Source organism: Streptomyces sp. NBC_01116, from assembly GCF_041435495.1.
Classification (GTDB): domain Bacteria; phylum Actinomycetota; class Actinomycetes; order Streptomycetales; family Streptomycetaceae; genus Streptomyces.
This window is the reverse complement of sequence record NZ_CP108644.1, coordinates 6,002,021-6,232,706: the sequence shown is the minus strand read 5'-3', so window position 1 is coordinate 6,232,706 and position 230,686 is coordinate 6,002,021. Positions and strand designations below refer to the sequence as shown.

Sequence of the window (230,686 nt, the reverse complement as noted above, 5' to 3'; positions counted from 1 at the left end):
GTCGGCACCGGCATCAAGCAGATCGCCGCGGAGTCGCAGGCCACGCTGGGATCGATCTACCACTTCTTCCCGGGCGGCAAGGAAGCCGTCGCGGTCGCCGCGATCCGGTACAGCGCACTGGAGTTCGCCGCCCTGCTGGAGGAGGCCCTGAGCAGCGAGTCCGACCCGGCGGAGGCGATGGTCTCCTGCACCCGCCAGCTGGCCGCCGGGCTCAAGGAATCGGGCTGGGTCGACGGCTGCCCGGTGACGGCGGCGGCCCTGGAGACGCTCGGGACCGACTCGGAGCTCCAGCAGGTCTGCGCCGAAGCGCTGAACAGCTGGGAGCGCCTCGTCCGCGACAAGTTGCTGGGCTGCGGATTCCCGGCGGAGGCCGCCCGCGAGCTGGCCACCACCGCCATCAGCGCCATGGAGGGCGCCGAGGTCACCGCCCAGGTCAACCGGAGCGAGGAGCCCCTCCTGGCGGCGGGGCGGCAGTTGGCCCGCCTCGTGAGGTCGTACGGGATCGATACGCCGGATACGTCGGGCACCTGAGGTACGTCCAGTACGTCGGGGGCGCACCACCGCCCGGCGGGGTGCCGGGATCGGGCGATTTCCTCGAAGTTGCCAGGTCCGCGACCGACCGGCGAAGGTGGCCGGGTGACCTTGCTACTGACGCGTTCCCGCATCACCGAACTGCTCGACCCCGACACCGTGATGACCGGACTGCGCGCGGGCTTCCTCGCGGCCGGTCCGGACGTTCGGCCGTTGCGGGTGCGGACGGATCTTCCCGGTCCGGGCACGGCGACAGCGCTGCTGCCCGGAGTGATCGAAGGGATTCCGGCCTACACGGTGAAGGTCAACGCGAAGTTCCCCGACGCGGCGCCCGCTCTGCGCGGGCTCGTCTGCCTGCACGACCTGGCGGACGGAGAGCTGCTGGCGGTGCTCGACTCGGCGACGGTCACGGCCTGGCGCACCGGGCTGGCCGCGGCTCTGGCGACGCACGCACTCGCCGCCGACCACGCGGGATCGGTGAGCGTCGTCGGTGCGGGCGCCCAGGCCCGGATGGTGCTGCGGGGACTCGCCCGGTTGCGTGAACTGACCGGGCTGACCGTGTGCGACACCGATCCCGCACGGGCGGCCGCGTTCGCCGCGGAACACGAACGCCTTCTGGGCATCCCGGTCGAGACGGTCACCGAACCTCGGCGCGCCGCTGCACGTGGGGACATCGTCGTCCTGGCGACCTGGTCACGCAGCCCGCTGCTCGACGCCTCCGATCTGCGACCCGGCATGCACGTCACCACGCTCGGCGCCGATGAACCCGGCAAGGTCGAACTCGCCGCCGACGCGCTGCGACGCGCCCTCACCGTGGTCGACGACCTCGAACTCGCGGTCGCCATGGGGGCCCTCGGCAACAGCGGGCTGGACGCGGACGCCGCGCACGCCTCCTTCGGGCAGGTGCTCCACGGTGAGCGGCCCGGTCGCGAGAGCGGCGACCAGATCACCGTCTACGCCCCCGTGGGACTGCCCTGGCAGGACCTCGCCCTGGCCTGGCCCGTCCACCGGGCCGCCGCCGGAGCGGGCTCCTGCCCACAGGTCGACTTTCTGGCCTGACCGGGGCCGCACGGGCGGCCGGGCCCGTCGGCGGAATGCCGGGAACGGGAACGGGGGCGGGGGCGCCCCTTCGGCCGCCCCCGCCCCCGTTCCCAGCCGGTTCAGCTGAGCTGGGCGCCTTCCACGGTGCTGGTGACCGTGCCGGCGGTGGAGGTGGTGGCCCCCGCCGCGCCGTCGACCAGCGTGCCGAGCTCGCCGACGTTGTCCAGCGCGCCCAGGCTGATGGGCGGCTCGGCGGCGTGTGCGGTGTCCCCGCCTCCCGGGTGCGGGCTGATCGCGGCGATGACCGCTCCGGTGGCGAGGGTGACGGCGGCGAGTACGCTTCGCTTCTTCATGCCGGGTTCAACGGCTCGGACCCCGCAAAGGGCACGCCCCGATCGAGGATCACCGTCACGGTTCACCGTCAACGAGCGGCGGAGGCGGCGTCAGCGCGGCGCAACTCGCCGGGCGCCAGGCCGCCCAGGCCGCCGTGCGGCTTGAAGCTCCGTCTCATGGGCCGGAGCCTGGCACAGCGTCCGGCCACCGGTCGCACCGGCCCCTCCGGCCCCGCCCCCCACCTCGCCGTCAACGGCTCCCGGAGCGCTGCATAGTCTGTGCGCATGGTGGTCTACGCCCCGGCGGCGCTCCTCTTCCTCGTCTTCTGTGTGAGCGTGCTGCGCGAGCGCCGCAAGTTCAGTAACGCCGTCGTCCTGGGGCTCGCCGCGCTCTGTGCGCTGGCGGGTCTGCTGTACCGGCTGGTCGACTCCGGCTCCGCCTCCGCGGCGGTCGTGGTGTGGTCGCTGCTGGGCCTGGGGGCGGTGGCGGTGCTCGTACTGACGTGCTTCCTGTTCCTCAACGGCGTACGCATGCTGCGCAAGGAGGGCAGGAGCCCGACGAATCTGCTCTCCCTGCTGGCGGCCCTGGCCATCCTCGCCGTGGTCGCCCTGCTCGCCACCGCCGCCGCGCTGCGGACACCGGTGCTGATCGGCGCGGCGACGGCGGCCGGCGGGCTGGCGCTCTACTTCTCGTTCCTGTTCCTGTGCTTCGTCTGTTACGCGTTCCTCTACGGGCGGCTGCGGGTGCGCCGCAGGGCCGACTTCGTGGTGGTGCTGGGCTCGGGGCTCGTCGGCGGCTCCACCGTGCCGCCGCTGCTCGCGAGCCGGCTGAAGCGCGGGCGGGAGGTGCACGCATGGCTCTCCCGGCGCGGCGGGTCCCCCGTGCTCATCACCTCGGGCGGACAGGGGCCCGACGAGGACCTTCCGGAGTCCCACGCCATGGCCGACCTCCTGGTGGCCGAGGGCTTTCCGGCGCATCTCGTCGAGCGGGAGGACCGGTCGACGAACACCGAGGAGAACCTGCGGTTCAGCAAGGCGATCATGGAGGAGGCCAAGCCCGACTACCGGTGCGTCGTCGTCACGAACAACTACCACGCCTTCCGCGCCGCCCTCACCGCCCGGCGGGTCCGGATCCGGGGGCAGGTGGTGGGCTCGCCCACGGCCGCGTACTTCTGGCCCAACGCGACGCTCCGCGAGTTCACCGCGATCCTCGTGGACTACCGGCGCAGCAATGCGGCGATGTGCGTGATCATCATCCTCGGCGGGGTGGCCGCCTGGTACGCGGCCTAGGGCCTTTCGTTTGGATCATGTCGGGCTCGCGGTGTGTCTGTGGGTGACCGTGGATGCCGTCCCGGCTTCCTCCTCCGGAGACGCCGGCTCCGCCGGGTCGTGGGCCGTCCTGGCCACCGCACCGACCTCGGTGTTCCTCGCCGCCGGTCCCGTGGGGCTGACAGGCGTTCCCCGCGGTGCCATCGTCCAGGCCGCCGCGCTCGGTGCCCTGTACCGCCGCATCACGCAACAGTGGGCCCACGCCACCGCGGGCGGTGTGAGCAACGCCTGACCTCTCGTCGGCCATCGGCATTGTCAGAGCCTCCTGGCACCATGATCGGCGTGACTGAGACAACTGGGCCTGAAGAGAATGAAGTTGCCGGCGCCCCGACCACGCCGGAGGAATGGCGTGTCTTTCTGGAGCGGTACGGCGAGCTGTACGTGAAGGTCCGTGCCGACGAGCAGGAGTTGGTCGACCTGCTGGACGAGGATCAGCTGGAGGCTCTGGACCAGGACGAGCGGGTTGAGCCGTGGCTGGGCGAAGCCCCTGCCCGGGAGGAAGCTCTGGCGGCGTCCGAGGAGCGGATCGGAGTGCGGTTCCCGCCCGGCCTGCGGGGATTTTTCCTGGCGAGCGACGGGTGGAAGTGCCTCGACGGCTGGGTGGACAGCGTCCATCCGTGCGACCGCGTCGTGTGGATGCGGGACAGCGAGGCCGGCGGACGCGTGACCGAGATCTACGCCTCGATACCCGGCAACGAGGGAGTCGTGGAGTTGTTCCGCCGGTCCATCGAGATCGCCCGGGGAGAGGACTTCTGGCTGCTCGATCCGACCGACGTCGGGCCGGACGGCGAGTGGGCCGCCTACGAGTTCACACCGAAGTACGGCGACACCACGGAGTACCCCAGCTTCTCAGCGCTGTTCCACTCCGGGTACGCGAGCATGGAGGAGGACGAGGAGGACGACAACTGAGTCGGCCCGTCGGCCCCATCGGGAATCGGGTGCGAAATGCCCTGCTGGCGGCGCCGGGAGAGGATCGACTCCGAGCTTCGGCCCTTGCACGTCGGCCCGCCCCGGGGCCGTCCGCGGACCGGGATCGCCTCAGCCGGAACCCGGGGCCCGGCTGAGGGGATCCGCCGGAACCCGGGGCGCTGGAGGACGGCGGCGGGACTCAGAACCCGCCGCCGTCGAAGCCGCCGCCCCCGAAGCCTCCGCCGTCGCCGAAGCCGCCCCCGCCGAAGCCCGAGGCGTCGAAGTCGGAGCCGGAGAAGTCGCCGCCGCCCCAGTCGCCGCCCTCACCGCCGCCGAAGTCACCGCCGCCGTACTCGGAGGCGTACGCCGGGGTCGCGAGCATCGAGCCGAGCATGGTGCCGACCAGGAGGCCGGGGAGCAGGCCGCCGCCGAAGTAGCCGCCGGCCCACGGGCCGTACGCCGGGCCCGCTTCCCAGTACGGGCGGCGGTTGCCGTCGCCGACGTCGACCGTGCGGCTCATGGGGTCCTCGCCCCGGGTGAGCCGCGCCTCGTCCGCGCCGCAGACCGGGACCTCGCGGGCCGCGCCGCCGGGCGGGGTCCAGAGCACGTCGGCGACCGAGGGGCCGTGGCGCGGGTCGAAGAAGCACGGCGGGCGGCGGGCCGGGATCTGCGCGCCGGTGCGGCGGGCCTCCAGGACCGCGAGGGAGTAGCGGCCGTCCTCCAGGGACTGGGTGACTCCGCGGACGTCCGAGGGGTGTCCGGCCCGGTCCATCTTCGACTTGGCGTTCTCGTAGGAGTCCAGGGCCCGTTCGTAGTCGGCGCGCATGGTGTCGTCCGCGCCCGGTTCGGCGGGGTGGAAGTCCAGGCGTTCCAGGGTCTCGCCGTACGCGGTGATGTCCTCGTCGACGACGACCCGGAGCTTGTCGAGCGCGGCGCGCTCCTCTTCCTCCTTGCGGCGCTTGTTGCGGCGGGAGACCGCGTACGCGCCCGCGCCGCCCGCCGCGACCAGCGCGCCGAGCGTGATCAGGCCGCCGACCGGCGCTCCGGTCCCGTCCGCGGCGCCCCCTCCATCGGACCAGGAGGCGGGGGCGGAGCCCCGGGCCTGTTCGACGGCGCGGTCGACGAAGGCGTTGAGCTGGGTGTCCGTGTTTCCGGCGGTGGTGGGGTTCTCGACGGAGGCGGTGAGGTTCTCGACCGCTCGGGTGGGCATGACCTGCGGGTCCGCGCCCGCGTCGAAGCCGTCGCCGAGGCGTATCGCGTAGACGCCGGTGATGCCGGTGTCGCTGCGCAGGGTCTGGAGGAGGTCTTCCTCGGGAAAGGCCGGGGTATCGGGGAGGACGGCCACGAACACCGGTTTGCCGGCGTCCGTGATCTTGTTCTCCAGTGCCTTCTCGTCAGCGACGGAGAGCTGGTCGCGGGCGCCCGGGTCGACGTAGACCGGATCGTCGCGCAGGGCCTGGGCGGCGTCCTGGATGGTCGCGGCGGGCGCGGCCGACGCGGGGGAGGTCAGGGCGAGAGCCGCCGCTGCGAAGATGAGCAGCAGGCCCGCCAGCAGCGCGGGAAAGAGCCTTTTCCTCATACTTAACGCTACTCCAGACGGGCGGCGAACGCCGTCGCCCGCCCGGAGCACCGCGCTCCTACGCTGCTCGGTACGCCGTGCGCAGTTCGGCCACCGCTCCGGTCAGGTCACCGGTGAGCAGCAGGTGGTCCGCCTCCGCGAACGGCTTCGAGACCTCCTGGGTGAGCGTCCCGTCGATCTTCCGCTGGACCATCAGCCGGGCCCGTTCCACGATCGCCCTGCCCTCCGGGGCCCTCCCCAGCTGGGCCTTCTCGGCGGCGCGGGCGGCGGTGGCGAGGGCCGCGAGGGCCTGCTCGCCGCCGGCCGGGGGCTCCTTCAGGGTGGTCAGGCCCCAGCCGTAGGGGAACTGCGGGTCGTAGGCCGCGTCCCCGACGTTGATCGGAAGCTGGGCCTGCGACTTCGGCCAGGTCACCGGGAGCTGTCCGGTGAAGGCCCGCCTGCCGTAGAGGACGTCCGCGACGCCGTCGCCCTCGGAGCCCGGCAGCCAGGAGGCCACCAGGGCGTCGATCTTCCCGAGCCGGTCGCCGATGAGCTGGGGGCGGCCGGAGACGATGAGGACGGCGCACTCCATGGCGGCGCAGACCGTGTCGACCGCTGCCCGGTCGGCGGCCGTCAGCTCCAGGTCGTGGCCGTTGCCGACGTCGCCGACGCCTTCGGTGTACGGGGTCTCGCCGACGACGACCACCCCGACGTCGTGGCCGTCCGTGGCGGCGGAGGCGTCCTGGGAGTACGTCACGGACGCGGGGGTCCGCGCCGCCTTTCGCATGCCCTCCAGGATCGTCGTGCCGGTGGTGGTCCTCCCGGACGCCCCCTGCCAGCTGATGGTCCAGCCACCGGCCTGGTTGCCGAGGTCGTCGGCGTTGGATCCGGCGACGTACACCTTCCGGTCCGGCCCGATCGGGAGGACCGCGCCCTCGTTCTTCAGCAGGACCTGGGATTTCGCCGCCGCCTCACGGGCCACGGCCCGGTGCCCGGCCGAGCCGACCTTCTCCAGGTGGGCGGTGTCCGCGTACGGCTTCTCGAAGAGGCCGAGGCGGAACTTCTGGGTGAGGACGCGGGCGACGGCGTCGTCGATCCGGGCCTCGGGGACGCGGCCCGCCGCGACCTGGTCCTTCAGCGTCCGGGTGAAGTCCTGGTATGCGGTGGGGACCATGATCATGTCGAGTCCGGCGTTGACCGACGTGGCGACGTCGTCGGCGTAGTCGCCGGGAAGCTGGTCGATGGCCTGCCAGTCGCTGATGACGAAGCCCTCGAAGCCCATCCGGCCCTTGAGGACGCCGTTGATCATCTCGGCGTCGGCGTGCGCCTTCACCGGGCCCCGGCCGTCGCCCAGGACGTCCAGCGAGGAGTACGAGGGCATGACCGTGCCGACGCCCCGCTTCACCGACTCCTCGAACGGGGAGAGGTGCACGGCCTCCAGCTCCTGCCGGGTGACCTCGGTGACGCCCTGGTCGACCGTGTACGAGCCGGTGGTGGAGGAGCCGTACGCGGTGCCGCCGTCGCCGACGAAGTGCTTGGCGCTGCCGAGCACCTTGTCGTTGCGGTGCAGGTCCTTCCCGGACGGGCTGCCCTGCATGCCCTGGATGACCGTCTCCATGGCCTCGACTAGGGCCGGGTCCTCGCCGAACGCCTCGTAGGAGCGGCCCCAGCGCTCGTCGCGGGTGACGCAGACGCAGGGGGCGAAGCTCCACGGGACGCCGGTGGCGCGGACTTCCTTCGCGGTGATCGCGCCGGTCCGTTCCGCGCTCCCGGGGTCGCGGCCCGCGCCGATGCCGATGTTGTGCGGCATGATCGTCGCGCCGACCACGTTGTTGTGCCCGTGCACCGCGTCCACGCCGTAGAGCAGCGGGATCTGGAAGCGGGTGGCCCGGGTGCGCAGCTGGTAGGCGTCGGTCATCCTCGCCCAGGCGGCGGCCGTGTTGGGCGTGGGGACCGAGCCGCCGCCGGAGAGCAGGGAGCCGAGGTGGTAGGCGGCGATGTCGCCGGGGGCGCGGAGCGCGCTGCGCTCGGCCTGGGTCATCTGGCCGGCCTTCTCGGCGGGCGACATGCGCGCCAGCAGATCCGCCACCCGCTGCTCCACGGGCAGCTTCGCGTTCTGGTACGGGAGTCCGTGCGCGTCGATGACGACCTGCGGGTTCTCCTCGGGGGCCTCGGCCCCGGTGACGGTCAGCTCCAGGGGGATCGTCCTCGCCTCGGCGGGCTTCGACGCCTTCGCCGTGCGGACGGTGATCCGGTGGGTGGTGCCGGCGGCGGTGCCCGGGGGGAAGGTGCGGCTGCCGGTGACCGGGGTGTAGTCCTTCCCGGCCTCGGCGGTGCCGCCCTTCGTGGCGTACGTGACGGTGACGGGCTCCTTCGTGGGCGCGGAGCCGGGGGTGGCGAGGGAGAGCTCGATCCGGGCGTCGGCGCCGTTCTCCACCGGCCGGACCGCGGTGTCGGTGCGGAGGCTCGCGGTGTGCGCCGGGTCCGCCGTGCCCGACAGCTGGACGTCGTTCGTCGGACGCGTACCGGGCAGGGTGCTCGCGTTGGGCCCGAGGGCCCGGTCGGTGCCGTGGCCGTCCGCGGCGCCGCCCAGGGCCGGCAGGGTGGCCAGCACGGCCGCGGTGGCGAGGGCGGCCGTCGCGGTTCTGCTCCGGCGCTTCCGGGGGCGGGAAGGGAGGTGCGGTGTGCTGGGCATCTGGGAGCGCTCTCCTCTCGGGACGGTCGTCCGAACGGCGAGCAGCCCCCGTACAGGATCGCGATCCGGTCCGGGAATTCGATCAGGAGGGAGAGGTCGTGGGTGATGAACACGGCCGAGAAGTCCTGCCGTTCCCCCGACCGGACGATGCGGCGCAGGCGGCGGGGCAGCCGGCCCGGATGCCGGAGCGGGCCGAGCAATTCCTCTGCCTTTGAGGCGCGTTGGCGCTTCCTCTGCCCCTGACGCGCGTCGGTGCTCCCTCGGCTCGGGCCGGGCGGGCGGGGACGTCGGTGGACGCGCGGGAGCCGCCGCCCGGTGACGGGCGGCGGCTCCCGCGCGGTGCGGTCCCGGGCGGGCCGTCCGGCGGCTACTCCGTGGGCTCGACGCCCGCGCGCAGCAGTCCGTAGGTGTACGCGTCCTCCAGCGCCTGCCAGGAGGCGGCGATGACGTTCTCGGCGACCCCCACGGTCGCCCAGTCGCCGGTGCCGTCGCCCGTGGTGATGAGCACGCGGGTGGTGGACTCGGTGCCCGTGCGGCCCTCCAGGATGCGGACCTTGTAGTCGACCAGCTCCAGCTTGGCGAGCTGGGGGTAGATCCGCTCCAGGGCGACGCGCAGCGCCCGGTCCAGCGCGTTGACCGGGCCGTTGCCCTCGGCGGTGGCGACGATCCGCTCGCCCTTGGCCCAGAGCTTCACGGTGGCCTCGTTGGCGTGGGTGCCGTCGGGGCGGTCCTCGACGATCGCCCGCCAGGACTCCGTACGGAAGTAGCGCCGGGCCCGGCCCTCGACCTCGCCGCGCAGCAGCAGTTCGAAGGAGGCGTCGGCGGCCTCGTAGGTGTAGCCACGGAGTTCGCGCTCCTTGACCCGCTCCACGACCCGGCCGACCAAGGCGCGGTCGTCGCCGAGGTCGATGCCGAGCTCCTTGCCCTTCAGCTCGATGGAGGCGCGGCCCGCCATGTCGGAGACGAGCATCCGCATGGTGTTGCCGACCAGCTCGGGGTCGATGTGCTGGTAGAGGTCGGGGTCGACCTTGATCGCGGAGGCGTGCAGCCCGGCCTTGTGGGCGAAGGCCGAGACGCCGACGTACGGCTGGTGGGTGGAGGGGGTGAGGTTGACGACCTCGGCGATGGCGTGCGAGATGCGGGTCATCTCGGCGAGCGCGCCCTCGGGCAGGACCTTCATGCCGTACTTGAGTTCCAGGGCGGCGACGACGGGGAAGAGGTTGGCGTTGCCGACCCGCTCGCCGTAGCCGTTGGCCGTGCACTGGACGTGGGTGGCGCCGGCGTCGACGGCGGCCAGCGTGTTGGCGACGGCGCAGCCGGTGTCGTCCTGGGCGTGGATGCCGAGCCGGGCCCCGGTGTCGGCGGCGACCGTGGAGACGACGGCCTGGACCTGCGCGGGGAGCATGCCGCCGTTGGTGTCGCAGAGGACGACGACCTCGGCGCCCGCCTCGTACGCGGTGCGGACCACGGACTTCGCGTACTCGGCGTTGGCGCGGTAGCCGTCGAAGAAGTGCTCGCAGTCCACGAAGACCCGGCGGCCCTGCTCGCGGAGGTGGGAGACGGTGTCGCGGACCATCTCCAGGTTCTCCTCCAGGGTGGTGCGCAGGGCCAGCTCCACGTGGCGGTCGTGCGCCTTGGCCACCAGCGTGATCACCGGGGCGCCGGAGTTCAGGAGGGCCTGCACCTGGGGGTCCTCGGCCGCGCTGCCGCCGGCCCTGCGGGTCGCGCCGAACGCCACGAGCTGGGCGTTCTCGAACGTGATCTCCTGCTGGGCGCGGGCGAAGAACTCCGTGTCGCGCGGGTTGGCCCCCGGCCAGCCGCCCTCGATGTACCCCACACCGAAGGTGTCCAGATGACGGGCGATGGTCAGCTTGTCGGCGACCGTCAGGTTGATGCCCTCACGCTGAGCACCGTCGCGCAGTGTGGTGTCGAAGACATGGAAACTGTCGTCGGTGGCGTTGGCCTTGGTGGTCATGCTGATCTGACTCCTGTCGGATGAGTGGATCCGGACGGTCTGGGCCTGCTCGGGGAACCCGGAACAGGCCCCAGCTCCACTTGCCCCCATCATCTCGCGCGCCTCGCTCCGGCCCGGGTGCGGGCCGGAAAACGAAAAAACCCCTCGCGGGTGCGAGAGGTCTGCGCGCGGGTCTGGGGCACGATGGCCGCGCCGTACGGGGTGGTACGGGACGGTCACTGCGGACCGGCGCGCCTGCTGCCAATAATCATGACGAACGAGGACACGGAAGCAGTCTCGCACAGCGACGGCCCCGTGACTGCGGTGTCTCAGGATGCGGTCGTGACACCCGTTGCCTCCCTCAATGAGCGCCCCGTGTCAGCGTCTCGTCCAGGAACTCCGCCGCCTGCGCCAGCACCTGTTCGCGCCCCGTCCCCGGGATGCCGACCGTCACGTGGACGCTGAACCCGTCGAGCATCGCCCGCAGCCGGGCGGCGAACCGGTCGGCGTCCACGGGCCGGAACTCGCCGCGCGAGACCCCCTCGGCGAGCAGTGCCACCAGGTCACGGTGCCAGACCCCTTCGATGGCGGCCTGGCGGGCGCGGGCGTCGTCGTCGGCGTTCTGGGAGCGGCCCCAGACCTCCAGCCAGAGCGTCCAGTGGGGGTCCCGGTGCCCGGCGGGCAGGTAGAGGCCGATGTACGCGTCCAGCCGCGCGCGGGCGGTTCCCGGCCGGGCGAGCAGGGCGCCGCGCTCGGCCCCGAGGCGCCGCTCGCTCCACTCCAGGGTCTGGAGGAGCAGTTCGTCCTTGGTGCGGAAGTAGTAGAGGAGGTGCCCGCTGCTCATCCCCACCTCCCGCCCCAGTCCGGCCATGGTCAGCCCGTCGAGCCCGCGCTCGGCGACGGCGGCCATGGCGGCGGCGAGGACGTCCTCGCGGGGCGGGGCGGCGTGGTGGGTGCGACGGGGGGCGCGGGTCATGGGTTCGCTCGGACCTTCGGCTGCTGCTGGGTGATGCAGTGGATGCCTCCACCGCCGGCGAAGATCGTACGGGCGTCGACGAGGGTGACCGTACGGTCCGGGAAGAGACCGCGGAAGATCGCGGCGGCCTCCTCGTCGCGCGGGTCGTCGAAGGCGCAGAGGATCACGGCGTCGTTGCAGAGGTAGTGGTTGATGTAGGAGTAGTCGACCCATTCCCCGTCCTCGTCGCACAGGACGGTGGGCGCGGGCACCTCGACGACCTCCAGGGCGCGGCCCCGGGCGTCGGTGGCGGCCCGCAGGATCGCCAGGGTCTCCCGGGTGACCTCGTGGTCGGGGTGGGCGGGGTCCGGCTGGACGTGGACGACGACCGCGCCCGGGCGGGCGAAGGCGGCGACGATGTCGACATGGCCGAGCGTGCCGTACGTCCCGTAGTCGCCGGTCAGCCCCCGGGGCAGCCAGATGGCCTTCTCGGTGCCGAGGCGTGCGTGGACCTCCGCCTCGACCTGCTCCCTGCTCCAGCCGGGGTTGCGCTCCTCGCCGAGCTGGACGGTCTCGGTGAGCAGGACGGTGCCTTCGCCGTCGACGTGGATCGCGCCGCCCTCGTTGACGAGCGGGGAGCTGTGGGCGGGCACCCCGGCCAGCTCGGCGACGCCCCGGGCGATGTGCTGGTCGTGCCCCCAGCGGGCCCAGCCCTGCGCGCCCCAGCCGTTGAACGTCCAGTCGACGGCGGCGAGCGTCCGGCCGTCGGTGACGAAGGTGGGGCCGATGTCCCGCATCCAGGCGTCGTCGAGCGGCCGCACGACCAGCTCCACGTCCGGCCCGAGCAGCGTCGCCGCACCCTCCTCCTGGCCGGGCCCGACGACCATGGTCACCGGCTCGAAGCGCCGCACGGCACGGGCGACACCGGCCCAGGCGCGGCGGGCCCCGTCCAGCTCGTCGTCGGAGGCGAAGGTGGGGTTGGGCCCGGGCCAGGCCATCCAGGTGCGCTCGTGGGGGGCCCACTCGGGGGGCATGCGGAAGGGGGCGGGGGTGAGGGGCATGGTGGCTCCTGGTCGAGATGCTTAGAGTGCCACTCTAACTTCAGGCCAAGCCCGCACGGAAGCTTGGCCCGTGGGGTTTGAGCGGCGCTCTATCCTTCGGCACGGAAGAACCCGTACCGGCCCTGCGCCCTGGGCGGGCCGGCGATGGACGGCCCGACCGCCGCCCCGGCACTACCAGATGCCGTCGACGACCTCTTCGAAGGCGAGGTGCCACGGTGAGTCCTCGCCGGCGAACGGGAGCGGGTCGAACGAGGAGATGTCGGCGCGCAGGGCGTCCACGCGCTCCTCGATCGCTCCGTCGTCGTTCCTCGGTCGCCGGCAGAGCGCCTCGAACCTGGTCAGCGCGTACACAAGGGATTCCACGTCGCGGTGGATCGGGTGGTGGACCAGTCCGTCCACGCCGTCGCCGAGGGCGTGAACGGTCCCCCGGTCCGGGTCGAGCGCGAGCGTGGTGTCGGCGAGGAGCCCGAGCACGAGCCAGTGCCGACAGGAGTCGGGGACGGGGCCTCGGCCGCCGTACCAGCCGGCGAGGTCGATGAAGTCGTCCGCGCGCAGGCTCGCCCTCGACATGAACCATGGGGTGTCGGGGAGGCCGATGGCGCTCAGGACGAAAGCGGTGCGGTCGTCGAGCCGGTGGTGCGGTGCGTCGTAGCGGGGGAAGTGGACTACGCCCGTCAGGCCGAACACGGAGCGCACGTCGTCGGCGGTGAGGGCGGACTTCATGCCGGGCCCTTCGCCTTCCGTGAGGGCGGCCGGGGACAGAGGCCGCGACCGGAGAGAGCGGCGCAAGTCGATCCACCGCGATCGGGGACCGCTGCCGGTCAGGGCCCGCATGCCGGAGCACGCGGGCCCTGACCGGTCCGGGGAGCAGGTGTCCCTAGCCGAGCGGGTGCATCCAGCCGTGGGTGTCCTCGACGACACCGCGCTGGATGTCGAGAAGACGCTCCCGGAGCTTCATGGTGACCTCGCCGGGCTCGCCGGCGCTCTGGGTCCACTCGCCGCCCTCGGACTTCACCAGGCCGACGGGGGTGATGACGGCGGCCGTGCCGCAGGCGAAGACCTCGACGAGGGTGCCCTTCGCGGTGTCGTCGCGCCACTGGCCGATGGAGATCCGGCCCTCCTCGGAGCCGTAACCGAGGTCGCGGGCGACCTTGAGGAGGGAGTCGCGGGTGACGCCGGCGAGCAGCGAACCCGTGAGGGACGGCGTGATGATCTTCTTCGAGCCGTCCTCCTGGGCGTACACGAAGTAGAGGTTCATGCCGCCGAGCTCCTCGACCCACTTGTGCTCGACCGCGTCGAGGTAGGCGACCTGGGCGCAGCCGTGTGCGGCGGCCTCGGCCTGGGCGAGGAGGGAGGCGGCGTAGTTGCCGCCGGTCTTGGCGTCGCCCACGCCGCCGGGGACGGCGCGGACGCGGTTCTCCGAGAGCCAGATGGAGACCGGCTTCACTCCGCCGGGGAAGTAGGCGCCGGCGGGCGAGGCGATGACCAGGAAGAGGTACTCGTTGGCCGGCTTCACGCCGAGGCCGACCTCGGTGGCGATCATGAAGGGGCGCAGGTAGAGGGACTCCTCGCCGCCGTGGGCCGGGACCCACGCCTTGTCCTGCCGCACCAGCGCGTCGCACGCCTCGATGAACGTCTCGACGGGCAGCTCGGGCATGGCCAGGCGCGCGGCCGAGCGCTGGAAGCGGCGGGCGTTGGCGTCGGGGCGGAAGGTGGCGACCGTGCCGTCGGGCCGGCGGTAGGCCTTGAGGCCCTCGAAGATCTCCTGCGCGTAGTGCAGGGTCATGTTGGCCGGGTCCAGGGACAGCGGGCCGTAGGGGACCAGCTGGGCGTCGTGCCAGCCCCGGCCCTCGGTCCAGCGGATGGTCACCATGTGGTCGGTGAAGTGCCGGCCGAATCCGGGGTTGGCCAGGATCGCCTCGCGCTCCGCGTCGGACAGCGGGTTCGAGGAGGGCTTGAGCTCGATCGTGGGCGTCGTCATGAGTGCGTGTCCTTCACCGGTCTTGTGTGTGATGGACCGCGCTCACGCCCGTCTCTGCCCGACGTTTTCCGGTCAGGTCCTAGGACGTCCGAGCTTTACCGCGAGCAACGGCCCCGCGTTCGATTATCACGTGCGGGGGGCCGTGCACGAAACGGTGTGCGTGCGGTCCAGGGGTTGATGGTGGCACCCGGAGGCCGCACAGGTGAAGCCGCCGGGTGCTTTCGCTGACCCGGCGGCTTCGGATGGAGTCGTCGGATCAGCCCGCTACGCGTACCGCGAGGGCGTCGCCGATCTCGTCGGTCGTACGCGTGGCGGCACCTCCCCCAGAGCCTGAAGGGCCTGGGAGGTGCCCCCCTCGCTCCGCGAGGTCGGCGGAGACGGCGTCCTCGATGCGCGCGGCCTCGGCCTCGTAGCCGAGGTGGCGCAGCAGGAGGGCGACGGAGAGAACCGTGGCGGTCGGGTCGGCCTTGCCCTGCCCCGCGATGTCGGGGGCCGAGCCGTGGACCGGCTCGAACATCGACGGGAACGCGCCCGTCGGGTTGATGTTGCCGGAGGCGGCCAGGCCGATGCCGCCGGAGACGGCCGCGGCGAGGTCGGTGAGGATGTCGCCGAAGAGGTTGTCGGTGACGATGACGTCGAAGCGCTCCGGCTGGGTGACGAAGAAGATCGTCGCGGCGTCGACGTGCAGATAGTCGGTGCTGACCTGCGGATACTCGGCGGCGACCCGGTCGAAGGTGTTCTTCCACAGGTGGCCGGCGTAGACGAGGACGTTGTTCTTGTGGACCAGCGTCAGCTTCTTGCGCGGGCGGGCCGCCGCGCGCTCGAAGGCGTCGCGGACCACGCGCTCGACGCCGTACGCCGTGTTGAGGCTGACCTCGGTGGCGACCTCGGCGGGGGTGCCGGTGCGCAGCGAGCCGCCGTTGCCGGTGTACGGGCCCTCGGTGCCCTCGCGCACGACGACGAAGTCGATGTCGGGGCGGCCGGCGAGCGGGGTCGCGGTGTTGGGGAAGAGCTTGGAGGGCCGCAGGTTGATGAAGTGGTCGAACGCGAAACGCAGCTTCAGCAGCAGCCCCCGCTCCAGGACGCCGGACGGCACGGACGGGTCGCCGATCGCGCCGAGGAGGATGGCGTCGTGTTTCTTGAGGGCTTCCAGCTCCGCGTCCGGGAGGGTGTCGCCGGTGCGGTGCCAGCGCTGGGCGCCGAGGTCGTACTCCTTGGTCTCCAGCTTCACATCCTGCGGGAGGACGGCGTTGAGGACCTTGAGACCCTGGGCCACGACTTCCTGGCCAATTCCATCACCGGGGATCACTGCGAGATCGATGCTGCGAGACATGCCGGAAGCCTAACGGTGCGTCCCACCCCATGACATCCGGTGTCCACCATTCGGACAGGACGCAGGGGTGTCCGGGGCGTTCCGGGGTGTTCCGGGTGGGGGCGGGTGGTGTGCGGGCGGCTCAGTGGCCGGTCGAGCCGCCGTTGTCCCGGCGGTCCAGGGCGCGCTGGAGAGCGGCGGCGGCGTTCTTGCGGTCCGACTCGGACGGACGGGCGGCGTGACGGACGCGACGTGCGGTGGTGGTGGCCATGAGGATCGACTCCTTGAGATCGCATGGATGCCGGGGGCGGGCCGCACACCGTGGTGCGGCGCCGAGGCCGGGCCGGGATCGGATTTCGAGGTGCCGGAAGGGGCGGGGAGCGTACGCCGCAGGGGTTGCCTGCTTCGGGGCGTGCGCCCGCATCCGCCGGTCGCTCGATCGAGCGATTCGTTCGGCTCCTACCAAGTTAGGACAGCGGAGCCGTCCTGTCTCCACAGTTACTCGGACTTCCTACTATCTGAGACGGTCACCTTCGCGCGCTCCGCCCGCAGCTCCCGGATCAACGCCTGGTCCGCGAGCGATCGCGCCTGCTCAGAGGTGGTGACACAGGGTTCTCAGGATGCCGCAGGGCGAGAACACCGGCCGGATTGCCATCCGGATCGCCCACTGAGACCCGCCCCCGTCCGTCACAGCAGGTCGCCGTCCCGCCAGTCGAACTGGAGCGTCTCGCCGGGCGCGGGCAGGGGGCGTCCGGCCGCGGGGCGGACATAGGTGGTGCCCTCCTCCTCGGGCAGCGGGACGGGGCCGGCCGGGCCGAGGGCGGCGAGGCGGCCCGGCCACACCTGCCAGCCGCGCGCCGCGTAGAGCGCCGCGCCGGCGTCGGAGGCGGACAGGGCCCCGAAGTCGTGGGCCGTGTCGACGACGTGTTCCAGCGCGGCCATCACCCGGTGGCCGTGGCCCTGGCGGCGGTGGCCGGCGTGGACGGCGACGGCCTCGACGTATCCGGCGCGGTAGGAGCGGTCCGCGTGCAGGACCCGGCGCTGGACGACGCTGCCGTGGGCGATCAGGAGGCCGCCGGCGTCGTGCACCAGGGCGTGGACGCCGCCGAGGGAGTGCTCCCAGTCCTCGTCGGCGAAGTCGCCGTCGAAGGCGGTGTCGAGCAGTTCGCGGATCCGGCCCCGTTCGGAGGCGGTGAGCTCGGACGTGTGGGCGACGCGCACTGCGGGAGACCGGTCCATGGCCTCAAGCCTGCCAGCAGCCCCGGCCCGCACGACAGCGAATATCGCCGCCGCGCGCGGGCCCGCCCGGACCGGGGTGCGCGGGGTCCGGGCGGGCGGGGTCGAGCGGTGCCGGTGCGGTGACACCGGCGGTGGCGGCTCAGTACACGGTCACGCCGTACGCGGAGAGCGCCTCGGTGACCGGCTGGTGGATGGCCGAGCCCGCGGTGCCCGAGCAGCCGGAGCTGCCGGAGTGGATGCCGAGGGCGACGGATCCGGCGAAGTGCGCGCCGCCGCTGTCGCCGCCCGCCGAGCAGGCGGTGGTGCGGACCATGTTGTAGACGGGCCCGTCGCCGTAGTTGACGGTGACGTTGACGGCGGTGACCGTGCCGGAGGTCACCTTCGTGGTGGATCCGCTCTTCTTGATCGCCTGGCCGACGACGGCGTTGGCGGCCGAGGAGACGTCCTGGGTGGAACCGTTGTAGAGGTCGACGGTCCCGGCGGGCGAGGAGCCGTCCGTGTAGCGGACGATGCCGTAGTCGTTGGTCGGGAAGCTGGTGCCCTCCCGGACGCCGACGACCGGACCGCCCGAGGCGGCCGACCAGTTGGCGGAGATGTTGGTGCAGTGTCCGGCGGTCACGAAGTAGCGGGCCCCGCCCTTGGTGACGTTGAAGGCCGCCGAACAGCGGCTGCCGCCGCCGTAGATCGCGCCGCCGCCCAGCACCTCGCGGTGGAAGACGCCCGGGACGCGCTTGATGTCGACGGCGCCGTCGAGCCGTTCGGCGACGGCTTCGAGGCGGGCCAGGTCCCGTGCGGAGACCGAGGAGTCGGCCTCGACGGCGACCCGGTTGGTGCGCGGGTCGACGCCCCAGGAGGTGCCGGTGATCTTGGCCTCGGCCTCCAGGGTCTCCATCGCGGCGTCGAGCTGGGCGGCGCCGCGGGCCACCCGGCGGACGGTGGCCCCGGCCGCGCGGGCCTGGTCCTCGGCCCGGTCGGTGGTGACGGTGACGACCAGCTTCCCGGTCTTCGCGTCGAGGTAGGTTCCGGCGGTGGCGGCGCCGAGCTGCCGTCCGACGGCGGCGTCGAGCGCGTACGCGGACGGTGCGGGGATCGCCGAGGGCGCGGGCGCCGGGGCGTCGGCGGCGGTGGAGGGCGCGGCTCCGAGGCCGAGGGCGCCGGCGACGAGCAGCAGGGAAACGCCCAGGCGCGCACGGGAGTTGCGTCTCATGGGGGAGCTCCTTCCGGGGTGACGTGTGGGGACGTACCGAGAAGGAATTTGACATGCTCATTACCCAACCCACAAGACCGCGTGCCCGGGGGCGCCGGAGGGCGGACAGCCGGTCCCGGTCAGCGGACACTGACCGGGACCGGTCCCGCGCCTGTCCGAAGCACCGCTTCCCCCGGGCCTCCCCCACCGCGCACACTGCGGCCATGTCCGACACGACGCCCACGCACCGGCAGTGGTCGCCCACCCATGGCGACCCGTACCGTCCCGCGCCCTACCGCCCCGAGCGGATCGCCCCCGAGGAGTCCCTCGCCCGCGCCGCCCGGCTGCGGGAGCGCATGGACGAGCGCAGGACCGTCCGCGCCTTCTCCCCCGACCCGGTCCCCGAGCAGGTGCTCCGCGACGCCGTCGGGTGCGCGGCCACCGCGCCCTCCGGCGCCCATCAGCAGCCGTGGACCTTCGTGCTGGTCAAGGATCCCGGGGTACGCCGGCGGATCCGGGAGGCCGCCGAGCACGAGGAGAAGGTCAGCTACGACGGGCGGCTCGGCGAGGAGTGGCTCGCCGCGCTGCGCCCGCTGGGCACCGACGCGGTCAAGGCCCACATGACGGACGCGCCCGCCCTGATCGTGGTGTTCCAGCAGCGCTACTGGCTGGGCGAGGACGGCACGAAGCGCAAGCACTACTACGTGGACGAGTCGGTCGGGATCGCGGTGGGCATGCTCCTCACCGCCCTGCACCTGTCCGGTCTCGCCGCGCTGATCCACACGCCGAGCCCGATGCGCTTCCTCGGCGAGGTCCTGGAGCGGCCCGAGAACGAGAAGGCCTTCGCCGTGATCCCCGTCGGCTATCCCGCCGATGACTGCGAGGTCCCCGACCTGGTGCGCAAGTCGCTGGACCAGGTGTTCGTGGAGGTCTGAGCCGCCGGCCCGGCCAGGGCCCCGCCTCATGGAAACCGCCCCCCGGCCGGCAGGGGGGCCGGTCGGGGGGCGGTGCTCTGGGAGGTCTTACGTCACCGGGAGACCTCGGGTCCGGGGCGCCGTGCTGCGGCGCCCCGGGAGGGCGTCAGCCCTGGTGGGGGTAGGTGTAGTCGGTCGGCGGGACCAGCGTCTCCTTGATGGCCCGGGTCAGGGTCCAGCGCTGGAGGTTCTGCGGGGCGCCCGCCTTGTCGCAGGTGCCGGAGGCACGGCCGCCGCCGAAGGGCTGCTGGCCGACGACGGCGCCGGTCGACTTGTCGTTGATGTAGAAGTTGCCCGCGGCGTAGCGGAGCTTGTCCATCGTGTACGCGGCGGCCGCGCGGTCGCCCGAGATGACCGAGCCGGTCAGCGCGTAGTCCGAGACCGACTCCATCTGCTCCAGCATGGCGTCGTACTTCTCGTCCTCGTAGACGTGGACCGCGAGGATCGGGCCGAAGTACTCGGTCGTGAAGACCTCGCTCTCGGCGTCCGAGCACTCGATGACGGTCGGGCGGACGAAGTAGCCCACCGAGTCGTCGTAGGTGCCGCCCGCGACGACGGTGCACGCCGGGTCGGACTTGGCGCGGTCGATCGCGGCCTTGTTCTTGGCGAACGAGCGCTCGTCGATGACGGCTCCGATGAAGTTCGTCAGGTCGGTGACGTCACCCATCGTGATCGCGTCGACCTCGGCCGCGAACTCCTCCTTGAAACCGGAGTTCCAGATGGAGGCCGGGACGTACGCCCGGGAGGACGCCGAGCACTTCTGGCCCTGGAACTCGAAGGAGCCGCGGGTCAGCGCGGTCTTCAGGACGGCGCGGTCGGCGCTGGGGTGCGCGACGACGAAGTCCTTGCCGCCGGTCTCGCCGACGAGCCGCGGGTAGGTGCGGTAGTTGGCGATGTTGTTGCCGACCGTCTTCCAGAGGTGCTGGAAGGTGGGGGTCGAGCCGGTGAAGTGGATGCCGGCCAGGTCGCGGTGGTTCAGCGCCACCTCGGAGACGGCGATGCCGTCGCCGGTGACCAGGTTGATGACGCCCTTGGGCAGCCCGGCCTCCTCCAGGAGCTGCATCAGCAGCACGGCGGCGTGGGTCTGCGTCGGGGACGGCTTCCACACCACGACGTTGCCCATGAGGGCGGGGGCGGTGGGGAGGTTGCCCGCGATGGCCGTGAAGTTGAACGGCGTGATCGCGTAGACGAAGCCCTCCAGCGGGCGGTGGTCCATGCGGTTCCACACGCCCGGGGAGTTCGCCGGGGGCTGCTCGGCGAGGATCTGGCGCGCGTAGTGCACGTTGAAGCGCCAGAAGTCGATGAGCTCGCAGGGGGTGTCGATCTCGGCCTGCTGGGCGGTCTTGGACTGGCCGAGCATGGTGGAGGCGGCCAGCGTCTCGCGCCAGGGGCCCGCCAGCAGCTCGGCGGCGCGCAGGATGATCGCCGCGCGGTCGTCGAAGGCCATCGCGCGCCAGGCCGGAGCGGCGGCGAGGGCCGCGTCGACGGCGTCCTGGGCGTCCTGCTCGGTGGCGCCGGCGAAGGTGCCGATGACGGCCTGGTGGTTGTGCGGCTGTACGACGTTCACACGCTCACCGCCGCCCATCCGCTTCTCGCCGCCGATGGTCATCGGCAGGTCGATCGGGTTCTCGGCGAGCTCCTTGAGCTTCAGCTCCAGGCGGGCGCGCTCCGGGGAGCCCGGGGCGTAGGAGTGAACCGGCTCGTTGACCGGCGCGGGGACCTGGGTGACGGCGTCCATGGTTGCCTTGTCTCCTTGGTGTCGGCGGGGATGGGTGTGTCGGCCGTGGCCGGTTCAGCCCCGGGTCGGGGCCGGGCGCTCAGCCCTTGGTGAGGATCGAGCGGCCGAAGAACAGCAGGTTGGCCGGCTTCTCCGCGAGGCGGCGCATGAAGTATCCGTACCAGTCGGTGCCGTACGCCGTGTAGACGCGCATCCGGTGGCCCTCGGCCGCGAGTCGGACGTGCTCGTCGCTGCGGATGCCGTACAGCATCTGGAACTCGTACTCGTCCAGTTTGCGCCCTGCCTGGCGGCCCAGCTCCTGGGCGATGGCGATGAGACGGGGATCGTGGGACCCGATCATCGGGTAGCCCTCGCCCTCCATCAGGATCCGGATGATGCGGACGTACGCCTTGTCGATCTCGGCCTTGTCCTGGTACGCGACGGAGGCGGGCTCCTTGTAGGCGCCCTTCACGATGCGCACGCGGCTGCCCGCGGCGGAGAGCCTGCGGGCGTCGTCCTCCGTGCGGAACAGGTAGGACTGGATGACGCAGCCGGTCTCCGGGTAGTCCTTCCGCAGTTCCTCGTGGATGGCGAACATCGAGTCGAGGGTGGTGTGGTCCTCGGCGTCCAGGGTGACCGTGGTGCCGATGGCGGCCGCCGCCTCGACGACCGGGCGCACGTTGGCGAGGGCCAGCTCGTGGCCGTTCTCCAGCGCCTGGCCGAACATGGACAGCTTGACGGACATCTCGGCGCGGGTGCCCAGGCCGAGGTCCTTCAGACGCTCGACGAGCTCCAGGTACGCGTCGCGGGCGGCCTCGGCCTGCGCGGGGGTGGTGATGTCCTCGCCGACGACGTCGAGCGTGACCTCCAGCCCCTTGTCCGCGGCGTCCTCCACGATCGGGACGACCTGGTCGACGGTCTCCCCGGCGATGAAGCGGTCGACGACCTGCTTGGTGCCGGGCGCGGCCGAGACGAACCGGCGCATCTTGTCGCTGCGCGATGCGGCGAGAATCACGGGACCCAGCACGGGGCACCTCCACGAATGTACGGACGAGGGGCCGTAACGGCACGAACGTGAACGGACCGGTACGGCACGGATAACCACCGTGAAATCTAGGGACCGCTCCGATCCTGTGCCATCGACACCTGTCACGCATCCGTGGCCGCCATCTCAGACATCTGTCTGAAGAAGAGCGGGAAGGGGTGCAGAATGGCGGAGTGACAGGCGACTACCAGGAACTGGTCGACGAGATCTCGGCCCTCCTCGACGCCCCGGCGACCCTGGAGAACCGGGATTTCGGCCTGGTCGCCTTCGGAGCCCACGACAGCGACGACGATTCCGCCATGGACCCGGTCCGCACCCGCTCGATCCTGACCCGGCGCTCCACACCCGCCGTGCGCGCCTGGTTCGAGGGGTTCGGCATCACCCGGGCGACCGGTCCCGTCCGGATCCCCGCCGCCCCCGAGGCCGGGGTGTTCCGGGACCGCATCTGCCTTCCCGTACGCCATCGGGGTGTCGTCCTCGGTTACGTCTGGCTCCTCGACGCCGATCCCGGCCCGACCGACGAGCAGCTGACCGCCGCGATGGAGGTCGCCGCCCGGATCGGGGCGCTGCTCTCCGACGAGGCGCGGGCGGGCGCCGACCTGTCGCGGGAGTTCGGAGCGGTGCTCACGGCGGGCCCCGGCGGGCAGCGCGACACCGCCGTCGCCGCGCTGGGCGAGGCCCTGGGGCCGGACGCGGAGGGGCTGCACACGGTGGTGTGCGTGACCCCGTGGGCGGATGACACCCCCTCCGTACGCGGGGTGGCGTCGGCGGCCGCCCTGGCGACGGTCGCCGGGCCGGGGGCCGCCGGGGCCCTGGCGCTGGCCGCGCTCGTCCGGCTGCGTGCGCCGGACCGCCTCGACCCGGCCCTGAGCGCCGCGGACCGGCTGCGCGCCGGCGCGGGCCCCGCCGCCACCGGGGGGATCGCCACGCCGCGCCGGGGTCTGGACGAGCTGACGGTCTCCTGGCGCGAGGCCACGGCGGCGGCCCGCGCGGCACGGGCCGAGACCCGCCTCGGCCCGGTCGCCCGGTGGTCGGCGATCGGCCCGTACCGCCTGCTGACCGCCCTCCCGGGCACCGGCGGCGCCCCCGGGGACCCGGCGGTCGCCTCCCTCCTGACCCCGCTGCACCGGGAGCTGGCACACACCGCGGAGGTGTTCCTGGACTGCGCGGGCCAGGCGGGCCGGACGGCCGCCGCGCTGGGCATCCACCGCCAGACGCTGTACTACCGGCTCTCCCGGATCCAGCAGATCACCGGCCTCGACCTGAACGACGGCGAGGACCGGCTGCTGCTGCACATGGCGGTGAAGCGGGCCCGGCTGTAAGGGCGTCCACCACCCGTAGGGCCCCGGCGCCGCGACGACTCACGCCGCTTCCGCCCGCCGGGCCTCCCGGGTCTGCCGCCTCAGCTCCACCCGGGCCGCGGGCGTCCAGCCGTCCGGGGTGGACCAGAACGGATGCCAGTGGATGCGGACGGACAGGTGGAGCAGGCGGCGGCGCAGCTCGGTGGTGTGGCGCGGGCGGGGCGCGGCGAGCGCGCGACGGACGTCGTGCCACTCCCGTTGTGCGCGGATCAGATCGTCGGGGAAAGGGAAGCGCTCCATCCCTCAATTAGATCGCATGTTCGAACAACTGCGCCAGTCGGTCGGATCGCCGCACGTCGGCCGACCACGGTGGTCGAGGTCGACGGGCCCCGACATCGCCGGGGCCCGCGGCGATGGCCGGGGCGTCCGTGACGGTCAGCGACACCCGCTCGGCGGTCTGCGACGCGGTGGTGTCGAGGAACGGGCCTCCGGTTGGATACGGCCACAGTGGTGCGGATAATCGACCTGGTCTTCGTACGCGCAAAAGGTGTAGACCGGTGAAGGAGTGGACGGCATGGGCGGTGGAGTGGACTTCGTCGGCGGGCTGCGTGACGACGGCCTGCCGGCAGCCTTGTCGGATCCCGAGCGGCTTGCCGCGGTCGCCGCGACGGAACTGCTGGACACCGGCCCGGAAGAGGCTTTCGAGGACCTCGCGACCCTGGCGGCGAGGGTGACCGGCGCGGGGAGGGCGTTCGTGACCCTGGTCGATGAGGAGCGCTCGTTCTGGAAGTCGTGCGTCGGGGTGCGGGCGACGGATATCGCGCAACGGCAGAACCCGGTCCGGGAGAGCTTCTGCTACTTCCTGGTGGGACTGGCAGGCGACCCCTTCATCGTGGACGACGCCGCCGCCGACCCGCGCACGCGCGAGCATCCCTCGGTCGGGCCGATGAACATCGGAGCGTGGGCGGGATATCCGCTCATGAGCCCGGACGGGCAGGTGCTGGGGAGCTTCTGCGTCATCGACGACGCCCCGCGTACCTGGTCGCGGGGCGATCTGAGCACGCTGGCCACGCTCGCCCGGTCGGTCTCCGCGGAGATCCATCTGCGCCAGAGCCTGGCGGCCGCGCGGAAAGCCCAACAGGTCTCCTCCGACCTGGCCCGCTCCCTCCAGCAGGGGCTGCTGCCCCCGGCGCTGGCGCCGGTGCCCGGCCTGGACGCCGCCGCCTCCTATCTGCCCGCCTCGGCCAGTGGTTACAGCGGCGTCGAGGTGGGCGGGGACTTCTACGACCTGTTCCACACCACCGGCGACACCTACGGCGCGGTCCTGGGTGACGTCTGCGGCAAGGGTGTGGAGGCGGCGAAGGTCACCTCGATGGCCCGCTACACCGTGCGCGCCGACGCCGGGCAGAGCCTCACCCCCGCCCTCCTGCTCGACCGGCTGAACAGGGCGATGCTCGCCCAGCGGTCCCCCCGCTTCCTCACGGCCGCCTACACCACCTTCCACACCACTCCCACCGGCCTGTCCGGGCGGATCGCCCTGGCAGGGCATCCGCCGGCTCTCCTCCGCCGGGCGAACGGCGAGGTCCACCAGCTCGGACGAGCCGGAACGCTCCTGGGCGTGCTGGAGCAGGTCCACCTCACCGATGTCGACTACCAGCTGTTTCCCGGGGACCTTCTGCTGCTCTACAGCGACGGGGCGTGCGAGGCGCGGCCCCGTCCCGGAAACACCGGCCAGGAAGCTCACGGCGTGTTCGGCGAGGACGAGCTCGTCGGCGCACTGGCCGCCACCCATGAGCTGGACGCCACGGCCACGGTCAGACATCTCACCGAGGTCCTGGCCGCACATCACGGTGGCTGGGCCAGCGACGACACCGCCCTGCTCGCCCTGCGCGTCCCCCCGGACGCCTGACGGGCCGGCCGCCCGGAAGACCGCGCGGGTGTCCGCGTCGTCGTGCCGGCCCGATGGACGCCCGACCGGCGGACCCGTCACTTGCCGAAGCGGCGTTCCCGGTTCGCGTACGAGCGCAGCGCGCGCAGGAAGTCCACGTGCCGGAAGGCCGGCCAGTAGCAGTCCACCCAGTGCATCTCGGCGTAGGCGGACTGCCAGAGGAGGAAGCCGGACAGCCGCTGCTCGCCGGAGGTGCGGATGATGAAGTCGGTGTGGTCGGCGACGGGCGAGTACAGGTGCCGCGAGATGTCGTCGATCCCGAACCGGGCGACCAGCTCGGCCGGGTCGCCGCCGGCCGCGATGTGCTCCTCGAAGGCGCTCTTCACCGCGTCGACGATCTCCCGCCGGCCGCCGTAGCCGACCGCCACGTCCACCTTGAGGCCGCCGCGCCCGGTCGTGGCGGCGGTGGCCTCCTTGAACACCCGGGCACTGGCGCCGGGCAGCATGTCGAGCGAGCCGATCGCCCGGACCTCCCAGTCGCGGCCCTCGGCGGTGATGTCCCGGACGGTCTCCTCGATGACCTCGATCAGCGGGCCGAGCTCCTCGGCGGGGCGGCCCAGGTTGTCGTCGGAGAGCATGAAGAGGGTCACGTGCTCGATCCCGGCGGCCGTGCACCAGCCCAGGAACGTGGTCACCTTGGCGCCGCCCGCCCGGTAGCCCTCCCGGACGTCCGTGTGCCCGGCCTTCCGGGCCCAGCGGCGGTTGCCGTCGACCATGATCCCGACGTGCTGGGGGCGCGGCAGGCCCACCAGGGTGGCGGCGAGCCGACGCTCGTACACCGCTTCGATCGGTCGTCGGAGGAACAGGGGAAGCAGCTTCATGGCCCCACTCCATCACAGGACCACCGGTGCCGGAGGACCCCGCCGGCGGTCCCGGACGCCTCCGGCGTCTTCCGGCCGGTCCTCACAACGGGCCGTCCCCGTCGTCCGGTTCGGTGATCGGACGGTCGCTGACCAGGGCGGCAAGCACCAGCGGCGCGTCGCCGTCGCTGTGCCCCACGGTCAGGGCGACCCACCGGCCGCCGGGGGCGACCGGCCCCCAGACCGTCAGGTCCCCGTACAGATCCTCGGCGAACAGCGCCTCGAACAAGGGCTCCACCGGCGCCCCGGCCTCCCGCCGCGACAGCGCCACGTGCAGCCGCACCGGCCGGTGCGGGCCCCAGCGGTCGTCCAACGCCCGCGCCAGCGCGGCCAGATGGCCCTCGGCGGCCTCCTCGGCGTCGTTCCACTCGGGGGCGTACACGCCGGTGAGGGGGTCCCCCTCCCAGAGCGGCACGATCCGGAAGCCCGCCCCGACGGTGACCGTCCATTCACCGGTGGCCGGGTCGCCCTCGGCGGCGGTGGGGCCGGTCGCCGGTACGGAGGCGGTGAGGAGCCCGGCCACCTCGGCCGTCGCGCGCTCCGCGTCGAAGTCCTCGCCCGCCCGGCAGGTCACAGGACCGCCCGGTCCATCGGGCGGGGCAGCGGAGCCAACGCCCCCGCCTCACGCAGCCGCTGGTACACCCGCACCACGCCCGCGCTGTCGCCCGGGGCCGCGATGCTCAGCAACTCCCCGCCGCCGGGCAGGGGTTCGCGGACCACCTCCAGGCCGTCGGGGACGAGGGCGGCGCGGGCCGGGGAGAGGTAGCCTGTCCGGCCGACGACGGGGTCGCCGACGGAGTACCCGGCGTCGTCCTCCAGCGCGTCCAGCACGTCGTCGTCGCTCACGTCGCCGAAGTCCGGTTCCCACACCCGGGCGACGAGCGACAGGAGCGCCTCCTCGGGGACCACGGCCCCGTCCGGGGCGTGCAGGATGATCGCGAGCGACTGGAGCAGGAACTCCGGCGCCCCTCCGGCCAGTCCGCTGACCTCGGCCTCCCAGCCGGGCGCCCCGGTGCCGACGAGCCGCAGCCCGGTGCCGGTGAGGTCCGACCAGTCGGCCGCGCTCTGGGCGGTGCGGAGCGCGCCGAGCAGGGCGTCCCCCTCGGCGGTGAAGGCGGTGGCGGGACCGTTCCCGTGGACCTGACTCCAGGAGTCGGCCGTCTGCGGGACCAGCTCGGCGAACCCGTCGAGGGTCCGCCGCCACCGGTCGGCCAGCGCCTCGGCCGGCTCCGGCCGGGGACCCCAGAAGCCCCGCACTACACGTCGCATGCTCGTCTCTCCTCCGTCGGCCGGCCCGCTGCACGCGGTCCCCCGGCCGGACGGCGGCCGGGATCACCACGCGTGCAGGCTACAAGGCGCCCCGGGACGACAGGGGGCTTGCGTCCCGGCGCGGCCTACTCGTCGAACGCCCCCGGCTTCCGGGTGCTGTCGTTGGGCTTCGTCGGGCTGTGGACCACCTTGACCGGCAGCCCTTCGTCCCGGAAGGCCCTGCGGGCCGCCTTGGCCACCTCCGGGTCGGAGAAGTGCCACTCCACGCTCCGGCCGCCGGACGCCTCCACCTGGGCGCGGGCCTCGGTGACGAACTTGTCCTTGCCCGACGGGGTGAGCGTTCCGCTGTCGGACTTGGACAGATAGCTGCCGTAACCGTTCTTGGCCTCCAGGAACGTCTGCCGGGAGGAGTCCCAGCCGTCGTACTCCACCGCCGGCTTGCCCTCGCGGGGGTGCGGCACGACGTACTCCTGGCCCCGGTTGGTACCGGTCACCTGCTCCTGGTAGCGCAGCCAGGACTCGTTCTTCCAGTTGGGTGCGGGGTTGCGGTCCCGGCTCGCCCAGTAGCCGTCGCCCGCGTCGGCGTCCCCGAGCGTACGGTCCGTGAGGTCGTCGGCCCAGGACGGCGGGTTGTAGTTGCGCGGGTCGGAGGTGTCGTTGCGCTGCGCCTCCGGGTACTTCTTCTTGTCCACCTCGGCCTTGCGCGCCCGCTCGGGCTCCTCCAGCCTCTTCTGCTCCAGGTGGGCGGCCCGTTCGGCGGCCCGCGCCTCGGCGGCGGCCGCCTTGGCCGCCTCGTCGCACCCGCCGTCCCCGAGGACGATCCGGCCCGGGGAGCCGCCCGCCAGCACTCCGGTGCCCGGGCCCGGGACACCGGTGGCCCCGCCCCCGCCCCCGCCGTACCGCACGCCCGGCGGGCCCGAGGCGATGGCGCAGCCGGTCCTGCGCGCCGCGTCCTCGGCGGTGTCCGCCGCGTCGTCGGCCTCCTTCGCCGCCTTCCGCACGCCGTCGAGGTCACCGGCCTCGGCCGCCTTGCGGGCGCGGCGGGCGGCGGCCCCGGCGTCGTCGGCGGCGCGGCCCACGGCTCCGGCGGCCTTGCCGAGCACACCGAGCTTGCCGACCTTGCCGACGACCTTCCCGACGTTGTAGCCGGGGATGAAGATCGAGCCGACGTTCCAGATCACATCGGTGACGGCCCGGGTCTTCTCGCCGTTGTTCCAGCGCTCGCGGACCTCGTCCCCGACGAACACGTCGTCCCCGACCGTGACCACCGTGCCGACGGACGCCTTGCCCCAGTCCCAGATCGCGCCCAGGTAGTCGCCGTCCGCCCACTTGTCGCCCGCGCCCGAGGAGTCCTGCGTCCACTGGTCGCCGAGCTGCTTGCCGTAGTCGGCGAGGCCCGACCAGGTCTCCGGCTTGAACAGGTCGATGATGCCGGTGATGTCGCCCCAGAGTCCGTCGACCACGAGGCCCTTGACGACCTGCGTCGTACGGTCCCAGGCACAGCCGAAGAAGCCCCAGCCCCCGCAGTCCTCCTGCTCCTCGGCCTGCTCGCCGCCGCCCTCGCCCTCCCCGTCGTCGGACGCCTGTACGTCGTGGGCGGCCTCGGGCTCCTCGTTGTCGTCGGGGAAGGTGTCCTCGCCGGTGCCGGGGCGGCCGGTGTCGTCGGGACCTCCCGTGCCGCCGCCGGCCGCGGTGGACCCGGAGCTGTCGCCGCCGCCGGTCCCGCCCGTGCCGCCGGGGCCCTCGGTGCCGCCTGAGCCTCCCGTACCGCCGGTCGCGTCGCCGCCCGCGGAGCCGCCGGTGGCCCCGTCCGCGGACCCTCCGGTGACACCGCCCGTGGTCGTCGAGCCGCCGTCGGCTCCCCCGTTCGCGCCGCCGTCCGCGCCGCCGTCCGCGCTCCCCGACGTACCGCCGTCGGCTCCGCCGTCCGTGCCACCGTCGGCTCCCGCGTCCGTGCCCCCGTCCGGGCGTTCGCCCGCCTCGACGGAGCCGCTGCCCGGGGAGACCGGGCAGGAGCTGCCGGTCAGCGAGCAGATCGCGGACTGGAGGCCCTCGGTGATCCGGCCGCCGAGGCCGCCCACGGTCATGGCCGCGATCAACGCGACGACGATCAGGACCAGGCCCAGGTACTCCAGCGCGGTCTGTCCCCGGTCCCGCTTCCAGGTGATCATGTGCGGGAGCGAGAACTTCGGCGGCCGCCCCCGTTCACCGGGCGGCAGCCGGAACCACGCCCGGCTCCCCGCGCGGCTGATCAGGACGATGATCAGGATCGGCAGGACCAGCTGGGTCAGCCCGTCCGGCGACCCGTCCCCGAGGTTGGCGAGGCCGCCGAGGATCAGCCAGACCTGGACGGCGACGATGCCCCACCGCACCCGCGCGCCGCCGGTCCTCACGTGCCGGGCCAGCAGCGCCGCGAGCACCCCGGGCGCGGAGGCGTACAGCAGGATGCCGAGCACCTCGGCGCCCATGGCGTCCGCGGCGAGGGCCGAGCCGGACAGGCCGACCGCCCCCAGCACCGTCGCCCCGAACAGCACGAGGAGAGCCACGCGCACCAGGACGAGCGGGCGCGGGAGTTCACGCCGCGGGGCGACGGCCGGAGCCGGGCCTCCCGCTACGGGTATGCCACCGACAGCAGACATACGTGATCCGACCCCCGGCACCCATGAGTGACATGACAACCGGTCACCCTAGGGGCGGGGGCCGCTCGCGTCGTGGGCCCCAGGACCCAACCCCGGGCCCACCCGGCGGGGTTGACCGGGACGCGGAACGCAACGTACCCGGCAGCGGGGCCGCTCGTACGGAACGAGCGGGCCTGCTACCGGGTACGGAGCGGGGTCGTGCGGCGGTGCCCCCCGCGTCAGTCGGTGAGGTTCACCGAGCGGGCCGAGGACGCGCCGATCTCCTCGGAGATCTCGGTCAGCACCGGCTGCGGGACGGTCTCGTCGACGGTCAGGACGACCAGCGCCTCGCCGCCCTCTGCGGCCCGCGAGACCTGCATGCCCGCGATGTTCAGCCCGGCCTCGCCGAGGATCTTGCCGACCGCGCCGACCACACCGGGGCGGTCCTGGTAGCGCAGGACGACCATGTGGTCGGCGAGCGCCAGATCGACGTCGTGCTCACCGATGGCGACGATCTTCTGGAGGTTCTTCGGGCCGGCCAGCGTGCCGGAGACCGCGACCTCCTGGCCGTCGGAGAGCGTGCCGCGCACGGTGACCACGTTGCGGTGGTCGGGCGACTCGGAGCTGGTGGTGAGGCGGACCTCGACCCCGCGCTCCTGTGCGAACAGCGGGGCGTTGACGTAGGAGACGGTCTCGTCGACGACGTCCTCGAAGACGCCCTTGAGGGCGGAGAGCTCCAGCACCTTGACGTCGTGCTGGGTGATCTCGCCGTACACCTCGACGTCGAGCCGGGCCGCGACCTCGCCCGCGAGGGCGGTGAAGATCCGGCCGAGCTTCTCGGCGAGCGGCAGGCCGGGGCGCACGTCCTCGGCGATGACGCCGCCCTGGACGTTGACCGCGTCCGGGACCAGCTCGCCGGCCAGCGCGAGGCGGACGGACTTGGCGACCGCGATGCCCGCCTTCTCCTGCGCCTCGTCGGTGGAGGCGCCGAGGTGCGGGGTGCAGACGACCTGGTCGAACTGGAACAGCGGGGAGTCCGTGCAGGGCTCCTTCGCGTACACGTCGAGGCCGGCGCCGGCGACGCGGCCCTCCTTGAGCGCGGAGGCCAGGGCCTCCTCGTCGACGATCCCGCCGCGCGCGGCGTTGACGATGCGCACCGAGGGCTTCACCTTGTGCAGCGCCTCGTCACCGATGAGACCGAGGGTCTCGGGGGTCTTGGGCAGGTGCACCGTGATGAAGTCGGCGACCTCCAGCAGCTCGTCCAGGCTGAGGAGCTTGACGCCCATCTGCGCGGCGCGGGCCGGCTGGACGTAGGGGTCGTAGGCGACGATCTTCATGCCGAAGGCCGACATGCGCTGGGCCACCAGGACGCCGATACGGCCGAGGCCGACGACGCCGAGGACCTTCTCGCTGAGCTCGACGCCGGTGTACTTGGAGCGCTTCCACTCACCGTTCTTGAGCGCGGTGTTGGCCTGCGGGATGTTCCGCGCGGTGGCGACGAGCAGACCGCAGGCCAGCTCGGCGGCGGTGACGATGTTGGAGGTCGGGGCGTTGACGACCATCACGCCGGCCTTGGTGGCCGAGGAGACGTCGACGTTGTCCAGACCGACGCCGGCGCGGGCCACGACCCGGAGCTTCTTGGCGGCGGCGATGGCCTCGGCGTCGACCTTGGTGGCGGAGCGCACCAGGATGGCGTCGACGTCGACGATCGCGGGGAGAAGCTCGGCGCGGTCGGCGCCGTTGCAGTGCCGGATCTCGAAATCCGGACCCAGGGCGTCGACCGTTGCGGGCGACAGCTCTTCAGCGATGAGTACGACAGGTTTCGAGCTCACGTGAGTCCTCACAAGTCCAGTGCGGACGGCCGTCCCGACGGCCGCAGGCGGTGGAGGGGCTAGCCGCGTGGAAGACGCACGACACTGTGGGCCCTGACGCGTGTATCTGTTGAGAAGTGTAGTCATGCGACGCGCCTCGTACTGCGCCCCGGTGAAAGGATCACCCGCACGAGGGTGGACGTGGTGTACCCCCGTACGGAACTGCCCCTCCGGTACCCCCGTACGGAGCGGCTTCTCCGGTCATCGCGGAGCGGGGCGGGTCCGTGAAGGACCCGCCCCGCTCCCCCGAGGCCTAGGCCTCTTCGTCGTTCACCCAGCTCATCAGCTTGCGCAGCTCACGGCCGGTGGTCTCCAGCAGGTGGTCGCTGTCGGCCTTCTTGTACTCGTTGTACTTGGGCAGACCGTTGTGGTACTCCGCCATCCAGGCCTTGGCGAAGGTGCCGTCCTGGATCTCGGTGAGGACCTTCTTCATCTCGGCCTTGGTGTCGGCCGTGATGATGCGCGGGCCGGTGACGTAGTCGCCCCACTCGGCGGTCTCCGAGATGGACCAGCGCATCTTCTCCAGGCCGCCCTCGTACATGAGGTCGACGATGAGCTTCAGCTCGTGCAGGCACTCGAAGTACGCGATCTCGGGCTGGTAGCCGGCCTCGGTCAGCGTCTCGAAACCGGCCTTCACCAGGGCGGCGGTGCCACCGCAGAGGACGGCCTGCTCACCGAACAGGTCGGTCTCGGTCTCCTCGGTGAAGGTCGTCTTGATGACGCCGGCGCGGGTGCCGCCGATGCCCTTGGCGTACGAGAGGGCGAGCTCCAGGCCCTTGCCCGAGGCGTCCTGCTCGACGGCCACGATGCAGGGAACGCCGCGGCCCTCCTCGTACTGGCGGCGGACCAGGTGGCCGGGGCCCTTGGGGGCGACCATGCAGACGTCGACGCCGGCCGGCGGCTTGATGAAGCCGAAGCGGATGTTCAGGCCGTGGCCGAAGAACAGCGCGTCGCCGTCCTTGAGGTTGTCCTTGACGGACTCCTCGTAGACCTGGGCCTGGATCGGGTCCGGGACGAGGATCATGATGACGTCGGCCTCGGCGGCGGCCTCGGCCGGGGTCACCACGCGCAGGCCCTGCTCCTCGGCCTTGGCCTTGGACTTCGAGCCCTCGTGCAGACCGACGCGGACGTCGACGCCGGAGTCACGGAGCGACAGCGCGTGGGCGTGGCCCTGGCTGCCGTAACCGAGAACCGCGACCTTGCGGCCCTGGATGATGGACAGGTCGGCATCGTCGTCGTAGAACAGCTCGGCCACTGGGTCTTCTCCTTGGTGTGCAGGTGTTGCGTCCCACCGTACGGCGGGGTGCGTCGTATGCGTTGTCGGGTCTCGCCATGCGAGCGGCGCGGAGGCCGCCCGCCGTTCCGCCTAGGCGGAACGGTCGAGGGCGCGCAGGGACCGGTCGGTGATCGAGCGCGCGCCGCGCCCTATGGCGATGGTGCCGGACTGGACGAGCTCCTTGATGCCGTACTGCTCCAGCATCTTGAGCATCGCGTCCAGTTTGTCGGCTCCTCCGGTCGCCTCGATCGTGACGGCCTCGGGGGAGACGTCGACGGTCTTGGCGCGGAACAGCTGGACGATCTCGACGATCTGGGAGCGGGTCTCGCTGTCGGCGCGGACCTTCACCAGGACGAGCTCCCGCTGGATCGCAGCGGCGGGCTCGAGTTCGACGATCTTCAGGACGTTGACCAGCTTGTTGAGCTGCTTGGTGACCTGCTCCAGGGGCAGGCCCTCGACATTCACGACGATGGTGATGCGGGAGATGTCGGGGTGTTCGGTGGTACCGACCGCGAGCGAGTCGATGTTGAAGCCGCGTCGGGAGAACAGGGCGGTGATCCGGGCGAGGACACCTGGCTTGTTCTCGACCAGGACGGAGAGCGTGTGCTTTTCGGACATGGAGTCGGTCTCTCTCTGTCTCTCAGTCGTCTTCGTTGTCGCCGAAGTCGGGGCGGACGCCGCGGGCGGCCTGGACCTCGTCGTTGGAGGTGCCGGCCGCGACCATCGGCCAGACCATGGCGTCCTCGTGGACGATGAAGTCGATCACGACGGGGCGGTCGTTGATGGAGTTGGCCTCTTCGATGACCTTGTCCAGGTCGGCCGGGTCCTCGCAGCGGATGGCGTAGCAGCCCATGGCCTCGGACAGCTTGACGAAGTCCGGGACGCGGGTGCCCTTGGCGGCGTTGCCGTCCGCGTCCGGGCCCGAGTGCAGCACGGTGTTGGAGTAGCGCTGGTTGTAGAAGAGGGTCTGCCACTGGCGGACCATCCCGAGCGCGCCGTTGTTGATGACGGCGACCTTGATCGGGATGTTGTTGAGCGCGCAGGTGGTCAGTTCCTGATTGGTCATCTGGAAGCAGCCGTCGCCGTCGATCGCCCAGACCGTGCGGTCGGGCATGCCGGTCTTCGCGCCCATCGCGGCCGGGACCGCGTAGCCCATCGTTCCGGCGCCGCCGCTGTTGAGCCAGGTGGCGGGCTGCTCGTAGTCGACGAAGTGGGCGGCCCACATCTGGTGCTGGCCGACGCCCGCCGCGAAGATCGTGCCCTCGGGGGCGAGCTTGCCGATGCGCTGGATGACCTGCTGCGGGGAGAGGCTGCCGTCCTCGGGCAGGTCGTAGCCGAGCGGGTAGGTCTCGCGCCAGCGGTTGAGGTCCTTCCACCAGGCGGTGTAGTCGCCGGTGTGGCCCTCGGTGTGCTCGGCCTGGACGGCCTGGACCAGGTCGGCCAGGACCTCGCGGGCGTCGCCCACGATGGGCACGTCGGCGGTGCGGTTCTTGCCGATCTCGGCCGGGTCGATGTCGGCGTGGACGATCTTGGCGTACGGCGCGAAGCTGTCCAGCTTGCCGGTGACGCGGTCGTCGAAGCGGGCTCCGAGGGCGACGATCAGGTCGGCCTTCTGGAGCGCGGTGACGGCGGTGACCGCACCGTGCATGCCCGGCATTCCCACGTGCAGCGGGTGGCTGTCGGGGAAGGCGCCGAGCGCCATCAGGGTGGTGGTGACGGGCGCTCCGGTCAGCTCGGCGAGGACCTTCAGCTCGGCGGTGGCCCCGGCCTTCAGGACGCCGCCGCCGACGTACAGCACGGGGCGCTTGGCCTGGGTGATCAGCTTGGCGGCCTCGCGGATCTGCTTGGCGTGCGGCTTGGTCACCGGGCGGTAGCCGGGCAGGTCCTGGGTGGGCGGCCAGCTGAAGGTGGTCCGCGCCTGGAGGGCGTCCTTGGCGATGTCGACGAGGACCGGGCCGGGGCGGCCGGTGGAGGCGATGTGGAAGGCCTCGGCGATGGTGTGCGCGATGTCCTCGGCCTTGGTGACCAGGAAGTTGTGCTTCGTGATCGGCATCGTGATGCCGCAGATGTCGGCTTCCTGGAAGGCGTCGGTGCCGATGGCCTTGGAGGCGACCTGGCCGGTGATCGCGACGAGGGGCACGGAGTCCATGTGCGCGTCGGCGATCGGGGTGACCAGGTTGGTGGCGCCGGGTCCCGAGGTGACCATGCAGACACCGACCTTGCCCGTGGCCTGCGCGTACCCGGTGGCGGCGTGACCGGCGCCCTGCTCGTGGCGGACCAGGATGTGGCGGACCCGGGTGGAGTCCATCAGCGGGTCGTAGGCGGGGAGGATGCAGCCTCCGGGGAGGCCGAATACCGTGTCGGCGCCGACTTCCTCGAGAGAGCGGATGAGGGACTGCGCGCCCGTGACGTGCTCAACGGTGGCGGACGGCTGTCCGCTGTTACGGGCGCGCGGCTGCGGGTGGTGGGCCCCGGTGGCCTGCTCGGTCATCGGCATTCTCTTCTCGAAGCTGAGGGTTTTCGCGGGTGTTTTGCAGCGGTTTGAGCTGTGTCAGTGCAACAAAAAACCCCTCGTGCCGTGAGGCAAGCGAGGGGAGCGCGCCGGGTGCGGTCGCAGAGTTTCATGGAGTGACTCTGCTTCAGCCGACGCGCTTTCCAAGTACGAGAATTCGGGTGCGCATGGCATTGACCCTCTCTCCGGCACGCATGAAGTGTCAAGTGGGTGGGACGGGCGTCTCAGCATGTGATCCAGTGAGCAGGGGGACGGAGCCGCCCGCCAGCACCGGCCGGGGGCTCGGGATGCCCGGTACGGGGAACTCCCCGCGGACCAGGGCCCGTCGCAGCCGGTACTCGTCGAGCGGGCCGGAGAAGGCCATCCCCTGGCCGTGGGTGCACCCCATGGAGCGCAGGGCGAGGACCTGCTCGGGGACGTCGACCCCGTCGGCGACGGACTGGAGGCCGAGGTCGCAGGCGATCCGCAGGAGACCACTGGTGATCTTGTGCAGCCTGGCCGATTCGACCACGCCCTCCACCAGGTTCCGGTCGAGCTTCAGGACGTCGATGGGGAGCCGGCGCAGCGCGTTGATCGCCGCGAAACCGCTGCCGAAGCCGTCGAGCGCGATCCGTACGCCGAGGCGGCGCAGGGCCACGAGGCGCTGCTCCAGGGCGTCGAAGGAGACGCGCGGGTCGCTGTCGGCGACCTCGATCATCAGGGCCCCCGAGGGCAGGCCGTGGCGGGTCAGCAGCGCTTCGACGGAGTCGGAGGGCGAGGCCGCGTCGAGCAGCCGGGCGGCGGAGAGCCGGACGGAGACGGCGACGGGGTGCCCGGCCCTGGCCCGGTCGGCGGCCTGGGCCACCGCCTCCTCCAGGAGCCAGCGGCCGAGCTCGGCGGTGCGCTCGTCGTCGCCGGAGACCCGGAGGAACTCGGCGGGCGTGAACAGGATGCCCTGGGCGGAACGCCAGCGGGCCTGGGCGGCGACGGCGGCGACGGAACCGCTGGCGAGGTGGACGACGGGCTGGTGGAGCAGGGCGAACTCGCCCTCGCGCAGGGCGGTGCGCAGCCGGGTGGCCAGCTCGGAGCGGCGTACGACGTCGGCCTGCATCTGGGGGGCGTACAGCTCGACCCGGTCCTTGCCGCCGGCCTTGGCGCGGTACATCGCGAGGTCCGCGTTGCGCATGAGGTCGGTGGGGCTGATGGCGGGCTCGGCGAAGGCGACGCCGATGGAGGCGGCCACGCGGACCTCGCTGGGGCCGATCCGGTAGGGCTGGGAGAGGGTGAGGCGCAGCCGGTCGGCGATCTCGTGGACCTGGTACTCCCGGGCGCCCTGGTCGCGGGTGCCGTCGCCCAGGATGAGCGCGGCGAACTCGTCGCCGCCGAGCCGGGCCGCGGTGTCGCCGGCCCGGACGGAGTCCTGGAGGCGGCGGCCGGCCTGGACGAGCAGTTCGTCGCCCGCCTGGTGGCCGATGGTGTCGTTGACCGCCTTGAAGCCGTCGAGGTCGATGAAGAGGACGGCGGTGCCGGGGTCGCCCGAGCGGCGGCCGCCGAGCGCCTGGCGGACCCGGGCGGTGAACAGGGCCCGGTTGGGCAGGTCGGTGAGCGGGTCGTGCTCGGCGTTGTGCTGCAACTGGGCCTGGAGCCTGACCCGTTCGGTGACGTCCCGGCTGTTGAGGAGGAGGCCGCCCTGGTGGCGGTTGACGGTGGACTCGACGTTGAGCCAGTCGCCCGCGCCCGAGCGGAAGCGGCATTCGATGCGGGTGGTGGGCTCCTCGTGCGGCGGTGCGGCCAGGAAGCGCCGCACCTCGTGGACGAACCGGCCGAGATCGTCGGGGTGGATGATCGAGGACAGCTCGGAGCCGACGAGGCCCTCCGCCTCGCGCCCGTAGACCCCGGCGGCGGCGGGGCTGACGTAGCGCAGGGTGCCGTTGGGCGCGGCGATCATGATGACGTCGCTGGAGCCCTGCACGAGGGAGCGGAAGTGGCTCTCCTTCTGGGCCAGTTCCTGGGTGAGGGAGATGTTGTCGAGGAGCATGATGCCCTGCCGGACGACCAGTGCCAGGACGACGGTGCAGCCGGTGAAGATGACGACCCGGTCCACCCGGCGGCCGTCGACCACGTTGTACAGGATGCCCAGGGTGCAGACGGCGGCGGCGAGATACGGGGTCAGGGCGGCCAGCGAGCCGGCGATCGGGCGGCTGGCGATCGCGCGCGGGGGGCCGGGCCGGCCGGCCGGCCCGGCCCCGCTCCGCGCTCCCCAGGGCGCGTAGGCGAGGAGCAGCGACCCGGCGAACCAGCCGGCGTCCAGGAGCTGGCCCGAGTTGTAGGTGGAGCGCAGCAGCGGCGAGGTGAAGACCGCGTCGCTGAGCACGGTGAGCGCGAGGGCGGCGATGGCGGTGTTCACCGCGGAGCGGTTCACCCCGGCCCGGCGGAAGTGCAGGGCGAGCACCATCGAGACGAGCACGATGTCGAGCAGCGGATAGGCCAGCGAGAGGGCCGCGGGCGCGACGCTGGCGTCCTGGAAGCCCGCCAGGTGCGTGGTGTGCGCGAGGGCGAGGCTCCAGGCGAGCGTCAGCAGGGAGCCGCCGATCAGCCAGGCGTCCAGGGCCAGGCACACCCAGCCGGCCCGGGTGACGGGCCGTTTGGCGAGCACGAGCAGTCCGACGATGGCGGGCGGCGCGAAGCAGAGGAAGAAGAGGTCGGCGAGGGAGGGCGTGGGCACGGGGACGCCGAGGACCACCTCGTACCAGCCCCAGACGGCGTTTCCGCAGGCCGCCATGGCGGAGGAGAGCGAGAACAGCAGCCAGGCGGGCCGGAGCCGGATCGCGACCGTCCGTGCGTAGAGGAAGCAGGAGACCGCGGCGATCAGGGCTGCCGCGGCGAGGCCGAAGTCCCCCATGACGAGCGCGACCTGCGGCGACCCCCAGCCGACGGCGGCGCCCACCGAATATCCCGCGCAGACGACGCCGAGCAGGATCCGTGACCGCAGCCCCGTGGAGCCGGCGGCGGACCGCGGGGCGAGCAGGGCACCCAGCGCGCTCACCGGAGGGCTCCCCGCCCCGGGCCCGCCGGGAACGTGCTCACCGGCTCCTGGTTCCTCGCGGGGCCTCTCCGGCACCGCTCGCTCCGGCCCGGCCCCGGCCGCTTCGGTGAGGCAGGTCCGGGGCAGGGATCCGGCCATCGGCGGGCGCTGTGCTCCGTCGGCGCGGGCGGCCGCAGCCGTCCGCTCGTCAGCGTCGGATCGTCTCTCCATGGCCAGCACATCGCCCGTCGCCCCCTCGCGTTCCGATGCTCCCCCCGCGCCGTCCCTTCCACGGCGCAGCCCCCCGGGTCGGACGATACACCAGATCCGTCACTCAGGGCCATAGTTCCTCTACGCTCCGTGACGAAAGGCGAGGTGAGCGGCACTGCGTGCATCCGGACCGCCCCGTAGCGTGGCTGCTTCGGCGGGCTCAGCCGGTGGTGGTCACGACGTTGCGCACCGGCTCTCCGGCGGCGAACCGGGTGAGCTGTGCGGCCAGCAGCCGCTTGGCGCGCGGTTCGAACGCCGAGGTGCTGCCGCCCACATGGGGCGTGATCAAGACATTCGGAGCATGCCAGAGAGGGTGGCCCGCGGGCAGGGGTTCCGGGTCGGTGACATCGAGTGCGGCGCGCAGTCGTCCGGATTCGAGTTCGGACAACAGGGCCTTGGTGTCGACGACTCCACCGCGGGCGACGTTGACGAGGAGGGCTCCGTCGGGCATCGCGGCGAGGAAGTCGGTGCCCACCAGCCCCTGCGTGGACGGGTTCAGCGGAGTGGAGAGGATCACGACGTCGGCCTCGGGCAGCAGAGCGGGCAGATCGTCGAGCGTGTGTACGGGGCCGCGTGCGGTGGTCCGCGCGGAGCGCGCGACGCGCGCCACCCGCGCGCACTCGAAGGGGGCGAGCCGGTCCTCGATGGCCGAGCCGATGGATCCGTAGCCCACGATGAGGACGGACTTGTCGGCGAGCGACGGGTAGAAGCCGGAGCGCCACTCCTCCTTGTCCTGCCCGTGGACGAATCCGGGGAGCCCGCGCAGGGAGGCGAGGATCAGGGCGAGCGTCAGCTCGGCGGTGGACGTCTCGTGCACCCCCTTGGCGTTGCAGAGGCGTACGCCGGCGTGGAGCAGGCCGAGGCCCGGCTCCACGTGGTCGATGCCCGCCGAGAGCGTCTGCACCACCTGGACGGCGCTCATCGAGCCGAGCGGGCGCATCGCGACCTCGGGGCCCTTCATGTAGGGCACGACGTAGTAGGCGCAGTCGGCCGGGTCCCCCGGGTAGTCCGGTTCGCCGTCCCAGAAGAGGTAGTCGAGGCCCTCGGGCAGCCCCTCGATCTCCTCGGCGGGGAAGGGCAGCCACACATCAGCAGTCGTCGCAGTCATGGTCAGGAGGCTATGCGACAGATGTGCGAGCGCTCCAGGGCCGCCCGGCCCTCGCGCGAGCGGCGGTCAGCGGGGGCGCAGTTCGAGGGCCCGCACCCCGGCGTACAGGGCGGCGACGTCCGCCGGCCGGAGCAGGGAACGTCCGGTGAGGCGGGAGACCCGGTCGAGGCGGTTGCGGACGGTGTTGCGGTGGCAGTAGAGGATCTCGGCGATCTCGGTGGTGGATCCGGTGTCCGAGTCCAGCCAGGCGGTGAGCGTCTCCATCAGGTCCTTGCGGTCCGGTGCGGCCAGCACCGGGTACGTCGTGGACCGGGTCGAGGACCTGATCATCCGCGGCGGCTTCAACGTCTACCCGCGCGAGATCGAGGAGGTCCTCATCACGCATCCGGCCGTGAGCATGGCCGCGGTGGTGGGCGTGCCCCACGCCACGCACGGGGAGGACGTCAAGGCGTTCGTCATCCCCGTGCCCGGCACGGACCTGCGCGAGGACGAGCTGATCGCCTGGTGCCGCGAACGCGTGGCCGCCTACAAGTACCCGCGCAGCGTGGAGTTCCGCGACAGCCTGCCGCTGACGTCCACCGGCAAGATCCTCAAGCGCGAACTCGCCGCGGAGGCCGGCGGGCTCCGGTGAGCCGCCCTGGCAGGTTGCACAAACTCCGCCGTCGGTGATTGCCGCGACTGCGCAGAGACGACCGGCCGCCGCTCCCCCAGGATGTGCCGTCGGACACCGATGTGATCCGGCCGCGTCATCCGGTTCACCCTGACGTCAGGAGTCGCCGTGTTGTGGAGAAGGAATCTGCTCGCCCCGCTGGCCGCACTCGCCCTGGTCCTGACCGCGTCGGCGGGCGCGGGCACCGCCGCGGCCGCCACGGACACGACCGTGGCCGCCGCGCCCGTCAGGACGCCCACCGCCTCTGCCGCCGGTGACTTCGGGGCTCCCGGCCCGTACGCCACGGCGGTGGAGGTCGGGGCGGTCACCACGCTGTACTACCCGCGCGACATCGCCGACAGCGACCGCCGCCACCCGGTGATCGTGTGGGGCAACGGCACCGGCGGCGTCCCCCTCGTCTACCGGGACCTGATGCTCCACTGGGCCAGTCAGGGCTTCGTCGTCGCCGCCGCCAACACCCCCATGTCCAACCTCGGGATCTCGATGCGGGCGAGCATCGCCATGCTCACCGGCAGGAACGCCGACCGGGGCAGCGTCTTCTTCGACCGTGTCGACCTGGAGCACATCGGCGCGTCGGGTCACTCCCAGGGCGGCGCGGCCGCCATCGTCGTCGGCTCGGACCCCCGCATCGACGCCGTCCTGCCGATCCAGCCCGGCCCGCTGGCGAACATCAACGCGGTGCGCGTACCGGCGTTGCTGCTGGCCGGTCAGAATGACAGCATCGTCTTCCCCGCCCTGGTCAAGGCCTTCTACAACGCCGCCGACCACATTCCGGCCCTCTACGGCGAGGTGCGCGGGGCGGACCACTTCACGGTCGTCGGCGATCCCGGCCCGTTCGCGGCACCGACCACCGCGTGGTTCCGGGCCCACCTCATGGGCGACCGGGCGGCCCGTGCCCAGTTCTTCGGCCCCGGCTGCGGCATCTGCACCGACTCCGCCACCTGGTCCGACGTCCGCCGGAACGGCCGGGCCCTGAGCGTCCCGGCCGCCACTCCGTAACCCGCCCCGATCCCCTCTCCGCCGCTTCCCCGGGCGCCCCCCGGCCGGGGAAGCGGCACTTCTCGTGAAAGGACCGATATGGACATCATCGCGACGACTCTCCAGGGAAAGGTGCGGGGCCGCGCCGACGGGGGAATCGCCACCTACCTGGGGATCCCCTACGCCGCCGCGCCCTTCGGGGTCCATCGGTTCCGCGCCCCGGCGCCCGTCGAGCCCTGGGAGGGGATACGCGACGCGCTGGAGTTCGGGCCGACCGCTCCGCAACGCCCCTACCGGCCGCCCCTGGACCAGCTGATTCCCGATGTGGACATCCCCGGGGAGGAGTGCCTCAACCTGAACGTCTGGGCTCCCCGGGACGGCGACGGACCGCTGCCAGTGCTGGTGTGGATCCACGGAGGTTCCCTGCGCAACGGCTCCGCCGCCATGCCCCTGTACGACGGCCGGGCCTTCGCCCGCGACGGTGTGGTCCTGGTCTCGGTCAACTACCGGCTCGGCGTGGAGGGGTTCGGCGTCTTCCCCGACGCACCCGACAACCGGGGTCTGCTGGACCAGATCGCCGCGCTGACCTGGGTGCGGGACAACATCGCGGGATTCGGCGGAGACCCCGGGTGCGTCACGGTCTGCGGTGAGTCCGCCGGAGCCATCAGCATCGCCGCGCTGCTGACCAGCCCGCGCGCGGCCGGTCTGTTCCACCGGGCGGTCCTGCAGAGCGGCCCGCCGCACACCGTGACGCGCGGCGAGGGCGCCAGGACCGTGCGGGCGATGGCGAAGGCGCTGCGGGTGCCCGCCACCGCCGAGGAGTTCGCCGGGGTGGACCGCGAGCGGCTGCTGGACGTCCAGGACGAGCTGGTCGGCAGGGCCGACCCGGTCGGCGGCGGACCGGGCTTCCACATCGTGGTCGACGACGACGTGGTGCCGGCCGATCCTCCGCCGCCCTCGGTCGACCTGCTGCTGGGCTGCAACCGGGAGGAGTACCGGTTGTGGTTCGTGCCGGGCGGAGCGGTGGACCGCGTCAACGGGCTCACGCTGCGGCTGGCCCTGTGGAAGTTCAGGATTCCCGGTCGGGTGGCACGGCTGTACCGGGCGGGCCGGCCGGACGCGAAGCCGGGGGTGATCCTCGGCGAGATGGCCACCGACCTGCTGCTGCGGGGGCCGCTCAACCGGCTCGCCGACTCCCGGCTCGCCGATTCCCGGGTTGCGGACTCCCCGGCTGCGGACCCCCGGGCCGCCGGCTCCCGGATCACGGCCTCCCGGTCCGGCGGCTCCCGGCCCGCCCGGACGTATTTCTACGAGTTCGCCTGGCGCTCGCCGGTTCTGGGGCTGGGCGCCTGCCACGCGCTGGAGATCGGATTCGTCTTCGACAACCTCCGTCACGGTGAGGCGCTCTCCGGTCCCGACGCCCCTCAGCCCCTGGCCGACGCCATGCACCGCGCCTGGGTCGACTTCGCCGCCTCGGGCGACCCCGGATGGACCGCCTGGGACGCCCGCCGCCCGGTCAGGGTCTTCGACCATCCCGGCACGTCCACGGTCCTCGCCCCGCGGCAGGAGGAGCTGCGGGCCTGGCTGTAGTGCCGTGCCCGGCCGCCGCGAGGGCCGCGGCCGGGTCCGCCGTCCGGCCCCGCGGTCGGGGCGCCCCTCAGGCGAGGTCCCTGGGCCCCGCGGTCGGGGCGCCCCTCAGGCGAGGTCCCTGGCGACGAGCGCCGCCTGCAACAGCCGCGCCTCGGCGGGGACGGCCGGGTCCAGCCCGGTCAGCGTGGTCACCCGGTGCAGCCTGTAGTCCAGCGTGTTGCGGTGGACGCACAGCTCCGCGGCGCTCCGGCTGCGGTTGTGCCCGTGGTCGACGAACACCCTCAAGGTGTCCAGCAGGTACGGGTGCTCGTCCAGCGGGTCGAGCTTGGCCGCCAGCCGCAGCAGTGCGTCACCCGGGCGTGCGAGCTGGTACTCCAGGAGCACGTCGTCGAGTCGGTACAGCCCGGGCCTGCGGCCCAGCCGCCGGACGAGTTCGAGCACCCGCCCCGCCTCTTGGGCCGCCGCGGGAACGGCGGCCGGGGCGGCGGCCGGGGCCGCGGCGGCGAACACCCGGTGCCCGGTGTCCTTCCCGAGCGCGTCCCGCAGGCCGGACAGGTCGTAACCGCCCGGCAGCAGGGCGATCCCGGCGACGTGGTCCATCAGCACCGGGACGCCCGCGTGGGCCTCCAGCGACGACTGCACCAGCCGGGGCGGCGGATTCGGCTCGAAGGACAGGGCGACCACCTCGTGCCCGCCGGCCACCGATACCCCTGCCGCCTCCGCCAGTTCCTCGTACGGCCGGCCGGCGAGCAACGCGGTCAGCAGCGCCCGCCGTACCCGCTTGTCCTCGCTGCGGATGTCCTCCTGGGCGTTGCGGTGGGCGAGCACGACGGCGGGCATCGCCGCGTGCAGGCAGGCCAGCAGCTTGGCTCCGGCGCCGGTCAGCTCCTCGGGTTCCGCCGTCTCGGACAGCACCTGCCACCACACTTCGGCGCCGACGAGATAGGCGGCGATCACCGCCTCCAGGGGCACGCGCTCCTCGGCCCGGCGCCCCGACCACTCGATCAGCCGGGTCAGGTCGCCCGGGCCCATCACGCCGTCCTGGCGCAGGGCCCGCAGCAGCAGATCGTGCACAGCGGTGATGGAGCGCGTCACCTCGCCGTCCAGCGTCCTGCGCGGCAGCTCCCCGTAGAACGGGACCTCCGCCGCGCAGCGAGCGACCACGGCAGCGGTGAAGTCACCACCCCGGGCAGCCATCCGTGCGTGTAGGCCGGGCATCGGCGTATCGTCACATCGCCCAAACGCTTCCGTCAATCACTCATCGAACTCCCCCGACGGGGACCTGCGTCGTGGATCGGACGGGCGTGGCCGTCCGGGTCCGGGACCGCGCTCCCGCGCCGTCTCCGGAAGAGCCGCCGGCGGACCGCGGCGGAGGGGAAGGCGCAACGGCTCGTCCAGGAAAGGGTTCGGGGAGTTGGAGAGCAGGACTATCGGGGCGGCGGGGCTTGCCGTGGGTGCGGTCGGTCTCGGCTGTATGCCGATGAGCTGGGGTTACAGCGCGTCGCAGCAGCTCGGCGACCGTTCGGTGCGGACGGTGCACGCGGCGCTGGACGCGGGCGTCCGGCTGCTCGACACCGCGGACATGTACGGCCCGTTCACCAACGAGCTGCTGGTGGGACGGGCGCTGAAGGGCCGCCGCCGGGAGGCGTTCGTCTCGACCAAGTGCGGGCTGCTGGTGGGCGATCAGCACATCGTCGCCAACGGCCGTCCCGGGTACGTGCGGCGGGCCTGCGACGCCTCGCTGCGGCGGCTCCAGACCGATGTGATCGACCTGTACCAACTGCACCGGGCCGACCCGGAGGTGCCGGTGGAGGAGACCTGGGGTGCGATGGCGGAGCTGGTCACCGCGGGCAAGGTGCGCTCGCTCGGGCTGTGCGCGGTGGGCGCGCGGGCCCCGCGCAGGTCGGGCGAGGGCCCGCACGAGGGAACGATCCGGCAGTTGGAGCGGATCCAGCAGGTCTTCCCGGTGAGCGCCGTCGAGGCGGAGCTGTCGGTGTGGTCGCGCGAGGCGCTGGCGGAGCTGCTGCCGTGGTGCGTGGCGCGCGGGGTCGGGCTGCTGGCCGCGATGCCGCTGGGCAGCGGCTATCTGACCGGGACGCTGAAGCCGGGCCAGGGTTTCGAGCCGGAGGATCTGCGGGCCAGGCATCCGCGGTTCACGGCGGAGGTGATGGCGGCGAACCAGCCGGTGGTGGCCGGTCTGCGGCGGATCGCGGAGCGGCGCGGGGCGACCGTGGCCCAGGTGGCGCTGGCGTGGGTGCTGCGCCAGGGCCCGCATGTGGTGCCGGTGCCGGGGGCGAAGCGGGAGCGGTGGGCGGTGGAGAACGCGGGGGCGGCGCGGGTGGTCCTGGACGACCGGGACCTGGCGGAGATCGACGGTCTGCCCGCCGCCCGCGAGTCCTGGGACTGAGCGCCGCGGTGCGGAAGCGGAAGCGGGAGCAGGAGCAGGCGCGGAAGCGCGCGCCGGTGCGGAAGCGATCGTCGTACGGCTGGGCGCGGCCGGTCGTGCGGCGGGAGAATGGGCGCATCGGGAACTCCTGGGCCGGTCGCGGTGTAGGAACAGGTAGTCAGGCAACCGTCGAAAGGATCGGTTCCGTGCGAGGTGCTCTGTTCGGACCTGTGCAGCCCCCGGCGATGCGCAGGGGGGCGGTGGCCGTGCTGGCGTCGGCCGCCCTGCTGCTGACCGCCGCGTGTTCCGGCGACGGGGACGGAGGTTCGTCCGGGCGGCCCGCCGGTTCCCCGAGCGCCTCGGGGGACTCCGCTGCCCCGGCCTCCCCGAGCCGGTCGGCCGATCCGCCGCCCGCGAAGGGCTCGGCGAAGGTCGTCTCGACGCTGACCGAGGACCTGAAGTCGCCCTGGGGCCTGGCCGCGCTGCCGGGCGGCGACCTGCTGGTGTCCTCGCGCGACGAGGGAACGGTCCACCGGATCGACGGCGAGAGCGGGAAGCAGACGCTGCTGGGCTCGGTGCCCGGGGTGTCCCCGTCCGGCGAGGGCGGGCTGCTCGGGCTCGCCGTGTCCGCCACGTTCGGCGCGGACCAGTTGGTGTACGCCTACTTCACCACCACGTCCGACAACCGGATCGTCCGCATGAGTTACGACGAGAAGCGCCCGGCGGGGCAGCAGCTGGGGGCGCCGGACACCATCCTGCGCGGCATCCCCAAGGGCAGCATCCACAACGGCGGCCGGATCGCCTTCGGCCCGGACAGGATGCTGTACGCGGGCACCGGCGAGACCGGGGACACCGGGCTGGCCCAGGACAAGGAGTCGCTGGCGGGCAAGATCCTGCGGATGACCCCCGACGGCGAGCCGGTGCACGGCAATCCGGAGGCGGACTCGGTGGTGTATTCGTACGGGCACCGCAATGTGCAGGGGCTCGCCTGGGACGAGGAGAAGCGGCTGTGGGCCGCCGAGTTCGGCCAGAACACCTGGGACGAGCTGAATCTGATCGAGCCCGGCGGGAACTACGGCTGGCCCGAGGTGGAGGGCAAGGAGGGCGAGGACGGGTTCATCGACCCGGTCGCGCAGTGGAAGACCTCGGAGGCCTCCCCCAGCGGGATCGCGTACGCGGAGGGCTCGATCTGGATGGCCGGGCTGCGCGGCGAGCGGCTCTGGCGCATTCCCCTGTCCGGCGGGAAGGCGCAGGAACCTTCTGCGGACCCGCAGTCGTTCCTGGACGAGAAGCACGGCCGCCTGCGTACGGTGGTGAGTGCGGGGAGCGACCGCCTGTGGCTGGTCACCAGCAACACGGACGGACGGGGCACGCGGAAGCCCGGGGACGACAGGGTCCTCCAGGTGGAGGTGGAGTAGCCGACCGCCCGTGCGGCATGTCGGAGGGAGCACGGCCCGTGTTCAATTTCTTCGAGGAGCTGTTCGCCCCGGGGCGCAAGCACACCTCGGACGAGCAGAAGCGGCTGGAGCTGAGCCGGGTGGATCTCGGCATCGGCGATCCGAACCGGGGGCCGATAGACCTGACCTCCGGGAAGGTGACCGTCCGTGTCCCGGCCGCGCCCGAGCGGGACGCCGTCCTGGACAGGCCGGGACCCGGGAAGCCGGTGAGCGGGCCCGAGGGGCGCGCGGACAGGAAACGCGGGTCGTAGCCGCGCGTGGGGCGTGTTTCGAAAGTCCCGCCTGCTCGGCGGCGTCTGGCACGCCCTACGCGGCCGGGTAGAGCCGGAGGCGGTGGGCGAGGGCGGCCGCCTCGCCGCGGCTGGAGACACCGAGCTTGGCCAGGATGTTGGAGACGTGCACGCTCGCGGTCTTCGGCGAGATGAACAGCTCCTCGGCGATCCTGCGGTTGGTGTGCCCGGCCGCGACCAGCCGGTGCACGTCCTGCTCGCGCGGGGTCAGCCCGAAGGACGCCACGGCGGCGATGGCGGGGTCCTGTTCGTCGGCCGCCGGCCGGTCAAGGCTCCCCTGGGCGGGTACGGCGGCCAGGACGGCCGGGTGGATCCCGGCGTCGGGGCCGGGTGCCGCGCCGGAGCCGTCCAGGGTGATCCGGGCCCGGGCCGCCAGCTGTTCGACGGCCTCGGCGAGCGGGCGCGCGCCGAGGCGGTTCGCGACCTCCCGGGCGCGGTGCAGCAGGGCCGTGGCGGTGGACCGGTCGCCGGGGGCGATGAGCAGGGACTCCGCCCAGCGGCGGTGGATCTGGGCCAGTTCGTACGGGCGGTCCAGCGGGCCGAAGGCCTCGGCGGCGCGCGCCCAGTGGCCGGGGGTGTCCGTGCCCTCCGCGCGGGCCAGCTCCGCGTCGATGAGGACGCCGTGGGCCGCCCATACGGGGACGAGCGTCGGGAGTCTCTTCGCACACCGGCGGATCAGGGCGAGCAGCTCCGGGCGGCCCGGTTCGGCGGCGGGCAGCCCGCGGGCGTCCGCCTCGATCATGGCGGCGGTCTGGAGCAGCGGCAGGGCGTAGCGCTGGGTGCCGGGCGGGAAGCCGGGGCGGGCCAGTTCCTCGAACGCGGCGCGGGCCTCGGCGAGCCGGCCCTGCGCTGCGGCCAGCAGCATGGTGTGCCGGACCGGGGCGATCAGGTGCTGGGGCTGCGGATCGCGCTGGCCGAAGTGGGTCCGGGCCAGGGCGAGCAGCTCCTCGCCCTCGGCCAGGTCCCCGCGCGCGACGGCCAGTTCGGTGCGGCGGAGGGCGGCGAGCCCCTTCGCCTTCGGGGCCAGCGCCAGGCGGGCGGCGGACGCTGCGGCGGCCTCGCTCTGGCCCCAGTGCCCGAGGGAGAACAGGGACTGCGCCTGGTTGGCGTACACCCAGGCCCCGGAGTCGGCGAGGCCGTGGCTGTGGCAGATCTCGATGCCGTGGTCGGCGGCGGCGACGGCCTCCAGCGACCGGCCCATCGCTTCGAGCGAGGAGGGCAGGTTGACGCTGACCCGGCCCAGCAGGTTCATCAGGTGCAGCTTCTCGGCACGGTCCCGGACCGCGTACATCTCGGCGAGGCCGTCCTCGACGCCGCCCGCGTCCGCGGTGAGCCAGCCCCGGGTGAGGCGGGCGTGCAGCTCGATGTACTCGTCGCCGACGAGCCGGGCGTACTCCACCGCGCGGTCGCTGTCGGCGAGCGCCTGCGGACCCGGCTGGTGGAGCGCCCGCCAACTGGCCACGTTGGTCAGGACGTCGGCCAGCACGGGGGACGGCGGCAGTCCGCGCACCAGCTCCTGCGCGGTGGCCAGCTCCTCCCAGCCGTCCCCCTTGTCGAGCCCTTGCACCAGGCGGGCGCGCTGCACCCAGAACCAGGCCTCGCGCAGCGGGTCGGCCTCGGACGCCAGGACCCGCATCGCCTTCTTGGAGATGGCCAGGGCGCGCTTGCGGTCGCCGCCGAAGTGGGCGGCGACGGTGGCCTCGGCCATCACGTCCAGGTAGCGCAGCGGGGTGTTCTCCGGGTCGCAGCCGGAGGCCGGGTAGACCTCCGCGTAGTCGAACGGGCGCAGCGTGGCGAGCACCGCGTCGGGGACGTCGTCCCAGAGCTCCATCGCCCGTTCCAGCAGCCTCAGCTGCTCGGAGTAGGCGTAGCGGCGGCGGGCCTCGACGGCGGCCCGGAGCACGGCGGGCAGGGCCTTGGCCGCGTCGTGGGCGGCGTACCAGTAGCTGGCGAGGCGGGTGGCCCGTTCGTCGTCCCGGACGAGGGAGGGGTCGGCCTCCAGCGCTTCGGCGTACCGGCGGTTCACGCGGGTGCGCTCTCCGGGGAGCAGGTCGTCGCTGACGGCCTCGCGGACCAGGGAGTGCCGGAAGCGGTAGCCGTCGTTGTCGGCCGCGGGTTGCAGCAGGTTGGCGCCGACGGCCGCGCGCAGGGCCTCGTCGAGGTCGACCTCGCCCAGTCCGGCGACGGTGGCCAGCAGTTCGTGTTCGACGAAGGAGCCGCCTTCGGCGACCAGTCTGGCGATCCGCTGGGCGTGCTCGGGGAGCGCCTCCACGCGGACGAGCAGGAGGTCGCGGAGCGACTCGGTCAGGCCGGAGCTGTCGCCGCAGCACTCCAGCGAGCGGGCCAGCTCCTCGACGAAGAAGGCGTTGCCGTCGGAGCGGTCGAAGATCTCGTCGACGAGCGCGGCGTCGGGGGTCTCGGCGAGGATGCCGGCGAGCTGGCGGCCGACCTCGTCGTGGCTGAACCGGGCCAGTTCGACGCGGGTGACGGTGCGCAGCCGGTCCAGCTCGGCGAGGAGGGGGCGCAGGGGGTGACGGCGGTGGATGTCGTCGGCGCGGTAGGTGCCGACGACCATGAGGCGGCCGCTGCCCAGGGTGCGGAAGAGATAGGCGAGCAGGTGCCGGGTGGAGGCGTCCGCCCAGTGCAGGTCCTCCAGGACGAGGACGACCACGCGGTCGGCGGAGATCCGCTCCAGCAGTCGTACGGTGAGTTCGAAGAGGCGGGCGATGCTGTGCTCGTCGGTCGCGTCCCGGTGGACCTCGCCCAGTTCGGGCAGGAGCCGGGCCAGCTCGCCCTCCTGGCCGGCGCAGGCGGCGGCCATCTCCTCGGGCAGGGACCGGCGCAGGGCGCGCAGAGCGGTGGGGAAGGGGGCGAACGGCAGCCCGTCGGCCCCGATCTCGACGCAGGACCCGACGGCGACGACGGCGTCGCGCCGTTCGGCCGCCATGACGAACTGCTCGACCAGACGGGTCTTGCCGACGCCGGCCTCGCCGCCGATCAGGAGCGCCTGCGGTTCGCCGGCCGCGGCCCGCGCGAGCGCCTCGGCGAGCGCGGCGAACTCCTCGGCGCGTCCGACGAACACGGGGCTGACTGACCTGGTCTCCACGTCGCCGAGCATCGCATACGCGGACGAGTCGGCGGGACCCGTTTCGCGGACGGTGATCATGCTCCCGGCGCGGTCCGCTCCCGCCGCGCCCGGTCCGGAGGGGGCGTCGGCGGGACCGGTGACCGGTGCGGCGGTGCTCCCGGTCCCGGGCACCGTCAGGCGGCCGGGGCGAAGCGGGTGCGGTCGCCCTCCACCACCTTCCCTCCGGGATCACCGCGGCCGGAGCGGCGGGCGGCCCGGCGGACAAGGCGGGCCCGGCCGATCTCGCGCTCGGCGTCGGCCCGGCGGATCAGCTCGGCGGAGGTGGAGCGGTAGAGCTCGTAGTCGTACATGGTGTGCCCCTGGTTCCTGGTCGTGGCAGCGGACCGGAGGGGTGCCCGGCCGGTCGGCCGGGGCCCTGTGTCCGCTGTGTGTCCACTGTCGTCGGCCAGGAGGGGGCGCCGCATCGGGCGAGTTCCGCATGTTCGGGGCGGTGGGGGCCTTAGGGCCGGACCCCGGGTGCCCGAGGGGTGGGCGGGGGCCTTAGGGAGGGTCCGGCGGATCGCGGCCGGGCCGCCGGACACACCCCTGCCCCGCGCCGTACGAGGCGTCGGGCCGGGGTCAGCCGCCGGCCGGGGCGCCCGCGGTGGGCAGGGCCATGAAGAGGTCGAAGTACATGCCCGCGGAGATCAGCACGCCGATGGCGCCGAGGGCGACCCCGGCCAGGGCGACCGCGCGGACCCAGGTGGGCCGCGGACGCTCGGAGGGGGTGCCGAAGGCGGGGCGGACCAGGACGAAGACGCCGACGAGCAGGGCCAGGACGGCGAAGACGCCGTTGACCAGGGCGGTGGTGTGCCAGGCGTCCCCGTAGATCTCGGAGATCTGCTGGGCCGGGCTGCCGCCGCCGGAGGTCTGGATCTGGCCGATGAGCGTCTCGCGTTCGGCGGCGACCCGGCCGGTCCACGCGCCGGTCAGGGCGACGATGCCGAGGGCGGCGGAGACGACGGCCGCCGCACCCGCGCCGACGCCGTGGCGGGCCTCTTCGAAGGGGTCGGGCTCCAGGACGTCGTCATCGTCCTCGGCCTGGCCGGCGAGGTCGCCGGGGGCCGTTCCGGAGTCCGCCGCGTGGGAGGACGTGCCGGTGGTGTCCCTGGCCGCGGGGTCCTTCGCCGGGTCCTTCACCAGGGAGTCCTTCGCGGTCGCCTCCTCCGTGACCGCGTCGGCGGTGCCCGCGGCGGGGTCGGTCGTCCCGGCGGGCGGGGTGGTCGTGGTCGGGCTCGTCGGCTTGGAGGGGGTGGTGTTCATGCGCCGCACGCTAGGGGGCCCGGATGAGAGCCCCCTTAACGCCGCGGGCCGCGCGGGGCCCGGGCCGGGGCTCAGCGCCCGGTACGGGCCCGCCATTCCGGGGCGAGGACCGACCAGACCTCGGAGTCGTGGCGTACGCCCCGGTGGAGGTAGTTCTGCCGCATCACCCCGTCCCGGGTCATGCCGAGCCGCCTCGCGACCGCGATCGACCGGGTGTTCCCGGCGGAGGCGATCCACTCCACCCGGTGCATGCCGCGCTCGCGCACCGCCCAGTCGATCAGGCGCTCCGCGGCGCGGGTGATCAGCCCGCGGCCCTGGGCGGCGGGCTCCAGCCACACGCCGATCTCGCAGGTGCCGGACTCCGTGTCGAAGATCCGGAAGAGGACGCCGCCGACGAGGACGCCGTCCAGCCGGATGCCGTACAGCCGCCCGGTGTCCGCCGCCTGCTTCTCCGCGTACCGCCGCAGCAGGGCGCGCGCCGAGTCCGGGTCGGTGACGAACGAGGCGAGCGGGATCCAGGAGTCGACCAGCTCCCGGGCCCGGTCCATGTGGGTGAGGAACTCCTCCGCCTGCCAGACCTCCAGCGGGCACAGCTCCGCCCGGTCGTCACCCAGGGATGCGGCGAACATCGCGCTCCTTCCCGGCCGGCCGGTCCGTCACCGGTCCGGCGCCCTCCGCGGCACCCGTACCGCGTGCCTCCGGGATCCGGGAACCGAGCGGCACGCAGTCGGGCGGCTCGATGCTGATCCGGGGCAGCCGTTTCTCCAGCCAGCCCGGCAGCCACCAGTTCGCCCCGCCGAGCATGTGCATCAGGGCGGGCACCAGCAGGGTGCGCAGGACGAAGGCGTCCAGGGCGACGGCGGTGGCCAGCGCGATGCCGAACATCGCGATGACGCGGTCGCCGCTGAGCACGAAGGCGAGGAAGACGGAGATCATGATCACGGCGGCGGAGTTGATGACCCGGCCGGTCTCGGCGAGGCCGACCCGTACGGCCCGCCGGTTGTCGCCGGTCTCCAGCCACTCCTCGTACATCCGGCCGACCAGGAAGACCTGGTAGTCCATGGAGAGGCCGAAGAGGACCGAGACCATGATCACGGGCAGGAAGGGTTCGATGGGCCCGGCGCTGCCGAGGCCGAGCAGCTCGCTCCCCCAGCCCCACTGGAAGACGGCCACGACGACGCCGAAGGAGGAGGCGACGGCGGCCACGTTCATCACGGCGGCCTTGAGCGGGATGCCGATGGAGCGGAAGGCCAGGAGGAGGAGCAGGCAGCCGAGGGAGATGACGACCCCGACGAAGAGCGGCAGCTTCCCGACGATGATCTCGGCGAAGTCGTCGTAGCTCGCCGTCACCCCGCCGACGTGGGCCTCCAGCGAGGTGTCGTCCCGCACCGGCGGCAGCACGTCGTCCCGGATCCGGTCGACCAGCTCGCTGGTCTCCTGCGACTGGGGGGACGAGTCGGGGACGACGGTGAGGAAGGCGGTGTCGCCGGAGCTGTTGTACGTGACCGGGCCGACGGACGCGACGCCCTCGGTGGTGCGCAGCTCCTCGGGCAGGGAGTCCAGCGCGAGCCGGTCGTCCGCGCCGTCGAGCTGGGCGGCGATGGTGAGCGGGCCGTTGACGCCGGGCCCGAAGCCGTCGGCGATCAGGTCGTACGCCTGCCGGGTGGTGGCGGTGGCCGGGTTGTTGCCCTGGTCGGAGGTGCCCAGGTGGAGGCCGAGGGCGGGCAGCGCGAGCACCAGCATGACGACGGCCGCGATGCCCCCGAGCAGCTTGGGGTGCCGCTCCACGAACGCGGACCAGCGGGCGGCGAAGCCGGTGGGCAGTTCGGGCCGCGGCCCGTGCTCGGCGAGCTGCCGCCTCTCGCGGCGGCTGAGCGCCCGCATCCCGATGAGGGAGAGCAGGGCGGGCAGCAGGGTGACCGAGGCCAGCACGGTGAGGACGACGGTGAGCGAGGCGGCGATGGCGACGCCGTTGAGGAAGCCGAGCCGCAGGATCAGCATGCCGAGCAGGGCGATGCAGACGGTGGCCCCGGCGAAGACGACGGCGCGGCCGGTGGTCGTGACGGCGTTCTGCGCGGCTTCGTCGACGGACATGCCGCGCCGGAGCCCTCTGCGGTGCCGGGTGACGATGAACAGGGCGTAGTCGATGCCCACCCCGAGCCCGATGAGCATGCCGAGCATCGGGGCGAAGTCCGCCACGGTCATCACATGGCCGAGGAGCACGATGCCCGCGTAGGCGGTGCCCACGGAGACCAGGGCGGTGGCGATGGGCAGCAGGCTGGCGGCGAGCGAGCCGAAGGCGAGGAAGAGCACGACGGCCGCGACGACGACGCCGACGCCCTCGGCGAGGTGGACGGAGGGCGCTTCGGTGAGGGCGACGGCGGTGCCGCCCAGTTCGACCCGGAGCCCGTCGGCCTCGGCCCCCTTCGCGGTGTCGACGAGGGCCTGGGCCTGGGAGGCGGGGATCTCGTCGGCGGGGTGGTCGAAGGTGACCGTGGCGTACGCCGTGTGGCCGTCCTCGCTGATCTGGCCGGGGCCGGTGCCTCCGTAGGGGCCGGTGACCGCGCCGACTCCCGGCAGCTCCTCGATCGCGTGGAGCGTCCGGGTCATGGTCTGTTCGACGTCGGCGGCCCGGACCGTGGAGCCGGTGGTGTGCCAGACGACGGTGTCGGTGTCACCGCCGAGGTCGGTGAAGCCGCGGGAGAGGAGTTCGGTGGCCCGGCCGGATTCGGTGCCGGGGACCTCGTAGTCGTTGGAGTACGCGGAACCCGCGAAGCCCGCCGCGGCGGCGGTCCCGCCGAGGGCGGCGAGCCAGAGGAGAACGGCGACGAGACGGTGCCTGATGCACCAGCGGGCGATGGCAGCCAACGGATGAGCTCCCTGCGGGTTCGTGAACATTTACCCACAGATGGCGTGATCTGCCCGTAAACGTCTCATGACCTGAGACCGTCACTCTGTCAGCAGAACGTGATCCTTTGTCCGTTTCGTGGCCATGGTCACAGGGCTTGATCTGTTCCCTACACGGAACGGATCAAGCCCTGCGGCCCTCGGGCCGGGTCAGCCGGAGACGCTGGCACGGCCGTTCTCGATGTGCCCCATGAGCCGCCGCCGGAAGCCGTCCTCCCCGTCGACGGTGACGGCGAGGTCGTACCAGCCGTGGGCGTCGGCCGCCGAGTGCACGAGCGTCCGGCTGCGGCCCGGCTTGACCGTGACGCGGCGGGTCCAGTCCCGTACGTCGTCCTCGTCGACGTAGCCGAGCGGCCGCACCAGGAAGGTCAGGGTCCGGCGGCCGGTGTTGCGCAGGGTGAGGTGCAGGTCGCGGTCGCGGTGGTCGATGCGGGAGGCGACCTCCGCTCCCCCGTCGGCCGGTCCGGCGAACTCGCGCCGGAAGCCGTTCGGCCCGGTGACGGTGAAGCGGTACGCCTCCCCGGTCAGCGGGACGGTCCAGTGCGCGGTGTCGGGGACGTCCTTGTGCTGCGGCGCCGGGAACTCACCGGCGTACGGGTACAGCGTGAAGTGCGCCGAGGACCGGCCGGTGTTGGCGAGCTCCACGCGCAGGGTGTCGCCCGACCGCCTCGCCCGGGCGTCCGGCCGGTACGGCAGCGGGCGCGCCGGGCGTGCGCCGGGCTCCTGGGCCGGGAGGTGCTGGACGGCGGGCGGCTTCGGCTGCCAGCGCCCGCCGATCGGCGGTATCGCACCGGGCCGTTCGACGGCGGGCTGCCGCCGGGCCCGGGTGAAGTCGAAGGCGGAGGTCAGATCGCCGGTGACGCGCCGCCGCCAGTCGCCGATGTTGGGTTCCTTCACGCCGGTCCAGCGCTCCAGGAAGCGGATGACGGAGGTGTGGTCGAAGACCTCGGAGCAGACGTACCCGCCGACGGTCCACGGCGAGACGACCAGCAGCGGCACCCGGATACCGAGGCCGGTGGGCCGGCCCTCCCAATGCTCCTCGGTCACCTCGGGGGGCGCGACGGGCGGCGGGACGTGGTCGAAGAAGCCGTCGTTCTCGTCGTAGTTGATCAGCACGGCGGTGTGCCGCCACACGTCGGGGTGCTTGCCGAGCGCGTCGAGGATCTTGTAGACGATGGTGGCGCTGTGCACCGGCGACGAGGTGCTCGGGTGCTCGGAGTCGATCGCCGAGGGGACCAGGTAGGAGACCGCCGGGAGCGTCCCGGCCGCCACGTCCTTGGCGAACTCGTCCGCCAGTGTGCCGGTCTCCACCCGGCGCAGCCCCCGCTCGAACAGGCTGCGCTCGCGCCGGTCGAGGGTGGCGACGCCCTCCTCCAGCAGCCCGAGGAGCCGGGTGCGCTCGGTCTCGGACGCGCCCCGGACCTTCGCGTAGAAGGCTTCCATGTAGGTGTGGCCGCCGGTCCTGGCGAGCGCCTTGCGGGCGATCGCCTTGAAGGTGGCGTAGAACTCGATCTGGTTGTCGGTGAAGTTCTCCCACTCGGTGTACGTCCGCCAGCTGCGCCCGGCCTTCTCCAGCCGCTCGGCGTAGGTGGACCAGTCGTAGCCGGGGTGGGTGCCCTCGTTGTACGCGTCGTTGCCGACGGCCCGCTTCCCGTTCGCCTCGAAGCCGGTCTTCCCGCTCCACAGGTGGTTGCGGTTGGGGCTGGTGGAGGTGTGGATCGAGGAGTGGTAGGCGTCGCAGACGGTGAAGGTGTCGGCCAGCTCGTAGTGGAGCGGGATGTCGCGGCGGTCGTAGTACGCCATCGTCGCCGCGGTCTTGGCGCTGATCCAGCCGTTCATCCAGCCGCCGCCCCAGGCCTTCGCGCCGCCGCTCCAGGAGTGGTCGAGGGCGCCGATGTACTGGAGGTCCTTCTTCTGTTCCTCGGCCGCTCCGCGCACCGGGAAGGGCAGCACGGTGGAGCCGGCCGCGGCGGGCTGCTCGAACACCGTTCCGCCGGTGGGCAGTTCGATGGCGTTGCGGTCACCGAAGCCGCGTACGCCGCGCAGGGTGCCGAAGTAGTGGTCGAAGGAGCGGTTCTCCTGCATCAGGATCACCACATGCCTGATCGAGCCGAGGCCTCCCCCGCCGGACCCCGCGTGGGCGGGCTGCGCGGCGATGGCGGCCTGGAGCGACGGCGGCAGGAACGATCCGGCCGCAGCGGCGCCGAGTGCGCCGCCGCCCAGCGCGAAGAGCCGTCGCCGTGACATGTCCGTGGTCAAAAGAGCCTCCCGGTTCCGGTGGTTACAGCCGGGAAGCTAGTCAGCGCAGGTGGCGTCGGGAAGGACTGCGTACGGACCGGTGGTGAACGTCCAAGAGGTCGGACCGGAAGTCCAACCGGCTCTCACACGCCGATGAGGTGCAGCGATGCCCAGAGCGCGAGCGTGGAGGCCAGGATCGTCGCGGGTACGGTCGCGAGTCCCAGCCGGGTGAAGTGGCCCAGCTCCGGAGCGTCCCCGTGGGCGAGCAGGATGCGCCGCCACAGAAGCGTGGCCAGCGACCCGACGTACGTGAGGTTCGGCCCGAGGTTCACCCCGATCAGGGCGGCGAGCAGCGGTCCGGGACCGGCCGCCGCGACGATCGGCAGCAGGGCGAGGATCGCGGGCAGGTTGTTGATCAGATTGGCGAGCAGCGCCGCGACCACGGCGACGCCGAGCAGCGCGGGCAGGGTCTCGCCGTCGGGCAGCAGGGCGGCTGTCCCGTCGCCGAGGCCGTTGTCGACGACGGCCTTGACGACGACCCCGAGGGCGAGGACGAAGAGGCAGAACAGCGGGTTGGCCGAGCGGACGACCGCGAGGGGGGTGGTCTCCCGCTTGGCGAGGGCGCGGACGCCGAGCACCAGGGCCCCGGCCACCGCGGCCCACAGCGGCTCGGCCCCCGCGAACGAGGTGACGACGAAGCCGGCCAGCGTCAGCGCCAGCACGACGAGCGTGAAGACGGGGACGGGCGTGCGCCCGGCGTCGGGATCCGGCGCGTGCGCCCCGGCGGCCAGGTCGGCCCGGAAGGCGCGGCGGAACACGGCGTACTCGACGGCGATGGCGGCGAGCCACGGCAGCGCCATCAGTGCGGCGAACCGGGTGAAGGAGAGGCCGCTCGCGGTGAACGCCAGCAGGTTGGTGAGGTTGGAGACGGGGAGCAGGAGGGACGCGGAGTTGGCCAGGTGCGCGCAGGCGTAGACGTACGGGCGCGGCCGGGCTCCGACCCGGGCGGCGGTGGCGAGGACGACCGGGGTGAGCAGGACGACGGTGGCGTCCAGGCTCAGGACGGCGGTGACGAGGGAGGCGATGACGAAGACGCCGCCGAGCAGGGGCCGGGTCTGCCCCCGGCAGGCACGCGCCACCACGTCCCCGGCGGCCCGGAACAGCCCCTCGTCGGCGCAGAGCCGGGCCAGCACCAGGATCGCGGCGAGGAACCCCACGACCGGCAGCAGCTCCCCGACCTGCTCGCGGGCCTCGGGCCAGGACACCGCTCCGAGGGCCACCACGAGGACGGCGGCGGGCACGGCGACGGTCGCCTCCGGCAGGCCGCGGGGGCGCACGACGGCGAAGGCGAGGACGCCCACGAGGAGGGCGGGGGAGACGGTCTCGGCGAGGACGGTGTTCAGGGCGGACTCACAGAGCGGGAGGGGTCACGGAGAGTGGGAGAGGTTCCCGGGGCACGGGAAGCGTTCACGGGGCACGGGAGCGGTTCACGGGGGAAGGGGCGGTGCGCCCGCGTTGTGCGGGTGCACCGCCCCTTCCGGGTGATGACGGGGGGGGCTCAGCCCTCGACGCCGAGCTTCTCCAGGATCAGCTCGCGCACCCGGGCCGCGTCCGCCTGGCCGCGGGTGGCCTTCATGACCGCGCCGACGAGCGCGCCCGCCGCCGCGACCTTGCCGCCGCGGATCTTGTCCGCGATGGCCGCGTTGCCCGCGATGGCCTCGTCCACGGCCGTGGACAGCGCGCCCTCGTCGGAGACGACCTTCAGGCCGCGCTTCTCGACGACGGTGTCCGGGTCGCCCTCGCCCGCGAGGACGCCCTCGATGACCTGCCGGGCCAGCTTGTCGTTGAGGTCGCCCGCGGCGACGAGCGCGGCCACCCGGGCGACCTGCGCCGGGGTGATCGGCAGCTCGTCGAGACCGCGGCCGGTCTCGTTGGCGTTGCGGGCCAGCTCGCCCATCCACCACTTGCGGGCCTGGTCCGAGGGTGCGCCCTCCTCGGTCGTCGCGACGATCAGGTCGACCGCGCCCGCGTTGAGGATGGACTGCATGTCGTGCTCGTTGACGCCCCACTCCTCCTTGAGCCGCGCCCGGCGGAGCCGGGGAAGCTCGGGGAGGCCCTGGCGGAGCTCCTCGACCCGGTCGCGCGCGGGCGCGACGGGGACCAGGTCCGGCTCGGGGAAGTAGCGGTAGTCCTCGGCGTTGTCCTTGATGCGGCCGGCCGTGGTGGAGCCGTCCTCCTCGTGGAAGTGCCGGGTCTCCTGCACGATGGTGCCGCCCGAGGACAGCACGGCGGCGTGCCGCTGGATCTCGAAGCGCGCGGCCCGCTCGACGGAACGCAGCGAGTTCACGTTCTTCGTCTCGGAGCGGGTGCCGAACGCCTCACGGCCGTGCGGGCGCAGCGACAGGTTGACGTCGCAGCGCATCTGGCCCATCTCCATGCGGGCGTCGGAGACCCCGAGGGCCTTGATCAGCTCGCGGAGCTCGGCGACGTACGCCTTGGCGACCTCGGGGGCGCGGGCGCCGGCTCCCTCGATCGGCTTGGTGACGATCTCGATGAGCGGGATGCCGGCCCGGTTGTAGTCGAGCAGGGAGTGGGACGCGCCGTGGATACGGCCGGTGGCGCCGCCGACGTGCGTCGACTTGCCGGTGTCCTCCTCCATGTGGGCGCGCTCGATCTGCACCCGGAAGATCTCGCCGTCCTCCAGCTGGACGTCCAGATAGCCGTCGAAGGCGATCGGCTCGTCGTACTGCGAGGTCTGGAAGTTCTTCGGCATGTCCGGATAGAAGTAGTTTTTCCGGGCGAAGCGGCACCACTCGGCGATCTCGCAGTTGAGCGCGAGACCGATCTTGATGGCCGACTCCACGCCGATCTCGTTGACGACCGGCAGCGCGCCGGGCAGTCCGAGGCAGACCGGGCAGGTCTGGGAGTTGGCGTCCTGCTTCAGCTCCGTGGAGCAGCCGCAGAACATCTTCGTCTTGGTGCCGAGCTCGACATGGACTTCGAGGCCCATGACGGGGTCGTAGGACGCGAGCGCGTCCTCGTACGACACCAGGTCAGTGACAGTCACGGTGAAACTTATCCCTCTCAGCCCAGCAGAACGTCGTCGTCGCCGAGACGCTTCAGTTCGCGATAGAGGATCGCGAGTCCGGTGACGATGGCAGCCGCGGAGACGGCCGCGTCGACGAGACGCAGCACGTCGTTGTCGTTGCGGGCGAGCTTCGCCTGCTTGGCGACGCTGATCGCGCCGAACGCGGTACTGCCGAGCGCGACGTACAGCCCGGTCTTGGACTTCTTGAAGTTACTGGCCTTCTTTGCCATGGCACTCACAGCGACGGAGCCTCCTCAAGCAGCGGGTGCCCCCACCTTTCCACGAAGGCGGCCTCGACGGCAGCTCCGACCTTGTAGAGCCGGTCGTCCTTCATGGCGGGGGCGATGATCTGCAGTCCGACCGGCAGACCGTCCTCCGGGGCCAGGCCGCAGGGCAGCGACATGGCGGAGTTGCCGGCCAGGTTGGTGGGGATGGTGCACAGGTCCGCGAGGTACATCGCCATCGGGTCGTCGGCGCGCTCGCCGATCGGGAAGGCGGTGGTCGGGGTCGTCGGGGAGACGATCACGTCGACCCGCTCGAAGGCCTTCTCGAAGTCCTGGGTGATGAGGGTGCGGACCTTCTGGGCCGAGCCGTAGTACGCGTCGTAGTAGCCGGAGCTGAGCGCGTACGTCCCCAGGATGATGCGGCGCTTGACCTCGTCGCCGAAGCCCGCCTCACGGGTGAGCGCGGTGACCTCCTCGGCCGACTTCGTGCCGTCGTCGCCGACCCGCAGGCCGTAGCGCATGGCGTCGAAGCGGGCCAGGTTGGAGGAGCACTCGGACGGCGCGATCAGGTAGTACGCGGAGAGCGCCAGGTCGAAGGACGGGCAGTCCAGCTCGACGACGTCCGCGCCCAGCGACTTCAGCAGCTCGACCGACTCGTCGAACCGCTGGAGGACACCGGCCTGGTAGCCCTCGCCGCGGAACTGCTTGACGACGCCGACGCGCATGCCCTGGACGGAGCCGTTGCGGGCGGCCTCGACGACCGGCGGGACCGGCGCGTCGATGGACGTCGAGTCCAGCGGGTCGTGCCCGGCGATGGCCTCGTGGAGCAGCGCCGCGTCCAGGACCGTACGGGCGCAGGGCCCGCCCTGGTCGAGGGAGGACGAGAAGGCGACCATGCCGTAGCGGGAGACGCCGCCGTAGGTGGGCTTGACGCCGACCGTGCCGGTGACGGCGGCGGGCTGGCGGATCGAGCCGCCGGTGTCCGTGCCGATGGCGAGCGGGGCCTCGTAGGAGGCGAGGGCGGCGGAGGAGCCGCCGCCGGAGCCGCCGGGGATGCGGGTGAGGTCCCAGGGGTTGCCGGTGGGGCCGTAGGCGCTGTTCTCGGTGGAGGACCCCATGGCGAACTCGTCCATGTTGGTCTTGCCGAGGATGACGACGTCGGCGGCGCGCAGCTTCTGCGTGAGCGTCGCGTCGTACGGCGGGACCCAGCCCTCAAGGATCTTGGAACCGACGGTGGTCGGCATGTCCTTGGTGGTGAAGATGTCCTTCAGCGCGAGCGGGACGCCGGCCAGCGGGCCGAGCTTCTCGCCCGCCTCCCGCTTCGCGTCCACGGCACGGGCCTGGGCGAGGGCGCCCTCGCGGTCGATGTGCAGGAAGGCGTGGACCTTCTCGTCGACCGCGTCGATCCGGGCCAGGTGGGCCTCGGTGACCTCGACGGCGGTCAGCTCGCCGGAGGCGATCTTCCCGGCGATCTCGGCCGCGGTGAGCTTGATGATGGTGCTGATGTCCGTCATGGCGGTTAGTCCTCCCCCAGGATCTGCGGCACCTTGAAACGCTGCTGCTCCTGGGCCGGGGCGCCGGAGAGCGCCTGCGCGGGGGTGAGCGACGGACGGACCTCGTCCGCGCGCATGACGTTGGTCAGCGGCAGCGGGTGGGAGGTCGGCGGTACGTCTTGGTCGGCGACCTCGGAGACGCGGGCGACCGCGCCGATGATGTCGTCGAGCTGACCGGCGAAGTGATCGAGCTCTTCGCCCTTCAGCTCCAGACGCGCCAGCCGGGCGAGGTGGGCGACCTCCTCGCGCGTGATGCCAGGCATGCAGCGATCCTCAGGGGTTGGTGTGTGGTTTTGTGACCCAATCCTATGGGGTCCCCCGATGCCGGGTTCCCCACCCCGATCGGGGCATGCCCTTCCGGGCGGCGGGAGCCGCCGGGCCGGGCCTTTCCGGGCGGCGGGGGGCCGGAAAGGGCCGAGCCCCGGGCGGGGGCCCGGGGCTCGGTGGAGGGTGTCGGAAGGGGCGGCTCTCAGGAGCTCTCGGTCTCCGCCGTCCCGTTCACCGCGCCGTTCACCGCGCCGTTCAGCGACGCGTTCATCGAGCCGGTGGCCGATCCGGTGGCGGCGGCCGCCGCCTGGGCCTTCAGCTCGGCGGGCCTGCGCCAGCCGTGCTCGCCGCGCGCCCGCAGCCAGGCCGTCGTCTCCTGCGGCGGCATCGCGGCCGCCACCAGCCAGCCCTGCACCGCGTCGCACCTGAGGTCCCGCAACCGCTCCCACGTCTCGTCGTCCTCGACGCCCTCGGCGACGACGACCAGGCCGAGCGAGTGGGCCAGGTCGATCGTGCAGCGGACGATCTCCGCGTCCTCGTGGTCGACCGCCAGCCGGGCCACGAAGGACCGGTCGATCTTCAGCTCGCTGACCGGCAGTCTGCGCAGGTGGACCAGGGAGGAGTAGCCGGTGCCGAAGTCGTCGAGGGACATCTTCACGCCGTGCGCGGTGAGCCCGGCCAGGGTGTCGGCGGCGCGCTGCGGGTCCTCCAGCAGCACATGCTCGGTGATCTCCAGTTGGAGCGCTCCCGCGGGCACACCGTGACGGGCCAGCCGGGCCGCCACGCCCCCCGCGAAGCCGGGGGTGTGGACGTCGCGCGGGGAGACGTTGACCGCGACGGGCACGAAGAGGCCCTGCGCCCGCCAGCGGGCGACCTGGGCGAGCGCCGTCTCCAGGACGTACTCCGTGAGGTGCGGCATCAGTCCGGAGGACTCGGCGATCGCGATGAACTCGTCCGGGGGGACCCGCCCGCGCTCCGGGTGCACCCAGCGCACCAGCGCCTCCAGTCCTGCGACCTGCCCGTCGAAGCGGACCTTGGGCTGGTAGTGCAGTTCGACCTCGCTCGCGTCGAGCGCCCGGCGCAGGTCGCCGAGGAGCCCGAGCCGGTCGGGGGTGTTGCTGTCCCGCTTGGACTCGTAGACCTCCACGCCCGTGCGGTCCCGCTTGGCCTGGTACATCGCGACGTCCGCCCGCCGCAGCAGGCCTTCGGCGTCCAGGGCGTGGTCGGGGTAGACGGCGACCCCGGCGCTGGCCTCCAGGACGAGGGTCAGTCCGTCGAGGTCGAGCGGGGAGGACAGCTCGGCGACCAGGTGGCGGGCGACCTGCTGGGCGCTGGTGGTCGAGTCGGTGTGCGGCAGCAGGACGGCGAACTCGTCGCCGCCGAGCCGGGCGGCCTCCGCACCGCGCGGCAGGGCGAGCCGCAGGCGCTCCGCTATCTGCAGCAGGAGCCGGTCGCCGGCCAGGTGGCCCAGGGTGTCGTTGACCGCGCGGAAGCGGTCCAGGTCGATGAGGACGAGGGCGGAACGGGTGCCGATGGACTCCGCGTCCTCCAGCGCCGACCAGGTCCGCTCCAGCAGCCACTGACGGTTGGGCAGCCCGGTCAGCGGGTCGCGCAGCTGCTCCTCGGCGCGGGCGCGGGCGATCCAGAGCGTGGAGTCGAGGGCGATCAGCGGCACCGCGAAGAGCGGCAGCAGGACGGGCATGGACATCGCGACGGCGCAGATCAGCGGGGCGAGACCGAGGAGCGCGACGGCGACGAGTCCCTGCCGCAGCATCGCGGTGCGGGCGATGGTGGGCAGCCCGCCGTTGTGCGGGGCCTGGGCGTACCACAGCAGGACCCGGGTGACGAGCAGATACGTCGATGCCGTCAGGAGCAGTTCCGGGACGGCCGCGATGCCCCAGTCGAGTGGCTGCCAGGGCTTCTCGACGGTGGGGACCTCGCCGAAGGCGGCCAGCACGAGGGCCGCGGCGCCGATGCCCAGCATGTCCACCCCGCCGTGCAGGAGCCCCTGCCACCAGCGGTGCCGGCGGGCGGTGCCGACGAGCACCACGACGGCGAGGCTGACCAGCACGGCCGGGAGCCAGCCGAACAGCAGCAGCACGGCGAGGGTGAGGGCGGCCCCGGAGCCGGTGCCGCCCCACCACCGGTCTCGGCCGAGCGCCACCAGATGGCCGACGATGATCCCGGTGAGCACGGCGAGGGACCAGCCCACCGCGCCGTCCGGGAAGAGCGCGTGCCCCTGCTGGACGGTCCGGTAGGACCCGACCGCCAGCAGCACCGCGGCGATCCCCACGACGGCGGCGCCCACGGGGGGCGTGAGGCCGACGAAACCTTGCAGCCGCGACACCGGGGCGGCGCTCTCGGTCGGTTTCATTCCGTCCCTCTCACAGCCGGCGGTGCCGATGTCCCTCGGTGGCGCCCGCTCCCGTGGCACCACGGCCCGTCGAGCAGCCGTGCACGGCGGGCGCACCTCTCAACAGTAGGCCGCGAAAGGCTTCCAGGGGCAGCGCTCTACAGCTCTTGCCCGAATGCGAACCGACCACCCGTCACCATCTGCTATTGACCCGAACGGGTGGCGCGGCAGGGCCATTCGGGGAACGGCGGCCCCTTCTTCACCCCTCTGCCCCGATTCCTTCCCCGTACGGGCCGCGCCACGCCGGGGGCAGCGTCTCGAAGGCGTCTCGATCCGGCGAACGGTGGGCGAACCCGGGTCCGGCGGGCGGTTACTCCCCGCTGTCGTCCGGGCCGGTGCCGGGCGCGGCCTCCGGGGCGGGCAGGGCCGCCTCCTTCGCACGTTCGGGTCCCTGTTCGAGCAGGATCGCGAATCCGTCCTCGTCCAGCACGGGGACCTTCAGCTGCATCGCTTTGTCGTACTTGGAGCCGGGGTTGTCGCCGACGACCACGAAAGCGGTCTTCTTCGACACCGATCCGGTGACCTTCGCGCCCAGCGCCTGGAGCGCCTCCTTGGCGCCGTCGCGGGTGTGGCCGGCGAGCGTGCCGGTGACGACGACGGTGAGCCCTTCGAGGGGGCGGGGGCCCTCGTCCTCGTCGGAGCCCTCGTCCGCCATGCGCACCCCGGCCTCGCGCCACTTGCGCACGATCTCGCGGTGCCAGTCCTCGGCGAACCACTGCTTGACCGAGGCGGCGATGGTCGGCCCGACGCCGTCGGCGGCGGCCAGCTCCTCCTCGCTCGCCTCGTCGATCCGGTCGATGGAGCGGAACTGACGGGCCAGCTCCTGGGCGGCGACCGGACCGACGTGCCGGATGGAGAGCCCGGTGAGGATCCGGGCGAGCGGGGCCTCCTTGGCGGCGGCGATGCCTTCCAGCATGGCCACCGCGTTCTTCTTCGGCTCGCCCTGCTGGTTGGCGAAGACCGTCGCGATCTTCTCCTCACCGGTCTTCGGGTCGCGCTTGGGCAGCCCGCTGTCCTGGTCCAGGACGTACGCCCGGATCGGCAGCAACTGCTCGATGGTGAGGGAGAACAGATCGCTCTCGTCCTTGAGGACGGGCTCGGCGGGCTCCAGCGGGCGGGTCAGGGCGGCGGCGGCCACATAGCCGAAGTGGTCGATGTCGAGGCTCTTGCGTCCGGCGAGGTAGAAGACGCGCTCGCGCAACTGGGCGGGGCAGGTGCGGGCGTTGGGGCAGCGGAGGTCGATGTCGGCCTCCTTCATCGGGCGCAGTTCCGTGCCGCACTCGGGGCAGTGGGTCGGCATCTCGAAGGGCTTCTCGGTGCCGTCGCGCTTGTCGACGACGGGTCCGAGGATCTCCGGGATGACGTCGCCCGCCTTGCGCAGGACCACGGTGTCCCCGATGAGGACACCCTTGGCCTTGACCACGTTCTGGTTGTGGAGGGTGGCGAACTCGACCTCGGAACCGGCCACTTCGACCGGATCGACCTGGGCGTACGGGGTGACGCGGCCGGTGCGGCCGACGCCGACGCGGATGTTGACCAGCTTGGTGTTGACCTCTTCGGGGGCGTACTTCCAGGCGATGGCCCAGCGCGGGGCGCGCGAGGTGGAACCCAGGCGGCCCTGGAGCGGGATCTCGTCGAGCTTGACGACGACGCCGTCGATCTCGTGCTCCACGGAGTGCCGGTGCTCGCCGAAGTACGCGATGAACTCCCGTACGCCGGCGAGGGAGTCGACGACCTTGTTGTGCTGGGCGGTGGGCAGACCCCAGGCGTGGAGCAGCTCGTAGGCCGCGGAGAGGCGGTCGATGCTCAGGCCCTCGTGGGCGCCGATGCCGTGCACCACCATGTGCAGCGGGCGGGTGGCGGTGACCTTGGGGTCCTTCTGGCGCAGCGATCCGGCGGCCGCGTTGCGCGGGTTGGCGAAGGGCTTGTCGTCGGCGGCGACCAGCCGGGCGTTCAGCTCCTCGAAGCCTTCCATGGGGAAGAAGACCTCGCCGCGGATCTCGACGAGCGCGGGGATGTTCTCGCCCTTCAGGCGGTGCGGGATCTCGGCGATCGTCCGGACGTTGGGGGTGATGTCCTCGCCGGTGCGGCCGTCGCCGCGGGTGGCCGCCCGGGTCAGGCGGCCGTGCTCGTAGGTGAGGTTGACGGCGAGGCCGTCGATCTTGAGCTCGCACAGGAAGTGGTGGTCGGGGGTGCCGACGTCCTTGGCGACCCGGTCGGCCCAGGCGGCCAGCTCCTCGTCGTCGAAGGCGTTGTCGAGGGAGAGCATGCGTTCGCGGTGGACCACGGAGGTGAACTCCGTGCGGTAGGGCCCGGCGACCTTCTGGGTCGGGGAGTCCGGGGTGCGCAGCGACGGGTGCTCCTCCTCCAGTGCCTCCAGGGCGCGCAGCTGCCGGTCGAACTCGCCGTCGCTGACGACCGGCTGGTCCTTCACGTAGTAGCGGAAGCGGTGCTCCTCGATCTGCTCGGCCAGCAGCGCGTGCTTCTCCCGCACGTCCGCCGGAACCGAGCTCTCCTGCTCCACCCGCTCTTCGCCCGCCATCGTCCCGTCCTCCTGTGTACCCGTCGTCCCCGTCACTCAGGGTTGTCCGCGAGCGACCTCGCCGCCCGGGCGCTGTGGGCGAGCGCGGTGCGGGCGTGAGCGGGCGACGCGCCCGCGAGACCGCACGACGGGGTGATCGCGACGGACTCGGCGAGAGTCCCCGGATTCAGCCCCAGCCTGCTCCACAGCGTCCTGACTCCCATGACGCTACCGCCCGGGTCCGACAATCCCTCCGAAGCCGCGTCCGTGGAGGGCACCACGCCGAGGAAGAGGTGGGTGCCGCCCTCGACGGCTTCCCCGATCGCCTCCTCCTCACGCTCGGTGAGCAGCGAGAAGTCGAACGAGATCCCGTCGGCCCCGGCCCGGCGCAGCAGCGCGAACGGCACCTCGGGGGCGCAGGAGTGGACGAGCGTCGTGCCGTCCTCGCCCGCCGCGGCGAGGACGTCGCGCAGGGTCGCCTCGACGATCTGGCGGTCGACGGCGCGGTAGGTGCGGTAGCCGCTGGCGGAGCGGACCCGGCCCAGCAGGACGGCGGTCAGGGAGGGTTCGTCCAGTTGCAGGACGACCTCGGCCCCGGGCATCCGGCGGCGGACCTCCGCGAGGTGGGCGCGGAGCCCTTCGGCCAGGGATCCGGCCAGGTCGCGGCAGGCGCCGGGGTCGGCCAGCATGGCCTCGCCGCCGCGCAGTTCCAGTGCCGCGGCCAGCGTCCAGGGGCCCACGGCCTGGACCTTGAGCAGGCCCTCGTACCCCTGGGTGAACTCCTCCAGTGCGTCCAGGTCCTCGCCCAGCCAGGAGCGGGCGCGGCGGGTGTCACGGCCGGGCCGGTCGCCGATCCGCCAGCCGCTCGGCTCGACGTGCCCGTACATCTCGACGAGCATGCCGATCGTCCGGCCGATCATGTCGGCGCCCGGCCCGCGCGCGGGCAGTTCCGCCAGGTACGGCATGCCCTGGCCGTCGGCGAAGGAGCCGGTGACGGTCTTCGCCGCCTCCCTCGCGTCTCCCCCGGGCATCGACCCGATGCCGGTCGCCGGACACCCGCTGAACTTGCTCTTCTCGCTCACGCGGGAAGCCTACGGTCCGGTGCGGGGGCCCTGCTCCCCGGGACCGTCAGCGGCCGGGGCGGACGGTGAGGTCGTTGACCTCGGCGTCGCGCGGCAGGTCGATCGCCATCAGGATCGTGGTGGCCACCGACTCGGGGTCGATCCAGCGGGACGCGTCGTACTCCTTGCCCTCCTGCTGGTGCACCTTGGCCTGCATGGGGCTGGCGGTGCGGCCCGGGTAGACGGTGGTGACGCGCACCCCGTTGCCGTGCTCCTCGTGGCGCAGCGAGTCGGCGAGCGCCTTGAGGCCGTGCTTGCTCGCGGCGTACGCGCTCCAGCCGGCGTGGGCGGCGAGCCCTGCCCCGGAGTTCACGAACAGGACCTGTCCCTGGGAGACGCGGAGCTGCGGGAGCAGGAGGCGGGTGATCTCGGCAGGCGCGATCAGGTTGGCGTTGAGCTGGAAGTGCCAGGCCTTGGGAGTGAGCTCGCCGACTTCGCCGAGCTCGACGACGCCCGCGATGTGCAGCAGGGTGTCGATCCGCTCGGGCATGGACTGCTGGCCGAACGCCCAGGACAGCCGGTCGGGGTTGCCGAGGTCGCCGACGAGCGTGCGCGCGCCCGGGTAGCGGTCGGCGAACTCCTTGGCGCGGCCGGCGTCGCGGGCGAGCAGGACGACGTCGTCGCCGCGCTCCTGGAGACGGCGGGCGACAGCGGCCCCGATGCCGGAACCGGCGCCGGTGATGAGGTGGGTAGACATGGGGCGATCCTAGGACCGCCCCTCCCCGCCGGTGACCGGCGGACTCGTCACGGGTGCTCTGACCGGCGCTCCTGACCGGTGCTCCTCACTGGTGGCCGGCGGACTCCTCCAGGTAGGCGAGCGCGCCGACGCCGTCCTTGGCGAAGAAGACCAGGTCGGTCAGGGGGAGGGGCAGGAAGCCCTCGTCCTCCATGCGCTGGAACTGCTGGCGCAGCCCGTCGTAGAAGCCCGCCGTGTTCAGCAGGACGACCGGCTTGGTGTGCTTGCCGTGCTTCTTCAGCTCCAGGATCTCGGTGGCCTCGTCGAGCGTCCCGGTCCCGCCGACCATGATCACGACGGCGTCGGCCTTCTCCAGGAGGAGCGCCTTGCGCTCCGCGAGGTCGCGGGCGATCACCATCTCGTCGGCGTTCGTGCGGGCCTTCGCGGCGAGGAAGTCGACCGAGACGCCCACGAGCCGCCCGCCCGCCGCCTGCACGCCGTCCGCGACGACCTTCATCAGCCCGCTCTCCGATCCGCCCCAGACGAGGGTGTGCCCGCCTCTGCCGAGCAGCTCGGCGAACTCCCGGGCGGGCACGGTGTAGCGGTCGTCGAGGTCGGCGGCGGAGAGGAAGACGCAGATGTTCATGCGCCAACCGTACGACCCGCCTCGGACACCTCCTCGGACACCTCGGACACCCGTTGTGGGGAAGGTTGGGCGTACGGGGAAGAACACGGCCCCGTACACCGCTGAAACAGGCATGACTGCCACCCGAGGACATCGCATCACCGTCGAGCAGGGCACCGAGCACGTCCGGGCGGTACACGACGGACAGGTGCTGGCCGAGAGCCGCCGCCCGCTCGTGCTCCGCGAGACCGGCTGTCCGGTCCGCTACTACCTGCCGCCCGAGGACGTCCGCACCGACCTGCTCGCCCCGTCGGACACCTCCACCCACTGCCCGTTCAAGGGGGACGCCTCCTACTGGTCCCGCCCCGGGGCCGCCGATCTCGTCTGGGCCTACCCGGACCCGAAGCCCGAAGTCGCCGCGATCAAGGACCACTTCTGCTTCTACGCGGCGGAAACCGTGGCCGACTGACCCGCGCCACGGGCTCCGGAAAGTTTTCTCCGCCGGAACGATGAGTTTTCCTGACCGCCCCGGTCTGCACTCCCATGGACAGGATTCTCTCCGCCGACGGCACGCCGATCGCCTACCGACGCCAGGGCGACGGCCCGCCGCTGGTGCTGGTCGGCGGGGCACTGAGCGCCTCGGCCGCCGACGCGCCGCTGGCCGCCCTGCTCGCGCCGCGCTTCACGGTGCTCACCTACGACCGCCGGGGCCGGGGCGCCAGCGGTGACGCCGGGCCCTGGTCCGTGGCGCGGGAGGCCGAGGACCTGGCCGCCGTCGTCGGGGCCGCCGGGGCGGGCGCGTCGGTCTTCGGGATGTCGTCGGGCGGGGCGCTGGCCCTGGAGGCGGTCGCCGCCGGGCTGCCGGTGGAGCTGCTCGCCGTGTACGAGCCGCCCTACACGCCCGGCGCGTCGGGTCTGCTGTTCAAGGCCCGCTGCACGGCCCGGCTGCACCGGCTGCTGGCGGCCGGGGACCGGGGCGGCGCGGTGGAGCTGTTCCTGTCCATGACGGGCGTCGCGGAGGAGACGGCCGCCCGGATGCGGCGCACCACGCTGTGGGCGGAGCTGGAGGCGATGGCGCACACCCTGGCGTACGACGACGCCCTGCTGGGCGACGGGGCGGTCCCGGTCGAGCGGTTCGCGGCCGTCGCCGCCCGGACGCTGGTGATCTGCGGCGGCTTCAGCAGCGCCCCGGCGCGCGCGGCGACCCGGACGCTGGCCGACGCCCTGCCGCGCGGCCGGCACCGCACGCTCACGGGCCAGATGCGTGAGGTGGCGCCCCAGGTGATCGCCCCGGTGCTGGCGGACTTCTTCGCCAGGGACGTGTACGCGTACCGGCAGGCGTCGTAGACCCTCCCCCGCGCCGGCCTGCCGCCGCGGGGCTGCCCTCCGCCCGGTCCGGTCGGAGGGCCCCCGGCTCAGCCGCCCGTCGCCACCCGCTCGCGGCGGGACGTCGTGGCGATGGTGGCCGAGCCGACCACGCGCGTGCCGTCGTACAGGACGACCGCCTGGCCGGGGGCCACGCCCCGGACCGGCTCGGTGAAGGTGACGTTCAGCTCGGAGCCGTCGACCAGCTCGGCCGTGACCTCGGTCTCGCCGCCGTGGGCGCGGAGCTGGGCGGTGTACGTTCCCGGGCCGGAGGGCGGCGTTCCGCACCAGCGGGGCTTGATCGCGGTCAGCGAGGTCACGTCGAGGGCCTCGACGGGGCCGACGGTGACGGTGTTGTTCACCGGGGAGATGTCGAGCACGTAGCGCGGCTTGCCGTCGGGGGCCGGGTGGCCGATCTTCAGGCCCTTGCGCTGGCCGATGGTGAAGCCGAACGCGCCCTCGTGGGTGCCCAGCTTCGTGCCGGACTCGTCGAGGATGTCGCCCTCGGCCGGGCCGCCGAGGCGGTCCGCCAGGAAGCCCTGGGTGTCGCCGTCGGCGATGAAGCAGATGTCGTGGCTGTCGGGCTTCTTGGCGACGGCCAGGCCCCGGCGCTCGGCCTCGGCGCGGATCTCGTCCTTGGTGGTGAGGGTGTCGCCGAGCGGGAACATGGCGTGGGCGAGCTGCTTCTCGTCCAGGACGCCGAGCACATAGCTCTGGTCCTTGGCCATGTCGGAGGCGCGGTGCAGCTCGCGGCTGCCGTCCTCGGTGAGCACGACGGTGGCGTAGTGGCCGGTGCACACGGCGTCGAAGCCGAGGGCGAGGGCCTTGTCGAGCAGCGCGGCGAACTTGATCTTCTCGTTGCAGCGCAGGCAGGGGTTGGGCGTGCGCCCGGCCTCGTACTCCGCGACGAAGTCCTCGACGACGTCCTCGCGGAAGCGCTCCGCCAGGTCCCAGACGTAGAACGGGATACCGATGACGTCGGCCGCGCGGCGGGCGTCCCGGGAGTCCTCGATGGTGCAACAGCCGCGCGCCCCGGTCCGGAAGGACTGGGGATTCGCGGACAGGGCGAGGTGGACACCGGTCACGTCGTGGCCCGCCTCGGCGGCACGGGCCGCGGCGACGGCGGAGTCCACGCCGCCCGACATCGCGGCGAGGACACGCAGGGGGCGCTGGGAAGTCTGAGTCATAGCTCCTCCAGGGTACGGGTCGCCGGGAACCGAACGCTCGCGGATATGCGTTGACGCTCACATGGGGAACAACGGGAGCACCCGGGGTGCGCGAAAGCCTTCGGGAAAGTCTTCGGGCTCGTCTTCGCGGAGGAAGCCCGCGAATGCGCGGAAGAAGTCCGCGGACGGCGTCAGCCGGCGCGCTCTGCTGATCGGCGGCGGGGCGGTGGCGGCCGCCGGCACCGCCGCCGTGCTCGCGCGCGACAAGGTCAAGCGCCTGTGGTGGCAGGTGCCCGGGGTCGAGAAGCCCCGGAAGCCGGGCGAGCTGGACTACGCGGGCGCGACCTGGGTGGCCGCGTCGGAGGCGAACTGGCGGCGCGCGGACCGGCCGGACGACTTCACCGTCGACCGGGTGATCATCCATGTCACGCAGGGCAGTTTCGCCAGCGCGGTGAAGGTGTTCCAGGACCCCGCCCACCAGGCCGCGACGCACTACATCGTGGGTCAGGACGGGCGGGTGGTGCAGATGATCCGCGAGCTGGACGTGGCGTACCAGGCGGGCAACCGCGCGTACAACGAACGCGGCGTCGGCATCGAGCACGAGGGGTTCGTGGACCGGCCGAAGGACCTTACGAAGGCGATGTACGAGTCCTCGGCGCGGCTCACGGCGTCGATCTGCGCGCGGCACGGCATACCCGTCGACCGGGAGCACGTCATCGGGCACGTGGAGGTGCCGGGCACCGACCACACGGACCCGGGCCCGCACTGGGACTGGGACCGCTACATGGAGCTGGTACGCCGGGCCGCGACGGCGCCCCCCGGCCCCTCCCCCACGCCGTCGGCGAAGGCGTGACGGCCCCTCCCTCCTCCCCGGCCGGGCTCAGCTGAGCCCGGCGGTCCTCGCGCGCTCCACCGCCGGGCCGATCGCCTCGGCCAGCGCCTTCACGTCGTCCTCGGTCGAGGTGTGGCCGAGCGAGAAGCGCAGGGTGCCCCGGGCCAGGTCCGGATCGGTGCCGGTGGCGAGCAGGACGTGGCTGGGCTGGGCGATCCCGGCGGTGCAGGCGGAGCCGGTGGAGCACTCGATGCCCTGGGCGTCCAGCAGCAGCAGGAGGGAGTCGCCCTCGCAGCCCGGGAAGCTGAAGTGGGCGTTGGCCGGGAGGCGTCCGGCCGGATCCGGGTCGCCGCCGAGCACGGCGTCCGGCACGGCCCGGCGCACGGCGGCCACGAGGTCGTCGCGCAGGGAGCCCACGCGCCGGGCGAACTGCTCGCGCCGCTCGGCCGCCAGCCGTCCGGCGACCGCGAAGGAGGCGACGGCGGGCACGTCCAGGGTGCCGGAGCGCACGTGCCGCTCCTGGCCGCCGCCGTGCAGGACGGGTACGGGGGTGTGGTCGCGGCCCAGCAGCAGCGCGCCGATGCCGAAGGGGCCGCCGATCTTGTGCCCGCTGACCGTCATCGCGGCCAGTCCGGAGCGGGCGAAGTCGACCTCCAGCTGACCGAAGGCCTGGACCGCGTCGGCGTGCATGGGGATGGAGAACTCCGCCGCCACCGCGGCCAGTTCGCGGACCGGCATGATGGTGCCGATCTCGTTGTTGGCCCACATCACGGTGATCATCGCGACGTCGTCGGGGTCGCGGAGGATCGCCTCGCGCAGGTCCTCGGGGTGGACCCGGCCGTGGCGGTCCACCGGGAGGTAGTCGACGGTCGCGCCCTCGTGCTCCGCGAGCCAGTCGACGGCGTCCAGGACCGCGTGGTGCTCCACGGGACCGGCGAGGACCCGGGTGCGGCGGGGGTCGGCGTCGCGTCGGGACCAGTAGAGGCCCTTCACGGCGAGGTTGTCGGCCTCCGTGCCACCGGAGGTGAGGACCACCTCGCTGGGGCGTGCGCCGAGGGCGTCGGCGAGGGCTTCTCTGGACTCCTCGACGGTACGGCGGGCCCGGCGTCCGGCGGCGTGCAGTGAGGACGCGTTGCCGGTGGCGGAGAGCTGGGCGGTCATCGCCCCGATCGCTTCGGGAAGCATCGGGGTGGTCGCGGCGTGGTCGAGGTAAGCCATGGTGGGGCCGATTCTACGAGCCCGGCGCGGGACGCATGCCGGGCGCGTCACGGCCCGGCCCCCGCGCCCACCCCCGCACACCCCCGCACCCGTCCCCGCACACCTCCGCGCGAACGGCTCATGAGGCCGGGTGGCGGCTGCGCGGCGGCCCCGTCAGCCGCCGAAGTTCCAGGCGATCGTGCCGTTGCCGGTGACGAGGACGGCGAGCACGACGAGGTCGGCGACGCCCAGGGCGAGGCCGAGCAGGGCGCGTCCCCGGCGGCGGGTGCGGCGGGCCAGGGCCAGCAGGGCCATCACGATCGCGGTGGGCCCGAGCAGGAGGTTGAAGACCAGCAGCCCGACGAGGCCGAGGACGAACGAGGCGACGGCCGGCCCGTCCGCCTCCCGGCCCGTGGACCGGGAGGCCGCCGCGTCCGTACCCGCGACGGGGACGGGGTCGAGGTCCCGTGCGGTGCCTGCGGAACCCGATGCGGCGTCGGCACCGGCGCCGGAATCGGAAGCGGTCGCGCGGCGGGCGAGGTCGGTGAGGGTCATGGTGCGAGCTCCTTCGGATCGGTCCGGGAAACGGCGGCTCGGCGGGTGCGGGTGCGGTCGCGGCGGCGGGCGGTCAGTGGTCGCGGCGCGACGCGCGCTCGCGTACGGCGAAGATCAGCAGCCAGCAGCCGATCACGGTCGCGGCGGCCAGGGTCAGCGGCAGCGGGATGTGGGCGACCGTCCCGAGGACGATGCCCAGCAGAAGCAGCGCGACGACGAGGACGAGCACGGCGGAACCTCTCTGTGCGACGGCGCACACCGTCCGGCGGCCGTGGGGAAGCCCTTCGGGAGCCGCCGGGCGGCCACGGGGAAACCGTTGGGAGTACGAGTGTTCACTGACTTGGAAGTCTAAACCCCGGACCCCTTCCCCGACTCGGAGAACGGTTGTTTACTGAATGGCATGAGTCACACCCCCGCCGGAGTCCGCCAGACCCAGAAGCTGAGGACGCGCCAGGCCCTCCTGGACGCGGCGCTCGCGCTGCTGGAGCACCAGAGCCTGAGCAGCCTGGGCCTGCGGGAGGTGACCCGGGCCGCCGGAGTCACCCCGACGGCCTTCTACCGGCACTTCGAGGACACCGCCGCGCTCGGCGTCGCCCTGGTCGAGGAGACCCTGGGCAGCCTGCACGGGCTGATCGGCGCGGTGCTCGCGGAGACGGGCGACAGCGAGGAACGGCTGGACCGCAGCGTGGAGGTGATAGCGCGTCATGTCGGCGCGCAGCCCGCCCACTTCCGGTTCATCGCCCGTGAGCAGCACGGCGGTGTGGGACCGGTGCGCGTGGCCATCGCCGCCCAACTGCGGAGATTCGCGCAGGAGGTGGCGCTCGCGCTGCGCGAGGAGCCGGGGTCCTCCGGGTGGAGCACGGAGGACCTGCTGATGCTGGGCGGCCTCTATGTGGACCACATGGTGATCACCGCCTCGGCCCTGCTGGAGGCGGGTCCGGCGGGTGAGCGGGAGGTCGTGCGGGTGGCCCGGCGCCGGCTGCGGCTGGTCTCGATCGGCCGCGAGCACTGGCTGGACGAGGGGTGACCGCACCCTTTCCCGACCGCCCGGGACCGCCGCCGGCCGCCCCCGACCGCCCTTGCCGGCCCTTGACCCTCCCGTAACAGGAGGCTCTACGGTCCCCGGGTATGAAGATCGTCGTCCATGACACCGCCGCCGCCCACCTCGACCTCCTGCGCCGCCCCGTGGCCCGGCGACCCGACGCCCTGCGCGAGATGCTCGCCCCGTTGCAGGAGGTGATGTCCCGGGTGGGGGTCGGCGACCTGGTCGAGACGCACCGCGCGGGCAGCGGGTTCCCGCTCGACCGGGACGACCCGCGCCTGCCGGAGGCCCTGGAGCGGATGCGGGAGGCCCGGGTGTGGGAGCGGATCGAGGGCTCCCTCGCCGCCGCGCGGGAACGGCTGGGCGCGGCCGCGCCCGGCGCCCGGACCGCCGGCACCGTGCACGTGGTCCTGGTGCTCGGCGACCCGGACGACCCGATGATGCGCCTCAACCAGGGCTACTTCGGCCTCGGCGGCATCCCGGGCGCGATCCTGCTGATGATGTGGCCCACCGCGACCAGCCTCGCCAAGATCGGGCACGCCGCCGCCCACGAGCTGCACCACAACGTCCGCTACGCCAACGTGGACTGGGACCCGATGGCGGTCACGGTCGGCGAGCAGGTCGTGGCCGAAGGGCTGGCAGAGGCCTTCGTGCGGGAGCTGGCGGGCGAGGACGCCATGGGCCCCTGGGCGACCTCGCTGTCCGGCGCGGAGCTGGACGACGCGTGCGCGAAGGTGGCGGCCGGGATCGACGTGGCGGGCATGCGGAACCTGTCCCCGTACGTGTTCGGCGACCGCACCGCCCTCCGGCTGGGGCAGGAGCCGGTCGGACTGCCGGACTTCGCCGGATACGCGGCCGGGCTGCGCTTCGCCGACGCCCACCTCGCGGCCTCCGGGCTGACCGCCGCGGCGAGCGTCGCGCTGCCCGCGCGCGAGGTCCTCGGGAACGCGGGCGTGCCGACCCGCGCATGACCCGGCCCGGGGGCCCGCGTCACCGGTTCCGGGAGACTGGTCCGATGAGGAGCGAGGACCGACACCCCGGGGAACCGCCCGCCGACGGCCTGACCGTGGGGCGGACGGCCGGGCTCGTCGGGGTCAGCGTGAAGACGCTGCACCACTGGGACACCATCGGCCTGGTGCGGCCGGGCGGGCGCACGAGGGCCGGATACCGGGTGTACGGGGACGACGACGTCGCCCGGCTGCACCGGGTCCTCGTCTACCGGGAGATCGGCATCCCGCTCGCCGCGATCGGGCGGCTCCTGGACGACCCGGAGGTCGACGCGCGCGAGCATCTGCACCGGCAGCGGGGGCAGCTCGCGGAGCGGATCTCCCGGCTGGAGCGGATGGTGGGCGCGGTGGACCGCATGCTGCTGGAGTCGAAGCCGGGCATCCGGCTGACGCCCGAGGAGCAGGTGGAGATCTTCGGGGCCGACTGGGAGCCCGCCCGCACCGAGGAGGCCGAGGAGCGCTGGGGCGACACCGCCCAGTGGGCGCAGTACGCGGAGCGGGCGGCGCGCATGAGCCGCGAGGACTGGAAGGACGTGGCGGCGGTCGCCGAGGCCCTGTCGGCCGACCTCGCCACCGCCTACCGCACGGGCGTCGCTCCCGGGTCGGGGGTCGCGGACGCCCTCGCGGAGCGGCACCGCGCGCAGATCTCGACGTACTTCGACTGCACCTACGCCATGCAGGTCTGCATCGGCCGGACGTATGTCACCGACCCCGGCTACGTCGCGCACTACGACGCGATCGCGCCGGGACTCGGCGGCTGGCTGTGCGAGGTGATCGCCGCGAACGCCGCGGCCCACGGCGTCGATCCGGAGTCCGCGGTCTGGGAGTGACGGGGCCTCAGGCGGTGCGCGGGGCCTTGGCCAGCTGGCGGGACTGGGCGACGAGGCGGTCGGCGCTGTCCCAGACCTCCGCGTCCTCCTCCAGGAAGCCGCCCGCGAGGTTGCGGGTGGTGATGGAGACGCGCAGCGGGCCCGGCGCGGGGCGGCAGCGGATGTGGGTGGTCAGCTCGACGGTGGGGGTCCAGCCGGCCAGGCCCAGCTCGAACGAGGTCGGCGGCAGGGCGTCCACGGTGAGCAGCAGCGACAGCGGGTCGGGGTCGCGGCCGTCGGCCAGGCCGAACCAGCCGCGCATCTCGCCCTTGCCGGACGGGGCTCCGACGGCCCAGCCGACGGTGGCCGGGTCGAGCTTGATGTCCAGGCGGTCGGTGATGGCGGAGCTGCCGGGAATTCTGGGCGCACCGTCGCTCGGGCCCAGGCAGTGGTCCCGGTCCGGCATGGCGGGCGGCAGGGCCGTCGTGCGGACGTCGTCGGGGAGCGTGTCCAGGTCGCCGTAGGTGGCCAGGACCCGGATGCGCTCGATCTCGCTGCCGTCCTCGGCGTACTGGAAGAGCGAGGCCTGGCCCGTGGAGAGGGTGCGGCCGGTGCGGACGATCTGGGTGCGCACGACGGCGGGTCCGGGCACGGAGGCGGTGAGGTAGTGCGCCGAGACCGAGAACGGGTCGGGGTGCGGCAGGGCGTCGCCCAGCGCCCGGCCGAGCAGTGCCAGCAGATAGCCGCCGTTGACGGCTTGGATGATGGTCCAGCCCGCGGAGAGTTCGGCGTCGTAGACGCCTTCCTCGCGCAGGGTGACCGCGGTGTCCCGGTCGAACTCGCTGTCGCCGATGGTTGCCCGTGCGGTCTGCGCCGCCTCAGTCGCTGCCTGTGCCATGGCATGCACGGTACATGGGTCCCGCTACTGAGCGGTAGCTTTTTTGAGAGCCGCACGCTACGTGGCCGCCGAACCCTCCTCGGCGCGTGCGGAGGAGCGGTTGTACGCGCGGGGCGCGCGCCAGTGGAAGCGCAGCGCCAGCAGCCGCAGCGCGAACGCGGCGATCACCGCCAGCCCGCTGGTCAGGGCGTTGAGGGTGTCGAAGCGGATGCAGAGGACGACCATGGTCGCGCCGACGATCGCGGGCACCGCGTACAGGTCGCGGTCCCAGCGCAGCAGGGAGGGCACCTCGTTGGCCAGCACGTCGCGCAGCACACCGCCGCCGACCGCGGTGGCCAGGCCCAGCGCCGCCGAAGCGGTGAGCCCGAGGCCGTACTCGTACGCCTTGACCGTGCCGGTCACACAGAACAGGCCGAGCCCCGCCGCGTCGAAGACGTTGACGCCGACCTGGATGCGCTCCACGTGCGGGTGGAGGAAGAAGACCAGGACGGCGGCGACCAGCGGGGTGGTGAAGTAGCCGAGGTCGGTGAAGGCGGCGGGCGGGATCGCGCCGATCATCACATCACGGAACAGCCCTCCGCCCAGCGCTGTCACCTCCGCGAGAACCGCGATGCCGAAGACATCGAAGTTCTTGCGGACGGCGAGCAGGGCGCCCGAGATCGCGAAGACGAAGATCCCGACGAGATCGAGCGCGTGCTGGACGGAGGGCGTGAACAGTTCGGTGAGCACCGGGCAATTGTGCCGGTGTCGGACGCTCCCTCAAGCCTTCGGGCTGTCCTCCGTCTGTTGCGTGGCGTCCGCCGCCTTCTCCGTGGCGTCCGCCGCCTTCCCCGCGTCGGCCTGGGCCGGTACGGTCGCGGGCTCCTTCGCGGGAGCCTCGGTGGCGGTCCCGCTCTCCGCGGTCTCCACCGCTTCGGCCGCCACCGTCTCCGTGGCGGTGACCGCCTCGATGCCCGTGGCCAGGGTCTGCTTCACCGTCCCGGCCTCGATCTGGGCCGTGAAGTGGCAGGCCACCTTGTGCCCGTCGCCGGTGTCCAGCAGCGGCGGGCGTTCCGTGGCGCACTTGGTCTCCTGCACCCACGGGCAGCGGGTGTGGAACCGGCAGCCGGTCGGCGGGTTCGCCGGCGAGGGCAGGTCGCCGTGGAGCAGGATCCGCTCGCGGCGGTCCTCGACCTCGGGGTCGGGCACCGGGACCGCCGACATCAGCGCCTTGGTGTACGGGTGCCGGGGCCCCGCGTACAGCGCGTCGCTCGGGGCCTCCTCGACGAGCCCGCCGAGGTACATCACCCCGATGACGTCCGAGATGTGCCGGACCACGGCGAGGTCGTGCGCGATGACCAGGTAGGTCAGGCCGAGGGACTCCTGGAGCTCCTCCAGCAGGTTGATCACCTGCGCCTGGACCGAGACGTCCAGCGCGGACACCGGCTCGTCGCAGATGATCACGTCCGGCTCCAGCACCAGCGCGCGGGCGATGCCGATGCGCTGGCGCTGGCCGCCGGAGAACTCGTGCGGGTAGCGGGACATCGCGTTGGACGGCAGGCCGACCTTGGCGAGGATGTCCTCGATCTTCTTCCGGCGCTCCGCCGCGTTCTTCCCGATGCCGTGGGCGGCCATGCCCTCGGCGAGGATGGACTCGATGTTCTGCCGGGGGTTGAGGCTGCCCAGCGGGTCCTGGAAGACCATCTGGAGGCGGCGGCGGAAGGCCCGCATCTCCTCGGAGGGCAGCTTCGCCAGGTCGGTGCCGTCGAAGACGACCCCGCCCTCGGTGATGTCGTTCAGCCGCAGGACCGCGCGGCCGAGCGTCGTCTTGCCGCAGCCCGACTCACCGACGAGCCCGTACGTCTGGCCGGCCTCGACGCTCAGCGAGACGCCGTCGACCGCGTAGACGTGGCCCACCGTACGGTCGAAGAAGAGGCCCTTCTTGACCGGGAAGTGGACTTTGACGCCGTCCAGTTCGAGAAGGCTCATGCCGGGACCTCCGCCTTGGGCAGGACCGGGTTGACGCAGCGCACCTGGTGTCCGGCCGTGCGTGGTTCGGTCAGTTCGGGAGTACCGGTGAGGCACTCCATCGTGTAGTGGTCGCACCGCGGTGCGAACGCGCAGCCGTCGGCCCAGGCGATCTTGTCGTTGATGGACCCGCGGATCGGGTGCAACGGCTCGCCGCGCGGCGCGTCCAGCCGCGGGATGGAGCCGAGCAGCCCGTGCGCGTACGGGTGGGTGGGGTGGGCGAACAGCTCGCGGCGGCCCGCCGATTCCACCGCCCGTCCCGCGTACAGGACGTTGACCTCGTCGCAGAGGCCGGCGACGACACCGAGGTCGTGCGTGATCATCAGCAGGGCGGTGCCCTCCTGGTCGACCAGTTCCTTCAGGAGTTCCAGGATCTGCGCCTGGATGGTCACGTCCAGGGCGGTCGTCGGCTCGTCGGCGATCAGGAGCCGGGGGGCGCAGGCGACCGCCATGGCGATCAGCGCCCGCTGGCGCATACCGCCGGAGAGCTGGTGCGGATACTCCTTGAGCCGCCGGTCCGGGTCGGGGATGCCGACCCGGTCGAGCAGGGAAGCGGCTTCCTTGCGGGCCTTCTCGCCCTTCAGCCCGCGGTGGCGCTGGAGGATCTCGGTGACCTGGATCCCGATGGGGACGACCGGGTTCAGCGAGGAGAGCGGGTCCTGGAAGATCATCGCGAGCTGGCTGCCGCGCAGGTCGCGCAGCGTGCGCTCGTTCATGGTCAGCAGGTTCCGACCGTCGAACTCGGCACGGCCGCCGACGCGCACGCCCTTGCGGGGCAGCAGGCCCATCAGGGCGAGCGAGGTGACGGACTTGCCGCAGCCCGACTCGCCGACCAGGCCCACGACCTGGCCCTGGTCGACCTCGAAGGAGACACCGTCCACGGCCGTGGCGTCCTTGCGGCCGCGGGCGGTGAAGGTGACGCTGAGTTCCTCAACGGAGAGCAGTGACATGGGACTTCAGCCTCGCAACTTCGGGTCGAGGGCTTCGCGCATGGCCTCGCCGAGCAGGGTGAAGCCGAGGGCGGTGATGATGATCCCGATGGCCGGGTAGGCGGCCATCATCGGCTCGTTGTCGAAGAAGCGCTGCGCCTGGGAGAGCATCACGCCCCATTCGGGCACGGCCGGGTCGGGGTTGCCGAGGCCCAGGTAGGACAGGGCCGCGGCCTCGATGATCGCGGTGGCCAGGCTCAGCGTGGCCTGGACGATCACCGGGCTCAGCGAGTTCGGCAGGATCTGCGTGAGCACGATCCGCTTGCGCCGGATGCCGACCGCCTTCGCGGCGAGCACGTAGTCCGCGCCGCCCTGGACCAGCATCGAACCGCGCAGCAGGCGGGCGAAGATGGGGATCTGGACGACACCCACGGCGATCATCACGGTGGTCAGCGACTGGCCGAGGACCGCGGCGATGGAGACCGCGAGCAGCAGCGAGGGAAGCGACAGCATGATGTCGGTGAAGCGCATGATCACGGTGTCGACGCGCCGGCCGACCTTGCCGCCGAGGGTCGCGGCGGCTCCGGAGAGCACACCGACCAGCGCGCCGACGATCAGCCCGATGAGCATGGAGACGACACCGACGAGCAGCGTCTGCCGGGCGCCGACGAGCCAGCGGGAGAACATGTCGCGGCCCAGGTGGTCCAGGCCGAACCAGTTCTCGCCGCGCATGCCGACGAACTTGCCCTGGTTGGGGAAGACCTCACTGCGCCAGTTCTGCGCGGTGGCGCCGTGCGGGGCCACCATCGGTCCGACGATGGCGACGATGACGAACGCGCCGATGATGACCGCGCCGATGATCGCCATCTTGCTGGAGCGCATCCGGCGGAACGCCTCGCGCCACAGACTGGTTCCGGTGACCGTCTCCGAGCTCTGGGTCAGCTCGGCGAGGCGGTCGACCTTGTCCGCTTTGTTGGTCAGGATCGTCACGTCAGTGCACCCGCACTCTCGGGTCGATGATGCTGTACGCGAGGTCGACCAGCAGGTTGATCAGCACGTACACCATCGCGATGAAGAGAATGAACCCGACGAGGACCGGATAGTCGCGGCCGTCGATCGCCGTACGGATGAAGGAGCCCAGCCCGCCGAAGTCGAAGACGGACTCGGTGAGCACCGCACCGGAGAGCAGGCTGCCGGTCAGCAGGCCGACCGCGGTGATCACGGGCAGCAGGGCGTTGCGCAGGACATGGCGCCCGCGCACGGTCCTCTTGTCGAGGCCCTTGGACTCGGCGGTGCGGATGTAGTCCTCGCCGAGCACTTCCAGCACGCTGGCGCGGGTCATCCGGACGATGACGGCGAGCGGGATCGAGGCGAGCGCGACGGCGGGCAGGATCAAGTGCATGATCGCGTTCCAGCTCGCGTCGAACTCACCGGTCAACAGGCCGTCCAGGACGGCGAATCCGGTGACGTCGGTGGCGTTGAGGCCGGAGTCGAGGCGGCCCTGGCTCGGGAACCACTGGAGCTGTACGGAGAAGATCCCGCGCAGCAGCACGGCCAGGAAGAAGACCGGGATGCAGATGCCGAGCAGCGATCCGGAGACGGAGGCGACGTCCAGCCAGCCACCGCGGTGCTTGGCCGCGAGGTAGCCCATCGGGATGCCGACGACGACGGCGATCAGGATCGCCGCGAGGCTCAGCTCCACCGTGGCGGGGAAGGCGCGGGTGAATTCGTCCCACACCGGCTGGCCGGTCTGGGTGGAGGTTCCGAGGTCGAGCTCGAAGATGCGCTTGAGGAAGCGCCAGTACTGGACGTGGACCGGCTCGTCGAGCCCGAGTGCCCGGTTGATTCTCGCTACTTCGGCTTCGGTGGCCCGCTCGCCCAGGATCGCTGTGGCGGGTCCGCCGGGCAGTCGGTTCAGCCAGAGGAACAGCAGGACCGACAGGCCGAGCAGGGTGGGAATGAGCTGGAGAAGTCTTCTTACGACGAGTCGCAGCACCCCGCATGCCCCTTTCTCACGTGCGTCGATGCGGGTCCGCCCGGCCACCTGGTTGCTGTGGCCGGGCGGACCCGCTGGTGTGCGATTACTTGAAGGAGACCTCGGCGAAGTCCTCCTGCGTGAGCGGGGAGACCTTCGGCGGGTTGACGTTCTTGGCGAACGCGATGGCCGGCGGCGACGAGGAGATCGGCACGCCCGGGACGTACTCCGCGATGACCTCGTTGGCCTTCTTGTAGGCCTCGGTGCGGGCCGCCGGGTCGGTGACCTCGGAAGCGGCGTTCACGGCGTCGAAGACCTTCTGGTCCTTGAAGCCCCACTGCTTGTCCGGTCCGGCGAACCAGGTGCCGATGAAGTTGTAGCCGTCGTTGAAGTCACCGGTCCAGCCGAGCATGTGCAGGGCGCAGGAGCCCGCCTCGGTGGCGTCCAGGTAGTCCGGGGCCCACTTCATGGCCTTCGGCTTGACGGTGATGCCGGCCTTCTCCAGGTCGGCCTTCATCAGCTCGAACATGTCCTGCGGGGCAGGCATGTACGGGCGGGTGACCTCGGTCGGGTAGCAGAAGTCGATGCTCAGCTTCTCCGCACCGGCCTGCTTGAGGAGGTCCTTCGCCTTGGCGGTGTCGAACGGGTACGTCTTCACCTTGTCCGAGTAGCCGGCGACCGTGTCGGGCATGAACTGGGTCGCGACCTTGCCGCCCTCGGGCAGCTGGGTGTTGACCAGGTTCTCGCGGTCGATGGCGTGCGTGATCGCCTGACGGACCTCGGGCTTCTTCAGCGCGGGGTTCGCCGACTGGCTCATCCCGATGTAGAAGATGTTGAAGACGTCACGGGTCGGGACCTCGTAACCCTCCTTCTCCAGCGTCGTCACATCGGCCGGCGCGACCAGGTCGTAGCCGTCGATGTCACCCGCCTGGAGCGCCTGGCGGCGGGTCTCCTCGGTGGAGATGGTGCGGAAGACCAGGTTCTTCACCTTGGCCTTGTCGCCCCAGTAGCCGTCGAAGCGGGTCAGGGAGACTTCCTTGTTCCCCTTGTTCCACTTCGTGATCTTGTACGGGCCGGTGCCGGCGACCGTGCCGGCCTCCTGGCTGTACTTGGGGTACGTGATCGCGTCGCCCTTGGCGCTCGCGTCCTGCTTCTCGTACTCCTTGATGGCCTTCGGCGAGTGGATCGCCAGCGCCTGGAGGGAGAACCCGCCCGGCAGGTTCGCCGAGGGCTCGTTCACCTCGATCACGGCCGTGTTGTCGTCCTTGGCCGTGCAGGACTTGTAGTTGGGCTTGGGCGCCTCGGCGTCCTCGTTCTTCGCGAACCCGCCCATGATGGTCTGCCAGTAGTAGGAGACCGCGCTGGACTGGTACGTGCCCTTCCAGTTGAACCAGTGGTCGTAGTTCGCGCAGACCGCGGCGGCGTTGAACGCCTCGCCGTCGTGGAACTTCACGCCCTGGCGCAGGTTGAACGTCCAGACCTTGCCGGCCGGGTCGCTCGACCACTTCTCCGCGAGGCCGCCGACGAGCTTGCTGCCACCGGGCTCGTGCTCCAGGAGCGCCTCGAAGGCCTGACGGGTGACACGGAACGTCTCGCCGTCACTCGCGAGGGCGGGGTCGAGGGAACCGGGGTCACCGGCTCCGGCGAAGACGAACGTGTCCTTGTCGCCCCCCTTGGAGTTGCCCTCGTCCCGCTCGCTGGAACAGCCCGTGGCGATCAGGCCGACAGCGACCGCTGTCGTGATCGCCCGGACAGCCCGGGACTTGAATATGCGCATGGGTCCACCCCTGGTTCGCCATGTGGTGAGCTTTGATGGCCGCACACTACAGACGGTGCCTGCCGCAAGAGAACAGTCCGGATAGCGGTGAGACCTAGTCGAGACCCGGACAGTTAACAAACCGTCCAGTTCCGGGACATCCTCACGGGGGAAGTTAACAAGCCGGACATCGAAGGGTGTTCGACGGAGGGTGACCACGAGCGGCGAGCCGGTCCCGACCGCGCCGCCCCGGTCCGCCTCCGCTGGCTTGCCCGGCGGTCGGCACCGCGCTGTACGCCTCCGGCACGTCCGCGCCGCGCACCGCCGGTTACGCCGCGGAGGTCACGCGCCTGAACGCCGTCAAGGAGCCCTGAGCGGGCCGACCGGGGCCGCCCGGCGGGCCCTTCCGGGATCGGCGGGCCTCTCCGGGGTCAGCGGACCCTTCGAAGTCAGCGGGGAAGGGGCGGGTAGCCGTAGCCGGGGGCGGCGGCCGGGGGCGGGCCCGCGGGGGCGTGCGCCTCGCGGTCGTAGAACGGACGGGCGTTCGCGCGCAGCCACATGCCGACCGGGTCGTACTCGTCGGACAGGGCGACCGTGGAGACGGGCAGCCCCTCGGGGACCGCCCCGACCGACTGCCGCATCATCTCGCGCACCGATTCGACGGAGGCGCGTCCGGTGTCGTAGAGGTCGAGGCCGATCGCGAGATACGGGACGCCGACCGCGGGGTGCACCCAGGCGCGGCGCAGGGAGCGGATCGCGGGGGTGCGGTGGGCGTTCTGGGTGAGCAGGGCGTAGAACTGCGGGAGTTCGATGGTGGGGTCGGAGAGCCGGAGCGGTCCGGCGGGCAGCCGGTCCAGGCCGGTGGCGATGCGCCGCAGGTCGAGCCAGGGGATGCCGACGCCGCCCCCGGGGGCGTGCGGATTGAGCCAGATACCCCAGCGGTCGGGGAACAGGGAGCGGGCGATGTCGCGTCCGGTGACCAGCTCGTGGGCGCGGTTCCAGCCGCTGGCGGACAGCTCCTGGGCTGAGGTGACGCAGGGGGCGTAGCCCAGGCCGTCGATCTCCATGTTGCCGTACTGGGCGTCCGGTGAGCCGGCCGTGCCGTGCCAGAGCAGCATCCAGATCCGGCCCTCGGCGACCGCGGCGAGCAGCGCCTCGTAGGCGTCGTAACGCCCGGGGGTCACCTGGCGCAGCATGTGCTCGACCTTCCCGGCCGCCGCAGTGCCTGACGCACTCACCCTGGGTTCCGCCCCTCGTCGATCCGTCGCGTGTCGGTCCGTCGCGTTCGCGTGGTCGCTCCCGGGCGCACGGGAGCGACCACGCCATCAAACCAGCTTATGCGCCACTTCTGACACCGACTTGACGCCACGGTCCGGCGGCACCGTCGCCCGGCTGCCTTCCCCGGTCGTCAGTGGGCGTCGTGCCGGTGGGTCAGTGGCCCACGCGGCGGTAGAACGGGCGCACCTTCTCCCGCATCCAGTCGCCGACCAGGTCGTCCGCCACGTCCAGCAGGACCAGATTGACCGGCCAGGGCGTCTGGACCCGGCCGAGCGCGCGGCCGATGGCGTCCATGGGCGCGCTCTGTCCCGCGCCGTCCCAGGTGGCGAACTCGACGCCGACGAAGAGGACCGGGTCGCCGCCCTCGATGCTGGCCAGCGCCCGGCGGGCGGTGCTCACCACTCCGGTGGCCTCGAACTCCTCGGACACGGTGGTGAGGAAGTCGACCGGGTCGTGCTGCCAGTCCGGCTCGAACAGCCGGACCCGGCCGCCGGTGGCGGGCCCGTCCAGGGCGGTGCGGCCGGCCCGGCACAGCTCGGCGACGGCGGGCGGCGGAAGCGGTATGCCGACCGCGCCGCCCGGGTTCACGGCGATGCCGACCTGCGGGGGCAGGCCCCGGGCGAAGTCGCGGGCGGGGGCGACGGTGAAGGACATGTGGCTGCCGACGCAGCTGAGGAACTGGGCCTCGGAGCTGAAGACGGGGACGAAGGCCGCGCCGTCGATCTCCATCATCGGCAGGTCGAGGTCCGCGCTCGCGGGGGTGCCGCCGTTGGGCAGCGGCACCCAGACGGAGCTGCGGCCGAGCACCTCGACGAGGCGGCCGCCCGCGTCGGGGACGCCGAGCGAGGCCGTCAGCACCTCTTCGAGCTCGTTGGCGGGCCACCCCTGCTGGGGGTGCGCCGGTGCGGGTGCCGGAATGTCCACTGCCTCTGGGCCCTCTCTCCACCGCTTCGGCCGCGCCGTGGCGGCCCTCTGCTCAGGCCAGCACCTTAACCGTCAGCGGGCGGCGGAGGTCCCGGCGGCCGTGAAGGAGATCCGGTCGAGCGCTCCCGCGGCCTCGCGGTCAAGCAGCACCGCGGAGGTGCAGCCGGCGGGCAGCAGCCCCTGCTCGGTGTCGCGGAGCAGCCGGGCGACCGCGTGCCGGTGGCGGGCGAAGGCGTAGCCGGAGACCCCGCGCCCACGCTCGCGCTGCCCCTGCCGCGCCACCTCGGGCGTCACGTCGAGCAGGATCAGGTGGAGGGTGCGGCCCCGGCTCACGGCGTGCCGGGCCAGCCAGCGGCGTACCCACGTCTGGGTGCCGCAGTCGTGCACGACGACGGACTCACCGGAGCGCAGGGCGTTCCAGAGGCCGAGGTAGTGCGCGGCGCGGACCAGGGGGCGGTAGAGGGCGTAGGGCAGTAAACCGGGCAGGGCGGCGGCCCAGCCGTCCCGGGTGTTCTGGGAGTCGATGGCGCGGCCCTGCACCGCCCGGCGGATGAGGGTCGACTTCCCGCTGCCGGGGAGTCCGGAGACCACGACGACGTCACCTGCGGTGAGGTCGAGGCCGTACGGGGCATGGCTGGTGCGCCCGCGCAGGTCGCGTACCACCGGCGCGCCCTCCGTCAGCAGCTCCCGCACGGGAGCGCCGGGCTGTGCGGGCATCGCGCCGTTGGCGACCCCCGCGGTCGGTGCCGACCGCTGCAACGTCATCGCCCATCCCCCTGCCGTCGTGTCCCCCACGCCTGCCTCTGAAGTGTAAAGAAAAGGCAATGAGGCACAACCGTCACAGGGCCTGTTGTAGCCGTATTCACCTGCGTGGGGAGCGGACCCCCCACTCTCCCCCAATGCATGCGATGATGACCCCGCCAACTGCATACCGGCCGTTCGAATCCGCGCGGGAGAGTTCCGGCCACAGTGTGAGCCGGGCGCCGAAGGAGCAAGATCCTCCCTTGAATCTCTCAGGCCCCGTACCGCGTGGATGAGGCAGATCTGAAAAGCGAGCCGTTCCGCGGCTCCACCCAAGGTGCAAGCCGAGCCCCCTGATCCGGGGCGCCCTCCAGGGGCATACCCCGTCAGGGGCTATCGGCGAACCTCTCAGGTTCCGATGACAGATGGGGAGGATTCGTCCTGACGTCGTCATGCCCTGGAGCCGTATCCATGAGCACTGCCCCCCGTCTCACCGCCCTCGACGCCCTGCACCGCTCGCTCGGCGCCACCATGACCGACTTCGCGGGCTGGGACATGCCCCTGCGGTACGCCAGTGAGCGCGACGAGCACAACGCCGTACGCACCCGGGCCGGTCTCTTCGACCTGTCGCACATGGGCGAGATCACCGTCACCGGGCCCGAGGCCGCCGCCTTCCTGAGCTACGCGCTGGTGGGCAACATCGCCACCGTCGGCAGCGGCCGGGCCCGCTACACGATGATCGTCCAGGAGGACGGCGGGATCGTGGACGACCTGATCGTCTACCGGCTCGGCGAGAGCGGGGCCAACGAGTACATGGTCGTCGCCAACGCGGGCAACGCGCAGGTCGTGCTGGACGCGCTGACCGCCCGGGCCGGGGGCTTCGACGCCGAGGTGCGCGACGACCGGGACGCGTACGCGCTGCTCGCGGTCCAGGGCCCGGAGTCGCCCGCCATCATGAAGGCCGTCACCGACGCCGACCTGGACGGGCTGAAGTACTACGCGGGCCTGCCGGGCACGGTCGCCGGGGTCCCGGCGCTCATCGCCCGTACCGGCTACACCGGCGAGGACGGCTTCGAGCTCTTCGTCGCGCCCGAGCACGCCGAGCAGCTCTGGCGGGCGCTGACCGAGGCCGGAGCGCCGCACGGCCTGATCCCCTGCGGGCTCTCCTGCCGGGACACGCTGCGCCTGGAGGCGGGCATGCCGCTGTACGGGCACGAGCTGACGACCGCGCTCACCCCGTTCGACGCGGGCCTGGGCCGGGTCGTGAAGTTCGAGAAGGAGGGCGACTTCGTCGGGCGCGAGGCCCTGACCGCCGCCGCCGAGCGCGCCGAGTCCGCCCCGCCGCGCAAGCTGGTGGGCCTGATCGCCGAGGGCCGCCGGGTCCCGCGCGCCGGTTTCCCCGTCGTCGCCGACGGCAAGGTGATCGGCGAGGTCACCTCCGGCGCCCCGTCCCCGACGCTGGGCAAGCCGATCGCCATGGCCTACGTGGACGCGGCCTTCGCCGTGCCCGGCACCGAGGGCGTGGGCGTGGACATCCGCGGCACGCACGAGCCGTACGAGGTCGTCGCACTGCCGTTCTACAAGCGCCAGAAGTGACATTCCGGAAGGACCGGCGGTAACCGGACCTTCTCGACCGCGCGCGGGCGCCACCGGAGCAACGCGCGCGCGGACGTCACGGAAGTGACGTTCCCCCGTCTCACACCGTAAGACCACCGTTCACCAGCACTCCCCCGCGTACAGGAGAATTCAGGTTATGAGCAACCCCCAGCAGCTGCGGTACAGCAAGGAGCACGAGTGGCTGTCGGCCCTCGAGGACGGCGTGGCCACCATCGGCATCACGGAGTACGCGGCCAACGCGCTCGGTGACGTCGTCTACGCCCAGCTCCCGGAGGTCGGTGACACGGTGACCGCGGGCGAGACCTGCGGCGAGCTGGAGTCGACCAAGTCCGTCAGCGATCTGTACTCGCCGGTGACCGGTGAGGTGACGGCGGCCAACCAGGACGTCGTGGACGACCCCTCGCTGGTGAACTCCGCTCCCTTCGAGGGCGGCTGGCTGTTCAAGGTGCGCGTCGCGGAGGAGCCGGCCGACCTGCTCTCCGCCGACGAGTACACCGCGTTCTCCGGCAACTGAGACCTTAAGGGACCCCCTGATGTCGCTTCTGAACTCCTCCCTCCACGAGCTGGACCCGGACGTCGCCGCCGCTGTCGACGCCGAGCTCCACCGTCAGCAGTCCACCCTCGAAATGATCGCCTCGGAGAACTTCGCTCCGGTCGCCGTCATGGAGGCGCAGGGCTCCGTCCTCACCAACAAGTACGCCGAGGGCTACCCGGGCCGCCGCTACTACGGCGGCTGCGAGCACGTCGACGTCGTCGAGCAGATCGCGATCGACCGGATCAAGGCCCTGTTCGGCGCCGAGGCCGCGAACGTGCAGCCGCACTCCGGTGCCCAGGCGAACGCCGCCGCGATGTTCGCGCTGCTGAAGCCGGGCGACACGATCATGGGCCTGAACCTGGCCCACGGCGGTCACCTGACCCACGGCATGAAGATCAACTTCTCCGGGAAGCTCTACAACGTGGTCCCGTACCACGTCGACGAGAGCGGCGTCGTGGACATGGAGGAGGTCGAGCGCCTCGCCAAGGAGTCCCAGCCGAAGCTGATCGTGGCCGGCTGGTCCGCCTACCCGCGCCAGCTGGACTTCGCCGCCTTCCGCCGCATCGCGGACGAGGTCGGCGCGTACCTGATGGTCGACATGGCGCACTTCGCGGGCCTGGTCGCGGCCGGTCTGCACCCGAACCCGGTGCCGCACGCCCATGTCGTCACCACCACCACGCACAAGACCCTCGGCGGTCCGCGCGGCGGCGTGATCCTCTCCACGCAGGAGCTCGCCAAGAAGATCAACTCCGCGGTCTTCCCGGGTCAGCAGGGCGGCCCGCTGGAGCACGTGATCGCGGCCAAGGCGGTCTCGTTCAAGATCGCTGCGGGCGAGGAGTTCAAGGAGCGCCAGCAGCGCACCCTGGACGGCGCGCGGATCCTGGCCGAGCGCCTGGTCCAGCCGGACGTCACCGAGGTGGGCGTATCCGTCCTCTCCGGCGGCACCGACGTCCACCTGGTCCTGGTCGACCTGCGCAACTCGGAGCTGGACGGCCAGCAGGCCGAGGACCGGCTCCACGAGCTGGGCATCACGGTCAACCGGAACGCCATCCCGAACGACCCGCGTCCCCCGATGGTCACCTCGGGCCTGCGGATCGGCACCCCGGCGCTGGCCACCCGCGGCTTCGGCGCCGAGGACTTCACGGAGGTCGCGGAGATCATCGCCGCCGCCCTCAAGCCGTCCTACGACGCGGACGACCTCAAGGCCCGCGTGATCGCGCTGGCCGAGAAGTTCCCGCTGTACCCCGGCCTGAAGTAACACCTGGCCTGCGGTTCCGCACGTTCGGACGGGGCACCGCGCACACTGAAGAGAGTGAGCGCGGTGCCCCGACCCGTGTCCCCCGCGCCACGTTTTGCCCTGCTTGACCCGCTTGACCCGCCAGCCCGTCTCATCTGCTCGACCCGCTTGACCTGCTGACCCGCGGGCCCCACCCCGGCCCGTTCCGCACCACCCGGCCCGTTCCCGCACCACCCAGGCAGACAACGGCGTCTTCCAACCTCAAGGAGTTCTCCCGTGGCCATCTCGGTCTTCGACCTCTTCTCGGTCGGCATCGGCCCGTCCAGCTCCCACACGGTGGGCCCGATGCGCGCCGCCCGGATGTTCGCGCGCCGCCTCAAGAACGAGGGCCTGCTCGCGCACACCGCCTCGATACGGGCCGAGCTGTACGGCTCCCTCGGCGCGACCGGCCACGGGCACGGCACGCCCAAGGCGGTCCTGCTCGGCCTGGAGGGCGAGTCGCCCCAGACCGTGGACGTGGAGTCCGCCGACGGCCGGGTCGAGGAGATCCGCGGCAGCGGCAGGATCAACCTGCTGGGCATGCACGAGATCCCGTTCGACTTCGACGCGGACCTGGTCCTGCACCGCCGCAAGGCGCTCCCCTACCACGCCAACGGCATGACGATCCTCGCGTACGACGCCGAGGGCGCGCCGGTCCTGGAGAAGACGTACTACTCGGTCGGCGGCGGCTTCGTCGTCGACGAGGACGCGGTGGCCGGGGAGAACCCGATCGTCCCGGACGACACGGTCCTCAAACACCCCTTCCGCACCGGCGACGAACTGCTGCGCCTCTCCCGCGAGACCGGTCTCTCGATCTCCTCGATGATGCTGGAGAACGAACTGGCCTGGCGCACCGAGGCGGAGATCCGCTCCGGGCTGCTGGACATCTGGCGCGTCATGCAGGCCTGTGTCTCGCGCGGCATGTCCCGCGAGGGCATCCTCCCCGGCGGCCTCAAGGTCCGCCGCCGCGCCGCGAACTCGGCCCGCCAGCTGCGCGCCGAGGGCGACCCGCAGGCCCACGCGATGGAGTGGATCACTCTGTACGCGATGGCGGTCAACGAGGAGAACGCGGCCGGCGGCCGTGTGGTCACCGCCCCCACCAACGGCGCGGCGGGCATCATCCCCGCCGTCCTGCACTACTACATGAACTTCGCGGCCGGCGGCTGCACCGAGACGGAGAAGGAGGACAGTGTGGTGCGCTTCCTCCTCGCGGCCGGTGCGATCGGCATGCTGTTCAAGGAGAACGCCTCGATCTCCGGCGCCGAGGTCGGCTGCCAGGGCGAGGTCGGCTCCGCCTGCTCGATGGCGGCCGGCGCCCTGGCCGAGGTCCTCGGCGGCTCCCCCGAGCAGGTGGAGAACGCCGCCGAGATCGGCATGGAGCACAACCTGGGCCTGACCTGCGACCCGGTCGGCGGGCTCGTCCAGATCCCGTGCATCGAGCGCAACGGCATGGCGGCGGTGAAGGCGGTCACCGCGGCGCGGATGGCGCTGCGGGGCGACGGCAGCCACAAGGTCTCCCTCGACAAGGTCATCAAGACCATGAAGGAGACCGGGGCCGACATGAGCGTCAAGTACAAGGAGACGGCGCGCGGCGGGCTCGCGGTGAACATCATCGAGTGCTAGGCGGACGGCCCTGACCAGCGCGTTCGCCTCTTTCAGCGCTGGCAGGGCCTTCCCTGCCTACGCGGCGGAAAGTCCCTGGAAAGGGCGTCTGTACACCGGAGCGCGTCTTCGCACGGCTGTCAGTGAACATCTGCTCGCGCTGGTGGAGCGGCGATGCCAACTTCGTGCGCCGTCTGACGTGGCGGTCAGGGTCTCGCAACCGCCGCACGCGCTCCAGGCACTGGTCGAGACCGCGGGTGGACATGGATTGCGAAACACCGGCTCCCAGGCCCGTCGACGGCTGCTTCCGCACGGGCCGGCAGGAACTACCGGGACTGGAACCACCAGATCCCGCCAGTCACCGCAGCGCTGCCGACCGGATGCGCAGCATTTACTGGACACTGGATCGCTGAGCTCGGCGGCGATGAACGCCCAGCGCAACGGACGCCGACACGCCGCCGGCGGCGACGCCGAACCCGACAGCAACGCCAAGCACGAAGGTGAGGCCCATAGCAATCGCGCCCCAGCTGTAGTCCGACCTCGTGCTCGCCAAGCTGGGCAGCGTCACTGCGGCCAAGATCGCAAAGAAGCCCAGATATCCGATGAGTCCGGCGGCGAGTGCAGCGTAAGCAGCCGCTGCCACGGGACGCGGCTCCCGGCCCACGGTAAGGGCGACGCGCGTCGCGCAGACGGCCTGTGCCAGCACGACGACACCCCATACGACGTGCAACGAGCCGAACGGCACGAGCAGTACAGCTGTCAAGGCTGCCCCCACGCCGTACCACAGCCCCTTACGGCGCCCCCAAGTCAACTTCCATGGTCCCTGGCTCGGGCTCGGACCGTGGGCCGCCGACGGTTTGTGTATGCGCGGGCGCCCAGCACCGGCCCTCTGGGCCCGGCGGCGCCGAATTCCCAGCGCGACTGCGGCTGACACACTGCCGACGATGACGCCGAGGGTGACGCCGAGGGCAACGCTGTACCGGGCCCCGACCGCCAGGCAGCTCAGGTTGCCTACGACACCGGCGACGAAGGCCGCGACTATGGCGGCGGCCACGGGGAGCGGGTGGCCTCGGCGATCCGTAGTGCGGGCCACATTTACCGCGCAGCCGACCTGCACCAGCATGACGACGGCGATGACCATGCCCGCCCTGGCGCCGTACACGGTGAGGCAGACAGCCGGCACGGCGGCCACTAGCCCGCACCACAGTCCCTTGCGGAGAGCCTGTCCGAGACTCGCCGAACCCGACCCGGCGAGCGGCAGCACAGCCCCCGCGAGCAGCATCGGGAGAGCCAGAGCGGGAAAGAACGCGAACAGCACAGGCAGTGCGACAAGGGTTGCGAAGCCGCTGAATGCTCCAGCTTCACCGCCAAGCATCGGCATGTACGTCGCAACCCAGCGCCCCAGGCTGAGATAGGCCAACCCAACGGATACCAGGACGGACGCCACCCCCAGGACCGTCCACAACACCCTCTTCGCCGCCCACCCCTCCCGCGCGCCCACCGCGTCCGCCCACGCAGCCACCACCGCGCCCAGCCAGCGTCGCACCGCCCACGCGAACAGCAGCATCAAGGGAAGCCACGCAAAGAACTGTCCCCACACCGAGTCGCCCACATGGAAAAGCGCGGCGACGGTGGTCGGAAACAGACTGCTACCCACCGCCAGGCCCAGCCCCAGGCCGACGCCGACCGCACGACGACCCGGGACCTGCCACTGGGGAGCCCCCTCTCGTACAGTGTCCTGCCACGTCGCCGCCCATACGGCGACCGTGATGAAGACCCCAGCTGCCGCGATCCCCACTCCCTGGACAATGAGCGAGCCGCCCGGCCACGACCCCAGCACGCTCCAGTGGAGGATCACCGCGCCCAACCCCACCGCGCCCCAGTCCCACACACTCGTAGTCCCCAGCAGACGGCTGTCGTGCAATACGGCACGACGGCGCTGGGGCGACGGATGCACGCGCAGCACCTCGGGCCACCGCCTCCGGATGCTCGGGAAGTACGTCGCGAGCATCGCGTCCGTGTGCGCCACGTCCACACCCCACCGGTACACCTGTGCGTCCGCGAACAACTCACGGCTGCGCAGAACCGAGTTGCGCAGCAGCGGAGCCGTCACGGCGAGGACGATCTGTAAGGCCGAGCCGGCGAACGCATAGGCGACGAGAGCACTGTCCGGGGTGGCCCCCTGGAACCCAGGCACAAGAAGGGGGTTCGTCAGGATGTTGAACACCAGCAGCGGCATGAAGAAGCGCCACATCACAATGGTGAGGAATCCCCTGTCGAGGTCGCGGTTGTGAATATGCGCCAGCTCGTGCAGCAGTACCACGCGAAAGGCCACCGGGTCACCCCGCGACAGAGTCTCCAGGCCGCCGGAGAGCACAATGAACCGACGCCCCGGCCGTCCGAAGGCAAGGGCCGAGCAGCGCGGGTCAAGCGGGTCGAGCAGGTACGTCACGGGGACCGCGACGTCGGTGCCGAGCTGGAGCCGGGCCAGTAACGCCAGCAGGTCCCCACCGCCCGGGAGCGCCCCGTCCGACGCGATTCTCGACGGTACGACGCGGCCGATCTCCTCATATCGGCGGCGCCGGATGCGCCAGGCCGGCAGCCACCACACGGCCAGGCCCATCGCCACCCAGAACATCACCAGAGCAACCAGCGACCATCCCGCGAAGTTGTGTGGCGGGCTGCCGCACTCGGGTAGTGCGGTCGGCTGGTCGACGTTTGCCCAGTTCACCTTCCCGATCTGGCGGTACTGCTCGGTCTGGCACCTCTCGTCCGCCGCCACGGCGGCGTCGCTGACGGGCTGGAAGACATCCGCAACATTGTCGGCCAGGGACATCATGAACGCCGAGGGGATGGCCGCGAGCAGAACGAAGCGGAGTGTCGTCCCGGAGACCAACGACGCAGGCAAACGGTTCCGCGACGTGCCAGGAAGGTCAGCCGCGCTCATCACCGCCGTCGTCGTCGGCCGCGCGGGCTGGGTTCGTACCGGTGGCAGCCGTGCGTGTCGCCAGCTCTGCGACGATTCCAGCGGCGACCAACTCGGCCTGTTCGGCCGTCAGTCCCAGCCTACGAGCCTCACTGCCCGCGACCACCCGGATGGTCGCCAGCTGTTCAGGTCCCGGCATCCACTCCGCTTCCCCCTCCAGGGACGGGCTACCGCGCCGGAAAACTCGCCCTGCCCACGCACGCATGCGGCCGGCCAAGGAAGTGGCAGCCTCTTCGAGCACGGAGTCGGCCAGCTTGGCGACGATGTACAGCACCGCCAGGCTCAGCATGGTCGTCACACCATCAGCGCCAATGCCGAGCGGCTCGTTCCGCCGCGCCGCCCGGCGCACTTGACGCCCTGAGGCCGCGTGGAACGTCCTGGCTACAGAAGGAAATCGAGAAATCTCGTGTGGTGCGATGCGCTGCACCACGCCACGGGCCAACTCATCCACGCCGGACGTATCCCGCATGGCTCGTGCTACCGATTTCATCGCCTCTGCCCCGTCCCCGTACGCCACGACGTCGCTCCAGTGACCGTCGTCACACCCATCGCGAGGGTAGCGCGGGCCGCGTCCTGGCGCAGCCGTCATCACAAGACCTACCCGACCCCTCAACCGGGAAGCGTGGGGGCAACTCCCCTGAGGGGAAGGGTTGACCCGCAATGACCTGCGGTCTGCCCCATCAACACGTCATCCACTTCTGGGGCCGCCGCTGACTACGGCTGCCGCGACCAGCGCACCAGCTGTTCACGCTCGTCAGCGGTCAACACAAACTCGACGGAAGGGCGTCCCGAAAGCGACATCCTGGAACCACAGCAACTCGACGCCATGACTTCAGGTGCAGGACACCAGGGCAGCGGCGGGACGCGTGCCGAGGGCGAAGCGAGCGAGCTCCTCGCCGACCCGGTCGAGGGACACCTGTCCGCGCGCTCCACGGTGAGGGTCCGGACGACCGCGACCGGGGTCGTGGCCGCGCACCCCCTCGTTGTCGCGATGGAGGCGCTGCACGGGCGTCAGGGCCCCCTCCCCGTCGCCCTGGGCCTCCGATTCCCGTACGAGCGCGGTGCCACGGGCGGGCCCCGTCCGTCCGCGGCACCGGCTCGCCCGCCGGGGCCCTACTTCGCCGCGTCCAGTGCCGCCAGGGCCTGCGCCCAGCCGACGTACTTCAGGTCCGCGAGGTCGGCCACGGTCTTGACGCCGAACGCCTCCTCGAGGAGGGCGCCCTGCCGGTCCGAGACCCCCTTGAGCGCCGACACCGGCGCCGCCAGCACCTCGGGCACGCTCTTGTCCGCCCACGCCTTGTCCAGCACGTTGCCCAGATCGATCGAAGCCACGTTCGTCCCCTTCTCGTCGCGCGCTCCCCACGGAGCGCGCCCATCCATCTCTACAGACATGTAGAGCATAGGAGAGAAGGGCGGCCCCGGCAGGCAAGGGCAGAAGACCGGCCGGGATTGTCCGAAAGTCCACGCAGCGCCCGCGACGGGGTCAGCCGTCGAGGTCACACCGGACGGGCCCGCCTGCCGCCCCGAGCGAACCGGCCCGGCCTCCGCTACCGCCCGCCGCGCGCCCGCTCCTTCGCCAGCCACGGTCCGAACTCGCTCTCCAGCACCAGCCGTCCGAGCTTGCGGTACTCCTGGAGCACCGACGTGACGAGCTGGTCCATGGTCAGCGGGGCCTCCGACTCGGCCGCGAGGTAGGCGGCGGTCACCGCGCAGGCCCGGATCGACCCGCCGGCCAGCTCGAAGCGGTCCGCGCAGAACTCCAGGTCGAGCGCCGCGTCGCGCGGGATCGCCGGGCCCAGACAGCGGTCCCACAGGGCCAGGCGCTGCCGGGCGTCGGGCATCGGGAACTCGGCGATCACGTCGAGGCGGCGGGTGAACGCCTCGTCGAGGTTGGCCCGCAGATTGGTGGTGAGCACGGCGATGCCGTCGAAGGACTCCATGCGCTGGAGGAGGTAGGCCGACTCCATGTTGGCGTGCTTGTCGTGCGCGTCCTTGACCTGGGACCGCTTGCCGAAGATCGCGTCGGCCTCGTCGAACAGGAGGATGCCGTTGACGTCGGACGCCTCGACGAAGATCCGCTCCAGGTTCTTCTCGGTCTCCCCGATGTACTTGTCCACCACCGTGGACAGGTCCACGACGTAGAGCTCCATGCCCAGTTCGGCGGCGATCACCTCGGCGGACATGGTCTTGCCGGTGCCGGACTCCCCGGCGAACAGGGCGATGACGCCCCTCCCCCGGCCGCCGCCCGGCCGCATCCGCCACTGCCCGAGCACCGTCTCGCGGTGGCGGGCGCGCAGGGCCAGTTCGCCGAGCTGGGTGCGGGTCGCCGGGGGCAGCACCAGGTCGTCCCAGCCGACCGCGGGCTCGATGCGGCGGGCGAGCCGTTCCAGGCCCGCGCCGTTCTGGGCGCGGACCGCCGTCCGCAGGTCCTCCGGGGTCACCGGCCGCTGCCCGAGGACGGCCAGCCGCGACGCGACGGTCGCCGCCCTGCGCAGTTGGCCGGAGTCGAGCCGGTAGGCGGCGGCGGACTCGATGAGGGCGTCGTCGGCGCGGGCGTGGGCGGCGGGCAGGCCGACCGTCCGGCCCGCTTCGGCGAGCGCGCGCCGCCACTGGCGCCCGGCGCCTTCGGGGCCGGGGGGCGGGACGGTGACGGGCACCGGGCTCTCCGCCGTCCACAACGGGTCCCAGTTCTTCTTCCCGTACGCGATCAGGGGCGTGGAGCCGAGCGCCGCGCACAGGGAGCCGAGCACCCGGGCCCCCTCGGGGCGTTCGGGGGCGAGCGTTTCGAGCGGACCGAGGATCACCCCGGAGTGGCCGAGGCGGGCCTCGGTCGCCAGGGCCCGTACGAGCGGGGCCGGTTCGGAGGCGGCGGCGAGCGCCGCGATGTCGACGACCAGGGGGCGCCGGCCGGCGGCGGCCAGCGCCTCGACCGCGAGGCCGCGCGGGTCGCCGCCCCGGTCGAGCAGGTGCACCAGGCCGCTGCCCGTGCCGAGGGCCGCCGCGATCCGGGAGACCTCGGGGAGCTCGTCCGGGTCCCCGGGGGGCGCGGCCACCTGGACGAGGCCGCGCAGCCGGCCGTCGGTCCCGTCGTCGCCGAGGAGATGCGCCGTGACCCGGTCCGGTACGCGCAGGGTGCGGGAGAGCAGCGGGCGCTCGCCGTCCGCGAGCTCCAGCAGTCCGCCCGCGACGAGCGGGGCGGACGGCGAGAAGCGGAAGCGGCCGGAGCCGGCCGCGGGCAGGCCGCAGAGCTCCAGGGCCAGGCCGATGGTGGGCCGGCGGCGGGTGAGGTCGTCGTTGAGGTAGCCGTAGAGCCGCTCGAACCGGGTGTCGATGTCCGGGGCCAGGGCGACCAGCAGGAGTTCGACGTCCAGTGGCGCGAGAGCGAAGCGCTCCGCCAGCCGGCCGAGCCGGCTCCCGGCCGGGGCGTCCGGCACGGCCCCGTCCTCGTACACCGGTACGGGAGCGAACGCGTCGCGGCTCTCCAGGATCCGTGCCGCGCCCTCGGGGGTGAGGTACTGCCCCCGGTAGGGGTCCTCGGGGTCCGGGTCGACGGCCCGGCGTGCCGCGACGGCCTCCCGGACCCGCAGCTCGACGCGGCCGAGCCGCTCCCAGAGTTCCCCGACGCCGGTCGGGGACTCGTGAGCGTGGAGCTGCTGTGGTGCCAGGGTCATCGTGCGGCGTTCCCCCGCTTGCGCCGGCCGGGCGGCAACTGCCGTTCCCGGGGGGCGGCGAAGCCCTGCCCGCCCGGGTCGGTCGCTCCGTCGTAGCGCAGGCGCCGGCCGGGGCCGCCGTCGTCGCCGTCCAGGTGGGGTGCTGCCTTCATCACGAGTCCTTCGGTGACGGGCGGGCCCGCGGGGGTGCGTTCCCCGGCCAGCGGGGCGACGACCCGCAGGTCGATGGCGGCCTTCAGCTCGCCGCCGAGCGCGGACCAGACGTCCGAGGCGGACGGTCCGCCGGCTCCCGGTCCCGCCGCCTCCAGCTCCACGGTCAGGCCGAGTTCGGCGAGGCTTCCGGTGTGCATCCGGGCGGGCAGCACGTCGGAGCGGACGAGGGCTCTCAACACCTCGGAGAGCAGGCGGTGTTCGTCCTGCGGACGGTTGGTCCAGGCGGTGACCAGATAGGTCAGCTCGAACCAGCGCGGCGGGGTGCGCCAGCCGGTGACCACGCCCTCCTCGTCGTGCGTCCCGGCCGTGCCGGTGCGCCGCCTGCCCGCGTCCTCGCGGATGCCGTGCAGGAAGACGCTGATGGTCGGGGCGTTGCGGCGCGCGGACCAGTCCTTCGTCGGGGCGTCGAAGACCAGGTCGACGCCGCTGTCCTCCAGACCGGCCTCGACCAGCAGCAGCCGCAGCCCCTCGTCGACTTCGTGGATCATCGGCGGATCACCTCGTCCGGCGGGGTGATGGTGCCGAGCACCACGAGGAAGTCGGTCGTCACCGGGCTGAAGCCGGGGCCCTTCGCGGTGATCGTGCGCGGCCCGGTCCGGTCCTTGGCCAGGATGAGGAGCTGGGCGATGAACGTGCCGTCGGCCGGCGGCCGGGTCGGGGCCGCCGCCGCGGTGATCCCGGGCTTCCAGCTGAGGGTGACGGGCGCGCCGGGCGGGAAGTCCTTGCCCCGTACGGAGGTGACGAAGCCGGGCTTGCCGATGGCGGGCACCGCGATGATGCGGGGCTGGAGGATGCGCAGCGGGATCCGGGAGACGTTGTCGCGGAGGCCGGCGTCGGTGCCCGTGGTGGTGAGCTGTGCGGTGATCGTCGTACGGAGGGCCTTGTCGGGCGACAGGACGACGCTGATGACCGTGGACGCGCCGGGTGCGAGGTCGGGGAGCGTGCAGGCGCCGCCGGCGCAGCCCGCGGGGAGCGGTCCGGCGGGGATGCCGCCGGGCAGTCCGAGCTTCAGCCGGAGTCCGGTGGCCAGCGCGTTCCTGCCGTTGCGCACGGTGTACGTCACCACGACCTTGCCGCCGACGTAGCCGGGGCTGGGCTGGGCCCGCACGGTGACGCCGGGTCCGGCCTCGGGCGCGGGCGGCGGCGGGGCGGGGGCCGGCGGCGGGGGCGGCGTGGTCGCCGGCGGCGGGGTGGGTGCGGGCGTCGTCGGGGTCGGGGACGGCGTCGTGGGGGTGGGGGTCGGCGTGGGGGTCGGGGTCGGCGGCGGTACGTCCTCGACCGGGACGATCGTTCCGGTGGCGTTGTCCGTGGGGTTGGGGTCGAGGACGGCTCCGGTGACGGACCAGTCGATCCGCTGGTCGCCGGTGGTCACGCCGGTCAGCCGGGCCGTGATCGTCACGTCGGTCCCGGGCGGGACGATGCCGAGGTCGCACTGGGGCGTTCCGGCGGCGCAGGTCCCGGCGTCGGTGGTCAGCTCCTCCAGCCGTACGCCGGGCGGGGCGTCGACGGTGAGGAGGGTGCCGGGCGAGGGCGAGGGGCCGCGGTTGGTGACGGTGATCGGCACCTCGGTGGACGAGCCGACCTCCACCGGGTCGCCGGTGGGCGGTGCCGTCAGCGTCAGGTCGACCGACTGCTGGTAGGAGGGCTCCTTCTGCCGTCCCTCGTGCGTGTTGTCGAGGGGGGCCACGTCACCCGAGGCGATGTCGAGTACGGAGAGCTGCTCCATGGAGTTCGCCGGGAACTCCCGGCGCGAGGTGAACAGGAGCTTCCCGCCGTCCGGGGACCAGGCCACGTCGCGCGGCTGGTGGGGGCCGGTCACGGACGTGTCGGGGATGGGCAGGTCGCAGCCGTCGGGGTTGTCCTTCTGGACGGAGGGCAGCACGACCCGGCAGCCGCCGCCGCGCAGGGGCTTGATGAGCACTCCGGCCCGGTGGTTGACCCGGCCGCCGCCGTCCTTGCGGTTGAAGGCCACCTTCAGGCCGTCCGGCGAGAACGCGGGGCTGTCGTCGATGACCTCGCAGTCGCCGGGGCAGATGGTGGCGCTCAGGTCCCGCTGCCGGCCGAGGTCGGCCAGCGGCACCACCCAGATGTGCTTGTTGGCGCCGTTGCCGTTGATGACCCGGCTGCGGGTGAAGGCGAGGTTGACGCCGTCGGAGGACCAGGTCGGCTGGGCGTCGTCGCCCGTCGCCTGGCCCTCGGGGGGCTGGATCTCGTCGAGGATCGCGCCGGTGGCCACGTCGGCGATGAGGATGCGGCTCGGGCCCGCCGCGTCCCCGACGCCGCCGGGCGAGGTCCGGGTGAAGGCGAGCCTGGTCCCGTCGGGCGAGAAGGTGGGGTCGGTGTCCCAGTCGCCGGGTTCGCGGCCGTCGAGCGGCAGCGGCGCCGCGTTCCGGCCGTCGGCGTCGGTCATCCAGATCCGCTCGATCCGCCCGGCGTCGCCGTCCTCGAAGCGGGTGACGACGATGCGACGCCCGTCGGGCGTGTAGTTCTGCCGCTCGTGCCACGGGTCGTACCCGGGACGCGGCCGGAACAGGGGGTTCTTGGCGTGGTCGGTGTTCGTGCGGGCCTCCGGGTCCTCCTTCAGGATGGTGAAGCCCAGGTCGCGGGGGTCGGAGCCGTCCTGCCGGACGTCCTGGAGCGTCACGATCTGCGCGGCGGCCAGCAGCTCGTCCGGCTTCTCGACGGTCTCGGGGTCCGGGGTGATCCGGGGGACGACGACGGTCCCGGCCGGACCGAACCAGGTGGGCGGCCCCACTTCGCGGTTCTCGTTGACCAGTTGGTCCGGCGCCTCGTCCTGGAACGCGGTGACCCGGTAGACGTGGTCGAAGTCGTCGCAGCCGCAGGTGTGGTACGGGCTGAGGAAGACGATGTCGTCGCCGTCGGGCAGCCAGGAGGCCGAGCGGGTGCCCCACTCGGCGTGCGCGCCGGCCAGCAGCGGGCGGTCGGTGCCGAGGCCCTGGGTGGCCCGCAGTTCGGTGCCGTCGTCGACGTTCGGGTCGGGGTCCGTGGTGAGGGTGTACGCGACGAGGCCCCGGCGGGCGTCGTCGTCCACCGGGTTCCAGGACGGCTCGGTGGCGTCGCCCGCCGGTCCGTCGCTGATCCGGGTGCGCGGGCCGCCGGCGACGGCCTGCTCGAATATCTGCCATCCCCGCAGGGTGTCGCCGTCGCAGGCGTACGCGATCCGCGTGCCGTCCGGGGACCAGGTCGGGGACTCCTCGTTGTCCGGGGTGTCGCTGAGCCGGCGCAGGTCCGAGCCGTCGACGCCGATCGACCACAGGTCGCGCTGGACGGTGCCGCCGGGTCCGGGCTCCGCCGAGTCGAAGACCACGGTCCGGCCGTCCGGGGAGAGTTCGGGGTGGGCCGCGTCCTTGTCGGTGGTGAGCCGGCGTACCGATCCGTCGGTGTCGCGGACGTACACCTGGGGGCGGGCGCTGTCCCGCAGGCTGGTGAAGACCAGGACGTCCCCCCGGGCGGAGGGGTCCTGGTCGTAGTGGGCGGGGCCGTCGCCGAACAGCGGGTCGGTGGTGTCCTCGTCGTTGGCCCGCCCCAGACTGCGGTGCTCGGTGCCGGCGAAGGCGACGCGCCCCGCCTGGAGCGGTTCCGCGTCCGCCACGGCGGCGACGGCCTCGGCGGCCCCGTGCGGGGCGGCGGCCGAGCCGACCAGCAGCAGCGGTGCCAACAGCACCACCGCACCGGTCAGTCGGCCCAGCCGGGAATGCTTTGCCGGGCCAGCAGTGCCGGTCACGGCCCACCTCACAGTCTGTCGATGACTCTCCACCGGCCAGCTTCACCCCCGCGCGGGGGCGAAGGACAGGCCGCGAGTACCCGGGACGGGGGAAGGGATCGCTGCCCTTTGCGGCGGGCGCACCGGTGTCCGGGGCACCGCGCCGGTGGGAGGTCCCGGCCGGCCGGTGGACGGGCCGTACGACGGACGGGCCGTACGACGGACGCCGCCGGCCGACGGAGGTCCGTCAGGCCGGCGGCGGTGTCGCTGCTCGGGTGGGCGGGGCTGTCAGAGATCGCCCTGGAGGTAGGAACGGGCCGCGGCCATCACGTCCTTGAAGTGCCCGTCGGCGATGGCCTGCAGCGGCGACTCGTCCTCGAGCTGGGGGTTCATCCCGATCATCCAGGCACGGGCGGTGTGCGGGTTCTCGCCCTCCTCGATGAGCTTGAAGATCTGGTAGGCGGTACGCAGGCGCACTTCGGCGTCGTAGCGCGGGGCGTTGAGCGCCTTGCACCACTTGCCGACCTGCTTGGCGTCCTCGATGCCGGCGACGTGCGCGGTGACGCGCTGGCTGAAGTTGTCCTGCAGGAAGCGCGCGATGTCCGCGATGGTCCTCTCCGTCGTGTCCCGGTGTGCGCGGGCCTCGGCGGCGGTCTCTCGCATGGTCTGCATGGTCTCCTCGTTTCCTCTCGCTCGCTGTGAGGCGTCAGCCGAGGATGCGTGCGCTGGAAGCGCGATGACGGGAAGGGGCCGCGTGGCGCTGCCGTTCGTCGGGCAGGGGCGACGGGGTCCGCGATATGCGCGGGGTACCCGTGGCCGCTTCGGGCGCATCTTCGGGCCGGAGGAGGTGACCGGGGTGGTGGGACGTAGGGATCGCCCCGCGGTCGGGCGCGGCGATCGGCAGGCCTAAGTGGCCGACAGTCTGGGTCAACACGGCTTCCCCCCTCTGATATTGAGGAAAGGGTACCCGTTTACCTGTCACTTACTCCATAGTTTTCCCACCTGGAAAGAGTGCTAAATCCCTCCCCCTTTTGCTGTGCACTTCTCTGAGCTGCGAGTTTCCGGAAAACCTTCCTGATGTTGGAGCACTCGTGCGAAGGAGTGCCCCCGGGCGGAACACCGGATCGGGGGACACCCCGCACCGCCAGTCGGCCCCACCGCGGCGCGGATCACCGGACGGTGAGGCCGTACTCCCGGGCCACTTCCTTCAGTTCGACGGATTCGGCGAGGATCGGACGGCGTTCGGCCTCGACGTACTCGGTGCCGCTGAGGACGGCCCAGCAGCGGCGTCCGCCGTATCCCGACCGGTAGGCGATGCCCTGGGCCAGCCGGTGCCCCTCGGCGTTGCGCTGGGCCACGGTCCAGGCGGCGATCTGCCGCGCGACCCGGCGGTCCCGTCCGTGGATGTGCTCCTCGCTCAGCGGGCCTTCGATGCCCCACGCCTCGAACTCGTGCCGCAGCTCCCTGCGGAGCACCTCACGGGTGGCGTCCGCGTCGACGTCCAGGAACTGGGCGTCGGGCGCCAGCTTCAGCCGGACGAGGATGTGCGTGTCGCGCCAGCTGGACGCGAGATGGCCGAGCTTCATCCGGCCGGCCGCCACGGGCTCGTCGGCGAGGAGTTCGCGCATCTTCGGCTGGACCCGGAAATGCGCCAGGGCCTCCGCGTAGCAGCCGGCCGGTTCGGACGCGCAGTAGAGCATGCCGTAGGTGAAGAGGCTGAAGCGGCCCGCCGACGATCCCTCGATGGTCTCGGGTTCGATCCGGTTGAACTTCAGCGGATCGGTCGACTTCCCGAGCCGCCAGACGCCCCGGTCCGGAGGGAGCGCGAGCTCGACCGGAGGAACGGCGTCTGGGTCTAAGACAGCGGTCATGAGTCCTCGTTGGCGATAGCTGTGAAGGCGTGCCCGTGTGGTCCCGGCGCGCGGCTGATCATTGTGGCGTACACACCCCGCGCTTGTCGGCCCGTCGTGGCCCGTCGGCGGGCGCATCGGCGGAGCACGTCGGCGTGCGGACGGCGCACACGGGCGTCACGGACGGTCGGGCCGGAGCTGGTCGTGGTGGACACGGAAGATCATGGTTCCCGCCTCCCCGGTCGCGAGGAGCACGGTGGACGGGTCCCCTTCCGGCTGCGGAGCCGTGCGGAGGGCGCTGACGGCGTGGCCCGTGACGATCTGCAGGAGCAGCCGGTCGGCGGCCGGGTCCCACAGGTGGATGCCGGTGGCCCCGGCGGCGGCGAGGACCACCCGCCCGCCGAGGCCCCGGAAGGCGGTCACGGCGTTCAGCTCCCCGTCCCCGGGGGCGAATTCGGCGAGGTGGCCGGAGGCCGAGTCGGGGTCCCAGAGCCTGAGCGTGCCGTTCTGCCCGGCGGTGACCATCCGGAGTCCGGCCCCGCCACGCGGGCGGGCGAAGGCCACGTCGTTGACGATGTTCTGGCCGCACCGGATCGTCGGACCCCGCTGGGCGAGCGCGGCGACGTCCCAGACGCGGAGGTTTCCGTCGCTGCCGCCGGACGCGAGGAGGACGCCGTCGTCGGTACGGGTGGAGGCCAGGCAGCGGACGCTGAACCGGTGGTCGTCGAAGACGGCCACGCCGCGGTGGTCGTCGAGGTCCCACAGTCGTACGGTTCCGTCCGCGCTGCCGCTGGCCAGCAGGGCGGGACCGTCGCCGCCGGGCAGCGCGAGGAGGGTGAGGGCGGGTGAGTAGTGTCCGCGCAGCCGCGGCGGCGGCGTGCGGTCGTCGCCGGGGCCGAGGGTGTGGAGCGCGATGCTGTTGTCGCTGAGGGCGGCGGCCAGCATCAGGCGGTGGTGCGGACGGGCCCAGGCGAGGGCGGTGACGGGCTCGTCGAGGATGACGGGCCGCTTCTCGCCGGTGCCGATGTTCCGGACGAGCGTGGTGGTGCCCTCGGTCGCGGCGAGGAGATGTGCGGGTCCGGGGGACAGGGCGCTGGCGGTGACGCGGTTCCACCTGGCCCGCCCGTGGAGGAACGTGGCCCCGGCCAGCGGCCAGTTGCGGATCGTGCGGTCGGATCCGGCGGTGATCAGGCGGGTTCCGGAGCGCTCGGGCAGGGCGGTGAGGGCGGTGACCGCCTCGGCGTGCGCCTGCAGGGAATCACCGACGGGTTCCAGGCTCCCGGGCCGCCAGAGGCGGACGGTGCCGTCGGCGCCACCGGAGGCGAGGGTTTCGCGGCCCTCGACGGTGACGACGGCGAGGGAGGTGACCGCGCCGCCCGTCGTGGCCCGGACGGAGTGCGTACGGGGGTCGGACCCGGCGCTGTGCACGGAGAGGTTGCCGTCGGCGTCGCCCACCGCGTAACTCCCGGGCTCCGCCAGTGCGACCAGGGTGCGGACGGGTGCGGGATGACGGGAGCGGACCCGGGTGGCGACGCCGTCGAAGTCGGCGACGGTGTCGTGCCGGGCGATGAGCAGCGGTCCGCCGTCCGGCCGTGTCGTGCCGCCCAGGAGGGCCGCCGCGGGGGCCGGCGGGGGCAGCGGGACGTCGGCCCGGTGCAGGGTCGCCGTGTTGAACGCGGCGAGGTGGCCGTCGCTCCAGGCGGCGAGGAGCACCGGGGCCCCGGTCTGCGGCCGGTGGAGCGTGAGCGAGGTGACCCAGGCCCCGGTGCGTCGCGCGACCGGACCGATCGCCCGGCCGCGGAAGGCGTCGAGGATCGCCACGGCGCCGTCGGTGCTGCCGGTGGCGACGATCCCCTCGGGCAGGGTCAACAGGTGGGCGACGGCCCCTTCGTGCAGGGTGATCGGCGGTGCGGACGCGGAGCCGTCGCGCCTCAGGACGCGCACGACGCCGTGGTCGTCCCCGGTGACCAGCAGGGCCTGGTGGGGTGCCCGCGGGCGGGGGACGGCCGACGTCAGGGAGACGACGTCGGCGTCGTTGAGCGCCCACACGTTGTCCGGGCTCGCGCAGTCGCTCCACAGCGGCGTGACGGGCGAGCGGTCGAACGGCGTCTGCCGGGTGCCCGGCCGCGGCGACGGCGTGTCCCGTGACATCGCCGCGTGGTGCGCCAGGTGCAGGCTGGACAGCCGGGACAGCGGGCTGAGATCACGGGAGTAGGGCTCCAGCGTGGCCCAGGCCTGGAGCCACTGCTGATGGGCCGGCCGGTCCCCCTCCCCCGCCAGCAGGCGGCCGAGCCCGGAACTCGACTCCCAGGGCAGCAGGGCGGGCGGCACGTGCGTGTCGTCCAGGACGCGGCCCTGGGCGGCGTGCTGGGCAAGGTGCCGCCGCAGATAGGGGTGGGGCGGGATGCTGGGGTCGTCGGGGACGAGTTCGGCGAGCGCGGCGGCCAGTTGGCGGTGGATCTCCGCGTGCCGGTCGTCGCCGGCGGGCCCGCTCATGCCGCCCCGCCCCGGCCGAGCCAGTCCGTGTCGACGTCGCGCAGGGCCTCGGCCAGCGTTTCGTGGGCGGGCCGGTAGACCCGCCGGTCGTCCTCGTGGTCGTGGGCCAGATAGCCGTTGAGCCGGCTCTTGAGCAGCTTCGCGATCATCTCGTCCCAGTCCGGCAGGGGCCGGCCGAGCAGCACCCGGGCCATCTGCGGCCAGATGGTGGACCAGGGGATGCCCGCTCCCCCGGCGAAGGCGGCGGCGCGCAGGAGGGCGAGCGCCACCTCGGAGGGCAGCCCGTCGCCCTCGACCAGCACGAGGTCGCGCTTGAGGAGCCCTTCCGTGCCGTTGTTCAGCATCCTCTGCCACTCCGGCTGCCGGGCGACGGCGGCGGGGTCCTCGGCGGAGCGGAGCTGTTCCCCGGCTATGCGCGCGTCGATGAAGGAGGGCCAGACGACGGGTGCGACCAGCCGGGCCGCGTCCTCGGCCGACGCGCGGTGCCCACCGCCCTCGCAGATGAGGGCGTGCAGATACTCGGCGATGTCCTTCTCGCTGGCCTCATCGTCCGTACGCTGCTCCTCGGCCGTCGGGAAGACGGCCTTCAGCGCTTCGTTGTGTCCCTGCTCCTCCTCGGGCGGTTCCACGGACGGTTCGCTGAGGGGGCGGCTGGAGCGCACGCCGATCAGCAGCCGCAGGCCGGGTTCCGGGGCGGCGAACGGCTCGCCGTCGAGCCGCGGTACGGGGACCTGGTCCAGCCGCGGCGCGCAGAACTCGTTGAGCGGCGCCAGCACGTCCTCGATGATGCGCTGCCGTTCGTCCGCCTCGTCGAGACCGTCGATGACGAGGGTGACCGCTTCCTCACGGCCCCGGAGCACGGCCAGGATCTGCTGGGCCGCCGCGACGACCGGGTCCTCGGTCGACCTGACCCGGCGGGGCGTCTCCCCCAGGGCTTCGAGGATGTCGTGGGCCAGCTGCGCCGCGCCCCGGTGCCGGGCCAGGACCGCCCCGGTGATGGAGTCGGCCGCGGGGACGGTGTCGGGCGCGGACAGGTCGAGCGCCGTCTTGCAGAGGGGGTCGTCGCGGAACGCGGGGTCGCTCAGGACGACGGCGCGGGCGAGCACGGCGGACTTGCCGCTGCCCGCGCTGCCGGTGACGAGGAGGACCCCGCGGGTGCGGGCCGGGCTGAGGAAGGCCGCGATGCTGCGGTTGAGGTCCTCGCGGCCCCGGAAGTACCAGCCGGGGTCCTCGTCCTGGGTGCGCCCCGTGGCCCGGTCGAGCCAGTAGTCGCCGGCCGGTCCCGCGTGCCGTCCGTCCGCGCCGGCCGTTTCGCGCACCCGGCGGTATCCGGGGTTGGGGATGCAGGGGGTGGGGGTGAGGACGCCGCTGCCGTCGACCACCCGGTGGAGCCGGTGCTTCTTGCGGTCCGCCGGGTCCAGTCCCCGTTCGAACTCCGACATGAGGTCGACGACGCGGAGGTGGGGCGTGGTGATGCCCGCGGTGGTGCGGAGCCGTTCGAACGCGTCGCGCAGCAGGGTGGAGAACCGCCTGACCTGGACGGGCCGGTCGTGACCGCAGGTGACGAGGACGTCGAGCTGGCAGGTGTTGCGCCGTTCGGCGCGGATGTCCTCGACCAGTTCGTCGATCTCGCCGCTGATCTTTCCGGCGTAACAGGTGTTGACGATGACCAGGACGTTCTTGGCGTGGGAGTCGAGTGCCGCGGTGATGAGGTCCGTGGTGCGGACGGAGGTGTTGAGGTGGCGCCCCTTCTCGGAGTCGGGCAGCTTCAGGAAGTGTGTCCGGGAGCCCGCCACCCCGTGGCCGGTGATGAACAGGACCAGCGCCTCGCCCTTCATCTCCCGTACCCGGTGCTTCCGGAGGAAGTCCTCGACGTGCGCGCGCCCCGTCACGGTCGGGGCGGGGATCTGGTGGAACCCGGCGGAGGCGCCCGGCGAGGACCACCACTCGGCGACGACGTCCAGTTGTTCGTCGATGCCCGCGGTGAAGCTCTCGTCGCCGTCGCCGTAGTCGCGTACGGCCAGCGTGAGCAGGGTCCGCTCCGCCTCGCTCTGCTCGGCGGCCTGATTCCGCCCTAACTCCCCCACCGTGTTACGCATCTCTCTAGTCTTCCAGGCATGACGAAGCCGCCGCAGACGAATCCGGGCAGCAGCCCCGGCAGCACCCCCCGTCTTCATCCGGAGGTGACTCCGGCCGTCACGCACGACGCGGTCGTGATCGTCCCCGGCATCATGGGGAGCGAGCTGTACGACACCGTCACCAAAAAAGTGCTCTGGGGGCTGGCGCATCCCCAGTGGCTCGCCAAGGCCTGGCTGACCCGGGACGGTCTCGCCCCGCTGCATCTCACGCCGGAGGAACGGGCCGGGGAGCACGGGCGGGTCCAGCCGCGCAGGCTCCTGCGGACCCCGGTGTGGATCCCGTTCGTACGGGGCATCGAGCCGTACCACAAGCTGACCCGGGCGGTCGAGGAGACCGTCGCCCATCCCGACGCGGTGCTGCCGTTCCCCTACGACTGGCGGCTGCCGGTCGAGGTCAACGCCCGGCTCCTCGCGGCGGAGGCGCGCAAGCACCTGGAGCGGTGGCGCGGGCACCGGGCCCACACCGCGGCCCGCCGCCGGGCGCTCGACGAGCGCGAGGGGCGGCTCGTCTTCGTCGCCCACTCCATGGGCGGGCTCGTCACCCATGCGGCGCTCACCCTGGGCTTCGACGACGACCTGGCGGCCGACACCCGGGGTGTCATGACGCTGGGGACGCCGTTCAGGGGCTCCGTGGTCGCGGCGAACATCCTCAACGCCGCGCAGGGCGCGCCGCTGCCGCTGCCGCACCGCAGGCTCGCCGCCCTGGCCGCCACGATGCCGGGCGTCCATGACCTGCTGCCCCGGTTCGTCTGCCTGGAGGAGGGCGCCGGGGCGCGCCGGCTCGCTCCGTCGGACGTCGGGGCGCTCGGCGGCGACGAGGAACTCGCCAAGACGTCCGGGGAGTTCCTCGACCGGCTGGCCGGGCACGAACTGCCCCGCCACCGGCCGGTCGCCGGGGTGCACCAGGACACGGTGCAGTCCCTGCGGCTGGAGAACGGCGAGGTCCTGGCGTCCGAGTACTGCTTCCGCACCCATCGGGACGGTGAGTTGAGGCGTGACGAGAACGGGGTGGCTCTCCGCTTCGGCGCCCGGGGGGACGGCACGGTCCACCGGGATTCGGCGTCCGTGAAGGGCGGGGCGGTCCCGATCGCGCTCCAGCACGGTGCGCTGGCGAGCGGCCGGGCGGCCCGGCACGCGGTCGTCGACTTCCTCCTGGAGGAGGACGACCTCGGCCCGGACATGGCCGACGAGGGCGTCGGCCTGACGGTCCCGGACTACGTGACGCCGGGGGCAGCCTGGTCGCTCCGGATCACCGGGACCGACGACCCGTCCGGGATCGACTGCACGGTGGCCGCGGTCGACGGGCCCGTCCGCCGCCAGGTCCGTCCGTACGCGGAGGACGGCGACGCGCTGACGGCGGACGTGGAACTCCCCGAGGCCGGGCTGTACCGCGTCACGGTGGAGGCCGACCGGCTGCCCTCGCCGCTGACGCAGCTGGTGTTCGCGGGCCCCGACGGCACCCGGCCGCCGGAGCGCTGACGGGGGCCGGGCGGACCGCCCCCGCGGGTCGGTGCGGCCCGGAGGCCGGGGCCGGGGCGGCGGCGGAGGCGGAGGCGGGCGGCCCGGGGCCCCGCGTCCGGGCCCGGACGCGCGGCGACGGGCCCGGGCGTGTGGCGACGGGCCAGGGCGCGGGGCGACGGGCCAGGGCGCGGGGCTACCGGCCCCGGCCGTCAGATCAGCCCGTGTCGCATCGCGTAGCCCACCGCGTGGGCCCGGTTGCGCAGTTCGAGCCGGGTCGCGACCTCGTGCAGCACGTTCTTGACGGTGCGTTCGGAGTACGAGGTCTTCTGCGCGATCTCCGCGGTGTCGCAGCCCTCCGAGACCAGCCGGATCATCTCCGCCTCGCGCGCGGTGAGGGTGGAGAGCGTGAGCCCCCGGGGGTCGAGCACCGTCCGCTGGAGGGAGCTGACGTGGTCGAGGAGCTTGCCGAGCAGATCGCCCGGCAGGACGCCCTCGCCGTTGGCCATCGCCCGTACCAGGTGGACGAGCCGGTCCTGGTCGGCCTCACCGCGCCGGAGGACGGCGGCGACCCCGCACTCGATCATCGTCTGGAGGGCGCCCGACTCGAAGAACCCGACGACCAGCCCGGTGCGGGTGGAGGTGTTGCGCTGGAGGCGGTGCAGGAGCTGGACGGTGGGATCGTCCACCATGTCCACCACGACCAGGGAGACCTGGGCCCGGTCCGCCTCGGCCTCCGGCAGCAGTTCTATCTCGGGCCGCACGCGCAGTTGGTGGATCATGCCGGTCTGCAGGATCAGGTCCTCCGCGTACACCGCCACGGAGACCCTGCCCCCGGGCGCTCCCCCGGAGCCGGCCGTACGGCGGTGCGAGGCGTCGGGCCTGCGGTAGTGCCCGCGCGTCGCCGTGCCGCTCGCCGTGCTGTTCGTCGTGTCCGTGATCGTCGTCATCGTTCCGTGCCCGTCTTCCTCAGGTACTTCAGCCCGATATGCCTGCTGCTGCTCGTATCGCCCCCGCCGGTCGGCGCAGGGTGCGCGGGCCCGCGGAGAGGGCGCGGGGACACCGTGCCGGGGGGCCCGCGGGGCACCACCCCTGCCCGCTCGTTGCCCTCGCGTCTCTGCTGCCGGGGGGTGCGCGCGGCCTACCGTCGCAGAGTGACCACATCTGCCGAACTCGAAAGCCCCACGGTGACGGTGTCGCCTGGCGGTACCGCGACGACCGCCCTGACCGTGCGCAACGACGGCGACATCGTCGAGGCCTACACCCTCGAAGTGGTCGGCGACTGCGCTGCCTGGAGCACCGTCGAGCCGGCGCGTGTGTCGCTGTACCCGGGCACCTCCGAGACGGTGACCCTGACGTTCGCCCCGCCGCGCTCCCACGAGGTCCGGGCGGGCGAGACCCCCCTGGCCGTACGGGTGCTGCCCGCGGAGCGGCCCGAGTCGGTGGTGGTCCCCGAGGGCACGGTGACCGTGGAGCCCTTCCACGAGCTCCGCACGGAGCTGGAGCCGCGCCGGCGCCGGGGCTGGCTGGGCGCCCGCTTCGGCGCCGCGGTGCAGAACAGGGGGAACACCCCGGTCGATGTGGTCCTCGCGGGCAAGCAGGCGGGGGAGGATCTGCGGCTGGCCTTCACGCCGGACAGGAAGCGGCTGGAGCCCGGGGAGTCCGCGGAGGTCCGGCTGAAGGTCCGGGCCCTGAAGCTGATCTGGTTCGGCGAACCCGTCACCTGGCCGTTCGAGGTCCGGGCGACCGAGGGCGCCGAGGGGGAGGCCGAGGACGAGCAGCCCGGTGGACCCGAGCCGGTGCCCGGGGAGTTCGCCCAGATACCGGTGCTTCCCAAGTGGCTGCTGATCGTGCTGGCGGCGCTGCTGGCCCTGCTGCTCGCATGGTTCGCCCTGGTGCGGCCCGCGGTGAAGAGCACGGCCGAGCAGGCGGGGACGAAGGCCGCGCAGAAGGAGAACGAGCGGGGCAAGGAGCAGGGGTCGACGCCGCCCGGCGGCGCGGAGAACCCGGCAGGAGGTCAGGGAGAGGGGGCCGGTCCGGACGGAACGGGCCCCGGTACGGGCGGTTCCGGGCCGGGCGGCTCCGGACCGGGTGGCTCCGGCGGAGGCGGGAACACCGGGGCGGGCGGTGGCGGTGGCGGCGCGCAGCACTCCAGGACCATCGACGTGAAGACCCCGGCGGGAAGCTCCAAGGAGGGCGCCTACAAGGTTCCGGCCGGGAAGGTGTTCGGCGTCACCGACATCGTCGTGGCGAACTTCCAGGGGGACGAGGGCATCGTGACGATCTCCTTCGGAGAGAACAAGATCACGACGATCGCGCTGGAAACCTTCCGCAACCAGGACTATCACTGGGTCACCCCCATTCAGGTTCCGGAGAACGCCACCGTCACCGCTTCCGTCACCTGTGCCAAGCCCGGCACTCCGGCCACCGGTACGCAGGCTTCCGGGTGCCATCAGGTTCTGAATGTCAGCGGCGAACTGAGCGATCTCGCACGATAGAAACAGCGACGCCGAGCGTTCTGCTTCCGCCTGTCGACGAGACAACAGCAGAAACCCGGCCGAGAGGAAACCCGGCGTGCCGGGCGATGGCGGATTCGTCCTCCCGGATACACCAGAGGTCTCGACCAGTTCGGTCGCCCGCGGCGGCGACAGCACCGGAAGAATATCCGCATCCGCTGGCCGCGGGCACGAACGCCCCTGCTCAGAAACGGTACTGACGGTCCGCTGGCGATCGACGGATGCCCGTTCGGATCCTCCCCGCGCCCGCTTCTCCCTTCCATAAGCGACCGAATCCACCCACCTTCTCGGCGCATTCTGGCCGAATCGCGTCACCTCGGAGCGTTTCCCCGGAGACCCCGGACGGCGGTCGGCCTTCCGGGGTTTACCGGGAAAAAAGAGATACCAAACACATCAGGTCCCTGGCGCGGCGCCCTCCCTTTCCTCCAATCGCCCGTCGGGGGCGGCGGGATCGGTCGGTTCCGTTGCGCGCTGTTCCCGTTCTCTTCATGTCGCCCGGGGAATGCGGGGCGGCTCCGCGAATACGGCGAGCGTTCGGCCCGGCCCGCCAAGGGCAGCGTTACCCGGCGTAGGAGGGCCCGGAAAGGCAGCCTCATTGCCCCGGGTCCAGGACTCTGGGGCCTACTCCCCGCCCGGCCGGACGGTCGAGACTGGCCAGTGATCGAGTGACCGTCCAGAAGGAGCGAGCATGCCGTCGTACCTCACCCCCGGTGTTTACGTGGAGGAGGTGCAGTCCGGAGCGCGGCCCATCGAGGGTGTCGGCACCGCGGTCGCAGCCTTCGTCGGCTTCGCGGGGACGGGCCCCTTCCACCAGCCGACGCTGGTGACCAACTGGGACCAGTACGTGCAGACGTTCGGCGCCTTCACCGCCGACACCTATCTGGCGCACGCCGTCTACGGCTTCTTCGCCAACGGCGGCGGCGCGGCCTACGTCGTGCGCATCGGCGGCCCCGCGGAGGGCACGGCCCAGGGCGCGGTCGCCCAGGCCCCCGCTCCCGTCGCGCTCGGCGGGTTCCTCGTCTCGGCCAAGCCCGGCACGGGCGCCGACCTCTCCGTGGAGATCACCGACGCCGAGGGCGAGAACCCCCCGGAGGACCGCTTCCGGCTGCTGGTGCGCCAGGCCGGCAAGGCCGTGGAGACGTACGACGTCTCGACCCGCAAGAACGTCAAGGGCTATCTGGTCACCCAGGCCCGCGACTCCAAGTTCGTCCAGGTCACCGAGCAGCCCGGCACGGCCCAGAGCCGCCCCGAGAAGCAGACCGTCGCCCTCGCCCCCGCCGCCGCGGGCGCCCCGGGATCCGGTGTGGCGCGGCTCGACGCCTCGGAGTACGTGGGTGACGCCTCCGCGCGTACCGGGTTCTCCGGCCTCGAAGCGATCGACGAGATCACGATGGTCGCCGTCCCGGACCTGATGAGCGCCTTCCAGCGCGGCGACATCGACGCCGAGGGCGTCAAGACCGTACAGCTGGCGGTCATCTCGCACTGCGAGCAGATGGGCGACCGGGTCGCCGTCCTCGACACCCCGCCGGGCATGAACGCCCAGCGGGTGCGCACCTGGCGCAACGAGGACGCCGGTTACGACTCGCGCTACGCGGCTCTCTACTACCCGTGGGTCAAGGTCTTCGACCCGGCGAGCGGCCGCAACTCCCTGGTCCCGCCGAGCGGTCACGTGGCCGGCGTCTGGGCGCGCAGCGACAACGAGCGCGGCGTCCACAAGGCCCCCGCCAACGAGGTCATCCGGGGCGCGGTCGACCTGGAGATCCGCCTCAGCAAGGGCGAGCAGGACCTCCTCAACCCGATCGGCGTGAACTGCGTACGCGCCTTCCCCGGCCGCGGCATCCGCATCTGGGGCGCGCGCACCCTCTCGTCCGACCCGGCCTGGCGCTACCTCAACGTGCGCCGCCTCTTCAACTACCTGGAGGAGTCGATCCTCCTGGGCACGCAGTGGGTGGTGTTCGAGCCGAACGACGACCGCCTCTGGTCGAGCATCCGGCGCAACGTCACCGCCTTCCTCACCGAGGAGTGGCGCCGGGGCGCGTTGTTCGGCCGCACGGCCGAGGAGGCGTTCTACGTCCGGTGCGACCGGAGCAACAACCCGCAGGAGTCGATCGACCTCGGTCAGGTCGTCTGCGAGATCGGGGTGGCCCCGGTGAAGCCCGCGGAGTTCGTGATCTTCCGCCTCTCGCAGTTCTCCGACAGCACCAGCCTCGTCGACGAGTGACCCTCGCGGTTCTCGGCACCCCCCTTAACTTCCCTTTCGAAAAGAACAGGTGACACAGAGTCATGGCAGAGGGCGACGCTCTTTCCACCCACGTCTTCGGCGTACAGCTCGGCGGTTATCTCGTGGAGTCCATCCAGGAGATCAGCGGCCTGACCGTCGAGGAAGAAGTCGTCGAGGTCCGTCAGGTGACCGCCGAGGGCAAGCAGATCATCCGCAAGCAGCCGGGCGCCCGGCAGGCGGGCGAGGTGACGATCACCCGCGGGCTCGACCAGAGCAGCGAGTTCACCACCTGGATCAAGGAGACCCTCAACAACGGGGCCGTCGACACCGCGCGGCAGAACCTCACGATCGAGATCAAGGACTCGACCGGTGAGACCGTCCGCCGCATCCAGCTGATGCAGGGCTGGGCCTCCAAGTGGGAGGGCCCCTCCCTCAAGGCCGGCGAGTCCAGCGCGGCGACCGAGACGGTGACCATCACCTTCGAGGAGATCGTGGTCGAATGAGGCGCCGGACCGTTACGCCGGGCAGCGGCCTTGAAGAGGTCCTGGACAACCTCGCCGCGGCGCCCGCCGCACGCGAGGAGACCTCCGCGCCCGCGCCCGCCCGCCCCCGGGAACGGGAACGGGACACTCTGCAGACGGAGTTCGCCTTCGAGCTGCCGCGCGGGTACGTCGACGACGAGGGCCACGTGCACCGCGGCGGCACCATGCGGCTCGCGACCGCCCGGGACGAGCTGCGCCCGCAGATCGACCTGCGGGTGAAGGAGAACCCGGCGTATCTGTCCGTGGTGCTGCTGAGCCAGGTGATCACCCGGCTCGGCACGGTCACCGATGTCCACGCCGGGATCGTCGAGCGGATGTACGCGACCGACGTGGCGTTCCTCCAGGACTTCTACCGCCGGATCAACAGCGAGGGCCACACACATGCCGCGGTGACCTGCCCGCTGTGCCACGGGTCGTTCGAGGTGGACCTCTCGGGTGGGCGCCTGGGGGAATCGTGACGTACGCGCTTCCCCGGCTGCGGGAGGAGATCGCGTACGTCGCCTACCACTTCCATTGGCAGCGTGAGGACATTCTCGACCTCACCCACGGCGAGCGTCAGCAGTGGGTGCGGGAGATAGCGCGGATCAACACCCGCGTCAACGAAGGCGGGTGATCGTGTGGGGCTCGGGGACTTGCTGCGCCGGGCGGACCGGCAGCGCTCCGGCGTACCCTCGCGCGAGGGCGGCGGGCACGCCGACGTGTCGGCCGTACCCGCTCCCGCCCCGGACGCCGGCCCTGCTTCCGCTGCCGGTACCGGCTCGGACTCCGGTGGCGGTTCAGGCTCCGGCGTCGGTTCCGGCCCCGGAGTCGGTTCCGGCTCCGACTCCGGTTCCGGTTCCTCGGCGGCTTCCGGCGGGGACGGCGGTGGCTGGGACGGCGGTTGGCGGCGCGTGGCCCCGCCGTCGGTGACCGTCGCCCGGTCCTCGATCGGCGTGAGCGACGGGCTGCGGTTCCGCTCGCGTCTCGCCTCCTGGCAGAACCCGACGCTCGGCGGCGAACTCGGCCACGCCGTCCTGCCGTCCGCCCCGGTCGGCCTCATCCACGGCGTCGCCCGCCCGGGCGGCGCACGGTCCGCCTCTCCCGGCGGCCCGCTGCTGCTGCGCGCGGTCCGGCCTCCGGACGCCGACGAACCCGCCGGTCCCGCGACGGACCTGCCGTCCGCCTCGGTGAACCGGGCGACGGGCAGGGGCAGGGGCAGCGGGACGAACGGCGGTACGGGAACGGGGAGGCCGGGCCCTGGATCGCCGCCGGTCCAGCGGTCGGGCGCGGCGCGTGGCGCGGCCTCGTCCGCCGCGAACCGGTCGCCTTCGGGCGGACCGGGGCCGTCCGGCGGATCTGGTGCGTCCGGTGGACCGAGCACATCCGGTGCACCGGGCACGTCCGGTGGCCGGGATACGTCCGGCGGATCGGGTGCGTCGCGCGCGTCGGGTGCGTCGGGTGCGTCGGGATCAGCAGTCCCGGCCGGCTCCGCTGCTCCGTCCCGGTCGTCCATGTCCTCCGGTGCGCGCGCGTCCTCCACCGCCGCCGTACGTCCGCAGCGGATCGCCCCGCCGCTGATCGTCGCCCGCCGTCCGGCGATGCCGCTGCGGCAGATCGCCGGGCTCATGCCCGCCACCCCCACCCCCGCCCCCGCCACCGCCACCGCCCCTTCCGCTTCTTCCCCGTCCTCCGGTGCTCCGTCATCGGCCGCACGGTCCGCGCCGGCTGCCGCCGCCTCCGTCCAGCGGGCCGAGTCCGAGCGGCGGAGCGGTCCGGACCGTACGGTTCCGGAGTACGGCACCCCGTCTCCCGGCCGTCCCGCCGACCGGCCCGCCGCCGATGTGGTCCGTCCCGCCCTGGGCAAGCCGCTGCGCGAGATGCCCGCCGGAGCCAGGCCGGCCAGCACCGACGGACCGGCCGGCGTCGTTCCGTCCGCGCCCGCGACGGCCCACCCCGCGGCGGGGATGCCGGTGCTCCAGCGCCAGGCAGCTGACCCGCCGAGCGCGCCGAACCTTCCGGCCACGCCGTCCGCGGCCCGTTCGACGGGCTTGACCGGCTCGACGAAGGCGCCCGGGTCCGGGCCCCGGCCCGGGCCTGCGCCGGCGGCCGCACGGCAGCAGCGGTCGACGCCGGACGACCGGACCCAGCCATCTCCATCACCCCGGTCCTCCGAGCGCGCCCGACCGTCCGATCCCCCGACGGCATCGGGCCCTTCCCCCGCGGTGGGCTCGGCCCCGCGGGCCGGCGCCTCCGGCGGCGCACGGGCCCGCGCGCGGGGCGGGATCGGCACACCGCTGCCCTCGCTGCCGCCCACCGCCCGGCTCGGCGGCGACGCGCCACTGCTCGGCGACCGCGCCTCCGCCGCCGCGCGGCCGGATCCGGGCCGGGCCCAGGGCCCCGGGCCCGCTGGCGCGGCCCACGCTCCGGCACCGTCGGCCCCGCCCTCCGCGATGCCGGTGCGATCGGCCACGGTCACCCCCTCGGTGCCCGCCGCGCCCTCAGCACCATCAGCGCCTTCAACGCCTTCAACGCCCGCCGCGTCGTCGCCCGGAGCCGCCGCCGTCCAGCGCGCTGCGGCGCCCGCCCGTGCCCGCACCGGTCCGGCCTCCGCCGCTCCCCCGCCGCCCGTACGCATCCGGCCGATCGCCCGGGACCGTACGGATCGGGGCTCCGGCAGTACGACGCTGTCACCGTCGCAGTCCCCGTCGCCCAGGGGCCAGCGGTCACGGACTCTGCTCTCCGGTCGCGCACTGACGGTGAACACCGGTTCCGCCGAGGGGTTTTCGGCACCGCCCACGACAACGGCGGGCGGCAGCGCCGCGCGCCCGGTCGTGGCGGCCACCTGGCGGCGCGACCTGGACCGGCCGGGCACCGGCACTCCCTCACCGGGCCACCCCGCCGGCGTACGCACCAGTGGCGGACCGGGCACCGGCCCCCGGCAGCCCGCGTCCTCCGGTACGGCTGCCGGGCCCGTGGTCCAGCGCTCGGCGACCGCGAACCCCGCACACGGCGGCGGCAGCACCTCCACCGACCCGGCCCCGGGCGCCGCGGCCCGCGGCACCGGTCCCACCGGCCGGCGCGGCGGCGAGGAGCCGGGGCGCGTCCCGGCGCCCACGGCCGCTTCCGCCGGGCGCGGCCCGTCCGCCGGCGGCGTGCTCCAGCGACTCGTACGATGGTCCGGGCGGGCCGGCACGCCCGCGCCCATGCCGCCCGGCACGCCGCAGCGGTCACCGCGTCGGGCTTCCGGGCAGGCGCCGGACCACGAGGCTCCGCAGCAGAGTTCCGCACGGCACAGCGCCCCGGCCCCTGCTGCTGTCCCTTCCTCTGCCCCTCTCCCGGCTCCGCTCCCGGGTCCTGTCGTGCAACGCTCCGCGTCGCTCCCGCACGCCCTGCCCTCCCGGCCGGGTAAGCCGTCAGGGCCGTCGGCGCCGTCCATGCCTTCGGCATCCGCGACCGCCCCCGGCACGCGACCCGTTCCCGTCGTCCGGCCGCATCCCCCCGCGGCGGCGCGTCCGGAGGCCGCCGTACCCGTACAGCGGCTGGCGCTGCCGGTGGTGCCCGACCGTGCAGGTCCACCGGTCACCGGTCCGGTCCCCGTGGGCGGAGCCGCTCCCGGCGGACCGCCCGGTCTCTCCGTACGGGTGCCGCCCCGCCCGCCCGCGCGGCCCGCCGGAGCGGCTCGTCCGGAGAGCAGGGCGCAGGCTGTCCAGCGCGCGGCGGCGAACGCCGGGATCACCGGGGTTCCCGTGCAGGCGGCCCCGGCGAAGCCCGCGGCCGGGGCGACGGGCGCGGCCACCGGCTCCGACGACGCCTCCGACGCTGCGCCGGCGAACCGGCTGAGCGGAACGGAGATCGAGGAGCTGGCCCGCCGTCTCCTCGACCCGGTGAGCCGGCTCCTCCGTGCCGATCTGCGCCGGGGAAGGGAGCGCAGCGGACGGCTGCACGACGGCCGCCGCTGACCGCCCGACCGCCCGCGCGCCCCTCGGCGCCCCGCACGACCCGTACGAGACAGCAGAGAAGACGAGAGACCCATGACGGACAACATCTTCGCGACGAGCGTGTTCTTCAAGCTCGCGATCGGCGGCAGCGACCTGGGCGCGTTCCACACCTGCTCCGGCCTGGGCGCCGAGGTGGAGATGGAGACGTACGCCGAGGGCGGCAACAACGGTTTCACCTGGCAGCTGCCGGGGCGGATCACCTGGACGAACATCACGCTGACCCGCCCGGTGACCACCGACACCCTCAAGATCGCGCGCTGGCTGAACGAGACGATCCAGCGGGTCGAGCCCAAGGACGGCGAGATCGTGGCGCTGCGCCCCGACCTCAGCCGGATCATCAGCTGGCAGGTGCACGGCATCGTGCCGGTGCGCTGGCAGGGGCCCTCCTTCGATCCGGCCAACTCCCAGGCGGCGATCGAGACGCTGGAGATCGCGCACGGGGGCCTGGAGCCCTCCTGACCGACCCCAACGGCACCAACGCATCCGCCAGGAACCGGACGAAGGAAGGAGGAACGCAATGTCACCCGCTCTCCGCGCGAGCCGCGCTCGCGCCCAGCTGACCATCATGGAACCGCCGTCGACCGTCGGCGCCAAGCCCGGCGGGGCGCTCGCCCGTCTCACGTTGCAGTTCAACCCGTCGAAGCTGTCGCTGAGCAAGACCACCGAGTGGCGGCGCACTCCGTCCCGGATGGCCGGGCAGTCCGCGCTGCCCGAGTTCGTCGGCAGCGGGCCGCGGGCCCTGTCGCTGGAGGTCTTCCTGGACGCCACCGCCACGCACGACAACTCCGTGGAGAAGGCGGTGGAGCAGTTGATGACCGCGTGTGTCCCCACCCCCAGGAGTCTGGCCCGCAAGACGCCCGCCAGCCCCTGGGTGCGCTTCGACTGGGGGACGTCCAAGACGACCTCGTTCGACGGGGTGCTCTCCAACCTCTCGGTCTCCTACACCCTGTTCGACGTCGACGGGAAGCCGCTGCGCGCCACCTGCTCCCTGTCGATCGAGGAGGCGAGCATCGGCCCGGCCGGCCAGAACCCCACCTCGGGTTCGAAGGAGGCACGGCGCACGCACCGGGTCGTGGCCGGGGACAGCCTGCCGCTGCTGGCCTGGCGGGAGTACGGCGACGCCACCGCCTGGCGGACCATCGCGCACGCCAACGACATCGACGACCCCATGCAGTTGACGCCCGGCCGGGAGCTGCTGGTGCCCGGCCGTGCGGACCACCTGACGGAGGAGAGCCGATGAGCGGCAAGGAAGCCCCCGGCCGTTCCTTCGCCGCCGACCCCGTCGTCGAGGCGCCCGCCGCGCTGCCCGCCGCCTGGGCCACCCAGCTGGTGAGCTGTGTGGTCGACGAGAACGTGGGTCTGCCGGACACCGCCGTCCTGATGTACCGGGACCCCGACCACACCTTCCTCACCGCTACCGGCATCGGCATGGGCACCCCCCTGAAGATCTCGGTCGTCACCGCGCGGGACCGGGCGCCCGAGCGGCTGTTCACCGGGGAGGTCACGGCGGTCGAGCTGGACACCGACACCACCGGATCGTTCACCGTCGTGCGGGCGTTCTCCAAGGCGCACCGGCTCCAGCGCGGCCGGAAGGTCATGGCGTACCGGAACATGAAGACGGCGGACATCGTCCGCAAGGTCGCCGCCGGCGCGGGTCTGGCCGTCGGGCGGGTCGAGGCCGCGCCGGTCACGTACAAGCAGGTGACCCAGCCGAACGTGTCGGACTGGGAGTTCCTCCAGCACCTCGCGGCCGAGAGCGGGGCCACCGTGCGGGTGGACGACAAGGGCCGGCTCCAGTTCACCAGGCCGGACCCCGCCTCCTCGGCCCCCTCGCCCTCGACCTCCGCCGCGAACGACCCGATGGTCCTGGAGTACGGGAACAACCTGCTGGCCCTGCGCGCCGTGCTGACCGGGGCGGACGGGGCGGACAGCGTCGAGGTGCGCGGCTGGAACGTCGACACCAAGACCCGGCTGGTGGCCCGGCAGCAGTCCGTCCGCAGCGACACCGTCGCCCCGGGGATGAGCCCGTCGACGGCGGCAAAGATGTTCGGCTCGGGCTCCCGGACGACGATCGCCGACACCCCGTACCGCACCCAGGCGGAGACCCGCGCCGTGGCCGGTGCGCTGGCCGCGTCGGTCAGCGCCGGCTTCGGGGAGATCGAAGCCGTCGCGTACGGGAACCCGCAGCTGCGGGCCGGTATGCCGGTGGCCCTCGGCAACGTGGGGCCCGCGTTCTCCGGCCGCTACACGGCGACCGCCGCGCACCACGTCCTCGAACCGGACACCGGCTACCGCACGACGGTGATCGTCAGCGCCTCGCCGGACCGCTCGCTCTCCGGCCTGGCCTCCGGCGGCAACGCCCCGTCGCGCGGCCCGCGCATGCCGGGCCTGGCGATCGGGGTGGTCACCGACATCCGCGAGGAGGGCAGGGGCCAACGCGGCTGGGTGCGGCTGAAGTTCCCGTGGCTCGACGACACGTACGTCACCGACTGGGTCCGCACCGTGCAGTGGGGCGGCCAGGGCGGCGGCGGGGTGTTCAGCCCCGAGGTCAACGACGAGGTGCTGGTCGGGTTCGAGCAGGGGCTGCTGGACAGCCCGTATGTGCTCGGCGGTCTCTACAACGGGGTGGACAAGCCCTCGCCGCACGACGTCCCGCTGGTCGACCCGACGAGCGGAAAGGTCAACCGCCGTTCCCTGGTGTCCCGTTCGGGCAACCGGCTGGAGCTGCTCGACGCCCCGCGCGGCCCGTCCGGGGTGCGCATCGCCAGCGGTGACAAGCGGCTCGACGTGATGCTCGACGAGAAGAAGGGCGAGATCACGCTGTCGGTGAAGGCCCGCGGCGGCACCCGGGAACTCAGCTCGGTGACGCTGTCCGCTTCGGGCATCACGCTCGACGCGGGGGCCACGGGCGACGTGAACATCACGGGGCGCTCGGTGACCGTCAACGGCAGGACGGGGGTCACGGTCGACGGCGGACTGCTCGCGGTCCTCAAGGCCAAGCTCATCAGGATCAACTGACCGCCCGCCCGCCGCCCGTGCGCCTCCCACCGATCCGCCTCCCGTCCGTCCATCCATCCGCCGCGAAGCCCGCTTGCCCCGAAGCCCCCTTTCACCGCTAGGAGAACCCCGGCCATGCCCCCCGCAGCCCGCACGGGCGACAGCACCGCCCACGGCGGTCTCATCGGCACCCCGCCCCCGGGTGCGGTGGCCGTGGCCACCGTGCTCATCGGCGGCCGGCCCGCGGCCGTCACCGGGAGCCTCCACGTGTGCGTCGTCCCTCCGCACGCCGCGCTCGGGCCGGGCAACGTGATCATGCCCAACCCGGCCGGGGCGCTCACCGGCCAGGTGCTGATCGGCGGGCTGCCCGCCGCCCGGATGCGGGACAACACCAGCTGCGGCGCGCCCATCATCAGCGGTGCGCTGAACGTCCTGATCGGAGGCCCGATGTGAGCGGCGGCGGATTCATCGGGCGCGGCTGGGGCTTCCCGCTGCGGGTCGGGCCGACGGGCGGGATCGCGCTGGTCGAGCGGGACCGGGAGATCGAGGAGGCGATCGGGCTGATCCTCGGCACCGCGCCGGGCGAGCGGCCGATGCGCCCGGAGTTCGGCTGCGGCATCCACGACTACGTCTTCGCGCCCGGCGACGGGGCGACGGCCGGGCGGATCGCGCAGGAGGTCCGCACCTCGCTGGAGCGGTGGGAGCCGCGCATCGAGGTGACGGACGTGGTGATCGCGTTCGACGCCATCGAGGAGGGCACGCTCTACATCGACGTGCACTACACCGTGCGGGCCACCAACGACCTGCGCAACCTCGTCTTTCCCTTCTACACGATCCCGTCGTCGGAGGGCTCTTCCGAGGGCCCGTCCCAGGCCGCTCGGGAAGCGGGAGTGCTCTGATGGCCCTGCCTTCGCCCAACCTGGACGACCGGCGCTTCCAGCAGCTCGTCGACGAGGCCAAGCGGTACGTCCAGCAGCGCTCCCCCGAGTGGACCGACCACAACGTGTCGGACCCCGGGGTCACGCTGATCGAGACGTTCGCGTACCTCGTCGACCAGTTGCTGTACCGGCTGAACCGCGTGCCGGACAAGAACTACGCGGCCTTCCTCGACCTGCTGGGCGTGACCCTGTTCCCGCCGGCCGTGGCGCGGGCCGAGATCGACTTCTGGCTGTCCGCGCCGCAGCCGGAGACCGTGCACCTCCTGGCCGGTACGGAGGTGGCGACCGCGCGCGGGGAGGCCGAGGAGCCGGTGGTGTTCTCCACCTCCGACGACCTGCCGATCGTGCCGAGTTCGCTGGTCCGGCTGGTCACCGCCCCGGTGTCGGGCGAGCAGACGGACCGGACGGGACCGCTCGGGGCGGGCAAGGACATCCCGTGCTTCCAGGCCCGCCCGGAGCCCGGTGACGCCCTGCTGTTCGGGCTGCCGACGGCCGTGCCCCGGTGCATCGTCGCCGTCCGCCTCGACAGCCGGGTGGAGGGCGTGGGCGTCGACCCGCGTCAGCCGCCGCTGGTGTGGGAGGCGTGGGACGGGGCCCGCTGGGTGACGTGCGTGACCGGCACCGACAGCACCGGCGGGCTGAACAGGCCGGGCGAGGTCGTCGTGTTCGTCCCGGCCGGGCACACCGCCTCCGTCGTGGCGGGGACCCGGGCGGGGTGGCTGCGCTGCCGGGTGACCGCCCCGGAGCCGGGCCAGCCGTTCTACTCGGAGTCGCCGACGATCCGGGAGGCCGAGGTGTTCACGGTCGGCGGCACGGCGCCGGCCGAGCACGCGGAGACCGTCCTCGACGTGCCCCTCGGGGTGTCCGAGGGCGTCGCCGGGCAGCGGTTCTCGGTGAGCCGGGCGCCGCTGCTGCTGGACGGGGAGCCGCCGGTCGTCCAGGTGTCGACGGACGAGGGCTGGCAGGTGTGGACCCCGGTCGAGCACTTCGGCGCGTCCGGCCCCGGTGACCGGCACGTGCGGATCGACGCCGTCGCCGGGGAGTTCGCGTTCCCGCCGGAGGTGCGGGAGCCGGACGGCACGATGCGCGCGTACGGCGCGGTGCCGGAGAAGGGCGCCCAGCTGCGCGTTCCGCGCTACCGGACCGGCGGCGGCGCGGCGGGCAACGTCGCCCGGGGCGCGATCGCCGTCCTGCGCAGTTCGGTGCCGTACGTCGCGGGCGTGAACAACCGCGAGGCGGCGACCGGCGGCGTCGACGGGGAGACCGTGGAGAACGCGAAGGTCCGCGCGCCCAACATCCTGCGGGTGCAGGAGCGGGCGGTGACGGCCGAGGACTACGAGGTCATCGCCCGGGAGGCCGCGCCGTCGCTGCGCCGGGTGCGGTGCCTGCCGGCCGTGGCGGGCGAGGCCGGTGCGGTACGGGTGCTGGTGGTGCCCGACGCGACCGCCGACGAGGACGGCCGGCTGCGGTTCGAGCAGCTGATCCCGTCGGACCCGGTGCTCGCGGCGGTCACCGAGCGGCTCGACGAGCGGCGGCTGGTCGGCACCCGGCTGGTCGTGGAACCGCCCGCCTACCAGGGCGTCACCGTCGTCGCCCGGCTGGTGGCCGCGCCCGGCGATGTGGACCGGGTCCGGGCCGAGGCGCTGGAGGCGCTGTTCCGGCACATCGATCCGTTGCGGGGCGGGGCGGACGGCCAGGGGTGGCCGTTCGGCAGGCCGGTGCAGTACGGGGAGGTCTTCGCCGTGCTCCAGAGCGTGGAGGGCGCCGGTCTGGTGGAGGACGTCCGGCTGTTCCCGGCGGACCCGATCACCGGGCGGCGCGGGGCGGCGGTGGACCGGGTCGACGTGGCGCCGGGGGCGTTGGTCTTCTCGCACCAGCACCAGGTGGTGGTCACCGCGAACGGGGCCGGTGAGAGCGCATGACGCGGGCCGCGGTCCCCGGGCTGCCCAGCCGGTACCCGATCGGCGAACTGCTGCCCGCCCTGTACGCGGACGACGACCTGGCCCAGCGGTTCACGGCGGGCCTGGACACGGTGCTGGCCCCGGTCCTGTCCACCCTGGACAACCTGCCCGCCTACTTCGACCCGTCACTGGCCCCGGCCGACTTCCTGCCCTGGCTGGCGTCCTGGGTGGGCGTCGGGACCGATCCGGCGTGGCCGGTCGAGCTGCGCCGGGCGGTCGTCGCGCGCGCCGTCGAGCTGCACCGGTGGCGCGGCACGCGGCGGGGCCTCGTCGAGCGGCTGCGGCTCTGCTGCGGTGTGCACGCGGACGTCCGGGACGGCGGGGGCGCCACCTGGTCGGCCGAGCCGGGCGCGGCTCTCCCGCCGCCGCCGACCGGTGAACTGCTCGTCCGGGTCTGGCCGGTGCGCGAGGGCGTCACGGTGGACGCCCGCCGCGTCCTGGACGTCGCCACCGCCTCGTGCCCCGTCCACCTCACCTGCCGGGTGGAGGTCCTGCCGGGCCCGCCCGGAGAGCCCGAACAGACAGGAAGCTGACGTGATGCGTTCGTGCCCGGCGTGCGGTACGGCCAACGGCGAGAGTGACGACTTCTGCGGCAACTGCGGCGGTTACCTGGGCTGGTCCTCCCAGCCCACGCGGCCGACGCGAGCGGCGGCCCCGGAACCGGAGCAGGAGCGGGAACCGGAGCCGGAGCCGGAGCGGCAGCCGGACCGCGAGCCGGAGCCGGAAGCGGACGCACCGGCGGCGGAGGCCGGGCCCTCGTCGGCACCGGGCACGGCCCCGGAACCGGCCGGGCAGCCGCCGACGAGGCCGACGGCGAGGACGACGACGCCGCAGCCCGCTCCGGACCCGGGTCCGCCCGCGCTGCCGCCCGCCCCCGCACCGGCTCCTGCGCCCGCGCCTGCCGCTGCGCCTTCGCCTTCGCCTGCGCCTGCGCCTTCGCCTTCGCCTGCGCCTTCGCCTTCGCCTTCGCCTTCGCCTTCGGAGCGATCCGAACAGCCGCCGCGCCCCGAGCAGCCGCCCGCGCCGCCCCGGTCGGCCCCCGCTCCCACCCCCATACCGCCGCAGCCCACCACGCCACCGGCCCGGCCCGTACCCGTGACACCGCCCGTGCCTCCGGTGCGGCCCGCTCCCGCTCCCGTACGCCCCGGGATTCCGGCCTCGGCACCAGCCACCGCACCGGCTTCCCGGAGTGCGTCCGGGACGACGGACGAGGAGAACGAACCGATCGGGGCGGTGCGGCCGGCCAAGCCCGTGGCCCGGCGGCCCGTGGTGCGGCCGGTGGCGGCGGACGAGGCCCCGGACGGCCCGCCCTGCCCGGCCTGCGGCACGCCGAATCTCGCGGGGCGTCAGTTCTGCCGGCGGTGCGCCGCTCCGCTCCGGACCCGGGAGCAGCCCGCCGCCCTGCCGTGGTGGCGCACCGTGTGGCCGTTCCGCCGCCGGGTGCGCGGCGGTTCGGGCCGGGCGCTGCGCCGGACGCTGCTGGTCCTGGTCGTGGCCGGACTGCTGCTCGCGGGCTTCCTGTTCTTCCCGCTCGGCCGCTACGTCTTCGAGGACGTCCGGGACAAGCTCGGCGGCACGGCGGAGATCAGCCCCACCGGGGTGGACGCCAGTGCCTCGGCGCCCGGTCACCCGGCGAGTGCGGCGATCGACAGCCTGACGAACAGGTACTGGGGCGCCCCCGAGCTCGGCGCGTCGCTGACCTCCTCCTTCCGGACGCCGTTCCGGCTGGTCGGCGTCGTGGTCTACACGGGTGTGTCGAAGGAGCCGCAGGAGTTCCGGAGGGGTGCGCGGCCGACCCGGGCGGAGCTGATCGTCACCACGAAGGACGACAAGGTGCACACGAAGACGGTGACCTTCAACGACAAGCCCGGCAAGCAGGAGACACGGCTGGGCATCAGCGACGTCGTCTCCGTCCGGCTGGTGCTGCGGGAGGCGACCGGCCAGGGCGAGGGCCGGCCGATCGCGGTCGGCGAGATCGAGTTCTTCAAGCGCACCTGAGCAGGCGCCCGAGCCGGAGGCCGTCACTCCACCCTTCGCCCGACACTCCCGGCGCCACTTCGGTCACTGCCGTTCCCGGGGCCCCCTGAGGTCACCAACTACCCTGGAGCGGTCAGAGAGTTATTGACGATCAAACATTTTCGGTCACACATGACTTCCCTCCGCGCTCCCACCCGGGGTTGACTGGGCACGACCCTGGGTGACGCACCCGCCCGCCGGCTCGCCTCCCCTGCCCTGGCGCCGCGGGCTCCCTGCGGAGGAAGGAGGACAGCGATGGCACTCCCACCTCGCACGTCGCCCCGCCCGCCCGGTCGCCGGGCTCCCGGCCGCCGCCTCCGGGCCGGCCCGTCCCCTGCCCGATCACCCGGAACGCGTCGTTCACATCGTCCGCCCGTATTCATCAGACGAGGGGCAGCAATGCGCCATATCACTTTACCGGCGTTTCATATGCCGTTCCAGAGTGCCGGATGTCATCCAGGCCTGGCGGAAACCCGTGGGGCAGCCTGGGAATGGGCCGCGTCCGAAGGGCTCGACCTGTCCGCGCCGGCCCGGAAGAAGATGATCCGGACCCGCCCGGAACTATGGATTTCCCTCATCTTCCCGCAGGCCACACAGAAGCATCTCGACCTCTTCTGTCAATGGCTCTTCTGGGCCTTCCTGGTGGACGACGAGTTCGACGACGGCCCGGCCGGACGCAATCCGCTGATGTGCGAGACGGCGATCACCCGCCTGGTGGACGTCCTCGACGGGGCCACGCCGAGCGGCCCGATGGAGCGGGCCCTCGCCGGACTGCGGGACCGCACCTGCCGCGGCCGGTCGCCGCAGTGGAACCGGCAGTTCCGCCGGGATACGGCAGCCTGGCTGTGGACGTACTACGCCGAGGCCGTCGAGCGTGCCGCCGGGCAGGTGCCGAGCCGGGCCGAATTCGCCAAGCACCGGCGGGATTCGGTCGCCATGCAGCCCTTTCTCTGTCTGCACGAGATCACCGCCGGAATCGACCTCCCGGATTCCGCCCGGAGCCTGCCCGCGTATATCGCCCTGCGGAACGCGGTCACCGATCATTCCGGGCTCTGCAACGACATCTGTTCCTTCGAGAAGGAAGCAGCTCTCGGGTACGAGCACAACGCCGTACGGCTGATTCAGCGCGACCGGGGCTGCACCCTCCAGGAAGCGGTCGACGAGGCCGGTATCCAACTGGCCCGGATTGCCGAGCGGGTACAGCGGGCGGAAAGGGAACTGATCGAGGAAATCGAGGCTGCGGGCATCGGCGGCCCGACCCGGGCGGCCCTGGAACGCTGTGTCCAGGACTACCGGGGACTCGTCCGGGGCGACTTCGACTACCACGCGCGCGCCGAGCGCTACACCCGCCCGGATCTGGTGGAACGGGACGAGCGGGACGCGCTGTCCCAGCACTTCGCCGCCTGAACGCCCCGGTCCGCGACGACCGTCTTCGCAAGGCACGGCGGCCCGGGAACCGCCTGCCGCGCCCGGGAGGCGGTTCCCGGGCCGCCGTGACCACCCGACCGTTTCCCGCCGGACGGCGGCAGGGCGGAGCGGGGCGCGGTCCGGTCGCATGGAAGACTGAGAATCGCAAGGATGTCCCGGGTCGCCCCCACCGGCCGGGCCGACGCACGTGTCGTGCCCCCGGTCAGCGGCTGACCGGCCGGAGTGCCCTGCCTTCCAGCCAACGTCGTCCCCGGGGAAACACACGTGAGAGCACAGCGAAGAGTTTGGGCCACGGCCGCCGTCACGACGGCGGCCGTGGCGGGTGTCCTGGTGTTCCAGGGCGTGACCGGCGCCTCCGACGCCGACCGCGACGGGCGGGCGGCGGACGCCAAGTCCGCCCCGGTGGAGGCCGATGTGCACAAGGCCGCGCTGAAGACCTCGCCGGACGGCGGCTCCGCGACGCTCGCGCGTCGCTCCACCGAACCGTTCAGCCTGCTCGGCGTCACCTGGACCGATCCCGCCGCCAAGGTCACGGGGAGCGTCGAGGCCCGTACCCGCTCCGCCGCCACCGGCGAATGGACCGGCTGGCTGCCCCTGGACACCGAGATCGACGGGCGCACCGAGACCGGCCGGTCCGGCGTCCGCGGCACCACCGAACCCCGCTGGGTCGGCCCCTCCGACGGCGTCGAGGTCCGCGTCCGGGCCGGGGACGGCGCCCGGTCCGGGCTGCCCGCGGGGCTGCGCCTCGACACGGTCGACCCAGGCGGCACCAGCACCCCGCTCGCCGCCGAACCGGCCGCGTTCGCCATCGACGAGACCCCCACCGAGGAACCCGCGCCCGGCGACGAGCCCCCGGTCACCCCGCCCGCGGAGGACCCGGTCCAGGAGCCCACGGACGAGCCGGCGCCCACGCCGACCACCGAGACCCCGGCACCGCCGAGCCCCCCGCCGAGCCCGAGCACCGAGCCCCCGACGCCGTCCGCCACGGCGACGACGCCCACCGCCACACCGACGCCGACGCTCACGCCCGGCCCGCCGTCCACCGTTCCCCGGCCGCCGATCGTCTCCCGGGCGGACTGGAAGGCGGACGAGTCGCTGAGCACCGAGGCGCCCGACTACCTGGACGGGGTCAAGGCCGTCTTCGTCCACCACACGGCGCAGACGAACGCGTACTCCTGCGCCGACTCGGCGGCCATCGTGCGCGGTCTGCACACGTACCACGTGGAGTCGAACGGCTGGAAGGACCTCGGCTACAACTTCATCGTCGACAAGTGCGGCACGGTCTTCGAGGGCCGCAAGGGCGGTGTGGACCGTCCGGTGATGGGCGCACACACCTACGGCTTCAACCGGGACACCACCGGAATCGCCGTGATCGGCATGTACACCGAAACCAAGGCCGCGACCGCGGCGACCACCGCGGTCGCCCGGGTCGCCGCGTGGAAGCTCGGCCAGTACCAGGGCGACCCGGCCGGTTCCGTCCAGCTCACCGCCGGGGCGAACGGCGGCAACTTCGCCGGCCAGTCGTTCGTCGCGGGCAGGGCCTACCCCTTCCGGCAGATCTCCGGACACCGGGACGGGTTCAACACCCAGTGCCCCGGCGGCAGTCTCCACGCCCAGCTCCCGGCCATCCGCTCGCTGGCCGCCGGGCCCGTCACCGGTCTCACCATCGCCTCGGTGACCGGGGCGAACGCCTCCGGCTCCACGTACTACACCCGGTCGAAGATCACCGTCGGCTGGAAGGCGACCACCCCCTCCTCCTTCGTCAAGGGCTATGAACTGCTCGTCGGCGGGAAGCCGGTGGCCACGGTCAAGGGCAATGTCACCTCGGCCTCGGCCACCCTCGCCGCGGGCAAGCACTCCGTGCAGGTCCGGGCCACCCACCAGTCGGGGAAGACCTCCCTGTCCCCGGTCGCGACCGTGGTCGCCGACACCGCGCCGCCGGTCTTCTCCACCAAGCCGGCCCTCGCCCTGCGCACCGGCACGGTGAGCACCACCGCCGTCCCGCTCACCCTGAAGTGGAAGGCCACCGACGCCGCCTCCCTCAAGGAGGTCCGGCTGACCGCCCCCGTCGCGAAGACCTACGGCCCGACCACGGGCAGCGCCTCGCACACCGCGAAGCCCGCCAAGGCCACCGCCTGGAAGATGACGGCGTACGACCACGCGGGCAACACGGCCGCCGCCTCGGTCTCCGGCACCCCGGTGATCCTCCAGGAGTCCGCCGCCGAGAAGGGCGGGAAGTGGACCACGAAGTCCTCCGGCAGCTACCTGGGCGGCAAGTCGTACTCCAGCGGCACCAAGGGCGCCAGCCTGACCTGGACGTTCACCGGCCGGTCAGCCGCCTGGGTGGTGTCACGGGCCGCCACTTCGGGGCAGGCATACGTCTATGTCGACGGGAAGAAGGCCGCCACGGTGGACCTGAAGTCCTCGGCCACGAAGTACCGGCAGGCGATCTGGACGAAGTCCTGGTCCACCGGCGCCAAGCACACCGTCAAGATCGTGGTCGTCGGCACGAAGGGCCGGCCGGCCCTGACCACGGACGGGCTGGTCTACCTGAAGTAGCCGCCCGGACCACCGCACCGCGAGAGGGGTGGGCATATGTCCGACATCGTGGCGGGGACCTCCCCGCGGGTGAGGACGGTGCACGGCACCGTGCGCGGTGCGGTGGAGCGGGGCGTCGCGGTATTCCTCGGCATCCCGTACGCGGCTCCGCCGGTGGGCGCGGAGCGGTTCCGCGCGCCGAGGCCGCCCGAGCCGTGGACGGGGGTGCGCGAGGCCGTGGCGTACGGCCCGACGGCCCCCAAGCGGCCCTACGCCCCGCCGCTGGACCGGCTGCTGCCGGATCCGGAGGTGCCGGGCGACGGCTGGCTCAACCTCAACGTGTGGACGCCGTCCCCCGGGGCCGCCGGGCTTCCCGTCCTGGTGTGGATCCACGGCGGCTCGCTGGTGCACGGCTCCTCGGCGGTGCCGGTGTACGACGGGACCGCGTTCGCCCGGGACGGGGTGGTCCTCGTCTCGGTCAACTACCGCTTGGGCGTCGAGGGCTTCGGGGTCTTCCCGGACGCGCCCGCCAACCGGGGGCTCCTGGACCAGCTGGCCGCCCTGGAGTGGGTGCGCGACAACATCGCGGCGTTCGGCGGCGACCCGGACCGGGTGACGGTGGCCGGGGAGTCGGCGGGGGCGGTCAGCATCGCCGCCCTGCTGGCCTCGCCCCGGTCGGCGGGGCTGTTGCGGCGGGCGGTGCTCCAGAGCGGGGCGCCCGCCGCGCTGCCGCCCGCCGCCGCGCGCGGCACGACCGGGCTGATCGCGAAGCGGCTCGGGGTGGCCGCGACGGCCGCCGCGCTGGCGGCCGTGGACCCACAGGCGCTGCTGGCCGCGCAGACCGAGGTCACCAGCGGCGGGAACCCGCTGACCGGCCGCGCCTCCTTCCAGCTGGTCGTGGACGGCGAACTGCTGCCCCACGACCCGGTGGAGGCGCTGCACGCGGGCGCGTCCGCCGGGATCGACGTGCTGCTGGGGACGAACACCGAGGAGTACCGGCTCTGGTTCGTGCCCGGCGGCCTCACCGAGAGCATCGGTGAACTACGGCTCCGCCTCGCCCTGCTGAAGTTCAGGGTGCCAGGTGCCACCGCCCGCGCCTACCGTGCCAACCGCCCGGACGCCACCCCCGGCGAGATCCTCGGCGCGCTCGCCACGGACCTGCTGCTGCGGGTCCCGCTCAACCGGCTGGCCGACGCCCGGACGCGGACGCCGGGTGCCACGTACGTGTACGAGTTCGGCTGGCCCACCCCCGTACAGCGCCTGGGCTCCTGTCACGCGCTGGAGCTGGGCTTCGTCTTCGACACGCTCGCCCACCCCGACACGGTGGCCCTGACCGGCCCGGACGCCCCGCAGGAGCTGGCGGACGCGATGCACCGGGCGTGGGTGGACTTCGTGACGGTGGGGGATCCGGGGTGGCCGTCCTGGGACGCGCGCCGGCCTGTGACCGTCTTCGGTCCGGGCGCTCCGGAGCTGGTCCTGGCCCCGCGCGACGACGAGTTGCGCGGCTGGAAGCCGTACAGGCGCTGAGGCCGCGCGGGGAGACCCGGTGCGGGCCGGGCCGGGGTCACCGCTGCCGCGCCGTATCGGCGGGCGGCGCGCTCAGGCGCAGCCGGGTGAGGACGGCGGGGCGGGCGAGGCCGGGCATGATCAGCGCCCACAGGGCGCTGACCTGCTGGTGCAGGGCGTCGCGCTCGTCGAGGGCGAGTGCGAGCAGCTGTACTCCGCTGTAGCAGCCGACGATGGTCCGGGAGGCCTCCTCCGGGGTGACGTGGTCCTGGAGTTCGTCGGCGGCACGGGCGGATTCGAGGACGGCGGTGACGGCCCCGAGCGGGCCGGCGTAGCTTTCGGCGGTCAGGTAGGGGCCCGGTTCGATCGACAGGCGCACGGCGGCCCGCAGGACGGGGTCCTCCAGGATGCCCGCGGTGTAGAGGTGGCTGACGTCGATCAGCGCCTGGAGCCAGACCCTGGGGGCCGGGCCCGCGTCCGCCTGCTCGGAGATCTGCCGGAAGAACGCGTGCTGGCGGTCCAGGATCGCGTTGCCGAGCTGTTCCTTGCCCTCGAAGTGGTGGTGGAGGGCCCCGCGGGAGACTCCGGCCCGGCGCAGGATCTCGGAGGTCGACGCACCGGCGTACCCGGTCTGGTCGATCACGACTCCGGCGGCCTCGACGAGCCGCCGGGCCGTGTGCTCGCCGCGGTCCCCGCTCTCCCCGTGCTCCCGCATCGCCGTCACGCCTCCCTCGGTCGCCTCCGACGCTACCCGGGGGCCCGGGAGCAGGCTCCCGGTGCGCGGCCGGGTGTCGGGCCCCGCCTACGGCCGCAGGGAGATCCAGTGCGGGTCGGGGACCACGGTGAGGATCGCCGAGACCACCACGACCAGGCCCAGGACGACCTGTTCGCGGCGGGCCAGCCGGTGGGCGACCGACGGGTCGGCGTCCCGGAGCATCCGCCGCCGGGCCGCCACCGCCAGCACGCTGACCACGGCCATCAGCGCCAGCTTGACCAGCAGGGTGCGCCCGTAGGCGGAGGTGAACACCACGTCCAGCGGCAGCCTGCGCAGGGTCGACGCCGTGCCGGTGGCGGCGAGGGCGACGTACAGCCAGATCGCCAGGCGCGCGTACCGGCCGAGCAGTGCGCGGGCCGCGACGGGTGAACCGCGCCAGAGCCACATGGTGCGCAGGACGTACAGCAGACCGCCGGTCCACAGCGACGCGGCGGTCAGGTGCACGACGGTGAGCGCGGCGCCGAACTCCGGGCTGTACGCCTCCGGATGCGCGCGCAGGGCCTCCGCGCCGATGACGAGGGCGAGCGGGGCGAGCGCGAGGGCCGGGCGTCCGCTCGCGGCGCAGACGGCGGCGAGGACCAGGCCGTTGGCGATGAGGAGGAGCAGGCCGCCCTCGCGGGTGCCGTAGGTCTCGGTGATCCCGAGATCGCTGACGGCGGCGAGCCGGACGATCTGCCCGGCCGCGGCGGCCGCCCCGGCGAGCGAGGCGTACACCGCCCAGCTCCGCACGGCGGTACGGGGACGGCCCCGGACGGGCCGGATGAGCTGCGGGGCGAGGAGTTCGCCGAGGTGGAGGGCGAGCGCGGCGAACAGGACGGTGCGGAGCACGGTGGTGAGCCCCGCGCCGGGTATCCGGAGCTCCCCGGTGCCGCGTGCCACGAGGCCGGGGCCGAGCAGCGCCACGAGGAGCGCGAGGACGCCCGCGGCGCAGAGCAGGAGGGGAGCGGTCCAGGAGCGTCCGGCCCGCGGTCCGGGCGGTTCCCCGGGTATCCCGCCGGCGAAGGGCGCCTCGCCCGTCGGCGCCGGTGCGGCCGCTGCCGCGGGTGCGCCGGGCCCGGGCGGCGTGGCCGGGTCGGCAGGGGGTCCGGAGAACATCACGGCTCGATCCTGGCCGGTGGACAAAGGCACAGCAAGCCGCGCACGGTGGGCGGGTGGGCCGGAAGGGACCGCAGGGGGCCTCTCCGGACGAACCCGGCGGCGGCCGGGCCCCGACGGTGCGGGGCCGGCCGCCCGGGCGGGTCAGGCCTTGTTCTGCGAGGCCCAGAACTCGTCGAAGGTGAGCAGGCCGTCACCGTTGGCGTCGTGGGCGTTGATGATCGCCTGCGCCACCGTCTCGGTGACGAAGGGGTCGCCCAGCTGGGCCATCGCGCTCTTGTACTCGTTGGCCGTGATGAGCCCGTCGCCGTCCCGGTCGAACCGCTCGAATGCCGTCCGCGCCGACTCGATGTCCGCCACAGTTCCGCCCCTTCGTGATGCCGAATGTCAGGGATCAGATTATCGGGCCGTCCGGGTGACCTCGGCGGCCGGTCGGCCCAACAGCTCCGTGGCCGTCACCGCGTGCAGCCCGCGGCGGCCGATCTCGGCGAGCAGCAGCGGCAGCGCGTCGACGGTGGGCGGGCGGCCGAGGCTGAGCTCCACCACCGACCCGTTGCGCAGCTCCCCCGCGACCTTGCGGGTGACGGCGGCGACGCCGGTGGCCGCGTGGTCGAGCGACTCCACGTCGCAGCCGAGGACGTGGGGATAGCCGGCCCGCTGGGCGAGGCGTTGGAGCAGCGGGGAGGCGTACGCGGTGGGCGAGGGCCGGAACCAGGCGCCGATGGACCCGGTGAGGCGGCGCAGCCGCCGGGCGCAGGCGGCGATCTCCTCGTACGCCGCGCGTTCGTCCAGGGAGGCCAGGTCGAGGTGGTGCTCGGTGTGGTTGCCGATCTCGTGGCCCCCGTCGAGGATCCGGCGGGCCAGGCCGGGGTGTTCGGCGAGCCAGGCGCCGACCGCGAGCACCGTGACGCGCGCCCCGGCCTGTTCGCACCGGGCGAGTGCGGTGTGGGCGAGGTCCGGGTCGCCCCGGCCGTCGAAGGTGAGGGCGACGCGGGGCCGGTCGCGGGGACCGTGCGCGATCCGGAAGGGCAGCGCGGGGAAGCGGTGCGGGGCGGGGGCGGCGGCCCGGGAGGCGGCGGGGGCGGGGGTGGCGGAGGCGCTCGGGGCGGGGGCCTCGCCGGAAGGGCGGGTGGCGGCCTCGGGTCCGGCGCCGCCGCCCGTCCCGCCGCTCCGGGCGCAGCCCGCGACGAGGACGGCGGCCAGCGCCCCGGCCCCCGCGCCCAGCGCGCCCCGGCGGCCCATCGGGGCCCTGTGTCCGTCCATGCCCGACCACCTCGCGCTCCGTGGATTCCGTCGGTTCCCCGGACACAGTAGAGGCAGGATGGGCGAAATAGGATGATTGCGCAGTTCTTCAGATGATCAATGAATCATTCAGGCGTTGCCATAAAGATGCATGGAATGCCAGGTAAGTGATCGAGCACACCTGCGATTCAACCGGCGCATGACCGGTTCATCCATAAATAGCCCGACAAGTCGCTTTGGCACCGGGGTCGCCCGTCTGCCATAGTCGGAGCCACGACCCCCACTGACCCGGGCACAGGTCGTTCACAAGCGGCCGTGGAAACACCCCCCATTCCGCGGCCCCCGCCAGAAGCCCCCGCAGCGCCGCACCACGGCCGACCGGGGGCTTCTGCGTATCCGCCGCGGCAGGGGGCCGGGCGGTCAGCGGTCGGAGATGCGCATCTCGAACCAGGTGGTCTTGCCGCGCGGCAGCAGATCCACCCCCCAGCGGTCGGAGAGCTTGTCGACGAGGAAGAGCCCGCGGCCGCTGACGTCCATCTCGCGCACCGGCATCAGGCACGGCAGCCCGCGCGAGGGATCACGCACCTCGACGCGGATCCAGCCCCGGCGGCGGACCATCCGTAACCCGAAGACCCGGGCCCCGGTGTGGCGTACCGCGTTCCCCACGAGCTCGGAGACCAGGAGCACCGCGTACTCGGCGGTCTGGGGAGAGAGCGCCCACTGGCGGAGCACGACGCAGGAAGTGATGCGCCGGGCGGTCGCCGCCGACTCCGGGCGGGACGGCAGCCGGACCTCCTCCTCGGTCGGATTCCCGAACAACTCCAGCGCCTTGAACGCCTGTTCGTCATCCATGGTCGACGTCCAGCGTGCCGCGGTCGCGCTGCTGCGCGGTCGCGGCTGATCCACACCCTCCAGGCCCGCCATGCCCACCATCATGGCCGCCCGGATCGCCCTCCGGGGCCGTTCCGGGGGAATCGGCACCCCGGAACAGCCCCTCCCGCGGAAGGCATTTGGCATATACCCCTGGCACCACAGCTCCCCGAACGGCCCCGTTGAGCTGCGGCGATGTCCCACCCGAGGGGAACCGCCCGGCCGGAGGCGGGGCCGGGCCTTAAGGTTGCCTTAAGGCCCGGATAATCCGCTCTGACGGATGAACTCCCCGCGCGGGACCGTCCGACCCGACTACCGGGCCACCCGTTCTGACTACCGGTCAGAGGAAGGTGGCCTTGCCCGGCCCCTCCTCGACGAAGCTGCGCATGCCCCGCTCGCGGTCCTCGGTGGCGAACAGGCCGGAGAACCAGTTCCGTTCGATGGTGAGCCCGGTGTCGAGGTCGGTCTCCAGCCCGGCGTCGATCGACTCCTTGGCCGCGCGCAGCGCCAGCGCGGGGCCCTTGGCCAGCTTGGCGGCCCAGGCGTACGCCTGCTCGTGGACCTCGGCGGCCGGGACCACCCGGTCGACCAGACCCAGCGTCAGGGCCTCCTCGGCCTTGACCATGCGGCCGGTGAAGATGAGGTCCTTGGCCCGGGAGGGGCCGATCAGCCGGGCGAGCCGCTGGGTGCCGCCCGCGCCCGGGATCAGCCCGAGGAGGATCTCCGGCTGGCCGAGCCTGGCGTTGTCCGCGGCGATCCGGAAGTCGGCGCAGAGCGCCAGTTCGCAGCCGCCGCCGAGCGCGTAGCCGGTGACGGCGGCGACGACCGGCTTGGGGATGCGGGCGACGGCGGTGAAGGCGTCCTGGAGGCCCTTGGAGCGGAGGACCATCGCCGTGTGGTCCATCGCCTGCATCTCCTTGATGTCCGCGCCCGCCGCGAACACCTTCTCGCCGCCGTAGAGGATCACGGACCGCACGTCCTCGCGCCGGGCCGCCTCCTCGGCCAGTTCCCGCAGCCGGTCCTGGATCGCCACGTCCAGGGCGTTCATGGGCGGCCGGTCCAGGAGGATCGTGCCGACGCCGTCGCGTACTTCGAGGGTCACAGTCATGCCTAGAGGTTAACCACCGCTAACGCCGGCGGGCCCGGTGCCGTTGGTCACAGCACCGGGCCCGCCGGGTCGATCGGTGGGCGGAGGGAAGTCCTACTTCCTCCACTCCTCCCAGTCCATGTTCCAGCCGTTGAGGCCGTTGTCGGGCTGGATGGTCTTGTCGTGGGAGTTCTTCACGATGACCACGTCGCCGATCAGCGACTTGTTGTAGAACCAGGCCGCCGGCGTCTGGTTGTCGTAACCGCCGCGCACGTCCCGCAGACCGACGCAGCCGTGGCTGGTGTTGGAGTTGCCGAAGATGGAGGACGCGCCCCAGTAGTTGCCGTGCAGGAAGGTGCCCGAGGTGGACAGCCGCATGGCGTGCGGCACGTCCTTGATGTCGTACTCGCCGCCGAAGCCGACGGTGTCGCCGTTCATCCGGGTCACCTTGAGCTTCTCGCTGATGACCATCTGCCCGTTGTACGTGGTCGTCGCCGGGGCGCCCGCGGAGATCGGGATGTCCTTGATCTGCTCGCCGTCGCGGACCACCTTCATCCGCTTCGCGCTCGCGTCGACGGTGGAGACCTGGCTGCGGCCGATGGTGAACGACACCTTCTTGGCCTGCTTGCCGTAGACGCCCGGCCGCCCCTCGACGCCGTCGAGGTTGAGGTCGACGGTCACCTTGGTGCCCGCCGCCCAGTACTTCTCCGGGCGGAAGTCGAGACGGTCGTTCCCGAACCAGTGGCCCTCGATCTCGACGGCCGGCTCGGCCGTCACCTTGATCGCCCGCTCCACCGCGTCGGGGTCGGTGATGCCCCGGGTGAAGTTGATGGAGACCGGCATACCGACCCCGACGGTCGAGCCGTCCTCCGGTGTGTAGTGCCCGATGAAGGTGTTCGCCGGGACGAGCGTGGTGAAGGTGGTGTCCTTCGCCGACTCGCGTCCCTCCGCGTCCTTCGCCACCGCGTGCACCGCGTACTTGGTGGAGGCGGCGAGATGCCGCTCGGGCGTCCAGCTCGCGCCGTCGGCCGCGATCTCGCCCTCGACCTCGTTGCCCTTGGGGTCGGAGACCTTCACCGTGGTCAGCTTGCCCTGCGTGGCACCGATCTTCAGCGCACCGCTGGTCGCCACGGACTCCGCGCCGTCCTCGGGCGCGATGGCCACCACCGCCTGCGAGGCGGCCGTGTCCTTGTTCTTCGCGCTGCCCGCCGGCCCCTTCCCGTCCCCCGCACCGGCGTCACCGCCGCCGCACGCCGTCACCAGCAACAGCAGTGCTCCCAGGACCAGGGCCAGAAGCCCCGGTCCGTGCCGCTTCCCGCTCGCCCCGGCCGATGCCCCCGATATCGGCTGCCCGTTCACTGTGGTCGTCTCCCCTCGCACGGCCCGGCTCCCGCCGTGGCCCGCACCCCCGCGCGCCGAACATGCGCGCCGCCGCAAGATAATCACATCGCGAGCGGGGTGAACTCCCCCCGGATTGTCACCGTTCCGTACCAGTGGTCCGGGCAGTTGTGCAGGTGGCGCGGGGTACCGGAGTGGAGCGGCGGGGTGCGGGCGACAGACGAGAGGGGCCGGGGCCTCAGCGCAGGGCGGAGCCTGCCTTCCACTTCTTCCAGCCGAGGTTCCAGCCGCTGAGCCCGTTGTCCGGAGCGACCTTCTTGTCCCGGGAGTTGACCACCTCGACCACGTCGCCGATCAGGGTCCGGTCGAAGAACCAGCCGCCGGGGGTGGAGCCGCTGCCGCCCTTGGCGTCGCGCAGTCCGACGCAGCCGTGGCTGACGTTCTCCTCGCCGAAGACGGATTCGTCGGCCCAGTAGTTGCCGTGCAGGAAGGTGCCGGACTCGGTGAGCCGGATCGCGTGCGGCACGTCCTTGATGTCGTACTCGCCCTTGCCCTTCTTGTCCGTGAAGCCGACCGTGGCCCCGTTCATCCGGGTCACCTCGTGCATCTCGGTGACCACCATCCTCCCGTTGTACGTGGTCGTCTTCGGGGCCCCCGCGGTGATCGGCACCGTATCCACGAGCTCGCCGTCCCGGCGCACCTCCATGGTCTTCTTCTCCGCGTCGACCAGGGAGACCTGGGAGCGGCCGACCGTGAAGACGACTCTCTTGTCCTGGCCGCCGTAGACGCCCGGGGCGCCCTCGACGTCGCGCAGCCCGATGTCGACGGTGACCTCGGTGCCGGGCTTCCAGTACGCCTTCGGGCGGAAGTCGAGCCGGTCCTCGCCGAACCAGTGGCCGGAGACCTCCACCATCGGATCGGACGTCACCCGGATGGCCTTCTCCACCGCGGCCCGGTCGGAGATCGGGCGGTTGAAGGAGAAGGAGACGATCATGCCGGTGCCCACGGTGGACCGGTTCTCCGGTTTGAAGTACCCGATGAAGCGGTGCTCGGGGACGAGCGTGGTGAACGTGGAGTGCCGGGCGGAGCGGCGGCCCTCCCCGTCCACGGCCACCGCGTCGATGCTGTACTTCGCGGCGAGGGCGAGCCGTCCCGCGGCGGGCTCCGGCTTCCAGGACCTCCCGTCGTCGGCGATGCGCCCGGCCACCGTCTGCCGCTGCGCGTCCTCGATCCGCATGACCTTCACGCTCTCCAGCCGCCCGTCGGGGACCTTCACGGCGATGCGGGTCTCCTCGTCGACGTCCTTGGCGCCGTCCTCCGGGAAGACGCCGATCGCGTCGCCGGAGGACCACGCCTTGCCGTTGAACACGGCCTCCCGGGCGTCGGTGCAGCCGGTCAGAAGGGCCAGCACGGTCAGCAGTCCTGCCCATGTCAGCACGGCGGCCGAGCCGGCCCGTGCGCTCTTCGCTGTCTGGTTCACGCTCCCCCAACGACCAGGGCCGGTCGGGGGAAACGTGAGTGCGGGCCGCCCGGTGGGCAGAACAGAGGGGAGGACTACCCGAAGAGGCCGCGGCCGGGACGCCGCGCGCCACGCGTAGGTGCCCGTCCCACGAGCCGCGGGAGGCGACACGGTGTCCAGCGCAGCCGAGCAGGAGGCAGTAAGGGATCCGGACACGGCGGTCGGCGCCGGGGCGGAGGGCACGGAGGCGCACCGCGCCGCCCCCGCCCGGATCCAGGCACCGTCCCCGGCCGTCTGGCCCGGGGCCCCGATGCCGCTGGGGGCCCGCTTCCGGGTCGGCCCGGACGGGGTGGCCGGGACCAATTTCGCGCTGTGGGCGGGCGGGGCCGAGGCGGTCGAGCTGTGCCTCTTCGACGAGCGGGGCGCGGAGACCCGCTGCCCGCTGACCGAGCTGACCCATGAGATCTGGCACGGCTTCGTGCCCGGGGTGCGGCCCGGTCAGCGTTACGGCTACCGGGTGCACGGCCGCTGGGACCCGTGGACGGGCGCCCGCTGGAACGCGGCGAAGCTGCTGCTGGACCCGTACGCCCGTGCGGTCGACGGGACCTTCACCCTGCCGCCCGAGGTCTACGGGCACGTACGCGACTGGCCGGACCAGCATGTGGCCGACACCGTGCGGGACGACCGGGACTCGGCGCCCTTCGTGCCCAAGGGCGTCGTCGTGCGCGACGACGACGACTGGGTGGAGGACCGCCGGCCCAAGACCCCGTGGGCGGACTCCGTGATCTACGAACTGCACGTGCGCGGCTTCACCAAGCTGCACCCGGACATCCCGCCCGAGCTGCGCGGCACGTACGCGGGGCTCGCGCACCCGGCCGCGATCGAGCACCTGACGCGGCTCGGGGTGAGCGCCGTCGAACTGCTCCCGGTCCACCAGTTCGCCCACGAGGACCATCTGCTGCGGCGCGGGCTGCGCAACCACTGGGGCTACAACTCCATCGGCTACTTCGCCCCGCACGCCGGCTACTCCGCCTCCGGGACGGCGGGCCAGCAGGTCGGCGAGTTCAAGCGGATGGTGCACGCGCTGCACGAGGCCGGGATCGAGGTGATCCTCGACGTCGTCTACAACCACACCGCGGAGGCGGGCGAGCTGGGCCCGATGCTGTCGCTGCGCGGCATCGACAACCGGGGCTACTACCGGCTGCGGGACGACCCGCGCCGCTACGCCGACTACACGGGCTGCGGCAACACCCTGCACGTGGTGCAGCCGCAGGTGCTGCGGCTCATCACCGACTCGCTGCGCTACTGGGTCACCGAGATGGGCGTCGACGGCTTCCGCTTCGACCTGGCGGCGGCGCTGGCCCGCTCGATGCACGACGTCGACATGCTCTCCCCGTTCCTCGCGGTGATCGCCCAGGACCCGGTGCTGCGCCGGGTGAAGCTCATCGCCGAGCCGTGGGACGTCGGCAGCGGCGGCTACCAGGTGGGGGCGTTCCCGCCGCTGTGGACCGAGTGGAACGACCGCTACCGCGACGCGGTGCGCGACTTCTGGCGCGGCGCGCTCCCCGACGTACGGGATCTCGGCTACCGGCTGACCGGCTCCAGCGACCTGTACGCCTGGGGCGGCCGCCGCCCGTACGCCTCGGTCAACTTCGTCACCGCCCACGACGGCTTCACCCTGCGCGACCTGGTGAGCTACGAGCAGAAGCACAACGAGGCCAACGGGGAGGGCAACCGGGACGGGACGAGCGACAACCGGGCGTGGAACTGCGGGGCGGAGGGCGAGAGCGACGACCCGGGGATCACCGCGCTGCGCCGCCGTCAGCTCCGTAACCTGCTGACCACGCTACTGCTCTCCACCGGGGTGCCGATGCTGGTGGCGGGCGACGAGATGGGCCGGACGCAGGGCGGCAACAACAACGCCTACTGCCAGGACAACGAGACGGGCTGGCTGGACTGGTCGCTCCTGAAGGAGCCCGCGTGGCGGGAGCTGACCGAGCTGACGGCCCGGGTGCTGACGCTGCGCCGGGACCATCCGGTGCTGCGGCGCCGCGCGTTCTTCTCCGGCCGGGCCCAGGCCCCGGACGGGCTGCGGGACCTGGCGTGGTTCGCCCGGGACGGCCGGGAGATGACGGAGGGCGACTGGTACGCCCCCGCCGCCACGCTCGGCCTCTACCTCTCCGGGCGGGACATCCCGGGGCGGGACGCGCGGGGCGAGCCGGTCACCGACGACAGCTTCCTGGCGGTCCTGCACGCGGGCGCGGAGCCGGTCGCCTTCGAACTGCCGGGCGCGCCGTGGGCGGACGCCTATGTACTGGTCCTGGACACCTCGCGGGAGGACCAGGCGGAGGCCCCGGGCACGGTCCTCGAAGGCGGTACGGAGGTGACGGTGCCCGCCCGTTCCGTGCTGCTGCTGCGGGTGGCGGAGTAGAGCGAGGGGCCCGGATCAGCCGAGGATGCCCCGGTCGTAGCCGACGGCGACGGCGGCGGCCCGGTCCTTGGCGCCCAGTTTGGCGAAGACATGGGTGAGGTGGGTCTTCACGGTCGCCTCGCTGATGAACAGCTCGGCGGCGATCTCCCGGTTGGTGGTGCCCCGCGCCACCAGGACCAGCACCTCGCGCTCGCGGGCCGACAGGGACGTCTCGGCGGGGCCGGCGGGGGTGCGGACCCGGGTCATCAGCCGGGAGGCGACGGCGGGCGACAGGACGCCGCGCCCGTCGGCTGCGGCCCGGACGGCCGCGAACAGCTCCTCGCGCGGCGCGTCCTTGAGGAGGTAGCCGGTCGCGCCCGCCTCGATCGCGGGCAGGGTGTCGGAGTCGGTGTCGTACGTGGTCAGCACCAGGACCTTCGAGCGCGCGCCGCGCCGGGTCAGCTCCGCGATGGCCGCCACTCCCCCGCCGCCGGGCATCCGCAGGTCCATCAGGACGACGTCGGGGTCGAGGCGTTCGACGGCCGTGAGGGCGTCGACGCCGTTCGACGCCTCGCCGAGGACCTCGAATCCGGGTGCGGCGGCGAACATGCCGCGCAGTCCGTCCCGGACGACCGGGTGGTCGTCGACGACGACGAGGCTGATGGTGCGGGCGGCGTTCTCGGTCATGACCGCACCGTACGGCGGGTCGGAGGTGTCTGGCCAGGGGCCGCCGCGGTGCTGTTCAGGGGGTGCCTGACCAGGGGGACCCTGGCCGATACCGCCGTGCCGCCACCCGGTTCCGACTCCACCTCGACCGCGCCCGCGATGCGCTCCGCGCGGGCCCGCATCCCGCCGAGGCCGAAGCCGCCGGTGCGGTCGGCCGGGGCCGCGGCCGCAGGGTCGAAGCCGCGCCCGTCGTCCCGTACGTCCAGGGCCAGTTCGTCGTCCATGAAGGACAGCGTGACCCCGACCCGGGAGGCCCCGGCGTGCCGGCCGGCGTTGGCGAGGGCCTCGCCCGCGATGCGCAGCAGGGTGGCGGCGATCTCGTCGTGGACCGGTTCGACGGTGCCGGTGACGGTGAAGTCGGCCCGGACGCGGTGCTGTTCGGCCCAGTCGGCGACGGTCTTCTCCAGCGCTCCGGCCAACTCGTCGTGCTCCAGGGCGACGGGGGCCAGGTTGTGCACGGAGCGGCGGGCCTCGCCGAGGCTGTGGCGGGCGAGCGCGGCGGCCCGCTCCAGGTGGACGCGGGCGGTCCCCGGATCGCGGTCCGTCAGGGAGGTGACGACCTGGAGCTGGGCGATGATCCCGGTGAGGCCCTGGGCGAGGGTGTCGTGGATCTCGGCGGCGAGCCGGCGCCGCTCGTCGTCGACCCCGGCCTCCCGGGCCTGGACGAGGAGTTGGGCGTGCAGGGCCGCGTTCTCCGCCATGGCCCGCTCCAGCCGGACGTTGGTGCGCTCCAGCTCGGCGATGGTCTCGACCTGGATGCGGGCCTTCTCCTCCTCCCTCATGCCGACGTGCCAGAAGAAGAGGGCGAGGGTGGCGTTGACGATGTAGAGCACGCAGAAGGCGACCCAGTTCATCAACGAGGCGGGCGGCAGGCCTCCGCTCTGCGAACCGGCCAGGGTGACGGCGGTGATGAGCAGCCCGACGCGGACGAAGCGCTTGGGCAGCAGGGGCTCGACGTCGAAGTAGTTGAGCGCCGCGTAGACCGCGAAGAATGGGTTGAGCCAGGACAGCGCGAAGGCCAGGACGGTCCGGGCGCCGTAGTAGGCCACCCCGGCCGGGGCGCCGGGAGCGGTACGCGGGCGGGCCCGGCCCCACCAGAACTGGAGCCCGTACGCCGCCACGACGAGGACCCCGGCGACGTACATCTCGGTACGGGTCATGATCAGGTCGGCGGCGACGCCCCCGACGAGGGCGGACAGGGTGAGGACGGCGTAGGGACCGTACCGGTAGAACTGCTCCCAGCGGTCCTCGATGGTGCGGGGCCCTGTCGCACCCGACGGGTACGAGAAGCGGGGCGGCAACGTCATTCCGGCAGTCTCCGTCACTGCCACCGGAAGAGTCGACCGGCCGCGGTGCCCAGAGCCGCGGTCCACAGGGCGAGGACCAGAAGGTGGATCCAGCCCGGCCAGCTCCCGGACGCGGCCTGCTCCAGCGCCTGGGAGGCGGCTCCCAACGGGGTGATCTCCACGATGCGGCGCAGGGCGTCGGGCATCGTCTGGACGGGCAGCCACACCCCGGCGCTGAACATCATCACGAGGTAGGCGCCCGTGCCGAACGCGGTGGCCGCCTTCGTCGTCCGGGACAGGGCGCAGATCATGGAGCCCAGGGTCAGCACGGCGGCGACGGCGAGCAGCAGCGCCAGCAGATAGCCGGGGAGCTGTTCGGGCAGCGCGACCCCGTAGGCGATCCGGCCGACGGCGGTGACGAGGACTGCGGAGGCGAGGCAGGCCGCGCCGTGCAGCAGGATCTGGGCACCGAGCAGGGCGGAGGGCCGCACCGGAGTGGCGGACATCCGGCGCAGGATGCCGCGCTCGCGGTAGGCGGTGAGGACCGGCGGCATCGCCTGGACCGCCGCCGTGATCAAGGCGAGCAGGATCGAGATGGGGACGTACAGGTCGATGACGCGCCGTCCGCCGAGGTCGTCCTGCGCCTCCTTGAAGGCGGGGATGAAGCCGAGGATCACCAGGAGAACGGAGGGGAAGGCGAAGATCCAGAACAGGTTGCCCGGTTCGCGGAGGAAGAGCCGGGTCTCGGCGATCAGGACGGCGGCCGCGGGGCCGCGTCGTCGGGTGACGCGGGGCGTGGGGGCGGTGGCAGATGCGGTGGTGGTCTCGGTCTGCATGTCAGGCGTCCTGTCCGGTGAGGTCGAGGAAGGCTTCGTCGAGGCTGGTCTCGGTGATGCGCAGCTGCCGGGCGGTGACGCCGAGTTCGGCGAGCAGGGCGACGAACGGGGTGAACGTCTCGTCGGTGCCGTGCAGCGTGAGCGCCCCCTCGCGGTCGGGCGGGGTCACGGAAGCGATGCCGGGAAGCGCGGTGAGCCGGCCGAGGGCGGGACCGGTGAGCACCTGGGAGGGCACGAAGGAGATGACCGTGGAGCCGGCCGCCTGCCGGATCAGCCCGCTCGGGGTGTCCAGGGCGACGACCTTGCCCCGGTCGATGACGGCGATCCGGTCGCAGAGGCGCTGGGCCTCCTCCATGAAGTGGGTGACGAGCAGGACGGTCACCCCGCTGTCGCGGATCTCCTCGATGAGCTTCCAGGTGTCGCGGCGGGCGCGCGGGTCGAGGCCGGTGGTCAGCTCGTCGAGCACGACGACCTTCGGACCGCCGATCAGGGCGAGGGCGATGAACAGGCGCTGCTTCTGGCCGCCGGACAGCTTGGCGAAGCGGGTGGTGAGCCGGTCCGCCAGGCCGAGCCGCTCCGCGAGCGGCCGCCAGTCGGCGGGGGCCGGATAGAAGGCGGTGTAGAGCTCCAGCGCCTCCCGTACGGTCAGTTTGGCCTGGAGCTCGCTCTCCTGGAGCTGGGCGCCGAGCAGCCGCGTGACCCGGTCGTGGTCGGCGACGGGGTCGAGCCCGGCGACCCTGATGGCGCCCGCGTCGGGGATGCGCAGGCCCTCCACGCATTCGACGGTGGTGGTCTTGCCCGCCCCGTTGGGGCCGAGGATGCCGAAGATCTCCCCCTCGTCGACGGAGAAGGAGACGCCGTCGACCACGGCACGCCCCGCATAGGTCTTGCGTACCCCGTTGACTTCGATGATTGCCATGTCCACCAGGGTTCCGGCGGGCGGGCGCGGGCGGTATCCGCCGTCACGCTCGACGGCGCATCGGCCGATCGGCCGACCCGGGGTACGACCGCCGGCGGCGAAGGGCCGGGTTCGGCGGAAATTGGCAGGACCGATGTCAGTGGTGAAACGTAGAGTCGCCCCTGATGCCCAAAATGCCTGCAGAGCGCACGGACCGGTCCGCCGTGCGCTCCCTCCTGCGCCTGTGGCCCTATGTCCGACCCGTGCGGGTGCGCCTGTTCACGGCCGCCTTCGTGGCGATCCTGGCGTCCTGCCTGGGGCTGGTGATCCCGCTGGTCCTGAAGTGGATGGTGGACGGTCCCGTCGCCGACCGCGATCCGGGCGGGGTGTGGCTGGGGGCGCTGTACCTGCTGCTGCTGGGCATCGCGGAGGCGCTGCTGTTCGGGTTCCGGCGCTGGCTGGTGGCGCGTCCGCTGGCCGGGGTCGAGGCGTCGATGCGGGCGGATCTCTACCGCCATCTGCAACGGCTGCCGGTCGCGTTCCACGACCGCTGGGCCTCGGGTCAGCTGCTGTCGCGCGGGACGACGGACCTGATGCTGCTGCGGATGTTCCTGGCGTTCCCGCTGACCTTCCTGGTCGTCAACGCGACCACGATCCTGGTCGGTTTCGTCCTCCTGTTCGCCCAGGACTGGACGCTCGGTCTGGTGCTGCTGGCGCCCGCGGTGCCGCTGATGATCCTGTGCTCGCTGTTCGAGACGAAGTACTCGGTGGTCGCGCGCCGGGCCCAGGACCAGGTCGGCGACCTCACCACGGTCGTCGAGGAGAGCGTGCTGGGCATCCGCATCGTCAAGGGCTTCGGCCGGCACCGCAGCCAGGCGCGGGCGTTCCGGGCGCTGTCGCACCGGCTGCGCACCACGGAGCTGGGCAAGGCCCGGCTGCTCGCCGGGATCTGGGCGCTGATCACCGCGATCCCGGAGCTGGCGATCGGCGCGGCGCTGGTGCTGGGCACCATCCAGGTGGCGGACGGGACGCTGTCCGCGGGCACGCTGGTGGCGTTCCTGTCCACGGCGCTCGCGCTGCGCTGGCCGGTGGAGTCGATCGGCTTCCTGCTGGCGATGAGCCAGGAGTCGGCGACCGCGACCGACCGGTATTTCGAGGTGATGGACGTGGCGGAGGAGCCCGGGGCCGTCGCCGTTCGGGAGAGCGCGCCGGCCACCGGCCCCGGGATGGTGTTCGAGGGCGTCGAGGTCCGCTACCCGGACGCGGATCCGGGCTCGCCACCGGTCCTCGCCGGGATCGATCTGCACGTCCGGCCCGGCGAGACGCTCGCCCTGGTCGGGGGTACGGGGTCGGGCAAGACGACACTCACCGCTCTGGTGCCCCGGCTGCACGAGGTGACCGGCGGCCGGATCACGCTGGACGGCGAGGACATCGCCACGATGGAGCGTTCGCGGCTGCGGGAGCTGGTCTCGGTGGCGTTCGAGGAGCCGACGCTGTTCTCCGCGACGGTCGGCGAGAACGTGACGATGGGCGCGGCGGGCGCGGACGAGGAGCAGGTGCGCCGGGCGCTGTCGGTGGCCCAGGCCGACTTCGTGCACGCGCTGCCGCGGGGGTTGGACACCGAGGTCGGAGAGCAGGGCCTGAGCCTGTCCGGCGGCCAGCGCCAGCGCCTCGCGCTGGCCCGCGCCGTGGTCGGGGAGCCGCGCTTCCTGGTGCTGGACGACCCGCTGTCCGCGCTGGACGTGCACACGGAGACGCTGGTGGAGGCCGCACTGCGGCGGGTCCTGGAGCGGACGACCGCGGTGGTCGTGGCGCACCGCCCCTCCACCGTGATGCTGGCCGACCGGGTGGCGCTGCTGTCGGGGGGCCGGATCGCCGCGGTCGGCACCCATCAGGAGCTGCTGCGCGACAGCGCGGAGTACGCCTGGCTGATGTCGGGCACGGGGGACGAGCCCGTTCCCGGGCCGCCTGTCGCCCGTGCGGGAGACGCGCCCGCCGGCCCGGTGGACGCCTCCGCCGACCCGCGCCCCGCCGCTTCGGTGAGCGCACCCGTCCAGCAGGTCCCCGCCGAGGAGGGCAGTGCCCGATGACCACGACCACCGACGACGCCTCGCTCCCGGCCGCCGACGACGACGGCCCGCCGAGGAGCCGGACCGCGCCCGAGCGAGGGCGCGCCGACGACCCGTTCGACCAGGACGACCTGCCCGCGCCGCCCGGGGCGACCAGGGCGCTGCTGTTCTCGCTGCTGGCCCCGATGCGCGGCCGGGTCGCGGTGTCGGCCCTGCTCCTGCTGATCCAGCAGGTCGCGATGCAGGCGGGCCCGCTGCTGGTGGCGTACGCCATCGACAGCGGGGTTCCGGCGTTCCGGGACCACGACTACGGGCCGCTGGTGGCGGTCGCGATCGGCTACGCGGTGTGCTCCGTCGGCGCGGGCGTCCTCCAGTACGCCTTCATCAGGGCGGCCGCGCGGATCAACCAGGACGTGCTGCTCGATCTGCGCGGCCGGATCTTCCGGCACGCGCAGGCGCTCAGCGTCGACTTCCACGAGCGCTACACCTCGGGCCGGCTGATCTCGCGCTCCACGACGGATGTGGAGTCGTTGCGGGAGCTGCTGAGCGAGGGGCTCCAGGAACTGATCGGCGTGGTCCTGTCGTTCGTGTCGATCGCGTTGGTGCTGCTCTGGCTGGACCTGGGGATCGGCGCGATCGCCACGCTCTCCTTCGTACCGCTGTATCTGATGGTCCGCCTGTACCGGCGGCGGGCGTCCGTCGCGTTCACGGCCCGGTCGACGGCGATCGCGGCGGTGATCGTGAAGTTCGCGGAGACGATGAACGGCATCCGCCCGGTCCAGGCGTTCCGCCGCGAGCGGAGCAACGACGCCGTCTTCACCACGCTGAACACCCGCCACGAACGGGCGAACGGCGACGCGATGCTGGAGATGGCCCGCTATGTCATCGGTTCGCGGCTGATCGCGAACACGGCGGTGGCCGGGATGGTCCTCTGGGGCGCCTACCGGGTGGCGGACGGCACGCTGGCGCTCGGGGTGCTGGCGGCGGCGGTGCTGTATCTGCGCCGGCTGTACGACCCGATCGACCGGCTGGGGATGTTCCTCAACTCCTACGAGTCGGCGGCCGCTTCGCTGGCGAAGATCGCCGGCCTGCTGGCCCAGACGCCGAACGTCCCGGAGACCGACCGGCCGAAGGAACTGCCGCCGCGCCCGGGCGGCCTCCCGGGCCGGGAGGTCACGTTCGACGGGGTGCGGTTCGCCTACCGTACGGGCGGCGAGGTGCTGCCCACCTTCGACCTGCACATCCCGGCGGGCCGGACGGTGGCGGTCGTGGGGTCGACGGGCGCGGGCAAGTCGACGCTGGCGAAGCTGCTCGCCCGCTTCTACGACCCGACCGAGGGCCGGGTCCTGCTGGACGGCACCGACCTGCGCGATCTGGACACCGCCGAGCTGCGGCGGGGCGTGGTGATGGTGACGCAGGAGGCGTTCCTGTTCTCCGGGACGGTCGCGGAGAACATCGCGATCGGCCGCCCGGACGCCACCCGCGAGGAGATCGAGCACGCCGCGAAGGCGATCGGCGCCCACGACTTCATCGCCGCCCTGCCGGACGGCTACGACACGGACGTGCGCAAGCGGGGCGGGCGCATCTCGGCGGGCCAGCGGCAGTTGGTCGCGTTCGCCCGGGCCCTGCTGGCGAATCCGGCGGTGCTGATCCTGGACGAGGCGACCAGCTCGCTGGACGTCCCCGGCGAGCGGGCCGTGCAGCGGGCCATGGACACGGTGCTGCACGGTCGTACGGCGGTGGTGATCGCCCACCGGCTCTCCACGGTGGAGATCGCGGACCGGGTGCTGGTGATGGAGCACGGCCGGATCGTGGAGGACGGCGCACCCGCGGAACTGATCGGCGGGACCGGGCGGTTCGCGGGGCTGCACCGGACGTGGAAGGACAGCCTGGCCTGAGGGGAAGCCGCAGGAACGGCCGAACCCCCGGGCGACCGTACGCGTGCTCCGGGGGTCACCCCGGCAGCAGCCGTACCGCCGCGTCCCGCAGCCGGGTTCGTTCCGTGCTCATGAAGCGGTGCAGGGTCCGCGAGCCGAAGGCCGTCCGCTGGGCGCTGCGGCGGCGCTCCCGGTCGTAGGCGCGCAGGGCCCCCGCGACGCCCGCGGGACCCGGGGGTGCGGCGGCCACCGCGCGGCTCAGGGCGTCCGCGTCGAGGATCGCGGTACAGGCGCCCTGGCCGAGGTTGGGCGTCATCGCATGGGCCGCGTCGCCGACCAGCGCGACGGGTGCGGGCCGGGCGCCGGCGGGGGTACGGGACGCGGACCGGGCGTCGGCGGCAGCGGCAGCGGCGACGAAGCTGGGCAGCGCCGGGTACAGGTGGAGCATGTCGTAACGGATCCAGGCGGCCGGGTCGGTGGCGTCCAGGATGCGCGGGACCGGGTCGTGCCAGCCGGCGAAGGCGGCGCGCAGCTCCTCGGCGGTGGTGGCCTCGGGGACGGTGGCGTACCAGTTGGTGCGGCCCGGTTCGACCGGGGTCATCCCGAAGAACCGGCCGCTGCCCCAGGTCTCGCCGTGCACCGGGCTCTCGAAGTCGGCGGTGCCGATCCAGGCGACGGTGCCGATCCCGCGCGGGCCGCTGCGGTCGCCGAAGCGGGCGGTGCGAACGGCGCTGCGGATGCCGTCGGCGCCGATCACCAGGTCCTGTCCGGCGGCGAGGCCGTCCACGTCGGTGACCCGCTCGCCGAGCTTGAGCGGGACGTCGCCGAAGGTGTCGAGGGCGGCGACCAGGGCGTCGAGCAGGCGGAAGCGGGGGATGAGGAGTTCGGGGCGGCCCGCCTTGCGCTCGATGCGCTCCAGCGGGAGGCGGGCGATCGACGTCCCGTCCGGGGTGCGGATGTGCGCGTCGCGGTAGGGCACGGCGTGGTCGCGCAGCGCTTCGCCCACGCCGAGCCTGTCGAGTGCGGACTGCGCGGTGGGGTGGATACCGAAGGCCCCGCCGTACCGCTCCAGTTCGGCGCGCCGCTCCAGCACCGTGACCGTCCAGCCCGCGCGGCGGAGTCCGATCGCGGTCGCCAGACCGCCGATGCCCGCGCCCACCACGGTCGCCGTTCCTGTCATGTCGTACTCCCGAGCTCGTTCGGACCGTACGGAGGAGCGCCGCACAGAGAACCACCACATCTGTGGTACCACGGCTGGGGTAGCATCGGCAAGGACAGGCCGAGGGGGGCGGCAGCCGTACGGGAGCGAGGGAGCGCGCGTGAATCCGGACCGGCGGGACCGGCTGCGGGACGCGGCCGTGGAGGTGCTGGCCGGGGAAGGCGGGCGCGGACTGACCCACCGGGCCGTGGACCGGGCGGCCGAGGTGCCGCCGGGCACCGCCAAGAACTACTTCCCGACCAGGGACGCGGTGCTCCGCGCGGCGGCGGAGCGGTGCCTGGAGCAGTACCTCGCCCTCACCGAGCGGCTGGCCTCGACTCCGGGGCCGGCGGACCGCGAGGGCCTGACGGCCCTCTTCCGCTCACTCCTGGAGAACGTCGCGGGGCCGGGCCGCTCCCGGCTGCTGGCGGTGCTGGAGCTCCAGGCCGAGGCGACCCGGCGCCCCTGGCTGTCCGGCATCCTCGACCCGATGGCGAGCGGTGACTTCGTGGGCATGGAGCTGGCCCAGCGCTCCGCCGGACTGCCCGTCACCCCGCAGCGGGCCGCCGTCGTCACCCTCGCGCTGCACGCGGCGATCCCGCACCTGCTGACGAACGGCCCGGCCACGCTCGCGGCGGCGGGGCTGGACGACGTGGACCGCTTCGTACGCGACCTCCTGGACGCGGTGTATCCGACGGACGCGAGCGGCTGAGCGCCACGTCCGCCGCGCGCCGCGGTCTGACGGGTCGGCGCGTTCCGGCGCGTGAATCTGGCCAGAACCCGACGCTGTCTCATCAGGCGGTCATCACACCCCTTCCCGCCCGCGACGCCGCGGTGCCCTTCGCGCACGAAACCTGTGACCACCCTGTGAATACCGGGCTCCACAACCCCCGGTAACACTGCGGCAATGATCGGCGAAACGTCCGCTTAACGAACATGACCTTTCCAGCAACGAACGAAAACCGGCCAACTTGTTGACGCGGTCCTGACAGGTGCGGTCATCTGCTGACACTCTTCACCCCGTTCTGCGCACCGCCTGCACCGTCCGGACGGCTCGTCCAGCGCCGCCGGTACCCCCCTCGCAGAAGGAGTCCGCGTGAGATCCACGCCCAGCCGTCGCGCCACCGCGACCGGCGCTCTGATAGCCGCAGCAGCCCTCATAGCCGTCGCCATCCCGTCCGGCGCCGCGACCGCCACCTCCGCCCCCTCCTCGGCCCCGCTCGGCGGCATCACCGCCGGCACGAAGGCCGACCCGGGCGCCCTGCCCGCCAAGCTCTCCCCCGCCCAGCGCGCGGAGCTGCTCAGCGAGGCGAACGCCACCAAGGCGGCCACCGCCAAGGAGCTCGGTCTCGGGTCCACGGAGAAGCTCGTGGTCCGCGATGTCGTCCAGGACCGCGACGGCACGACGCACACCCGCTACGAGCGCACGCTGGACGGGCTTCCCGTCCTCGGCGGCGACCTCGTGGTCAAGGAGTCCGCGGCCGGAGCGACCGAGGGCGTGGCCAAGGCGTCGAAGGCGACCAGCGCGCAGCTGAAGGCCGTCGGCCTCACCGCCGACGTGGCCCCGGCAGCGGCCGAGAAGCAGGCGCTCGGCGCGGCGAAGGCCGAGGGCTCGAAGGCGAAGAAGGCGGAGAACGCCCCGCGCAAGGTCGTGTGGCTGGGCAGCGGCTCCCCGCGGCTCGCGTACGAGACCGTGGTCGGCGGACTCCAGCACGACGGCACCCCGAACGAGCTGCACGTCCTCACGGACGCCGCCTCCGGCGAGAAGCTCTACGAGTGGCAGGCCGTCCACAACGGCACGGGCAACACGCAGTACAACGGCCAGGTCACCCTGGGCACCGCGCCCTCGTACACCCTGACCGACACCACGCGCGGCAACCACAAGACGTACAACCTGAACCGGGGCAGCTCCGGCACCGGCACCCTGTTCTCCGGCCCGGACGACGTCTGGGGCGACGGCACTCCGCGGAACGCCGAGACGGCCGGCGCGGACGCCCACTACGGCGCGGCCGAGACGTGGGACTACTACAAGACCGTGCACGGCCGCTCCGGCATCCGCGGTGACGGCGTCGGCGCGTACTCCCGCGTCCACTACGGCAACAACTACGTCAACGCGTTCTGGCAGGACAGCTGCTTCTGCATGACGTACGGCGACGGCAGCGGCAACGTCAAGCCGCTGACCTCCCTGGACGTGGCCGCCCACGAGATGACGCACGGCCTGACCTCGGTCACGGCCAAGCTGGTCTACAGCGGCGAGTCCGGCGGCCTCAACGAGGCCACCTCCGACATCTTCGCCGCGGGCGTGGAGTTCTACTCCAACACCACCCAGGACCCGGGCGACTACATGGTCGGCGAGAAGATCGACATCAACGGCAACGGCACCCCGCTGCGCTACATGGACAAGCCGTCCAAGGACGGCTCGTCCAAGGACGCCTGGTACTCGGGCATCGGCAACGTCGACGTCCACTACTCCTCGGGCCCGGCGAACCACTGGTTCTACCTGCTCTCCGAGGGCAGCGGCGCCAAGACCGTCAACGGCGTCAACTACGACTCGCCGACCTCCGACGGGCTCCCGGTGACCGGCATCGGCCGGGACAAGGCGCTGCAGATCTGGTTCAAGGCGCTCACCACGAAGTTCACCTCCACGACCAACTACGCCGCCGCCCGCACCGGCACGCTCGCGGTCGCCGGTGAGCTGTACGGGGCCACCAGCCCCGAGTACGCGGCCGTGGCCCACGCCTGGGCCGGCGTCAACGTGGGCGCCCGCCCCGGCGGCGGCAACCCCGACCCGGGCGGCAAGGTGTTCGAGAACACCACCGCGGTGACCATCCCGGACGCCGGCGCCGCCGTCACCAGCGCGGTCACCGTCTCCGGTGTGGCCGGCAACGCGCCGAGCACCCTCAAGGCGGACGTGAACATCACGCACACCTGGCGCGGCGACCTGGTCATCGACCTGGTGGCCCCGGACGGCACCGCCTACCGGCTGAAGAACTCCTCCTCCGGCGACTCCGCGGACGACGTGGTGGCGACCTACACGGTCAACGCCTCGTCCGAGGTGGCCAACGGGGTCTGGAAGCTGAAGGTCCAGGACATCGCCCGCTCGGACACCGGGCGGATCAACAGCTTCAAGCTCACCTTCTGACCCACCGGGCCCACCGGCCCGCGGGGATCACACGGAGAACGGCCCGGGAGGGGTTCGCCCCCTCCCGGGCCGTTCGCCGTGGCGCGCGCTCAGCGCAGCAGCACGCCCGCGCCCTCCCCCGCCGCCTCGGCCGGCAGCGCGACCAGGCCCAGTTCGGCGCTGGTGGCCAGCAGCGGATGGGCGGGCAGAACGCGCACGGTGTAGCCGTACGGTCCCGTCCGGTCCAGCGCGAGCGGCCCCTCGTACAGCCAGCGGTCCTCCAGGTCCTGACCGCCCGCCGGCTTCAGCGGGAAGGTCTGTGCGTCCGCGATGGCGTCGCCCGAATCGACCCGGCCCGCGACCACCTGGACCTCCACGTCGTCCGGGTCCAGGCCGCCGAGCGCGATCCGCGCCCGCAGCGCCAGGCTGGCGCCGAGCTCCGCCGAGCCGCCCGCCGCGGTGTCGGTCACCGACTCCACATGGTCGACGGAGACCCCGCTCCAGGCCGCCCTGACCTTGGCCTTCCACTGGGCGAGGTCCCGCGCGGCCCCCGGATCCAGGACCCGCCGGGACTGTGCGGCAGGGGCGTACAGGCGCTCCACGTACTCGCGCACCATCCGCCCCGCGAGCACCCTCGGCCCGAGGTCGGCCAGCGTGGAGCGGACCATCTCGATCCAGCGGTCGGGCAGCCCCCCGGCCCCACGGTCGTAGAAGCGCGGGGCGACGCGGTCCTCGATCAGCGCGTACAGGGCGTTCGACTCCAGCTCGTCGCGGCGGTCCTCGTCGATCGCCGAGCCGTCGGCGGTGGGGATCTCCCAGCCGAAGTCCGGGTCGAACCACTCGTCCCACCAGCCGTCGCGCACCGACAGGTTGAGGCAGCCGTTCAGCGCCGCCTTCATCCCGCTCGTCCCGCACGCCTCCAGCGGGCGCAGCGGGTTGTTGAGCCAGACGTCGCAGCCCGGGTAGAGCTTCTGCGCCATGCCCATCCCGTAGTCCGGGAGGAAGACGATGCGGTGGCGGACCCCCGCGTCGTCCGCGAACCGCACCAGCTCCTGCACCAGCCGCTTTCCGCCGTCGTCGGCGGGGTGGGCCTTGCCCGCGACGACGATCTGGATCGGGCGCGTCGGGTGCAGCAGCAGCGCCCGCAGCCGGTCGCGGTCGCGCAGCATCAGCGTGAGCCGCTTGTACGAGGGGACGCGCCGGGCGAAGCCGATCGTCAGGACGTCCGGGTCGAGGACGCCGTCGATCCAGCCCAGCTCGGCGGTGCCCGCGCCGCGCCGGCGCCAGGAGGCGTACAGCCGGCGGCGAACCTCGGTGACCAACTGGCCGCGCAGGTCCCGGCGCAGGTCCCAGATCTCCTGGTCGCCGATGCCGGTCACCGCGTCCCAGCGGCGCGGGGTGCCGCTCCGCGAGGAGGCCTCGTCGTCCACCGGGCCGCCCGCCGGCACCTGGTGGGCACGGCCCTCGCCGACCTGGCCCGCGCCGAGCCGGAACACCTCGGGGGCGACCCAGGTCGGTGCGTGGACCCCGTTGGTGACGGAGGTGATCGGCACCTCGGCGGGGTCGAAGCCCGGCCAGAGACCGGAGAACATCTCCCGGCTGACGGCCCCGTGGAGGGTGGAGACGCCGTTGGCGCGCTGGGCGAGCCGCAGGCCCATCACCGCCATGTTGAACAGCTCCGGCTCACCGCCGGGGTACGTCTCTGTGCCGAGCCGCAGGATCTTCTCGACGCCGACGCCGGGCAGTTCGCCGTCGTCGCCGAAGTGCCGGGCGACGAGCCCCCGGTCGAAACGGTCTATCCCGGCGGGCACCGGGGTGTGGGTGGTGAAGACCGTCCCGGCCCGGACCACTTCCAGGGCGGCGTCGAAGTCAAGCCCGGTGGAAGCCAGTTCACGGATGCGCTCCAGGCCGAGGAAGCCGGCGTGGCCCTCGTTGGTGTGGAACACCTCCGGCTCCGGCGTGCCGGTCAGCCGGCACCAGGTGCGCACCGCGCGCACTCCGCCGATGCCGAGCAGCATCTCCTGGAGCAGACGGTGGTCGCTGCCGCCGCCGTACAGCCGGTCGGTGACGTCGCGTTCGCCCGGGGCGTTCTCCTCGACGTCGGAGTCGAGGAGGAGCAGCGGCACCCGGCCGACCCGGGCCAGCCAGATACAGGCGTGCAACGAGCGTCCGCCGGGCAGGGCGAGCATCACCCGGGCGGGGGCGCCGTCGGCCTCGCGGACGAGGTCGAGCGGGAGTTCGTTGGGGTCGAGGACCGGATAGTGCTCCTGCTGCCAGCCCTCGCGCGAGAGGGTCTGGCGGAAGTAGCCGTGCCGGTAGAGCAGGCCGACGCCGATGAGCGGGACGCCGAGGTCGCTGGCGGCCTTGAGGTGGTCGCCGGCCAGGATGCCGAGGCCGCCGCTGTACTGGGGCAGCGCCGCGGTGACGCCGAATTCGGGTGAGAAGTAGGCGACGGCGGAGGGCAGTTCCGCCCCGGCGGCCCGCTGCTCCTGGTACCAGCGGGGGCCGTTCAGATATTCGGCCAGATCGGCGGAGGCCCCGGCGAGGCGGCCGAGGTACTCCTCGTCCCCGGCCAGTTCGGTGAGCCGCCCGGCGGACAGCGAGCCGAGCAGGCGTACGGGGTCGGCGTCCGCGGGCCGCCAGCCCTCGGGGTCGGCGGACCGGAAGAGCTCACGGGTCTCGGTATGCCACGACCAGCGCAGGTTGTGCGCGAGGTCGTGGAGAGGTCGGAGGGGTTCGGGGAGGACAGGACGCACGGTGAATCGACGAATGGCCTTCACGTACTCCACCTTTACAGGGGACTTGCGCATCCGGGCGGACGCACCACGGTGTGCGTCCCTTCCGTCACCCCTGAAGGTAGCGGCCGTCCGTGGCGGCCTGCCACGGCGCGCGGACGGCGCGCGAGGTCCCTGCGCAGCCGGTGCGCGCCTCCCCACAGACGCACCTCGCGCCCCGCCCGTGATCCCCCGTCACTCCGCTCACCTGGGGGTTTGGCCGATTTCACCCCGTACGCAGCCTTGTGGACCTCCCTGTCACAGGGAAGGCTGCCGTGTGGCGCCGCAGAGCGGGTACCCGGAACCCGTGGAGGCGCTTCGGGCTCCCCCAAGAGCTGTCCCGCGGTTCCCGGCGGGCGGTCGACTACGACCGAGTAGTTAACACAGCGCCGGATTTCCCACCCGTGGACGCGGGGAAGGCTTCCCCGGTACGCGGCACGACCCGGCCCGCAGACGTTCTCCGTGCATCCAGAAACATGCACGAAACCCCCGCGACCCACCCATTCGAGTGCCATTCGAGTGAACGCGGACAGGAGCGGCCATGCCCACAGCCCGTCAGCAGACAGCTGAGCAGCTACAAAGGACAGACCCCCGTCTTCGCGGCACACGCGGTCGGTCCTCCGCGCCCGTGCCGTCCCCCGCCGAGCTCCTCCAGCCCTCAGGTGATTCCATGATCGGTCGCATTCCCGTCCTGGACGTCCGTCCTCTCGTCGACTGCGGCAGACGGGCGGCGAAGGCCGTCGCCGGTGAGACCTTCCAGGTCAGCGCCACCGTCTTCCGCGAAGGCCATGACGCGGTCGCCGCCAATGTCGTGCTGCGCGATCCGAGCGGACGGGTCGGGCCGTGGACGCCGATGCGCGAGCTGGCGCGGGGCACGGACCGGTGGGGGGCCGACGTCACCGCGACCTCCGAGGGCCGCTGGACGTACACGGTGGAGGCCTGGAGCGATCCGGTCACCACCTGGCGGCACCACGCCGCGATCAAGATCCCGGCGGGCATCGACACGGACCTGGTGCTGGCGGAGGGCGCGGCGCTGCTGGAACGCGCCGCGGCGGGCGTCCCGAAGAAGCACGGCCGCGAGGCGGTGCTGGCCGCGGTGGACGCGCTGCGCGACACCGCCCACCCGCCGGCCGCCCGGCTGGCCGCCGCCCTGACCCCGGCCGCCGACGCGGTGCTGGCCCGCTATCCGCTGCGCGAACTGGTCACCCGCTCCAAGCCGCTGGCGGTGCGGGTGGAGCGCGAGCGGGCGCTGTTCGGCTCGTGGTACGAGCTGTTCCCGCGCTCGGAGGGCGCGAGGCGGGTGCCGGTGGACCCGGCGGACACCTCGCCGGACGCGGAGACACGTCTGGTGAGCGGCACGTTCCGGACGGCCGCCGAGCGGCTGCCCGCGGTCGCCGCGATGGGGTTCGACGTCGTGTACCTGCCGCCGATCCACCCGATCGGGACCACGCACCGCAAGGGCCCGGACAACAGTCTTACTCCCGGGGAGCACGACCCGGGCGTGCCGTGGGCGATCGGCTCGCCGGACGGCGGGCACGACGCGGTCCACCCGGAGCTGGGCACGCTGGAGGACTTCGACCACTTCGTCTCCGTGGCCCGCAATCTGCGGATGGAGATCGCGCTGGACTTCGCGCTCCAGTGCTCGCCGGACCACCCGTGGGTCAAGGAGCACCCGGACTGGTTCCACCACCGCCCCGACGGTTCGATCGCGTACGCCGAGAACCCGCCGAAGAAGTACCAGGACATCTATCCGATCGCCTTCGACAAGGACATGCGCGGCCTGGTGGCGGAGACCGTACGCATCCTGCGCTTCTGGATGGACCGCGGCGTGCGGATCTTCCGGGTCGACAACCCGCACACCAAGCCGGTGGTCTTCTGGGAGAAGGTCATCGAGGAGATCAACGGCGCCGACCCCGACGTCGTCTTCCTGGCGGAGGCGTTCACCCGCCCGGCGATGATGCACACCCTGGGCGCGGTCGGCTTCCAGCAGTCGTACACGTACTTCACCTGGCGCGACACCAAGCAGGAGCTGACCGAGTACGTCACGGAGCTGGCCGGCGAGGCCGCGTCGTACATGCGGCCCAACTTCTTCGTGAACACCCCCGACATCCTTCCCGGCTACCTCCAGGAGGGCGGCCGTCCGGCCTTCGAGGCTCGGGCGGTCCTGGCCGCGACACTGTCCCCCTCCTGGGGCGTGTACGCGGGATTCGAGCTGTGCGAGAACACTCCGGCCAAGCCGGGGAGCGAGGAGTACCTGCACTCGGAGAAGTACGAACTGCGCCCGAGGGACTGGGAGTCGGCGGAACGCGAAGGCCGCACGCTGACCCCTCTGATCACCTCGCTGAACCGGATCCGCCGGCGTAACCCCGCTCTGCGGCAGCTGCGCGACGTCCACTTCCACCACACCGACAACGAAGCGCTGATCGCCTACAGCAAGCGCTCCGGTACGAACACCGTTCTGGTGGTCGTGAACCTCGACCCGCACCACACCCAGGAGGCCACGGTCTCGTTGGACATGGAGCGGCTCGGCCTCTCATGGCACGAGCGCGTGCCGGTGCGCGACGAGCTCACCGGCGATACCTACCACTGGGGCAGGACCTTCTATGTGCGCCTAGAGCCGGGCATCACGCCCGCGCACATCGCCGTCCTGCGACCGTCCCCGCCGACCGGAGGGTCACCCACACCATGATCGTCAATGAGCCTGTCCACGACACGTTCGAGGACACTCCCGCCAAGGACCGCGATCCCGACTGGTTCAAGCGCGCCGTCTTCTACGAGGTGCTCGTCCGGTCCTTCCAGGACTCCAACGGCGACGGAATCGGCGACCTCAAGGGCATCACCGCCAAGCTGGACTACCTCCAGTGGCTCGGCGTCGACTGCCTCTGGCTGCCGCCGTTCTTCAAGTCGCCGCTGCGCGACGGGGGCTACGACGTCTCCGACTACACCGCCGTCCTGCCGGAGTTCGGCGATCTCGCCGACTTCGTGGAGTTCGTGGACGCCTCGCACCAGCGGGGCATGCGCGTCATCATCGACTTCGTCATGAACCACACCAGCGATCAGCACGAGTGGTTCCAGCAGTCCCGCACCGACCCCGACGGGCCGTACGGCGACTACTACGTCTGGGCGGACGACGACAAGCAGTTCCAGGACGCCCGGATCATCTTCGTCGACACCGAGACGTCCAACTGGACCTTCGACCCGGTGCGCAAGCAGTACTACTGGCACCGCTTCTTCTCGCACCAGCCGGACCTCAACTACGAGAACCCGGCGGTGCAGGAGGAGATCCTCGCGGCCCTGCGCTTCTGGCTGGACCTGGGCATCGACGGCTTCCGGGTCGACGCGGTGCCCTACCTCTACCAGCGCGAGGGCACCAACTGCGAGAACCTCCCCGAGACCCACCACTTCCTCAAGCGGGTCCGCAAGGAGATCGACGCCAACTACCCGGACACCGTGCTGCTCGCCGAGGCCAACCAGTGGCCGGAGGACGTCGTCGACTACTTCGGCGACTACGAGCAGGGCGGCGACGAGTGCCACATGGCGTTCCACTTCCCCGTGATGCCGCGCATCTTCATGGCGGTGCGCCGCGAGAGCCGCTACCCGGTCTCCGAGATCCTGGCCAAGACCCCGGCGATCCCGAAGAACTGCCAGTGGGGCATCTTCCTGCGCAACCACGACGAGCTGACCCTCGAAATGGTCACGGACGAAGAGCGCGACTACATGTACGCGGAGTACGCCAAGGACCCGCGGATGCGCGCCAACATCGGCATCCGCAGGCGGCTCGCCCCCCTGCTGGACAACGACCGCAACCAGATCGAGCTGTTCACCGCCCTGCTGATGTCGCTGCCCGGCTCCCCGATCCTCTACTACGGGGACGAGATCGGGATGGGCGACAACATCTGGCTGGGCGACCGGGACGCGGTGCGCACGCCGATGCAGTGGACGCCCGACCGCAACGCCGGGTTCTCCTCCAGCGATCCGGGGCGGCTCTACCTCCCCACGATCATGGACCCGGTCTACGGCTACCAGGTCACCAACGTCGAGGCGTCGATGGCCTCGCCGTCCTCGCTGCTGCACTGGACCCGCCGGATGATCGAGATCCGGAAGCAGAATCCGGCCTTCGGTCTCGGCGAGTACACCGAACTGCCCTCCTCCAACCCGGCGGTGCTGGCGTTCACCCGTGAGTACAAGGACGATCTCGTCCTGTGCGTGCACAACTTCTCGCGGTTCGCGCAGCCGACGGAACTGGACCTGCGATCGTTCGACGGACGTCATCCGGTGGAACTGATCGGCGGGGTACGCTTCCCGGCCATCGGCCAGTGGCCCTACCTGCTGACCCTTGCGGGACACGGCTTCTACTGGTTCCGGCTGCGCAAGGACGCGCCGCCGGCCTGAGCGGTGCCGGCCCCGTGCGGGACGGTTTCCACCGTCCCGCACGGGGCACCCTGACCTCAATGCAAGGCCTCGGGCCTTCGCGGTTCCGGCGCCTTCGGCCTTCACCGTTCCGCCGTTCGAGTCCGTAAGAGCTCTCCTGACCCGACACGTCCCGCACAGCCGGACAGCCATTGCCGCAATCCGGGACACTCTTCGCATCCTGTGGTGTGCCCGGGGAAAGGACGCGATGCCATGTCGGAGGCTGCATCCACTCACGTCGCCCTGGCGAAGAGCACAAGGAACAGCGCGACTCCCAGAACGACGCAGGACGGCGATCTCCTCCCGTCCCTCGCCCCGCTGCTCCACGCGTGGCTGCCCCGGCAGCGGTGGTTCGCCGGCAAGGGCAGGCCGGTCACCGGCTTCTCCCTGGTCTCGGCCACCGAGATGCTGCCGCTGGACGGCACGGCGGGCCCGGGGCTGCTGCACCTGCTGCTGCGGGTCGAGCAGCCCTCCCAGCGGGGCCCGGCCGAGGACTGCTACCAGCTGCTCCTCGGCGCAAGAACGTCACTTCCGCCGCTGCTCTCGGGCGCCCTGATCGGCCGGGTGGAGCGGGGCCCGCTCGCCGGACGGGCCGTCTACGACGGGCTGCACGATCCGCGGCTGGCCGATCTGCTGCTGGAACGCTTCCGCCGCCCCGGAAGCCTCGGCTCGCTGCGCTTCGAGCGGACCGCCGCGATCCCGGCCGGTCTCGCGCCCCGGGTGCTGGACGCCGAACAGTCCAACTCCTCGCTCGTCTACGGGGACGCGTTCATCCTCAAGATCTTCCGGCGCGTCTTCCCGGGCACCAACCCGGACCTGGAACTGCCCCTCGCCCTCGGCGGCGAAGGGTGCGCGCGGGTGCCGGTCCCGGTCGCCTGGTTCGAGACGCGAGGACCCGAACCGCTCACCCTCGGCGTCCTCCAGCCCTTCCTGCACGGCGCGCGCGACGGCTGGCAACTCGCGCTGGCCGCGCTCGCCGCGGGCCGCGACTTCCTCACCGAGGCACGGGCGCTGGGCCGGGCCACCGCCGAGGTGCACACCGCGCTGGCCGCCGCGCTGCCGACCCCGGCGCTGCGCGGCACCCAGACCCGGCAGCTCGTCGCGGAGATGACCCGGCGGCTGGAGGCCGCCGCCCAGGCGGTACCGGCGCTCGTGCCGCACGTCCCCGGGCTGCGCGCCGCGTTCGAGGCGGTGACGGATCTCGGGGTCCGGGGCAGCGGCTGGGCGCAGCAGCGGGTGCACGGCGATCTCCACCTCGGGCAGACGCTGCGCTCCGCCGACGGCTTCTGGTCGCTGATCGACTTCGAGGGCGAACCGTCCCGTCCGCTGCCCGAGCGCCGTATGCCCGCGCCTCCGGTCCGCGATGTGGCGGGCATGCTGCGGTCCTTCGACTACGCGGCCCGCTCGCACCGCCCGTGGAACCCGGAGTGGGCGGCCCGCTGCCGCGCCGCCTACTGCGAGGGCTACGCGCAGACGTCGGGCAGCGACCCGCGCGGCGAACCGGAGCTGCTGCGCGCCCATGAGACCGACAAGGCCGTGTACGAGGTGCTGTACGAGGCCCGGCACCGCCCGGACTGGCTGCCGGTTCCGATGGCGGCCATCCAACGGCTGGCCCGGTCCGCCGCGGCCTGATCCGCACCCCCCGTACCTCTTCTCCATCCCCGCGCTCCCCCCCTCACCCCGCGCTCTTCCCCTTCACCCTTCGAGGAGGCAGTCCCTGTGACCGCCCGCAAGCCGTCCCGCAAGTCATCCCGCAAGACCGCCGGACTGCCCGTCGAGGTCCCTGCCGAGGCCCCCGTCGAGGCACCAGTCGAATCCGCCGTCGACGTGGCGGCGGCGCCGGCGCCCGCGGCGACCACCGCGAAGGCCGCGACCGCCGAGCGCGCCCGGCCCCGGCGCGCCGACGCGGGCCCGCCGCGCCCCCGTCGGGCCGCCGACGGCCAGGGCGCCCGCCCCGCGCCGGCCCTGGACGGCGCGGACCGGGGCCGGCTGCTGGCCGGCGACCACCACGCACCGCACGACGTGCTCGGCGCGCACCCGGTCCCCGGCGGGGTGCTCGTCCGGGCGCTGCGGCCGTTCGCGCGGTCCGTCACGGTGGTGGCGACCGGACTGCGGGCCGAGCTGCACGACGACGGCGACGGCTTCTTCGCCGGTGTGCTGCCGGTGCCGGAGGCCCCCGCGTACCGGCTCGAAGTGACGTACGACGACAACACCGTCGAGGTGGAGGACCCGTACCGCTTCTGGCCCGCGATCGGCGAGCTCGATCTCCATCTGATCGGCGAGGGCCGCCACGAGGAGCTGTGGCGGGCGCTCGGCGCGGAGCCGATGGAGCACCAGGGGGTCGCCGGGACCCGGTTCACCCTCTGGGCCCCGAACGCGCGCGGCGTGCGGATCACCGGTGACTTCACCTACTGGGACGGCACCGGCTTCCCGATGCGTTCGCTCGGCTCGACCGGGGTGTGGGAGCTGTTCCTGCCCGGGGTCGGCGAGGGCGCGCTGTACAAGTACGACATCTGCCGCCCGGACGGTTCGCACACGGTGCGGGCCGACCCGATGGCCCGGCGTGCCGAGGTGCCGCCCGCGACCGCCTCGATCGTCACCGCGTCGCACCACCGGTGGCAGGACGCGGACTGGATGGCGCACCGGGGCGACCGGCCCGTCCACGAGGCCCCGTTCTCGGTGTACGAGGTCCATCTCGCCTCCTGGCGACCGGGCTTGACGTATCGTCAGCTGGCCGAGCAGCTCCCGGCGTACGTCAAGGACCTGGGCTTCACGCACGTGGAGCTGATGCCGGTCTCCGAGCACCCCTTCGGCGGATCCTGGGGCTATCAGGTCACCGGGTTCTACGCGCCGACCTCCCGGATGGGCACCCCGGACGACTTCCGCTTCCTGGTGGACGCCCTGCACCGGGCGGGCATCGGCGTGATCATGGACTGGGTCCCGGCGCACTTCCCGCGCGACGACTGGGCGTTGGCCGAGTTCGACGGACGGCCGCTGTACGAGCACTCCGACCCGCAGCGCGCGGCGCACCCGGACTGGGGGACGCTGGAGTTCGACTACGGCCGCACGGAGGTCCGCAACTTCCTGGTCGCCAATGCCACGTACTGGTGCGAGGAGTTCCACATCGACGGGCTCCGGATCGACGCGGTGGCCTCGATGCTCTATCTCGACTACTCCCGCGAGGACGGCCAGTGGTCGCCCAACGAGTTCGGCGGCCGGGAGAACCTGGACGCGGTCGCCTTCCTCCAGGAGATGAACGCGACGGTCTACCGCCGCAACCCCGGTGTGGTCACCATCGCCGAGGAGTCCACCGCCTGGGACGGCGTCACCCGGCCCACCGACGGCGGTGGCCTGGGCTTCGGGCTGAAGTGGAACATGGGCTGGATGCACGACTCGCTCCAGTACATCGCCAAGGAGCCGATCCACCGCAAGTACCACCACAACGAGATGACGTTCTCGATGGTGTACGCGTACAGCGAGAACTACGTGCTGCCGATCTCGCACGACGAGGTGGTGCACGGCAAGCAGGCGCTGGTGACCAAGATGCCCGGCGACTGGTGGCAGCAGCGAGCCAACCACCGCGCCTACCTGGGCTTCATGTGGGCCCACCCCGGCAAGCAACTCCTCTTCATGGGACAGGAGTTCGCCCAGGGTGCGGAGTGGTCCGAGGGGCACGGCCCGGACTGGTGGCTGCTGGACCCCTCCTACGGGGCGTCCGACGATCACCGCGGGGTGCGGACCCTGGTCGGCGACCTGAACGCGGTGTACGGGGCGGTGCCCGCGCTGTGGCAGCGCGACACCGTTCCGGAGGGGTTCAGCTGGGTGGACGGCGGGGCGGCCGAGGACAACGTGTTCGCGTTCCTGCGGTACGACGCGGACGGCTCCCCGCTCCTCGCGGTCTCCCACTTCTCCCCGGCGGTCCGGAGCGACTACCGCCTCGGGGTGCCGGAGACCGGTGCCGAGGGCTGGGTGGAGGTCCTGAACACCGACGCGGCCCGTTACGGCGGCGGCGACGTGCGCAACGAGGAGCCGCTGAAGGCGGAGGCGGTGCCCGCGCACGGCCGCCCGTGCAGCATCTCGCTGACGCTGCCGCCGCTGGCCACGGTGTGGTTCCGCCCGGCGTGAACGGACCCGGGGCCCGTACCGCGTCGATGACGACGTGGTGCGGGCCCCTCCCCCGTCGACGGCGGGTCAGTGATCGGCGGCCATCACCTCGACGAGGCTCGACCAGGATTCGGGGCCGTGGCCCCGGGCGATCGCCCGGTCGGTGATGCCCTGGAGAGCGGCGAGCTGCGAGACGTCCAGGCCGCGGTCCTTCGCGGTGTGCAGGATGTGGTCGACGCTGGCCGCCATCATGGCGAGGTTGGCACCCTCGCCCGCGTACGTGCGCGTGTCGATGTCCTTCGCCGTGTACGCGGCGATCGGCGGCAGGATGCCCGCGATCGTGTTGAGGTACGGGGCGAGCGACGCGCCGTCGATGCCCTCCGCGCGGGCGAGCGCGAAGGCGTGGACGAGACCGCCCATGGCCCCGTAGAAGAAGTCCAGCATCGCCATGTCGTAGGCGGCGGCGAGCCCGTGGTCCTCGCCGAGGAAGGTGGCGGGCGCGCCGAGCGCCTTGAGGGTGGACTCGTGCGCCTCGAACGCGGCCCGGTCGCCGGAGTGGAACACCAGCGCCTCCGCCGAGCCGACCACGTCGACCGGCACCATGATCGCCCCGTCGAGGTAGGCCAGGGAGTGCTTCCCGGCCCAGGCGGCGGCCTGCCGCGAACGGGCCGGGGTGTCCGAGGTCAGGTTGACCAGAACGCGCCCCGCCAGTGCCCCGGCCAGCGGTTCCAGGACCGCGTCGGAGGCGTCGTAGTCGACGAGGCAGACCACGACGAGTCCGCTCGCCCGTACGGCGTCCTCGGCGGAGGCGGCCCGCACCGCGCCCCGTTCCACGAGGTCCTCGCCCTTGCCGGCGGAACGGTTCCAGACGGTGGTGGGGTGGCCGGCGGCCAGGAAGGCGCCGGCCAGGGCGCGTCCCATGTCGCCGAGGCCGAGGACGGTGACAGGAGTGGGTCCGGTGGTCGTGTTCGCTTGCGTCATGGTGACCATGCTGGGCGGGCGAACAGGTCCTGACCAGAACCCACTTGACTGTCAGATACGCACTTTCGGGAAAGCGTCCAGGTCGGAGCGGTCAGAGGTCGGGGCGGTTCGGGTCGGCCGGGGCGAGGACGTCCTCCAGCTCCTGGAGGAGCCGGCGCTTGGGCCGGGCGCCGACGATCGACTTCACCGGCTCGCCCGCCCGGAAGACCATCAGGGTCGGTGTCGCCAGCACGCCGTACCGTACGGTGATCTCGGTCTCGCGGTCGACGTCGAGCTGGACGATCCTGATCCGGTCGGCCTCCTCGCGGGCGATCTCCCGCAGCACCGGGGCGAGTTGGCGGCACGGGCCGCACCATTCGGCGGTGAACTGGACCAGTACGGGCAGAGTGGATTCCAGCACCTCCGCCTCGAAGGTCTCCTCGGTGACTTCGGTGAGCTCGGTGACGCCTTCGTTCCGGATCATGGGTGTCCCCCCAGTTCGCAGCGGGGCGCCGGTCCACCGGGCAGATCGGCCGACGCCTCCAGTTCGGCTCGGGCGAGCTGTGCGCCGACCTCGGCGCGCACCGACGTGAGCTGGCCGATCAGCGCGTCCAGCTCGTCGAGCTTGCGCCGGTAGACGGCGAGCGAGGCGGGGCAGGAGTCCCCGGCCGGGTGGCCGGCGCGCAGGCAGTCGACGAAGGGCCTGGTCTCCTCCAGGTCGAACCCGAAGTCCTGCAGGGTCCGGATCTGCTGGAGGAGGCGCAGGTCGTCCTCGTCGTAGCTGCGGTAGCCGTTCTCCGCGCGCCGCGCGGGCAGCAGCCCGCGCGACTCGTAGTAGCGGAGCGTTCGCGTCGTCGTCCCGGCCTGTTCGGCCAGCTCCCCGATTCGCATGGGACCAACGTATTCCTTGACGCCGACGTCAACGCAAGACCGCCTACGCCGACGCAGGGCCGGCGGCGTAGAACCGGGCGGAGGCCCGCGCCGTCAGTTGGCGCGGGCCGCCGACCGCCGGCGCACGGCCCAGATGATGCCGCCGCCCGCGACGACCGCCGCGGCCGCCATGCCGGCGAGCGGCGCGGTGGAGTCCGAGCCGGTCGCGGCGAGGTTGCCGCCGCCGGTCGTCTGCGGGGTCGTGCCGCCGGTCGTCGAGCCGCCCGTGCCGGCGGAGCCGCCGGTGGTGCCGGTGGTGCCCGTGGAACCGGTGGAGCCGGTGGAGCCGGAGCCTCCGGTGGACGAGGAGCCGCCCGTACCGCCGGTCGAGCCGGTGGAGCCGGAGGTGTCCGAGCCCTTGCCGGTGTCGATCACGATCTGCGCGGTGTCGTTGGCCGCGTTCCGGTCGAAGGGGCGCTCCTGCCCGCTGAAGGAGACCTCTCCGGTGGTGCGGCCGACCGCCTTGTCGATGCGCAGGACGAAGGGGTAGCTCTCGCCGCCGTTCACGTCGACCCAGGACTGGGAGGTGCCGCAGCGGTAGTGGGTCTTGGTGATCGCCTCGCAGAAGTCGTACGGCTTGACCACGGAGGTGCCCTTCGGGATGTGGATGTCGACCGTGGTGACGCTCTCGTCGAGGGTGCCCTGGACGCGGGCGGGGCCCTTGTTGGCGAACTTCACCGTCGCGGTGACCTTCTCGCCGACCTTCCCCTGCTTCTCGTCGCCGGTCAGGGCGAAGTCCGCGGTGTTCGCGGCGGTGACGTCCGCCCCGGCGTACGCCTCGGGGTGGTTCGTCCGGTCGGCGTCGGTGGCCGGGCCCTTCTCGACCAGGGTGAGCGGGTCGCCGGTTCCGGGCACCGGCTCGGTGGAGCCGCCGTCGTCCGGACCGGGTTCGTTCACACCGATCGTGACCCGCAGCCTGTCCCGGAACGCGGAGTCGAGCGCCTTGAGCGAGACGGGCTCCGCCGTGCCGTAGACGACGCCGGGCTTCAGCGGCTGGTCGATCCTGCAGGAGGCGACGTTCGACGCGGGCATCTCGTCGTAGGAGCCGATGGTGTAGTAGGTGCAGTTCTTGTGCGTCTCCTCCGCCTTCAGGCCCGGTGACACGGAGTAGGTCACCCAGACCGAGGGCACCTCCTCCGTCCCCTTGTTGAGGAAGGTGAGCGGGGCCGAGAATGAGCTTCCGGGCTGAACTCCCTCGACCGGCGCGATCGTTCCGACCCCGAGGTCCGGCTCCGGGTCGGCGGCGAGCGCCGGCACGGCGCCCAGCGCCACCAGCGCTGCGGCGGCCACGGCGGCGGTCCCGCCGCGCAGGGTACGGCTGCGGGAAGGGGGGATGCGCATGGAAGTCCTTCGGTCGTGGGGCTCGTGGAACGGGCTGTGGTCCCTCACCCCCCAAGACCGGCACCGGACGGGGAGGGTTGTGCGGTCAGGGGCGGTCGTGACAGAACACGGACACAAGGCACCCGTACCGGACACGGAAGCCGAGGACACCCGTACCGGAGTACGGGTGTCCTCGGGTGGGGGCGCCGCCGTGGCCGTGGGGAGGCGGGGGCGCCGCGCCGGGTCAGACCTTCGCGGGCTGCTCCGCGGTGTCCCGCTGCTCGGGGACCTCGCCGGAGCCGGGCGCGTCCCCGGCGGGGCCGTGTCCGTCGTCGACGAGGATCTTCTCGTCGAACGGAACCCGGCCCGCCAGGACCTCGTTCACCCGGTCCTTGTCGATCTCCTTGGTCCAGTGGCCGACCAGCACCGTGGCGACCGCGTTGCCCGCGAAGTTGGTCAGGGCGCGGGCCTCGCTCATGAAGCGGTCGATGCCGACGATCAGGCCGACGCCGTCGACGAGTTCGGGGCGGTGCGACTGGAGGCCGCCGGCCAGGGTCGCCAGGCCCGCGCCGGTCACGCCGGCCGCGCCCTTCGAGGCGATGACCATGAAGACCAGCAGCGAGATCTGCTCGCCGGCGCTCAGCGGGTCGCCCATCGCGTTGGCGATGAACAGCGAGGACATCGTGAGGTAGATCGCGGTGCCGTCGAGGTTGAAGGAGTAGCCGGTCGGCACGGTGATGCCGACGACGGGCTTGCTCACGCCCAGGTGCTCCATCTTCGCGATCAGCCGCGGCAGCGCCGACTCGGAGGAGGAGGTGGAGAGGATCAGCAGGAACTCGCGGCCCAGGTACTTCAGCAGCGAGAACAGGTTCACCCCGGCGATCATGCGGAGCAGTGCGCCGAGCACCACGAAGACGAAGAGCGCGCAGGTGACGTAGAAGCCGATCATGATGATCGCCAGGGACTTCAGGGCGTCGAGGCCGGTCTCGCCGACCACCGCGGCGATCGCGCCGAACGCGCCGACCGGGGCGGCCCACATGATCATGGCGAGGATGCGGAAGACGAGGCGCTGGATGTGGGTGATGCCGCGGATGATCGGCTCACCCGTCCTGCCCATCGCCTGGAGTGCGAAGCCCGCGAGGAGCGCGACCAGGAGGGTCTGGAGGACCTCGCCCTCGGTGAAGGCGGAGACGATCGTGGTCGGGATGATGCCCAGCAGGAAGTCCGCGGTGGACTCGCCCGCGCCCCCGGCCTGCTCCGCGCCCGCCTCGCGGGCGGCCTCGGTGATGTGGAGGGTGGAGCCGGGCTCCAGGAAGTTGCCCACCAGCAGGCCGATGGCGAGGGCGACGGTCGACATGACCAGGAAGTAGCCCAGCGCCAGACCGCCGACCGCGCCGACCTTGGCGGCCTTGCGGACCGAGCCGACGCCCAGGACGATCGTGCAGAAGATGATCGGCGAGATCATCATCTTGATCAGGTTCACGAAGCCGGCGCCGATGGGCTTCAGCTCGACGGCCACCCCGGGGGCCGCGAAGCCCACCAGGATGCCGAGCGCCACAGCGGCGATCACGGCGATGTACAGGTAGTGGGTGCGGTCCCGTTGCTTGGCTGCCACAGCCATGGTGGGGCTCCTCGGCTCGGTCATAGCGTGTGCCCCCGTCCCTGGGGGCTCCGGCGACTATCCACTGCCCTGTGACCCCGGTCACCCTTGCGTTCATATCGTTCACAGTCACTTTCCGGCCATCCGGAAAGGCCCGGCGGGGCTGGGCAGGCGGTGGGGTGGAGGCAGACTGTGGGGTATGCGCCTCCCCCGTACCCGCCCCCGAAGCCTGGCGGGCCAGCTCTTCGCCATGCAGGTCGTACTGATCGCCGCGGTGGTGGCGGGGTGCGCCGTCTTCGCGTACGTCTCGGGGAGCGAGCAGGCCGAGGAGACGGCCGCCCGGCAGGTGCGGGTGGCGGCGCTGGCGGTGGCCGATTCCCCTTCCGTACGGGAGGCCATCCGCACCCCGGACCCGTCCGCCGCACTCCAGCCGTACGCGGAGCGGGTGCGCGAGGACACCGGGATCGCCTTCATCACGATCATGGACACCGAGCGGGTGCGCTGGACGCATCCGGACGCGGAGCAGATCGGGGACACCTTCCTCGGGAACACCGCGAAGGCCCTGCGCGGGCAGACCTTCACCGAGACCTACACGGGCACGCTGGGCCCCTCGATACGGGTGGTGACCCCGATCCGCGACGACGGGCGGATCGTCGGCCTGGTCAGCGCGGGCATCACCGTGGACCGGGTCTCCTCGCAGGTACGGGACCAGCTCGGCGCCCTCGCGCTCGCGGCGGGCGGGGCGCTGGCGCTCGGCGGGATCGGCACCTACGTGGTCAACGCCCGCCTGCGGCGGCACACCCACGGGATGAACGCGGCGGAGCTGAGCCGGCTGCACGACTACCACCAGGCCACCCTGCACGCGGTGCGCGAGGGGCTGCTGATGCTGGACGGGCGGCGACGGATCGCGCTGATCAACGACGCCGGGCGGGAGCTGCTGGGCCTGGAGCCGGGCGCGGAGGCGGTCGGCCGTACGGTCGACGAGCTGGACCTCCCCGCGCCGCTGACCGGGGCGCTGCTGGCGTCCGAGGCGCGGGTGGACGAACTGCACCTGACGGCGGAGCGGGTCGTCGTGGTCAACACCCGTCCGGTGGTGGGCGGTGAACGGCGCGGCACGGTGGTGACCCTGCGGGACCACACCGAACTACAGGCGCTGACCGGCGAACTGGACTCCGAGCGCGGCTTCACGCAGGCGCTGCGCTCCCAGGCCCACGAGGCGGCGAACCGGCTGCACACCGTGGTGTCGCTGATCGAGCTGGGCCGGGTGGAGGAGGCGGTGGACTTCGCGACGGCGGAGCTGGAGCTGGCCCAGGTGCTGACCGACCGGGTGGTGGGGGCGGTGGAGGAGCCGGTGCTGGCGGCGCTCCTGCTGGGCAAGGCCGCCCAGGGACACGAGCGGGGCGTGGAGCTGGTGCTCGCGGAGGACAGCCTGATCGACGACGGGGCGCTGCCGCCCTCGCTGGCCCAGCGTGACCTGGTGACGATCCTGGGCAATCTGATCGACAACGCGATGGAGGCGGCTTCGGACGCCGCCGACGACGGTTCCGGGGCGGTGCCCGCGCCCCGGGCGGCCGGAGGTCCGGCGGGGCGGGCCCGGGTCACCGTGACCGCGCTCGCGGACGAGCGGGAGCTGCTGCTGCGGGTCGCGGACACGGGTGCGGGCATCGGCCCGGAGGCGGCGGCCGAGGTGTTCCGGCGCGGCTGGTCGACGCACGGGGCGGGGCGCGGGCTCGGTCTGGCGCTGGTGCGGCAGGCGGCGTACCGCAACGGGGGCACGGTGGAGCTGGACGCGGGTCCGGACGGCGGCGCGCGGTTCACCGTACGGCTGCCGCTCCCGGCCCGGACGCCGGCAGGCTCGCGGCCCGGGTCCGGGGCCGCGCACGAGGAGGTCACGGCATGATCCGGGTCCTGGTGGTGGAGGACGACCCGGTGGCCGCCGACGCCCACCAGATGTACGTGGAGCGGGTGGAGGGCTTCACGGTGACGGCGGTGGCGCACACCCGGGCGGCGGCCGTGCGGGCGCTGGAGCGGACGCCGGTGGATCTGCTGCTGCTCGACCTCTATCTGCCCGACGGGCACGGGCTCGGGCTGCTGCGCTCGCTGCGCGCCTCCGGCCACGGGGCGGACGTGATCGCGGTGACCTCGGCGCGGGATCTCGCGGTGGTGCGGGAGGGGGTGTCGCTCGGGGTCGTGCAGTACGTGCTGAAGCCGTTCACCTATCCCACGCTGCGGGACCGGCTGGTGCGGTACGCGGAGTTCCGGGGGGCCGCCGGGGAGGCGAGCGGACAGGAGGAGGTGGACCGGGCGCTGGGCGCGCTGCGGGTCGCGCATCCGGCCTCGCTGCCCAAGGGCCTCAGCGGCCCGACGCTGGAGGCGGTGACCCGGGTGCTGAAGGAGTCGCCGGAGGGGGTGACCGCGGCCGCCGCCGGGGAGCGGCTGGGCATCTCGCGGATCACCGCCCGGCGGTACCTGGAGCACCTGGTGACCGTCGGCAGCGCCGCGAGGCGTCCGCATTACGGTCAGGTCGGCCGACCGGAGCTGCACTACCGCTGGCTGGCCGCGGGACGCTGACCGGCCACGGCCGAACTGGCCGACAAGCGCTTGCCGGTCGGTTTGACGCCCGGGGCGCGCCTTCCCGGGGGCACAAAAGAAAGCGCTGGTGGGACCGTGTTCGCGTACCGCCCGCGCGGTTCGCAGCTGGAGGTTCCTACGAAGCGTGATCTGTGCGGAACGTACCGTAGCCAGGGCGGAAATGGACTTCTACGGTGGGGCCGTGCACCCCACCCCGCCCTTCAACGCCCCCGCCGCGCGCCGTCTCCGCGAGGCTCTGGGCATGGCTCCCGGTCATGTCGCCTACGGGCTCGCCGCCCAGTACGGACTCCGGATCAGCGCAGAGACCGTCATCGCCTGGGAGCGCGGCCTCGCGACGCCCGGGGAGCGCGAGCTGACCGCCCTCGCCGGCGTCCTCTGGTGCGCCCCCGGGGAGCTGCTGGCCGCCGCCGCCACCCTGCGCGAGCACCGGATGACCCGGAACCTGAGCGTGGACGAACTGGCCCGTCAGCTCGGGATGACCGGCGCCTCGTACCTGCGGATGGAGGAGTCGGGGCGCTGGCGGGGCAACGAGAAGCAGTCGGCGGCGCTGTGCCGGGCGCTGGGGCTGACGGCGGCGCAGTTCCTGACGGCGACGGGCCGCGACGAGGAGCTGGCGGAGCTGCTGAGCAGCGCGGTCACCACGCGCTGGCAGGCGTACGTCCGCCCGGTGTCCAAGGTCGTCCCGCTGGACCGGGCGCTGGTCCAGGACACGCTGGAGCAACTGCACGCCGACTACCAGGCCCTGATGGTCTCCACGCTGAGCTGGAGCAGCACGGGCCAGGAGCGCTCGGGGTCGACGGGCGACGCGGGCCGGGCGTTCCTGGCGCGGGTGGTGGACCAGTTCTGGCGGACCGCCGGGGTGTGACCCCGCACGGGCCGCCCGTGCGGCCCGTGCGGTTCGACGTGGCCAGGAGGCCCTAGGCCCTGTCGTCGAACTGCCGCCTGCCCCGCGGCGCCACGCACGCGCTCCCGCCGCACCGGGCACAGGCCCGAGTACATCCCGTACGAGGACCCGCACCCGGCACACCGGGAGCACGCACCCGACCCCGCGGGGCCGCCCTCCGGGCGACGACGGCAGTTCGACGACAGGACCTAGAAGACCGACTCGGCCTCGTACATCCGCTCGGCGGGCACCCTCTTCAGCTGGGTGACGGCTTCGGCGAGCGGGACCATGGCGATGTCGTTGCCGCGCAGGGCGGTCATCCGGCCGAAGTCGCCGCGGTGCACGGCCTCCACGGCGTTCCAGCCGAAGCGGGTGGCGAGCACCCGGTCGTACGCGGTCGGCGTGCCGCCGCGCTGGACATGGCCGAGAATGACCGGCCGGGCCTCCTTGCCGAGCCGGGTCTCCAGCTCGATGGCCAGACGGTTGCCGATGCCCTGGAAGCGCTCGTGGCCGTACTGGTCGATCTCGCCCTTGGCGTACGGCATGGAGCCCTCGGCCGGGTGCGCGCCCTCGGCGACGCAGATGACGGCGAACTTCTTGCCGCGCGCGAACCGCTCCTCGACCATCTTGACCAGGTCGTCGACCTGGAAGGGGCGCTCGGGCAGGCAGATGCCGTGGGCGCCGCCGGCCATCCCGGACTCCAGCGCGATCCAGCCCGCGTGCCGGCCCATGACCTCGACGACCATCACCCGCTGGTGGGACTCGGCGGTGGTCTTGAGACGGTCTATGGCCTCGGTCGCGACGCCCACCGCCGTGTCGAACCCGAAGGTCCGGTCGGTGGAGGAGATGTCGTTGTCGATGGTCTTCGGGACGCCGACGACCGGCATGCCCGCGTCGGAGAGCATGCGGGCCGCGGTGAGCGTGCCCTCGCCGCCGATCGGGATGAGCGCGTCGATGCCGTAACGGCGGGACAGCTCCTCGCAGTTCTCGGCGGCCTCGCGCAGCCGGTCGCGCTCCAGGCGGGCCGAGCCGAGGATGGTGCCGCCGCGGGCGAGGATGCCGCTGACCGCGTTGAGGTCGAGGGGGCGGAAGTGGCCGTCGAGCAGCCCCTTGAAGCCGTCCTCGAAGCCGATGACCTCGTCGCCGTGGCCGACCACGGCCCGGTGGACGACCGACCGGATCACTGCGTTCAGGCCGGGGCAGTCGCCGCCCGCGGTGAGAATTCCGATGCGCATCGAGGTGTGTCTCCTGCTCGCTAGTCGCGCTTTTCCGGGAGACCGACCGTGGCGGCCTCCGTGCCCTGAACCAGGACGATTGTCCCACGCCCGGCAGGGACCCCGCGCTTTCGGCCTGGCACAGGGGGTAGGAGGCCCTGTCGGGCGGGGGTCGTTGCGCCGCCCGACAGGGCGGGACCTCCGGCGGGCGGTATAGCGGCCCTCGCAGGTATCGTCAAGAGGCAATGCAGGCCAATGCCGCACCCGGCGGATCACCGGGCGGGTACGGGGGCATCACCGCACGTCCGGACGGACTGCGGGTCGCGGCACCGAACACAAGGACGGGAGAGCACGCGTGGCGCGCAGCGTGTACGTGACCGGGATCGACCGGGGGGACGGCCGGCAGGTCGTCGAGCTGGGAGTCATGGAGCTTCTGACGCGTCAGGTGGACCGGGTCGGCGTGTTCCGTCCGCTGGTCCATGACGGGCCCGACCGGCTCTACGAGCTGCTGCGGGCCCGCTACCGGCTCTCCCAGAGCCCGGCCACCGTCTATGGCCTGGACTACCACGAGGCCTCGGCCGTACAGGCGGAGAAGGGCACGGACGAGCTGGTCTCCCGGCTCGTCGAGCGCTTCCACCAGGTGGCCCGCGAGTACGAGGTGGTCCTGGTCCTGGGCAGCGACTTCGCCGCCACCCAGCTCCCCGACGAGCTGGCGCTGAACGCCCGGCTGGCCAACGAGTTCGGGGCCTCGGTGATCGCGGTGGTCGGCGGCAAGGGGCAGAACGCGGAGTCCGTCCGCGCCGAGACCCGTAACGCGTACCGCGCCTACGCGGGCCTCGGCTGCGATGTGCTGGCCATGGTGGTGAACCGGGTCGCCGCCGAGGACCGCGAGACGATCGCGGAGCGGCTCGCGGCCCGGCTGCCGGTGCCCGTCTCCGTCCTGCCGGACGACCCGGCGCTCTCGGCGCCCACGGTCGCCCAGATCACGGCGGCGCTGGACGGCACGGTGCTGCTCGGCGACGACTCGGGGCTCGCGCGCGACGCGCTGGACTTCGTGTTCGGCGGGGCCATGCTGCCGAACCTGCTCAACGCGCTGACACCCGGCTGTCTGGTGGTCACCCCCGGGGACCGGGCGGATCTGGTGGTGGGTTCGCTGGCCGCGCACAGCGCGGGCACCCCGCCCATCGCGGGCGTGCTGCTGACCCTGAACGAGCGCCCCGGCGAGGAGATACTCACGCTGGCCGCCCGGCTCGCACCGGGGACCCCGGTCGTCTCGGTGGCCGGCGGTTCCTTCCCCACCGCCGGCGAGCTCTTCGCCCTCGAAGGCAAGTTGAACGCGGCGACGCCCCGCAAGGCGGAGACCGCCCTCGGCCTGTTCGAGCGACATGTCGACACCGCCGCCCTCCTCGACCGGATCTCGGTGGCCCGCAGCGGACGGGTCACGCCGATGATGTTCGAGCACGAGCTGCTGGAGCAGGCCCGCTCCGACCGCAAGCGCGTGGTGCTGCCGGAGGGCACCGAGGAGCGGGTGCTGCGCGCCGCCGACGTACTGCTGCGCCGGGACGTCTGCGACCTCACGCTGCTCGGCGACGTGGACGTGATCCGCAAGAAGGCCGCCGACCTCGGCATCGACCTCGCGGACACCCAGCTGATCGACCCGCACACCTCGGAGCTGCGGGGCGTCTTCGCCGAGCGGTACGCCGAACTGCGCGCGCACCGCGGGGTGACGGTGGAGCTGGCCGTCGACGTGGTGGCGGACGTGAACTACTTCGGCACGCTGATGGTGCAGGAGGGTCTGGCCGACGGGATGGTGTCCGGGTCGGTGCACTCCACGGCGGCCACCATCCGCCCGGCGTTCGAGATCATCAAGACGAAGCCCGACGCCAGGATCGTGTCGTCCGTCTTCTTCATGTGCCTCGCCGACAAGGTCCTCGTGTACGGCGACTGCGCCGTCAACCCGGACCCGGACGCGGAGCAGCTCGCGGACATCGCGGTGCAGTCGGCGGTGACGGCGGCCCGGTTCGGCGTGGAGCCCCGGATCGCGATGCTGTCGTACTCCACCGGGACGTCCGGTTCCGGCGCGGACGTCGACAAGGTGCGCGAGGCCACCGAGCGGGTGCGGGCGGAGCGGCCCGAACTGCGGGTGGAGGGGCCGATCCAGTACGACGCGGCGGTCGAGCCGTCCGTCGCGGCGACGAAGCTGCCCGGCTCCGACGTGGCCGGCCAGGCGACCGTGCTGATCTTCCCGGACCTGAACACCGGCAACAACACCTACAAGGCGGTGCAGCGCTCGGCGGGCGCGGTGGCGGTCGGCCCGGTGCTCCAGGGTCTGCGCAAGCCGGTCAACGACCTGTCGCGCGGCGCGCTCGTCCAGGACATCGTCAACACCGTGGCGATCACGGCGATCCAGGCGCAGGGCGAGGAGCGCCCCGCATGACGACACCCACTCCCCCGGCCACCGACCCCGGAAACGAAAGCACGGCACCCTCTGTGGAACCGCACCGCGTCCTCGTCCTCAACTCCGGCTCCTCGTCGGTGAAGTACCAACTGCTCGACATGCGCGACCGCTCCCGGCTCGCCTCGGGCCTGGTCGAACGGATCGGCGAGGAGACCTCGCGCCTGGTGCACACGCCGCTGACCGGCGGCGACGCCGAGCCCCGTGAGCGTACGGGGCGGATCGCGGACCACGACGCGGCGCTCAAGGCGGCGGCCGAGGAGCTGGCGGCGGACGGGCTGGGCCTCGACTCCCCCGAACTCGCCGCGATCGGGCACCGGGTGGTGCACGGCGGGCTGAGGTTCAGCGCGCCGACCGTGGTCACCGACGAGGTGCTGGAGGAGATCGAGCGCCTCGTCCCGGTCGCACCGCTGCACAACCCGGCCAACATCACCGGCATCGTCACGGCGCGGACCCTGCGGCCGGACCTGCCGCAGGTCGCGGTCTTCGACACGGCGTTCCACACGACGATGCCGGAGGCGGCCGCGCGGTACGCGATCGACGTGGAGACCGCCGACGCGCACCGCATCCGCCGCTACGGCTTCCACGGCACCTCGCACGCGTACGTCTCCCGGAAGACGGCCGAGCTGCTGGGCCGGGCGCCCGAGGACGTGAACGTCATCGTGCTGCACCTGGGCAACGGGGCGTCCGCGTCGGCGGTCGCGGGCGGGCGGTGCGTGGACACCTCCATGGGGCTGACGCCCCTGGAAGGGCTCGTGATGGGGACACGATCGGGGGACATCGATCCGGCGGTCACCTTCCACCTGAAGCGGGTGGCGGGCATGTCGGCCGACGACATCGACGTCCTGCTGAACAAGAGGAGCGGGCTGGTCGGCCTCTGCGGCGACAACGACATGCGGGTGATCCGCCGCCGGATCGACGAGGGCGACGAGCGGGCCGCGCTGGCCTTCGACATCTACATCCACCGGCTGAAGAAGTACATCGGGGCCTATACGGCGGTGCTCGGCCGGGTGGACGCGGTGGCGTTCACGGCGGGGGTCGGGGAGAACGCGGCTCCGGTGCGGGAAGCTGCCGTCGCGGGCCTGGAGGGGCTGGGCATGGCGGTGGACGCCTCGCTCAACGCCGTACGGTCGGCACAGCCGCGGCTGATCTCGCCCGAGGACGCCCGGGTGGCGGTCGCCGTGGTGCCGACGGACGAGGAGCTGGAGATCGCCGACCAGACGTTCGCGCTCGTCGAGGGGGCGTAGTCCACGGTTCGGACGGGTCGACAACTGAGCACCCCCGCGCCCCTTTGTATCTTCCACCAGACGGAATATTCCGCAACGAAACAAACCGATAGGATCCGCCTCATGCGCCGTTCCAAAATCGTCTGCACCCTCGGTCCCGCCGTCGACTCGCATGAGCAGCTCGTCGCTCTGATCGAGGCCGGCATGAGCGTGGCCCGTTTCAACTTCAGTCACGGTACCCACGAGGAACACCAGGGCCGTTACGACCGTGTCCGCAAGGCGGCCGCCGAGACCGGCCGCGCGGTGGGCGTGCTCGCCGACCTCCAGGGCCCGAAGATCCGGCTGGCGAAGTTCGCCGAGGGCCCGGTCGAGCTGGTCCGCGGGGACGAGTTCACCATCACCTCCGAGGACGTCCCCGGCGACAAGTCGATCTGCGGCACGACCTACAAGGGTCTGCCCGGCGACGTCGTCAAGGGCGACCCGATCCTGATCAACGACGGCAACGTCGAGCTGAAGGTCGTGGCGGTCGAAGGCCCCCGGGTGAAGACCATCGTCATCGAGGGCGGTGTCATCTCCGACCACAAGGGCATCAACCTGCCCGGCGCGGCGGTCAACGTCCCGGCCCTGTCCGGCAAGGACGTCGAGGACCTGCGCTTCGCGCTGCGGATGGGCTGCGACCTGGTCGCCCTCTCCTTCGTCCGGGACGCCGACGACGTCAAGGACGTCCACAAGGTGATGGACGAGGAGGGCCGCCGGGTCCCCGTCATCGCCAAGGTGGAGAAGCCGCAGGCGGTCGAGCACATGGAGGGCGTCGTCGCGGCGTTCGACGGGGTGATGGTGGCCCGCGGCGACCTGGCCGTCGAGTATCCGCTGGAGAAGGTCCCGATGGTGCAGAAGCGCCTGGTGGAGCTGTGCCGGCGCAACGCCAAGCCGGTGATCGTGGCGACCCAGATGATGGAGTCGATGATCACCAACTCGCGCCCGACCCGCGCCGAGGCGTCCGACGTCGCCAACGCGATCCTGGACGGCGCGGACGCGGTCATGCTGTCCGCCGAGTCCTCGGTGGGCGCGTACCCGATCGAGACGGTCAAGACGATGGCGAAGATCGTCGTCGCCGCGGAGGAGGAGCTGCTCTCCAAGGGCCTCCAGCCGCTGGTCCCCGGCAAGAAGCCCCGTACGCAGGGCGGTTCGGTGGCCCGTGCGGCCTGCGAGATCGCGGACTTCCTGGACGGCAAGGCCCTGGTCGCCTTCACCCAGTCCGGCGACACCGCCCGGCGCCTCTCCCGCTACCGGACGGCCCAGCCGATCCTGGCCTTCACCACGGACGAGGCCACCCGCAACCAGCTCGCCCTGAGCTGGGGCGTCGAGTCGCACGTCGTCCCGCACGCGGACAACACCGACGCGATGGTCGACCTGGTCGACGCGGAGCTGCTGAAGCTGAACCGCTACAACAACGGCGACACGATGGTCATCACCGCCGGCTCGCCCCCCGGCATCCCCGGCACCACCAACATGGTCCGGGTGCACCACCTGGGCGGCGGCGAGCGGGACTGACCCGCACCCCGCACCGACAGGGCCGTGGGCCGTACTCCTGGTGAGGAGTACGGCCCACGGCCCTGTGCGGCTCCCGGACGGGTTCGGGGGGCGGCTGTCGGCTAGCTCTTGCCGCCGTCGAGGAAGTTCTTCAGTCCCGGAACGGTGAGCGTGCCGCCGAACTGGCCCGCCTGGACCACCGTCACCTTGGTGAAGATGGCGTAGGGAACGTTCAGCGGCGGCGGGGTCTGAGGGCTGAAGGTGACCGGGATGAGGCCGAAGAGGTTGCCCTTCAGCTCCTCCGTGTACATCGTCACTTCGCCGTCGCGGATCTCCGACGTCGAACCGGGCCGCGACTTCACATGACCGGTCGTGCCCGCGGGACCGACGGTCAGCTGGTGCAGGTCCTTGATGTCGATGGAGCTGGCGGTGAACTTCAGCACCTTCTTGATACTGCCGTCCGCCTTCCTCACCTCGACGATGCCGTGGTAGTCCAGGCCGTTGAGGGTGAGCCGCGTCGACTCCAGGACCCACGGGTCGGACGGGAGCAGCGGGATGCCGGGCTCCAGTTCGGCCGCGGCGAGCGCGTCCGGGTCGGGCTCGGGGCACGGGAAGCGGGGCTTGGCGCCGTCCGGGATGTCCTCGTCCTTCCTGGGGTCGAGTCCCTTGACGTCCTCGTCGAGTTCCTCGACGTCCTTGCCCGCCTTCCCGGCCGCCTCGCGGATCGCCTCGGCCGTCCTGTCGGCCGTCTCCTTCGCCTTGTCGGCGGCGCTCCCGGCCGGATCCTTCGCCGGGTCCTTCGGCTCGTCGGACGGCTTCGGGGCCCCGGTCGTGGGGCTCGGGGACGGGCTCGCGGGTTCCTCGGTCTTCTTGTCGGGCCCGTCGAAGAGATCCTTGAGCGCGTCGCCGACGCCGAGCGGGTCGAGCGGGTTCTTCGACTTCGTGGGCGTCGGGGTCGCGGAGGGCGCCTCCGTGGGCGTCTCCCCGGCGGACCGCGCCGACTTGTCCGCGCCGGGCTCCGCCTCGTCGGCCGAACCACTGGCCGAGGGCGTGGGCGTGGCGGTGGCGTCGTCGCCGGGCTTCGCGTCCTGGTCGGCCTCGTCCTTCTCCGTGGCCGACGGGGACGGGGTGGCCTTCGGCGACTCGGACTCGCTCGGCTCGTCGGACCGGGTGACGCACGGTCCGGGCGCGAACGGGATGTCGCGGTCGTCGGCCAGGGCCAGCTTGGGCGTCAGCCCCATGCCCACGAAGACCGCCGTCGGCATCGCGGCGAGCGCGATCGCCTTCTTGCCGCTGGGCAGGTGGAGTTTGGTCAGCAGCGACTTCCTGGGGGCCGCGTGACGGGGTCCCTTGCGCTCGCGGGGGTCGTCGCCGGGGTGGGCGTTCATCCGCTGTCCGTCGTCACCCCGCACGGTTCCTCCCGCCGTCGCCGTCGGCTGCCAGGTCGTACCCGGCGCCCTGCTGCCGCGGCACGGCCGCGGCCTGGAACTCGCCCTCGGGGCGCTCCTCGTACGGCAGGTGCTTCGCCGGCGCGGTGCGCCGGGACCCGTGCTCGCCGAACGGCTCCTCGTCGCTCCTCGTCTCGCCCGGGGCCCAGGAGATGGACAGGGCTCCGCCGACGAGGGCGAGGACGAATCCGACGACGAAACCGCCGATGTTGGCGACGGGTATGGAGATCAGCGCCAGCAGGATGGCGGCGACGCCGGCGAAGACCCGGACGATGCTGTGGAACCACATCGTCAGGCCGAGCGTGACCAGGAGGACCCCGATGATCAGGGATCCCGCGCCGGCCGTGGTGGACATGGCCAGCGTCACGTTGCCGAGGTGCATGTTGGCGTAGGGGAAGTAGGCGATGGGAACGCCACCCGCCAAGGTGAACAGTCCGGCCCAGAACGGCCGGTTACCCCGCCAGGCGCGGAAGCGTCGCCGATAGACGCGGATGTAGTGCTCGTTCTGCCCTGTGGACTCGGGGCTCATGGAAAACAGCTCCCTGGAACCGGTACTGCTGTGAGGAGTGAAAGGGTGGGTGACCGAAACCGTGAGGCACGGGCTCCGGCCACCCGGCGGGGTGCTTAGTAGCACTCCTTTTCGGTGCCCTGGTGCAGGCGCAGTTTCAGACCGCTGAGGTTGAAGGTGCCCGCAGTCGTGGCCCACGCCTTCTGCCTGACGCCCGTCAGCAGAGCCTCGTCGGCCCGCTGGGCGAAGCCCTCCTCGTCGGCCCGGGTGCCGGGCTGGATGCCTATGGCCCCCGGCTCGTCGGGCTTCTTGAGCGAGCCCGCCGCGACGCCGATGTCGATGTTCTTGAACTTGGCGTCGGCGTCGAGCTCCGACACATCGAGGTAGAGGTCCTTGGCGTAGACCTTCTTGTGGCCCTCGCCGCCCGCCTCCAGCCTCAGGGTGACGTTGCCGATGCCGAACGGCAGGTCCGGCGTGACGACCGACTGGCACATGTTCGTGATCCAGGCCTCGCTGAAGCCCGACACCGCGACCGGTGCGTTCATCGGCTTACCGTCCAGCGTCTTGCCCGACGCCACACTGCCGTACTGGACGAAGTCGTAGCCCTTGAGCTCCTTGGCCTCGACCTTGAACTCCTGGCCGGAAACGCTGAACGACGCCGCCAGCGCACCCTGTGCCAGACCTATGCCCACCGCGGCCGTCGCGGCGACGCTCGGCACCATGACCAGAGCGAACCGCTTCCATCTCGTCCCACCGCGAACCTGGGAACTCATACTTGCTCCTTCTTCTCGGACGTACATCTCCGGTCCGGGCGTCGTGCCCGTCCTGGGATGGGAGAAGTGCTACGTCCTCGGGAAGGAGAGCGCCCGTACTCGGAGACGTGTCCCGCATCCGATCCACCGGCGTTCACCCCCGAGCGACAACCACTGGCCGCGCTTTCCGCACAGCCGGTCGGACAGGCCCCGCCCGTGGGCGGGAACCCCCCTGTCCGCGGTCGGCGCCACTGCCGCCGACCACTCGGTGGGGACCCAACAGACCCTCGGGCACCGGCTGGAGGCCGGGCTGAAGGTATTGGACCGAGCGTGGCCGATCGTGGTGCATTCACGGCCGTGACACAAGGGGGATCGTTACTGACTAGTAACGGCCCGATAACCACAGGGCGACAGGGCGGCATCACGCGGCGACGCAGGGTGGCACGAAAGGGACATCGGAATGGCGGGAAACTTTATGGAAACGGGACAGAATCACCGACTCGCCTTACTGCGAGTAACAGCTTGCATCTTTGTCAAGTTTTGGTAAAGAGAGGGCTTCTCGCACTGTTCTTTGGCGTCAGGACGGCAAAACGGCCGCGCCGCCCGGGAGGCGGTGCGGCCGTCTTGTCACATCGGCACAATCGGGCTCGCCCGGAGCGGACGGCCGACCGGTGTCAGAACAGGACGCGGGCCAGCGCGGTGCGCGCGGCGGTGACCCTCGGGTCCTCCGGACCGATCACCTCGAACAGCTCCAGGAGTCGCAGCCTGGCGGCGTCGCGGTCGTCGCCCGCGGTGCGGCGGACCGCTTCGACGAGCCGGCCGAACGCGTCCTCGACATGTCCGCCGACCAGGTCGAGATCGGCGGCGGCGAGCTGGGCCTTCACATCGCCCGGGTTCTCCGCGGCTTCCTTGCGGACCGCCTGCGGGTCCATGCTCTGGACGCGGCCGAGCAGCTCCGCCTGGGCGAGGCCCAGCTTGGCCTCCGGGTTGCCCGGGTCGTCCACGAGGACGTTCTTGTACGCCTGGACCGCGCCGTCGAAGTCATTGGCGTCGAGCGCGGAGGCGGCGGCCTCCAGCACGGCGTCGTACGGGCCGGCCGGAACCTCGGCCGGGACGGCGTCCGCCGCGGCGGCGTCCGGGTCGACGACGATCCCGGTCAGCCCGAAGCGCTCCTCGCCGACCTGGATCAGCTGGTCCAGCGTCTCGCGGATCTGCGCCTCGGGGGCCGCGCCCTGGAAGAGCGGGAGCGCCTGCCCGGCGACGACCGCGAAGACGGCCGGAATACCCTGGATGCCGAACTGCTGCATCAGCATCTGGTTCGCGTCGACATCGACCTTGGCCAACAGGAAGCGGCCGTTGTACTCGACGGCCAGGCGCTCCAGCAGCGGGCTCAACTGCTTGCACGGCTCGCACCACTCGGCCCAGAAGTCGATGACGACGGGGACCTCGGCGGAGCGCTGGAGGACGTCGCGCTCGAATCCGGCTTCATCGACGTCGATCACCAGGGCGGCGGGAGCGACGGCTGCGGCGCCACCGGTACGGGAGGCCTCCGCGCGGGCCTTCTCCGCCTTGGCCTTGGCCTCACCGGCCGCCTTGACAGCGGCGAGGTCGACAACGCCGCTCATGGACATGTTCCTAGGCTGCATACGTACATCCTCCCCCCTGAGCGCACCGTTCCGGAAAGCGAGTGCGAGAACCGGACCCGCCCGGGCGCCCCCACCGGTGTGCGGGGGCGGACGGGCCGAGGCGGCCCCGGCTCCCCGACGGCCCCGAAAGGCCCGGTGGAACCGGTCGGGCCCCTGAAAGACCCTGGCTGGAACTGACCGGACCCGAAGGCCCGGGTGGACCTTCCGGATCCCCATCCGGCCGGTCCGTTCGGCCCCGGGTCCCCACCCGGCGCCTGAGGTCTCCACGGAGACCCCGGTGGCTGTCGCTCGTTCGTTCCGTGGCGTACGGGGGCGATCCGGCCGCCTTCCTTACGCTACGGGTCGTAGCGTAACTGCCGACCACCCCGGCCGGACAGGTGATCCCGGTGATCTGTCTCACGGACACCGGAGCACAACCGTTTCCCCTACCGGCCGGTATGGTCGCGGCATCATGAACGACAGCGACCCCAAAGCCACCCGAACAGGGCGTCCGCGGAGCACCGCGGCCGACGCCGCGATCCTCGAAGCGACGCGGGCGTCCCTGGTCGACCTCGGCTGGTCGAAGCTGACGATGGGCGATGTGGCGACCCGGGCCGGTGTCGCCAAGACGACCCTCTACCGACGCTGGGCGGGCAAGAACGAGCTGGTCGTGGACGCGGTCGCCGTCCTCTTCGACGAGCTGGAGGTGCCCGACCGGGGCAGTCTGGCCGCCGATGTGCAGGGCGTCGTGCTCCAGTTCGCCGCCCTGCTGGAGCGGCCGGAGGCCCGTACGGCGCTGATGGCGGTGGTCGCCGAGTCCACCCGCGACGACTCGCTGCGCCTGAGGATCCGCTCGGCGATCGTGGACCGGCAGAAGCGGCTGGTGCTGCTGGGCCGGCAACGCGCGCAGGCCCGGGGCGAGTTGCGGTACGAGGACGACGCGTCGGCGGCCGCCCGCAACGCGGACCTGATCTTCGACGTGATCGCCGGGGCCGTGGTGCACCGCACCCTGGTGAGCGCGGAGCCGGTGGACTCCGCGTGGGCGAGCGGCTTCACCTCGCTGCTGCTGCTGGGGCTGGCGGGCGCGCAGACGGGCTGACGTCCGAGCCGCCTTTCCTCGCCCCCTCGACCAGTCGGTCGCGGGGGGCTTTCCCGGAGCGGCTGGTACAGCCACCGTCGGATCCCGGAGAACCGGCCTCCTCCATGAGCCGCTCGAAGCCCGCCCTGGGCACGTCCAGCTCGACCGCCATGCGCACGCGGCTGACAACGGAGGGCTGCGGCCTCTACGAGAAGGGGCCCGGCCCGAAGCCGGGCCAGGCCGATTCCCGGGCGCGATGAGCAGCCGGTCCATGTCCGGCCCGCGTGCGGTCCGCCGCGGCGAAGGGCTCGCGCGCCGCCGGGGAAGTGATCCCCGCCCCACCTCCCCGGCGGCCGTACGAGCGGGACTCACTCGTCGTCGGCGGCGTGCTGGTCGCGCGGGGGCCGCAGTCCACCGGGCAGGTCGGGGAGCTGGAAGGAGTACCGGCCCAGCAACTCCGTCCCTGATCCTGCTTCGCACCGACCCATGCCCCGCGATGGGGCCACCCGACCGGGCCGCGGGCTTTCAGCCTCCGCCGAGTCCTCCCAAGCGGCCCTCACCCTGGCATCGCTCCTGATGTGGGCGTGACGGGTGGAGACAACTCCTAGCAGGGTGCGTACACGGAACTGATCTTGTCGTTGAAGTTCGACGGGAGGTTGATCGGCGGGCCGTACGCTCCGTAACTTCCCAGCATGGTGGCCCCCCCGTTCCCGTTGTAGATGTTCAAGGTGCTGCCCGCCCTGTTCCACAGAGAGCTCGTCCGGTTGTTCATGCTGGCGTTGAGGTTGTACACGACACCGCAGCTGGGCACGACCCACATGGTCCCCCCGCCGTTGCTGTTCTGGAACAAGCATGCCTGCCCGTGCAGACAGTTGTCCCAGGCCGTGATTCCCACGTCGGTGCCCTTGTACTGGACCGGTTCGATCACGTTGGAGCCGGTGACGGTCGCGGGTGCGACCGGACTTCCCGCTGCCTGGGTCCGATCCTGTGCGGATGCACTGCCCACTGCGGATGCCAGCAGCAGGGCGGCGCCCGCTGCGACCAGTGCGATCTTGTTGCTCACGATGTGTGCCTCCCTTTGGGGCGGATCTCTCTGGAGCGCAGATCATCACGCCGGATCCGCTCTGGGATGAACCTAGGGTGATAGAGGCACGCCATATGTTCCGTCCGTGCACGGTTCTTGACCAGCCGTGCGCGGCAGCTTCCGAAGCTCTGGCCCTGGCACTCTCGGACCCTCAAAATTCTGGGTACTACCGGCCTGCCCCCGAAGCGACGGGCACCACAGCGGAGCCCCGTGTTCCCGTCTTCAGGTACGGAACGCCCCTGACTGCGCCGTTGCACGGTGTGACCGAGTCCTGCCATGGTGATGTTCACTCGGGCCCCTGGTTGGAGTACAGCTGGGGGTAGCGACGAGATCAGAGCCCCTGGACCGCGCCGATCCGCTCAACACCGATTCGACCGTCGGAGGTTCGCCTCATGAGCCCGGTCCTGGACACAGCGTTCGTACCGTCGCGGGACCGGGAGGAGGCGGTCCGGCAAGCGGTGTGGGACTCCGTCGTGAAAATCGACATCGCTCACCACCTGCCGCCCGGACATCTCTCGGTGCGCATCGGGTGGGAAACCGTCGGGCCTATCGGGGTCTGCTCCGCACGGGCGACCGCACTGACCATCGAACGAACACAGCGACTTGCGCGGCAGACCGAGGAGCCGGCCGTCTTCCTGGGTCTGCAGATGTCGGGTACCAGCCTGGTGGTCCAGAACGACCGCCAGGCTCTGCTGAGACCGGGAGACTTCGCCCTCTACGACACGAGCACCCCCTACACACTCGTCTTCGATGAAGGCGTCGACCAGCACTTCCTCCGCTTCCCCCGATCAGCACTCGCGCTTCCCGAGCGGTCGCTGCGTGACATCACGGCAGTCACCCTCGGCACCGACAACCCACTCGCGCACCTCGCCTCCAGCTACTTCTCCCAACTGGCCGTCAGCGACAAGCTGCGCCGGGGCAGGTACGCCGAGGCGGTCACGGAGCCGAGCATCGAGCTGCTCCGTTCCGTCGTGGCCTCCCAACTCGGGAACTCCGACCTCGGCCGGGCCTCTCTGCAGGCAACGCTCAGCCTGCGGATCACGAGGTACATCCGGGCGCACTTGGGCGACCACGACCTGTCGGCCGCGCAGATCGCCGCTGCGCACGGCATCTCGGTGCGTCACCTCTACACCGTGCTGGGCCGATCAGGTGTCAGCCTGGGGGACTGGATACGGACGCACCGTCTGGCGGAGTGCAGACGGGAACTGACCGGCCCCCAGGTACAGCACCGAACCATCGCGGCCACAGGCCGTCGATGGGGCTTCGTGGACGCGACGCACTTCAGCAGGGTGTTCAAGCGGGCCTACGGCGTCTCCCCTCGGACCTGGCGCGACCAGAACCGTGCCGGGGAGCCCTGACCGCCCATCCTGAACACGGGTCATGCGGCCGGTGCCCACGCGGCACCGTCCCACTGTGCGGCGTGGTCCAGGACGATGTACATCCGGGCGAGCAGTCCATACCGAAGCGCGGCGCCCGGGTCCTGCGAGCGGATCAGGGCCCTTTCCAGCCGCCACGTACGGTTCGTTCATCCCCATCCCCATGCCCAGGTGCAGTGGCGGCGGGCGGTCGCGATCTGGGGCTGGGACGTCTTGGGTCGGGGCTGCAGGCGGGTGTGCGTGCGGTTGGGGGTGTGTTCGGTGGCGATGAGGGTGCGGATGTGGTCGGTGAAGTCGGGGTCGGTGAGAGGGAGGTCGAGGCCGTCGATGTAGCCGACGGCGGCGGGTGCGTAGTCGAGGACGGCACCGACGACGGCCGGGACGGGGGCGGGCCCGGTTCGCAGGGCACCGAGGATGCGCAGGGCGGTCGGCAGGAAGCTCGCGTCCGTGGTGGAGACGGCGTTGAGTGCGGCGGTGACGGCGTCCGGGACAGCGTCGGGTTCGGTACCCGGCCCCCCGCCGGGTGTGACGGGCACGTCGGTCGAAGGGGTGTTCTGGAGAAGTTCGGTCTGTTCGTGCCACCACCGGGCGGGGGCGTGTTCACCGAGGGCGCGGTGATGGAGGTAGAGGCAGTAGGAGGCGGCGGGGTCGCCGGCCCCGGCGGCGTACTGCCACCAGAAGCGTGCGTTCTCCTCGGACTCGGCGAGCTGGAGGATACAGCCCAGGACGCGGGCGCCGGGGGGCTCCGGAAGCTGAGGAGTGAGAAAGGTGCGCAGGGTCCGCAGAGCGGTGGTGCGGGTGACGACGGTTTCGCAGAGGGTCTGGAGGTCCTGGGCCGCCTCCAGCGCGGTCGGCTCCTCGACGGTGGTGGAGCCCGCGGCCGCCGGGACGACGGCCGGGGCGGGTGTGCTGAGGCGGGCGAGGACGCGGGCTTCGGCCGCGTCGATGTCGTCCTGGGTGTAGGGGGCGGATGCGAGGCGGGCTCGTGAGAGGAATGCGTCGATGTGCGGGGTCATCGCCGTCCTTCCATGGTGCGGTCGGGCCCCAGGATCTCCCGCAGGCGGCGCAGGGAGTGACGGACCGTGGAGCGGACAGTGGGGCTGCTCATGCCCAGTACGGCGGCCACCTCGGTCGCGTTCATGCCGTGGAGGAAGGTCATCACCATGACGTCCTGCTGGCGGTCGGTGAGCCGGCGCAGGGCGCGGAAGAGGGTGAGGGATTCGGTGATCTGGCCGATGGGGTCGACGGCATCGCGCAGGGCGACGGTGTCGAAGGCCGCGTCCTCGATCAGCGGGGGCCGGCGGGTGCGGGCACGGGCGTGGTCGATGACCTTGTTCCGCGTGATGGTCCAGGCGTAGGCGGCGGGGTTCTCCGTGAGCAGGACCTGGTCCCAGGTGCGAAGCAGGTGCTCGAAGGCGCTGTCGATGGCCTCTTCGGCGTCCTGGCGGTGGCGGAGGTAGGTCTCGGCGTAGCGGACGTAGCTGGCCCGGTTCATCTGGTGGAACGCGGTGAAGGACAGATCCGGGCGGTCGGTGCTCACGGGGGAAACGCCGGGGGTGGCGCGGCTGCGGTTCCTGCTCACCGGCCGCCCTCACGTTCATACGGTGTCCTCTCGCTGACGTCGGCCCGTACGCCTGCGGCGGCGAGGCGTCGGAGCAGGGCGATGGCGTCCGCGCCGAAGACGCGTGCCACCGGGGTGAGGACGATCAGGTCACCTGCGAGTCGGGTCGTCACAGACGTTGGCCCCTCTCCTGTGAAGATCCGGGCAGCGGCTGGACTGCGCCCGGGAATGCGCCGGAGTGCACCTTCACCACAACGACGACCCGAAACGCGCTGGTGTGCAGTGGCAACCTGCAGAATGTCACCCAGAGCGAATCTCTAGTGACGTACGGGTGTTCCCGACTGCTTATCCAGCAACAACAACCACCCCACGCCATCGGTCCGCCAGCCCTGCCACCAGCAAGCCTTCCCCTGCACCGTGAAAGGTCATGAATTTGCGCAAAGACAGCAAAGATTCAGGGTGACTTACCTCACGGAGTGCAGAGCACCCGGGACCGCACGTCCGGCTTCGTGACACACCCTCAACCATGGTGCTCCGCCGAAACCATGGAAGCCTCCCTCGCCCTGGGATGCGCACTCGTCTGCCGGCGGCGCCTGTCACAGCCGATCCGAGCTCTCCCCCTCCCGCAGCAGCCGATCCCTGACCGAAGGGGCACGGTCAAGAAGCCGGCTGACCTGCATGCCTTCTTCGCGTGAGGTCACCCTCGGCAGCGGGGTGAAGTCGTCGGGAACCACGTCCAGCCAGCTCACCACACGGTCTCCCGTACGCAGAGTGATCAACAGCTCGCACCGCAGCTGTCGCGGAACATCCGGCCGGTGGGACAGGCTGTTCCACCGGGCCGGCCACAGGTAATGGGTGCCGTCGGGCGCCACGCTCGCCCGCACCCACGCCGGGTCCAGTCGCGAGTTCAAGCTGAGGTCACACGCCCGCTCCTCCAGTTCGAACAGCGCGGCCGAGCCGATGACTTTCACCTCGCGAGGCAGCGGCTGATCAACGTCCATCGCCCCATGCTGTCCGACAGCACCCCGCGACGAGCACCTGACGCCAACAAGTCATTCCGTTTGGAGTTCTCACTGGCCGCACACAAGTTGCCTGGTGGAGGTCCGGGCGGGCGCGGCCGGTGCCCACGGTGCGGAACCGACGGCAGGGGCGGCGCCCGGCGGCGGGGCACTGTTCACGCTGACGTCTGGGAAGCGCCGGTGAAGGCAGGGAGCGGAGGGGAGAGCCGGTACCGAGCGCCGGGCCCTCCCCGGGGCCCTCAGAAGCCCGGCGGCTCCGTGTAGGTGCCCCACTCCTCGCGGAGCACCCCGCAGATCTCGCCGAGCGTGGCCTCGGCCCGTACCGCGTCCAGCATCGGCGCGATCATGTTCGAGCCGTCGCGGGCGGAGGCGAGCATCGCGTCGAGGGCGGCGGTCACCTTGGCGTCGTCGCGGTGGGACTTGCGGTCGGCGAGCTGGCTGACCTGGTCGCGCTCGACCTCGTGGCTGACCCGGAGGATCTCCAGGTCGCCGGTGACCGAGCCGTGGTGGACGTTGACGCCGACGACCCGCTTGTCGCCCTTCTCCAGGGCCCGCTGGTACTGGAACGCGGACTCGGCGATCTCGCCGGTGAACCAGCCGTCCTCGATGCCGCGCAGGATGCCGGAGGTCATCGGCCCGATGGGGTGCTGCCCGTCGGGGTGGGCCCGGGTGCCGCGCTCCTTGATCTGGTCGAAGATCTTCTCGGCCTCGGCCTCGATCCGGTCGGTGAGCTGCTCGACGTACCAGGAACCGCCCAGCGGGTCGGCCACATTGGCGACGCCGGTCTCCTCCATCAGCACCTGCTGGGTGCGCAGGGCGATCTCGGCGGCCTGCTCGGAGGGGAGCGCGAGGGTCTCGTCGAGGGCGTTGGTGTGGAGCGAGTTGGTGCCGCCGAGCACGGCGGAGAGCGCCTCGACGGCGGTGCGCACCACGTTGTTGTACGGCTGCTGCGCGGTGAGCGAGACGCCGGCGGTCTGGGTGTGGAAGCGGAGCCACTGCGCCTTGTCGGTCTTGGCGCCGTACGTCTCCTTCATCCAGCGGGCCCAGATGCGGCGGGCGGCGCGGAACTTGGCGATCTCCTCGAAGAAGTCCAGGTGCGCGTCGAAGAAGAAGGAGAGTCCGGGCGCGAAGGTGTCGACGTCCAGGCCGCGCGAGAGGCCCAGCTCCACGTAGCCGAAGCCGTCCGCGAGGGTGTACGCCAGCTCCTGCGCGGCCGTCGCCCCGGCCTCGCGGATGTGGTAGCCGGAGACGGAGAGCGGCTTGTAGGCGGGGATGTCGCGGGCGCAGTGCTCCATCAGGTCGCCGATGAGGCGCAGGTGGGGCTCGGGCTGGAAGAGCCACTCCTTCTGCGCGATGTACTCCTTGAAGATGTCGGTCTGGAGCGTGCCGTTGAGGACGCCCGGATCGACGCCCTGGCGCTCGGCGGCGACCAGGTACATGCAGAAGACGGGCACGGCCGGGCCGCTGATCGTCATCGAGGTGGTGACGTCGCCGAGGGGGATGTCCCCGAAGAGGACCTCCATGTCGGCGGCGGAGTCGATGGCGACCCCGCAGTGGCCGACCTCGCCGAGCGAGCGCGGGTCGTCGGAGTCCCGGCCCATCAGCGTCGGCATGTCGAAGGCGACGCTGAGGCCGCCGCCGCCCGCCGCGAGGATCATCTTGTAGCGCTCGTTGGTCTGCTGGGCGTTGCCGAAGCCGGCGAACTGGCGGATCGTCCAGGTGCGGCCCCGGTAGCCGGTGGGGTGCAGCCCGCGGGTGAAGGGGTACTCCCCCGGCCAGCCGATCCGCTCGAATCCCTCGTACGTGTCACCGGGGCGCGGCCCGTACGCGGGCTCGACCGGGTCCCCGGAGAGCGTGGTGAAGTCCGCGTCACGCTTGCGGGCCTTGTCGTAACGGGCCTGCCAGCGGAGGCGGCCTTCCTCGATCGCGTCAGCGTCCATACTCCGAATTTACTAGGACGTCCTAGTAAATGTCGATGGCAAACCGCCCGGCGCTTTGCGCGCGGGCGGTTCGGGGCGGTCCGGGCGCCCTCGGCTCAGGCCTTGGCGGTGACCGGTGCGGGGTCGGTGACCAGGGCGCGGGCCTCGCGGCTGACCTTCGGCTCGACGAAGAACGAGGCGAAGGGGATGCAGCCCGCGGCCAGCACCCACAGGAGCTTGCCGAAGGGCCACTTCGCCTTGGAGCCGAGATCGAACGCGAAGACGACGTAGACGATGAACAGCACGCCGTGGATCTGCGAGATCAGCATGGTGTCGCCGGTCTCGAAGCCGTACTTCGCGATGATCGCCACGGTGAAGACGAGCAGCCAGATGGCGGTGACGTAGGCCATCACCCGGTAGCGGGTGAGCACGTTCTGTTTCATGGCTACGAGCGTAACGGGACGACCGGGGCGATCTTCGCGCGACCCCGGTCCCACCGGAGGCCCGCGTTCACTTCTCCTCGAAGTCCTGGGCCGCCACCCGCAGCGGACGCAGCATGGCGAAGATCTCGGCGCACTCCTCGGAGTCGTACACCCCGAGCCCGAAGTCGATCGCGACCAGGTCCCGGGTGGCCGCCTCGACGACGTCGCGGCCCTTGTCGGTGATGGACGCCAGCGTCCCCCGGCCGTCGTTGGGATTCGGCCGCTTGTCGACGAGACCGGACCTGACCAGCCGGTCCACGGTGTTGGTGACCGAGGTGGGGTGCACCATCAGCCGCTCCCCGATCTTGGACATCGGCAGCTCTCCGGCCTTGGAGAAGGCGAGCAGCACCAGCGCCTCGTACCGGGCGAAGGTCAGCCCGTACGGCTTGACGACGGCGTCGACCTCGGCGAGCAGGATCTGCTGGGCCCGCATGATCGAGGTGATCGCCCCCATCGAGGGCACGGGTCCCCAGCGCTGCTGCCAGAGCTCGTCGGCGCGGGCGATGGGATCGAAGGGAAGACTGAGCGGCTTCGGCACGGCATCGACCTTACCGACTGGTCACATGCCGGTCAGCCCCGTCTCGTCCTTCGGTATCGGACATCCGTCCGGGGGCTGTCCTGCGGACCTCGGCGACGAGCAGGAGCGTAAGGACGGTACCGATGATTCCGGATCCGGCGACCACCTGGTGCACGGGGAAGAACTCGGCCGCGAGCCCCGCCAGCGCCATCCCGAGGCCCTGGACGGTCATCAGCCCGGCGGTGAGCAGCGTCATGGCCCGGCCGCGCAGTTCCTGGGGCACGGCGTCGACGAACCACTGGTCGAGCCCGATCACATAGGCCGCGCCCGCACCGGCGAGGGCGAGGGCGGCCAGGGCCAGCGGCAGCCCGGGGCGGACCACGTACACGAGGAGCGGGAGCAGGCCGGCGGCGGCGACCGGCAGGACGATCCGGGAGCGGTTACGGGGGCTGAGCGCGGAGCCCACGAACAGCTCGGCCCCGATGTGCCCGACGGCCATCGCGCAGAGCAGCAGCCCGAGCGCGGCGGGCGGGGCGCCGATCGCGTCGGCGTACGGGGCGGCGAGCGCCTCCGGGGCCACCACGAACATCGCGGGCAGCCAGAACAGCAGCATCAGCGCCCGGATGCGGCGGTCGCCCAGCACCAGGCGGGCCCCGGAGAGCGACTCCTTGAGGAGGGTCCCGCCGCCGTCGCCCGTGACGGCGCGGGCCGGGCGGTCGCGGGTCCCGAAGCGGAGGAGGGCGGCCGAGCACAGGAAGGTCACCACGGTGACGGTGATCGCGCCGCGCGGGGACAGCACGGTGAGCAGCACCCCTCCGGCGCCGAAGCCGATGAGCATCGCGCTCTGCGAGACGATCCGCAGCAAGGAGCGGCCCAGCACGTAGAGGTCGCCCTCGCCGAGGATGTCGGTGAGCGCCGCCATCCGGGTGCCGGTGAAGACGGGCGCGACGGCGGCGACCAGGCAGCGCAGGGCGAGGAGTCCGGCGACCGGGGTGGCGGGCACCAGCATCACGGCGACGCAGGCCGCGCAGAGCAGGTCGCAGACGACCAGGACGCGGCGGGCCGGGTAGCGGTCGGCGACCCCGGCGAACAGCGTCCCGCCGATCAGGTACGGGAGCAGCCCCAGCGCGAACGTCAGCGCGCTGAGCAGCGGGGAACCGGTGAGGTCGTAGACGAGCACGGTGAGCGCCAGTTCGCTGACCACGACGCCGAGCAGCGAGAGCAGGTGCGCGGCGAAGACGGCCCGGAACTCGGTGACGGCGAAGACGGCCCGGTAGCCGCGCGGGGCGGCGGGGGCCGGGACGTCGGGGCCGGGGGCGGCGGACTCCCGGAGCGTGGGCCCGGGGCCCGGGTCACGGTGGGCGGCACGCTCCGGGGGCGGAGCCGGGACCGGCCCCGCCGGGGCGGGCGGGGTACGGGGTGTGTCCGCCGGGGCGGGGCTGTCGGTCGGCATGGGACGAGCCTGCGGCCGGGGCGCGGCCGGTCCTAGACTTTCGGCTGGAGCCGAATGTCCGGGCGGGTGCGAGGGAGAGAGATGCCGTTCCAGCTGCACTTCGGTGAGAGCGATCTGCTGCGCTGCCGGTTCGCGCTGTCACCGCTGTTCGAGACCCAGGAAGCGGTGCGCACCCTGCGCCGCACCGGCCGCCACGGCTACCACCTGCCGTGGCTCCGCCGGATCCGGGAGGCGTCCGGGGCGCTGGACCTGGAGCCGCTGTGGCTGCTGATGCCGGCCGTCGGCCACAACCCGGACTTCATCTGCCCGCCGCCGATCGGGCCGCTGGCCACCTTCGAGGAGGAGATCGCGGCGGTGCGGGCGGTCGATCCGGAGGTGGCGCGGGCCGACATGGCACTGGCCCTGGCGGACCGGCACGGAGGGAGCGCGTCGCCGGTCGGGCGCCGGCTGCTGGCCGACCCGGCGCGGGCCGTACGCGAGCTGGCCGACCTGCTGGAGCAGGCCTGGCAGGCACTCATCGAGCCGTACTGGCCCCGGCTGCGGGCGCTGCTGGAGGCGGACATCACCTACCACTCGCGGCGGCTCGCGGACAGCGGGCTCGAACAGCTCCTGGGTGAGCTGAGCCCCCGGCTGAGCTGGAACGGCTCGACGCTCACGGTGGCCGGGACCCAGGGCGACCACGAGCGGGTGCTCGGCGGGCAGGGGCTGGTGCTGATGCCGAGCGTCTTCGTCTGGCCCGAGGTGGTGGGCGGCCACGAGGAGCCGTGGCGGCCCGGGCTGATCTACCCGGCGCGCGGCATCGGCGGGCTGTGGAGCGAGTCCGGCGACCGGACCCCCGAGACCCTCGCCCGGCTGCTCGGCCGGGTCCGGGCCGACGTGCTGTGCGCCCTGGACGAACCGGCCGGGACGAGCGCGCTGGCGCACCGGCTGGGCCTCGCCCCCTCGTCCGTGTCGGACCATCTGTCCGTGCTGCGCGGGGCGGGACTGCTGACCTCGCGGCGCTACGGACACCAGGTGCTGTACGAGCGCACGCCGCTGGGCATCGCGCTGGCCGCCTCCGTCTGACGCGCGCCGGGCGGCCGTCGCGGGCATAAGGGTCACGAAAAGTGTCGCACCGCCACTCCCCGTAACCGTTATGTCACGATTGCTCACGTTTCCCTGTGCTCCGTATCCGTGCGTCACCGCCGCCCTAGGGGTCTGGATGTCCGGCCGCAGAATCGTCCCCCGCGCTCTCCCCCGTACCCTCCCGGTCCTGGCCGCCCTCACCCTGGCGACCGTGCTCACCGCGGGCTGCTCGACGCCGGAACCGCGTGTCACCGGGACCGCCGATGCGGCGGACGAGCTCGTCCGGGGAGAGCCCGCCCCGAGCGCGGCCTCCCCGTACTGGGTCGACCCGAACAGCGACGCGGCCCGCCAGGTGCGCACCTGGGAGAAGGAGGGGCGCGAGGCGGAGGCGAAGATCCTGCGGCGGATCTCCGACCGGCCGGTGGCCGACTGGCCCGCGTGGGACGACCCGGCCCCGGGCATCCGGGCCGCCGCGAAGTCCGCCGCCCGCACGAAGAAGACCCTCCTGCTGGTGGCGTACAACATCCCGCACCGCGACTGCGGGCTCTACTCCGCGGGCGGCGCGAAGGACGCGGACGCCTACCGCTCCTGGATCGGGGAGTTCGCGGCGGCCATCGGGGACGCCCCCACGACCGTGATCCTGGAGCCGGACGCCCTCCCCCACATCACCGACGGCTGCACCCCGGCCGAGCACCACGCCGAGCGCTACCAGCTCCTCTCCGAGGCGGTGGACACGCTGGGGGCCCTGCCGAAGACCCAGGTCTACCTGGACGCGGGCAACCCGGACTGGATCGACGAGCCGGCCAAGATGGCACAGCCGCTGCGGCAGGCCGGCATCGACCGGGCCGACGGCTTCTCGCTGAACGTCTCCAACTTCCAGTCGAACGAGAGCGTGAAGACGTACGCCGGCCGGCTCTCCGACGCCGTGGGCGGCTCGCACTTCGTGATCGACACCAGCCGCAACGGCAACGGCCCCCTGTCCGGGGGCCGTGAGGAGGCCTGGTGCAATCCGCCGGGCCGGGGGCTCGGCGCTCCGCCGACCACCGACACCGGCGACGACCGGCTCGACGCCTATCTGTGGATCAAGCGGCCGGGCGACTCCGACGGCACCTGCCGGGGCGGCCCGCCGGCCGGCGACTGGTGGCCGGAGTACGCGCTCGGCCTGGCGAGGCGCGCCGCCTCCTGAGCCGGTAGCGGCGCGCCCCGGGGGGTCAGGCGACCTTGACCCACTTCGCCTCGGAGGGGACGTCGTCGGTGTCGGTGACGAAGAGCATGTACCAGCCGGGCGGCACCAGCGTGGGGTCCTCCGGGACGGTCACGCTCACCTTGCCGTCGCCCTTCTTCAGGCCCAGTTCGATGGAGCGCTGCTCGACGTCGGTGGTGTGGGTGACGGCGCTCGGGCGCATCAGCCGGGCGGTGGCGATCCGGTCCGCGTCGGCGCTCTCGTACGTGAGGGTCGTCCCGCGCTCGGCGTTCTCGGGGCCGTTCCCGATCACCGGGCGATCGTCCTTGCCGCGGTGCAGGGCGGGCGGGGTGTAGACCTCCATGCGCTGCTCGAACTTGCCGAGCTTGGTGTTGTCCTTGTCGCCGTAGAGCGAGTCGGAGCCGAAGGTCGCCACCCGCCCGTCGGGCAGCAGCAGCGCCTCGGAGTGGTAGTTCCGCCCCACCGTCGGCTCGGCCGCCTCCTTGAAGGTGTTGGTCCTGGGGTCGTAGGTCTGCGCCTTCAGGATGTTGCTGGCCCCGCGGCCCCGGTAGTCCTCGGATCCGCCGCTGGTGAAGACGGTGTCGTCGGGCATGATCACGCTGTTCAGATAGCGCGTGCCCTGCGGCAGGTCGGGGCCGGGCTCGAAGGCCGGGTTGTCCTGCTTGAGATCGATGACCGCCGTGCGGGCGGTGGACTTCTTGGACTCGCCGACCCCGCCGCCGCCGAGCACCATCACCTTCTGGTCCTGCACGGGCGGCAGCAGCAGCGAGGCCGCCGTCTCCAGCTGGTCGGTGTCGGTCAGCCCGGGCACCTGGGTGAAGGTGTTCTTCTCGATGTCCCAGATCCCCGGCTCGCGCCCCTTGTCCGCCGGGCCGTAACCGGCGTTGGCGCCCGGGTAGAAGAGCTTGCCTCCCTTGGTCAGGAAGAGCGCCGGGTAGGTCGGGAAGTAGTGGAAGGGGCCCTTGGACCACTTCTTCGTCTTCGGGTCGTAGACCTCGTTGTCGCCCGGGAGGATCGCGCCGACGTCGTCGAGGCCGGAGACGGAGAGCACCCGGCCGTCCTCCAGACCGACGAGCGTCGGATACCAGCGGGCCTCCTTCATCGGGTCGACCTTGATGTACTTCTCCGCCGTCGGGTCGAACTCGTAGGCGGCGCGGATCCCCTGGAAGTCCTGCTTGTCCATGGTGATCTTCTCGGCGAGGCCGTAGGAGTTGTCGGCGGCCTTGCCCTTCAGCCCGACGATCTCGTACTGGGCGGCGTCCGTCGCCACCGCGTCGGGCCCGTCGTCCACCGCCTCGACGAAGACCCGCTGCTCGGAGGCGGTCACCTTGGTCTTCCACGGCTTCATCTGGCCGCTCTCGAAGTAGTCGACCTCGAACTCGCGCTTGGCCTTGGGGACGGTGACGTCGAACTTGGCCACGTACTCGGTGCCGGAGGAGGAGCGGAAGACCGTGCCCTTCTTGAGCTTCAGCGGCTTGTCCGGGTTCTCGTTCTTGACCCGCATACCGCCGCCGGCCCGCTTCACCTTGTCGTCGAGCACCTCGTAGCGGGCGGTGCCGCCCGCGATCAGGAGGCGGCCGTCGGGGAGCTGGGCGTGGCCGCCGCAGAAGAAGTCCTCGGGAGTGGGGATCTTCTGGAAGGTGTTCTCGGCCGGGTCCCAGAGCACGGTGTCGAAGGTGCCCGCGTCGAAGTTCTTCTCGTCGTTGCCGGAGCCCGCGACGATCAGCACCTTGCCGGTGTGCAGGAGCGCCGCGTGGATCGCGTTGGTCCGGTACTCCTTCGGGATGTCCACGCGCTCCCAGGAGCCGTACTCCGCCTTGTACTCCGGCTGGTCGATCTTGTACGCGTGGTACCTGTCCTCGGCGAAGGACAGGGCCGCGGGAGCGTTCAGCCCGGCGAGCAGCACCACCGCGCCGCCTCCCAGGAGCGTCTTCCTCATCTGCTTCGAGGGCCGGTAGGCCATGGGTCAGTTCCCTCCTGCGGTGGTGGTGGCGGTGGTGCCGGCGCTCGCCGCGGTGGTCGCCGACGGGGCGGGGCCGGCGACGAAGACCGGTTCGGGCGGCGGCGGCGCCGGGACGGGGACGGCGTATGCGGCGTCGGCGCGCCTGTCCTGCCGGACGGTCCAGGCCCAGGCGGCGACCGGGGAGAGGGCTATCGCCAGCCCCAGCGCCGCCCAGGTCCGCATCGCCACATGGGTGTGGTCCAGATACACGGACGCGGCGAGCGAGGAGAGCAGGACCGCGGCCCAGCAGAGGTGGATACGGAAGGTGAGCAGCCGGTCCGGGGAGGTCTGGCCGCCCTTGGGCGTGACGACGAACCGGCCGTCGGTGCGCAGCACGGCCGAGCCCAGCGACTTCAGGTAGATCGGGGCGGAGAGCGCGGACATGGCCATGCCGGCAAGACCGCCGGAGCCCTCGGGCTCGTGCGGGGAGACGTTGTGCCGGCGGTTCCAGAGGTAGAGCCCGATCTGGAGGGCGGCGGCGTCGCTGTAGAGCATCAGCCAGATGGAGGCGGCGACCTGGGTGCCGGACGCCCCGAACCAGAGGAACAGCACGCAGCTGCCCACGCCGAGCAGCCAGTTGACCGCGGTCATCGGGTAGTAGACGAGCATCAGCGTGTAGCTGAGGAGCCGGCCGGGCGGCAGCCGGAACAGCGCCTTGCCGTACTGCTTGAACAGCGTCTCGTACGTGCCCCGGGACCAGCGCAGCTGCTGGGTGAAGAAGTCCGTCCAGGAGGCGGGCCCCTCGCCGACGGCCAGCACGTCGGGCGTGTAGACGGAGCGCCAGTAGTGCCCGGTGTGCGGGTTGCGTCGGCGGTGGATCTCGAAGCCGGTGGCCATGTCCTCGGTGATCGAGTCGTACAGGCCGCCGACCTGCCGCAGCGCGGCGATGCGCACGACGTTGTTGGTGCCGACGAACATCGGGGCGCCGTAGCGGTTGCCCGCGCGCTGGATCAGGGCGTGGAAGAGGAACTGCTGCGACTCGGCGGCCTTGGTGACGGCCGAGTCGTAGTTCCCGTAGACCTGCGGTCCGACGACGAAGGCGACGTCCGGGTCGCGGAAGTAGCCCATCATCCGCTCCAGGAAGTTGGGCATGGGCACGTGGTCGGTGTCGACGGAGGCGAAGAAGTCGTAGTCGCCGCCGTGCAGGGCGATCCAGGCGTTGTAGTTGCCGTGCTTCGTCTTCGCCTTGTGGACGCCCTTGTCACGGTTCCACTCGGGGACCCCGCGCCGGGTGAAGTGGTGGACGCCCAGCTCGGCGCAGAGCATCCGGGCCCCGGGGTCGTCGCCCTCGTCGAGCAGCCAGACGTCCAGCGGACCGGGGTGTTCGAGCTGTACGGCGCCCTTGAGGGTGGCGCGGACCATGGAGAGCGGTTCCTTGCCGGGGACGTACGTGGTCAGGAAGGCGACCCGGGTGCCGGGCTCGGGCGTCACTGGGACGGGGTCCCGCGCGACGAGCGTGGCGTGCGCGATGGAGACCACGTTGACCAGCATGAACAGCTCGATCAGCGCGATCGACACCAGCATCACGGTGTCGGCGACGACCAGCCAGCGCTCCCCGTTCTCCCGCTCGGTCCAGTGCGTGGGCCAGACCAGGTACAGCAGCAGGACGCCCGTGAGCACCGGGGCGAGGGTCATCAGCAGGACGGCTCTTATTCGGTGCTTCTCCGTCGAGAGCAGGCTCCTGTACCGCACCCGGTACCCCGTCGGCTCCGGTTCCGTGAGCGGACCCGCGAGCCGGCTGTAGGTGTCGTAGTCGTAGCCCTCCGACCGCACCGTGCCTCCCACTGTCGAACGGGTTGATATCCCCACAGAAGGGGACAGCTAACGGCGTGTCGACTTGGCGGGTCCGAGTGAGCGGTTTTCGATCCGGAGCCGGAAAAGCCCCCGACCGTGTGGTGCCGGGGGCTTTTCGGGTGAACGCGGGAGATGCCGTACGGACGGCTCGTCAGGTGGCGAGGTGGCGCTCCACGGTCTCGACCTTGGAGGTCAGACCGTCGGTGACGCCGGGCCGGATGTCGGCCTTCAGCACCAGCGAGACGCGGCCGGCGCGGGCCTCGACCGCGGCCACGGCGCGCTTGACCACGTCCATGACCTCGTCCCACTCTCCCTCGATGGAGGTGAACATGGCGTCGGTGCGGTTGGGGAGCCCGGATTCCCGCACGACCCGCACGGCGTCGGCGACGTACTCCCCGACGTCCTCGCCGACACCGAGCGGGGAGACGGAGAACGCGACGATCATGCGCTGACCGTGCCCTCGCGGCGGGCGCGGGCGGCGATGACGCCGTCGGCCTCGTACTTCTTGAGGAGCTTGTCGCCGTAGAGCCCGCCGAAGGGGATGACCGCGAGGACGAAGAAGAGCGCGACGCGCTTGAGCGGCCACTTGGCCTTGACCCAGACGTCCAGCAGGAACACCACGTAGATCGTGAACAGGAGGCCGTGCAGCGCGCCGAGCGGCGGCATCAGGAAGTCGATGTCCGAGACCCGCATGAGAAGCGAGCCGAAGATGAGCAGCGCCGGGAAGGAGAGCGCCTCGGGAAGCGAGATGAGGCGCAGCCGGTGCAGGGCGGAAGCGGTCTTGATGTCCACGAGGGCACCTTCGAGTGGGAGGGTCGCGTGGGCTTGTGAACAGACGCACAAGCCGCCCCCATTGTGGCATCGCGCCGGGGCGCCCCCGGCGGCGGGGGCCGGGGCGCCCGCCGGTGCGCGTATCGCCGCATACCAGCGCCGGTCCGCCCGCGCATCAGGGACGTAACGGTTCCGGAGCCTCTGGCCGGGGCGCGGCGCGGACGGCTACCGTCGTCGCGTGGCGATGTTCCGACTCCAAGGCAGCAAGACGCTCGCCGTCGATCTGACGGGCGATGCCGTCAAGGCGAAGAACGGTTCGATGGTCGCGTACGACGGCCGGATGTCCTTCAAGAAGATGTCCGGCGGCGGTGAGGGGCTCCGCGGCATGGTGACCCGCCGGCTGACCGGCGAGCAGATGACGGTGATGGAGGTGTCCGGACAGGGCACCTGCTACTTCGCCGACCGGGCGAGCGAGATCAGCCTGGTCTCGCTGCGCGGCGACACCCTGTACGTGGAGGCGAGCAACCTGCTGGCCACCGACGCCGGGCTGCGTACGGGCACCACGTTCACCGGGCTGCGCGGCGGGGCGAGCGGCAACGGCCTGTTCACCACCACGGTGGAGGGCACCGGGCAGGCGGCGATCACGTCGGACGGCACGGCGGTGCTGCTGCGGGTCTCCCCGCAGTATCCGCTGATGGTCGACCCCGGCGCGTACATCGCCCACCAGGGCAGGCTCCAGCAGAGCTTCCAGTCGGGGGTGAACTTCCGGACGCTGATGGGCGAGGGCTCCGGCGAGGCGTTCCAGATCCGCTTCGAGGGCGACGGCCTGGTCCATGTGCAGCCGAGCGAGCGCAACACCGTCGGGGGCGAGGTCTGATGCCGTTCCGGGAGATCAACTCCAAGATGGTCGAGGCCACCCTGGCCCCGGGCCAGAAGCTGTTCAGCCAGCGCGGCGCGATGCTGGCGTACCGGGGCGAGGTGTCCTTCACCCCGAACCTCCAGGGCGGACAGGGCGGCGTCGCGTCGATGATCGGCCGCCGGGTGGCGGGCGAGTCGACGCCCCTGATGACGGTCGAGGGCTCGGGCACGGTGATGTTCGGCCACGGCGGCCACCACATCCAGGTGATCGAGCTGGCGGGCGACACCCTGTACGTGGAGGCCGACCGGCTGCTCGCGTTCGACGGGACGCTCCGGCAGGGCACGATGTTCATGGGCTCGCAGGGCGGGGTGATGGGCATGGTGCGCGGTCAGGTGACCGGCCAGGGCCTGTTCACCACCACCCTCCAGGGGCACGGCGCGGTCGCGGTGATGGCGCACGGCGGGGTGATCGAGCTGCCGATCGCGCCGGGCCGGGACGTCCACGTCGATCCGCAGGCCTACGTCGCTCATCACGGTGATGTGAGGAACAGGCTCTCCACGGCCGTCGGCTGGCGGGACATGGTGGGGCGCGGCTCCGGCGAGGCGTTCCAGCTGGAGCTGAGCGGCAGTGGTGCGGTGTACGTCCAGGCGTCGGAGGAGAAGCTGTGAGCACGCCCGTGGTCCTCGACCCGATGACGCTGCCGTCGGACGACAACGTCAACTCCTACACCTTCTGCGTGGAGCTCAAGGGGAGCCGGTGGTTCCTTCAGAAGGGCAAGATGATCGCCTACTACGGGCAGATCCAGTTCGACGGGATCGGGCACGGCCGGTTCGAGCGGCTGGTGCGGTCCAGCTTCCACTCGCCGCTGCACGCGAGCGACTGGGTGGTGGCCGAGGGCAGCGGGAAGATGCTGCTGGCGGACCGGGCGTTCGACGTCAACTCCTTCGACCTGGAGGACGGCAACCTCACCATCCGGTCCGGGAACCTGCTGGCGTACCAGCCGACGATGGCGCTGAAGCAGTCGATCGTGCCGGGGTTCGTGACGCTGATCGGCACGGGGAAGTTCGTGGCCGCGTCGAACGGCCCGGTGGTGTTCATGGAGCCGCCGCTGCGGGTGGACCCGCAGGCGCTGGTGGGCTGGGCCGACTGCCCCTCCCCGTGCCACCACTACGACCACGGCTATCTGACGGGTGTGATGGGCGGCATCCGGTCGCTCACGGGGATCGGCGGGACGTCGGGCGAGGAGCACCAGTTCGAGTTCGTCGGGGCGGGCACGGTGCTGCTCCAGTCGAGCGAGGCGCTGATGGCGGAGCAGGCGGCGGGCCTGGTCCCGAACGAGCCGGGCGTTCCGGGCGGCGGGGGTCACCCCGGGTCCGCTCCGCGCATGCCCGGCCAGCTGGGGGACCTCCAGCGTCGCTTCGGGTTGTGAGCGGTAGTCTGCGGAGTGTGACGTCGAACGTCTGCGCCCAGCCGTCGGTGCTTGCCGACGGACCGGTCGGCACCTCCGCGGGCCGGGGGTGCCGGTCGTCACACCCTCCATTTTCGTCCGGCTTTCAACTTCTTAGGTAGAATCCATATATGGAGACCGAGACGGCCACCCGCTGGCTGAGCGACACGGAGCAGTGCGCCTGGCGCACCCACCTGGACGTCAGCAGGCTGCTGATGCACCAACTGGAGAAGGACCTCCAGCCGTTCGGCCTGACCATGAACGACTACGAGATCCTGGTCAACCTCTCCGAATCGGACGACCAGCGCATGCGGATGAGCGACCTCGCCGCCGCCACCCTCCAGTCCAAGAGCCGGCTCTCGCACCAGATCACCCGGATGGAGACCGCCGGGCTGGTCCGCCGCACCCACTGCGAATCGGACCGGCGCGGACTGTTCGCGGTCCTCACCGAGCACGGCGCGGAGACCATGCGCAAGGTCGCCCCGCACCACGTCGACTCGGTGCGGCAGCACTTCATGGACCTGCTGTCCCCCGAGGCGCTCGCCGACCTGCACGCGGCGCTCACCCCGATCGCGGAACACCTGCGCGGCAAGCGGGGCAAGCTGTAGGGCCCGGGGCCGTCAGGCGGAGCGGGGCAGCCACAGCCGGAAGGCCGCACCGCCCTCGGCCGCCGCGTGCACGGTCAGCGTCCCGCCGTGGCGCGAGGCCACGTCCCGGGCGATGGCCAGGCCCAGCCCGGCGCCGCCGTCGTCCCGGCTGCGGGCGTCGTCGAGCCGGACGAACCGTTCGAAGATCCGCTCCCGCTCGTCCTCGGGAACGCCGGCCCCGTCGTCCCTGACCTCCACCCGTACGCCGCGCCCGTCGGCCGCCACCGACACCGCGACGCTCCCCTCGGCGTGCCGCTGGGCGTTGTCCAGCAGATTGCCGATCACCCGGGACAGCTGCCCGCGCGACCCGCTCACCTCGAACGCGCCGCCCTCCGGCGCCTCGACGTCCACCGCGACCCGGTCCCCGGTCCGCTGCGACACCTCCTCCCGGACCAGCGCGCCCAGCTCCACCGTCGCGCTCCCGGGCTTCTCCCCGGCGTCCAGCCGGGCCAGCAGCAGCAGATCCGCCGCCAGCACCTGGAGCCGTACGGTGTCGGCGACCGCGCCCGGGAGGTCCAACAGCTCCGGGTGGGCCTCGGCCACCTCCAGCTGGGTGCGGAGCGAGGCGATCGGGGAGCGCAGCTCGTGCGAGGCGTCCGCGACGAACCGCCGCTGCCGCTCCACGGACGCCTCCAGGACGGTGAGCGTCTCGTTCGTCGTCCGGGCCAGCGCCGCGATCTCGTCCCGCGAATCGGGCTCCGGAACCCGGCGGGCCAGGTCCTCGGAGGCGGTGATCGCCGCCATCTCGCGGCGGATGCCCTCGACCGGCCGCAGGGCCCGGCGGGTCACCAGCCAGGTCACCCCGGCGACGACCACCAGCAGCAGCGGCAGCCCGGTGAGCATCGCCCCGCGCACCGTGTTCACCGCCTCCTGCTCGGCGGCGAGCGGTGCGCCCGCGTACACGGTGAGGGTGACCCCGTCGGGGGTGGTCGCCTCGACGGCGGCGAAGCGGTAGTCGGCGGTGGTGCGGTCGACGGTGGCCGTGCCGTCGGAGAAGTCCGGGTCGTCGGAGGAGACCTCGCTCCGGCCGGGGCGGCCGCCGTCATCGTCGTCGTCGGCGCTGTCGTTGTCGTTGCCGGTGTCGTCGTCGCCGTCGCCGGGCGACGGGGAGGCCCCCGCGGAGGCCGAGGGCACCGGGGTGACGCCGCTCGTGCCCGTGCCGGTGACGGCCCGCAGGTCCTTGGAGACGATGACGACCCGGCCCTCCTCGTCGGTCACCTGGACCGGGTGGTCCTCCTCGTCGTCCAGTTCCAGTTCGTCGTACGGCGTGCCCGTGGCCAGCTGTCCGGCGACCTCGCGGGCCGCCACCTCGGCCTGGAGGTCCGCCTGGTCGGTCAGGTTGGCCCGCAGGACCAGGAGCACGGCGAGCCCGGCCCCCACCAGGGCGACGGCGACGACCAGGGTGGCGCCGATGGCGGCCCTGGCCCGTACGGACCTCACTTCGCCTCCAGCCGGTAGCCCGCGCCGCGCACGGTGCGGATGGCGCTCGCGCCGAGCTTGCGGCGCAGGGTGGAGATGTAGACCTCGACGATGTTCGGGTCGCCGTCGTAGGCGAAGTCCCAGACGTGCTCCAGGATCTCCGCCTTGCTGACCACCTGGCCCGCGCGCAGGGCGAGCTGCTCCAGCACCGCGAACTCCTTGGCGGTGAGCGCGACCTCGTCCCCGCCGCGGATCACCCGGCGGGCGGCGGTCTCGATGCGCAGGGCCCCGACGGTCAGGACGGGCGCGGCGGGGCCGGCTCCCCGGCGGCGGAGCAGGGCGCGGACCCGGGCGACGAGGACGACGTAGCTGAACGGCTTGGTCAGATAGTCGTCGGCGCCGGTGTCCAGGCCCTCGGCCTCGTCGTACTCGCCGTCCTTGGCGGTCAGCATGAGGATCGGCACCTCGTGGCCGGCGGCGCGCAGGTTCGAGCAGACGCGGTAGCCGTTCATGCCGGGCAGCATGATGTCGAGGATCACCAGGTCGTAGGAGCCCTCGCTCGCCCGGTGCAGCCCTTCGAGCCCGTCGTGCACGACATCCACGGCGAAGCCCTCGGCGGTCAGTCCCCTGGCCAGGGACACCGCGAGTCGCTTCTCGTCCTCCACGATCAACAGGCGCATACGCACAGCCTCGCAAACTCAACCTGAAGGCGCCTTCAGGTGGCTTCAGGCTGCGTTCAGCTACCTCCCGGCAGTGTGGGTCACGTCGAACAGCAGCAGCTCTCGGGAGGAACCCTCATGAAGCGCAACGTCACCATCGCAGCGATCACCGCGGCCGTCCTCATCGGCGGCACCACGGCCGCCACCGTCGCCTTCGCGGACGACGGTGACCGCCGGGGCGGCACGTCCGCCCAGCAGCCGGCCGGCACGGACCGCGACGACCGCGACGACGACCGGTCCTACGCCGACGCGGAGGCCCCCCGGACGGACGGCGGCGCGAAGAGCACCCGGATCACCCTCGACCAGGCCGTCGCCGCCGCCCTGAAGAGCGTCCCGGGCACGGTCACCGAGGCCGAGCTGGACGATGACGACGACGACAACGACCGCGCGGTCTGGGAGCTGGACGTCCGCGGTTCCGACAGGAAGTGGCACGACGTGACGGTGGACGCCGGCAACGGCAAGGTCCTGAAGACCCGCGACGACGACAACGACGACCGCGACCGCCACGCGCCCCGCTCCTCCGCCGTCACCCTGAACGAGGCGGTGGACGCGGCCCTGAAGACCGCGCCGGGCAGCGTCACGTCGATCGACCTGGACGACGACGATGACGACGACAACGGCCGGGGCGATGTCCTGCGCTGGGACATCGACATCACGGGCAAGGACGGCAAGCAGCACGAGCTGCGCGTCGACGCGAAGACCGGCAAGGTCACCGTGGACCGCGACGACGACGGTGACGACGACCGGGACGACCGCGCGGACGACCGGAACGACGACCGGGACGACCGCGCGGACGACCGGAACGACGACCGCGACGACCGTGCGGACGACCGGGACGACCGCGGCGACGACCGGGACGGCGACGACAGCTGACGGAAGCCCCGGCGGACACGTGCGAGCGGCCGAAGGCCCCCGGGGCGGCGTGGGTGCCGCCCCGGGGGCCTTCGGCACGCGCCCAGGTGCTCAGGAGCCCCCCGTCAGCCCCGCCACCAGCTCGTCCGCCGCGGCGTACGGGTCCAGGGTCCCCGCCACGATGCGCTCGGCCAGCGCGTGCAGGCGGCGGTCGCCGCGCAGGTCGGCGATCCTCTCGCGGAGCGCGGTGACGGCGATCGTCTCGACCTCGTGCGCGGCGCGGGCGGTGCGGCGCTCGGCCAGCACGCCGTGCTCCTCCATCCAGGCCCGGTGCTTCTCCAGGGCCTCCACGACCTCGTCCGTGCCCTGGCCCCGGGCGGCGACCGTCTTCACGATCGGCGGGCGCCAGTCGCCGGGGCCCCGGGACTCGCCCAGGCCCAGCATGTGGTTCAGCTCGCGGGCGGTGGCGTCCGCGCCGTCCCGGTCCGCCTTGTTGACCACGTACACGTCGCCGATCTCCAGGATCCCGGCCTTGGCCGCCTGGATGCCGTCGCCCATGCCCGGGGCGAGCAGCACGACGGAGGTGTCGGCCTGGGAGGCGATCTCCACCTCGGACTGGCCGACGCCGACCGTCTCGACGAGGACCACGTCGCAGCCCGCCGCGTCCAGCACCCGGATCGCCTGCGGCGCGGACCAGGCGAGGCCGCCCAGGTGGCCCCGGGTCGCCATCGAGCGGATGTAGACGCCCGGGTCGGAGACGTGGTCCGCCATCCGGATCCGGTCGCCCAGCAGCGCCCCGCCGGAGAACGGCGAGGACGGGTCGACGGCGAGGACGCCGACCCGCTTGCCCGCCCGGCGGTAGGCGGAGACCAGGGCCGAGGTGGAGGTGGACTTGCCGACGCCCGGCGAGCCCGTGAGCCCGACGACGTAGGCGTGGCCCGCCAGCGGCGCCAGCGCGGCCATCACCTCCCGCAGCTGCGGGGACGCCCCCTCCACCAGCGAGATCAGCCGGGCCACCGCACGCGGCCTGCCTGCTCGCGCCTGCTCGACCAGCGTGGGGACGTCCACGTCCACGTTCACCGCTCCGTTCGCCTTGCCCTGTCCTGAATCCGTACGGGTACCGCTACTTGCCCGGGACGCGGATGATCAGCGCGTCGCCCTGGCCGCCGCCGCCGCACAGCGCCGCCGCTCCGGTGCCGCCGCCGCGCCGCTTCAGCTCCAGGGCCAGGTGCAGGACGATCCGGGCGCCGGACATCCCGATGGGGTGGCCGAGCGCGATGGCGCCGCCGTTGACGTTGACCTTGTCCGAGGTGACGCCCAGGTCCTTCGTGGACTGGACGGCGACGGCCGCGAACGCCTCGTTGATCTCGATCAGGTCGAGGTCCTCGACGGTCAGGCCGTCCTTCTCCAGGGCGTGCCGGATGGCGTTCGAGGGCTGCGACTGGAGGGAGTTGTCGGGGCCCGCGACGTTTCCGTGGGCACCGATCTCGGCGATCCAGTCGAGGCCCAGCTCCTCCGCCCTGGCCTTGCTCATCACGACGACCGCGGCGGCGCCGTCGGAGATCTGCGAGGAGGTGCCGGCGGTGATCGTGCCGTCCTTGGCGAAGGCCGGGCGCAGCTTGCCGAGGGTCTGGGCGGTCGTCTCGGCGCGGATGCCCTCGTCCCTCGCGAAGAGGACCGGGTCGCCCTTGCGCTGCGGGATCTCGACCGGGGTGATCTCGGCCTCGAAGAGACCGTTCTTCTGGGCGGCGGCGGCCCGCTGGTGGGACTGCGCGCCGATCACGTCCTGGGAGGCGCGGTCGAGACCGAGGCGGCCGTTGTGCTTCTCGGTGGACTCTCCCATCGGGATGTTCTCGTACGCGTCGGTGAGGCCGTCGTACGCCATCGAGTCCAGCATCTCGATCGCGCCGTACTTGTGGCCCTCGCGGGACTTGGGGAGCAGGTGCGGGGCGTTGGTCATGGACTCCTGGCCGCCCGCGACCACCACGTCGAACTCCCCGGCGCGGATGAGCTGGTCGGCCAGCGCGATGGCGTCGAGCCCGGACAGGCACACCTTGTTGACGGTGAGCGCGGGCACGTTCATCGGGATGCCGGCCTTGACCGCGGCCTGCCGGGCGGGCATCTGGCCCGCGCCGGCCGTGAGCACCTGGCCCATGATCACGTACTGGACCTGGTCACCGCCGATGCCGGCCCGGTCGAGGGCTGCCTTGATGGCGAAGCCGCCGAGGTCGGCGCCCGAGAAGCTCTTGAGGGAGCCGAGGAGGCGGCCCATGGGCGTCCGGGCGCCCGCGACGATCACTGAGGTGGTGGTACCGGTCGTTGCTGGCATGGGCACGGCCCCTTGGGATCGGATGTGAACGAGGGTTTACCTGAATGTACTGAGCGGTGTCGCGCCCGTCATCCGGCAACCGGTGTGACGGCGCGCACGTTGCGTAACCATCGCGGTGGCGCTGCACTGGATCCATGCTGACGCGAATCGACCACATCGGGATCGCCTGTTTCGACCTGGACAGGACGGTCGAGTTCTACCGTGCCACGTACGGCTTCGAGGTGTACCACTCCGAGATCAACGAGGAGCAGGGCGTCCGGGAGGCGATGCTCAGGATCAACGGGACCTCGGACGGCGGGGCCTCCTACCTCCAGCTGCTGGAGCCCACCCGGGAGGACTCGGCCGTCGGCAAGTGGCTGGCGAAGAACGGGGAGGGCGTGCACCACATCGCCTTCGGTACGGAGGACGTGGACGGGGACGCCGCGGACATCCGCGAGAAGGGCGTCCGGGTGCTGTACGACGAGCCCAGGACGGGGTCGATGGGGTCCCGGATCACGTTCCTGCACCCCAAGGACTGCCATGGCGTCCTCACCGAACTGGTCACGAGCAGGACGGAGCACTGACCACCGCATACCCGGCCCGGTAGAGTGGGCGATTCCGGGCCGGGGCCGGGTCGGGGGCGTTCCGCGTCCTCGTCGTTCGTCTGTCACCATTCCCGGGGGACTCACGCCGGCGAGCAGCTCGTGCGGAGAGTCGCGACCAGGGTAGGGGGCTCCCCCGCTCGAACGAAGTTGAGAGCTCGGGGAAGGATGGGACCGCGCAGTGCGGGGCTACGAACGCCAGGAGAGCCACCTCGCTGAAGACGACCATCTCTCGCGGTTCGAAGCCGAGATGGACCGGCTGAAGACCGACCGGGAGAAGGCCGTCCAGCACGCCGAGGACCTCGGCTACCAGGTCGAGGTCTTGCGTGCCAAGCTGCACGAGGCCCGGCGCAATCTCGCGACCCGTCCCGCCTACGACAGCGCGGACCTCGGCTACCAGGCCGAACAGATGCTGCGGAACGCGCAGGCCCAGGCCGAGCAGATGCGCGGCGACGCCGAGCGCGAGCTGCGCGAGGCCCGTGCCCAGACGCAGCGGATCCTTCAGGAGCACGCCGAGCACCAGGCGCGCCTCCAGGCCGAGTTGCACACCGAGGCCGTCCAGCGCAGGCAGCGGCTCGACCAGGAGCTGGCGGAGCGCCGCCAGACCGTCGAGTCGCACGTCAACGAGAACGTCGCCTGGGCCGAACAGCTCCGCGCCCGCACCGAGTCGCAGGCCCGCCGGCTGCTGGAGGAGTCCCGCGCCGAGGCCGAACAGGCGCTGGCCGCCGCCCGCGACGAGGCCGCCCGGCTGGCCGAGGAGACCCGTCGGCGCACCGGCTCGGAGACCGAGACCGCCCGGACCGAAGCCGAAGCGATCCTGCTGCGCGCCCGCAAGGACGCCGAGCGCCTGCTCGGGGCCGCCTCCGCCCAGGCGCAGGAGGCCACCAGCCACGCGGAGCAGTTGCGCTCCAGCACGGCCGCGGCGACCGACCGGACCCGCCAGCAGACCGCCGAGCTGAACCGGTCGGCGGAGCAGCGCCTCTCGGAGGCCGAGACCCGGCTGCGCGAGTCCCGTCTGGAGGCGGAGAAGCTCCTCTCCGAGGCGAAGGACGCCGCCGGCAAGCAGCTGGCCGCCGCGGAGTCGCAGAACGAACAGCGCACCCGTACGGCCAAGTCGGAGATCGCCCGGCTGGTCGGCGAGGCCACCAAGAGCACCGAGGCGCTGAAGGAAGAGGCCGAGCAGGCTCTCGTCGACGCCCGCGCCGAGGCCGAGCGGCTGGTCGCCGAAGCGGGCGAGAAGGCCCGTACGGCCGCCGCCGAGGACGCCGCCGCCCAGCTGGCGAAGGCGGCCCGCAGCGCCGAGGAGGTGCTCACCAAGGCCTCCGAGGACGCGAAGTCGACGACGAAGGCGGCGGGCGAGGAGGCCGAGCGGATCCGCCGCGAGGCGGAGGCCGAGGCGGACCGGCTGCGCGGCGAGGCCGCCGAACAGGCCGACGAGCTCAAGGGTGCGGCCAAGGACGACACCAAGGAGTACCGGGCCAAGACGGTCGAGCTCCAGGAGGAGGCCCGCCGGCTGCGCGGCGAGGCCGAGACGCTGCGCTCCGAGGCGGTCGCCGAGGGCGAGCGCATCCGGGGCGAGGCCCGCCGCGAGGCGGTCCAGCAGCTGGAGGAGGGCGCCCGCACCGCCGAGGAGCTGCTGACCGAGGCCCGCTCCGACGCGGACGAGCTGCGCACCAAGGCGAACGGCGAGAGCGAGCGCATCCGCAGCGAGGCCGCCGAGCGGGCCGCGGCCCTGCGCAAGCAGGCCGAGGAGACGCTGGAGCGCACCCGGACCGAGGCCGACCGGCTGCGGGCCGAGGCCGAGGAGCAGGCGGCGGCCGTCACGGAGGCGGCCGAGCGGGCCGCGACCGAGCTGCGCGAGGAGACCGAGCGCGGCGTCGCCGCCCGGCAGACCGAGGCCGCCGAGGAGCTGGCCCGGCTGCACGCCGAGGCCGAGTCCCGGCTCGCCGGCGCCGAGGAGGCGCTGGGCGAGGCCCGCGCGGAGGCCGAGCGGATCCGCCGCGAGACGAACGAGGAGGCGGAGCGGCAGCGTGCCGAGGCCGCCGAGCGCGTCCGGGCGCTGACCGAGCAGGCCGGGGCGGAGGCCGAGCGGCTGCGCGACGAGGCCGCCGCCGACGCCGCCCAGTCCCGTGCCGAGGGCGAGAGTGTCGCCGTACGGCTGCGCGGTGAGGCCGCCGCCGAGGCGGAGCGGCTCAAGTCCGAGGCGCAGGAGAGCGCCGACCGGGTGCGCGCGGAGGCCGCGGCGGCCGCCGAGCGGGTCGCCGCCGAGGCCGCCGAGGCGCTGACCGCCGCCCAGGAGGAGGCCACGCGCCGCCGCCGGGAGGCCGAGGAGATCCTCGGCGCGGCCCGGACCGAGGCGGAGCAGGAGCGCGAGCGGGCCCGCGAGCAGAGCGAGGAGCTGCTCGCCTCCGCCCGCAAGCGGGTCGAGGAGGCCCAGGCCGAGGCGCACCGGCTCGTCGAGGAGGCGGACGCGAGGGCGACCGAGCTGGTCGCGGCGGCCGAACAGACGGCCCAGCAGGTACGGGACTCCGTCGCGGGCCTGCAGGAGCAGGCCGAGGAGGAGATCGCCGGGCTGCGCTCGACGGCGGAACACGTCGCGGAACGCACCCGGGGCGAGGCGCAGGAGGAAGCGGACCGGGTCCGCTCCGACGCGCACGCGGAGCGGGAGCGGGCCTCCGAGGACGCGATCCGGCTGCGCCGGGAGGCGAACGAGGAGGCGGCCCGGCTCCGGCGGGAGGCCGAGGAGGAGACCGACGCCGCCAAGGCGCTGGCCGAGCGGACGGTCTCCGACGCGATCGGCGAGTCGGAGCGGCTGCGCGCGGACACCTCCGAGTACAGCCAGCGGATGCGCACCGATGCGTCCGACGCGCTGGCGTCGGCGGAGCAGGACGCGTCGAAGGCCCGTGCCGAGGCCCGGCAGGACGCCAACCGGATCCGTTCGGAGGCGGCTGCCCAGTCGGACCGGCTGATGGCCGAGGCGGCCAACGAGAGCGACCGCGTCCGCAACGAGGCGGCCCAGGCCTCCGAGCAGCTCGTCGTCGAGGCCACCACGGAGGCCAACCGCCGCCGGGCCGAGTCCACCGAGCAGGCGGACCGGCTGCTGGCCGAGGCGACCGGCGAGTCCGAGCGGCTGCGCTCGGAGGCGGCCGAGCGGCTCGGCTCCGCGCAGGAGCACGCGGCCCGCACCCACGAGGAGGCGGCACGGCTGCGCGCGGAGGCCGAGTCGGCGTCCGAGGAGATGCGCTCGGAGGCCCGCCAGGAGGCGGACCGGCTGCTGGACGAGGCGCGCGAGGCGGCGGCCAAACGCCGGGCGGACGCGGCCGAGCAGGCGGACCAGCTCATCAACAAGGCGCGGGAAGAGGCCCTTCGTACGGCCACCGAGGCCGAGGGGCAGTCCGACACGATGGTCGGCGCGGCCCGCAAGGAGGCCGTGCGCATCACCTCCGAGGCGACCGTCGAGGGCAACACCCTGGTCGAGCGCGCCCGTGCGGACGCCGACGAACTGCTGGTCGGCGCCCGGCGCGACGCGACGGCGATCCGGGAGCGGGCCGAGGAGCTGCGGGCCCGGCTGGAGAGCGAGATCGAGGAGCTGCACGAGCGGGCCCGCCGGGAGACGTCCGAGCAGATGAAGACCGCCGGCGAGCGTGTCGACAACCTGATGAAGGCGGCGACCGAGCAGCGCGACGAGGCCGAGGCGAAGGCCAAGGAGCTGATGGCCCAGGCCAACTCGGAGGCGAGCAAGGTCCGTATCGCCGCGGTGAAACGGGCCGAGTCGCTGCTGAAGGAGGCCGAGGCCAAGAAGGCCGGGCTGATCCGCGAGGCGGAGAAGCTGCGCGCCGACGCCGAGGCCGAGGCCCGGCAGACGGTGGACGAGGGCAAGCGCGAGCTGGACGTCCTGGTGCGCAGGCGCGAGGACATCAATGCGGAGATCTCCCGTGTCCAGGATGTGCTCGAAGCGTTGGAGTCTTTCGAGGCTCCGACCGGGGGCGGGAAGCCGGCCGGCGGTTCCGCGGGAGGCGCCAAGGCCCCGGCTGCGGCGGGCACTCGATCGGGGGGCAAGTCGTCCGAGCGGTAGCCGATCCGCGATGCGCCGTGCTTCGTCATGGACATTCAGCCCTCCGAGTGGCAAGCACTCCGGGGGTCAGCCACTCAAAAGGGGTGTCATTCTCCAGATCAAACCGGCATCTTCACGCTGACACGCCGCAATGGCCCCTAGGATTCCCCCTATCACCTCACCGGTCTCATTCGACAGGAACCCCATGAGTGACCCTTCCTCCCCCTTCGGCTTCGAGCTCGTGCGACGTGGCTACGACCGCGGTCAGGTGGACGACCGCATCACCAAGCTCGTCGCCGACCGTGACAGTGCCCTGGCCCGAATCACCTCTCTGGAAAAGCGCATCGAGGAGCTGCACCTCGAGACGCAGAACGCCCAGGCCCAGGTAAGCGACGCAGAGCCGTCGTACGCCGGTCTCGGAGCCCGTGTCGAGAAGATTCTCCGCCTCGCCGAGGAGGAGGCCAAGGACCTGCGCGAGGAGGCCCGTCGCGCGGCCGAGCAGCACCGGGAGCTCGCCGAGTCGGCGGCCCAGCAGGTGCGCAACGACGCCGAGTCGTTCGCCGCCGAGCGCAAGGCGAAGGCCGAGGACGAGGGCGTCCGGATCGTCGAGAAGGCCCAGGGCGAGGCGAACACGCTCCGCACCGACGCCCAGAAGGACGCCCAGCAGAAGCGCGAGGAGGCCGACGCCCTCTTCGAGGAGACCCGCGCCAAGGCCGCCCAGGCCGCGGCCGACTTCGAGACGAACCTCGCCAAGCGCCGCGAGCAGTCGGAGCGCGACCTCGCGTCCCGCCAGGCCAAGGCCGAGAAGCGTCTCGCCGAGATCGAGCACCGCGCCGAGCAGCTCCGCCTGGAGGCCGAGAAGCTCCGCACGGACGCCGAGCGCCGGGCCCGCCAGACGGTCGAGACCGCCCAGCGTCAGGCCGAGGACATCGTCGCCGACGCCAACGCCAAGGCCGACCGGATCCGCAGCGAATCGGAGCGCGAGCTGGCGGCGCTCACCAACCGCCGCGACTCGATCAACGCGCAGCTGACCAACGTCCGCGAGATGCTGGCGACGCTGACCGGCGCCGCCGTGGCCGCCGCCGGCTCCCCGGTGGAGGACGAGTCCGCCACCCGCGGCGTCCCGGCCCAGCAGACCCGCTGACCCCCGGCACGTGTAATACCCCCGTGTGCGCCCGGTTCCGCCTTTGTGGTGGCGCCGGGCGCTCGGGCGTTCTAGCGTGAACGCATGATCGAGCTCGAGGGACTCACCAAACGATTCGGCAGCAAGGTCGCCGTCGATCATCTGTCGTGTCAGGTAAGACCGGGCATCGTGACCGGTTTCCTCGGCCCGAACGGGGCGGGCAAGTCCACCACGATGCGGATGATGCTCGATCTCGACAACCCGACCAGCGGTACGGTGCGCATCGACGGCAAGCACTACCGCGAACTCCAGGAACCGCTGAAGTACATCGGGGCGCTCCTCGACGCCAAGGCGATGCACGGCGGCCGCAGCGCGTACAACAACCTGCTGTGCCTGGCGCAGAGCAACCGCATCCCGAGCAGCCGGGTCGACGAGGTGCTCGACATGGTCGGCCTGAGCGCGGTGGCGAAGAAGAAGTCCAAGGGGTTCTCCCTCGGCATGGGCCAGCGGCTCGGCATCGCGTCCGCGCTGCTCGGCGATCCCGAGATCCTGATGTTCGACGAGCCGGTCAACGGACTGGACCCCGAGGGCATCCACTGGATCCGCAATCTGATGAAGGCGCTCGCGTCGGAGGGCCGGACGATCTTCGTCTCGTCCCACCTGATGAGCGAAATGGCGCTGACCGCCGACCATTTGATCGTGATCGGCCAGGGCAGGCTGCTCGCCGACACCTCGATGGCGGACTTCATCCGCGAGAACTCCCGCAGTTACGCGCGGCTGCGCTCCCCGCAGCAGGAGCGGCTGCGCGATGTGCTGCACCAGGAGGGTTTCACCGTGGTCGAGACGGCGGGCGGCGTCCTGGAGATCGACGGCGCCGGCACCGAGGAGTTGGGTGAGCTGGCCGCCCGGCACCAGGTGGTGCTGCACGAGTTGAGTTCCCAGCGGGCCTCGCTGGAGGAGGCGTTCATGCAGATGACCGCCGGTTCGGTGGAGTACCACGCCCATTCGGAACGGGACTTGGCGGTCGAACCACCCGCGGTGGGGGCCGGCTGGGGCGAGAGCTGGAACAAGCCCGGCAGCACCGACCGCACCGGCACCGACGGCAAGGGGGCGTGACGACCATGGCATCGGTACCCGCGGTTCTCACCTCGGAATGGACCAAGATCCGGTCGGTCTCCTCGACCACCTGGACCCTCATCGCCGCGTTCGCCGTCACGGTCGTGATGGGCGCGGCGCTGAGCGCCCTGCTGAACGCCACCTTCGACGACCTCTCGGAGGCGGAGCAGGCCACGTTCGACCCGACGTTCGTCAGCTTCTCCGGGACTGTTCTCGGCCAGCTCGCGATGGTCGTGTTCGGGGTGCTCGTCGTCGGCACCGAGTACAGCTCCGGCATGATCCGCACCTCGCTGGCGGCCGTGCCCCAGCGCGGGACGTTCCTCCTCAGCAAGATCACGGTGGCCGGTGCGCTGGCCCTCGTCGTGGGACTGCTCACCAGCTTCGTCTCGTTCTTCCTCAGCCAGGCCATGCTCGGCGACCGGGGCACCGACATCGGCGCGGAGAACGTGCTGCGCGCGGTGGTCGGCGGCGGGCTCTACATGGGGCTGATCGCGATCTTCTCCATGGGCGTGGCGGCGATGCTGCGCAGCTCCATGCTGTCGCTCGGCATCCTGATGCCGTTCTTCTTCCTGGTCTCGCAGATCCTCGCGGCGGTGCCGGGCGCCAAGAGCGTCGCCCGCTACTTCCCCGACCAGGCCGGTTCCAAGATCATGCAGGTCGTCCCGGACGCGCTGAACAGCGACCCGGCGCCCTACGGCCCCTGGGCCGGGCTCGGGATCATGGTGCTCTGGGTGCTGGCGGCGGTGATCGGCGGCTACCTCGTCCTGAAGAACCGGGACGCGTGAGGGGCGGGCCCCGGCACCTGTCCTGATCTGTGTGACGGTCCGCTCGCACGCAGTGCGCAACTTGGCCGGAACCGTCAGCGCCTGGTTATCCTCCTAACTCTTACGGGGGTGCGCGGCCGGGCGGCCCGAGCCCCGAACGACAGAGTGAGTCGATGGGGCTGGAGAATGATCGAGGCAGTCGGCCTGACCAAGCGCTACGGCGCGAAGACGGCCGTGGACGACCTTTCCTTCCAGGTGCGGCCGGGGGCCGTCACCGGCTTCCTCGGTCCCAACGGGTCGGGCAAGTCCACGACCATGCGCATGATCCTCGGCCTCGACCGCCCCACCTCGGGTCACGTCACGATCGGCGGTCACCCCTACCGCGACCTGCCGAACGCCCCGCGCCAGGTGGGCGCGCTGCTGGACGCCAAGGGCGTGCACGGCGGACGCACCGCCCGCAACCACCTGCTGTCCCTGGCCCAGCTGGCCGGCATCCCGGCGGCCCGGGTCGACGAGGTGCTGGGCGTCGTCGGCCTCAGGGACGTCGCCAAGCAGCGCTCCAGGGGCTTCTCGCTCGGGATGGGGCAGCGGCTCGGGATCGCGGCGGCGCTGCTCGGCGATCCGCAGGTCCTGCTGTTCGACGAGCCGGTCAACGGTCTCGACCCGGAGGGCATCCACTGGGTCCGCAATCTGATGAGGATGCTGGCCTCCGAGGGCCGTACGGTCTTCGTCTCGTCCCACCTGATGAGCGAGATGGCCCTCACCGCCGACCATCTGATCGTGATCGGGCGCGGCCGGCTGCTCTCCGACATGAGCGTCACGGACTTCATCTCCGCCAACTCCGCCGACTTCGCCCGGGTCCGGGTGCCGGACGACGGCCCCGAGGAGCGGCAGAAGCTGACGGCCTCGCTCGTCGAGGCGGGCGGCCGGGTCATGACGGAGCCGGGCGGTGCCCTGCGGGTCACCGGGCTGCCGCTGTCGCGGATCAGCGACCTGGCCCACGGGTGCGACGTACGGCTCTGGGAGCTGTCGCCGCACCAGGCCTCCCTGGAGGAGGCGTACATGCGCCTCACGCAGGGCCTGGTGGACTACCGCTCGACGGACGACGCCAAGGCGGGCCTCGTGGAGCCGCTCCCCCAGGACGCCCACGGAAGCGCCGACGGCTTCGCGTACCCCGAGCCGGTTGAGGTGCCGCAGGAGGGCTGGTACGCCCCGCCGCCGCCCGTTCCGGGCCGGGGCCCCGCACCCGGCGCACCCTCCTCCCCCGCAGCCGAGCCCTCTTCCGCCGCCGCGGCCGGAGAGCAGACCAGCAAGGACCTCCTCAGATGACGACGCCGGCCACCCCGCGGGCCCACCAGCAGGCGCCGGACGCCGGCCTGCTGGGCTCCTACGAGTCGCCGATCCCGATCCGGCCCGCCACCCTCGGCGACGCGGTCGCCTCGGAGTGGACCAAGATCCGTTCGGTGCGCGCCACGATCTGGACGCTCGGCGTGATGGTCGCGCTGATGCTGACGATCGGGCTGGGCACCGCCCTGCTGCTCGCGGTGGACGGCAACAGCGGCCTGTCGGGCGAGCCGGTCCTCGCCCTCGGCTTCTTCGGGGTGCTGCTGGGCTCGATCTGTGTGATCACGCTCGGTGTGCTGACCATCGGATCCGAGTACAGCACCGGCATGATCCGTACGACGCTGACGGCCTGCCCGAGCCGGGGCCGGGTGCTCGCGGCGAAGGCGATCGTCTTCTCCTCGCTGGCCTTCGCCGTCACGACGGTGACCGCGACGGTCGTGGCGGGGCTCCAGAACCTGATCCTGGACGGCGCTGCCGCGTCGGCCGACGACTGGCTGCGCGGCACGGTCGGAATCGGTCTCTACATCGCGGCCCTCGGCCTGCTGTCGCTCGGGATCGGCGCGATCGTGCGGCACTCGGCGGGTGCGATCACCATCATGATCGGCGTGGTGCTGCTGCCCCTGGTCCTCGCGCTGTTCATGTTCGCCGACAGTCTGCGGGGCGTTCAGCGCTTCCTGATCGAATACTCGATCCCCAACCAGATCGGTGCGCTGTACGGCACGACGATGACCGAGAGCGGTCCGTCCGGCTGGGAGCCGCTGCTGCTGATGCTGGTCCTGGCCGCCGCGGTCCTGGGCGGGGCGGTCGCGATACTGAACCGCCGCGACGTCTGAGGGCCCGCGCGAGGTCGAAGGGCCCGCGCGAGGTCGAAGGGGCCGACGAGGCCGGAGTGCCGCGCGGGGTCCGATGTGAAGGGGCCGGTCGGCCTCAGTGGCGCGGAGCGTTCCGGGACCGCTGCACCCTGGTGGTGCGGCGGTCCTTCGCGTTCCAGCACGCCTTGTGCCAGTGCCTGCGGTCGTCGATGCCGCCGAACTCGGGCCAGGTCACGAGGTGCGGGACCCCGGAGGGGATCTCCTGGTCGCAGCCGGGGCAGCGGTACCGCTTGCCCTGGGCGCTCGCGCCGCTCACCGGGCGCACCGACCACTCCTCGCCCTGCCAGCTCTCGGTGGCCCCTCCCCCGCCGTACCTGCCGGGCGCCGAGCCGGGGCGTTCGTCGGGACTCTCGCCGCCACGGGGGCGGTTTCGGCGCGGGGACACAGGACACCTCACGGGGCGGATCGGACACGGTATCGCCCAAGCCTAGAGCCTGGCGTCGGGGGCGGCGGCCGGGCTGTCCGGCGCCCCGTCCGGCAGTGGGGTGAGTTAGCGGAAAATCGCAACAACTTCCTCCCGGACCGTGCCTTTGGCACGTGTCAGACGTTGTTGCCGGTGGGGGAGAAACGCGTCGGCCGCAAGGAGGCAATAGGCGATGCGCATCGGAACGTTCGTTCTGGCAGCCCAGTTCCCGGGACAGGGGCCGGGTGAGGCCCTGCACCGGGCCGTCCGGTCCACCGAGGCCGCGGAGGAGAGCGGCCTCGACTCGGTCTGGCTGGCCGAGCACCACTTCGTGCCGTACGGGGTCTGCCCGTCCGCGACCACGCTGGCGGCGCTGCTGCTGGGCCGCACCCGCAGAATCCGGGTCGGCACGGCGGTCAGCGTCCTGCCCAACCACCACCCGGTCGCGCTCGCCGAGCAGGCCGCACTGCTGCACCTGACCAGCGGCGGACGCTTCTCGCTCGGGGTCGGCCGGGGCGGTCCGTGGGTCGACCTGGAGGTGTTCGGCGGCGGTCTCGACGCGTACGAGAACGGCTTCCCCGAGGCGCTCGGCCTGGTGCTCGACTGGCTGCGGAAGCCCCGCGTCGCGGGGCGCGGCGAGCGGTACGGCTTCCGCGAGGTGGCGGTGGTGCCGCGCGCGGACGAGCTGTGGGAAGGCCCGGCGGACGCGGGGCCGGGCGGCACGGGGCCCGAGGTCGTCGTGGCGTGCACCTCGCCGAAGAGCGTGCGGCTCGCGGCCCGGCAGGCGCTGCCGATGCTGCTGGGCATGCACTGCGGGGACGAGGAGAAGGCGGAGATGGTCGCCCTGTGGCGTACGGCCGCCCGGGAGGCCGGTCATCCGCCCGAGGTGGTGGAGGGGGCCGCACATGTGTCCGCCGGGGTGGCCCAGATCGAGGACGGCGCCGGTGAGGCCACGGAGATGCTGGTGAAGTCGATGCCCGGCTGGCTGCGCCAGGGGCTCGACGCCCATGTCACGGTCGACGAGAGGCACCGTGTGATGCGGGACCCGGTCGCGTACACGGAACTGCTGTGCGGGCTGCACCCGGTGGGCCCGCCGCGGCTGGCGGCCGACCGGCTGGCGGCCACCGCCGAGCGGACCGGGATCACGCGCTTCGCCCTCCTGGTGGAGGGTTCGGGCGATCTCGTCGCGACCGAGGAGAACGTCCGGCGGCTGGGTGCCGACGTCCTGCCGCTGCTCACCTGACCCGCGCACGCCGGTGCTTCCCCGGAGGCGTCCGACAGCCGGGATCGGTGGGATCAAATGGTGCGGTGGTGCGGGAGCTGCCGCCCCGGAGCCAAGTGCACCTCCCGCGGCCCGGGACGGCAGCAGAAGCGTTCAGCAGTCCCGAAGTTCGGGCGACTGGTTGAGCAACTGGCCCCTCACCGAGGTGAACTTGGCCAGTCGGTCGTCGACCGAGGCGTCCAGCGGGAACACCGCGACGCGGTGGCAGTTCTGGAATGCGATACGCACTCCGAAGTGCCGCTGGAGCGCGCCGCGTATCGCATCACTCGCGAGCGCGCGCAGCAGCTGACCTCGTGCCTGCTCGTCCGGCGGCGGCGTCTGGTTGTCGGCGAACTGTCCGCCGTCGACCTTCAGCTGAGCCACCAACGAGCTGATCATCTCCCATGCGAAGGGCAGGGAGGTCCGGACGCAGTCGACGAAGTCGGCTTCGTCGACCTCGCCTCGCTCGGCCTGTTCCAACAGCGCCGGTGAGACGTCGAGCGACATGGGTTCTCCTCTCGCGACCCCGGGCGATGGCCGGGGCCCTACGGGCAGGGAAGGGGGGCGGCGACGACGCAGCGTGCACGGACGGCGACCTCCTGCTTCCACCGTAAGCGCGCAGTCGGGGCCGCACCAGGAGATTGGGAACACAACCGGCCATTAACGAAGGGGCGCAAAGAGGGGCAAGCCCGCTCGGCGGTGATCCGGTGTGCACCGAGTGGCAGGGGGCGACGGGTGGGGAAATCGCGTCGAGCCCCCGTCGTCGAGTAGCGTTGCCGACCATGCGTCTCGTCATCGCCCGTTGCTCCGTGGACTACGCGGGCCGGCTCACAGCCCACCTGCCCTCCGCCCCCCGACTGATCCTGGTGAAGGCGGACGGAAGCGTCTCCATCCACGCCGACGACCGGGCGTACAAACCGCTCAACTGGATGTCCCCGCCGTGCACCCTGAAGGTGGGCGCCGACGGTGAGGAAGGCGTCTGGACCGTGGTGAACAAGGCGGGCGAAAAACTGATCATCACGATGGAGGAAGTCCTCCACGACTCGTCGTACGAGCTGGGCGTCGACCCGGGGCTCATCAAGGACGGCGTGGAGGCGCACCTCCAGGAGCTGCTCGCGGACCGGATCGAGATCCTCGGCGAGGGCCACACGCTGATCCGCCGCGAATACCCCACCGCCATCGGCCCGGTGGACATCCTGTGCCGGGACGCGAACGGGCAGACGGTGGCCGTGGAACTGAAGCGGCGCGGGGACATCGACGGCGTGGAGCAGCTGACGCGCTATCTGGAGCTGCTGAACCGCGACCCGCACCTCGCGCCGGTCCGGGGCGTCTTCGCCGCCCAGGAGATCAAGCCGCAGGCCCGGGTGCTGGCGACGGACCGCGGCATCGGCTGCCTGGTCCTGGACTACGACGCGATGCGGGGCATCGAGGACGACAAGCTGCGGCTGTTCTGAACGACGGCGCAACGGCGTCGACGAGGGCCGGGCGGCTCACGCGGAAGCGTGAGCCGCCCGGCCCTCGTGCGTTCAGCCGCCCGGCGTGCTCAGACCGCCGGGTCGACGGCCACTTCGGACTCCTCGACGGCCGCTTCGGACTCCGGGGCGCTCGCCGACTCGACGGGGCCGCTCGCGGAGGAGGAGCCCTGGGCCGGGGGCGGGGCCGGGGGCTCTTCGGTGGGCGTCTCGGTCGGCGTTTCGCTCTCGGACTCGGACGGCGTGGGGCTCGGGCTCTCGCTGTCGGTCTCCGTCGGCCGGGGCGAGGTCCTCGTCGGCGTCGGCTCGCTCGGGGAGCTGCTCCCGTCGTCCGTCGGGTCGTCCGTCCCCGGCGGCGTACCGCTCGACGTGGAGGCGCTCGGGGACGGGGAGCCGGAGGTGCTCGGGCTCGCCGAGTCCGAGGCGCTCGGAGTCGTGGACATCTCGCCGCCGGTGGTCTCCCCGGCCGGGGCGGAGCCGTCCTGCGGCTCCTCCGCGGGCGGGCCGTCGTCGGTCGGGGCCTCGGTGGACGTCTGCTCGGTGGTGACGTTGCGGCTGCCCGGCTCGTCGCCGTCGCCCGCGGTGACGCCGAGCGTGACGACGGTGCCGAGCACCGCGATCAGCACGGCGCCCGCGCCCGCGGCGGCCAGGTTGCGCCGGGCGCCGCCCAGGACGGCCCTGCCGGTCCTCCTGCGCGCGGCGGGGCCGGGCGACAGGGAGGAGACGACCGTGGGCTGCTCCTCGGCCGGCTGCCGCAGGAACGCGGGGGCGCCCGGGAACCCGCCGGGCGGCGTGCCCGGAGCGTCCTGGCGCACCATGGGCACCTCGTCGCCCGACGCGGTGCGGCCGAGGGGGGCGAAGTCGCCGGAGCGGTCCGCGACCAGGGCGAGCGCGCGGCGTCCGGCCACGGCCCCGGACCTGTCGGCGAGCGCGCCGCGCATCCCGATCGAGGTCTCCAGCTCGGTCCTGGCCCGGTCCGGATTGCCGGTGCAGAGCGCGAGGACGCCCAACTCGTGGTGGAAGTACGCCTCCTCGGCGACCTCGCCGGCGATCCTGGCGGCCTCCTGGCCGATCCTGAGGGCCCGCTCCCAGGCCCCCCAGCCCTGCCCCGCCGCGAAGGCCGGGGAGGCGCTGCGGGCCAGCAGGACGGCGGCGCTGGCCGCTCCCGCCTCGTCTCCCGGGACCAGCCGGCCCAGGGAGGCGACGATCGCGTCCGCCTCGGCGACGGCGCGCTCCGGGGTGACCGAGGGGTGCGAGGCCCACCAGGCGTAGTGCTGGGCGGCGGTACGGGCGTGGGCGGCGGCGTCGTCCTCGTAGTCGGCCGCCGTCAGCTGGGCGAGGACTCCGGCGGCGAGGCGGTAGCGGGGCCCGGCCGGGGAGAGCAGGCCGCAGCCCGCGAGCTCGCCGAGCGCGGCGTCCGCGTGGGTGTCGCCCACGAGGGCCGGCAGATGGGCCTGGTGGGGCACCTCGCCGCCGAGGGCGACGGCGAAGCGCAGGGTGGCGCGGGCCGCCTCGCTGAGCCGGGAGGCGAGCAGCGCGGCGGGCGCGGCGCCCTCGCCGAGGCTCGGCAGCGGGACGTCGAGTGCTTCTGCGGACGCCGCGGGGGCCGGCGGCGCGTCGTCCGCGCGTGGCTCGAAGTAGTCGTACTCGTCGAAGGCTTCGGGGCCGGCACGGAGCCGGTCGCGCTGCACGAGGAGCGATCCGGCCTGGACGAAGCGGAGCGGCAGGCCCTCGGACTCGAACCAGAGGTCGCCCGCCCAGTTCCGCTCCTCCTCCGTGAGGGGGCGCTCGACGACCTTCTCCAGCAGCGACAGCGAGGCGCCGCGGCCGAGTCCGGCGAGGAGCACCTCCTCCAGGTGGGCGTCGACGCCGGGGTTGGTGACGTCGAGGGTGGCGGCGAGCAGGAAGGCGCACTCGGGGGTGGCGGCGAGCAGTTCGTCGAGGGCCGCTCCGCCGATCTCCAGGTCGTCGACGGTGACGACGGCGCCGATGGACCGGACGAGCGCGAGCAGTTCGTCGCGGTCGGGGCGGTGGCCCGGGGCCTTGAAGACGGTGTCGAAGAGGGCGTGCAGCAGATCGGCGCCGGTGCGGCCCCGGCCGTTGAGGCGGACGACCCCGTCGGGGGCCAGGTCCGCGCAGTCGGCGGCGACGGCGTCCAGCAGCGCGGTGCGGCCGGATCCGGCCTGTCCGGTGAGGCGGACGCTGCGGCCGCGCGCCAGCAGGCGGACGAGGCGCTCGCGCTCCTCCTGCCGCTCCAGGAGCGGCAGCTGCGGGGCGGGCGGTCCTGCGGGCACCGGGGGCGCGCCGGCGCGCTCGTGGTCGGCGCGTTCGGCGGGGGTGCGGCGGACCGGGGCGTCGGGGCCCGAGCCGGGCGGGCAGGACTCGACCTCGCTGCCGTCGACGGGGTTGACCGTGAGCAGCAGGTCGCCGACGGTCAGCTGGACGACGCGGACCTGCTGCGGTGTCCCCGGGCCCAGGTCGGCGCCGCCTGATTCGCGGGACGGCCGACGGAGGCCGGGCTCACCGCCGGAGCGGTCGTGGCCCTGCCCGTACTCATCGGGTGCCCGGTGTGTCGGGTCCATCGCAAAGTCCCCCAGACGCGTCGTGCGCGGTTGCCCCTCCCGGCCTCACACGCGCCCCGCTGTCGCTTCCGGTCCGGTGTCCGCCCATGGGTTCGTTGTCATTCGGCGGACGGCCGAACCCTAGACCTTGACTCAGTATTCATGAACCGCCGGGGTGCCACGCCGTCCAGGACGTCACGTTCCGGTGAGGATTGCGTGACTTCTGCCGCCGGGTGCGGTCCGTCCGGCCGTGCGGATCCCGGCGCGCGGCGCACGGCCGTCCGGATTCCGGCGCGGCGAGCGGCGCCCTCCGGATCCCGGCGACGGCGGGGCGAGCGGCCGCGCGCGTCTTCTAGACGCGCGGCAGCGACTCCGCGGCGATGCCGCCCTCGATGGCCAGGATGCGGTGCAGCCGGGTGGCCACCAGGAGGCGCTGCATCTGCGGTGGCACGCCGCGCAGCACGAGGCGCCGTCCGGTCCGTCCCGCCCGGCGGTGGGCCCCCATGATGACGCCGAGTCCGGTGGCGTCCCAGGAGTCCAGCTCGGTCAGGTCCAGCACGAGGTCGCCGACTCCGTCGTCCACGGCCGAGTGCAGGACCGTACGGGCGTCCGCCGCGCTTCGGACGTCGAGGCGGCCCCCGACGACCAGCTCGGCGTGGTCGCCCCTGATGTGCATATGCGCTCCCCGGTCATGCTCCGTAGAAGGTCCGTCTGTTCGTCTGTCTGTCTGTTCCGCTGTCGGCTCTGCCGCAGGCCCTGCCGCCGTTACGCATGGTCAGTCCCTGCGCCTGTCCCTGCCACCACTGACTGTCCCGGCGACAGGGAAGTTGCCGCCTGTAAGCGAACCGATACCGAATTCACTCGGTGGAGTGACTCCGGTTCGCCGGAGACCGGTGCTTGCCCGGTAAGATCCCCGGCTCCCCCGGCCCGGACAGCGGCGGGCCGACGGGCCGAGGGGGCGGTTCCGGTCAGTACGTGTAGAAGCCCTGCCCGCTCTTGCGTCCGATGTCACCCGCGTCGACCATCCGGCGCATCAGCTCCGGGGCGGCGAACTTCTCGTCCTGCGACTCGGCGTAGATGTTGCCGGTGGCGTGCAGCAGGATGTCGACGCCGGTCAGGTCCGCGGTGGCGAGCGGGCCCATGGCGTGGCCGAAGCCCAGCTTGCAGGCGATGTCGATGTCCTCGGCCGAGGCCACGCCCGACTCGTACAGCTTGGCGGCCTCGACGACGAGCGCCGAGATCAGCCGGGTGGTGACGAAGCCCGCCACGTCCCGGTTGACGACGATGCAGGTCTTGCCGACCGACTCGGCGAACTCCCGGGCGGTCGCGAGGGTTTCGTCGCTGGTCTTGTAGCCGCGCACCAGCTCGCAGAGCTGCATCATCGGGACCGGGGAGAAGAAGTGCACGCCGACGACGCGCTCCGGACGCTCCGTCACGGCCGCGATCTTGGTGATCGGGATGGCGGAGGTGTTGGAGGCGAGGACGGTGTGCTCGCCGACGACCTTGTCCAGGGTCCGGAAGATCTCGTGCTTGACTTCCAGCTTCTCGAAGACGGCCTCCACGACGATGTCCGCGTCGGCCACGGCGTCGAGGTCGGTGGTCGTGGTGATGCGGGCGAGCGCGGCCTCGGCGTCGGCCGCGTCCAGCTTGCCCTTGGAGACGAACCTGTCGTACGAGGACGTGATCCCGTCACGACCCCGGGTCAGCGCGGCGTCAGTGACGTCCCGCAGCACGACGTCCCAGCCCGCCTGGGCGGAGACCTGCGCGATCCCGGATCCCATGAGTCCGGCCCCGATGACGGCGAGCTTCCTGGCCACGTTCGCACCCCTTGGTTTCTGTTCGCCCGTGCGCACTTGTTCACGGCGGTTCACATGCTCTCCGGCGGAGGTTAGTACTCGTCGGGCGCGCTGGGGCGGTGAAGAGATGCGCGTCACGTCTCAGATGACGGACATCACACCGGGACGCGTCATTCGGCTCCGCGTCGCGCGTAGTTGAGTACCTGATCGCCGAGGAGACCCTCGATGCCGTCGAGGACGCCGAGGGCGTCGTGGGAGACCTCGACGGCCTTGCGGCCCTTCATCATCTCCTGGGTGCTCTCGCACTTCACGCCGTTCCGCTATCCGGTGGACGCGGTACGGGACGCCTACACCGGCTCGTACGCCACCGCGCACATGCTCTACGGGGTCCTCGTCGCCGCGGGCCTCGCCGCCGCGGCCGTGACCGTGGGCACACGGGTCTTCCGGCGGGCCGGAGCGTAACTACGCTGGGCCCATGGTCAATCTGACGCGCATCTACACCCGGACCGGCGACCAGGGCACCACGGCCCTCGGCGACATGAGCCGCACAGCCAAGACCGATCTGCGGATCTCGGCGTACGCGGACGCCAACGAGGCCAACGCGGCGATCGGGACCGCCATCTCGCTGGGGCAGCTGCCCGAGGAGCTGGTGAAGGTCCTCGTACGCGTCCAGAACGACCTCTTCGACGTGGGCGCGGACCTGTGCACCCCGGTGGTCGAGGACCCGAAGTACCCGCCGCTGCGGGTCGAGCAGTCCTACATCGACAAGCTGGAGGCGGACTGCGACACCTTCCTGGAGGAGCTGGAGAAGCTCCGCAGCTTCATCCTCCCGGGAGGTACGCCGGGGGCCGCCCTGCTGCACCAGGCGTGCACCGTGGTCCGGCGGGCCGAGCGGTCCACCTGGGCGGCGCTGGAGGTGCACGGGGAGTCGATGAACACGCTGACCGCCACCTACCTCAACCGCCTCTCCGACCTCCTGTTCATCCTGGCGCGGAGCGCGAACAAGGAGGTCGGGGACGTGCTGTGGGTGCCGGGCGGCGAGCGGTAGGCGCTTGGCCCTAGAAGCGGTCGGCCGGCTCCCGTTCCGTCACGGCGCCCTCGGGAGCCCGCTTCGGCCACACCGTGTAGCCGCCCGCGATGATCAGGTTGATGCCGATCACCAGGCCCATCTTCTGCTGCCAGCC

190 protein-coding genes, 2 pseudogenes and 1 riboswitch (2 of these 193 cut by a window edge) are annotated in these 230,686 nt (G+C 72.4%); of the genes and pseudogenes, 77 read left to right on the top strand and 115 right to left on the bottom strand.

Going from position 1 to position 230,686, the window contains the following annotated elements; genetic code table 11:
- Window positions 1-531: the 3' portion of a TetR/AcrR family transcriptional regulator gene (locus OG245_RS27540; RefSeq protein ID WP_371626103.1), read on the top strand. It extends 66 nt beyond the left edge of the window; the window shows 531 of its 597 coding nt (coding positions 67-597); its start codon lies beyond the left edge, outside the window; the stop codon is at window positions 529-531.
- A 105-nt stretch (window positions 532-636) separates the two neighbouring features.
- Window positions 637-1,590: an ornithine cyclodeaminase family protein gene (locus tag OG245_RS27535; protein ID WP_371626102.1), complete on the top strand. Its 954-nt coding sequence runs from the start codon at window positions 637-639 to the stop codon at window positions 1,588-1,590.
- A 101-nt stretch (window positions 1,591-1,691) separates the two neighbouring features.
- Here OG245_RS27535 and OG245_RS27530 read toward each other — a convergent pair whose 3' ends face one another.
- Complete coding sequence (locus OG245_RS27530) at window positions 1,692-1,925, bottom strand: hypothetical protein (protein ID WP_371626101.1); 234 nt, start codon at window positions 1,923-1,925, stop codon at window positions 1,692-1,694.
- Window positions 1,926-2,189: 264 nt separating this feature from the next.
- Here OG245_RS27530 and OG245_RS27525 point away from each other — a divergent pair, with 264 nt between their 5' ends.
- Genes OG245_RS27525 through OG245_RS27515 form a run of 3 tightly spaced genes read left to right on the top strand, consistent with a single transcriptional unit; the run spans window position 2,190 to window position 4,142 of the window.
- On the top strand, window positions 2,190-3,194 hold the full coding sequence (locus tag OG245_RS27525; protein ID WP_371626100.1) for a YdcF family protein: 1,005 nt from the start codon (window positions 2,190-2,192) through the stop codon (window positions 3,192-3,194).
- Between the two features lie 31 nt (window positions 3,195-3,225).
- Window positions 3,226-3,465, top strand: a complete 240-nt coding sequence (locus OG245_RS27520; protein WP_371628005.1) for an SCO4225 family membrane protein — start codon at window positions 3,226-3,228, stop codon at window positions 3,463-3,465.
- A 41-nt stretch (window positions 3,466-3,506) separates the two neighbouring features.
- On the top strand, window positions 3,507-4,142 hold the full coding sequence (locus OG245_RS27515; protein WP_371626099.1) for an SMI1/KNR4 family protein: 636 nt from the start codon (window positions 3,507-3,509) through the stop codon (window positions 4,140-4,142).
- Between the two features lie 199 nt (window positions 4,143-4,341).
- On the opposite strand, the gene OG245_RS27510 is transcribed toward OG245_RS27515, so the two are convergent.
- From OG245_RS27510 to OG245_RS27460, 11 genes are all read right to left on the bottom strand, one after another.
- Window positions 4,342-5,721 carry a hypothetical protein gene (locus OG245_RS27510; RefSeq protein ID WP_371626098.1) on the bottom strand — a complete coding sequence of 460 codons (1,380 nt, stop codon included), beginning with the start codon at window positions 5,719-5,721 and terminating at the stop codon, window positions 4,342-4,344.
- 58 nt (window positions 5,722-5,779) lie between these two features.
- Window positions 5,780-8,395, bottom strand: coding sequence for a glycoside hydrolase family 3 N-terminal domain-containing protein (locus OG245_RS27505; RefSeq protein ID WP_371626097.1), 2,616 nt, complete (start codon window positions 8,393-8,395; stop codon window positions 5,780-5,782).
- Between the two features lie 367 nt (window positions 8,396-8,762).
- On the bottom strand, window positions 8,763-10,370 hold the full coding sequence (cimA, locus tag OG245_RS27500) for a citramalate synthase (RefSeq protein WP_371626096.1): 1,608 nt from the start codon (window positions 10,368-10,370) through the stop codon (window positions 8,763-8,765).
- A 340-nt stretch (window positions 10,371-10,710) separates the two neighbouring features.
- Complete coding sequence (locus OG245_RS27495; protein WP_371626095.1) at window positions 10,711-11,325, bottom strand: TetR/AcrR family transcriptional regulator; 615 nt, start codon at window positions 11,323-11,325, stop codon at window positions 10,711-10,713.
- Window positions 11,322-12,365, bottom strand: a complete 1,044-nt coding sequence (locus tag OG245_RS27490) for an agmatine/peptidylarginine deiminase (RefSeq protein WP_371626094.1) — start codon at window positions 12,363-12,365, stop codon at window positions 11,322-11,324. Before OG245_RS27490 ends, OG245_RS27495 begins: the two co-directional genes overlap by 4 nt.
- Window positions 12,366-12,536: 171 nt before the next feature.
- Window positions 12,537-13,088, bottom strand: a complete 552-nt coding sequence (locus OG245_RS27485; protein ID WP_371626093.1) for an SUKH-4 family immunity protein — start codon at window positions 13,086-13,088, stop codon at window positions 12,537-12,539.
- A 154-nt stretch (window positions 13,089-13,242) separates the two neighbouring features.
- Window positions 13,243-14,346, bottom strand: a complete 1,104-nt coding sequence (locus OG245_RS27480; RefSeq protein ID WP_371626092.1) for a branched-chain amino acid aminotransferase — start codon at window positions 14,344-14,346, stop codon at window positions 13,243-13,245.
- A 256-nt stretch (window positions 14,347-14,602) separates the two neighbouring features.
- Entirely contained in the window at window positions 14,603-15,679 is a 1,077-nt protein-coding gene (locus tag OG245_RS27475) for a 3-isopropylmalate dehydrogenase (RefSeq protein ID WP_371626091.1), read from the bottom strand.
- Window positions 15,680-15,800: 121 nt separating this feature from the next.
- A complete protein-coding gene (locus OG245_RS27470) occupies window positions 15,801-15,929 on the bottom strand; it encodes a hypothetical protein (protein WP_371626090.1) in 129 nt (42 codons plus the stop codon).
- Between the two features lie 416 nt (window positions 15,930-16,345).
- Window positions 16,346-16,897, bottom strand: coding sequence for a GNAT family N-acetyltransferase (locus tag OG245_RS27465; protein ID WP_371626089.1), 552 nt, complete (start codon window positions 16,895-16,897; stop codon window positions 16,346-16,348).
- Window positions 16,898-17,036: 139 nt separating this feature from the next.
- Window positions 17,037-18,104, bottom strand: coding sequence for a S1 family peptidase (locus OG245_RS27460; RefSeq protein ID WP_371626088.1), 1,068 nt, complete (start codon window positions 18,102-18,104; stop codon window positions 17,037-17,039).
- A 203-nt stretch (window positions 18,105-18,307) separates the two neighbouring features.
- Between OG245_RS27460 and OG245_RS27455 the strand changes: the two genes are divergently transcribed.
- Window positions 18,308-19,018 (top strand): nitroreductase family protein, encoded by a 711-nt coding sequence (locus OG245_RS27455; RefSeq protein WP_371626087.1) that lies wholly within the window; start codon window positions 18,308-18,310, stop codon window positions 19,016-19,018.
- A gap of 145 nt (window positions 19,019-19,163) precedes the next feature.
- On the opposite strand, the gene pruA is transcribed toward OG245_RS27455, so the two are convergent.
- Window positions 19,164-20,795 (bottom strand): L-glutamate gamma-semialdehyde dehydrogenase, encoded by a 1,632-nt coding sequence (gene pruA, locus OG245_RS27450; protein WP_371626086.1) that lies wholly within the window; start codon window positions 20,793-20,795, stop codon window positions 19,164-19,166.
- A gap of 79 nt (window positions 20,796-20,874) precedes the next feature.
- A complete protein-coding gene (locus OG245_RS27445; RefSeq protein ID WP_371626085.1) occupies window positions 20,875-21,801 on the bottom strand; it encodes a proline dehydrogenase family protein in 927 nt (308 codons plus the stop codon).
- Window positions 21,802-21,992: 191 nt separating this feature from the next.
- Here OG245_RS27445 and OG245_RS27440 point away from each other — a divergent pair, with 191 nt between their 5' ends.
- A complete protein-coding gene (locus OG245_RS27440) occupies window positions 21,993-23,141 on the top strand; it encodes a PucR family transcriptional regulator (RefSeq protein ID WP_371626084.1) in 1,149 nt (382 codons plus the stop codon).
- Between the two features lie 39 nt (window positions 23,142-23,180).
- Here the strand turns inward: OG245_RS27440 and OG245_RS27435 are convergent, their stop codons facing one another.
- A complete protein-coding gene (locus tag OG245_RS27435; protein WP_371626083.1) occupies window positions 23,181-23,420 on the bottom strand; it encodes a hypothetical protein in 240 nt (79 codons plus the stop codon).
- Window positions 23,421-23,694: 274 nt separating this feature from the next.
- Here OG245_RS27435 and OG245_RS27430 point away from each other — a divergent pair, with 274 nt between their 5' ends.
- Entirely contained in the window at window positions 23,695-25,029 is a 1,335-nt protein-coding gene (locus OG245_RS27430) for a PP2C family protein-serine/threonine phosphatase (protein WP_371626082.1), read from the top strand.
- A 77-nt stretch (window positions 25,030-25,106) separates the two neighbouring features.
- Here the strand turns inward: OG245_RS27430 and OG245_RS27425 are convergent, their stop codons facing one another.
- The 11 genes from OG245_RS27425 to OG245_RS27375 form a co-directional block, all read right to left on the bottom strand.
- Window positions 25,107-25,889, bottom strand: coding sequence for an isoprenyl transferase (locus OG245_RS27425; RefSeq protein WP_359622585.1), 783 nt, complete (start codon window positions 25,887-25,889; stop codon window positions 25,107-25,109).
- 82 nt (window positions 25,890-25,971) lie between these two features.
- The gene (locus OG245_RS27420; RefSeq protein ID WP_371626081.1) at window positions 25,972-26,502 is read right to left on the bottom strand and encodes a hypothetical protein; all 531 of its coding nucleotides are present in this window, start codon (window positions 26,500-26,502) and stop codon (window positions 25,972-25,974) included.
- A complete protein-coding gene (locus OG245_RS27415; RefSeq protein WP_371626080.1) occupies window positions 26,499-27,197 on the bottom strand; it encodes a hypothetical protein in 699 nt (232 codons plus the stop codon). Before OG245_RS27415 ends, OG245_RS27420 begins: the two co-directional genes overlap by 4 nt.
- Before the next feature lie 125 nt (window positions 27,198-27,322).
- Entirely contained in the window at window positions 27,323-29,836 is a 2,514-nt protein-coding gene (locus OG245_RS27410) for a Tox-REase-5 domain-containing protein (protein ID WP_371626079.1), read from the bottom strand.
- Between the two features lie 218 nt (window positions 29,837-30,054).
- A complete protein-coding gene (serA, locus tag OG245_RS27405; protein ID WP_219612360.1) occupies window positions 30,055-31,647 on the bottom strand; it encodes a phosphoglycerate dehydrogenase in 1,593 nt (530 codons plus the stop codon).
- Window positions 31,648-31,939: 292 nt separating this feature from the next.
- Window positions 31,940-32,941 (bottom strand): ketol-acid reductoisomerase, encoded by a 1,002-nt coding sequence (gene ilvC / locus OG245_RS27400; protein ID WP_215104806.1) that lies wholly within the window; start codon window positions 32,939-32,941, stop codon window positions 31,940-31,942.
- A 111-nt stretch (window positions 32,942-33,052) separates the two neighbouring features.
- The gene (gene ilvN / locus OG245_RS27395; RefSeq protein WP_371626078.1) at window positions 33,053-33,580 is read right to left on the bottom strand and encodes an acetolactate synthase small subunit; all 528 of its coding nucleotides are present in this window, start codon (window positions 33,578-33,580) and stop codon (window positions 33,053-33,055) included.
- A 22-nt stretch (window positions 33,581-33,602) separates the two neighbouring features.
- Window positions 33,603-35,459, bottom strand: coding sequence for an acetolactate synthase large subunit (locus OG245_RS27390; RefSeq protein WP_371626077.1), 1,857 nt, complete (start codon window positions 35,457-35,459; stop codon window positions 33,603-33,605).
- A 217-nt stretch (window positions 35,460-35,676) separates the two neighbouring features.
- On the bottom strand, window positions 35,677-38,499 hold the full coding sequence (locus OG245_RS27385) for a putative bifunctional diguanylate cyclase/phosphodiesterase (protein WP_371626076.1): 2,823 nt from the start codon (window positions 38,497-38,499) through the stop codon (window positions 35,677-35,679).
- 409 nt (window positions 38,500-38,908) lie between these two features.
- Window positions 38,909-39,856 (bottom strand): 2-hydroxyacid dehydrogenase, encoded by a 948-nt coding sequence (locus OG245_RS27380; RefSeq protein ID WP_371626075.1) that lies wholly within the window; start codon window positions 39,854-39,856, stop codon window positions 38,909-38,911.
- A 66-nt stretch (window positions 39,857-39,922) separates the two neighbouring features.
- Entirely contained in the window at window positions 39,923-40,150 is a 228-nt protein-coding gene (locus tag OG245_RS27375; RefSeq protein WP_371626074.1) for a helix-turn-helix domain-containing protein, read from the bottom strand.
- 4 nt (window positions 40,151-40,154) lie between these two features.
- Here OG245_RS27375 and OG245_RS27370 point away from each other — a divergent pair.
- The 3 genes and pseudogenes from OG245_RS27370 to OG245_RS27360 all read left to right on the top strand — a co-directional run.
- Window positions 40,155-40,487 (top strand): annotated as a pseudogene (locus tag OG245_RS27370) (long-chain fatty acid--CoA ligase); the annotation flags it as partial.
- Between the two features lie 147 nt (window positions 40,488-40,634).
- Window positions 40,635-41,525, top strand: a complete 891-nt coding sequence (locus OG245_RS27365; protein WP_371626073.1) for an alpha/beta hydrolase family protein — start codon at window positions 40,635-40,637, stop codon at window positions 41,523-41,525.
- A gap of 78 nt (window positions 41,526-41,603) precedes the next feature.
- The gene (locus OG245_RS27360) at window positions 41,604-43,094 is read left to right on the top strand and encodes a carboxylesterase/lipase family protein (protein WP_371626072.1); all 1,491 of its coding nucleotides are present in this window, start codon (window positions 41,604-41,606) and stop codon (window positions 43,092-43,094) included.
- Window positions 43,095-43,199: 105 nt separating this feature from the next.
- Here the strand turns inward: OG245_RS27360 and OG245_RS27355 are convergent, their stop codons facing one another.
- On the bottom strand, window positions 43,200-44,312 hold the full coding sequence (locus OG245_RS27355) for a PucR family transcriptional regulator (RefSeq protein WP_371626071.1): 1,113 nt from the start codon (window positions 44,310-44,312) through the stop codon (window positions 43,200-43,202).
- A gap of 232 nt (window positions 44,313-44,544) precedes the next feature.
- Here OG245_RS27355 and OG245_RS27350 point away from each other — a divergent pair, with 232 nt between their 5' ends.
- From OG245_RS27350 to OG245_RS27340, 3 genes are all read left to right on the top strand, one after another.
- Window positions 44,545-45,501 (top strand): aldo/keto reductase, encoded by a 957-nt coding sequence (locus OG245_RS27350; protein WP_371628004.1) that lies wholly within the window; start codon window positions 44,545-44,547, stop codon window positions 45,499-45,501.
- A gap of 185 nt (window positions 45,502-45,686) precedes the next feature.
- Window positions 45,687-46,898, top strand: coding sequence for a sorbosone dehydrogenase family protein (locus OG245_RS27345; protein WP_371626070.1), 1,212 nt, complete (start codon window positions 45,687-45,689; stop codon window positions 46,896-46,898).
- A 38-nt stretch (window positions 46,899-46,936) separates the two neighbouring features.
- Window positions 46,937-47,188 carry a DUF6191 domain-containing protein gene (locus tag OG245_RS27340; RefSeq protein ID WP_371626069.1) on the top strand — a complete coding sequence of 84 codons (252 nt, stop codon included), beginning with the start codon at window positions 46,937-46,939 and terminating at the stop codon, window positions 47,186-47,188.
- Window positions 47,189-47,243: 55 nt separating this feature from the next.
- Here OG245_RS27340 and OG245_RS27335 read toward each other — a convergent pair whose 3' ends face one another.
- From OG245_RS27335 to OG245_RS27260, 16 genes are all read right to left on the bottom strand, one after another.
- Complete coding sequence (locus OG245_RS27335; RefSeq protein WP_371628003.1) at window positions 47,244-50,393, bottom strand: AAA family ATPase; 3,150 nt, start codon at window positions 50,391-50,393, stop codon at window positions 47,244-47,246.
- 95 nt (window positions 50,394-50,488) lie between these two features.
- Window positions 50,489-50,665: a hypothetical protein gene (locus OG245_RS27330; RefSeq protein WP_371626068.1), complete on the bottom strand. Its 177-nt coding sequence runs from the start codon at window positions 50,663-50,665 to the stop codon at window positions 50,489-50,491.
- A gap of 268 nt (window positions 50,666-50,933) precedes the next feature.
- Window positions 50,934-51,617 carry a hypothetical protein gene (locus tag OG245_RS27325; protein WP_371626067.1) on the bottom strand — a complete coding sequence of 228 codons (684 nt, stop codon included), beginning with the start codon at window positions 51,615-51,617 and terminating at the stop codon, window positions 50,934-50,936.
- A gap of 71 nt (window positions 51,618-51,688) precedes the next feature.
- Window positions 51,689-52,246 (bottom strand): GNAT family N-acetyltransferase, encoded by a 558-nt coding sequence (locus OG245_RS27320; RefSeq protein ID WP_371626066.1) that lies wholly within the window; start codon window positions 52,244-52,246, stop codon window positions 51,689-51,691.
- The gene (locus tag OG245_RS27315) at window positions 52,224-54,485 is read right to left on the bottom strand and encodes an efflux RND transporter permease subunit (protein WP_371626065.1); all 2,262 of its coding nucleotides are present in this window, start codon (window positions 54,483-54,485) and stop codon (window positions 52,224-52,226) included. Before OG245_RS27315 ends, OG245_RS27320 begins: the two co-directional genes overlap by 23 nt.
- Before the next feature lie 189 nt (window positions 54,486-54,674).
- Window positions 54,675-56,783, bottom strand: coding sequence for a phosphocholine-specific phospholipase C (locus tag OG245_RS27310; protein WP_371626064.1), 2,109 nt, complete (start codon window positions 56,781-56,783; stop codon window positions 54,675-54,677).
- A 122-nt stretch (window positions 56,784-56,905) separates the two neighbouring features.
- Window positions 56,906-58,123, bottom strand: a complete 1,218-nt coding sequence (locus OG245_RS27305) for an SLC13 family permease (protein WP_371626063.1) — start codon at window positions 58,121-58,123, stop codon at window positions 56,906-56,908.
- A 197-nt stretch (window positions 58,124-58,320) separates the two neighbouring features.
- Entirely contained in the window at window positions 58,321-59,829 is a 1,509-nt protein-coding gene (gene gatB / locus OG245_RS27300) for an Asp-tRNA(Asn)/Glu-tRNA(Gln) amidotransferase subunit GatB (protein ID WP_371626062.1), read from the bottom strand.
- Between the two features lie 17 nt (window positions 59,830-59,846).
- A complete protein-coding gene (locus OG245_RS27295; protein ID WP_018509752.1) occupies window positions 59,847-60,080 on the bottom strand; it encodes a hypothetical protein in 234 nt (77 codons plus the stop codon).
- Window positions 60,081-60,085: 5 nt separating this feature from the next.
- Window positions 60,086-61,588 (bottom strand): Asp-tRNA(Asn)/Glu-tRNA(Gln) amidotransferase subunit GatA, encoded by a 1,503-nt coding sequence (gatA, locus tag OG245_RS27290; protein WP_371626061.1) that lies wholly within the window; start codon window positions 61,586-61,588, stop codon window positions 60,086-60,088.
- A gap of 5 nt (window positions 61,589-61,593) precedes the next feature.
- Window positions 61,594-61,890, bottom strand: coding sequence for an Asp-tRNA(Asn)/Glu-tRNA(Gln) amidotransferase subunit GatC (gene gatC / locus OG245_RS27285; RefSeq protein WP_003966094.1), 297 nt, complete (start codon window positions 61,888-61,890; stop codon window positions 61,594-61,596).
- Between the two features lie 206 nt (window positions 61,891-62,096).
- Window positions 62,097-64,268 carry a putative bifunctional diguanylate cyclase/phosphodiesterase gene (locus OG245_RS27280; protein ID WP_371626060.1) on the bottom strand — a complete coding sequence of 724 codons (2,172 nt, stop codon included), beginning with the start codon at window positions 64,266-64,268 and terminating at the stop codon, window positions 62,097-62,099.
- A gap of 349 nt (window positions 64,269-64,617) precedes the next feature.
- The gene (ligA, locus tag OG245_RS27275; RefSeq protein WP_371626059.1) at window positions 64,618-66,849 is read right to left on the bottom strand and encodes an NAD-dependent DNA ligase LigA; all 2,232 of its coding nucleotides are present in this window, start codon (window positions 66,847-66,849) and stop codon (window positions 64,618-64,620) included.
- Between the two features lie 32 nt (window positions 66,850-66,881).
- Complete coding sequence (locus tag OG245_RS27270) at window positions 66,882-67,910, bottom strand: methionine synthase (protein ID WP_371626058.1); 1,029 nt, start codon at window positions 67,908-67,910, stop codon at window positions 66,882-66,884.
- Between the two features lie 46 nt (window positions 67,911-67,956).
- A complete protein-coding gene (locus tag OG245_RS27265; protein WP_371626057.1) occupies window positions 67,957-68,646 on the bottom strand; it encodes an SDR family oxidoreductase in 690 nt (229 codons plus the stop codon).
- Window positions 68,647-68,731: 85 nt separating this feature from the next.
- Window positions 68,732-69,271, bottom strand: a complete 540-nt coding sequence (locus tag OG245_RS27260) for a TIGR00730 family Rossman fold protein (RefSeq protein WP_097867363.1) — start codon at window positions 69,269-69,271, stop codon at window positions 68,732-68,734.
- A 112-nt stretch (window positions 69,272-69,383) separates the two neighbouring features.
- Between OG245_RS27260 and OG245_RS27255 the strand changes: the two genes are divergently transcribed.
- Window positions 69,384-69,719 (top strand): DUF427 domain-containing protein, encoded by a 336-nt coding sequence (locus tag OG245_RS27255; protein WP_371626056.1) that lies wholly within the window; start codon window positions 69,384-69,386, stop codon window positions 69,717-69,719.
- A 74-nt stretch (window positions 69,720-69,793) separates the two neighbouring features.
- Complete coding sequence (locus OG245_RS27250) at window positions 69,794-70,597, top strand: alpha/beta fold hydrolase (protein ID WP_371626055.1); 804 nt, start codon at window positions 69,794-69,796, stop codon at window positions 70,595-70,597.
- 68 nt (window positions 70,598-70,665) lie between these two features.
- Here OG245_RS27250 and mnmA read toward each other — a convergent pair whose 3' ends face one another.
- Window positions 70,666-71,802 carry a tRNA 2-thiouridine(34) synthase MnmA gene (gene mnmA, locus OG245_RS27245; protein ID WP_215103203.1) on the bottom strand — a complete coding sequence of 379 codons (1,137 nt, stop codon included), beginning with the start codon at window positions 71,800-71,802 and terminating at the stop codon, window positions 70,666-70,668.
- A 61-nt stretch (window positions 71,803-71,863) separates the two neighbouring features.
- On the opposite strand from mnmA, the gene OG245_RS27240 reads away from it, so the two are divergent.
- Window positions 71,864-72,634 (top strand): N-acetylmuramoyl-L-alanine amidase, encoded by a 771-nt coding sequence (locus tag OG245_RS27240; protein WP_371626054.1) that lies wholly within the window; start codon window positions 71,864-71,866, stop codon window positions 72,632-72,634.
- Between the two features lie 27 nt (window positions 72,635-72,661).
- Here OG245_RS27240 and OG245_RS27235 read toward each other — a convergent pair whose 3' ends face one another.
- The 3 genes from OG245_RS27235 to OG245_RS27225 all read right to left on the bottom strand — a co-directional run bounded on the left by OG245_RS27235 (window position 72,662) and on the right by OG245_RS27225 (window position 74,594).
- Window positions 72,662-73,831 carry a cysteine desulfurase family protein gene (locus OG245_RS27235; RefSeq protein ID WP_371626053.1) on the bottom strand — a complete coding sequence of 390 codons (1,170 nt, stop codon included), beginning with the start codon at window positions 73,829-73,831 and terminating at the stop codon, window positions 72,662-72,664.
- 153 nt (window positions 73,832-73,984) lie between these two features.
- Window positions 73,985-74,365 (bottom strand): DUF4190 domain-containing protein, encoded by a 381-nt coding sequence (locus OG245_RS27230; RefSeq protein WP_371626052.1) that lies wholly within the window; start codon window positions 74,363-74,365, stop codon window positions 73,985-73,987.
- A 73-nt stretch (window positions 74,366-74,438) separates the two neighbouring features.
- On the bottom strand, window positions 74,439-74,594 hold the full coding sequence (locus OG245_RS27225; RefSeq protein WP_371626051.1) for a hypothetical protein: 156 nt from the start codon (window positions 74,592-74,594) through the stop codon (window positions 74,439-74,441).
- A 171-nt stretch (window positions 74,595-74,765) separates the two neighbouring features.
- On the opposite strand from OG245_RS27225, the gene OG245_RS27220 reads away from it, so the two are divergent.
- The 3 genes from OG245_RS27220 to OG245_RS27210 all read left to right on the top strand — a co-directional run bounded on the left by OG245_RS27220 (window position 74,766) and on the right by OG245_RS27210 (window position 77,244).
- Window positions 74,766-75,392: a TetR family transcriptional regulator gene (locus tag OG245_RS27220; RefSeq protein ID WP_371626050.1), complete on the top strand. Its 627-nt coding sequence runs from the start codon at window positions 74,766-74,768 to the stop codon at window positions 75,390-75,392.
- Window positions 75,393-75,493: 101 nt separating this feature from the next.
- On the top strand, window positions 75,494-76,378 hold the full coding sequence (locus OG245_RS27215; protein ID WP_371626049.1) for a DUF2268 domain-containing protein: 885 nt from the start codon (window positions 75,494-75,496) through the stop codon (window positions 76,376-76,378).
- 44 nt (window positions 76,379-76,422) lie between these two features.
- Entirely contained in the window at window positions 76,423-77,244 is an 822-nt protein-coding gene (locus OG245_RS27210; RefSeq protein ID WP_371626048.1) for a MerR family transcriptional regulator, read from the top strand.
- A gap of 7 nt (window positions 77,245-77,251) precedes the next feature.
- On the opposite strand, the gene OG245_RS27205 is transcribed toward OG245_RS27210, so the two are convergent.
- The 10 genes from OG245_RS27205 to OG245_RS27160 all read right to left on the bottom strand — a co-directional run bounded on the left by OG245_RS27205 (window position 77,252) and on the right by OG245_RS27160 (window position 87,755).
- Complete coding sequence (locus tag OG245_RS27205) at window positions 77,252-78,121, bottom strand: thioesterase family protein (protein ID WP_371626047.1); 870 nt, start codon at window positions 78,119-78,121, stop codon at window positions 77,252-77,254.
- A gap of 57 nt (window positions 78,122-78,178) precedes the next feature.
- Window positions 78,179-78,850 carry a trimeric intracellular cation channel family protein gene (locus OG245_RS27200; protein ID WP_371626046.1) on the bottom strand — a complete coding sequence of 224 codons (672 nt, stop codon included), beginning with the start codon at window positions 78,848-78,850 and terminating at the stop codon, window positions 78,179-78,181.
- Between the two features lie 30 nt (window positions 78,851-78,880).
- Window positions 78,881-80,089 (bottom strand): ABC transporter ATP-binding protein, encoded by a 1,209-nt coding sequence (locus tag OG245_RS27195; RefSeq protein ID WP_371626045.1) that lies wholly within the window; start codon window positions 80,087-80,089, stop codon window positions 78,881-78,883.
- Window positions 80,086-81,078, bottom strand: a complete 993-nt coding sequence (locus OG245_RS27190; protein WP_371626044.1) for an ABC transporter ATP-binding protein — start codon at window positions 81,076-81,078, stop codon at window positions 80,086-80,088. The genes OG245_RS27195 and OG245_RS27190 overlap by 4 nt, the downstream gene beginning before the upstream one ends.
- Window positions 81,079-81,084: 6 nt before the next feature.
- Window positions 81,085-82,047: an ABC transporter permease gene (locus OG245_RS27185; RefSeq protein WP_371626043.1), complete on the bottom strand. Its 963-nt coding sequence runs from the start codon at window positions 82,045-82,047 to the stop codon at window positions 81,085-81,087.
- 1 nt (window position 82,048) lies between these two features.
- On the bottom strand, window positions 82,049-83,053 hold the full coding sequence (locus OG245_RS27180; protein ID WP_371626042.1) for an ABC transporter permease: 1,005 nt from the start codon (window positions 83,051-83,053) through the stop codon (window positions 82,049-82,051).
- Between the two features lie 85 nt (window positions 83,054-83,138).
- The gene (locus tag OG245_RS27175) at window positions 83,139-84,809 is read right to left on the bottom strand and encodes an ABC transporter substrate-binding protein (protein ID WP_371626041.1); all 1,671 of its coding nucleotides are present in this window, start codon (window positions 84,807-84,809) and stop codon (window positions 83,139-83,141) included.
- A gap of 428 nt (window positions 84,810-85,237) precedes the next feature.
- Window positions 85,238-85,984, bottom strand: a complete 747-nt coding sequence (locus OG245_RS27170) for an enhanced serine sensitivity protein SseB C-terminal domain-containing protein (protein WP_371626040.1) — start codon at window positions 85,982-85,984, stop codon at window positions 85,238-85,240.
- A 235-nt stretch (window positions 85,985-86,219) separates the two neighbouring features.
- Entirely contained in the window at window positions 86,220-86,990 is a 771-nt protein-coding gene (locus OG245_RS27165) for an enhanced serine sensitivity protein SseB (RefSeq protein WP_371626039.1), read from the bottom strand.
- A 72-nt stretch (window positions 86,991-87,062) separates the two neighbouring features.
- The gene (locus tag OG245_RS27160) at window positions 87,063-87,755 is read right to left on the bottom strand and encodes an AAA family ATPase (RefSeq protein WP_371626038.1); all 693 of its coding nucleotides are present in this window, start codon (window positions 87,753-87,755) and stop codon (window positions 87,063-87,065) included.
- Window positions 87,756-87,930: 175 nt separating this feature from the next.
- Window positions 87,931-88,028: riboswitch (glycine riboswitch) on the top strand.
- Window positions 88,029-88,202: 174 nt separating this feature from the next.
- Between OG245_RS27160 and gcvT the strand changes: the two genes are divergently transcribed.
- The 4 genes from gcvT (at window position 88,203) to OG245_RS27140 (ending at window position 92,782) form a co-directional block, all read left to right on the top strand.
- Window positions 88,203-89,327 (top strand): glycine cleavage system aminomethyltransferase GcvT, encoded by a 1,125-nt coding sequence (gene gcvT, locus OG245_RS27155; RefSeq protein ID WP_371626037.1) that lies wholly within the window; start codon window positions 88,203-88,205, stop codon window positions 89,325-89,327.
- A 157-nt stretch (window positions 89,328-89,484) separates the two neighbouring features.
- Window positions 89,485-89,862, top strand: a complete 378-nt coding sequence (gcvH, locus tag OG245_RS27150) for a glycine cleavage system protein GcvH (RefSeq protein WP_010060008.1) — start codon at window positions 89,485-89,487, stop codon at window positions 89,860-89,862.
- Between the two features lie 19 nt (window positions 89,863-89,881).
- Window positions 89,882-91,141: a serine hydroxymethyltransferase gene (gene glyA / locus OG245_RS27145; RefSeq protein WP_371626036.1), complete on the top strand. Its 1,260-nt coding sequence runs from the start codon at window positions 89,882-89,884 to the stop codon at window positions 91,139-91,141.
- Window positions 91,142-91,396: 255 nt separating this feature from the next.
- Entirely contained in the window at window positions 91,397-92,782 is a 1,386-nt protein-coding gene (locus tag OG245_RS27140) for an L-serine ammonia-lyase (protein WP_371626035.1), read from the top strand.
- Window positions 92,783-93,152: 370 nt separating this feature from the next.
- On the opposite strand, the gene OG245_RS27135 is transcribed toward OG245_RS27140, so the two are convergent.
- The 10 genes from OG245_RS27135 to OG245_RS27090 form a co-directional block, all read right to left on the bottom strand.
- The gene (locus OG245_RS27135; RefSeq protein WP_371626034.1) at window positions 93,153-95,708 is read right to left on the bottom strand and encodes a M48 family metalloprotease; all 2,556 of its coding nucleotides are present in this window, start codon (window positions 95,706-95,708) and stop codon (window positions 93,153-93,155) included.
- Window positions 95,695-96,198 carry a hypothetical protein gene (locus OG245_RS27130; protein ID WP_371626033.1) on the bottom strand — a complete coding sequence of 168 codons (504 nt, stop codon included), beginning with the start codon at window positions 96,196-96,198 and terminating at the stop codon, window positions 95,695-95,697. Before OG245_RS27130 ends, OG245_RS27135 begins: the two co-directional genes overlap by 14 nt.
- Window positions 96,199-96,860: 662 nt before the next feature.
- Complete coding sequence (locus tag OG245_RS27125; RefSeq protein WP_371626032.1) at window positions 96,861-97,079, bottom strand: hypothetical protein; 219 nt, start codon at window positions 97,077-97,079, stop codon at window positions 96,861-96,863.
- Window positions 97,080-97,294: 215 nt separating this feature from the next.
- On the bottom strand, window positions 97,295-99,418 hold the full coding sequence (locus OG245_RS27120) for an AAA family ATPase (protein WP_371626031.1): 2,124 nt from the start codon (window positions 99,416-99,418) through the stop codon (window positions 97,295-97,297).
- Entirely contained in the window at window positions 99,415-100,119 is a 705-nt protein-coding gene (locus tag OG245_RS27115; protein WP_371626030.1) for a DUF4255 domain-containing protein, read from the bottom strand. Before OG245_RS27115 ends, OG245_RS27120 begins: the two co-directional genes overlap by 4 nt.
- Window positions 100,116-103,376: a hypothetical protein gene (locus OG245_RS27110; RefSeq protein WP_371626029.1), complete on the bottom strand. Its 3,261-nt coding sequence runs from the start codon at window positions 103,374-103,376 to the stop codon at window positions 100,116-100,118. Before OG245_RS27110 ends, OG245_RS27115 begins: the two co-directional genes overlap by 4 nt.
- A 267-nt stretch (window positions 103,377-103,643) precedes the next feature.
- A complete protein-coding gene (locus tag OG245_RS27105) occupies window positions 103,644-104,027 on the bottom strand; it encodes an XRE family transcriptional regulator (protein ID WP_371626028.1) in 384 nt (127 codons plus the stop codon).
- Window positions 104,028-104,524: 497 nt separating this feature from the next.
- A complete protein-coding gene (locus tag OG245_RS27100) occupies window positions 104,525-105,226 on the bottom strand; it encodes an RES domain-containing protein (RefSeq protein ID WP_371626027.1) in 702 nt (233 codons plus the stop codon).
- Window positions 105,227-105,382: 156 nt separating this feature from the next.
- Window positions 105,383-107,701 carry a WD40 repeat domain-containing protein gene (locus OG245_RS27095; RefSeq protein WP_371626026.1) on the bottom strand — a complete coding sequence of 773 codons (2,319 nt, stop codon included), beginning with the start codon at window positions 107,699-107,701 and terminating at the stop codon, window positions 105,383-105,385.
- On the bottom strand, window positions 107,698-109,800 hold the full coding sequence (locus tag OG245_RS27090; RefSeq protein ID WP_371626025.1) for an AAA family ATPase: 2,103 nt from the start codon (window positions 109,798-109,800) through the stop codon (window positions 107,698-107,700). Before OG245_RS27090 ends, OG245_RS27095 begins: the two co-directional genes overlap by 4 nt.
- A 132-nt stretch (window positions 109,801-109,932) precedes the next feature.
- Between OG245_RS27090 and OG245_RS27085 the strand changes: the two genes are divergently transcribed.
- Window positions 109,933-111,318, top strand: a complete 1,386-nt coding sequence (locus OG245_RS27085) for an esterase/lipase family protein (protein WP_371628002.1) — start codon at window positions 109,933-109,935, stop codon at window positions 111,316-111,318.
- A 191-nt stretch (window positions 111,319-111,509) separates the two neighbouring features.
- Here OG245_RS27085 and OG245_RS27080 read toward each other — a convergent pair whose 3' ends face one another.
- Complete coding sequence (locus tag OG245_RS27080) at window positions 111,510-112,247, bottom strand: response regulator transcription factor (RefSeq protein ID WP_371626024.1); 738 nt, start codon at window positions 112,245-112,247, stop codon at window positions 111,510-111,512.
- A gap of 237 nt (window positions 112,248-112,484) precedes the next feature.
- On the opposite strand from OG245_RS27080, the gene OG245_RS27075 reads away from it, so the two are divergent.
- The 17 genes from OG245_RS27075 (at window position 112,485) to OG245_RS26995 (ending at window position 133,958) form a co-directional block, all read left to right on the top strand.
- Window positions 112,485-113,795 carry a hydrolytic protein gene (locus tag OG245_RS27075; RefSeq protein WP_371628001.1) on the top strand — a complete coding sequence of 437 codons (1,311 nt, stop codon included), beginning with the start codon at window positions 112,485-112,487 and terminating at the stop codon, window positions 113,793-113,795.
- Window positions 113,796-114,501: 706 nt separating this feature from the next.
- Entirely contained in the window at window positions 114,502-116,034 is a 1,533-nt protein-coding gene (locus OG245_RS27070) for a phage tail sheath family protein (RefSeq protein ID WP_371626023.1), read from the top strand.
- A 62-nt stretch (window positions 116,035-116,096) separates the two neighbouring features.
- Window positions 116,097-116,537: a phage tail protein gene (locus OG245_RS27065; RefSeq protein WP_084749514.1), complete on the top strand. Its 441-nt coding sequence runs from the start codon at window positions 116,097-116,099 to the stop codon at window positions 116,535-116,537.
- The gene (locus tag OG245_RS27060) at window positions 116,534-117,034 is read left to right on the top strand and encodes a hypothetical protein (RefSeq protein WP_371626022.1); all 501 of its coding nucleotides are present in this window, start codon (window positions 116,534-116,536) and stop codon (window positions 117,032-117,034) included. The genes OG245_RS27065 and OG245_RS27060 overlap by 4 nt, the downstream gene beginning before the upstream one ends.
- A complete protein-coding gene (locus tag OG245_RS27055) occupies window positions 117,031-117,189 on the top strand; it encodes a DUF6760 family protein (RefSeq protein ID WP_003966147.1) in 159 nt (52 codons plus the stop codon). The genes OG245_RS27060 and OG245_RS27055 overlap by 4 nt, the downstream gene beginning before the upstream one ends.
- A gap of 2,800 nt (window positions 117,190-119,989) precedes the next feature.
- The gene (locus OG245_RS27050; RefSeq protein WP_371626021.1) at window positions 119,990-120,514 is read left to right on the top strand and encodes a hypothetical protein; all 525 of its coding nucleotides are present in this window, start codon (window positions 119,990-119,992) and stop codon (window positions 120,512-120,514) included.
- 72 nt (window positions 120,515-120,586) lie between these two features.
- Window positions 120,587-121,012, top strand: a complete 426-nt coding sequence (locus OG245_RS27045) for a phage tail protein (RefSeq protein ID WP_371626020.1) — start codon at window positions 120,587-120,589, stop codon at window positions 121,010-121,012.
- 58 nt (window positions 121,013-121,070) lie between these two features.
- The gene (locus OG245_RS27040; RefSeq protein WP_371626019.1) at window positions 121,071-121,793 is read left to right on the top strand and encodes a LysM peptidoglycan-binding domain-containing protein; all 723 of its coding nucleotides are present in this window, start codon (window positions 121,071-121,073) and stop codon (window positions 121,791-121,793) included.
- Entirely contained in the window at window positions 121,790-123,571 is a 1,782-nt protein-coding gene (locus tag OG245_RS27035) for a VgrG-related protein (protein ID WP_371626018.1), read from the top strand. The genes OG245_RS27040 and OG245_RS27035 overlap by 4 nt, the downstream gene beginning before the upstream one ends.
- Before the next feature lie 114 nt (window positions 123,572-123,685).
- A complete protein-coding gene (locus tag OG245_RS27030) occupies window positions 123,686-124,003 on the top strand; it encodes a PAAR domain-containing protein (RefSeq protein ID WP_371626017.1) in 318 nt (105 codons plus the stop codon).
- Complete coding sequence (locus OG245_RS27025) at window positions 124,000-124,449, top strand: GPW/gp25 family protein (RefSeq protein ID WP_371626016.1); 450 nt, start codon at window positions 124,000-124,002, stop codon at window positions 124,447-124,449. Before OG245_RS27030 ends, OG245_RS27025 begins: the two co-directional genes overlap by 4 nt.
- Window positions 124,449-126,410, top strand: coding sequence for a putative baseplate assembly protein (locus OG245_RS27020; RefSeq protein WP_371626015.1), 1,962 nt, complete (start codon window positions 124,449-124,451; stop codon window positions 126,408-126,410). Before OG245_RS27025 ends, OG245_RS27020 begins: the two co-directional genes overlap by 1 nt.
- Window positions 126,407-126,982 carry a phage tail protein I gene (locus OG245_RS27015; RefSeq protein WP_371626014.1) on the top strand — a complete coding sequence of 192 codons (576 nt, stop codon included), beginning with the start codon at window positions 126,407-126,409 and terminating at the stop codon, window positions 126,980-126,982. The genes OG245_RS27020 and OG245_RS27015 overlap by 4 nt, the downstream gene beginning before the upstream one ends.
- 700 nt (window positions 126,983-127,682) lie before the next feature.
- Complete coding sequence (locus OG245_RS27010) at window positions 127,683-128,447, top strand: zinc ribbon domain-containing protein (RefSeq protein ID WP_371626013.1); 765 nt, start codon at window positions 127,683-127,685, stop codon at window positions 128,445-128,447.
- 447 nt (window positions 128,448-128,894) lie between these two features.
- Window positions 128,895-129,872, top strand: coding sequence for a terpene synthase family protein (locus OG245_RS27005; protein WP_371626012.1), 978 nt, complete (start codon window positions 128,895-128,897; stop codon window positions 129,870-129,872).
- 285 nt (window positions 129,873-130,157) lie between these two features.
- The gene (locus tag OG245_RS27000; RefSeq protein WP_371626011.1) at window positions 130,158-132,452 is read left to right on the top strand and encodes an N-acetylmuramoyl-L-alanine amidase; all 2,295 of its coding nucleotides are present in this window, start codon (window positions 130,158-130,160) and stop codon (window positions 132,450-132,452) included.
- Window positions 132,453-132,488: 36 nt separating this feature from the next.
- The gene (locus OG245_RS26995) at window positions 132,489-133,958 is read left to right on the top strand and encodes a carboxylesterase/lipase family protein (RefSeq protein WP_371626010.1); all 1,470 of its coding nucleotides are present in this window, start codon (window positions 132,489-132,491) and stop codon (window positions 133,956-133,958) included.
- Between the two features lie 37 nt (window positions 133,959-133,995).
- Here OG245_RS26995 and OG245_RS26990 read toward each other — a convergent pair whose 3' ends face one another.
- From OG245_RS26990 to OG245_RS26955, 8 genes are all read right to left on the bottom strand, one after another.
- Window positions 133,996-134,652 (bottom strand): ScbR family autoregulator-binding transcription factor, encoded by a 657-nt coding sequence (locus tag OG245_RS26990; protein WP_371628000.1) that lies wholly within the window; start codon window positions 134,650-134,652, stop codon window positions 133,996-133,998.
- Between the two features lie 87 nt (window positions 134,653-134,739).
- The gene (locus tag OG245_RS26985) at window positions 134,740-135,807 is read right to left on the bottom strand and encodes a CopD family protein (protein ID WP_371626009.1); all 1,068 of its coding nucleotides are present in this window, start codon (window positions 135,805-135,807) and stop codon (window positions 134,740-134,742) included.
- Between the two features lie 144 nt (window positions 135,808-135,951).
- Entirely contained in the window at window positions 135,952-136,167 is a 216-nt protein-coding gene (locus tag OG245_RS26980) for an EF-hand domain-containing protein (protein WP_217223211.1), read from the bottom strand.
- 39 nt (window positions 136,168-136,206) lie between these two features.
- Window positions 136,207-137,070: a polysaccharide deacetylase family protein gene (locus OG245_RS26975; RefSeq protein ID WP_371626008.1), complete on the bottom strand. Its 864-nt coding sequence runs from the start codon at window positions 137,068-137,070 to the stop codon at window positions 136,207-136,209.
- A gap of 399 nt (window positions 137,071-137,469) precedes the next feature.
- The gene (locus OG245_RS26970) at window positions 137,470-137,985 is read right to left on the bottom strand and encodes an ATP-binding protein (RefSeq protein ID WP_371627999.1); all 516 of its coding nucleotides are present in this window, start codon (window positions 137,983-137,985) and stop codon (window positions 137,470-137,472) included.
- 274 nt (window positions 137,986-138,259) lie between these two features.
- On the bottom strand, window positions 138,260-139,027 hold the full coding sequence (locus OG245_RS26965) for an enoyl-CoA hydratase/isomerase family protein (RefSeq protein ID WP_371626007.1): 768 nt from the start codon (window positions 139,025-139,027) through the stop codon (window positions 138,260-138,262).
- Window positions 139,028-139,120: 93 nt separating this feature from the next.
- Window positions 139,121-140,365 carry an Ig-like domain-containing protein gene (locus OG245_RS26960; RefSeq protein WP_371626006.1) on the bottom strand — a complete coding sequence of 415 codons (1,245 nt, stop codon included), beginning with the start codon at window positions 140,363-140,365 and terminating at the stop codon, window positions 139,121-139,123.
- Between the two features lie 217 nt (window positions 140,366-140,582).
- Complete coding sequence (locus OG245_RS26955; protein ID WP_371626005.1) at window positions 140,583-141,824, bottom strand: Ig-like domain-containing protein; 1,242 nt, start codon at window positions 141,822-141,824, stop codon at window positions 140,583-140,585.
- Between the two features lie 151 nt (window positions 141,825-141,975).
- Between OG245_RS26955 and glgX the strand changes: the two genes are divergently transcribed.
- Window positions 141,976-144,234, top strand: a complete 2,259-nt coding sequence (gene glgX / locus OG245_RS26950) for a glycogen debranching protein GlgX (protein WP_371626004.1) — start codon at window positions 141,976-141,978, stop codon at window positions 144,232-144,234.
- Between the two features lie 15 nt (window positions 144,235-144,249).
- Here glgX and OG245_RS26945 read toward each other — a convergent pair whose 3' ends face one another.
- Genes OG245_RS26945 through OG245_RS26930 form a run of 4 tightly spaced genes read right to left on the bottom strand, consistent with a single transcriptional unit; the run spans window position 144,250 to window position 147,980 of the window.
- Window positions 144,250-144,900: a response regulator gene (locus OG245_RS26945; protein ID WP_371626003.1), complete on the bottom strand. Its 651-nt coding sequence runs from the start codon at window positions 144,898-144,900 to the stop codon at window positions 144,250-144,252.
- The gene (locus tag OG245_RS26940; RefSeq protein ID WP_371626002.1) at window positions 144,897-146,246 is read right to left on the bottom strand and encodes a histidine kinase; all 1,350 of its coding nucleotides are present in this window, start codon (window positions 146,244-146,246) and stop codon (window positions 144,897-144,899) included. Before OG245_RS26940 ends, OG245_RS26945 begins: the two co-directional genes overlap by 4 nt.
- A gap of 14 nt (window positions 146,247-146,260) precedes the next feature.
- Complete coding sequence (locus OG245_RS26935) at window positions 146,261-147,061, bottom strand: ABC transporter permease (protein WP_371626001.1); 801 nt, start codon at window positions 147,059-147,061, stop codon at window positions 146,261-146,263.
- 1 nt (window position 147,062) lies between these two features.
- Window positions 147,063-147,980, bottom strand: coding sequence for an ABC transporter ATP-binding protein (locus OG245_RS26930; RefSeq protein WP_371626000.1), 918 nt, complete (start codon window positions 147,978-147,980; stop codon window positions 147,063-147,065).
- Between the two features lie 164 nt (window positions 147,981-148,144).
- Between OG245_RS26930 and OG245_RS26925 the strand changes: the two genes are divergently transcribed.
- Both OG245_RS26925 and OG245_RS26920 read left to right on the top strand, forming a co-directional pair.
- Window positions 148,145-150,049 carry an ABC transporter ATP-binding protein gene (locus OG245_RS26925; RefSeq protein ID WP_371625999.1) on the top strand — a complete coding sequence of 635 codons (1,905 nt, stop codon included), beginning with the start codon at window positions 148,145-148,147 and terminating at the stop codon, window positions 150,047-150,049.
- Window positions 150,046-151,926, top strand: a complete 1,881-nt coding sequence (locus OG245_RS26920) for an ABC transporter ATP-binding protein (protein WP_371625998.1) — start codon at window positions 150,046-150,048, stop codon at window positions 151,924-151,926. The genes OG245_RS26925 and OG245_RS26920 overlap by 4 nt, the downstream gene beginning before the upstream one ends.
- A gap of 55 nt (window positions 151,927-151,981) precedes the next feature.
- Here OG245_RS26920 and OG245_RS26915 read toward each other — a convergent pair whose 3' ends face one another.
- Window positions 151,982-153,085 carry an FAD-dependent oxidoreductase gene (locus OG245_RS26915; RefSeq protein WP_371625997.1) on the bottom strand — a complete coding sequence of 368 codons (1,104 nt, stop codon included), beginning with the start codon at window positions 153,083-153,085 and terminating at the stop codon, window positions 151,982-151,984.
- Between the two features lie 139 nt (window positions 153,086-153,224).
- Here OG245_RS26915 and OG245_RS26910 point away from each other — a divergent pair, with 139 nt between their 5' ends.
- Together OG245_RS26910 and OG245_RS26905 are read left to right on the top strand one after the other, a co-directional pair.
- Window positions 153,225-153,815: a TetR/AcrR family transcriptional regulator gene (locus OG245_RS26910; RefSeq protein ID WP_371625996.1), complete on the top strand. Its 591-nt coding sequence runs from the start codon at window positions 153,225-153,227 to the stop codon at window positions 153,813-153,815.
- Between the two features lie 384 nt (window positions 153,816-154,199).
- Entirely contained in the window at window positions 154,200-156,245 is a 2,046-nt protein-coding gene (locus tag OG245_RS26905) for a M4 family metallopeptidase (RefSeq protein WP_371625995.1), read from the top strand.
- An 89-nt stretch (window positions 156,246-156,334) separates the two neighbouring features.
- On the opposite strand, the gene glgP is transcribed toward OG245_RS26905, so the two are convergent.
- Window positions 156,335-159,004 (bottom strand): alpha-glucan family phosphorylase, encoded by a 2,670-nt coding sequence (glgP, locus tag OG245_RS26900; RefSeq protein ID WP_371625994.1) that lies wholly within the window; start codon window positions 159,002-159,004, stop codon window positions 156,335-156,337.
- Between the two features lie 664 nt (window positions 159,005-159,668).
- Here glgP and OG245_RS26895 point away from each other — a divergent pair.
- The 4 genes from OG245_RS26895 (at window position 159,669) to glgB (ending at window position 167,533) form a co-directional block, all read left to right on the top strand.
- Window positions 159,669-161,687, top strand: a complete 2,019-nt coding sequence (locus OG245_RS26895) for an alpha-1,4-glucan--maltose-1-phosphate maltosyltransferase (protein ID WP_371625993.1) — start codon at window positions 159,669-159,671, stop codon at window positions 161,685-161,687.
- A complete protein-coding gene (gene treS, locus OG245_RS26890; protein WP_371625992.1) occupies window positions 161,684-163,390 on the top strand; it encodes a maltose alpha-D-glucosyltransferase in 1,707 nt (568 codons plus the stop codon). Before OG245_RS26895 ends, treS begins: the two co-directional genes overlap by 4 nt.
- 231 nt (window positions 163,391-163,621) lie before the next feature.
- Window positions 163,622-165,040, top strand: coding sequence for a phosphotransferase (locus OG245_RS26885; RefSeq protein WP_371625991.1), 1,419 nt, complete (start codon window positions 163,622-163,624; stop codon window positions 165,038-165,040).
- Window positions 165,041-165,127: 87 nt separating this feature from the next.
- Window positions 165,128-167,533, top strand: a complete 2,406-nt coding sequence (glgB, locus tag OG245_RS26880) for a 1,4-alpha-glucan branching enzyme (protein ID WP_371625990.1) — start codon at window positions 165,128-165,130, stop codon at window positions 167,531-167,533.
- A gap of 66 nt (window positions 167,534-167,599) precedes the next feature.
- Here the strand turns inward: glgB and OG245_RS26875 are convergent, their stop codons facing one another.
- The 5 genes from OG245_RS26875 to OG245_RS26855 all read right to left on the bottom strand — a co-directional run bounded on the left by OG245_RS26875 (window position 167,600) and on the right by OG245_RS26855 (window position 172,343).
- Window positions 167,600-168,493 (bottom strand): NAD(P)-dependent oxidoreductase, encoded by an 894-nt coding sequence (locus tag OG245_RS26875; protein ID WP_371625989.1) that lies wholly within the window; start codon window positions 168,491-168,493, stop codon window positions 167,600-167,602.
- 91 nt (window positions 168,494-168,584) lie between these two features.
- The gene (gene trxA / locus OG245_RS26870) at window positions 168,585-168,956 is read right to left on the bottom strand and encodes a thioredoxin (RefSeq protein WP_371625988.1); all 372 of its coding nucleotides are present in this window, start codon (window positions 168,954-168,956) and stop codon (window positions 168,585-168,587) included.
- Complete coding sequence (locus OG245_RS26865) at window positions 168,953-169,363, bottom strand: MerR family transcriptional regulator (protein WP_371625987.1); 411 nt, start codon at window positions 169,361-169,363, stop codon at window positions 168,953-168,955. Before OG245_RS26865 ends, trxA begins: the two co-directional genes overlap by 4 nt.
- A 93-nt stretch (window positions 169,364-169,456) precedes the next feature.
- Window positions 169,457-170,743, bottom strand: coding sequence for an LAETG motif-containing sortase-dependent surface protein (locus OG245_RS26860; protein ID WP_371625986.1), 1,287 nt, complete (start codon window positions 170,741-170,743; stop codon window positions 169,457-169,459).
- A gap of 223 nt (window positions 170,744-170,966) precedes the next feature.
- Entirely contained in the window at window positions 170,967-172,343 is a 1,377-nt protein-coding gene (locus OG245_RS26855) for a cation:dicarboxylate symporter family transporter (RefSeq protein ID WP_371625985.1), read from the bottom strand.
- Window positions 172,344-172,521: 178 nt separating this feature from the next.
- Here OG245_RS26855 and OG245_RS26850 point away from each other — a divergent pair, with 178 nt between their 5' ends.
- The 3 genes from OG245_RS26850 (at window position 172,522) to OG245_RS26840 (ending at window position 175,779) form a co-directional block, all read left to right on the top strand.
- Window positions 172,522-174,222, top strand: coding sequence for an ATP-binding protein (locus tag OG245_RS26850; protein WP_371625984.1), 1,701 nt, complete (start codon window positions 172,522-172,524; stop codon window positions 174,220-174,222).
- Entirely contained in the window at window positions 174,219-174,893 is a 675-nt protein-coding gene (locus OG245_RS26845) for a response regulator (RefSeq protein ID WP_371625983.1), read from the top strand. The genes OG245_RS26850 and OG245_RS26845 overlap by 4 nt, the downstream gene beginning before the upstream one ends.
- A 181-nt stretch (window positions 174,894-175,074) precedes the next feature.
- Window positions 175,075-175,779, top strand: coding sequence for a helix-turn-helix domain-containing protein (locus tag OG245_RS26840; protein ID WP_371625982.1), 705 nt, complete (start codon window positions 175,075-175,077; stop codon window positions 175,777-175,779).
- 227 nt (window positions 175,780-176,006) lie between these two features.
- Here OG245_RS26840 and OG245_RS26835 read toward each other — a convergent pair whose 3' ends face one another.
- Window positions 176,007-177,032, bottom strand: coding sequence for an ATP-dependent 6-phosphofructokinase (locus OG245_RS26835; RefSeq protein ID WP_371625981.1), 1,026 nt, complete (start codon window positions 177,030-177,032; stop codon window positions 176,007-176,009).
- Window positions 177,033-177,366: 334 nt separating this feature from the next.
- On the opposite strand from OG245_RS26835, the gene pta reads away from it, so the two are divergent.
- From pta to pyk, 3 genes are all read left to right on the top strand, one after another.
- On the top strand, window positions 177,367-179,448 hold the full coding sequence (gene pta, locus OG245_RS26830; protein ID WP_371625980.1) for a phosphate acetyltransferase: 2,082 nt from the start codon (window positions 177,367-177,369) through the stop codon (window positions 179,446-179,448).
- Between the two features lie 53 nt (window positions 179,449-179,501).
- The gene (locus OG245_RS26825; protein WP_371627998.1) at window positions 179,502-180,713 is read left to right on the top strand and encodes an acetate kinase; all 1,212 of its coding nucleotides are present in this window, start codon (window positions 179,502-179,504) and stop codon (window positions 180,711-180,713) included.
- 102 nt (window positions 180,714-180,815) lie between these two features.
- Window positions 180,816-182,246 carry a pyruvate kinase gene (gene pyk / locus OG245_RS26820; protein ID WP_371625979.1) on the top strand — a complete coding sequence of 477 codons (1,431 nt, stop codon included), beginning with the start codon at window positions 180,816-180,818 and terminating at the stop codon, window positions 182,244-182,246.
- Between the two features lie 101 nt (window positions 182,247-182,347).
- Here pyk and OG245_RS26815 read toward each other — a convergent pair whose 3' ends face one another.
- The 4 genes from OG245_RS26815 to OG245_RS26800 form a co-directional block, all read right to left on the bottom strand.
- A complete protein-coding gene (locus OG245_RS26815) occupies window positions 182,348-183,637 on the bottom strand; it encodes a hypothetical protein (protein WP_371625978.1) in 1,290 nt (429 codons plus the stop codon).
- Window positions 183,627-184,202: a DUF6114 domain-containing protein gene (locus tag OG245_RS26810; protein ID WP_371625977.1), complete on the bottom strand. Its 576-nt coding sequence runs from the start codon at window positions 184,200-184,202 to the stop codon at window positions 183,627-183,629. The genes OG245_RS26815 and OG245_RS26810 overlap by 11 nt, the downstream gene beginning before the upstream one ends.
- A gap of 95 nt (window positions 184,203-184,297) precedes the next feature.
- Window positions 184,298-184,954 carry a DUF6230 family protein gene (locus OG245_RS26805; protein ID WP_371625976.1) on the bottom strand — a complete coding sequence of 219 codons (657 nt, stop codon included), beginning with the start codon at window positions 184,952-184,954 and terminating at the stop codon, window positions 184,298-184,300.
- A 653-nt stretch (window positions 184,955-185,607) separates the two neighbouring features.
- A complete protein-coding gene (locus OG245_RS26800; protein WP_371625975.1) occupies window positions 185,608-186,558 on the bottom strand; it encodes a tetratricopeptide repeat protein in 951 nt (316 codons plus the stop codon).
- Between the two features lie 472 nt (window positions 186,559-187,030).
- On the opposite strand from OG245_RS26800, the gene OG245_RS26795 reads away from it, so the two are divergent.
- Entirely contained in the window at window positions 187,031-187,657 is a 627-nt protein-coding gene (locus OG245_RS26795; protein WP_371625974.1) for a TetR/AcrR family transcriptional regulator, read from the top strand.
- Between the two features lie 583 nt (window positions 187,658-188,240).
- On the opposite strand, the gene OG245_RS26790 is transcribed toward OG245_RS26795, so the two are convergent.
- Entirely contained in the window at window positions 188,241-188,699 is a 459-nt protein-coding gene (locus OG245_RS26790; RefSeq protein WP_371625973.1) for a peptidase inhibitor family I36 protein, read from the bottom strand.
- 413 nt (window positions 188,700-189,112) lie between these two features.
- Here OG245_RS26790 and OG245_RS26785 point away from each other — a divergent pair, with 413 nt between their 5' ends.
- Window positions 189,113-190,078, top strand: a complete 966-nt coding sequence (locus tag OG245_RS26785) for a helix-turn-helix domain-containing protein (RefSeq protein ID WP_371625972.1) — start codon at window positions 189,113-189,115, stop codon at window positions 190,076-190,078.
- A 167-nt stretch (window positions 190,079-190,245) separates the two neighbouring features.
- Here the strand turns inward: OG245_RS26785 and OG245_RS26780 are convergent, their stop codons facing one another.
- The 8 genes from OG245_RS26780 to OG245_RS26745 form a co-directional block, all read right to left on the bottom strand.
- Entirely contained in the window at window positions 190,246-191,112 is an 867-nt protein-coding gene (locus OG245_RS26780; RefSeq protein ID WP_371625971.1) for a hypothetical protein, read from the bottom strand.
- On the bottom strand, window positions 191,109-191,636 hold the full coding sequence (locus OG245_RS26775; RefSeq protein ID WP_371625970.1) for a sigma-70 family RNA polymerase sigma factor: 528 nt from the start codon (window positions 191,634-191,636) through the stop codon (window positions 191,109-191,111). Before OG245_RS26775 ends, OG245_RS26780 begins: the two co-directional genes overlap by 4 nt.
- 38 nt (window positions 191,637-191,674) lie before the next feature.
- Complete coding sequence (locus OG245_RS26770) at window positions 191,675-191,830, bottom strand: hypothetical protein (RefSeq protein WP_371625969.1); 156 nt, start codon at window positions 191,828-191,830, stop codon at window positions 191,675-191,677.
- Between the two features lie 423 nt (window positions 191,831-192,253).
- Entirely contained in the window at window positions 192,254-192,658 is a 405-nt protein-coding gene (locus OG245_RS26765) for a hypothetical protein (RefSeq protein WP_371625968.1), read from the bottom strand.
- A 257-nt stretch (window positions 192,659-192,915) separates the two neighbouring features.
- Window positions 192,916-194,616 carry a methylmalonyl-CoA mutase gene (locus OG245_RS26760; protein WP_371625967.1) on the bottom strand — a complete coding sequence of 567 codons (1,701 nt, stop codon included), beginning with the start codon at window positions 194,614-194,616 and terminating at the stop codon, window positions 192,916-192,918.
- Window positions 194,617-194,711: 95 nt separating this feature from the next.
- A complete protein-coding gene (locus OG245_RS26755) occupies window positions 194,712-195,038 on the bottom strand; it encodes a DUF3817 domain-containing protein (RefSeq protein ID WP_026290710.1) in 327 nt (108 codons plus the stop codon).
- Between the two features lie 67 nt (window positions 195,039-195,105).
- Window positions 195,106-195,615: a MarR family winged helix-turn-helix transcriptional regulator gene (locus OG245_RS26750; RefSeq protein WP_217226404.1), complete on the bottom strand. Its 510-nt coding sequence runs from the start codon at window positions 195,613-195,615 to the stop codon at window positions 195,106-195,108.
- Between the two features lie 10 nt (window positions 195,616-195,625).
- Window positions 195,626-197,047, bottom strand: coding sequence for an MFS transporter (locus tag OG245_RS26745; protein WP_371625966.1), 1,422 nt, complete (start codon window positions 197,045-197,047; stop codon window positions 195,626-195,628).
- 81 nt (window positions 197,048-197,128) lie between these two features.
- Here OG245_RS26745 and OG245_RS26740 point away from each other — a divergent pair, with 81 nt between their 5' ends.
- Together OG245_RS26740 and OG245_RS26735 are read left to right on the top strand one after the other, a co-directional pair.
- The gene (locus OG245_RS26740) at window positions 197,129-198,112 is read left to right on the top strand and encodes a DUF5937 family protein (protein WP_371625965.1); all 984 of its coding nucleotides are present in this window, start codon (window positions 197,129-197,131) and stop codon (window positions 198,110-198,112) included.
- A gap of 136 nt (window positions 198,113-198,248) precedes the next feature.
- Entirely contained in the window at window positions 198,249-199,298 is a 1,050-nt protein-coding gene (locus OG245_RS26735; protein WP_371625964.1) for a glycoside hydrolase family 6 protein, read from the top strand.
- Window positions 199,299-199,323: 25 nt separating this feature from the next.
- Here OG245_RS26735 and OG245_RS26730 read toward each other — a convergent pair whose 3' ends face one another.
- The 4 genes from OG245_RS26730 to OG245_RS26715 all read right to left on the bottom strand — a co-directional run bounded on the left by OG245_RS26730 (window position 199,324) and on the right by OG245_RS26715 (window position 203,904).
- Window positions 199,324-201,279, bottom strand: a complete 1,956-nt coding sequence (locus OG245_RS26730) for a galactose oxidase-like domain-containing protein (RefSeq protein WP_371625963.1) — start codon at window positions 201,277-201,279, stop codon at window positions 199,324-199,326.
- A 3-nt stretch (window positions 201,280-201,282) separates the two neighbouring features.
- Window positions 201,283-203,091, bottom strand: coding sequence for a glycosyltransferase family 2 protein (locus OG245_RS26725; protein ID WP_371625962.1), 1,809 nt, complete (start codon window positions 203,089-203,091; stop codon window positions 201,283-201,285).
- 172 nt (window positions 203,092-203,263) lie between these two features.
- Window positions 203,264-203,557, bottom strand: a complete 294-nt coding sequence (locus OG245_RS26720; RefSeq protein ID WP_371625961.1) for an MTH1187 family thiamine-binding protein — start codon at window positions 203,555-203,557, stop codon at window positions 203,264-203,266.
- The gene (locus tag OG245_RS26715) at window positions 203,554-203,904 is read right to left on the bottom strand and encodes a DUF3817 domain-containing protein (RefSeq protein ID WP_003966215.1); all 351 of its coding nucleotides are present in this window, start codon (window positions 203,902-203,904) and stop codon (window positions 203,554-203,556) included. The genes OG245_RS26720 and OG245_RS26715 overlap by 4 nt, the downstream gene beginning before the upstream one ends.
- A 223-nt stretch (window positions 203,905-204,127) precedes the next feature.
- Between OG245_RS26715 and OG245_RS26710 the strand changes: the two genes are divergently transcribed.
- The 4 genes from OG245_RS26710 to OG245_RS26695 all read left to right on the top strand — a co-directional run bounded on the left by OG245_RS26710 (window position 204,128) and on the right by OG245_RS26695 (window position 206,797).
- Window positions 204,128-204,760 (top strand): AIM24 family protein, encoded by a 633-nt coding sequence (locus OG245_RS26710; RefSeq protein ID WP_371627997.1) that lies wholly within the window; start codon window positions 204,128-204,130, stop codon window positions 204,758-204,760.
- Window positions 204,760-205,410, top strand: a complete 651-nt coding sequence (locus OG245_RS26705) for an AIM24 family protein (protein WP_371625960.1) — start codon at window positions 204,760-204,762, stop codon at window positions 205,408-205,410. Before OG245_RS26710 ends, OG245_RS26705 begins: the two co-directional genes overlap by 1 nt.
- Window positions 205,407-206,171: an AIM24 family protein gene (locus OG245_RS26700; protein WP_371625959.1), complete on the top strand. Its 765-nt coding sequence runs from the start codon at window positions 205,407-205,409 to the stop codon at window positions 206,169-206,171. Before OG245_RS26705 ends, OG245_RS26700 begins: the two co-directional genes overlap by 4 nt.
- A 149-nt stretch (window positions 206,172-206,320) precedes the next feature.
- Window positions 206,321-206,797, top strand: coding sequence for a MarR family winged helix-turn-helix transcriptional regulator (locus tag OG245_RS26695; protein ID WP_371625958.1), 477 nt, complete (start codon window positions 206,321-206,323; stop codon window positions 206,795-206,797).
- A 12-nt stretch (window positions 206,798-206,809) separates the two neighbouring features.
- Here OG245_RS26695 and OG245_RS26690 read toward each other — a convergent pair whose 3' ends face one another.
- The gene (locus OG245_RS26690) at window positions 206,810-208,276 is read right to left on the bottom strand and encodes an ATP-binding protein (RefSeq protein ID WP_371625957.1); all 1,467 of its coding nucleotides are present in this window, start codon (window positions 208,274-208,276) and stop codon (window positions 206,810-206,812) included.
- Window positions 208,273-208,935 (bottom strand): response regulator transcription factor, encoded by a 663-nt coding sequence (locus OG245_RS26685; protein WP_371625956.1) that lies wholly within the window; start codon window positions 208,933-208,935, stop codon window positions 208,273-208,275. Before OG245_RS26685 ends, OG245_RS26690 begins: the two co-directional genes overlap by 4 nt.
- Window positions 208,936-209,052: 117 nt before the next feature.
- On the opposite strand from OG245_RS26685, the gene OG245_RS26680 reads away from it, so the two are divergent.
- Window positions 209,053-209,847: a PepSY domain-containing protein gene (locus tag OG245_RS26680; protein WP_371625955.1), complete on the top strand. Its 795-nt coding sequence runs from the start codon at window positions 209,053-209,055 to the stop codon at window positions 209,845-209,847.
- 90 nt (window positions 209,848-209,937) lie between these two features.
- Here the strand turns inward: OG245_RS26680 and meaB are convergent, their stop codons facing one another.
- Together meaB and OG245_RS26670 are read right to left on the bottom strand one after the other, a co-directional pair.
- The gene (meaB, locus tag OG245_RS26675; protein WP_371625954.1) at window positions 209,938-210,906 is read right to left on the bottom strand and encodes a methylmalonyl Co-A mutase-associated GTPase MeaB; all 969 of its coding nucleotides are present in this window, start codon (window positions 210,904-210,906) and stop codon (window positions 209,938-209,940) included.
- Window positions 210,907-210,949: 43 nt separating this feature from the next.
- Window positions 210,950-212,125: an acetyl-CoA C-acetyltransferase gene (locus OG245_RS26670; protein WP_371627996.1), complete on the bottom strand. Its 1,176-nt coding sequence runs from the start codon at window positions 212,123-212,125 to the stop codon at window positions 210,950-210,952.
- Window positions 212,126-212,289: 164 nt separating this feature from the next.
- Between OG245_RS26670 and mce the strand changes: the two genes are divergently transcribed.
- From mce to OG245_RS26635, 7 genes are all read left to right on the top strand, one after another.
- Window positions 212,290-212,718 carry a methylmalonyl-CoA epimerase gene (gene mce, locus OG245_RS26665; RefSeq protein WP_007452419.1) on the top strand — a complete coding sequence of 143 codons (429 nt, stop codon included), beginning with the start codon at window positions 212,290-212,292 and terminating at the stop codon, window positions 212,716-212,718.
- A gap of 199 nt (window positions 212,719-212,917) precedes the next feature.
- Complete coding sequence (gene scy / locus OG245_RS26660; RefSeq protein ID WP_371625953.1) at window positions 212,918-216,811, top strand: polarized growth protein Scy; 3,894 nt, start codon at window positions 212,918-212,920, stop codon at window positions 216,809-216,811.
- 184 nt (window positions 216,812-216,995) lie between these two features.
- Window positions 216,996-217,934 carry a cellulose-binding protein gene (locus OG245_RS26655; RefSeq protein WP_371625952.1) on the top strand — a complete coding sequence of 313 codons (939 nt, stop codon included), beginning with the start codon at window positions 216,996-216,998 and terminating at the stop codon, window positions 217,932-217,934.
- An 84-nt stretch (window positions 217,935-218,018) separates the two neighbouring features.
- On the top strand, window positions 218,019-219,029 hold the full coding sequence (locus OG245_RS26650) for an ABC transporter ATP-binding protein (RefSeq protein ID WP_371625951.1): 1,011 nt from the start codon (window positions 218,019-218,021) through the stop codon (window positions 219,027-219,029).
- Window positions 219,030-219,034: 5 nt separating this feature from the next.
- Window positions 219,035-219,814, top strand: a complete 780-nt coding sequence (locus OG245_RS26645; protein WP_371625950.1) for an ABC transporter permease subunit — start codon at window positions 219,035-219,037, stop codon at window positions 219,812-219,814.
- 165 nt (window positions 219,815-219,979) lie between these two features.
- On the top strand, window positions 219,980-221,122 hold the full coding sequence (locus OG245_RS26640; RefSeq protein ID WP_371625949.1) for an ABC transporter ATP-binding protein: 1,143 nt from the start codon (window positions 219,980-219,982) through the stop codon (window positions 221,120-221,122).
- Window positions 221,119-221,970, top strand: a complete 852-nt coding sequence (locus OG245_RS26635) for an ABC transporter permease subunit (protein WP_371625948.1) — start codon at window positions 221,119-221,121, stop codon at window positions 221,968-221,970. The genes OG245_RS26640 and OG245_RS26635 overlap by 4 nt, the downstream gene beginning before the upstream one ends.
- 94 nt (window positions 221,971-222,064) lie before the next feature.
- On the opposite strand, the gene OG245_RS26630 is transcribed toward OG245_RS26635, so the two are convergent.
- A complete protein-coding gene (locus OG245_RS26630; RefSeq protein ID WP_371625947.1) occupies window positions 222,065-222,394 on the bottom strand; it encodes an ATP/GTP-binding protein in 330 nt (109 codons plus the stop codon).
- Between the two features lie 211 nt (window positions 222,395-222,605).
- Between OG245_RS26630 and OG245_RS26625 the strand changes: the two genes are divergently transcribed.
- Window positions 222,606-223,655 (top strand): LLM class flavin-dependent oxidoreductase, encoded by a 1,050-nt coding sequence (locus tag OG245_RS26625; protein ID WP_371625946.1) that lies wholly within the window; start codon window positions 222,606-222,608, stop codon window positions 223,653-223,655.
- A 132-nt stretch (window positions 223,656-223,787) separates the two neighbouring features.
- Here the strand turns inward: OG245_RS26625 and OG245_RS26620 are convergent, their stop codons facing one another.
- Window positions 223,788-224,180: an SCO5389 family protein gene (locus tag OG245_RS26620; protein ID WP_003966234.1), complete on the bottom strand. Its 393-nt coding sequence runs from the start codon at window positions 224,178-224,180 to the stop codon at window positions 223,788-223,790.
- A gap of 275 nt (window positions 224,181-224,455) precedes the next feature.
- On the opposite strand from OG245_RS26620, the gene nucS reads away from it, so the two are divergent.
- Window positions 224,456-225,127 (top strand): endonuclease NucS, encoded by a 672-nt coding sequence (gene nucS / locus OG245_RS26615; protein WP_371625945.1) that lies wholly within the window; start codon window positions 224,456-224,458, stop codon window positions 225,125-225,127.
- Window positions 225,128-225,216: 89 nt separating this feature from the next.
- On the opposite strand, the gene OG245_RS26610 is transcribed toward nucS, so the two are convergent.
- The 3 genes from OG245_RS26610 to OG245_RS26600 form a co-directional block, all read right to left on the bottom strand.
- Window positions 225,217-227,727 (bottom strand): ATP-binding protein, encoded by a 2,511-nt coding sequence (locus OG245_RS26610; RefSeq protein ID WP_371625944.1) that lies wholly within the window; start codon window positions 227,725-227,727, stop codon window positions 225,217-225,219.
- Between the two features lie 331 nt (window positions 227,728-228,058).
- Window positions 228,059-228,382, bottom strand: a complete 324-nt coding sequence (locus OG245_RS26605) for an STAS domain-containing protein (RefSeq protein WP_371625943.1) — start codon at window positions 228,380-228,382, stop codon at window positions 228,059-228,061.
- Between the two features lie 292 nt (window positions 228,383-228,674).
- Window positions 228,675-229,523: a 3-hydroxyacyl-CoA dehydrogenase family protein gene (locus OG245_RS26600; RefSeq protein WP_371625942.1), complete on the bottom strand. Its 849-nt coding sequence runs from the start codon at window positions 229,521-229,523 to the stop codon at window positions 228,675-228,677.
- 273 nt (window positions 229,524-229,796) lie between these two features.
- On the opposite strand from OG245_RS26600, the pseudogene OG245_RS26595 reads away from it, so the two are divergent.
- Both OG245_RS26595 and OG245_RS26590 read left to right on the top strand, forming a co-directional pair.
- A pseudogene (locus tag OG245_RS26595) lies at window positions 229,797-229,964 on the top strand (ABC transporter permease); the annotation flags it as partial.
- Between the two features lie 13 nt (window positions 229,965-229,977).
- Entirely contained in the window at window positions 229,978-230,550 is a 573-nt protein-coding gene (locus OG245_RS26590; RefSeq protein ID WP_371625941.1) for a cob(I)yrinic acid a,c-diamide adenosyltransferase, read from the top strand.
- A gap of 10 nt (window positions 230,551-230,560) precedes the next feature.
- Here OG245_RS26590 and OG245_RS26585 read toward each other — a convergent pair whose 3' ends face one another.
- Window positions 230,561-230,686, bottom strand: the end of a protein-coding gene (locus OG245_RS26585) for a hypothetical protein (RefSeq protein WP_371625940.1). 447 nt of this gene lie beyond the right edge of the window; 126 of the gene's 573 nt are visible here — the last part of the coding sequence; its start codon lies off the right edge, out of view; the stop codon is at window positions 230,561-230,563.

Coding starts and splice junctions, on each gene's coding strand:
- OG245_RS26995 (WP_371626010.1), top strand. CDS start 132,489: ATGTCCGACATCGTGGCGGGGACCTCCCCGCGGGTGAGGACGGTGCAC.
- OG245_RS27260 (WP_097867363.1), bottom strand. CDS start 69,271: ATGAACATCTGCGTCTTCCTCTCCGCCGCCGACCTCGACGACCGCTAC.
- OG245_RS26705 (WP_371625960.1), top strand. CDS start 204,760: ATGCCGTTCCGGGAGATCAACTCCAAGATGGTCGAGGCCACCCTGGCC.
- cimA (WP_371626096.1), bottom strand. CDS start 10,370: ATGACCACCAAGGCCAACGCCACCGACGACAGTTTCCATGTCTTCGAC.
- OG245_RS27465 (WP_371626089.1), bottom strand. CDS start 16,897: ATGGACCGGTCTCCCGCAGTGCGCGTCGCCCACACGTCCGAGCTCACC.
- OG245_RS27410 (WP_371626079.1), bottom strand. CDS start 29,836: ATGTCTGCTGTCGGTGGCATACCCGTAGCGGGAGGCCCGGCTCCGGCC.
- OG245_RS27220 (WP_371626050.1), top strand. CDS start 74,766: ATGAGTCACACCCCCGCCGGAGTCCGCCAGACCCAGAAGCTGAGGACG.
- OG245_RS26835 (WP_371625981.1), bottom strand. CDS start 177,032: ATGCGCATCGGAATTCTCACCGCGGGCGGCGACTGCCCCGGCCTGAAC.
- OG245_RS26605 (WP_371625943.1), bottom strand. CDS start 228,382: ATGCACATCAGGGGCGACCACGCCGAGCTGGTCGTCGGGGGCCGCCTC.
- OG245_RS27330 (WP_371626068.1), bottom strand. CDS start 50,665: ATGTACGACTACGAGCTCTACCGCTCCACCTCCGCCGAGCTGATCCGC.
- nucS (WP_371625945.1), top strand. CDS start 224,456: ATGCGTCTCGTCATCGCCCGTTGCTCCGTGGACTACGCGGGCCGGCTC.
- OG245_RS26860 (WP_371625986.1), bottom strand. CDS start 170,743: ATGCGCATCCCCCCTTCCCGCAGCCGTACCCTGCGCGGCGGGACCGCC.
- OG245_RS27035 (WP_371626018.1), top strand. CDS start 121,790: ATGAGCGGCAAGGAAGCCCCCGGCCGTTCCTTCGCCGCCGACCCCGTC.
- OG245_RS26985 (WP_371626009.1), bottom strand. CDS start 135,807: ATGTTCTCCGGACCCCCTGCCGACCCGGCCACGCCGCCCGGGCCCGGC.
- OG245_RS26695 (WP_371625958.1), top strand. CDS start 206,321: ATGGAGACCGAGACGGCCACCCGCTGGCTGAGCGACACGGAGCAGTGC.
- OG245_RS27430 (WP_371626082.1), top strand. CDS start 23,695: ATGGGCGGTGGAGTGGACTTCGTCGGCGGGCTGCGTGACGACGGCCTG.
- OG245_RS27070 (WP_371626023.1), top strand. CDS start 114,502: ATGCCGTCGTACCTCACCCCCGGTGTTTACGTGGAGGAGGTGCAGTCC.
- OG245_RS27085 (WP_371628002.1), top strand. CDS start 109,933: ATGGGGAGCGAGCTGTACGACACCGTCACCAAAAAAGTGCTCTGGGGG.
- OG245_RS27160 (WP_371626038.1), bottom strand. CDS start 87,755: ATGACGTTGCAGCGGTCGGCACCGACCGCGGGGGTCGCCAACGGCGCG.
- gatA (WP_371626061.1), bottom strand. CDS start 61,588: ATGACGGACATCAGCACCATCATCAAGCTCACCGCGGCCGAGATCGCC.
- pyk (WP_371625979.1), top strand. CDS start 180,816: ATGCGCCGTTCCAAAATCGTCTGCACCCTCGGTCCCGCCGTCGACTCG.
- OG245_RS27325 (WP_371626067.1), bottom strand. CDS start 51,617: ATGAACACCACCCCCTCCAAGCCGACGAGCCCGACCACGACCACCCCG.
- OG245_RS26930 (WP_371626000.1), bottom strand. CDS start 147,980: ATGGCAATCATCGAAGTCAACGGGGTACGCAAGACCTATGCGGGGCGT.
- OG245_RS26945 (WP_371626003.1), bottom strand. CDS start 144,900: ATGACCGAGAACGCCGCCCGCACCATCAGCCTCGTCGTCGTCGACGAC.
- mnmA (WP_215103203.1), bottom strand. CDS start 71,802: ATGACTCAGACTTCCCAGCGCCCCCTGCGTGTCCTCGCCGCGATGTCG.
- OG245_RS27115 (WP_371626030.1), bottom strand. CDS start 100,119: ATGATCCACGAAGTCGACGAGGGGCTGCGGCTGCTGCTGGTCGAGGCC.
- OG245_RS27335 (WP_371628003.1), bottom strand. CDS start 50,393: ATGATCACCGTCCGCGAAACGGGTCCCGCCGACTCGTCCGCGTATGCG.
- OG245_RS26650 (WP_371625951.1), top strand. CDS start 218,019: ATGATCGAGCTCGAGGGACTCACCAAACGATTCGGCAGCAAGGTCGCC.
- OG245_RS26925 (WP_371625999.1), top strand. CDS start 148,145: ATGCCCAAAATGCCTGCAGAGCGCACGGACCGGTCCGCCGTGCGCTCC.
- OG245_RS27515 (WP_371626099.1), top strand. CDS start 3,507: ATGATCGGCGTGACTGAGACAACTGGGCCTGAAGAGAATGAAGTTGCC.
- OG245_RS26875 (WP_371625989.1), bottom strand. CDS start 168,493: ATGACGCAAGCGAACACGACCACCGGACCCACTCCTGTCACCGTCCTC.
- OG245_RS27235 (WP_371626053.1), bottom strand. CDS start 73,831: ATGGCTTACCTCGACCACGCCGCGACCACCCCGATGCTTCCCGAAGCG.
- OG245_RS26965 (WP_371626007.1), bottom strand. CDS start 139,027: ATGACTGTGACCCTCGAAGTACGCGACGGCGTCGGCACGATCCTCCTG.
- OG245_RS27475 (WP_371626091.1), bottom strand. CDS start 15,679: ATGTCTCGCAGCATCGATCTCGCAGTGATCCCCGGTGATGGAATTGGC.
- OG245_RS26935 (WP_371626001.1), bottom strand. CDS start 147,061: ATGCAGACCGAGACCACCACCGCATCTGCCACCGCCCCCACGCCCCGC.
- gcvH (WP_010060008.1), top strand. CDS start 89,485: ATGAGCAACCCCCAGCAGCTGCGGTACAGCAAGGAGCACGAGTGGCTG.
- mce (WP_007452419.1), top strand. CDS start 212,290: ATGCTGACGCGAATCGACCACATCGGGATCGCCTGTTTCGACCTGGAC.
- OG245_RS27320 (WP_371626066.1), bottom strand. CDS start 52,246: ATGTTCGCCGCATCCCTGGGTGACGACCGGGCGGAGCTGTGCCCGCTG.
- OG245_RS27090 (WP_371626025.1), bottom strand. CDS start 109,800: ATGCGTAACACGGTGGGGGAGTTAGGGCGGAATCAGGCCGCCGAGCAG.
- OG245_RS26640 (WP_371625949.1), top strand. CDS start 219,980: ATGATCGAGGCAGTCGGCCTGACCAAGCGCTACGGCGCGAAGACGGCC.
- OG245_RS27210 (WP_371626048.1), top strand. CDS start 76,423: ATGAGGAGCGAGGACCGACACCCCGGGGAACCGCCCGCCGACGGCCTG.
- OG245_RS26855 (WP_371625985.1), bottom strand. CDS start 172,343: ATGGCTGTGGCAGCCAAGCAACGGGACCGCACCCACTACCTGTACATC.
- OG245_RS26745 (WP_371625966.1), bottom strand. CDS start 197,047: ATGCCGACCGACAGCCCCGCCCCGGCGGACACACCCCGTACCCCGCCC.
- OG245_RS26680 (WP_371625955.1), top strand. CDS start 209,053: ATGAAGCGCAACGTCACCATCGCAGCGATCACCGCGGCCGTCCTCATC.
- OG245_RS26735 (WP_371625964.1), top strand. CDS start 198,249: ATGTCCGGCCGCAGAATCGTCCCCCGCGCTCTCCCCCGTACCCTCCCG.
- OG245_RS26780 (WP_371625971.1), bottom strand. CDS start 191,112: ATGACCCCGCACATCGACGCATTCCTCTCACGAGCCCGCCTCGCATCC.
- OG245_RS26625 (WP_371625946.1), top strand. CDS start 222,606: ATGCGCATCGGAACGTTCGTTCTGGCAGCCCAGTTCCCGGGACAGGGG.
- OG245_RS27455 (WP_371626087.1), top strand. CDS start 18,308: ATGTCCGACACGACGCCCACGCACCGGCAGTGGTCGCCCACCCATGGC.
- OG245_RS26990 (WP_371628000.1), bottom strand. CDS start 134,652: ATGCGGGAGCACGGGGAGAGCGGGGACCGCGGCGAGCACACGGCCCGG.
- OG245_RS27250 (WP_371626055.1), top strand. CDS start 69,794: ATGGACAGGATTCTCTCCGCCGACGGCACGCCGATCGCCTACCGACGC.
- OG245_RS26730 (WP_371625963.1), bottom strand. CDS start 201,279: ATGGCCTACCGGCCCTCGAAGCAGATGAGGAAGACGCTCCTGGGAGGC.
- OG245_RS27435 (WP_371626083.1), bottom strand. CDS start 23,420: ATGGAGCGCTTCCCTTTCCCCGACGATCTGATCCGCGCACAACGGGAG.
- OG245_RS26845 (WP_371625983.1), top strand. CDS start 174,219: ATGATCCGGGTCCTGGTGGTGGAGGACGACCCGGTGGCCGCCGACGCC.
- OG245_RS27505 (WP_371626097.1), bottom strand. CDS start 8,395: ATGCCCAGCACACCGCACCTCCCTTCCCGCCCCCGGAAGCGCCGGAGC.
- OG245_RS27205 (WP_371626047.1), bottom strand. CDS start 78,121: ATGGCACAGGCAGCGACTGAGGCGGCGCAGACCGCACGGGCAACCATC.
- OG245_RS27175 (WP_371626041.1), bottom strand. CDS start 84,809: ATGCGCATATTCAAGTCCCGGGCTGTCCGGGCGATCACGACAGCGGTC.
- gatC (WP_003966094.1), bottom strand. CDS start 61,890: ATGCCTGGCATCACGCGCGAGGAGGTCGCCCACCTCGCCCGGCTGGCG.
- OG245_RS27120 (WP_371626031.1), bottom strand. CDS start 99,418: ATGACCCTGGCACCACAGCAGCTCCACGCTCACGAGTCCCCGACCGGC.
- OG245_RS26920 (WP_371625998.1), top strand. CDS start 150,046: ATGACCACGACCACCGACGACGCCTCGCTCCCGGCCGCCGACGACGAC.
- OG245_RS26765 (WP_371625968.1), bottom strand. CDS start 192,658: ATGGACGTTGATCAGCCGCTGCCTCGCGAGGTGAAAGTCATCGGCTCG.
- OG245_RS27045 (WP_371626020.1), top strand. CDS start 120,587: ATGACGGACAACATCTTCGCGACGAGCGTGTTCTTCAAGCTCGCGATC.
- OG245_RS26975 (WP_371626008.1), bottom strand. CDS start 137,070: ATGGACGGACACAGGGCCCCGATGGGCCGCCGGGGCGCGCTGGGCGCG.
- OG245_RS27030 (WP_371626017.1), top strand. CDS start 123,686: ATGCCCCCCGCAGCCCGCACGGGCGACAGCACCGCCCACGGCGGTCTC.
- OG245_RS27480 (WP_371626092.1), bottom strand. CDS start 14,346: ATGACGACGCCCACGATCGAGCTCAAGCCCTCCTCGAACCCGCTGTCC.
- OG245_RS26805 (WP_371625976.1), bottom strand. CDS start 184,954: ATGAGTTCCCAGGTTCGCGGTGGGACGAGATGGAAGCGGTTCGCTCTG.
- OG245_RS27255 (WP_371626056.1), top strand. CDS start 69,384: ATGACTGCCACCCGAGGACATCGCATCACCGTCGAGCAGGGCACCGAG.
- OG245_RS26970 (WP_371627999.1), bottom strand. CDS start 137,985: ATGATGGTGGGCATGGCGGGCCTGGAGGGTGTGGATCAGCCGCGACCG.
- OG245_RS27020 (WP_371626015.1), top strand. CDS start 124,449: ATGGCCCTGCCTTCGCCCAACCTGGACGACCGGCGCTTCCAGCAGCTC.
- OG245_RS26795 (WP_371625974.1), top strand. CDS start 187,031: ATGAACGACAGCGACCCCAAAGCCACCCGAACAGGGCGTCCGCGGAGC.
- OG245_RS26850 (WP_371625984.1), top strand. CDS start 172,522: ATGCGCCTCCCCCGTACCCGCCCCCGAAGCCTGGCGGGCCAGCTCTTC.
- ligA (WP_371626059.1), bottom strand. CDS start 66,849: ATGGCGGGCGAAGAGCGGGTGGAGCAGGAGAGCTCGGTTCCGGCGGAC.
- glyA (WP_371626036.1), top strand. CDS start 89,882: ATGTCGCTTCTGAACTCCTCCCTCCACGAGCTGGACCCGGACGTCGCC.
- OG245_RS27380 (WP_371626075.1), bottom strand. CDS start 39,856: ATGACTGCGACGACTGCTGATGTGTGGCTGCCCTTCCCCGCCGAGGAG.
- OG245_RS27135 (WP_371626034.1), bottom strand. CDS start 95,708: ATGAGCGCGGCTGACCTTCCTGGCACGTCGCGGAACCGTTTGCCTGCG.
- OG245_RS26915 (WP_371625997.1), bottom strand. CDS start 153,085: ATGACAGGAACGGCGACCGTGGTGGGCGCGGGCATCGGCGGTCTGGCG.
- OG245_RS26895 (WP_371625993.1), top strand. CDS start 159,669: ATGATCGGTCGCATTCCCGTCCTGGACGTCCGTCCTCTCGTCGACTGC.
- OG245_RS26755 (WP_026290710.1), bottom strand. CDS start 195,038: ATGAAACAGAACGTGCTCACCCGCTACCGGGTGATGGCCTACGTCACC.
- OG245_RS27460 (WP_371626088.1), bottom strand. CDS start 18,104: ATGAGACGCAACTCCCGTGCGCGCCTGGGCGTTTCCCTGCTGCTCGTC.
- OG245_RS26800 (WP_371625975.1), bottom strand. CDS start 186,558: ATGAGCGGCGTTGTCGACCTCGCCGCTGTCAAGGCGGCCGGTGAGGCC.
- OG245_RS27195 (WP_371626045.1), bottom strand. CDS start 80,089: ATGAGCCTTCTCGAACTGGACGGCGTCAAAGTCCACTTCCCGGTCAAG.
- OG245_RS26655 (WP_371625952.1), top strand. CDS start 216,996: ATGAGTGACCCTTCCTCCCCCTTCGGCTTCGAGCTCGTGCGACGTGGC.
- OG245_RS26785 (WP_371625972.1), top strand. CDS start 189,113: ATGAGCCCGGTCCTGGACACAGCGTTCGTACCGTCGCGGGACCGGGAG.
- OG245_RS27060 (WP_371626022.1), top strand. CDS start 116,534: ATGAGGCGCCGGACCGTTACGCCGGGCAGCGGCCTTGAAGAGGTCCTG.
- OG245_RS27215 (WP_371626049.1), top strand. CDS start 75,494: ATGAAGATCGTCGTCCATGACACCGCCGCCGCCCACCTCGACCTCCTG.
- OG245_RS27005 (WP_371626012.1), top strand. CDS start 128,895: ATGCCGTTCCAGAGTGCCGGATGTCATCCAGGCCTGGCGGAAACCCGT.
- OG245_RS27510 (WP_371626098.1), bottom strand. CDS start 5,721: ATGAGGAAAAGGCTCTTTCCCGCGCTGCTGGCGGGCCTGCTGCTCATC.
- OG245_RS27105 (WP_371626028.1), bottom strand. CDS start 104,027: ATGCAGACCATGCGAGAGACCGCCGCCGAGGCCCGCGCACACCGGGAC.
- pruA (WP_371626086.1), bottom strand. CDS start 20,795: ATGGACGCCGTCACCCAGGTCCCCGCGCCGGTCAACGAGCCGGTTCAC.
- OG245_RS26810 (WP_371625977.1), bottom strand. CDS start 184,202: ATGAGCCCCGAGTCCACAGGGCAGAACGAGCACTACATCCGCGTCTAT.
- OG245_RS27065 (WP_084749514.1), top strand. CDS start 116,097: ATGGCAGAGGGCGACGCTCTTTCCACCCACGTCTTCGGCGTACAGCTC.
- OG245_RS26740 (WP_371625965.1), top strand. CDS start 197,129: ATGCCGTTCCAGCTGCACTTCGGTGAGAGCGATCTGCTGCGCTGCCGG.
- OG245_RS26590 (WP_371625941.1), top strand. CDS start 229,978: ATGGTCAATCTGACGCGCATCTACACCCGGACCGGCGACCAGGGCACC.
- OG245_RS26760 (WP_371625967.1), bottom strand. CDS start 194,616: ATGGACGCTGACGCGATCGAGGAAGGCCGCCTCCGCTGGCAGGCCCGT.
- OG245_RS27355 (WP_371626071.1), bottom strand. CDS start 44,312: ATGCCCGGCCTACACGCACGGATGGCTGCCCGGGGTGGTGACTTCACC.
- OG245_RS27390 (WP_371626077.1), bottom strand. CDS start 35,459: ATGCCGATGACCGAGCAGGCCACCGGGGCCCACCACCCGCAGCCGCGC.
- OG245_RS26685 (WP_371625956.1), bottom strand. CDS start 208,935: ATGCGCCTGTTGATCGTGGAGGACGAGAAGCGACTCGCGGTGTCCCTG.
- OG245_RS27295 (WP_018509752.1), bottom strand. CDS start 60,080: ATGGCAAAGAAGGCCAGTAACTTCAAGAAGTCCAAGACCGGGCTGTAC.
- OG245_RS26720 (WP_371625961.1), bottom strand. CDS start 203,557: ATGATCGTCGCGTTCTCCGTCTCCCCGCTCGGTGTCGGCGAGGACGTC.
- OG245_RS27525 (WP_371626100.1), top strand. CDS start 2,190: ATGGTGGTCTACGCCCCGGCGGCGCTCCTCTTCCTCGTCTTCTGTGTG.
- OG245_RS26645 (WP_371625950.1), top strand. CDS start 219,035: ATGGCATCGGTACCCGCGGTTCTCACCTCGGAATGGACCAAGATCCGG.
- OG245_RS27015 (WP_371626014.1), top strand. CDS start 126,407: ATGACGCGGGCCGCGGTCCCCGGGCTGCCCAGCCGGTACCCGATCGGC.
- OG245_RS26710 (WP_371627997.1), top strand. CDS start 204,128: ATGTTCCGACTCCAAGGCAGCAAGACGCTCGCCGTCGATCTGACGGGC.
- OG245_RS27080 (WP_371626024.1), bottom strand. CDS start 112,247: ATGACGACGATCACGGACACGACGAACAGCACGGCGAGCGGCACGGCG.
- OG245_RS26620 (WP_003966234.1), bottom strand. CDS start 224,180: ATGTCGCTCGACGTCTCACCGGCGCTGTTGGAACAGGCCGAGCGAGGC.
- OG245_RS26940 (WP_371626002.1), bottom strand. CDS start 146,246: ATGACGTTGCCGCCCCGCTTCTCGTACCCGTCGGGTGCGACAGGGCCC.
- OG245_RS27265 (WP_371626057.1), bottom strand. CDS start 68,646: ATGTCTACCCACCTCATCACCGGCGCCGGTTCCGGCATCGGGGCCGCT.
- OG245_RS27425 (WP_359622585.1), bottom strand. CDS start 25,889: ATGAAGCTGCTTCCCCTGTTCCTCCGACGACCGATCGAAGCGGTGTAC.
- OG245_RS27190 (WP_371626044.1), bottom strand. CDS start 81,078: ATGTCACTGCTCTCCGTTGAGGAACTCAGCGTCACCTTCACCGCCCGC.
- OG245_RS27485 (WP_371626093.1), bottom strand. CDS start 13,088: ATGAAGTCCGCCCTCACCGCCGACGACGTGCGCTCCGTGTTCGGCCTG.
- OG245_RS27040 (WP_371626019.1), top strand. CDS start 121,071: ATGTCACCCGCTCTCCGCGCGAGCCGCGCTCGCGCCCAGCTGACCATC.
- ilvN (WP_371626078.1), bottom strand. CDS start 33,580: ATGTCCGAAAAGCACACGCTCTCCGTCCTGGTCGAGAACAAGCCAGGT.
- OG245_RS26865 (WP_371625987.1), bottom strand. CDS start 169,363: ATGCGAATCGGGGAGCTGGCCGAACAGGCCGGGACGACGACGCGAACG.
- treS (WP_371625992.1), top strand. CDS start 161,684: ATGATCGTCAATGAGCCTGTCCACGACACGTTCGAGGACACTCCCGCC.
- OG245_RS27280 (WP_371626060.1), bottom strand. CDS start 64,268: ATGAAACCGACCGAGAGCGCCGCCCCGGTGTCGCGGCTGCAAGGTTTC.
- OG245_RS27170 (WP_371626040.1), bottom strand. CDS start 85,984: ATGCTGCGCCAGGTGACCCCCGGGCGTTACGACGCCTACGAGGCGCTG.
- OG245_RS26610 (WP_371625944.1), bottom strand. CDS start 227,727: ATGGACCCGACACACCGGGCACCCGATGAGTACGGGCAGGGCCACGAC.
- OG245_RS27530 (WP_371626101.1), bottom strand. CDS start 1,925: ATGAAGAAGCGAAGCGTACTCGCCGCCGTCACCCTCGCCACCGGAGCG.
- OG245_RS27360 (WP_371626072.1), top strand. CDS start 41,604: ATGGACATCATCGCGACGACTCTCCAGGGAAAGGTGCGGGGCCGCGCC.
- gcvT (WP_371626037.1), top strand. CDS start 88,203: ATGAGCACTGCCCCCCGTCTCACCGCCCTCGACGCCCTGCACCGCTCG.
- OG245_RS27495 (WP_371626095.1), bottom strand. CDS start 11,325: ATGACCCGCGCCCCCCGTCGCACCCACCACGCCGCCCCGCCCCGCGAG.
- OG245_RS27100 (WP_371626027.1), bottom strand. CDS start 105,226: ATGACCGCTGTCTTAGACCCAGACGCCGTTCCTCCGGTCGAGCTCGCG.
- OG245_RS27470 (WP_371626090.1), bottom strand. CDS start 15,929: ATGGCCACCACCACCGCACGTCGCGTCCGTCACGCCGCCCGTCCGTCC.
- OG245_RS27240 (WP_371626054.1), top strand. CDS start 71,864: ATGGGGAACAACGGGAGCACCCGGGGTGCGCGAAAGCCTTCGGGAAAG.
- trxA (WP_371625988.1), bottom strand. CDS start 168,956: ATGATCCGGAACGAAGGCGTCACCGAGCTCACCGAAGTCACCGAGGAG.
- OG245_RS27490 (WP_371626094.1), bottom strand. CDS start 12,365: ATGCCCCTCACCCCCGCCCCCTTCCGCATGCCCCCCGAGTGGGCCCCC.
- OG245_RS26885 (WP_371625991.1), top strand. CDS start 163,622: ATGTCGGAGGCTGCATCCACTCACGTCGCCCTGGCGAAGAGCACAAGG.
- OG245_RS27095 (WP_371626026.1), bottom strand. CDS start 107,701: ATGAGCGGGCCCGCCGGCGACGACCGGCACGCGGAGATCCACCGCCAA.
- OG245_RS26635 (WP_371625948.1), top strand. CDS start 221,119: ATGACGACGCCGGCCACCCCGCGGGCCCACCAGCAGGCGCCGGACGCC.
- OG245_RS26840 (WP_371625982.1), top strand. CDS start 175,075: ATGGACTTCTACGGTGGGGCCGTGCACCCCACCCCGCCCTTCAACGCC.
- OG245_RS27230 (WP_371626052.1), bottom strand. CDS start 74,365: ATGACCCTCACCGACCTCGCCCGCCGCGCGACCGCTTCCGATTCCGGC.
- OG245_RS27415 (WP_371626080.1), bottom strand. CDS start 27,197: ATGCGACGTGTAGTGCGGGGCTTCTGGGGTCCCCGGCCGGAGCCGGCC.
- OG245_RS27050 (WP_371626021.1), top strand. CDS start 119,990: ATGCCTTCGGCATCCGCGACCGCCCCCGGCACGCGACCCGTTCCCGTC.